This window comes from Thermomonospora cellulosilytica, from assembly GCF_014138835.1.
Lineage (GTDB): Bacteria > Actinomycetota > Actinomycetes > Streptosporangiales > Streptosporangiaceae > Thermomonospora > Thermomonospora amylolytica.
This window is the reverse complement of the sequence record NZ_JACJII010000001.1, coordinates 56,952-281,842: the sequence shown is the minus strand read 5'-3', so window position 1 is coordinate 281,842 and position 224,891 is coordinate 56,952. Positions and strand designations below refer to the sequence as shown.

The 224,891-nt window shown below is 72.1% G+C and carries 228 protein-coding genes, 4 tRNA genes and 1 pseudogene (2 of these 233 cut by a window edge); 158 read left to right on the top strand and 75 right to left on the bottom strand.

Annotation, left to right across the window (positions count from 1 at the left end; all coding sequences use genetic code 11):
• Positions 1 to 812: the 5' portion of an EamA family transporter RarD gene (rarD, locus tag HNR21_RS01410; RefSeq protein ID WP_182708424.1), read on the bottom strand. Its footprint begins 85 nt before the window's first position; the window shows 812 of its 897 coding nt (coding positions 1–812); its start codon is at positions 810 to 812; its stop codon lies beyond the left edge, outside the window.
• A gap of 115 nt (positions 813 to 927) precedes the next feature.
• Here rarD and msrA point away from each other — a divergent pair, with 115 nt between their 5' ends.
• The 5 genes and pseudogenes from msrA to HNR21_RS01385 all read left to right on the top strand — a co-directional run bounded on the left by msrA (position 928) and on the right by HNR21_RS01385 (position 2,770).
• Positions 928 to 1,587 carry a peptide-methionine (S)-S-oxide reductase MsrA gene (msrA, locus tag HNR21_RS01405; protein ID WP_182703706.1) on the top strand — a complete coding sequence of 220 codons (660 nt, stop codon included), beginning with the start codon at positions 928 to 930 and terminating at the stop codon, positions 1,585 to 1,587.
• A gap of 65 nt (positions 1,588 to 1,652) precedes the next feature.
• Positions 1,653 to 2,003, top strand: a complete 351-nt coding sequence (locus HNR21_RS01400) for a type II toxin-antitoxin system RelE/ParE family toxin (protein WP_182703705.1) — start codon at positions 1,653 to 1,655, stop codon at positions 2,001 to 2,003.
• Positions 2,004 to 2,008: 5 nt separating this feature from the next.
• Positions 2,009 to 2,302, top strand: a complete 294-nt coding sequence (locus tag HNR21_RS01395; protein ID WP_119728291.1) for a helix-turn-helix domain-containing protein — start codon at positions 2,009 to 2,011, stop codon at positions 2,300 to 2,302.
• A 17-nt stretch (positions 2,303 to 2,319) separates the two neighbouring features.
• Positions 2,320 to 2,424, top strand: a pseudogene (locus tag HNR21_RS01390) (peptide-methionine (S)-S-oxide reductase MsrA); the annotation flags it as partial.
• A 67-nt stretch (positions 2,425 to 2,491) separates the two neighbouring features.
• Complete coding sequence (locus HNR21_RS01385; protein WP_220500000.1) at positions 2,492 to 2,770, top strand: hypothetical protein; 279 nt, start codon at positions 2,492 to 2,494, stop codon at positions 2,768 to 2,770.
• 250 nt (positions 2,771 to 3,020) lie between these two features.
• Here HNR21_RS01385 and HNR21_RS01380 read toward each other — a convergent pair whose 3' ends face one another.
• Positions 3,021 to 3,407: an SSI family serine proteinase inhibitor gene (locus HNR21_RS01380; RefSeq protein WP_182703703.1), complete on the bottom strand. Its 387-nt coding sequence runs from the start codon at positions 3,405 to 3,407 to the stop codon at positions 3,021 to 3,023.
• Positions 3,408 to 3,839: 432 nt separating this feature from the next.
• On the opposite strand from HNR21_RS01380, the gene HNR21_RS01375 reads away from it, so the two are divergent.
• Complete coding sequence (locus HNR21_RS01375) at positions 3,840 to 4,481, top strand: TMEM175 family protein (protein ID WP_182703702.1); 642 nt, start codon at positions 3,840 to 3,842, stop codon at positions 4,479 to 4,481.
• Between the two features lie 552 nt (positions 4,482 to 5,033).
• Here the strand turns inward: HNR21_RS01375 and HNR21_RS01370 are convergent.
• A complete protein-coding gene (locus tag HNR21_RS01370) occupies positions 5,034 to 5,615 on the bottom strand; it encodes a TetR/AcrR family transcriptional regulator (RefSeq protein ID WP_182708423.1) in 582 nt (193 codons plus the stop codon).
• Positions 5,616 to 5,755: 140 nt separating this feature from the next.
• On the opposite strand from HNR21_RS01370, the gene HNR21_RS01365 reads away from it, so the two are divergent.
• Positions 5,756 to 7,351 carry an MDR family MFS transporter gene (locus HNR21_RS01365; RefSeq protein WP_512700781.1) on the top strand — a complete coding sequence of 532 codons (1,596 nt, stop codon included), beginning with the start codon at positions 5,756 to 5,758 and terminating at the stop codon, positions 7,349 to 7,351.
• 209 nt (positions 7,352 to 7,560) lie between these two features.
• On the opposite strand, the gene HNR21_RS01360 is transcribed toward HNR21_RS01365, so the two are convergent.
• From HNR21_RS01360 to HNR21_RS01350, 3 genes are all read right to left on the bottom strand, one after another.
• Entirely contained in the window at positions 7,561 to 7,779 is a 219-nt protein-coding gene (locus HNR21_RS01360; protein ID WP_119728295.1) for a hypothetical protein, read from the bottom strand.
• A 377-nt stretch (positions 7,780 to 8,156) separates the two neighbouring features.
• On the bottom strand, positions 8,157 to 9,677 hold the full coding sequence (locus HNR21_RS01355; RefSeq protein ID WP_182703701.1) for an MFS transporter: 1,521 nt from the start codon (positions 9,675 to 9,677) through the stop codon (positions 8,157 to 8,159).
• Between the two features lie 48 nt (positions 9,678 to 9,725).
• Positions 9,726 to 10,358 (bottom strand): TetR/AcrR family transcriptional regulator, encoded by a 633-nt coding sequence (locus HNR21_RS01350; RefSeq protein WP_182703700.1) that lies wholly within the window; start codon positions 10,356 to 10,358, stop codon positions 9,726 to 9,728.
• A 93-nt stretch (positions 10,359 to 10,451) separates the two neighbouring features.
• On the opposite strand from HNR21_RS01350, the gene HNR21_RS01345 reads away from it, so the two are divergent.
• Positions 10,452 to 11,063 carry an NADPH-dependent FMN reductase gene (locus HNR21_RS01345; RefSeq protein ID WP_182703699.1) on the top strand — a complete coding sequence of 204 codons (612 nt, stop codon included), beginning with the start codon at positions 10,452 to 10,454 and terminating at the stop codon, positions 11,061 to 11,063.
• Between the two features lie 7 nt (positions 11,064 to 11,070).
• Here HNR21_RS01345 and HNR21_RS01340 read toward each other — a convergent pair whose 3' ends face one another.
• The 3 genes from HNR21_RS01340 to HNR21_RS01330 form a co-directional block, all read right to left on the bottom strand.
• Positions 11,071 to 11,937 carry an ABC transporter permease gene (locus HNR21_RS01340; RefSeq protein WP_182703698.1) on the bottom strand — a complete coding sequence of 289 codons (867 nt, stop codon included), beginning with the start codon at positions 11,935 to 11,937 and terminating at the stop codon, positions 11,071 to 11,073.
• Complete coding sequence (locus HNR21_RS01335) at positions 11,934 to 14,408, bottom strand: alpha/beta fold hydrolase (protein WP_182703697.1); 2,475 nt, start codon at positions 14,406 to 14,408, stop codon at positions 11,934 to 11,936. The genes HNR21_RS01340 and HNR21_RS01335 overlap by 4 nt, the downstream gene beginning before the upstream one ends.
• Positions 14,409 to 14,502: 94 nt before the next feature.
• Positions 14,503 to 15,096, bottom strand: a complete 594-nt coding sequence (locus tag HNR21_RS01330) for a TetR/AcrR family transcriptional regulator (protein WP_182703696.1) — start codon at positions 15,094 to 15,096, stop codon at positions 14,503 to 14,505.
• Between the two features lie 71 nt (positions 15,097 to 15,167).
• Here HNR21_RS01330 and HNR21_RS01325 point away from each other — a divergent pair, with 71 nt between their 5' ends.
• The gene (locus HNR21_RS01325) at positions 15,168 to 16,778 is read left to right on the top strand and encodes an MDR family MFS transporter (protein WP_182703695.1); all 1,611 of its coding nucleotides are present in this window, start codon (positions 15,168 to 15,170) and stop codon (positions 16,776 to 16,778) included.
• Positions 16,779 to 16,812: 34 nt separating this feature from the next.
• On the opposite strand, the gene HNR21_RS01320 is transcribed toward HNR21_RS01325, so the two are convergent.
• The 7 genes from HNR21_RS01320 to HNR21_RS01295 form a co-directional block, all read right to left on the bottom strand.
• Positions 16,813 to 17,565: a SecDF P1 head subdomain-containing protein gene (locus tag HNR21_RS01320; protein WP_182703694.1), complete on the bottom strand. Its 753-nt coding sequence runs from the start codon at positions 17,563 to 17,565 to the stop codon at positions 16,813 to 16,815.
• A gap of 68 nt (positions 17,566 to 17,633) precedes the next feature.
• Positions 17,634 to 18,320, bottom strand: a complete 687-nt coding sequence (locus HNR21_RS01315) for a SecDF P1 head subdomain-containing protein (RefSeq protein WP_182703693.1) — start codon at positions 18,318 to 18,320, stop codon at positions 17,634 to 17,636.
• Between the two features lie 146 nt (positions 18,321 to 18,466).
• Complete coding sequence (locus tag HNR21_RS01310; protein WP_119728305.1) at positions 18,467 to 19,525, bottom strand: 2-oxoacid:ferredoxin oxidoreductase subunit beta; 1,059 nt, start codon at positions 19,523 to 19,525, stop codon at positions 18,467 to 18,469.
• Positions 19,518 to 21,359, bottom strand: a complete 1,842-nt coding sequence (locus tag HNR21_RS01305; RefSeq protein WP_182703692.1) for a 2-oxoacid:acceptor oxidoreductase subunit alpha — start codon at positions 21,357 to 21,359, stop codon at positions 19,518 to 19,520. The genes HNR21_RS01310 and HNR21_RS01305 overlap by 8 nt, the downstream gene beginning before the upstream one ends.
• Before the next feature lie 276 nt (positions 21,360 to 21,635).
• Positions 21,636 to 21,770 carry a putative leader peptide gene (locus HNR21_RS35800; RefSeq protein WP_267898992.1) on the bottom strand — a complete coding sequence of 45 codons (135 nt, stop codon included), beginning with the start codon at positions 21,768 to 21,770 and terminating at the stop codon, positions 21,636 to 21,638.
• 56 nt (positions 21,771 to 21,826) lie between these two features.
• Positions 21,827 to 22,978 (bottom strand): hypothetical protein, encoded by a 1,152-nt coding sequence (locus tag HNR21_RS01300; protein ID WP_182703691.1) that lies wholly within the window; start codon positions 22,976 to 22,978, stop codon positions 21,827 to 21,829.
• Between the two features lie 165 nt (positions 22,979 to 23,143).
• Entirely contained in the window at positions 23,144 to 24,400 is a 1,257-nt protein-coding gene (locus tag HNR21_RS01295; protein ID WP_182703690.1) for a hypothetical protein, read from the bottom strand.
• A gap of 184 nt (positions 24,401 to 24,584) precedes the next feature.
• On the opposite strand from HNR21_RS01295, the gene HNR21_RS01290 reads away from it, so the two are divergent.
• The 12 genes from HNR21_RS01290 to HNR21_RS01235 all read left to right on the top strand — a co-directional run bounded on the left by HNR21_RS01290 (position 24,585) and on the right by HNR21_RS01235 (position 35,832).
• A complete protein-coding gene (locus HNR21_RS01290; RefSeq protein ID WP_233359158.1) occupies positions 24,585 to 24,956 on the top strand; it encodes an NADH-quinone oxidoreductase subunit A in 372 nt (123 codons plus the stop codon).
• Between the two features lie 37 nt (positions 24,957 to 24,993).
• A complete protein-coding gene (locus HNR21_RS36725; RefSeq protein ID WP_312880767.1) occupies positions 24,994 to 26,301 on the top strand; it encodes an NADH-quinone oxidoreductase subunit B in 1,308 nt (435 codons plus the stop codon).
• Positions 26,298 to 26,972: an NADH-quinone oxidoreductase subunit C gene (locus HNR21_RS01280; RefSeq protein ID WP_119728310.1), complete on the top strand. Its 675-nt coding sequence runs from the start codon at positions 26,298 to 26,300 to the stop codon at positions 26,970 to 26,972. Before HNR21_RS36725 ends, HNR21_RS01280 begins: the two co-directional genes overlap by 4 nt.
• Positions 26,965 to 27,921: an NADH-quinone oxidoreductase subunit NuoH gene (gene nuoH, locus HNR21_RS01275; RefSeq protein WP_119728311.1), complete on the top strand. Its 957-nt coding sequence runs from the start codon at positions 26,965 to 26,967 to the stop codon at positions 27,919 to 27,921. The genes HNR21_RS01280 and nuoH overlap by 8 nt, the downstream gene beginning before the upstream one ends.
• Positions 27,922 to 28,069: 148 nt before the next feature.
• Positions 28,070 to 28,540, top strand: coding sequence for a NuoI/complex I 23 kDa subunit family protein (locus HNR21_RS01270; RefSeq protein WP_119728312.1), 471 nt, complete (start codon positions 28,070 to 28,072; stop codon positions 28,538 to 28,540).
• Positions 28,537 to 29,079: an NADH-quinone oxidoreductase subunit J family protein gene (locus tag HNR21_RS01265; RefSeq protein ID WP_198679469.1), complete on the top strand. Its 543-nt coding sequence runs from the start codon at positions 28,537 to 28,539 to the stop codon at positions 29,077 to 29,079. The genes HNR21_RS01270 and HNR21_RS01265 overlap by 4 nt, the downstream gene beginning before the upstream one ends.
• Entirely contained in the window at positions 29,079 to 29,456 is a 378-nt protein-coding gene (gene nuoK, locus HNR21_RS01260; RefSeq protein ID WP_233359052.1) for an NADH-quinone oxidoreductase subunit NuoK, read from the top strand. The genes HNR21_RS01265 and nuoK overlap by 1 nt, the downstream gene beginning before the upstream one ends.
• On the top strand, positions 29,453 to 31,516 hold the full coding sequence (locus HNR21_RS01255) for an NADH-quinone oxidoreductase subunit 5 family protein (RefSeq protein ID WP_312880766.1): 2,064 nt from the start codon (positions 29,453 to 29,455) through the stop codon (positions 31,514 to 31,516). Before nuoK ends, HNR21_RS01255 begins: the two co-directional genes overlap by 4 nt.
• Complete coding sequence (locus HNR21_RS01250) at positions 31,513 to 33,012, top strand: complex I subunit 4 family protein (protein ID WP_182708994.1); 1,500 nt, start codon at positions 31,513 to 31,515, stop codon at positions 33,010 to 33,012. Before HNR21_RS01255 ends, HNR21_RS01250 begins: the two co-directional genes overlap by 4 nt.
• Positions 33,012 to 34,496 (top strand): NADH-quinone oxidoreductase subunit N, encoded by a 1,485-nt coding sequence (locus HNR21_RS01245; protein ID WP_182703688.1) that lies wholly within the window; start codon positions 33,012 to 33,014, stop codon positions 34,494 to 34,496. Before HNR21_RS01250 ends, HNR21_RS01245 begins: the two co-directional genes overlap by 1 nt.
• A 160-nt stretch (positions 34,497 to 34,656) precedes the next feature.
• A complete protein-coding gene (gene htpX / locus HNR21_RS01240; protein ID WP_182703687.1) occupies positions 34,657 to 35,508 on the top strand; it encodes a zinc metalloprotease HtpX in 852 nt (283 codons plus the stop codon).
• A 57-nt stretch (positions 35,509 to 35,565) separates the two neighbouring features.
• Positions 35,566 to 35,832: a helix-turn-helix domain-containing protein gene (locus tag HNR21_RS01235; RefSeq protein WP_119728316.1), complete on the top strand. Its 267-nt coding sequence runs from the start codon at positions 35,566 to 35,568 to the stop codon at positions 35,830 to 35,832.
• Between the two features lie 188 nt (positions 35,833 to 36,020).
• Here the strand turns inward: HNR21_RS01235 and HNR21_RS01230 are convergent, their stop codons facing one another.
• On the bottom strand, positions 36,021 to 36,512 hold the full coding sequence (locus HNR21_RS01230) for a YajQ family cyclic di-GMP-binding protein (RefSeq protein ID WP_119728381.1): 492 nt from the start codon (positions 36,510 to 36,512) through the stop codon (positions 36,021 to 36,023).
• A 188-nt stretch (positions 36,513 to 36,700) separates the two neighbouring features.
• Here HNR21_RS01230 and HNR21_RS01225 point away from each other — a divergent pair.
• Positions 36,701 to 36,785 (top strand) — tRNA-Tyr (locus HNR21_RS01225).
• 209 nt (positions 36,786 to 36,994) lie between these two features.
• Here the strand turns inward: HNR21_RS01225 and HNR21_RS01220 are convergent.
• The 10 genes from HNR21_RS01220 to HNR21_RS01175 form a co-directional block, all read right to left on the bottom strand.
• Complete coding sequence (locus tag HNR21_RS01220; protein ID WP_119728382.1) at positions 36,995 to 38,386, bottom strand: tyrosine-type recombinase/integrase; 1,392 nt, start codon at positions 38,384 to 38,386, stop codon at positions 36,995 to 36,997.
• A complete protein-coding gene (locus HNR21_RS01215; protein WP_119728383.1) occupies positions 38,383 to 38,577 on the bottom strand; it encodes a helix-turn-helix transcriptional regulator in 195 nt (64 codons plus the stop codon). Before HNR21_RS01215 ends, HNR21_RS01220 begins: the two co-directional genes overlap by 4 nt.
• Positions 38,574 to 40,223 carry a replication initiator gene (locus tag HNR21_RS01210; protein ID WP_119728384.1) on the bottom strand — a complete coding sequence of 550 codons (1,650 nt, stop codon included), beginning with the start codon at positions 40,221 to 40,223 and terminating at the stop codon, positions 38,574 to 38,576. The genes HNR21_RS01215 and HNR21_RS01210 overlap by 4 nt, the downstream gene beginning before the upstream one ends.
• Complete coding sequence (locus HNR21_RS01205; RefSeq protein ID WP_233359057.1) at positions 40,220 to 41,689, bottom strand: FtsK/SpoIIIE domain-containing protein; 1,470 nt, start codon at positions 41,687 to 41,689, stop codon at positions 40,220 to 40,222. The genes HNR21_RS01210 and HNR21_RS01205 overlap by 4 nt, the downstream gene beginning before the upstream one ends.
• Positions 41,690 to 41,770: 81 nt before the next feature.
• On the bottom strand, positions 41,771 to 42,037 hold the full coding sequence (locus tag HNR21_RS01200; RefSeq protein ID WP_119728385.1) for a hypothetical protein: 267 nt from the start codon (positions 42,035 to 42,037) through the stop codon (positions 41,771 to 41,773).
• A complete protein-coding gene (locus HNR21_RS01195; RefSeq protein ID WP_119728386.1) occupies positions 42,037 to 42,474 on the bottom strand; it encodes a plasmid replication, integration and excision activator in 438 nt (145 codons plus the stop codon). Before HNR21_RS01195 ends, HNR21_RS01200 begins: the two co-directional genes overlap by 1 nt.
• A 117-nt stretch (positions 42,475 to 42,591) precedes the next feature.
• Positions 42,592 to 43,326 carry a GntR family transcriptional regulator gene (locus HNR21_RS01190; RefSeq protein ID WP_119731797.1) on the bottom strand — a complete coding sequence of 245 codons (735 nt, stop codon included), beginning with the start codon at positions 43,324 to 43,326 and terminating at the stop codon, positions 42,592 to 42,594.
• Positions 43,327 to 43,434: 108 nt separating this feature from the next.
• Entirely contained in the window at positions 43,435 to 43,713 is a 279-nt protein-coding gene (locus HNR21_RS01185; RefSeq protein WP_157995881.1) for a hypothetical protein, read from the bottom strand.
• Positions 43,710 to 43,973: a hypothetical protein gene (locus HNR21_RS01180; protein ID WP_157995882.1), complete on the bottom strand. Its 264-nt coding sequence runs from the start codon at positions 43,971 to 43,973 to the stop codon at positions 43,710 to 43,712. Before HNR21_RS01180 ends, HNR21_RS01185 begins: the two co-directional genes overlap by 4 nt.
• Before the next feature lie 85 nt (positions 43,974 to 44,058).
• Complete coding sequence (locus HNR21_RS01175) at positions 44,059 to 44,349, bottom strand: hypothetical protein (protein ID WP_246441908.1); 291 nt, start codon at positions 44,347 to 44,349, stop codon at positions 44,059 to 44,061.
• 439 nt (positions 44,350 to 44,788) lie between these two features.
• Here HNR21_RS01175 and HNR21_RS01170 point away from each other — a divergent pair, with 439 nt between their 5' ends.
• The gene (locus HNR21_RS01170) at positions 44,789 to 45,568 is read left to right on the top strand and encodes an aminotransferase class IV family protein (protein ID WP_119728390.1); all 780 of its coding nucleotides are present in this window, start codon (positions 44,789 to 44,791) and stop codon (positions 45,566 to 45,568) included.
• Between the two features lie 36 nt (positions 45,569 to 45,604).
• The gene (locus HNR21_RS01165) at positions 45,605 to 46,579 is read left to right on the top strand and encodes an SUMF1/EgtB/PvdO family nonheme iron enzyme (protein ID WP_233359058.1); all 975 of its coding nucleotides are present in this window, start codon (positions 45,605 to 45,607) and stop codon (positions 46,577 to 46,579) included.
• 1,154 nt (positions 46,580 to 47,733) lie between these two features.
• On the opposite strand, the gene HNR21_RS01160 is transcribed toward HNR21_RS01165, so the two are convergent.
• Positions 47,734 to 49,254, bottom strand: coding sequence for an alpha/beta hydrolase (locus HNR21_RS01160; RefSeq protein WP_182703686.1), 1,521 nt, complete (start codon positions 49,252 to 49,254; stop codon positions 47,734 to 47,736).
• 134 nt (positions 49,255 to 49,388) lie between these two features.
• On the opposite strand from HNR21_RS01160, the gene HNR21_RS01155 reads away from it, so the two are divergent.
• From HNR21_RS01155 to HNR21_RS01140, 4 genes are all read left to right on the top strand, one after another.
• Positions 49,389 to 50,519: a sensor histidine kinase gene (locus tag HNR21_RS01155; protein ID WP_182703685.1), complete on the top strand. Its 1,131-nt coding sequence runs from the start codon at positions 49,389 to 49,391 to the stop codon at positions 50,517 to 50,519.
• A 16-nt stretch (positions 50,520 to 50,535) separates the two neighbouring features.
• The gene (locus tag HNR21_RS01150; RefSeq protein ID WP_182703684.1) at positions 50,536 to 51,222 is read left to right on the top strand and encodes a response regulator transcription factor; all 687 of its coding nucleotides are present in this window, start codon (positions 50,536 to 50,538) and stop codon (positions 51,220 to 51,222) included.
• A 241-nt stretch (positions 51,223 to 51,463) separates the two neighbouring features.
• Entirely contained in the window at positions 51,464 to 52,192 is a 729-nt protein-coding gene (locus HNR21_RS01145) for a hypothetical protein (protein ID WP_182703683.1), read from the top strand.
• A gap of 119 nt (positions 52,193 to 52,311) precedes the next feature.
• Positions 52,312 to 52,527: a hypothetical protein gene (locus HNR21_RS01140; RefSeq protein WP_182703682.1), complete on the top strand. Its 216-nt coding sequence runs from the start codon at positions 52,312 to 52,314 to the stop codon at positions 52,525 to 52,527.
• A gap of 111 nt (positions 52,528 to 52,638) precedes the next feature.
• Here HNR21_RS01140 and HNR21_RS01135 read toward each other — a convergent pair whose 3' ends face one another.
• Complete coding sequence (locus tag HNR21_RS01135; RefSeq protein ID WP_119728396.1) at positions 52,639 to 53,688, bottom strand: hypothetical protein; 1,050 nt, start codon at positions 53,686 to 53,688, stop codon at positions 52,639 to 52,641.
• A 64-nt stretch (positions 53,689 to 53,752) separates the two neighbouring features.
• Here HNR21_RS01135 and HNR21_RS01130 point away from each other — a divergent pair, with 64 nt between their 5' ends.
• The 11 genes from HNR21_RS01130 (at position 53,753) to HNR21_RS01080 (ending at position 62,076) form a co-directional block, all read left to right on the top strand.
• Positions 53,753 to 54,883 carry an acyl-CoA dehydrogenase family protein gene (locus HNR21_RS01130; protein WP_182703681.1) on the top strand — a complete coding sequence of 377 codons (1,131 nt, stop codon included), beginning with the start codon at positions 53,753 to 53,755 and terminating at the stop codon, positions 54,881 to 54,883.
• A gap of 222 nt (positions 54,884 to 55,105) precedes the next feature.
• Positions 55,106 to 55,181, top strand: a tRNA-Thr gene (locus HNR21_RS01125).
• Between the two features lie 138 nt (positions 55,182 to 55,319).
• Entirely contained in the window at positions 55,320 to 56,696 is a 1,377-nt protein-coding gene (locus HNR21_RS01120) for a threonine/serine exporter family protein (RefSeq protein WP_119728398.1), read from the top strand.
• Positions 56,697 to 56,785: 89 nt separating this feature from the next.
• Positions 56,786 to 57,058, top strand: a complete 273-nt coding sequence (locus tag HNR21_RS01115) for a hypothetical protein (RefSeq protein ID WP_119728399.1) — start codon at positions 56,786 to 56,788, stop codon at positions 57,056 to 57,058.
• A 58-nt stretch (positions 57,059 to 57,116) separates the two neighbouring features.
• Positions 57,117 to 58,340 carry a PP2C family protein-serine/threonine phosphatase gene (locus HNR21_RS01110; protein WP_182703680.1) on the top strand — a complete coding sequence of 408 codons (1,224 nt, stop codon included), beginning with the start codon at positions 57,117 to 57,119 and terminating at the stop codon, positions 58,338 to 58,340.
• Positions 58,341 to 58,557: 217 nt separating this feature from the next.
• Positions 58,558 to 58,634 (top strand) — tRNA-Met (locus HNR21_RS01105).
• Positions 58,635 to 58,707: 73 nt separating this feature from the next.
• The gene (rpmG, locus tag HNR21_RS01100) at positions 58,708 to 58,872 is read left to right on the top strand and encodes a 50S ribosomal protein L33 (protein WP_089324515.1); all 165 of its coding nucleotides are present in this window, start codon (positions 58,708 to 58,710) and stop codon (positions 58,870 to 58,872) included.
• Between the two features lie 200 nt (positions 58,873 to 59,072).
• Entirely contained in the window at positions 59,073 to 59,510 is a 438-nt protein-coding gene (locus HNR21_RS01095) for a MaoC family dehydratase N-terminal domain-containing protein (protein WP_182703679.1), read from the top strand.
• Entirely contained in the window at positions 59,510 to 59,935 is a 426-nt protein-coding gene (locus HNR21_RS01090; RefSeq protein ID WP_119728402.1) for a MaoC family dehydratase, read from the top strand. The genes HNR21_RS01095 and HNR21_RS01090 overlap by 1 nt, the downstream gene beginning before the upstream one ends.
• A gap of 254 nt (positions 59,936 to 60,189) precedes the next feature.
• Positions 60,190 to 61,266, top strand: a complete 1,077-nt coding sequence (locus HNR21_RS01085; RefSeq protein ID WP_119728403.1) for a UDP-N-acetylmuramate dehydrogenase — start codon at positions 60,190 to 60,192, stop codon at positions 61,264 to 61,266.
• Positions 61,267 to 61,395: 129 nt separating this feature from the next.
• Positions 61,396 to 62,076: a GntR family transcriptional regulator gene (locus HNR21_RS01080; protein ID WP_220499998.1), complete on the top strand. Its 681-nt coding sequence runs from the start codon at positions 61,396 to 61,398 to the stop codon at positions 62,074 to 62,076.
• On the opposite strand, the gene HNR21_RS01075 is transcribed toward HNR21_RS01080, so the two are convergent.
• Positions 62,030 to 63,118, bottom strand: a complete 1,089-nt coding sequence (locus HNR21_RS01075; RefSeq protein WP_119728404.1) for an adenosine deaminase — start codon at positions 63,116 to 63,118, stop codon at positions 62,030 to 62,032. The genes HNR21_RS01080 and HNR21_RS01075 overlap by 47 nt on opposite strands.
• A gap of 187 nt (positions 63,119 to 63,305) precedes the next feature.
• A complete protein-coding gene (locus HNR21_RS01070) occupies positions 63,306 to 64,517 on the bottom strand; it encodes a pyridoxal phosphate-dependent aminotransferase (protein ID WP_119728405.1) in 1,212 nt (403 codons plus the stop codon).
• 165 nt (positions 64,518 to 64,682) lie between these two features.
• Here HNR21_RS01070 and HNR21_RS01065 point away from each other — a divergent pair.
• The 22 genes from HNR21_RS01065 (at position 64,683) to HNR21_RS00960 (ending at position 91,137) form a co-directional block, all read left to right on the top strand.
• Positions 64,683 to 64,755, top strand: a tRNA-Trp gene (locus HNR21_RS01065).
• 131 nt (positions 64,756 to 64,886) lie between these two features.
• A complete protein-coding gene (gene secE / locus HNR21_RS01060; RefSeq protein WP_119728406.1) occupies positions 64,887 to 65,138 on the top strand; it encodes a preprotein translocase subunit SecE in 252 nt (83 codons plus the stop codon).
• Positions 65,139 to 65,209: 71 nt separating this feature from the next.
• Entirely contained in the window at positions 65,210 to 65,929 is a 720-nt protein-coding gene (gene nusG, locus HNR21_RS01055; RefSeq protein WP_182703678.1) for a transcription termination/antitermination protein NusG, read from the top strand.
• 257 nt (positions 65,930 to 66,186) lie between these two features.
• Positions 66,187 to 66,615, top strand: coding sequence for a 50S ribosomal protein L11 (gene rplK / locus HNR21_RS01050; protein WP_119728407.1), 429 nt, complete (start codon positions 66,187 to 66,189; stop codon positions 66,613 to 66,615).
• A gap of 65 nt (positions 66,616 to 66,680) precedes the next feature.
• The gene (gene rplA / locus HNR21_RS01045; RefSeq protein ID WP_119728408.1) at positions 66,681 to 67,388 is read left to right on the top strand and encodes a 50S ribosomal protein L1; all 708 of its coding nucleotides are present in this window, start codon (positions 66,681 to 66,683) and stop codon (positions 67,386 to 67,388) included.
• A gap of 191 nt (positions 67,389 to 67,579) precedes the next feature.
• Positions 67,580 to 68,446 (top strand): SCO4651 family lipoprotein, encoded by an 867-nt coding sequence (locus HNR21_RS01040; RefSeq protein WP_182703677.1) that lies wholly within the window; start codon positions 67,580 to 67,582, stop codon positions 68,444 to 68,446.
• Positions 68,447 to 68,552: 106 nt separating this feature from the next.
• Positions 68,553 to 69,428, top strand: coding sequence for an SCO4651 family lipoprotein (locus HNR21_RS01035; protein ID WP_182703676.1), 876 nt, complete (start codon positions 68,553 to 68,555; stop codon positions 69,426 to 69,428).
• 289 nt (positions 69,429 to 69,717) lie between these two features.
• Complete coding sequence (gene rplJ, locus HNR21_RS01030) at positions 69,718 to 70,284, top strand: 50S ribosomal protein L10 (protein ID WP_119728411.1); 567 nt, start codon at positions 69,718 to 69,720, stop codon at positions 70,282 to 70,284.
• Between the two features lie 55 nt (positions 70,285 to 70,339).
• Positions 70,340 to 70,729, top strand: a complete 390-nt coding sequence (gene rplL, locus HNR21_RS01025; protein WP_119728412.1) for a 50S ribosomal protein L7/L12 — start codon at positions 70,340 to 70,342, stop codon at positions 70,727 to 70,729.
• Positions 70,730 to 71,220: 491 nt separating this feature from the next.
• Positions 71,221 to 72,327: an ABC transporter ATP-binding protein gene (locus HNR21_RS01020; protein WP_312880762.1), complete on the top strand. Its 1,107-nt coding sequence runs from the start codon at positions 71,221 to 71,223 to the stop codon at positions 72,325 to 72,327.
• Positions 72,327 to 73,184, top strand: coding sequence for an MlaE family ABC transporter permease (locus HNR21_RS01015; RefSeq protein ID WP_119728413.1), 858 nt, complete (start codon positions 72,327 to 72,329; stop codon positions 73,182 to 73,184). The genes HNR21_RS01020 and HNR21_RS01015 overlap by 1 nt, the downstream gene beginning before the upstream one ends.
• 3 nt (positions 73,185 to 73,187) lie before the next feature.
• Complete coding sequence (locus HNR21_RS01010) at positions 73,188 to 74,036, top strand: MlaE family ABC transporter permease (protein WP_119728414.1); 849 nt, start codon at positions 73,188 to 73,190, stop codon at positions 74,034 to 74,036.
• A 4-nt stretch (positions 74,037 to 74,040) separates the two neighbouring features.
• Positions 74,041 to 75,366, top strand: coding sequence for an MCE family protein (locus tag HNR21_RS01005; protein WP_182703675.1), 1,326 nt, complete (start codon positions 74,041 to 74,043; stop codon positions 75,364 to 75,366).
• A complete protein-coding gene (locus tag HNR21_RS01000; RefSeq protein WP_119728416.1) occupies positions 75,363 to 76,394 on the top strand; it encodes an MCE family protein in 1,032 nt (343 codons plus the stop codon). The genes HNR21_RS01005 and HNR21_RS01000 overlap by 4 nt, the downstream gene beginning before the upstream one ends.
• Positions 76,395 to 76,470: 76 nt before the next feature.
• Entirely contained in the window at positions 76,471 to 77,565 is a 1,095-nt protein-coding gene (locus HNR21_RS00995; protein ID WP_182703674.1) for an MCE family protein, read from the top strand.
• Between the two features lie 17 nt (positions 77,566 to 77,582).
• Positions 77,583 to 78,866 (top strand): MCE family protein, encoded by a 1,284-nt coding sequence (locus tag HNR21_RS00990; RefSeq protein ID WP_312880761.1) that lies wholly within the window; start codon positions 77,583 to 77,585, stop codon positions 78,864 to 78,866.
• A complete protein-coding gene (locus tag HNR21_RS00985; RefSeq protein WP_182703672.1) occupies positions 78,863 to 80,242 on the top strand; it encodes an MCE family protein in 1,380 nt (459 codons plus the stop codon). Before HNR21_RS00990 ends, HNR21_RS00985 begins: the two co-directional genes overlap by 4 nt.
• Positions 80,239 to 81,720 (top strand): MCE family protein, encoded by a 1,482-nt coding sequence (locus tag HNR21_RS00980; protein WP_182703671.1) that lies wholly within the window; start codon positions 80,239 to 80,241, stop codon positions 81,718 to 81,720. Before HNR21_RS00985 ends, HNR21_RS00980 begins: the two co-directional genes overlap by 4 nt.
• A gap of 16 nt (positions 81,721 to 81,736) precedes the next feature.
• On the top strand, positions 81,737 to 82,261 hold the full coding sequence (locus HNR21_RS00975; RefSeq protein WP_182703670.1) for an Rv1363c family protein: 525 nt from the start codon (positions 81,737 to 81,739) through the stop codon (positions 82,259 to 82,261).
• The gene (locus HNR21_RS00970; protein ID WP_182703669.1) at positions 82,258 to 83,322 is read left to right on the top strand and encodes an Rv1363c family protein; all 1,065 of its coding nucleotides are present in this window, start codon (positions 82,258 to 82,260) and stop codon (positions 83,320 to 83,322) included. The genes HNR21_RS00975 and HNR21_RS00970 overlap by 4 nt, the downstream gene beginning before the upstream one ends.
• Positions 83,323 to 83,736: 414 nt before the next feature.
• The gene (rpoB, locus tag HNR21_RS00965) at positions 83,737 to 87,228 is read left to right on the top strand and encodes a DNA-directed RNA polymerase subunit beta (protein WP_182703668.1); all 3,492 of its coding nucleotides are present in this window, start codon (positions 83,737 to 83,739) and stop codon (positions 87,226 to 87,228) included.
• A 30-nt stretch (positions 87,229 to 87,258) separates the two neighbouring features.
• Positions 87,259 to 91,137 carry a DNA-directed RNA polymerase subunit beta' gene (locus HNR21_RS00960; RefSeq protein ID WP_182703667.1) on the top strand — a complete coding sequence of 1,293 codons (3,879 nt, stop codon included), beginning with the start codon at positions 87,259 to 87,261 and terminating at the stop codon, positions 91,135 to 91,137.
• A gap of 57 nt (positions 91,138 to 91,194) precedes the next feature.
• Here HNR21_RS00960 and HNR21_RS00955 read toward each other — a convergent pair whose 3' ends face one another.
• A complete protein-coding gene (locus HNR21_RS00955; protein ID WP_119728424.1) occupies positions 91,195 to 91,947 on the bottom strand; it encodes a protein phosphatase 2C domain-containing protein in 753 nt (250 codons plus the stop codon).
• Positions 91,948 to 92,023: 76 nt separating this feature from the next.
• Here HNR21_RS00955 and HNR21_RS00950 point away from each other — a divergent pair, with 76 nt between their 5' ends.
• The 31 genes from HNR21_RS00950 (at position 92,024) to HNR21_RS00800 (ending at position 112,549) form a co-directional block, all read left to right on the top strand.
• Positions 92,024 to 92,878: a DUF3152 domain-containing protein gene (locus HNR21_RS00950; protein WP_182703666.1), complete on the top strand. Its 855-nt coding sequence runs from the start codon at positions 92,024 to 92,026 to the stop codon at positions 92,876 to 92,878.
• 279 nt (positions 92,879 to 93,157) lie between these two features.
• Positions 93,158 to 94,534, top strand: a complete 1,377-nt coding sequence (locus tag HNR21_RS00945; RefSeq protein WP_182703665.1) for a hypothetical protein — start codon at positions 93,158 to 93,160, stop codon at positions 94,532 to 94,534.
• 523 nt (positions 94,535 to 95,057) lie between these two features.
• Positions 95,058 to 95,432 (top strand): 30S ribosomal protein S12, encoded by a 375-nt coding sequence (gene rpsL, locus HNR21_RS00940; RefSeq protein ID WP_019632621.1) that lies wholly within the window; start codon positions 95,058 to 95,060, stop codon positions 95,430 to 95,432.
• Positions 95,432 to 95,902, top strand: coding sequence for a 30S ribosomal protein S7 (gene rpsG, locus HNR21_RS00935; RefSeq protein ID WP_119728427.1), 471 nt, complete (start codon positions 95,432 to 95,434; stop codon positions 95,900 to 95,902). The genes rpsL and rpsG overlap by 1 nt, the downstream gene beginning before the upstream one ends.
• Before the next feature lie 43 nt (positions 95,903 to 95,945).
• Complete coding sequence (fusA, locus tag HNR21_RS00930; RefSeq protein WP_119728428.1) at positions 95,946 to 98,057, top strand: elongation factor G; 2,112 nt, start codon at positions 95,946 to 95,948, stop codon at positions 98,055 to 98,057.
• 114 nt (positions 98,058 to 98,171) lie between these two features.
• The gene (tuf, locus tag HNR21_RS00925; protein ID WP_119728429.1) at positions 98,172 to 99,365 is read left to right on the top strand and encodes an elongation factor Tu; all 1,194 of its coding nucleotides are present in this window, start codon (positions 98,172 to 98,174) and stop codon (positions 99,363 to 99,365) included.
• Positions 99,366 to 99,500: 135 nt separating this feature from the next.
• The gene (gene rpsJ, locus HNR21_RS00920) at positions 99,501 to 99,809 is read left to right on the top strand and encodes a 30S ribosomal protein S10 (protein WP_012854632.1); all 309 of its coding nucleotides are present in this window, start codon (positions 99,501 to 99,503) and stop codon (positions 99,807 to 99,809) included.
• Between the two features lie 15 nt (positions 99,810 to 99,824).
• Entirely contained in the window at positions 99,825 to 100,475 is a 651-nt protein-coding gene (gene rplC, locus HNR21_RS00915) for a 50S ribosomal protein L3 (protein WP_119728430.1), read from the top strand.
• On the top strand, positions 100,472 to 101,089 hold the full coding sequence (gene rplD, locus HNR21_RS00910) for a 50S ribosomal protein L4 (RefSeq protein WP_119728431.1): 618 nt from the start codon (positions 100,472 to 100,474) through the stop codon (positions 101,087 to 101,089). Before rplC ends, rplD begins: the two co-directional genes overlap by 4 nt.
• Positions 101,086 to 101,388 carry a 50S ribosomal protein L23 gene (gene rplW / locus HNR21_RS00905; RefSeq protein ID WP_119728432.1) on the top strand — a complete coding sequence of 101 codons (303 nt, stop codon included), beginning with the start codon at positions 101,086 to 101,088 and terminating at the stop codon, positions 101,386 to 101,388. The genes rplD and rplW overlap by 4 nt, the downstream gene beginning before the upstream one ends.
• A gap of 47 nt (positions 101,389 to 101,435) precedes the next feature.
• Positions 101,436 to 102,269: a 50S ribosomal protein L2 gene (gene rplB, locus HNR21_RS00900; RefSeq protein WP_182703664.1), complete on the top strand. Its 834-nt coding sequence runs from the start codon at positions 101,436 to 101,438 to the stop codon at positions 102,267 to 102,269.
• A gap of 11 nt (positions 102,270 to 102,280) precedes the next feature.
• Positions 102,281 to 102,562: a 30S ribosomal protein S19 gene (gene rpsS / locus HNR21_RS00895; protein WP_119728434.1), complete on the top strand. Its 282-nt coding sequence runs from the start codon at positions 102,281 to 102,283 to the stop codon at positions 102,560 to 102,562.
• A 34-nt stretch (positions 102,563 to 102,596) separates the two neighbouring features.
• Positions 102,597 to 102,980 (top strand): 50S ribosomal protein L22, encoded by a 384-nt coding sequence (gene rplV, locus HNR21_RS00890; protein WP_119728435.1) that lies wholly within the window; start codon positions 102,597 to 102,599, stop codon positions 102,978 to 102,980.
• The gene (gene rpsC / locus HNR21_RS00885) at positions 102,980 to 103,819 is read left to right on the top strand and encodes a 30S ribosomal protein S3 (protein ID WP_119728436.1); all 840 of its coding nucleotides are present in this window, start codon (positions 102,980 to 102,982) and stop codon (positions 103,817 to 103,819) included. The genes rplV and rpsC overlap by 1 nt, the downstream gene beginning before the upstream one ends.
• Before the next feature lie 7 nt (positions 103,820 to 103,826).
• Entirely contained in the window at positions 103,827 to 104,246 is a 420-nt protein-coding gene (rplP, locus tag HNR21_RS00880) for a 50S ribosomal protein L16 (protein ID WP_119728437.1), read from the top strand.
• The gene (gene rpmC, locus HNR21_RS00875) at positions 104,246 to 104,503 is read left to right on the top strand and encodes a 50S ribosomal protein L29 (protein WP_119728438.1); all 258 of its coding nucleotides are present in this window, start codon (positions 104,246 to 104,248) and stop codon (positions 104,501 to 104,503) included. The genes rplP and rpmC overlap by 1 nt, the downstream gene beginning before the upstream one ends.
• Complete coding sequence (gene rpsQ / locus HNR21_RS00870; RefSeq protein WP_119728439.1) at positions 104,496 to 104,771, top strand: 30S ribosomal protein S17; 276 nt, start codon at positions 104,496 to 104,498, stop codon at positions 104,769 to 104,771. Before rpmC ends, rpsQ begins: the two co-directional genes overlap by 8 nt.
• Positions 104,772 to 104,839: 68 nt before the next feature.
• Positions 104,840 to 105,208: a 50S ribosomal protein L14 gene (gene rplN / locus HNR21_RS00865; RefSeq protein WP_021596728.1), complete on the top strand. Its 369-nt coding sequence runs from the start codon at positions 104,840 to 104,842 to the stop codon at positions 105,206 to 105,208.
• Positions 105,209 to 105,511 (top strand): 50S ribosomal protein L24, encoded by a 303-nt coding sequence (rplX, locus tag HNR21_RS00860; protein WP_119728440.1) that lies wholly within the window; start codon positions 105,209 to 105,211, stop codon positions 105,509 to 105,511.
• A 5-nt stretch (positions 105,512 to 105,516) separates the two neighbouring features.
• On the top strand, positions 105,517 to 106,092 hold the full coding sequence (gene rplE / locus HNR21_RS00855) for a 50S ribosomal protein L5 (protein ID WP_119728441.1): 576 nt from the start codon (positions 105,517 to 105,519) through the stop codon (positions 106,090 to 106,092).
• Positions 106,092 to 106,277: a type Z 30S ribosomal protein S14 gene (locus tag HNR21_RS00850; protein WP_119728442.1), complete on the top strand. Its 186-nt coding sequence runs from the start codon at positions 106,092 to 106,094 to the stop codon at positions 106,275 to 106,277. Before rplE ends, HNR21_RS00850 begins: the two co-directional genes overlap by 1 nt.
• A 100-nt stretch (positions 106,278 to 106,377) precedes the next feature.
• Positions 106,378 to 106,776, top strand: a complete 399-nt coding sequence (rpsH, locus tag HNR21_RS00845; RefSeq protein WP_119728443.1) for a 30S ribosomal protein S8 — start codon at positions 106,378 to 106,380, stop codon at positions 106,774 to 106,776.
• A 16-nt stretch (positions 106,777 to 106,792) separates the two neighbouring features.
• Complete coding sequence (rplF, locus tag HNR21_RS00840; protein ID WP_119728444.1) at positions 106,793 to 107,350, top strand: 50S ribosomal protein L6; 558 nt, start codon at positions 106,793 to 106,795, stop codon at positions 107,348 to 107,350.
• A gap of 2 nt (positions 107,351 to 107,352) precedes the next feature.
• On the top strand, positions 107,353 to 107,739 hold the full coding sequence (gene rplR / locus HNR21_RS00835) for a 50S ribosomal protein L18 (RefSeq protein ID WP_182703663.1): 387 nt from the start codon (positions 107,353 to 107,355) through the stop codon (positions 107,737 to 107,739).
• 37 nt (positions 107,740 to 107,776) lie between these two features.
• Complete coding sequence (gene rpsE / locus HNR21_RS00830) at positions 107,777 to 108,397, top strand: 30S ribosomal protein S5 (RefSeq protein ID WP_376766567.1); 621 nt, start codon at positions 107,777 to 107,779, stop codon at positions 108,395 to 108,397.
• Complete coding sequence (gene rpmD, locus HNR21_RS00825; RefSeq protein ID WP_119728447.1) at positions 108,394 to 108,576, top strand: 50S ribosomal protein L30; 183 nt, start codon at positions 108,394 to 108,396, stop codon at positions 108,574 to 108,576. Before rpsE ends, rpmD begins: the two co-directional genes overlap by 4 nt.
• Before the next feature lie 2 nt (positions 108,577 to 108,578).
• The gene (rplO, locus tag HNR21_RS00820) at positions 108,579 to 109,040 is read left to right on the top strand and encodes a 50S ribosomal protein L15 (RefSeq protein ID WP_182703662.1); all 462 of its coding nucleotides are present in this window, start codon (positions 108,579 to 108,581) and stop codon (positions 109,038 to 109,040) included.
• A gap of 214 nt (positions 109,041 to 109,254) precedes the next feature.
• Complete coding sequence (secY, locus tag HNR21_RS00815; RefSeq protein ID WP_119728449.1) at positions 109,255 to 110,550, top strand: preprotein translocase subunit SecY; 1,296 nt, start codon at positions 109,255 to 109,257, stop codon at positions 110,548 to 110,550.
• Positions 110,550 to 111,203 (top strand): adenylate kinase, encoded by a 654-nt coding sequence (locus HNR21_RS00810; RefSeq protein ID WP_119728450.1) that lies wholly within the window; start codon positions 110,550 to 110,552, stop codon positions 111,201 to 111,203. The genes secY and HNR21_RS00810 overlap by 1 nt, the downstream gene beginning before the upstream one ends.
• Positions 111,204 to 111,273: 70 nt before the next feature.
• The gene (gene map / locus HNR21_RS00805) at positions 111,274 to 112,095 is read left to right on the top strand and encodes a type I methionyl aminopeptidase (protein WP_312880758.1); all 822 of its coding nucleotides are present in this window, start codon (positions 111,274 to 111,276) and stop codon (positions 112,093 to 112,095) included.
• A gap of 34 nt (positions 112,096 to 112,129) precedes the next feature.
• Positions 112,130 to 112,549: a DUF1707 SHOCT-like domain-containing protein gene (locus tag HNR21_RS00800; protein ID WP_182703660.1), complete on the top strand. Its 420-nt coding sequence runs from the start codon at positions 112,130 to 112,132 to the stop codon at positions 112,547 to 112,549.
• 2 nt (positions 112,550 to 112,551) lie between these two features.
• Here HNR21_RS00800 and HNR21_RS00795 read toward each other — a convergent pair whose 3' ends face one another.
• Together HNR21_RS00795 and HNR21_RS00790 are read right to left on the bottom strand one after the other, a co-directional pair.
• Positions 112,552 to 113,367, bottom strand: coding sequence for a phosphodiesterase (locus HNR21_RS00795; RefSeq protein ID WP_182703659.1), 816 nt, complete (start codon positions 113,365 to 113,367; stop codon positions 112,552 to 112,554).
• A gap of 74 nt (positions 113,368 to 113,441) precedes the next feature.
• Positions 113,442 to 114,014 carry a hypothetical protein gene (locus HNR21_RS00790; protein WP_119728454.1) on the bottom strand — a complete coding sequence of 191 codons (573 nt, stop codon included), beginning with the start codon at positions 114,012 to 114,014 and terminating at the stop codon, positions 113,442 to 113,444.
• A 253-nt stretch (positions 114,015 to 114,267) separates the two neighbouring features.
• On the opposite strand from HNR21_RS00790, the gene infA reads away from it, so the two are divergent.
• The 8 genes from infA to truA all read left to right on the top strand — a co-directional run bounded on the left by infA (position 114,268) and on the right by truA (position 119,320).
• Entirely contained in the window at positions 114,268 to 114,489 is a 222-nt protein-coding gene (infA, locus tag HNR21_RS00785) for a translation initiation factor IF-1 (protein ID WP_067912209.1), read from the top strand.
• Positions 114,490 to 114,721: 232 nt separating this feature from the next.
• Entirely contained in the window at positions 114,722 to 114,835 is a 114-nt protein-coding gene (gene rpmJ / locus HNR21_RS00780) for a 50S ribosomal protein L36 (RefSeq protein ID WP_103937854.1), read from the top strand.
• Positions 114,836 to 115,010: 175 nt separating this feature from the next.
• The gene (rpsM, locus tag HNR21_RS00775; RefSeq protein ID WP_119728455.1) at positions 115,011 to 115,391 is read left to right on the top strand and encodes a 30S ribosomal protein S13; all 381 of its coding nucleotides are present in this window, start codon (positions 115,011 to 115,013) and stop codon (positions 115,389 to 115,391) included.
• A gap of 100 nt (positions 115,392 to 115,491) precedes the next feature.
• On the top strand, positions 115,492 to 115,893 hold the full coding sequence (rpsK, locus tag HNR21_RS00770) for a 30S ribosomal protein S11 (RefSeq protein WP_103937856.1): 402 nt from the start codon (positions 115,492 to 115,494) through the stop codon (positions 115,891 to 115,893).
• Positions 115,894 to 115,913: 20 nt separating this feature from the next.
• A complete protein-coding gene (gene rpsD, locus HNR21_RS00765) occupies positions 115,914 to 116,543 on the top strand; it encodes a 30S ribosomal protein S4 (protein ID WP_182703658.1) in 630 nt (209 codons plus the stop codon).
• A gap of 129 nt (positions 116,544 to 116,672) precedes the next feature.
• The gene (locus HNR21_RS00760; protein ID WP_182703657.1) at positions 116,673 to 117,686 is read left to right on the top strand and encodes a DNA-directed RNA polymerase subunit alpha; all 1,014 of its coding nucleotides are present in this window, start codon (positions 116,673 to 116,675) and stop codon (positions 117,684 to 117,686) included.
• Between the two features lie 99 nt (positions 117,687 to 117,785).
• Positions 117,786 to 118,319: a 50S ribosomal protein L17 gene (gene rplQ, locus HNR21_RS00755; RefSeq protein WP_119728458.1), complete on the top strand. Its 534-nt coding sequence runs from the start codon at positions 117,786 to 117,788 to the stop codon at positions 118,317 to 118,319.
• Positions 118,320 to 118,465: 146 nt separating this feature from the next.
• On the top strand, positions 118,466 to 119,320 hold the full coding sequence (truA, locus tag HNR21_RS00750) for a tRNA pseudouridine(38-40) synthase TruA (protein WP_182703656.1): 855 nt from the start codon (positions 118,466 to 118,468) through the stop codon (positions 119,318 to 119,320).
• Between the two features lie 42 nt (positions 119,321 to 119,362).
• Here the strand turns inward: truA and HNR21_RS00745 are convergent, their stop codons facing one another.
• The 3 genes from HNR21_RS00745 to HNR21_RS00735 form a co-directional block, all read right to left on the bottom strand.
• A complete protein-coding gene (locus HNR21_RS00745) occupies positions 119,363 to 121,042 on the bottom strand; it encodes a hypothetical protein (protein ID WP_182703655.1) in 1,680 nt (559 codons plus the stop codon).
• Between the two features lie 24 nt (positions 121,043 to 121,066).
• On the bottom strand, positions 121,067 to 122,266 hold the full coding sequence (locus HNR21_RS00740) for a hypothetical protein (RefSeq protein WP_182703654.1): 1,200 nt from the start codon (positions 122,264 to 122,266) through the stop codon (positions 121,067 to 121,069).
• Positions 122,267 to 122,404: 138 nt separating this feature from the next.
• Positions 122,405 to 123,208, bottom strand: a complete 804-nt coding sequence (locus tag HNR21_RS00735) for a CAP domain-containing protein (protein ID WP_182703653.1) — start codon at positions 123,206 to 123,208, stop codon at positions 122,405 to 122,407.
• A gap of 343 nt (positions 123,209 to 123,551) precedes the next feature.
• Here HNR21_RS00735 and rplM point away from each other — a divergent pair, with 343 nt between their 5' ends.
• The 3 genes from rplM (at position 123,552) to glmM (ending at position 126,127) form a co-directional block, all read left to right on the top strand.
• Positions 123,552 to 123,995 (top strand): 50S ribosomal protein L13, encoded by a 444-nt coding sequence (gene rplM, locus HNR21_RS00730; protein WP_119728462.1) that lies wholly within the window; start codon positions 123,552 to 123,554, stop codon positions 123,993 to 123,995.
• Positions 123,996 to 124,078: 83 nt separating this feature from the next.
• Positions 124,079 to 124,597 carry a 30S ribosomal protein S9 gene (rpsI, locus tag HNR21_RS00725; RefSeq protein ID WP_119728463.1) on the top strand — a complete coding sequence of 173 codons (519 nt, stop codon included), beginning with the start codon at positions 124,079 to 124,081 and terminating at the stop codon, positions 124,595 to 124,597.
• A 183-nt stretch (positions 124,598 to 124,780) separates the two neighbouring features.
• Complete coding sequence (gene glmM, locus HNR21_RS00720; RefSeq protein WP_119728464.1) at positions 124,781 to 126,127, top strand: phosphoglucosamine mutase; 1,347 nt, start codon at positions 124,781 to 124,783, stop codon at positions 126,125 to 126,127.
• Between the two features lie 55 nt (positions 126,128 to 126,182).
• Here the strand turns inward: glmM and HNR21_RS00715 are convergent, their stop codons facing one another.
• Complete coding sequence (locus HNR21_RS00715) at positions 126,183 to 126,506, bottom strand: hypothetical protein (RefSeq protein WP_119728465.1); 324 nt, start codon at positions 126,504 to 126,506, stop codon at positions 126,183 to 126,185.
• 78 nt (positions 126,507 to 126,584) lie between these two features.
• The gene (locus HNR21_RS00710) at positions 126,585 to 127,238 is read right to left on the bottom strand and encodes an HNH endonuclease family protein (RefSeq protein ID WP_182703652.1); all 654 of its coding nucleotides are present in this window, start codon (positions 127,236 to 127,238) and stop codon (positions 126,585 to 126,587) included.
• An 87-nt stretch (positions 127,239 to 127,325) separates the two neighbouring features.
• On the opposite strand from HNR21_RS00710, the gene HNR21_RS00705 reads away from it, so the two are divergent.
• The 5 genes from HNR21_RS00705 to HNR21_RS00685 are packed head-to-tail and all read left to right on the top strand — an operon-like array spanning position 127,326 to position 131,814.
• Positions 127,326 to 128,285: a DUF389 domain-containing protein gene (locus HNR21_RS00705; RefSeq protein ID WP_182703651.1), complete on the top strand. Its 960-nt coding sequence runs from the start codon at positions 127,326 to 127,328 to the stop codon at positions 128,283 to 128,285.
• Between the two features lie 35 nt (positions 128,286 to 128,320).
• A complete protein-coding gene (locus tag HNR21_RS00700) occupies positions 128,321 to 129,301 on the top strand; it encodes an ABC transporter ATP-binding protein (RefSeq protein ID WP_182703650.1) in 981 nt (326 codons plus the stop codon).
• Positions 129,298 to 130,176: an ABC transporter permease gene (locus HNR21_RS00695; protein WP_119728468.1), complete on the top strand. Its 879-nt coding sequence runs from the start codon at positions 129,298 to 129,300 to the stop codon at positions 130,174 to 130,176. Before HNR21_RS00700 ends, HNR21_RS00695 begins: the two co-directional genes overlap by 4 nt.
• Complete coding sequence (locus HNR21_RS00690; RefSeq protein WP_182703649.1) at positions 130,173 to 131,084, top strand: ABC transporter ATP-binding protein; 912 nt, start codon at positions 130,173 to 130,175, stop codon at positions 131,082 to 131,084. Before HNR21_RS00695 ends, HNR21_RS00690 begins: the two co-directional genes overlap by 4 nt.
• 13 nt (positions 131,085 to 131,097) lie before the next feature.
• Positions 131,098 to 131,814: an ABC transporter permease gene (locus HNR21_RS00685; RefSeq protein ID WP_182703648.1), complete on the top strand. Its 717-nt coding sequence runs from the start codon at positions 131,098 to 131,100 to the stop codon at positions 131,812 to 131,814.
• 41 nt (positions 131,815 to 131,855) lie between these two features.
• Here the strand turns inward: HNR21_RS00685 and HNR21_RS00680 are convergent, their stop codons facing one another.
• Together HNR21_RS00680 and coaA are read right to left on the bottom strand one after the other, a co-directional pair.
• Positions 131,856 to 134,084 carry a DUF4132 domain-containing protein gene (locus HNR21_RS00680; RefSeq protein WP_182703647.1) on the bottom strand — a complete coding sequence of 743 codons (2,229 nt, stop codon included), beginning with the start codon at positions 134,082 to 134,084 and terminating at the stop codon, positions 131,856 to 131,858.
• 74 nt (positions 134,085 to 134,158) lie between these two features.
• Positions 134,159 to 135,097, bottom strand: a complete 939-nt coding sequence (gene coaA, locus HNR21_RS00675) for a type I pantothenate kinase (protein WP_246441905.1) — start codon at positions 135,095 to 135,097, stop codon at positions 134,159 to 134,161.
• A 128-nt stretch (positions 135,098 to 135,225) separates the two neighbouring features.
• Between coaA and glmS the strand changes: the two genes are divergently transcribed.
• The gene (glmS, locus tag HNR21_RS00670; protein WP_182703646.1) at positions 135,226 to 137,073 is read left to right on the top strand and encodes a glutamine--fructose-6-phosphate transaminase (isomerizing); all 1,848 of its coding nucleotides are present in this window, start codon (positions 135,226 to 135,228) and stop codon (positions 137,071 to 137,073) included.
• 192 nt (positions 137,074 to 137,265) lie between these two features.
• The gene (locus HNR21_RS00665) at positions 137,266 to 138,690 is read left to right on the top strand and encodes a PhoX family protein (RefSeq protein WP_182703645.1); all 1,425 of its coding nucleotides are present in this window, start codon (positions 137,266 to 137,268) and stop codon (positions 138,688 to 138,690) included.
• A gap of 18 nt (positions 138,691 to 138,708) precedes the next feature.
• Here the strand turns inward: HNR21_RS00665 and HNR21_RS00660 are convergent, their stop codons facing one another.
• From HNR21_RS00660 to HNR21_RS00650, 3 genes are all read right to left on the bottom strand, one after another.
• A complete protein-coding gene (locus HNR21_RS00660) occupies positions 138,709 to 138,903 on the bottom strand; it encodes a DUF397 domain-containing protein (protein WP_312880757.1) in 195 nt (64 codons plus the stop codon).
• A 279-nt stretch (positions 138,904 to 139,182) separates the two neighbouring features.
• The gene (locus HNR21_RS00655; protein ID WP_182703643.1) at positions 139,183 to 139,389 is read right to left on the bottom strand and encodes a DUF397 domain-containing protein; all 207 of its coding nucleotides are present in this window, start codon (positions 139,387 to 139,389) and stop codon (positions 139,183 to 139,185) included.
• Between the two features lie 57 nt (positions 139,390 to 139,446).
• Positions 139,447 to 140,307, bottom strand: a complete 861-nt coding sequence (locus tag HNR21_RS00650; RefSeq protein ID WP_182703642.1) for a helix-turn-helix domain-containing protein — start codon at positions 140,305 to 140,307, stop codon at positions 139,447 to 139,449.
• 311 nt (positions 140,308 to 140,618) lie between these two features.
• Here HNR21_RS00650 and HNR21_RS00645 point away from each other — a divergent pair, with 311 nt between their 5' ends.
• The 9 genes from HNR21_RS00645 (at position 140,619) to tsaD (ending at position 148,636) form a co-directional block, all read left to right on the top strand.
• The gene (locus tag HNR21_RS00645; RefSeq protein ID WP_119728474.1) at positions 140,619 to 140,999 is read left to right on the top strand and encodes a holo-ACP synthase; all 381 of its coding nucleotides are present in this window, start codon (positions 140,619 to 140,621) and stop codon (positions 140,997 to 140,999) included.
• Positions 140,996 to 142,495: an NAD(P)H-hydrate dehydratase gene (locus tag HNR21_RS00640; protein ID WP_182703641.1), complete on the top strand. Its 1,500-nt coding sequence runs from the start codon at positions 140,996 to 140,998 to the stop codon at positions 142,493 to 142,495. Before HNR21_RS00645 ends, HNR21_RS00640 begins: the two co-directional genes overlap by 4 nt.
• 51 nt (positions 142,496 to 142,546) lie before the next feature.
• Entirely contained in the window at positions 142,547 to 143,677 is a 1,131-nt protein-coding gene (gene alr, locus HNR21_RS00635; RefSeq protein WP_182703640.1) for an alanine racemase, read from the top strand.
• Positions 143,678 to 143,716: 39 nt separating this feature from the next.
• Positions 143,717 to 144,808, top strand: coding sequence for an alpha/beta fold hydrolase (locus tag HNR21_RS00630; RefSeq protein ID WP_119728477.1), 1,092 nt, complete (start codon positions 143,717 to 143,719; stop codon positions 144,806 to 144,808).
• A 101-nt stretch (positions 144,809 to 144,909) separates the two neighbouring features.
• Positions 144,910 to 145,341 carry a tRNA (adenosine(37)-N6)-threonylcarbamoyltransferase complex ATPase subunit type 1 TsaE gene (gene tsaE, locus HNR21_RS00625; protein WP_233359161.1) on the top strand — a complete coding sequence of 144 codons (432 nt, stop codon included), beginning with the start codon at positions 144,910 to 144,912 and terminating at the stop codon, positions 145,339 to 145,341.
• Between the two features lie 117 nt (positions 145,342 to 145,458).
• Positions 145,459 to 146,370 carry a hypothetical protein gene (locus HNR21_RS00620; protein ID WP_182703639.1) on the top strand — a complete coding sequence of 304 codons (912 nt, stop codon included), beginning with the start codon at positions 145,459 to 145,461 and terminating at the stop codon, positions 146,368 to 146,370.
• 42 nt (positions 146,371 to 146,412) lie between these two features.
• Positions 146,413 to 147,105, top strand: a complete 693-nt coding sequence (gene tsaB, locus HNR21_RS00615) for a tRNA (adenosine(37)-N6)-threonylcarbamoyltransferase complex dimerization subunit type 1 TsaB (protein ID WP_182703638.1) — start codon at positions 146,413 to 146,415, stop codon at positions 147,103 to 147,105.
• Entirely contained in the window at positions 147,102 to 147,602 is a 501-nt protein-coding gene (gene rimI / locus HNR21_RS00610) for a ribosomal protein S18-alanine N-acetyltransferase (protein ID WP_312880756.1), read from the top strand. The genes tsaB and rimI overlap by 4 nt, the downstream gene beginning before the upstream one ends.
• Positions 147,599 to 148,636 (top strand): tRNA (adenosine(37)-N6)-threonylcarbamoyltransferase complex transferase subunit TsaD, encoded by a 1,038-nt coding sequence (tsaD, locus tag HNR21_RS00605; protein WP_119728481.1) that lies wholly within the window; start codon positions 147,599 to 147,601, stop codon positions 148,634 to 148,636. The genes rimI and tsaD overlap by 4 nt, the downstream gene beginning before the upstream one ends.
• An 18-nt stretch (positions 148,637 to 148,654) precedes the next feature.
• Here the strand turns inward: tsaD and HNR21_RS00600 are convergent, their stop codons facing one another.
• The 3 genes from HNR21_RS00600 to HNR21_RS00590 all read right to left on the bottom strand — a co-directional run bounded on the left by HNR21_RS00600 (position 148,655) and on the right by HNR21_RS00590 (position 152,957).
• Positions 148,655 to 149,584, bottom strand: coding sequence for a phosphotransferase family protein (locus tag HNR21_RS00600; RefSeq protein ID WP_376766566.1), 930 nt, complete (start codon positions 149,582 to 149,584; stop codon positions 148,655 to 148,657).
• A 247-nt stretch (positions 149,585 to 149,831) separates the two neighbouring features.
• On the bottom strand, positions 149,832 to 151,394 hold the full coding sequence (locus tag HNR21_RS00595) for a hypothetical protein (protein ID WP_312880755.1): 1,563 nt from the start codon (positions 151,392 to 151,394) through the stop codon (positions 149,832 to 149,834).
• 339 nt (positions 151,395 to 151,733) lie between these two features.
• A complete protein-coding gene (locus HNR21_RS00590) occupies positions 151,734 to 152,957 on the bottom strand; it encodes a class I SAM-dependent methyltransferase (RefSeq protein WP_312880754.1) in 1,224 nt (407 codons plus the stop codon).
• A 216-nt stretch (positions 152,958 to 153,173) separates the two neighbouring features.
• On the opposite strand from HNR21_RS00590, the gene groES reads away from it, so the two are divergent.
• From groES to HNR21_RS00570, 4 genes are all read left to right on the top strand, one after another.
• Positions 153,174 to 153,482, top strand: a complete 309-nt coding sequence (groES, locus tag HNR21_RS00585; protein ID WP_119728484.1) for a co-chaperone GroES — start codon at positions 153,174 to 153,176, stop codon at positions 153,480 to 153,482.
• A gap of 92 nt (positions 153,483 to 153,574) precedes the next feature.
• Positions 153,575 to 155,200, top strand: a complete 1,626-nt coding sequence (groL, locus tag HNR21_RS00580) for a chaperonin GroEL (RefSeq protein WP_119728485.1) — start codon at positions 153,575 to 153,577, stop codon at positions 155,198 to 155,200.
• Positions 155,201 to 155,621: 421 nt separating this feature from the next.
• A complete protein-coding gene (locus HNR21_RS00575) occupies positions 155,622 to 156,224 on the top strand; it encodes a sigma-70 family RNA polymerase sigma factor (protein ID WP_119728486.1) in 603 nt (200 codons plus the stop codon).
• A complete protein-coding gene (locus tag HNR21_RS00570) occupies positions 156,221 to 157,051 on the top strand; it encodes a hypothetical protein (protein WP_119728487.1) in 831 nt (276 codons plus the stop codon). The genes HNR21_RS00575 and HNR21_RS00570 overlap by 4 nt, the downstream gene beginning before the upstream one ends.
• 91 nt (positions 157,052 to 157,142) lie before the next feature.
• Here the strand turns inward: HNR21_RS00570 and HNR21_RS00565 are convergent, their stop codons facing one another.
• Positions 157,143 to 157,532: a DUF5319 domain-containing protein gene (locus HNR21_RS00565; protein WP_119728488.1), complete on the bottom strand. Its 390-nt coding sequence runs from the start codon at positions 157,530 to 157,532 to the stop codon at positions 157,143 to 157,145.
• A 245-nt stretch (positions 157,533 to 157,777) separates the two neighbouring features.
• Here HNR21_RS00565 and guaB point away from each other — a divergent pair, with 245 nt between their 5' ends.
• The 6 genes from guaB (at position 157,778) to guaA (ending at position 167,556) form a co-directional block, all read left to right on the top strand.
• Positions 157,778 to 159,283: an IMP dehydrogenase gene (gene guaB / locus HNR21_RS00560; protein WP_119728489.1), complete on the top strand. Its 1,506-nt coding sequence runs from the start codon at positions 157,778 to 157,780 to the stop codon at positions 159,281 to 159,283.
• Positions 159,284 to 159,369: 86 nt separating this feature from the next.
• Positions 159,370 to 160,488, top strand: coding sequence for a GuaB3 family IMP dehydrogenase-related protein (locus HNR21_RS00555; protein ID WP_182703635.1), 1,119 nt, complete (start codon positions 159,370 to 159,372; stop codon positions 160,486 to 160,488).
• Positions 160,489 to 160,620: 132 nt separating this feature from the next.
• A complete protein-coding gene (locus tag HNR21_RS00550; protein WP_182703634.1) occupies positions 160,621 to 162,354 on the top strand; it encodes a glycerol-3-phosphate dehydrogenase/oxidase in 1,734 nt (577 codons plus the stop codon).
• Positions 162,355 to 162,431: 77 nt separating this feature from the next.
• On the top strand, positions 162,432 to 163,997 hold the full coding sequence (locus tag HNR21_RS00545) for a succinic semialdehyde dehydrogenase (RefSeq protein WP_182703633.1): 1,566 nt from the start codon (positions 162,432 to 162,434) through the stop codon (positions 163,995 to 163,997).
• A gap of 12 nt (positions 163,998 to 164,009) precedes the next feature.
• Positions 164,010 to 165,758: a GMC oxidoreductase gene (locus tag HNR21_RS00540; RefSeq protein ID WP_182703632.1), complete on the top strand. Its 1,749-nt coding sequence runs from the start codon at positions 164,010 to 164,012 to the stop codon at positions 165,756 to 165,758.
• A gap of 214 nt (positions 165,759 to 165,972) precedes the next feature.
• Positions 165,973 to 167,556, top strand: coding sequence for a glutamine-hydrolyzing GMP synthase (gene guaA / locus HNR21_RS00535; protein ID WP_119728493.1), 1,584 nt, complete (start codon positions 165,973 to 165,975; stop codon positions 167,554 to 167,556).
• A gap of 120 nt (positions 167,557 to 167,676) precedes the next feature.
• On the opposite strand, the gene ahpD is transcribed toward guaA, so the two are convergent.
• The 4 genes from ahpD to HNR21_RS00515 form a co-directional block, all read right to left on the bottom strand.
• Positions 167,677 to 168,219 (bottom strand): alkylhydroperoxidase, AhpD family, encoded by a 543-nt coding sequence (gene ahpD / locus HNR21_RS00530; protein ID WP_182703631.1) that lies wholly within the window; start codon positions 168,217 to 168,219, stop codon positions 167,677 to 167,679.
• A gap of 224 nt (positions 168,220 to 168,443) precedes the next feature.
• Positions 168,444 to 168,998, bottom strand: coding sequence for a peroxiredoxin (locus HNR21_RS00525; RefSeq protein ID WP_119728496.1), 555 nt, complete (start codon positions 168,996 to 168,998; stop codon positions 168,444 to 168,446).
• Positions 168,999 to 169,130: 132 nt separating this feature from the next.
• The gene (locus HNR21_RS00520; protein ID WP_182703630.1) at positions 169,131 to 169,451 is read right to left on the bottom strand and encodes a hypothetical protein; all 321 of its coding nucleotides are present in this window, start codon (positions 169,449 to 169,451) and stop codon (positions 169,131 to 169,133) included.
• A 469-nt stretch (positions 169,452 to 169,920) separates the two neighbouring features.
• A complete protein-coding gene (locus HNR21_RS00515) occupies positions 169,921 to 170,364 on the bottom strand; it encodes an ATP-binding protein (protein ID WP_182703629.1) in 444 nt (147 codons plus the stop codon).
• A gap of 137 nt (positions 170,365 to 170,501) precedes the next feature.
• Here HNR21_RS00515 and HNR21_RS00510 point away from each other — a divergent pair, with 137 nt between their 5' ends.
• From HNR21_RS00510 to HNR21_RS00485, 6 genes are all read left to right on the top strand, one after another.
• Positions 170,502 to 171,299 (top strand): helix-turn-helix domain-containing protein, encoded by a 798-nt coding sequence (locus HNR21_RS00510; RefSeq protein ID WP_246441903.1) that lies wholly within the window; start codon positions 170,502 to 170,504, stop codon positions 171,297 to 171,299.
• Positions 171,290 to 171,487: a DUF397 domain-containing protein gene (locus tag HNR21_RS00505; protein ID WP_182703628.1), complete on the top strand. Its 198-nt coding sequence runs from the start codon at positions 171,290 to 171,292 to the stop codon at positions 171,485 to 171,487. Before HNR21_RS00510 ends, HNR21_RS00505 begins: the two co-directional genes overlap by 10 nt.
• A gap of 290 nt (positions 171,488 to 171,777) precedes the next feature.
• On the top strand, positions 171,778 to 172,686 hold the full coding sequence (locus tag HNR21_RS00500) for a hydrogen peroxide-inducible genes activator (RefSeq protein ID WP_312880753.1): 909 nt from the start codon (positions 171,778 to 171,780) through the stop codon (positions 172,684 to 172,686).
• 107 nt (positions 172,687 to 172,793) lie between these two features.
• Positions 172,794 to 173,297: a hypothetical protein gene (locus tag HNR21_RS00495; RefSeq protein ID WP_182703627.1), complete on the top strand. Its 504-nt coding sequence runs from the start codon at positions 172,794 to 172,796 to the stop codon at positions 173,295 to 173,297.
• Complete coding sequence (locus HNR21_RS00490; protein ID WP_182703626.1) at positions 173,294 to 174,541, top strand: glycosyltransferase family 4 protein; 1,248 nt, start codon at positions 173,294 to 173,296, stop codon at positions 174,539 to 174,541. The genes HNR21_RS00495 and HNR21_RS00490 overlap by 4 nt, the downstream gene beginning before the upstream one ends.
• Before the next feature lie 86 nt (positions 174,542 to 174,627).
• Positions 174,628 to 175,677 carry a CDP-alcohol phosphatidyltransferase family protein gene (locus HNR21_RS00485; protein ID WP_182703625.1) on the top strand — a complete coding sequence of 350 codons (1,050 nt, stop codon included), beginning with the start codon at positions 174,628 to 174,630 and terminating at the stop codon, positions 175,675 to 175,677.
• Positions 175,678 to 175,828: 151 nt separating this feature from the next.
• Here the strand turns inward: HNR21_RS00485 and HNR21_RS00480 are convergent, their stop codons facing one another.
• The 6 genes from HNR21_RS00480 to HNR21_RS00455 all read right to left on the bottom strand — a co-directional run bounded on the left by HNR21_RS00480 (position 175,829) and on the right by HNR21_RS00455 (position 183,538).
• Positions 175,829 to 176,530, bottom strand: coding sequence for a class I SAM-dependent methyltransferase (locus tag HNR21_RS00480; protein ID WP_119731807.1), 702 nt, complete (start codon positions 176,528 to 176,530; stop codon positions 175,829 to 175,831).
• Between the two features lie 96 nt (positions 176,531 to 176,626).
• Positions 176,627 to 177,835, bottom strand: coding sequence for an SRPBCC domain-containing protein (locus HNR21_RS00475; protein ID WP_182703624.1), 1,209 nt, complete (start codon positions 177,833 to 177,835; stop codon positions 176,627 to 176,629).
• Between the two features lie 177 nt (positions 177,836 to 178,012).
• Positions 178,013 to 178,870: an FAD binding domain-containing protein gene (locus HNR21_RS00470; RefSeq protein ID WP_182703623.1), complete on the bottom strand. Its 858-nt coding sequence runs from the start codon at positions 178,868 to 178,870 to the stop codon at positions 178,013 to 178,015.
• Positions 178,867 to 181,221, bottom strand: coding sequence for a xanthine dehydrogenase family protein molybdopterin-binding subunit (locus tag HNR21_RS00465; protein ID WP_182703622.1), 2,355 nt, complete (start codon positions 181,219 to 181,221; stop codon positions 178,867 to 178,869). The genes HNR21_RS00470 and HNR21_RS00465 overlap by 4 nt, the downstream gene beginning before the upstream one ends.
• Complete coding sequence (locus HNR21_RS00460) at positions 181,218 to 181,739, bottom strand: (2Fe-2S)-binding protein (protein WP_182703621.1); 522 nt, start codon at positions 181,737 to 181,739, stop codon at positions 181,218 to 181,220. The genes HNR21_RS00465 and HNR21_RS00460 overlap by 4 nt, the downstream gene beginning before the upstream one ends.
• A 245-nt stretch (positions 181,740 to 181,984) precedes the next feature.
• The gene (locus HNR21_RS00455) at positions 181,985 to 183,538 is read right to left on the bottom strand and encodes an alkaline phosphatase D family protein (protein ID WP_182703620.1); all 1,554 of its coding nucleotides are present in this window, start codon (positions 183,536 to 183,538) and stop codon (positions 181,985 to 181,987) included.
• 390 nt (positions 183,539 to 183,928) lie between these two features.
• Here HNR21_RS00455 and HNR21_RS00450 point away from each other — a divergent pair, with 390 nt between their 5' ends.
• Positions 183,929 to 184,363 (top strand): cupin domain-containing protein, encoded by a 435-nt coding sequence (locus tag HNR21_RS00450; RefSeq protein WP_182703619.1) that lies wholly within the window; start codon positions 183,929 to 183,931, stop codon positions 184,361 to 184,363.
• 54 nt (positions 184,364 to 184,417) lie between these two features.
• On the opposite strand, the gene HNR21_RS00445 is transcribed toward HNR21_RS00450, so the two are convergent.
• The 3 genes from HNR21_RS00445 to HNR21_RS00435 form a co-directional block, all read right to left on the bottom strand.
• Positions 184,418 to 185,761: a dicarboxylate/amino acid:cation symporter gene (locus tag HNR21_RS00445; protein WP_182703618.1), complete on the bottom strand. Its 1,344-nt coding sequence runs from the start codon at positions 185,759 to 185,761 to the stop codon at positions 184,418 to 184,420.
• Between the two features lie 76 nt (positions 185,762 to 185,837).
• Positions 185,838 to 186,038, bottom strand: coding sequence for a hypothetical protein (locus HNR21_RS00440; protein ID WP_157995890.1), 201 nt, complete (start codon positions 186,036 to 186,038; stop codon positions 185,838 to 185,840).
• A complete protein-coding gene (locus tag HNR21_RS00435) occupies positions 186,031 to 187,266 on the bottom strand; it encodes a PspC domain-containing protein (protein ID WP_182703617.1) in 1,236 nt (411 codons plus the stop codon). Before HNR21_RS00435 ends, HNR21_RS00440 begins: the two co-directional genes overlap by 8 nt.
• Positions 187,267 to 187,397: 131 nt before the next feature.
• On the opposite strand from HNR21_RS00435, the gene HNR21_RS00430 reads away from it, so the two are divergent.
• On the top strand, positions 187,398 to 188,603 hold the full coding sequence (locus HNR21_RS00430) for an ATP-binding protein (protein WP_246441899.1): 1,206 nt from the start codon (positions 187,398 to 187,400) through the stop codon (positions 188,601 to 188,603).
• A complete protein-coding gene (locus tag HNR21_RS00425; protein ID WP_119728509.1) occupies positions 188,600 to 189,229 on the top strand; it encodes a LuxR C-terminal-related transcriptional regulator in 630 nt (209 codons plus the stop codon). The genes HNR21_RS00430 and HNR21_RS00425 overlap by 4 nt, the downstream gene beginning before the upstream one ends.
• On the opposite strand, the gene HNR21_RS00420 is transcribed toward HNR21_RS00425, so the two are convergent.
• Positions 189,226 to 190,110, bottom strand: a complete 885-nt coding sequence (locus HNR21_RS00420) for a nucleoside hydrolase (protein WP_182703616.1) — start codon at positions 190,108 to 190,110, stop codon at positions 189,226 to 189,228. The genes HNR21_RS00425 and HNR21_RS00420 overlap by 4 nt on opposite strands.
• A gap of 98 nt (positions 190,111 to 190,208) precedes the next feature.
• Positions 190,209 to 190,661, bottom strand: coding sequence for an SRPBCC family protein (locus HNR21_RS00415; protein WP_182703615.1), 453 nt, complete (start codon positions 190,659 to 190,661; stop codon positions 190,209 to 190,211).
• Between the two features lie 240 nt (positions 190,662 to 190,901).
• On the opposite strand from HNR21_RS00415, the gene HNR21_RS00410 reads away from it, so the two are divergent.
• Both HNR21_RS00410 and HNR21_RS00405 read left to right on the top strand, forming a co-directional pair.
• Complete coding sequence (locus HNR21_RS00410) at positions 190,902 to 191,690, top strand: hypothetical protein (RefSeq protein ID WP_220499993.1); 789 nt, start codon at positions 190,902 to 190,904, stop codon at positions 191,688 to 191,690.
• Positions 191,687 to 191,908 carry a hypothetical protein gene (locus HNR21_RS00405; RefSeq protein WP_182703613.1) on the top strand — a complete coding sequence of 74 codons (222 nt, stop codon included), beginning with the start codon at positions 191,687 to 191,689 and terminating at the stop codon, positions 191,906 to 191,908. Before HNR21_RS00410 ends, HNR21_RS00405 begins: the two co-directional genes overlap by 4 nt.
• A 72-nt stretch (positions 191,909 to 191,980) precedes the next feature.
• Here the strand turns inward: HNR21_RS00405 and pcrA are convergent, their stop codons facing one another.
• The 4 genes from pcrA to dhaK all read right to left on the bottom strand — a co-directional run bounded on the left by pcrA (position 191,981) and on the right by dhaK (position 196,337).
• Positions 191,981 to 194,245 carry a DNA helicase PcrA gene (gene pcrA, locus HNR21_RS00400; protein WP_220499992.1) on the bottom strand — a complete coding sequence of 755 codons (2,265 nt, stop codon included), beginning with the start codon at positions 194,243 to 194,245 and terminating at the stop codon, positions 191,981 to 191,983.
• A gap of 77 nt (positions 194,246 to 194,322) precedes the next feature.
• Positions 194,323 to 194,709 carry a dihydroxyacetone kinase phosphoryl donor subunit DhaM gene (dhaM, locus tag HNR21_RS00395; RefSeq protein WP_119728513.1) on the bottom strand — a complete coding sequence of 129 codons (387 nt, stop codon included), beginning with the start codon at positions 194,707 to 194,709 and terminating at the stop codon, positions 194,323 to 194,325.
• A gap of 3 nt (positions 194,710 to 194,712) precedes the next feature.
• Complete coding sequence (dhaL, locus tag HNR21_RS00390; protein ID WP_182703612.1) at positions 194,713 to 195,345, bottom strand: dihydroxyacetone kinase subunit DhaL; 633 nt, start codon at positions 195,343 to 195,345, stop codon at positions 194,713 to 194,715.
• A complete protein-coding gene (gene dhaK, locus HNR21_RS00385; protein WP_182703611.1) occupies positions 195,342 to 196,337 on the bottom strand; it encodes a dihydroxyacetone kinase subunit DhaK in 996 nt (331 codons plus the stop codon). The genes dhaL and dhaK overlap by 4 nt, the downstream gene beginning before the upstream one ends.
• Positions 196,338 to 196,392: 55 nt before the next feature.
• On the opposite strand from dhaK, the gene HNR21_RS00380 reads away from it, so the two are divergent.
• Both HNR21_RS00380 and HNR21_RS00375 read left to right on the top strand, forming a co-directional pair.
• Positions 196,393 to 197,109 carry a PIG-L deacetylase family protein gene (locus HNR21_RS00380; RefSeq protein WP_233359162.1) on the top strand — a complete coding sequence of 239 codons (717 nt, stop codon included), beginning with the start codon at positions 196,393 to 196,395 and terminating at the stop codon, positions 197,107 to 197,109.
• Between the two features lie 59 nt (positions 197,110 to 197,168).
• Positions 197,169 to 197,936, top strand: a complete 768-nt coding sequence (locus tag HNR21_RS00375; RefSeq protein WP_182703610.1) for a sulfite exporter TauE/SafE family protein — start codon at positions 197,169 to 197,171, stop codon at positions 197,934 to 197,936.
• A 24-nt stretch (positions 197,937 to 197,960) separates the two neighbouring features.
• Here the strand turns inward: HNR21_RS00375 and HNR21_RS00370 are convergent, their stop codons facing one another.
• Entirely contained in the window at positions 197,961 to 199,361 is a 1,401-nt protein-coding gene (locus HNR21_RS00370) for a glycoside hydrolase family 15 protein (protein WP_182703609.1), read from the bottom strand.
• Between the two features lie 332 nt (positions 199,362 to 199,693).
• On the opposite strand from HNR21_RS00370, the gene sucC reads away from it, so the two are divergent.
• Together sucC and sucD are read left to right on the top strand one after the other, a co-directional pair.
• Positions 199,694 to 200,884, top strand: coding sequence for an ADP-forming succinate--CoA ligase subunit beta (sucC, locus tag HNR21_RS00365; protein WP_182703608.1), 1,191 nt, complete (start codon positions 199,694 to 199,696; stop codon positions 200,882 to 200,884).
• Between the two features lie 2 nt (positions 200,885 to 200,886).
• The gene (sucD, locus tag HNR21_RS00360; protein ID WP_119728519.1) at positions 200,887 to 201,774 is read left to right on the top strand and encodes a succinate--CoA ligase subunit alpha; all 888 of its coding nucleotides are present in this window, start codon (positions 200,887 to 200,889) and stop codon (positions 201,772 to 201,774) included.
• A 54-nt stretch (positions 201,775 to 201,828) separates the two neighbouring features.
• Here sucD and HNR21_RS00355 read toward each other — a convergent pair whose 3' ends face one another.
• Positions 201,829 to 202,338: a hypothetical protein gene (locus HNR21_RS00355; RefSeq protein WP_182703607.1), complete on the bottom strand. Its 510-nt coding sequence runs from the start codon at positions 202,336 to 202,338 to the stop codon at positions 201,829 to 201,831.
• Between the two features lie 158 nt (positions 202,339 to 202,496).
• Between HNR21_RS00355 and HNR21_RS00350 the strand changes: the two genes are divergently transcribed.
• Positions 202,497 to 204,275 (top strand): cell division protein PerM, encoded by a 1,779-nt coding sequence (locus HNR21_RS00350; protein WP_312880752.1) that lies wholly within the window; start codon positions 202,497 to 202,499, stop codon positions 204,273 to 204,275.
• 44 nt (positions 204,276 to 204,319) lie between these two features.
• Here the strand turns inward: HNR21_RS00350 and HNR21_RS00345 are convergent, their stop codons facing one another.
• On the bottom strand, positions 204,320 to 204,787 hold the full coding sequence (locus HNR21_RS00345) for a hypothetical protein (RefSeq protein ID WP_182703606.1): 468 nt from the start codon (positions 204,785 to 204,787) through the stop codon (positions 204,320 to 204,322).
• Positions 204,788 to 204,914: 127 nt separating this feature from the next.
• On the opposite strand from HNR21_RS00345, the gene purN reads away from it, so the two are divergent.
• From purN to HNR21_RS00325, 4 genes are all read left to right on the top strand, one after another.
• Positions 204,915 to 205,568: a phosphoribosylglycinamide formyltransferase gene (purN, locus tag HNR21_RS00340; RefSeq protein WP_182703605.1), complete on the top strand. Its 654-nt coding sequence runs from the start codon at positions 204,915 to 204,917 to the stop codon at positions 205,566 to 205,568.
• 31 nt (positions 205,569 to 205,599) lie between these two features.
• Positions 205,600 to 207,156, top strand: a complete 1,557-nt coding sequence (gene purH / locus HNR21_RS00335; RefSeq protein ID WP_182703604.1) for a bifunctional phosphoribosylaminoimidazolecarboxamide formyltransferase/IMP cyclohydrolase — start codon at positions 205,600 to 205,602, stop codon at positions 207,154 to 207,156.
• 157 nt (positions 207,157 to 207,313) lie between these two features.
• Entirely contained in the window at positions 207,314 to 207,481 is a 168-nt protein-coding gene (locus tag HNR21_RS00330) for a hypothetical protein (RefSeq protein WP_157995892.1), read from the top strand.
• A 94-nt stretch (positions 207,482 to 207,575) separates the two neighbouring features.
• Complete coding sequence (locus HNR21_RS00325) at positions 207,576 to 208,427, top strand: bifunctional methylenetetrahydrofolate dehydrogenase/methenyltetrahydrofolate cyclohydrolase (RefSeq protein WP_182703603.1); 852 nt, start codon at positions 207,576 to 207,578, stop codon at positions 208,425 to 208,427.
• 186 nt (positions 208,428 to 208,613) lie between these two features.
• Here the strand turns inward: HNR21_RS00325 and HNR21_RS00320 are convergent, their stop codons facing one another.
• A complete protein-coding gene (locus HNR21_RS00320) occupies positions 208,614 to 209,360 on the bottom strand; it encodes an FHA domain-containing protein (RefSeq protein ID WP_182703602.1) in 747 nt (248 codons plus the stop codon).
• A gap of 208 nt (positions 209,361 to 209,568) precedes the next feature.
• Between HNR21_RS00320 and HNR21_RS00315 the strand changes: the two genes are divergently transcribed.
• The 5 genes from HNR21_RS00315 (at position 209,569) to HNR21_RS34870 (ending at position 217,500) form a co-directional block, all read left to right on the top strand.
• Positions 209,569 to 209,928, top strand: a complete 360-nt coding sequence (locus HNR21_RS00315; RefSeq protein ID WP_233359070.1) for a DUF3017 domain-containing protein — start codon at positions 209,569 to 209,571, stop codon at positions 209,926 to 209,928.
• 279 nt (positions 209,929 to 210,207) lie between these two features.
• Entirely contained in the window at positions 210,208 to 211,428 is a 1,221-nt protein-coding gene (locus HNR21_RS00310; protein ID WP_182708411.1) for an NADP-dependent isocitrate dehydrogenase, read from the top strand.
• A 358-nt stretch (positions 211,429 to 211,786) separates the two neighbouring features.
• A complete protein-coding gene (locus tag HNR21_RS00305) occupies positions 211,787 to 212,776 on the top strand; it encodes a malate dehydrogenase (RefSeq protein ID WP_182703601.1) in 990 nt (329 codons plus the stop codon).
• A 321-nt stretch (positions 212,777 to 213,097) separates the two neighbouring features.
• Complete coding sequence (locus HNR21_RS00300) at positions 213,098 to 214,867, top strand: HSP90 family protein (protein ID WP_119728526.1); 1,770 nt, start codon at positions 213,098 to 213,100, stop codon at positions 214,865 to 214,867.
• The gene (locus HNR21_RS34870; protein ID WP_182703600.1) at positions 214,864 to 217,500 is read left to right on the top strand and encodes a hypothetical protein; all 2,637 of its coding nucleotides are present in this window, start codon (positions 214,864 to 214,866) and stop codon (positions 217,498 to 217,500) included. The genes HNR21_RS00300 and HNR21_RS34870 overlap by 4 nt, the downstream gene beginning before the upstream one ends.
• Positions 217,501 to 217,591: 91 nt before the next feature.
• Here the strand turns inward: HNR21_RS34870 and HNR21_RS00290 are convergent, their stop codons facing one another.
• Positions 217,592 to 218,857: an amidohydrolase family protein gene (locus HNR21_RS00290; RefSeq protein WP_182703599.1), complete on the bottom strand. Its 1,266-nt coding sequence runs from the start codon at positions 218,855 to 218,857 to the stop codon at positions 217,592 to 217,594.
• 61 nt (positions 218,858 to 218,918) lie between these two features.
• Between HNR21_RS00290 and HNR21_RS00285 the strand changes: the two genes are divergently transcribed.
• Entirely contained in the window at positions 218,919 to 219,431 is a 513-nt protein-coding gene (locus tag HNR21_RS00285) for a MarR family winged helix-turn-helix transcriptional regulator (RefSeq protein ID WP_182703598.1), read from the top strand.
• A 22-nt stretch (positions 219,432 to 219,453) separates the two neighbouring features.
• Here HNR21_RS00285 and galK read toward each other — a convergent pair whose 3' ends face one another.
• Positions 219,454 to 220,632 carry a galactokinase gene (gene galK / locus HNR21_RS00280; RefSeq protein WP_182703597.1) on the bottom strand — a complete coding sequence of 393 codons (1,179 nt, stop codon included), beginning with the start codon at positions 220,630 to 220,632 and terminating at the stop codon, positions 219,454 to 219,456.
• Complete coding sequence (gene galE / locus HNR21_RS00275; protein ID WP_182703596.1) at positions 220,629 to 221,585, bottom strand: UDP-glucose 4-epimerase GalE; 957 nt, start codon at positions 221,583 to 221,585, stop codon at positions 220,629 to 220,631. The genes galK and galE overlap by 4 nt, the downstream gene beginning before the upstream one ends.
• A 174-nt stretch (positions 221,586 to 221,759) precedes the next feature.
• Between galE and trpS the strand changes: the two genes are divergently transcribed.
• Genes trpS through HNR21_RS00260 form a run of 3 tightly spaced genes read left to right on the top strand, consistent with a single transcriptional unit; the run spans position 221,760 to position 224,429 of the window.
• A complete protein-coding gene (trpS, locus tag HNR21_RS00270) occupies positions 221,760 to 222,794 on the top strand; it encodes a tryptophan--tRNA ligase (RefSeq protein ID WP_182703595.1) in 1,035 nt (344 codons plus the stop codon).
• Positions 222,784 to 223,377, top strand: a complete 594-nt coding sequence (locus tag HNR21_RS00265) for a 2'-5' RNA ligase family protein (RefSeq protein WP_312880751.1) — start codon at positions 222,784 to 222,786, stop codon at positions 223,375 to 223,377. Before trpS ends, HNR21_RS00265 begins: the two co-directional genes overlap by 11 nt.
• Before the next feature lie 23 nt (positions 223,378 to 223,400).
• A complete protein-coding gene (locus HNR21_RS00260; RefSeq protein ID WP_246441897.1) occupies positions 223,401 to 224,429 on the top strand; it encodes a YihY/virulence factor BrkB family protein in 1,029 nt (342 codons plus the stop codon).
• Here the strand turns inward: HNR21_RS00260 and HNR21_RS00255 are convergent.
• Positions 224,426 to 224,891: the end of a D-alanyl-D-alanine carboxypeptidase family protein gene (locus tag HNR21_RS00255; RefSeq protein ID WP_182703594.1), read on the bottom strand. 782 nt of this gene lie beyond the right edge of the window; 466 of the gene's 1,248 nt are visible here — the last part of the coding sequence; its start codon lies beyond the right edge, outside the window; its stop codon occupies positions 224,426 to 224,428. The two genes, HNR21_RS00260 and HNR21_RS00255, sit on opposite strands and share 4 nt — an antisense overlap.

The window sequence follows — 224,891 nt, the reverse complement described above, 5'->3', positions numbered from 1 at the left end:
ATCGCCAGGGCGGCCCAGACCAGCAGGAAGCCGATCCACCGGCTGGCGGGCATGGGCTCGTGCTGGATCAGCAGGCCGATCAGGAACTGCAGGACCGGCGCGAGGTACTGCAGCATCCCCAGCGCGGTCATCGGGATCCGGGTGGCGGCGGCGTTGAACAGCATCAGCGGGATCGCGGTGACGACCCCGCCGGTGGCCAGCAGCAGTGCGTTGACGACGCCCTCGTGGCCGAACGCCGCCGTGCCCCGGCCCTCCAGGACCAGCACGAACGTCAGGGCGGGCAGGAACAGCACGGCGGTCTCGGCGGCCAGGCTCTCCGCCGAGGGCATGTCGGCGAACTTCTTGACCAGTCCGTACGTGCCGAACGAGCAGGCCAGCACCAGCGCGATCCACGGCGGGCGGCCGTAGTCGACGGCCAGCACCAGCACCGCCGCCGCGCCCAGCCCGATCGCCGCCCACTGCCAGGGCCGCAGCCGTTCCCGGAAGACCAGCACTCCGAGCAGCACGCTGATCAGCGGGTTGATGAAGTAGCCGAGGGCCGCCTCGATGGTGTGGCCGGTGTTGACGGCGTAGATGTAGGTGCCCCAGTTGGCACTGATCACCACGGCGGCGAGGGTGAGCAGGGCGATCCGCCGCGGCGTCAGCTCCCGCACCCACCGCCAGTGGCGCCGCACGCCCAGGATGACGGCGACCGCCACCAGCGACCACATGATGCGGTGCGCCAGCACCTCGCCCGCCCCGGCGGGCTTCAGCAGCGGCCAGTAGAGGGGGAACAGCCCCCACAGTCCGTACGCCGCGGCCCCGGCCGCCATCCCACGCCGATCGATCACGGCGGCCAGGCTACCACCGGCGTAATGAGCATCAATTGGCGACGGTCATGTCAACGGTGGTCTGCGCTCCGGGCATGTCGCCGGATACCCTGCAAGTGTGTTCGGCTTCTTCAAGACCGAGATGGTCACCGCGGAGGCGGCCCTGCCCGGCCGCGACACCCCGATGCCCGTACCGCCCCGGCACGAGGTGCTGGGCACCCCGCTGACCCCGCCCTACCCGGAGGGCAGCGAGATCGCCGACTTCGCCCTCGGCTGTTTCTGGGGCGCCGAACGCAAGTTCTGGCAGACCCCGGGCGTCATCACCACCGCCGTCGGCTACCAGGGCGGCTACACGCCCAACCCCACCTACGAGGAGGTCTGCAGCGGCCGCACCGGCCACGCCGAGGCCGTCCGCGTCGTCTACGACCCCGCCCAGATCACCTACGAGCAGCTCCTGCGCGTCTTCTGGGAGGCCCACGACCCCACCCAGGGCATGCGCCAGGGCAACGACGTCGGCACCCAGTACCGCTCCGCCGTCTACACCCACGGCGACGCCCAGCAGAAGCTGGCCGAGGCCTCCCGCGACGCCTACCAGAAGGTCCTCACCGTCGCCGGCTACGGCGAGATCACCACCGAGATCACCCCCGCCGGCCCCTTCTACTTCGCCGAGCCCTACCACCAGCAGTACCTGTCCGACGCCAAGAACCCCAACGGCTACTGCGGCCTCGGCGGCACCGGCGTGACCTGCCCCGTGGGCATCGCCCCGGCCGACGGCTGACAACCGCTGCGGTTCGACCGGTGAAAGCCCGGTTGGCCCACTCCCCGCTCTATAGCATCGATGCTATGAGCTGGGGTACTGTGGAGCTTGAACCGGAGGTGCGGGAATGGCTGGAGCGCCTGCCGACCGCGCAGTTCGCCACTGCGGCGTTCTACATCGACCTGCTCGCCGATCAAGGGGTGCTGCTGGGGGAACCGTACACGCGGCAGCTCGACGGCAAGTTGCGGGAGCTGCGGTTCCATCTGGGCACCGAGGCCGTGCGCGTGACGTACTGGATAGCTCCGGGCAGACGGATCATCCTGCTCACGGTGTTCCACAAGACGCGCATGCGGGAAGATCGAGAGGTCGAGCGGGCTCGCCGAACGCTGCGGCTGTGCGTGGCTGAAGCGCATACGGTGGACGCGGAGGAGGAGTGAGGCCGATGGGTGAGCGGTCCGACTGGGGCGCGTTGCGGGAGCGCCGCATGGCTGAGCCTGGGGCTGCCGAGGCTTATGCGGCCACTCGGCTGGCCTACGAACTGGGGCGTACCGTCCGGGCCCTGCGTGAGGAGCGCGGTTGGAGCCAGAGCCGGCTGGCCGAGACGGCCGGGATGACACAGTCGGCCGTGGCCAGATTCGAGGCCGGCGGCACCGTCCCGACTCTGCCCGTTCTTGAGCGACTGGCCAAGGCTCTCGGCGCCGAGCTCGTCGTCCAGCTTCGTGCCCCGGCCGCATGAATCGGGTGAGCATGCTCAGTGAGCCCTACCGCCAGCAGTACCTCTCCGACGCCAAGAACCCCAACGGCTACTGCGGCACCGGCGTGACCTGCCCCGTGGGCATCGCGCCCGCCGATGGGTGACCCTGCCGTCGGTCTGAGGACCGTAGGGGGCTGGGTCTGGGAAGGGAACGTCCGGCCGTTCATGGAGATGCTCTCCGAGGTGGTCGGGTACGAGTTCGGCGACTCCGACTGGCTCGCCGTCTCCACGGCGTTGCCCGGCACCGATGATGAACGGGCCGAGGGCTGGTACTGCTATCCGCTGGTCGGCCGATCCGAGGTCCAGGTGAGGCTCGCCCAGGCGGTGGGCAGCGGCGTCGTGTCCGTCGAGATCGGCTATGCCGCTGACGATCGGCTTGTCGTGGCGGTGCCTCTCCTGCTGGACGTGTTCGCGCGCTATCGGGTGCTCCCTGAGGGCGGACGTCTGTGACTGCGGGCGGAATGCGCTGCGTCGTGGATGCGGACGGGCCGGTGGCTTTGGCGGGGAAGCCGGGTGAGTTCTGGATGTCGGGGAGCTGAGCGGGGAGTCTCCGGCGGGTCGTGGCGGCGGCGCGGTGCGCCGCCGCCTTGATTCTTGTGAGCTGGATTCGGTGGTGCTCGGGGTGTCGTCCGGTGAGTGCTCACGGTCTTCCGGCGGCCGTTCATGGCCGGGTGTGGACGGCCGCCGGGACCGGGGCGGCTCAGAAGCGGAAGACCGCGCCGGTGTGGGCGCGCAGCTCGCAGAGGTTGGAGTAGGTGCGGCTCCACCGCACGATCCGTCCGCGCCACAGCCCGACCGCCCGGCCCGTGGCGGGCCAGTACTCCCTCGTGCAGGCGGCGTTCGAACGCCCGCGGACGATCCGGCCCCCGGTGCGGGTCAGGTCGGCGCAGGCCGCGGCGGCGCGCGGGTGGGTGCCGCCGGCCGGGTCACAGGTCAGGACGACCATGCGGGCGCCGGTGGGCGCGGGTTCGGTGATGGTCAGCCGCAGCACCGTGTCGACGGCGGCGGCCGGTGCGGCCGGTAAGGCCGACAGCAGGGATGCGGTCAGCGCCGCACCGGTGAGGAGACGAACGGTGAGAGTGGACATATGACGCTCCTAGCATGAGTAACCGATCTGCTCCGGATGGTCGGACGGCCGGCGTCAGGGCGGCCCGGCAGGTGCGATGATCACGATTTCTCCCGAGTCCTGATGCGGATCCCACATCCCACAGATGACCCCCTGTGTCCCATCGGCAACTCTGTATCGCTGATCGGGTTGGAAGATCCTCCGATGCGCCGCCCGGCGTCCTTTGGGGCGATGTTCACCGCGTTCGCGTGGCCGAGTGCCCGGGAGACGGTGAAACACGGGGAACGGAGTGGTCATCCGCCGACTCTGGGCGCCTTCGCGCGTCGCCGGATGCCGCTCCGGGACGGGGGCGGGCCTGTGCTTGATCGCTGGGGCACCAGGGACGGTCCTGGTGGGGCTAAAGGCGGGGTGCGGCCGGGGGCTCGGAAGGAGCGGGGTGCCTAGGTTGGCGGTATGGCGTCGGAGGAGGGGCCGGAGCGGTCGATGATCGGGGTCGAGCGGTTACGGGGGTTCGCGGATGCGGTGATCGCGATCGCGATCACCTTGCTGGCATTGACCATCGAGGTGGAGCCGCATCTGTCCGAGGCGGAGCTGACGGCGCGGTTGCGGGAGACGTCCGGGGACGTGGCGGCGTACGCGCTGAGCTTCGCGGTGATCGGGTTGTTCTGGCTGGGGCACCACGGGTTGTTCGGCCTGGTGGCGCGGGTGGACGGGCTGATGGTGGGGCTGGAGCTGGCGCTGCTGGCGGTGCTCGCGCTGATGCCGTTCCCGACCCGGTTGATCAGCGAGTACGGGGACCTGCCGATCGCGGTGGCGGTGTACGCGGGGACGATCGCGCTGGCGGGGGCGTTGATGACGGCCATGGCGGTGCGGCTGCGGCGGCCCGGCGGGTTGCGGGCGCCGGACGCGCCGCAGCGCCGGGTGCGCCAGGAGATCGTCGAGAACGCGACCCTGACCGTGGTGTTCGCGGCCACGATCCCGATCGCGTTCGTGTCGACGACGGCGGCCACCGCCCTGTGGCTGCTGCTGTTCCTGCCGGGCATCGTCCGCGGGCTGCGGCCCCTCCTGGGGCGCCGCGGCGGTGAACGCTTCTAGGCGTTCCAGGCGACCTCGGCGGGGGAGGAGATCGTCGGGCAGCGGCATGCCGTCTGATCGTTCCCTATGCGCCCGGGAGCGGGGAACGCCCCACGAGCGCCGGCGGCGGGAGACGGCCGTCACGGTGTCGCCGGGTTGTCAAGCCGACCAGTTACGGGCGGCCGGAAATCGTTCGGGCGCATTGTGGGAAAACGGGCCGTGGGCGCCGGCGGATCGGTCGCCGGAGCCGTTCGTGGAAATCCTGACGCAAGGGAGCGGGGCAGGACGTCATTGGCCTGTCCCGGGTCGGTCCGCCGGACGTCGGCGCAGGCGAGCGCGGCGACGGCGGGTGTCGTGAGGAACGGACTGTCTTTACCGCGGAGTGCGGGGGACCCGGTCAATGGGTCAGGAGGTACGCGATCACCAGCGCGATAACAAGTTCCGCCATGTCTTCAGAATAGGTCGAAAGTACCCCACGAAAGGACATCTCAAGGGTGACAACGACCTGACTCTGCGGCGGGTGCAACTTTCAATGCCGCATTCACCCGGCATCGCGGGCGCCCGGCGGAGGGGTCAGCGGAACGGGCGGGCGTACTCGGCCAGCACCTCGTGGACGATCTCGTTCAGCGGGCGGGAGGGGTCCTCGGTCCAGATGACGGTGGCGATGCGCAGACAGGTGAGGAAGGCGGCGGCCATGACGCGGGGGCGGGGGGAGGCCGCGGGGATCTCCTCGCGTTCGGCGATCAGGCCGGTCAGCCGTTGTTCCATGGTGGAGTAGTGGGCCATCTGGCGGGCCGCCAGCGAGGGGTGCTTCTTGGCCAGCCGGGCGCGGGCCGCCCACTCCGGGTCGGGACGGCGGCCGAGCCGCTCGTACTGGGCGTCGAACGCGGCGCGCAGCGCGGCCCAGGAGGGCTCCTCGGGCGGGCGGGCGGCGAACTCGTCCATCAGCTCGCTCATCCGCCGCTCGTCGCCGTACAGGACGGCGTCCTCCTTGCCGGCGAAGTAGTTGGAGAACGTGCGGCGCGACACCCCGGCCACGTCCGCGATGGCCTCCACGGTGACCTGGTCGAGGCCGTGCTCGACGGCCAGCCGCAGGGCGGCCTCGTGGATGGCCTGGCGGGTGGCCTCCTTCTTGCGCTCGCGCAGTCCCGGCATCGTCTCCACGTCGTTCACCCTACCGGCCCGGGAGTAAACTTGCGCGGTGGGTAAATTTTCCCACTGGGAATAGATTCACCGGTGCCGGACGTTCCACCCCGCGTCCGCCGGTTCCGTGCCCTGAACCCTGGAGGCAGTACTTGAGCTCACAACCGTCCGCAGCCCCGCCGATGAGCCGCCGGGAGACGCTCGAGGCGCTCAGCGGCCTGATGCTGGTGCTGTTCGTCGCCATGCTCAGCGGGACCGTGGTGGGCACCGCGCTGCCGCAGATCATCGGTGCGCTGCACGGCACCCAGTCGCAGTACACCTGGGTGGTGACGGCGACCCTGCTCACCTCCACCGCCAGCACCCCGATCTGGGGCAAGCTCGCCGACCTGTACGACAAGAAGCGGCTGCTGCAGGCCGCCATCGGGATCTTCGCGCTCGGCTCGCTGATCTCCGGATTCGCCCAGAACACCGAGCAGCTCATCGCGGCCCGGGCGTTCCAGGGGCTGGGCGTGGGCGCGCTGCAGATCCTGGTGCAGATCGTGATCGGCGTGATGGTCTCCCCGCGCGAGCGCGGCAGGTACTTCGGCTACATCGGCGCGGTCATGGCCGTGGCCACCGTCGGCGGCCCGCTGCTCGGCGGGCTCATCGTGGACGTCTCCTGGCTGGGCTGGCGCTGGTGCTTCTTCATCGGCGTGCCCATCGCGGTGGTCGCGTTCGCGCTGCTGAGCAAGACCCTGCACGTGCCGCACATCCGCCGGGCGAACGTGCGGATCGACTACCTGGGCGCCACCCTCATCGCCGCCGGCGTCAGCGTGCTGCTGATCTGGGTCACCTTCGTGGGCGACTCGTTCGCCTGGACGTCGTGGCAGACCGGTGCGATGGTGGGCGGCGGGCTGGTGCTGCTGGCGCTGGCCGTGCGGGTCGAGTCCCGCGCGGCCGAGCCCGTGGTGCCGCTGCCGATCGTGGTGCGCCGCAACACCGCCCTGGCCATCGTCGCCAGCCTGGCGGTCGGCTCGGCCATGTTCGGCGGCGCGGTGTTCCTCGGCCAGTACTTCCAGATCGGGCGCGGCTACAGCCCCACCGAGGCGGGCCTGCTCACCATCCCGATGATGGTCGGCGTGCTGGGCTCGGCGACCGTCGTGGGCCGGCTGACCTCGCGGACCGGCAGGCCCAAGGCGTTCGTGGTGGGCGGCACGTTCGTGCTCACCGGCGGGTTCGCGGTGCTGTCGACCATCGACCACGAGACCCACCTGGGGATCCTGTCCCTCGGCATGCTGCTGATCGGCGTCGGCGTCGGCGCCTCGATGCAGAACCTGGTGCTGATCGTGCAGAACTCGGTCGCCCTCCGGGAACTGGGCGCCGCCAGCGGCACGATCACCTTCTTCCGCTCCCTGGGCGGAGCGATCGGCGTGTCGGTGCTGGGCGCGATCCTGGCGAACGAGGTGAAGGACATCATCACCGAGAGGCTGGCCGCCATGGGCGTCCGCGGCGGCTCCGGCCAGGCCGCCGGCACCCTGGACCTGTCCTCGCTGCCCGCCCCCGTCGTGGAGATCGTCCGTGCCGCCTACGGGGACGCGACCGGCCACATCTTCCTGGTCTCCGTCGGCCTGGGCGTGGTCGCCATCCTGGCCTCCCTGGCCATCAAGCCGGTCACCCTGCGCGACACCCTCGACCTGGTGAAGCCCCCCGCCGGAGCCCCGGACGCCGACACCGTCCCGCAGACCGCGGAACCGGCCCCCAAGGTCTGACCTCCCCGGCACCGCGAAGGGCCGGCACCCCTCCCGGGTGCCGGCCCTTCCACGTCACCAACGCCGTCGCGGCGAAGATCGCCGACCCACGTCGCCCCGGTCCGTTGCGAACGTCGCCGAGGCCGAAGGCCGTCGACGCGGGGCCGTGCCCGGCCGTGCCGGATGCGGACGGATCGGGTGGTGTCGGCGGGACGCCGCCGTGCGGCGGGTCAGCTCGTGTCGACGGAACGTTGCTGGCCGGGGTAGCCGGGGCGCTGGTCGGGGAGCCCGGCCATCTCGTCGGAGAGGGCGGCGCCGACCTCCGGCTCGTCCGGAGGGTCGGGCGCCGGGGCCGGGTCGGGATGCGGGTCGGGTTCCTTGTCGATGGGCGGGCCGGCGTTCACGCCCTGGCTCTCGACGAGGTCGTCGGGGGTCTCGTTGTGCTTCACCCCGGATGCGGTACCCCGGGCCGGGGAGGGGATGCGCGGAAAGCGGCGAGGCCGCGGGCGGGGCGCCCGGCAGGCGCCGCCCGCGGCCTCGAAGCCGGTGGGTCGGGGATCAGTACGGCAGGATCCGCCCGGATGGCGTCCGGAGGTCCGTCGGGGTCGGTTGACGTGGGGGCCTGGGGCGTTTGACGAGTTGCTGCCGTGCCATGGTGATCATCTCCCCCTCTCGGCGACGGTTAATCGCCGATCGAGCCGATCAGTTCTGACCATGCGGGACGCGGGGCGCAGCCCTATGAGTCGGCGAGCTTATGCGACCCCGTGCACCGGATCGACCGGTTTTCGGTGCCGGACGCCGTGTCCGCGGGGGAGCCGGACCCCTCTCAGGCCGCCTGCGAACGGGCCTTGCGCCGTTCCTGCGGGGAGGACGTTTTCTCAGGTGAACGACGGTCCGGAGCGAGCAGTGCCCAGACCGCGAGGGCGACCGCCGCACAGCCGGCCGCGACGGTCCACGACATGACGTGCCAGACCTCGCTGAAGAGCGCGGCCTCGCTGGAGAGCGCGGCGTCGGTCCGGTGTCCGGATCCGGACAGGTCGCCGGCGGTGATCCGGGCGGCCGTCGCCGCGTCCCCGACGCGGGCCGCCAGCAGCAGGGTCAGCGAGGTCCCGAACACGGTGGTGGCGAGGGTGCCCGCGCCCGCGCGGGCGGTGTTGAGCAGGCCCGCGGCCATGCCCAGCCGGTCGGCCGGGACCCGGTCCATGGCCTGGGCGTCGGCGGTGCCCATCGCCAGGCCCATCCCGGTGCCGATGGTCGCCAGCGGGCCCAGCAGCGCGAGCGTTCCGATGCCGGGCTCCAGCACGGTCAGCCAGGCGTGCCCGGCGGCGATCAGCAGCAGCGCCCCGGCGATCAGCACCCGCCCGGGCAGCCCCCGGTTCACCAGCCTGGCCCCGGCCTGGGGGAACAGCAGCACCGGAACGGTCATCAGCAGCATCGTCAGGCCCGCCTGCCCGGCCGAGGCGCCGGTCACGCCCTGCAGGTAGGTGGGCAGGAACGCCATCACACCCGCCGGTCCGGCCGCGACGAACGCGCAGCCCAGGACCCAGCCCACGAACCGCCGGTCGCCCAGCAGCCCCAGTTCCAGCACGGGCCGTGCGCTGCGCCGTTCGACCAGCACGAACACCGCCAGCGCGACCGCCCCGGCGCCCACCGGGACGAGCACCGCCGGGCTGCCCCAGCCGTGCCGCGACGCCTGGTTGACGCCGAACATCACCCCGGCCGAGGCCGCGACGAAGGCGATCCCGCCCGCCAGGTCGATCCGCCCGGGTCCGGCGGCCGGCCGTGTCCGCGGCATGACCAGCGTTCCCGCCCAGACCAGCGCCCCGGCGGCGGCGAAGCAGGCGAACGTGGCGCGCCAGCCCACCGTCCCGACCAGCCATCCGGCCAGCGCGGGACCGATCGCCAGGCCGACCCCCGAGGCGGTGCCCATCGCGGCGAACGCCCGGTTGCGCGCCGCCCCGGTGAACGTGGCGCCGAGGATCGCGCCGCCCACGGCCATCACCCCGGCCGCGCCGACGCCCGACAGCGTGCGGGCGACGTCCAGCACCCAGATGTCCCGGGCCAGCGCACCGGCCAGCGCCCCCGCGGTGTAGAGGGCGGCGCCCAGGGCGAACACCCGGCGGCGTCCGAGCACGTCGCCGAGCGAGCCCACGACCAGCATCAGCGACGAGGCCGCCAGGAAGTACCCCACCACCACCCACTGCAGCGCCGCCCCGGAGGCGTCCAGGTCGGCCCCGATGCGCGGCAGCGCCACCGTGGTCCCCGACATCAGCATCGGCAGCGTGAGGAAGCCCAGCAGCACCGCCGCCAGCGTCATTCCGGGACGCGAAACGTCGTCTTCGGCCATACCGGCCAAAGTACAACGCTCACTGCAACAAGTAAAACGATCCTTGCACTATCGGGGTGCGTGCCCGTACAGGAACGTCCGGACCCCCGCGGTGACCATCTCCTCGATCTCCCGCTCGGTCAGCGGGACGAAGCGCAGCGACGGGTTGTCGATCCCGATCAGCAGCATCAGGTGGAGGGCGGAGCGGTCGGGGTCCGTGACGCGCAGCAGCCCCCGGTCGGCCATCCGGCGCAGCCGCTCGGCCAGTTCGGCGCGCACCCGCAGCGGGCCGGTCCGCTGCCAGGCCTCCAGCGCCGAGGGCGGGATGTGCCCGGCCTCGGCGTTGACCTGCTGGACCAGGGCGAAGTGGGCGGCCTCCTCGGCGGTCGTGGAGGACGCCCACGCGCGGCCGAACTCCACCAGGTCGGCCTCCAGGTCCACGATCTTGTCCAGATGCCGCTCGATGACCGCGATGTGCTGGGCGGCGATCCGGGCGGCGCTCTCCTGGATGACGGTCTCGAACAGCCGCGCCTTGTCGGCGAAGTGGTTGTAGATGGTGCGGGTGGACACCCCGGCCTCGGCGGAGATCGCGTCGATGCTGGCCCGGGTGTAGCCGTCGCGGGCGAACACGGTCAGCGCCCCCTCCAGGATCGCGCGGCGCTTGTCGGCCCGGGGTCCGCCCCGGGTGGTCTGCCGGGTCATCGCGACCTCCTTTGCAGTCATCGTTTTACTTGTTGCCATGCACGTTGTACTTTACTTCGTGATCGACCGCCGTAGCGTAACGAAGGAGCAGGCATGATCAGGGTCGGTGTCATTCTGGGCAGCACCCGTCCCAACCGCCGTGGCGAGCAGGTGCTGCGCTGGGTCACCGAGGTCGCCGCCCGGCATCCCGCCGTCGCCGCGGGCGAGGTCGCGATCGAGCCCGTCGACCTCGCCGACCAGGGGCTCCCGCTGCTGGACGAGCCCGCGCCCCCGATGGCCGGCGGCTACCGCCGCCCGCACACCCTGCGGTGGGCGGAGACGATCGACGCGCTCGACGGGTTCGTCTTCGTCACCCCCGAGTACAACCACTCCGTCCCCGGCGCGCTCAAGAACGCCGTCGACTTCCTGTACGCCGAGTGGAACCACAAGGCCGCCGGATTCGTCAGCTACGGCCCCACCGGGGCGATCCGCGCCGTCGAGCACCTGCGGCTGATCCTCGCCGAGGTCAAGGTCGCCGGCGTGCGCGACCAGGTCGCCCTGTCGATGTTCAACGAGTGGGAGTGGACCGACCCCGCCGACCCCGCCCACCCCGGCCGGATCGCGCCCGGCGAGCACCAGGAGCCGACGCTGACGCGGATGCTCGACGACGTCATCGCCTGGTCCCGCGCCCTCAGGCCGCTCCGCCAGGCCCCGGTCTCGGCCTGAACGGCCGTCAGGACACCACGTCCTTGCCCCGGAACCGGCGGAACGCCAGGGCCAGCAGGACCACCGAGTACGACACCGAGACCGCCGTCCCCTTGGCCATGCCCGCCCACTGGACGTCCGCCTGGAGCGCGTCCATCCAGGCGTACGACCAGTGGGTGGGCAGGAAGTCCCGGGCGGAGCCCAGCGCGGTGACCGCGTCCAGGATGTTGCTCACGATCACCAGGCCCACCGCCCCGCCCACGGCCCCCAGCGGCGAGTCCGTGGTCACCGACAGGCAGAACGCCAGCGCCGCCACCACCAGTTGGGCGACCAGCGCGTACCCGACGACGATCGCCATCCGGCCGAGCGCCGCGTCCACCGGGACGGTGCCGCCGGTGGGCAGCACCACGTCGTTCCAGCCGAACGCCACCGTGCCCGCGACCAGCGCCATCGCCGGCAGGCAGAGCACCGCCAGGGTCGCGTACCCCAGCGCCACGACCAGCTTGATCCGCAGCAGCCGCCCGCGCGGCACCGGCGCGGCCAGCAGGTAGCGCAGCGACGACCAGCCCGCCTCGGCGGCGACCGTGTCGCCGCAGAACAGCGCCACCGCCACCACCAGCAGGAACCCCGCCGACACGAACAGCGTGAACAGCGCGAAGTTCAGCGCCCCCGAGGTCGCCACGTCCACCAGGCTCGGCGCCTGGTCCGGCCCCGGATCGCCGCCGATCCGGAACGCCGCCACCAGCACCCACGGCAGCACCAGCAGGATCGCGAACGCCACCAGCGTGCGCCGCCGCCGCAACTGCCGGACCGCCTCCACCCGCGGCGGCAGCGTCCGCCGCACCGCATAGCCGCCGGTCCGGGCGGCCGACGGGCTCTCGGTCGTGGTGCTCATCCGGAGCCCTCCCCGATGATCTCCAGGAACGCGTCCTCCAGCCGGCGCCCGGAGCCGACGATCTCGGCCACCGGACCGGCCGCCACCCGCCGGCCGCGCGACATCACCACCGCGTGCGTGCAGGTCTGTTCCACCTCGGCGAGCAGATGGCTGGACACGATCACCGTCCGGCCGGTGGCCGCGTACCGCACCAGGACCTCGCGCATCTCCCGGATCTGCGGCGGGTCCAGCCCGTTCGTCGGCTCGTCCAGCACCAGCAGGTCCGGCAGCCCCAGCATGGCCTGCGCGATCGCCAGCCGCTGCCGCATGCCCTGCGAGTAGGTGCGCACCGGCCGGTCCAGCGCGGCCCCCAGGCCGGCGATGGCCAGCGCCTCGTCCATGTGCGCGTCGGCGGCGGGACGGCCGGTCGCCCGCCAGTACAGGTCCAGGTTGGCGCGCCCGGTCAGGTGCGGCAGGAACCCCGGCCCCTCCACGAACGAGCCCAGCCGCGACAGCACCGGCGCACCCGGCGTCACCCGGTCGCCGAAGATCCGGATCTGCCCGGCGTCCGGATGGACCAGCCCCATCAGCATCCGCAGCGTCGTGGTCTTGCCCGCGCCGTTCGGCCCCAGCAGGCCCAGCACCTGCCCCTGCTCGACCCGCAGCGACAGGTCGTCGACGGCCAGGTGCCCGTTCGGATACCTCTTGGTCAGCCCGGTGATCTGCAGCGGAACGTCCGCCAGCGCCGGGTCGTGGTCCGGGCCCCGGCCGCGCCGCCACGGCACACCGATCCCCGCCGCCAGCGCCAGCGCCGCCAGCGGCAGCCCCCACACCCAGGCGGGCAGCGGCGCGGCGGCCGTCCGCAGCGCCGGAACGGCCGGAACGGTCAGCCCCGACACCGCCGAGACCCGGAACGTCGCGGGCTCGGCCGGGGTCGCGAACCCCAGGTCGGTCGTGCTCAGCACCAGCCGCAGCCGGTGCCCCCGGTCGAACCCGCGGTCCATCGGCGGCAGCGTGACCGTCACCTCGCGGTCCCGCTCGTCCCCGCTCACCCGCAGCGGCGCGGCCAGCCGCCGGGCCGGGGTCGCCCGCCCGTCCGGCGCGACGTCGTACAGCTTGGCGAACAGGGTCGCGTCGCGGTCCGCCCGCACCCGGATCCGCACCGTGGCCGCGCCGGTGAGCCGCAGCGACCGGTCCAGCGGCCGGGAGTCGAACGCGGCGATCTGGCCGGGCATGTCGGAGACCGGCAGCCCGCCGCCCGCCGCGCCGAGGGCGTCCAGCGCGCCCAGCCCGGGCAGCGCCGAGATCGACGGGGGACTGCCGCCCGCCGGGTTGAAGATCGTCTGCTCCGGGCCGGTGAGCGGGACCTCCCGTCTGGCCGCGCCGCCGAGGCCCGGATACCGGCTCGCGGTGGCGGACTCCACCACGACCTCCTGGGTCGAGGAGTCGATGCCGCCGTTCCTCGACACCGCGAACGCCGGGATCCCGGCCGATCCGTCCCCGCGGAGATACCGGTCGAACCAGCCGCGCACCAGCCCGCGGACCCGTTCGGTCTCCGGATCGCCGCCGTCGTGCCCGCCCTGGATCCACGCCACCGCCACCGGCGTCCCGTTGCGGGCGATGGCGCGGGCGTTGGCGTCCGCGTGGTCCAGCGGGAACAGCGAGTCGGACTGGCCCTGCACCAGCAGGGTCGGCGCCTTGATCCGGGCCGCGTACGCCGCCGGGCTGGAGCGGCGCAGCGTCTCGATCGCCTCCGGGGTGGGCCGGCCGGACTCGGCGACCTCCTGGTACATCGCGCAGAGCTCGGCCCGGAACCGTCCACAGGGTGTGGACGAGCCGACGCCGCCCGAGGTGAAGAAGATCCCGGCCCACAGCCTCTTGAACACCCCGTCCTGCGGCCCCGAGCCGGTCGCGTCAGGGAACAGCGCGTCCGCCAGGTCGTGCCAGGTGAGCTGCGGGGCGACGGCGTCCACCCGGGGATCGTGCGCGGCGGCCAGCAGCGCCAGCGCACCCCCGTACGACTCGCCCGCGATCCCCACCCGGGGGTCCCCGGCCCGGTCCTTGACCACCTCGGGACGCCGGGCCAGCCAGTCGACCAACTGCCGGGCGTCCTGGACCTCGTGGTCGGGGGAGTTCAGCGCGATCTCCCCGGTCGAGCGGCCGAAGCCCCGGGCCGACCAGGTCAGCACCGCGTACCCGGCGCGGGCCAGTTCCTCGGCCTCCTCGCGGTTGTCGGCCTTCGACCCGCCGAACCCGTGCGCCAGCAGCACCGCCGGCCCGCTGTCCCGTCCGGCCGGTGCGAAGAAGGTGGCGTCCAGCGTGACCCGTCCGCCGTCGCCGGGACCGGCCACCACCTGGATGCGGTGCTCCTCGGCGCGGACCGCCGCGGGGCCGTCCGCCGCCGCCCACGCCAGCCCGCCGCCTCCCGCCAGCACCCCGGCCACGGCGGCGACGACCGCCCACCTGCGCCGGAGCACGCCCCCAAGATCCATGACCCCGACTCTATGCACGCCGGGTGAACGCCGGACTCCGCCCACGGGCCGGAACCCCTACGACTTCGGGATGAGCGAACGTCCGAGACGGCGGTCAGGGGGCGAGGGCGGCGGTGAACATGGCGGTGAGGCGGTCGGTGAGGGCCTGCGGGTCGGCCTCGCGCAGTTCCGACAGGCCGAGGACGCGGCGGACCGAGCCGCTGCCCATGAGGATCGCGGCGGCGGCGGTGGCGCGCAGCCGGGCGTCCGGGCCGTCCAGCAGCGCCGCCAGCGGCTCGACCAGGGCCTGCTCCATGTGCCGGCGGATGATCGGCTGGATCTCCGGGTTGCCCATCGAGCGGTCCAGGATGCGCAGCAGCGGGTTGGTGCGCGCGCCGTGGATCTGCCGCACCACGTGCTCGGCCAGCCGGCGGGGCAGTTCCTCGGGCCGCGGCGGCGGCTCGCCGGGGCCGCCGAAGATCCGGCGCAGCGCCGACTCGCCCGCCAGCACCTCGCCGAACAGCGCGGCCTTGGACCCGAAGTACCGGTTGACCAGCGCGACGTTGGCCTCCGCCCGGGCGGCGATCACCCGTACCGGCACATGGTCGTAGCCGTGCTCGGCGAACAGGTCGCGCGCCGCCTCCAGCAGCCGCCGCCGGGTCGCCTCCCGGTCGCGCTTGGGCCTGTCCGCGGTCCGCTCCAGTCGCATCGCATCAGTATGCGTCCCTTGACAAGTAAACGCACGTATACATACTCGAGGGAGAGCGTGGACGAGGGGGCATGGTGGGGTTGAGCACGACGGACGACCGGACCGGGCCCGCTCCGGCACAGTGGCGGCCCTACACCCACCGGCAGGTCCTGCAGGTCCTCGGCGGCCTGGTCACCGCCACGCTGACCGCGATGATCTCCACCTCGATCGTCTCCACCGCGCTGCCCACGATCATGGGCGACATCGGCGGCCAGGAGCGGCTCGCCTGGGTGGCCAGCGCCCCGCTGCTGGCGATGACCGCCGCCGCCCCGCTGTGGGGCAAGGTGTCGGACCTGTTCGGGCGCAAGCGGATGTTCCAGACCGCGCTGGTGATCTACGCGCTCGCCTCGGTGGTCGCCGGGCTGTCGCAGAACGTCGGCATGCTCATCGCCGCCCGCGCCCTGCAGGGCCTGGGCGCGGGCGGGGTGATGTCGCTGACCCAGGTGGTCCTCGGCGACATCGTCGAACCCCGCGAGCGCGGCCGGTACGCCGGTTACCTGGGGGCCGCGTTCGGCGTCGCCACCGTGACCGGGCCGCTGGTCGGCGGGCTGCTGGTGGACGCCCCCGGGCTGGGCTGGCGCTCGTGCTTCCTGGTGCCGGTGCCGCTGGCGGTCGGCTCGTTCATCGTGATCCAGAAGGTGCTGCGGCTGCCGCCCGCGGACCGGACCCGGAGGCCCCGGATCGACTGGCTCGGCGCGGTCGCCATCGCCGGCGGCGCCAGCACGGTCATGGTGGTGCTGTCGCTGGGCGGCAGGTCGTTCCCCTGGAACTCCGGCTGGACCTACGGGCTGACCGCGCTGAGCCTGGCGCTGCTGGCGGCGGCGGTCGTCGCCGAACGCCGCGCCCCCGAGCCGATCCTGCCGCCCCGGCTGTTCCGCGACCGCACGTTCGTGCTCACCGCCGCCGTCTCGCTGCTGATCGGCATGGTGATGTTCGGGGTGATGATCTTCCTGCCGCAGTACCTGCAGGTGGTGCGGGGGATGAGCCCCACCGCCTCCGGGCTGATGACGCTGCCGCTGGTGGGCGGGATGCTGGTGGCCTCCACCGTCTCCGGGCAGCTGACCACCCGCACCGGCCGGTACAAGATCTTCCCGGTGTCCGGGCTGGTGCTGCTGACCTGCGGCGTGCTGCTGCTGTCCGGGCTGCACACCGACTCCCCGCTGGCGGTGATCGGCGCCGACTGCGCGATCGCCGGGATCGGGCTGGGCCTGACCATGCAGACCCTGATCCTGGCCGCGCAGAACGCCGTGCCGCGCGCCGACCTGGCCGCCGCCACCACGGGCGTCACGTTCTTCCGCAGCCTGGGCAGCGCGGTCGGGGTGGCGGCGTTCGGCGCGATCCTGACCGCCCGGCTCACCTCCGGGCTGGCCGACCGGCTGCGCGCCGCCCATCTGCCGGTCCCCGCCGACGCCGGCACCGGGCTGGGCACTCCCGCCGAGATCCGCGCCCTGCCGGAGCCCTACCTGGGGTTCCTGCTGGACTCCTACACCGAGGGCCTGCGGACGGTGTACCTGGTGGGCGTTCCGCTGGCGGCGCTCGCCCTGCTGGCGGTGCTGGCGCTGCGGGAGCTCCCGCTGCGCACCTCCGCGCCCGCCGAGCCGCCCGCCGTCGAGCCGGTCGAGCCGACCACGCCCGCCCGCTGAACCCGTTCCGTCCGGGGCGACCCCCGGACGCCCGTCACGGTCCCCGCAGCGTGCGGACCAGCCGTTCGGCGTCGGCCCGGCTGAACCGCCCGGTCACCACGACCTTCCCGTCGGTGATCGGCATGTCCACCCGCGGCGCCGTGATCAGCTGGTCGCGCACCACGAACGCCACCGTCCGGCCCGCGGTCGCCCGGGTCAGCTCGGCGAACGCCCGCCGGTCCGCGCCGGCCAGCTCGATCGCCACGTCATGGGTGCCCGGCGTCCGTCCCTGCTGCACCCGGATGCCGGTGACCTCGCGGATCGCGATGCCGCTGGTGAGCTGGTAGCAGGCCGGGCCGGACACGGTCTGCCCGGTGATGCCCTGCGTCCCGGCCGGGCACGCCCCCGACACCACCCGGATCACCGGGTACACGTGCAGCGGCGCCGCCAGCGGGGTCGGCTCCTCCTCCTGCGCGGTGGCCAGCAGGGTGCCGGTCACCGCGACCGCCGCGATCAGCACCCCGATGACGATCACCAGTGCCAGCAGCGCCGACCGCGACCGCACCGGCCGGTCGCGGCGCCGCCGCCGTCCCGCCCGGGCCCTGCGCCGCTCCTGCATCCGCGCCAGCGCCTCGGCCCGCCGCGCCCGCTCCGCGGCCCGCGGATCCGCGGGCGCCGCCCGCCCGGCGTCCGCCCCCGGCCGCCCGGCCGCCGTCCGCCCGGCGTCCGGATCCGGTTTCCCGGGCGCCGCCGGCGACTGTGGACGGCCGGACGCGTCGGCCTTCTTCCGGCGCGGTACCACCCGCATGATCACCTCCCCGCCTCCATAGTCCGCAAGTGTCGCAGCGGCGTCCGGCGACCGCCACCGTCCGCCGTTCAGCCCGCTCCGAGGATCCGCCGCACCAGTTCCTCGGCCTGCGCCCGGGACTTGACGGTGATCTCGACCTCCCCGCCGGTGATGGCCGACATGACCTGGGGCGCGGAGATCACCCTGCCGTCGGCCACGATCGCCAGCAGCGGCGCGGTGGTGTGCGCGGCGTCGGCGAGTTCGCGGGTCAGGTCACCGAAGGCGCGGGCGTCCGCCGGCTCCAGTGAGAACTGGACCCGCCAGTCGGGAAGCTCCGCGGTGGGGTGCACGGCGGCGATGCGCTTGAGCCGGGTGACGGTCATCCCGTCCCCCAGGCGGTAGCAGGTCACCCCGTCCAGCGCGAGCATGTCCCCGTTCCGGCAGGTGCCCTGGAGCGGGTACTGCTCCTGTACCCGCAGGAACCGGACGGGCGAGGCGAGCGCGCCGGACCCCTGAACGGGAGCGGGATCCTCCTCCTCGCCGCCGCACGCCCGCATCTCCTGCACCCCCAGGAACCGGACGGAAGCGGCGTTCTCCTCCCCGCCGCCGCACGCTCGGATCAGCACGAGGGCCGCCACGACGACCAGCACCACCGCGAGCGCGGCGCCCACCACGACCACGACGAGGATCGGCCCTCGCCTCCTGGCGGGCGGGGGGAATCCGGTGTGCTGCGGCGGCCCTGACCCGTACGGACCGGGACCGGGAGGAACGACCATCGGAACCCCTTCAACGCATGATCGGCTCCGAGTCTCCCAGTGCCGCCGGGATGCCGCCAGGGCCCCGGGGCGCATGGCCGAAAGCGGAAGGCCCCGGCGTCCCCACAGGGAGCCGGGGCCTCACCCGCCGAGCCTGGTCGGACGGCTCAGTCGATGCGCCAGGTGTCGCCGCCGGCCAGCAGGGCGGCCAGGTCGCCGGGACCCTCGCGCTCGACGGCCTCCTCCATCTGGGCGCGCATCAGCTCGTCGTAGGACGGGCGCCGCACCTGCCGGAAGATCCCGATCGGGGTGTGCTCGAACGCCGGGGAGTCCAGCCGCGACAGCGCGAACGCCGGTGACGGGTCCGGGTTGTGGGCGTCGTGCACCACGATCTCGGACGGGTCCACGTCCGCGACGTTCACCACCTCGAACCCGCCGGAGGCCGACCGGCGCAGCCCCTTGGAGCGGTCCGCGCCGAACACGATCGGCTCGCCGTGCTCCAGCCGGACGGTGATGTCGTCGCGCACCGCCGGGTCCTTGAGCGGGTCGAACGCGCCGTCGTTGAAGATGTTGCAGTTCTGGTAGATCTCCACCAGCGCGGTGCCGTTGTGCTGCGCCGCCGCCCGCAGCACCGACTGCAGGTGCTTGCGGTCGGAGTCGATGGTGCGGGCCACGAAGGTGCCCTCCGCCCCGATCGCCAGCGAGATCGGGTTGAACGGGGCGTCCAGCGAGCCCATCGGGGTCGACTTGGTGATCTTGCCCAGCTCGGAGGTGGGCGAGTACTGGCCCTTGGTCAGCCCGTAGATCCGGTTGTTGAACAGCAGGATCTTCAGGTTGACGTTGCGCCGCAGGGCGTGGATCAGGTGGTTGCCGCCGATCGACAGCGCGTCGCCGTCACCGGTCACCACCCACACCGACAGGTCCGGCCGCGAGGTCGCCAGCCCGGTCGCGATGGCCGGGGCCCGGCCGTGGATCGAGTGGAACCCGTAGGTGTTCATGTAGTACGGGAACCGCGAGGAGCAGCCGATGCCGGAGACGAAGCAGATGTTCTCCCGGCGCAGCCCCAGCTCGGGCAGGAACGACTGGACGGCGGCCAGGATGGCGTAGTCCCCGCAGCCGGGGCACCAGCGGACCTCCTGGTCGGTCTTGAAGTCCTTGGCGGTCTGCCTGACGTCGGTCTTGGGCACCAGCGACAGCGCCCCGTTGCCGTTCAGCAGTTCACTCACTGTCGATCACATCCTGGATCACACCGGCCAGCTCCTCGGACTTGAACGGCAGCCCGCGCATGCGGTTGTAGCCGATCACGTCCACGAGGTACTTGCCGCGCAGCAGCAGGGCCAGCTGGCCGAGGTTGATCTCCGGCACCACGACCTTGTCGTAGGACCGCAGCACCTCGCCGAGGTTGGCCGGGAACGGGTTCAGGTGGCGCAGGTGGGCGTGGGCGACGTGGCGCCCGTCCGCGCGGACCCGCCGCACCGCCGCCGCGATGGACCCGTACGTGCAGCCCCAGCCCAGCACCAGCACCCGGGCCTCGCCGGACGGGTCGTCGACCTCCAGCGGCTCGATGTCGCTCGCGATGCCGTCGACCTTGGCCTGCCGCAGCCGGGTCATGGTGTCGTGGTTGTCGGGGTCGTAGGAGATGTTGCCGGTGACGTCGGCCTTCTCCAGGCCGCCGATCCGGTGCTCCAGGCCCGCGGTGCCCGGGATCGCCCACGGCCGCGCCAGGGTCTCCGGGTCCCGCTGGAACGGCTTGAAGTCCGCCTGGTCCGGGGCGGCGAAGCCGGGCTCGATGACCGGCAGCGAGTCCACGTCCGGGATCCGCCACGGCTCGGACCCGTTGGCCAGGTAGCCGTCCGACAGCAGCACCACCGGGGTGCGGTACTTGACCGCGATCCGGGCCGCCTCGAGCGCCGCGTCGAAGCAGTCCGACGGGGAGCGCGGCGCCACGATCGGCACCGGGGCCTCGCCGTTGCGCCCGAACATCACCTGCAGCAGGTCGGCCTGCTCGGTCTTGGTCGGCATGCCGGTGGACGGCCCGGCCCGCTGCACGTCCACGATCAGCAGCGGCAGCTCGGTGGCGACCGCCAGGCCGATGGTCTCGCTCTTGAGCGCGATGCCGGGGCCGGAGGTGGTGGTCACCCCCAGCGAGCCGCCGAACGAGGCGCCCAGCGCCGCGCCGATCGCCGCGATCTCGTCCTCGGCCTGGAACGTGCGCACCCCGAACCGCTTGTGCTTGGACAGCTCGTGCAGGATGTCGGAGGCCGGGGTGATCGGGTACGAGCCGAGGAACACCGGCAGCCCGCTGCGCACCCCGGCGGCCACCAGCCCGTAGGCCAGCGCCATGTTGCCGGTGATGTTGCGGTACAGCCCGGCGGGCTGCTCGGCCGGCTTGACCTCGTACTGCACCGAGAACGCCTCGGTGGTCTCGCCGTAGTTCCAGCCCGCCTGGAAGGCCGCGATGTTGGCCTTCATGATCTCGGGCTTGCGGGCGAACTTGCGCTCCAGGAACGCCAGCGTGCCCTCGGTCGGCCGGTGGTACAGCCAGGACAGCAGGCCGAGGGCGAACATGTTCTTGGCCCGCTCGGCGTCCTTCTTGGAGATGTCGAAGTCGGCCAGCGCGTCCACCGTCATCGAGGTCAGCGGCAGCGCGTGCACCCGGTATTCGGACAGCGAGCCGTCCTCGAGCGGGTTGGCGGCGTACCCGACCTTGGCCAGGTTGCGCTTGGTGAACTCGTCGGTGTTGACGATCAGGTCCCCGCCGCGCGGCAGGTCCCCGATGTTGGCCTTGAGCGCCGCCGGGTTCATGGCGACCAGCACGTTCGGCGCGTCGCCCGGCGTCAGGATGTCGTGGTCGGCGAAGTGCAGCTGGAAGCTGGACACGCCCGGCAGGGTGCCCGCCGGGGCGCGGATCTCCGCGGGGAAGTTGGGCAGTGTGGACAGGTCGTTTCCGAACGACGCCGTCTCCTGGGTGAAGCGATCGCCGGTCAGCTGCATGCCGTCGCCGGAGTCCCCGGCGAAACGGATGATGACGCGGTCGAGCTGCTGGACCTGTTTGGTCACAGAGGAAGACCTCCTCGACGCGCAGCACCGGGACCGGGGGAGGCGTCCTGGTCCGTGATGCTACTTAGGCTTACCTTCATAGTACGTCCGGGATCGGGCTGGATCGGGGCCGGGTCGGCGTACGGCCGGCCCCCTGGCGGTCGGCATCACCGTGCTGACGGGAGACGCGACGCGCGTCGCGGGACGGCTCACGGCCGCCGCACGGTGACGGCCGTTCCCGCGGGCGCGTCCTTGGAGGAGGTACGGCGCGGGCGGCACTGGGCGTTCACCGTCCGGTCACGCGCGGGCGCGACACAGGCAGCTGGCCAGCCGGCACAGGTCCACGTGCAGCCGGCGCACCAGTGCCGGGAGCGCGGCGGAGACCGCCGGGGCGTCCAGCCCCGCCGGGTCCGCCGGCGCCTTGGTTCTCACATCCCGCACTATAGTTTGTCCGAATCAGATTCGGTTTGCTGACCCGGAGATATCTGTCAACTCCCCGGCGTCTCGCGGTCCACCAGGGCCAGCAGCTCCCGCACCCGGTCGGGGGAGACGGCCTCGCCGATCACCCGCGCCTGGGCGGTGTACTCGTGCCGGCCGGGGGTGTCGCGGGCCCTCCTCATCCAGGCCCGCCAGCCCGGGCTGGTGACGGTGCAGGTCAGCACGGCCCGGCCGGTCGCCTCCACGGAACGCGCGCCGGTGCACGAGCCCAGCGCGCGCCCGTCGGCGCTGATGGTGGCGACGAGCACGGCGCGGGCGGCCTCGGCCGGCTCGCCGGCGACGAGCGGCGCCCGGACGGACACCGGAAGCTGCAGGGTGCAGCCGGAGACGTTCTCGTTGCAGTTCACGAACGTCAGCTCGCCGTGGTCGAACCCGACGCCCGGGTCGCGGGCGCCGCCCAGCGCGGCCACCCGCCGCCGCAGCTCGGCCAGCACGGGCGCGGCGTCGGCGACCGCGGTGACCGCGAACCGGGCGTTGGAGGCGCCCTCCACCTGCAGCAGATCGTGCGGCTCGGCCAGGGTCACCGAGTAGACGCCCTGCCGGGTCTCCACCCGGTGGACCAGGCGGTCGCCGACATAGCCGGTCGAGCCGGTGACCGGGGCGCCGCGGACGGCCCGGGCGATCGCCGACGGGGACAGCAGGTCCTGCGGGTCGAAGCCGAGCAGGGTGACCGGGGCCTTGGACCAGCGGCCCGCGAAGTCCTCCGGCCGCGTCGCGGGCCCCGTCGCGCCCGCCCAGAACGACGGCCCGCCGTGCAGGTAGGTGGCGCCGTCCACGGTGACCAGCCGGGCCTGCTCGCCGCCCATGGTCAGCGTGCCGACGGCCGAGCCCGCCCGGGTCACCGACAGCACGGCCTGCACGGTCCGCCCGTTCGAGGTGAACGTCCCGGTGTAGCGCAGCGCCGGCAGCGCGGCCAGCCGCGCGGCGGCCCTGGCCGACCACGAGGGCGCCGAGGGGCCGCCGGAGGTCCGCGAGCCCGCCGTGGCGCCGTCCGGACCGTCGCCCGCCACCAGGCCGAGCGCGACCAGCGCGCCGACCAGGAGCGTCACCGCCAGGCCCGCGATCACCGGCCGGGGGATGCCGGTCGGCCGCGGGCGCCGGGGATCCGGACGCCCGGGCGGCCCCGGTAGCTGGGAGCTCACCGCCGCTGTTCCTCCTGCTGTCCACCGGCCGGACGGTGGTGCCCGGCCGCCGCTCGGCACGTCAGGATCTCAGCCCGGACCGCCCATCCCCAAACCCGCCGACGGCGGCCGGGACGACGACGCCGGGCGCACCGCGGTCACGGTGCGCCCGGCGTCGCGGACGGGTCACTCCCGGGCGAGAGCGGTCTGCAGGGTCTGGATCTCGGCCGAGGACGCGCCGACGGCCAGCACGTCGGCCTGCATCCACCAGTGCCGGTCCACCGAGGTGTTGCCGTAGTACGACCGCCACTCGGGGCTGGAGACCCGGCACTCGGTCCACACCGGCGTGATGCCGGTGGTGGTCGCGGTGGTGGTGCAGTCACCCAGCTTGCGACCGGTCTTGGTCTCCGCGGTGATCCACACGTACACCTTGACCTCGGTGGTGCCGCCGGCCGCGCCGGCCGTCATCACCTGGACCCGCACCGTGCAGCCCGAGACGCTCCGGTCCTTGCAGCCCTCGACGTCCGAGACGCGGGCCGTGCGGGTGGTGTCCACCGAGTCCCGCAGCTCGCCGACACGGGAGCGCATCTCGCTGACCGCCGCGGTCGCCGAGCTCTGCTGGACGACGTCGGCGTTGAGCGCCGGGGCGGTGCTCTCGATCCGCAGCAGCTCGTCGTCCTCGGACAGGTAGTAGGTGCCGGTGGTCGTGGTGATCTTGACGACGTCCCGGCCCTCGAGGGTGGTCTCCAGGTCCGAGCGGATGCCGAACCGGGTGACCGCGCGCAGCCTGCTGGCCAGCGCGGACGGCGTGGCGTACCGCTTGAAGTCGAACGACAGCTCCGCCGGGCCGACCTTGCCCCACTTCTCGCCGGTGATCGGGAAGTTCTCCACCGACGGCAGCTCCCGCCGCCAGTAGGCCGGGTCCGCCTTGACGAACACGTTCTGGTCGATCACCAGCAGCGACACCTGGTCGCCGGACCAGGTGACGTCACCGGTGACCCGCCCGGCACCGGTGACCTTGACCTTGCCCTGGAGCCGTTCGAAGCCGAACGTGCCGTCCAGTTCCACGGCCCGGGCCGTGTTCATCTTGCGGGCGGCGGCCTGCAGCCGCTCCTCGGGAGAGCGGTCGTCGCCGCCGAGCAGGACGAAGAACGCGGCGGCGATCAGCAGGACCGCCACCAGCCCGCCGCCGACGATCAGCGCGATCAGCGCGCCGGACGAGGACCGGCGCGGCGGCGGAGGGGGACCGGGGAGCCCGAACGGCGGCGGGGTGCCCGGGCCGCCGGGCGGGGGGAAGGGCGGTGGAGTGCCGGAGCCCCCGGGCGGGGGGAACGGCGGCGGGGTGCCGGGGCCGGTGGGGCCGCCGGGAGGCGGCCATGACGGACCGCCCGGAGGGGGAGGAGGGTTCCAGCCTCCTCCGGGGGGCGGCGGGGGGGTGCTCATCGAGTGGGGTTCCTTCCAGGCGGCTTGCCGCGATGCGCCTCAAGTCTGGCGCAAGGGGCGGACTTTCTGCTCTCTCAGGTCTGACGGCGGCCGGATCTCCGCCGCCCCGTGCCGGCGGCGATACTTGACCGTGATGTCCCGGGGGAGGCTCCGGGACGGCGCACAGCGGACGGAGAGGGTGGCCGTGGAGGGTTACTTCGAGTCGTACATGGTCGTCGTGGTGCTCCTGCTCCTGGGCGCCGGCATCGTCGGCGGGGGCCTGGCGGCCAACCGGATGCTCCGGCCGCACCGCCCCACCGCGGAGAAGCTGACGACCTACGAGTGCGGCGTCGACCCGGTCGGCGAAGGGTGGGCGCAGTCCTACGTGCGGTACTACGTCTTCGCCTACCTGTACGTGGTCTTCGCCGTCGATGCCGTCTTCCTCTTCCCGTGGGCCACGGTGTTCGCCGCCCCTGGTTTTGGGACGACGACTCTGGTGGAAATGTTCGTTTTCCTGGGCTTCCTGTTCACCGGGCTGGTCTACGCGGGCCGCAAGGGCGTGCTGTCCTGGGTCTGACCGGTCCGCCCTTGCGGAGGGCTGTAAGAATGCAAGAGTGAGCACCGTAGATCTGCCGCCCCCCGGCGTCGGGCCGCTGTCCCGGCTGGCCCCCAAGCCGATCAAGTTCGTGCTCAACTGGGGCCGGCGCTACTCGCTGTGGGTGTTCAACTTCGGCCTGGCCTGCTGCGCCATCGAGTTCATCGCCACCTCGATGAGCCGGCACGACTTCATCCGGCTGGGCGTCATCCCGTTCGCCCCCGGCCCCCGGCAGGCCGACCTGATGGTGGTGTCGGGCACCGTCACCGACAAGATGGCGCCCGCCGTGCGCCGGCTGTACGAGCAGATGCCCGAGCCCAAGTACGTGATCTCGTTCGGGGCCTGCTCCAACTGCGGCGGCCCGTACTGGGACTCCTACTGCGTGACCAAGGGCGTCGACCAGATCATCCCGGTGGACGTCTACGTCCCCGGCTGCCCGCCCCGCCCCGAGGCCCTGCTGCAGGGCATCATCCGCCTCCAGGACAAGATCGCCGGGGAGTCCCTGGGCGACCGCTACTCGCGCGACGGCGAACCCGTCGCCCCCGCCCCGCCCCCGCGCCAGATGCAGGCCACCGTCCTGCGCCGTCCCCTCCAGCCGCCCCCGCAGCCCCCGGCCGTCCCCCCGGACGCCGAGTCCCCCACCCAGACCGTCCCGATCGTCCCGGCCGACGCCGCCCCGACGACCCGGCTCCCGGCGGCGGACGTTCCGGACGAGACTCCCGCGAAGCCGTCCGTCGATCCGGATGCCCCGACCGCCGGCCTGCCGGTGCAGGACGAGCAGGGCGAGGCCGAGAAGACCGCCGAGGTCCCGGCGAAGCCGTCCGCGGACCCCGATGCGCCGACCGCGGGTCTGCCGGTGCAGGGCGAGGCCGATAAGACCGCCGAGGCTCCGGCGAAGCCGCCCGTCGATCCGGACGCGCCGACCACACAGATGCCGGTGGCGGACGTTCCGGACGAGACTTCCGCCCGGCCGTCCACCGATGAGGCGGGCGGGGCCGCCGCGCAGGCGCCGGCCGATCCGGACGCGCCGACGACGCAGTTGCCCGTGGTGGGCGTTCCGGAGAAGGAGACCCGGCCCGAGAAGGTGCGCGGGGTGGAGCCCGCGGACGGGGAGGAGCCGACGGTCCAGTTGCCGGTGGCGGGCGACGACACGGACTTCCTGGTGGAACGGACCGACGCCCACCCGGCGGTGCCGGTCGAGGAGGACGCCGAGGACCACGGCGGGTCCGGCGACGATCTGTCGTTCATCCCCGGCTTCGACCTTCCGGAGCGCCCGGAGGACGAGGACGACGGCCGCGACGGCCGTGACGGCGGGCGGCGCCGGTGAGCGCGGTGGATCCGGCGGCGGCGTGGGCCGAGCGGTTCGGCGAGGACGCCGTCCTGAGCGACAGCTTCGGCCAGCAGGTGGTGGACGTTCCGGCGGTGTCCTGGCTGGCCGCCCTGGACTTCGCCCGGACCGAGCTGGGGTGCGACTACTTCGACTGGCTGACCGCCGTCGACGAACTGGAGGAGGGCTTCCGGGTCGTCGCGCACGTCTACTCGATGCAGACCCGCCTGCACCTGCTGATCCGCACCCTGGTGTCCCGGCGGAACCCGCTGCTGCCCAGCGTCACCGGCGTCTACCGGGGCGCGGCCTGGCACGAGCGGGAGACCTACGAGATGTTCGGCGTGGTCTTCGACGGTCACCCGGACCTGCGGCCGCTGCTGCTGCCCGACGGGTTCCAGGGCAACCCGCTGCGCAAGGACTTCGTGCTGGCCGCCCGCGTCGCCAAGCCCTGGCCCGGCGCCAAGGAGCCCGGCGAGAGCGGCGGCGCCCCCAGCCGCCGCCGCGTCCGGCCCCCGGGCGTTCCCGAGGACTGGGGCCCGGCCGCCGCGCAGGCGCCCCGCGCCGGCAGTCCCGGGGAGCCCGGCCGGCCCGCACGGCGCCCGCGCGGGTCCGAGGACGCGGAACGGCCCGAGCGCGGACCCCGAGGCGTGGACGGGGGCGGCGATGCTTGAGCTGGTCGTCAAGCTGGTGCTGCTGGCGGCGGCGTTCGCGGTGCTGCCGCTGCTGGTGGGACAGGCCGAGCACAAGATCATGGCGCACATGCAGGGGCGGCTCGGCCCCATGTACGCCGGCGCCTTCCACGGCTGGGCGCAGCTCGTCGCCGACGGGGTGAAGTTCGCCCAGAAGGAGGACGTCATCCCGCGCGCCGCCGACCGGCGGATCTTCAAGCTGGCCCCGGCGGTGGCGCTGGTGCCCTATCTGGTCGTGCTGGTCGTGGTGCCGATCGGGCCCGGCGGCCAGGTCGTGCTGGACCTGGGCCCGGGGCTGTTCTTCGCGCTGGCGGTGATGGGCGTCGGCGTGATCGGCGCGATCATGGCGGGCTGGGCCAGCGCCAACAAGTACTCGCTGCTCGGCGGCATGCGGGTGGCCGCCCAGCTGATGTCCTACGAGCTGCCGATGGTGTTCGCGGCGGCCTCGGTGGCGATGGCGGCCGGGACCCTGTCGCTGACCGGCATCGTCGAGGAGTGGCGCTGGTGGTGGCTGCCGTGGCAGGCGGTCGGCGCGGTGGTGTTCTTCGTCGCGGGCCTGGCCGAGCTGCGCCGTCCCCCGTTCGACATGCCGGTGGCCGACTCGGAGATCATCTTCGGCCCCTACACCGAGTACGGCGGCCTGCGGTTCGCGCTGTTCCTGCTGGCCGAGTACGCCGGGATCGTGGTGCTGTCGGCGCTGACCACCGTGCTGTTCCTGGGCGGCTGGAACGGCCCGTTCCTGGAGACCGAGCTGGGCTGGCTGTGGACCCTGCTCAAGGTCTTCGCCCTGTCGTTCGTCGTCATCTGGCTGCGGGTCAGCTACCCGCGGCTGCGCGAGGACCAGCTCCAGCGCCTGGCCTGGGCCTGGCTGGTCCCGCTGTCCCTGGCCCAGCTCGCCCTCACCGGCGTCGTCAAGATCGCGATGGCCTGACCGCCGCGCCGCCGCGCAGGTCGCGCGGGGTGCCGCCGTTGAGGGGGCGGCCCGCGTTCCCTCTGGGCGAACAGTACGGAATCATGGTGCCGTGGCACGGCTACCAGGAGGCGGACTGGCCAAGGGGCTGGCCGTCACATTGCGGACGATGACGCGGCGTTCCATCACGCGCCAGTACCCGGAGGTGCAGCCCGACCTGCCTCCGCGCAGCCGGGGGGTGATCGCGCTGCTGGAGGAGAACTGCACGGTCTGCATGCTGTGCGCGCGCGAGTGCCCCGACTGGTGCATCTACATCGACTCGCACAAGGAGACGCTGCCCGCCGAGGGCGGCGGCCGTCCGCGCACCCGCAACGTCCTGGACCGCTTCGCGATCGACTTCGCGCTGTGCATGTACTGCGGGATCTGCGTGGAGGTCTGCCCGTTCGACGCGCTGTTCTGGTCGCCGGAGTTCGAGTACGCCGAGTACGACATCAACGAGCTGACCCACGAGAAGGACCGGCTGCGCGAGTGGATGTGGACGGTGCCGCCGCCGCAGGCCCACGACCCGGCCGCGGAGCCCCCCAAGGAGGTCTCCGCCGCCGAGAAGGCGGCGCAGCGCGCGGGACGGGGCGGCCGGTGACCGCGCAGGAGATCGTGTTCACGCTGCTCGGGGTGGTCGCCGTGGGGTCGGCGATCATGGTGGTGACCACCCGGCAACTGGTGCACGCGGCGCTGTGGCTGGTGGTGTCGTTCGGCGCGCTCGCCGGGGCCTACCTGCTGCTGACCGCGGAGTTCGTGGCCTGGGTGCAGGTGCTGATCTACGTCGGCGCGGTGGTGGTGCTGCTGCTGTTCGGGATCATGCTGACCCGCGCGCCGATCGGCCGGCTGCCCCGCAGCGGCGAGGATGACCCGCTGGACTCCGGCAACCGGTGGGTGGCGCTGGCGGTCGCGCTGGCCACCGCCGGGGTGCTGGTCACCGTGCTGGTCCGGGGCTTCAAGGACGCGTTCATCGAACTGGAGGCCGGGGGCGGCGGGGCCGAGCCGCTGGGCGCGAGCCTGTTCCGCACCTGGGTGCTGCCGTTCGAGGTGCTGTCGGTGCTGCTGCTGGCCGCGCTGGTCGGCGCGATCGTGCTGTCGCGCACCGACATCGGCCCCAAGGACCGGGAGGGCGGGCGCTGATGCACGCGGCCTATCCCGCGGTGGTCTCCGCGTTGCTGTTCTCCGTCGGCGTGTACGGGGTGCTGGCCCGCCGCAACGCCATCCTGGTGCTGATGTCGGTGGAGCTGATGCTGAACGCCGTCAACCTCAACCTGGTCGCGTTCGACGCGCTGTGGCGGGACCGGCTGCACGGCGGGCAGGTCCTCACCCTGTTCACCATCGTGATCGCCGCCGCCGAGATCGGGCTGGGCCTGGCGATCGTGCTGCTGGTGTTCCGCAACCGCCGGATGGTGGAGGTCGACCGGCTGACCGAGCTCGGCGAGGCCCGCCGGCGCCCGGCCGCCGCCGAGCCGGAGCCGGAACCGGTCGCGGCGGCGCGTGAGGGGGACGGCACGTGATCGTCCTCGCCTCGCTGGCGATCGCGCTGCCGTTCTGCGCCGCGTTCGCCGGGATGCTGCTCGGCCCCCGCCTGTCCCGCCTGCTGGGCGCGCGCCCGCTGCCCGCCGCCGAATCCGAGCCCGGGACCGGGACGCCCGACGCCCCCACCACGCCGCTGCCGGTGGTCCGTCCCGAGACCGGGCCGGTGCCCGGCGGAGGCCCCCGGGCGGCGGAGATGGGCCGCCTGGTCACCGCCGACTTCGCGCTGCGGGGGCTGCCGCGCAACGGGCCCGCGCTGATCGCCGTCGTGCCGACGGCCGTGGCGACCGTGCTGGCGCTGGTCGTCGCGTTCACCCTCTGGCGCGACCCCGGGGTGCGCGGCGGGACGCTCACCCTCGTGCCCACCGGGTCGGTCGACATCGCGATCGGGCTGCAGGTGGACGGGCTGGCGGCGCTGATCGGCCTGATGGTGTGCCTGGTGGCGCTGGCCGTGCAGGTCTACTCGGTCGCCTACATGGCCAAGGACCCCCGCTACTCGTCGTACGCGGCGTTCGTCTCGCTGTTCACCGCGGCGATGCTGCTGGTGGTGTACGCGGGCGACCTGTTGCTGCTGTACGTCGGCTGGGAGGTCATGGGGGTCTGCTCGTACTTCCTGATCGGCCACCACTGGGAGGAACGGGCGAACTCGCGGGCCGCGGTCAAGGCGTTCCTGGTGACCCGGCTCGGCGACGTGGGCTTCCTGCTCGGGATCTTCGTGCTGGGGATCGGGGCGGGCACGTTCTCCATCGGCGGCGTGCTGGACGCGGTGCCGCAACTGCCGGCGGGCACGCTGACGGCGGCGACGCTGCTGCTGCTCGCCGGGGTGGCGGGCAAGAGCGCCCAGTTCCCGCTGCACACCTGGCTGCCCGACGCGATGGCCGGTCCCACGCCGATCAGCGCGCTGATCCACGCGGCGACGATGGTGGCCGCCGGGATCTACGTGATCGCCCGGCTGTACCCGGCGTTCCTGGCCGCCCCCGGGACGCTGACCGTGCTGGGGATCGTGGCGGTGATCTCCATGCTGGGGTCGGCGCTGGCGGCGCTGGCGCAGAACGACCTCAAGCGGGTGCTGGCGTACTCCACGATCAGCCAGCTCGCCTACATGGCGGCGGGCCTGGCGGTCGGCGCGCAGACCGCGGCGATCTTCCACCTGGTGGCGCACGGGGCGTTCAAGGCGCTGCTGTTCCTGGCCGCCGGATCGGTGATCTTCGTGGCGGGCTCGAACCTGCTGGGGCACTACGGCGGGCTGCGCCGCGCCATGCCGGTCACCTTCTGGTCCATGACCGTCGGATACGCGGCGCTGGTCGGGCTGCCGCCGGTCAGCGGCTTCTTCAGCAAGGACGCGATCATCGAGGGCGCCCGGCACACCGCCGCCCTGGCGGGCCACCGGGAGCCCGGCGCCGGGGAGCAGGGGCACGCGGCCCTCAGCGCCGCGGTCCCGGACATCCCCGCCGGAGCGGCCTGGCTGATCTACATCGGGCTGCTGGTCACCGTGGGGGTCACCGCCGCGTACGCGACGCGGGCCTGGCTGATGACGTTCTTCGGGGAGCAGCGCACGTCGTTCGAGGCCCGGGAGGCCCCGGCGCTGATGACCTGGACGGTCGCGGCGCTGGCGGTGCCCGCCGCGCTGCTGGGCTTCTTCGGGCTCGGGGCGGCGGAGCTGCGGCCGCACCTGGTGTCGGCGGGGGTGTCGCTGCTGTGGGCCGCCGGCGGCATCGCGGTCGCCCACCTGCTGTGGAACCGCGACCCCGCGCTCGATCCCGCCGATCGGCTCGGGCCGGTCCGCAAGGTCTTCGACCGCGCGTTCTACGTCGACGAGGTGTACGCCGCGCTCGTCGTCCGCCCGGTCCGCGCGGTGGCCCGGGCCGTCGTCGCCACCGACCGGCACGGCATCGACGCCCTGGTGGTCGGCACCGCCGGATGGTCGCGCCGGGCCGGCGGGGCGCTGCGCCGCGTCCAGACCGGCAACGCCCAGGCGTACCTGACCGGCCTGCTCGCCGGTGTCATCGTCATCGCGGCCGGGGTGGTGATCCTGCTTTGATCCTGCTCATCACGCTGGCGGTCCCGCTGGCGGGGGCGTTGCTGCTCCTGCTGCCGCGCGAACGGTTCCTGCCCGGCGACGAGGCGGTCCGCCGGTACGGGGCGCTGGTGTCCGGTCTGGCGCTGCTGGGGGCGCTGGTCGCGGCGGCGGCGTTCGACCACGGCGATCCGCGGCGCATGCAGCTCGAGGTGGACCGGGCCTGGGCCCCGGCGATCGACCTGCGGTTCCACCTGGGCGTGGACGGGGTGTCGCTGCCGCTGGTGGTGCTGACGGCGCTGCTGACGTTCCTGTGCTTCGTGTACACGCTGCGGCACCCGCCGGGCGACGGGTCGGCACGGCTGTTCACCGGGCTGGTGCTGGTCCTCGAGGTCGGGATGCTCGGCACGTTCGTGGCCCTGGACCTGCTGCTGTTCTTCGTGTTCTTCGAGGTCGTGCTGATCCCCATGTACGTGGTGATCGCGTTGTGGGGCGGCCCGGGACGGCGGGCGGCGGCCTACAAGTTCATCCTCTACACCCTGCTCGGCTCCGGCCTGCTGCTGGTCGGGCTGCTGCTGGTCGCGGTGAACGCCGGCACCCTCGACATGGTCGCGCTCGCCGAGCAGCACGGCCGCGAGCTGACCCGGGGCGTGCAGATCGCGGCGTTCGGCCTGATCGGGCTGGGACTGGCGGTCAAGGTGCCGATGTGGCCGCTGCACACCTGGCTGCCCGACGCGCACACCGAGGCCCCCACCGTGGGCTCGGTGCTGCTGGCCGGGGTGCTGCTGAAGATGGGCACCTACGGGTTCGTCCGCATCGCGCTGCCGGTGGCCCCGGAGGGCGCGCAGGTGTGGGCGCCGTGGCTGGGGCTGCTCGCGGTGATCGGCATCGTGTACGGGGCGCTGGCCTGCCTGGCGCAGCGCGACCTCAAACGGCTGATCGCCTACTCCTCGGTCGGCCACATGGGCTTCGTGCTGCTGGGCATCGCCACCCTCACCCCGGTCGGGGTGAACGCGGCGCTGTTCGGCAACATCGCCCACGGGCTGATCACCGGGCTGCTGTTCTTCCTGGCCGGTGCGGTCAAGGAGCGGTACGGCACCGGGGAGCTGGACGCGCTCGGCGGCGGGATGCTGGCCGCCGCGCCCCGGCTGGCGTCGTTCCTGACGTTCGCGTCGGTGGCGAGCCTGGGGCTGCCGGGACTGGCGGGCTTCTGGGGCGAGATGCTGGCGCTGCTGGGGGCCTACCGGCCCGGCGCCGGGCTGCCCCGGGAGACGTTCGTGACGTTCATGGCGGTGGGGGCGCTGGGCGCGGTGCTGACCGCCGCGTACTTCCTGCGGATGCTCGCCAAGATCACCCACGGGCGCGCGGAGCACCGTGCCGAGCCGGTGGCCGCCCTGACCCGGGCCGAGTACGCCGCCTGGGTGCCGCTGGTCGTGCTGACCCTGCTGGTGGGGCTGTGGCCCAAGCTGCTGCTCGACCTGACCACCGCGCCGGTCCGTGCCCTGCTGGGAGGCGGCTGATGATCCAGTCGATCGACTACGCGGCGATCGCGCCCGCGCTGATCGTCGCGGTGGCGGCGATCGGGCTGCTGCTGGCCGACGCGTTCGACGTGCCGCGCCGGGTGCTGGGGCTGCTCGGCGCGGGGGCGCTGGGCGTCGCGCTGGCCGCGGTGGTCGCGCTGGCGTTCGGCGGCGTGCGGGGGACGTTCTGCCTGACCGGGGACCTGCGCGGCTCCGGCCCGGCGTCGTGCTCGTACGTGACCGACGACTTCACTCTGGTGTTCCAGGGCGTGGTGCTGGCGGCGGCGCTGGTCGTGGTGCTGCTGTCGATGGAGGAGATCACCGCGTCCCGGCTGCCCGCGGGGGAGTACCACTTCCTGCTGCTGGCGGCGGTCGGCGGGGCGCTGACCCTGGTGGCGGCGCGCGATCTGGTGCTGCTGGTGGTGGCGCTGGAGACGCTGTCGCTGCCGGTGTTCGCCCTGGTGGCGCTGCGGCGCTACGACGGGACGGCCTCGGAGGCCGCGCTCAAGCTGTTCCTGATCTCGGTGATCTCCACGGCGGTGATGCTGTTCGGGATCAGCCTGCTGTACGGGGTGACCGGGGCGATGCACCTGGACCGGATCGCGCCGGCGCTGTCCCGGACGCCCTCGGAGCTGGGGCCGGTGGCGGCGCTGGGCGTGGTGCTGGTGCTGGCGGGCTTCGCGTTCAAGATCGCGGCGGTTCCGTTCCACTTCTGGGCGCCGGACGTGTACGTGGGGGCGCCGCTGCCGGTGACGGCGTTCCTGTCGGTGGTGTCCAAGGCGGGCGGGTTCGCCGGGCTGGCGATCGTGGTCGCGCTCGGGCTGCCCGCGTACGCGCACGTGTGGGGGCCGGTGCTGGCGGTGCTGGCGGCGGTCACCATGACGCTCGGCAACCTGGTGGCGCTGCGGCAGCGGTCCGCGATCCGGCTGCTGGCCTGGTCGTCGGTCGCCCAGTCCGGGTACATGCTGGCGCCGCTGGCGGTGGGGGACGAACGGCTCGGCGAGGCGGTCGCGGCGACCGTCGCGTACGTCGCCATCTACGCGGTGATGAACATCGGGGCGTTCGCGGTGGTGACCGGCTTCCGCCGGCGTGCCGGGGCCGGGGCGGGACCGGACTCGCTGGACGACTTCCGCGGGCTGGCGCGGCGCAACCCGGCGACCGCGGCGGCGATGGCGTTCTTCCTGATCTGCCTGGCCGGGCTGCCGCCGGGCGTGATGGGGCTGTTCGCCAAGATCGTGGTCTTCCGGGCCACCGTGGCGGGCGGCCTCACCTGGCTGGCGGTGGTCATGGCGATCAACACGGTGATCGGGCTCTACTACTACCTGGCCTGGGCGGCCCGGCTGTTCGCCGCCCCCGCGGCCGGGGAACCCCGGATGCCGCGCGGCGGGGCGGTCCGGGCGGCCATCGCGGCGTCCGCCGCCGGCGCCGTCGTGCTGTCGGTCGCCCCCCAGCTGGTGCTGCAGGCGGCGGCCGCGACCGGCTGACCTGCGGGCACGGCGCCCTGCCCGCCGGGGCCCGCGGGAACTGGCGTCCGGGAACGTTTACACAGGTCAAACCGTTGTTCAGGACGTACGCCGTACGGGGGACGCGGCTCGGCGTACCGCCGTACGCGGCACGTCTCGGTATGCGGGGAGGCTGGCGAAAGTGCAGTTCAACGGTGTCAAGACGGCCGCACTGCTCGGCGCGCTCGCGGCGCTGACACTGGCGGCGGGCTGGGCGCTGGGCGGCACCACCGGGCTCACCATCGCGGCGGTCATCGCGCTGGCCACCAACGGCGTCGCCTACTTCTTCAGCGACCGCATCGCGCTGCGCTCCATGCGCGCCCATCCGGTCGGCGAGGTCGAGGCCCCGACGCTGTACCGGCTGGTCCGCGAGCTGTCCACGGCGGCCCGGCAGCCCATGCCCCGGCTGTACGTGTCGGAGACCATGCAGCCCAACGCGTTCGCCACCGGCCGCAACCCGCGCAACGCTGCCGTCTGCTGCACCCGGGGGATCCTGCGGATGCTGGACGAGCGGGAGCTGCGCGCGGTGCTGGGACACGAGCTGTCGCACGTCTACAACCGTGACATCCTGATCTCCTCGGTGGCCGCCGCCATCGCCACCGTCATCACCTACCTGTCCCATCTGGCGATCTTCCTGCCGATCGGGCGTTCGGAGGACGAGGAGGGGCCGGGGCTGCTCGGCGCGCTGCTGATGCTGATCCTGGGGCCGATCGCGGCGACCGTGGTGCAGCTGGCCATCAGCCGGACCCGCGAGTACCAGGCGGACGCCTCCGGGGCCCGGCTGACCGGCGACCCGCTGGCGCTGGCCTCGGCGCTGCGCAAGATCGAGGCGGGCACCCGGGCGATGCCGCTGCCGCAGGATCCCGAGCTGGCCTCCACCAGCTCGCTGATGATCGCCAACCCGTTCAGCGGCGCGGGCGTCGGCCGGCTGTTCTCCACCCACCCGCCGACCGCCGAGCGCATCGCCCGGCTGGAGCGGATGGCCGGTCACTGACCGGTCGGGGCGCCGGATTCCGCTACTGGTATTTCTATCCCGGGTAGAGTCGTCGCCATGGTGCGCACCCCGCTGACCGACGAAGAGCGCGACCGCGGCCGGGCGCTCGGCCAGGTGCTGCGAGCCGCCCGGGGCCCGCGCAGCGCCGCCGCGGTGGCCCAGGAGGCCGGCATCTCCCTGGACACCCTCCGCAAGATCGAACGGGGCGCCATCTCCGCCCCCGCGTTCTTCACGGTCGCCGCCCTGGCCCGTGTGCTGGGGCTGGACCTGGACGCGCTGGCCCGCGACCTGATGCCGGACCGCCGGACCCCGCTGGCCGGCTGACCGCCGGTCCGGGCCACGGACCATGAACCGGACGGCCCGTTCCCGCGTCACAACACTCGGGAACGCCGGAGGCCATCGGCGGGGTACGGCTTCCGGCGTTCCCCCGGCCCGCGGACCTCGCCGCCGGCGCGGACGGCCCCGGGAACGTCACGCGGCCGGAACGCGAACCGGCCGCGCGGCACCCCTCGTCACCGGTAGTTCACGAACTGCAGGGCGACGTCCAGGTCCTTGCCCTTGAGCAGCGCGATCACCTGCTGCAGGTCGTCCTTCTTCTTCGAGCTGACCCGCAGTTCGTCCCCCTGGATCTGGGCCTTGACGCCCTTCGGCCCCTCGTCCCGGATGATCTTGCTGATCTTCTTGGCGTTCTCCTGGGAGATGCCCTCCTTGAGCCCCACCGTCAGCTTGTAGACCTTCCCGGACGGCCGGGGCTCCCCGGCGTCCAGCACCTTCAGCGAGACCCCCCGCTTGACCAGCTTGTCCTTCAGCACGTCCAGGATCGCGTTGGCCCGCTCCTCGGTGTTGGCCTGGATCTCGATGGCCTCCCCCGACCACCTGATCCCCGCGTCGACGTTCCGGAAGTCGAACCGGTTGGCCACCTCCTTGGCCGCCTGGTTGACCGCGTTGTCGACCTCCTGCCGATCCAGCTTGGACACGATGTCGAACGAGCTCTCGCCAGCCATCCCTCACCCTTCCATAGCTCACGGCCCTGCAAGGCCCCACTGTCCAACCCACGTAGCCCCCAACCCTAGCCAGCCCCCACTCCCCGCCGACCGCCCCACCACGACCCCGCCCACCTGCCCGCCCCTCGATGTCACGAGCACCCTCCACGTCCGCTAAGCTTTCCCCGTCGCCAACAACAAGGCGCCACGGCGGGTTGCCCGAGTGGCCAATGGGAGCGGACTGTAAATCCGTCGGCTTCGCCTACCCAGGTTCGAATCCTGGACCCGCCACCACCAGCCGAACGGCCCCTGAGCTGCTGAGATGCGCTCGGGGGCCGTCGTCTTTCAAGATCGTCCGCACGCAGCCGGACGCCGCCGGACGCAGCCCCATGTCACCGGTCCCGGAAAATACGCGGAATCCGTCCGAGCGCATCTGCGCAGGTCGGCCCACGAACGCCGAAGGGGCTCCGGCGCGAACCGGAGCCCCCACAGGGTAGGTCGCATCAGTCGTCGAGCGCATCGTCGATCCGCTTGTTCGCCTGGTGCTGCTGACCCTCGATGCACTTGGCGTAGATCTGGAGCAGCACCTTGACGCTGTGGCCCGCCCGTTCGGCGACCTCGGTTGCCGGAACGCCGGAGTTCAGCCACAGCGAGACGCCCGCATGACGCAGGTCGTACGGCCGCCGGGCCAGGGGAGAGGCGACCTGAGCCGGAGTGAAGGCCAGTTGCCGAGTAGCCGCCCACACGTCCCCGTAGGCCGTCGAGCCGACGATGCCGCCCCGCTCGGTCTGGAAGATCCGCCCGTCCGGTGCCGTCCCGAACTCGGCGATGTGCTCCCGCAGGATCTTCACCAGGACCGGCGGGATCGGGACCGTCCGGATCTCGTTGACCGGCCGAAGCTTGAGCCCGCGCTGTTCGTGGGTCGTCCCGTCGTCCGTCCAGCGCGACCCCGACTCAGGGAGCGAGCGTGAGAGGACGAGCTTGCCCCAGCCGGTTGCCGGAAGCGTGCAGTCATCCTTGTGCAGCGCCACCGCCTCGGCCGGACGCAACGCCGCGTAGTACATGCAGGCGTACAGCGCCCGCAACCGCCGGCCCCTGCCCCGCTTGCCGACGTACGTCACGGCCGTGAGACATTCCCGCATCTGCCGAGGACTGATCACCACCCGCCAGTCCACTTCCTCGGCCAGCTTGGGAGGCGTCCACTTCACACGGTCGATCGGGTTGCGCTCGAACTCCTCCAGCTCGACCGCGTACTCGAACGCGTTGTAGAGCACCGCCCGCTTGCGTGCCACGGTGGAGGCCGCCGCGGGCTTGCCGTCCAGGCGACGTGAGAGCGCAGTGAGAGCCGCGCGGACGTTGACGGGCTTGGCTACCTCGGGCATCTCCAACGAGGCTTTCTCCAGCCACGTGAGCGCGTCCGCGATCTCAGGAGGCTGGGGACGCTCCCGATCCTGGGGAGCCAGGTAGTACGCCCGCAACGCCTTCCGGAGCAGTCCAGCGTCAGGAGCCGGGGGAGCGTCCTCCCGCACGAGAACAGGGCAGACCGTCGCGATCGTCTCGGTAAGGCCGTCACGGCTGTTCGGCGCGGCATCCGGCCACTTCATGTCAACGTACGCAACACTGAACTCCAGCCAGGTCCGAGCAGGCTTCTCCTCCTCCGCCTTGGGCAGCATCGACAGCGGTAGACCCGAGTCGATGTCGAACTCCTCACCGGCCTTGGCGGCCTGCCGCAGGTCAGACAGGAAGTTCTTGGCCTGCGCCGACCGCTGGAAGGTCCGCGACTTCTCCCGACCGGCCACCGTCCAACGCACCGTGTAGGAGACGACCTTGCCCGGCTTGACCTTGGACCTGTTCGGCCGGACTTCCCAGAACGTGACCTTGTAGGAGGTGTTCACGCCGCCTCCCGGAGGGTGCCGAGCCAGCGCATCAGCTCACTACGCCAGATGCGAAGCTCGTTGTTGGGGAGCCGGATCGCTTCGGGAGCCTTGCCCAGCTCCCGCCACCGATAGAACGTGCGCTCTGAAACACCGCCGAGTTCTTCGAGGACCTGGGCGACGGTGAGGAGTTCATCGCGCCTGGTGCTCACGCAGCCTCCCGAGTTGCCGAAAGTTGGACCTGTGTCGCTTGGTCGAGTTGCCGTCGTCGTTGGATGCGTTCGTTGATCAGGTGCAGCAGCCGCTCATCCAACGGCCGCACGTCCGGGTCGCCGGGTCCGGCGCGTTCCCAGGCGTAGACGCCGTCCGGGTCATCGGGCCGGGCCGCCGGGATGCCCGCCTCTGCCAGCCGGGCGAGGACCCAGGCTTTGCGGTCGGCCTTATGGTCGGCGAGGGTTTTGCCGGACCAGCGCCGGGAGACCAGCACCCGCCGGCCGCCGTAGCCCAGGTGTTCGCGGCGGTGTGCCTTGCCCTTGCAGAAGCCGGGCACCAGGCCGGGCCGGGCGTTCTTGGGCTGCACCCCGTACCGCAGCCAGTTCGCGCAGGTGGGCGAGCACGGCTCATAGCGCAGCGCGTCCGCCAGCCGGTCGACGTGCGCCCGCTGGGCTTCGGTCTGCGGTGCGTGGCATTCGGCGACGTTCTTAACGAGGTACTTGGTCAGGTAGCCGATGCACCGCCGCGCGTCCGGAGTGTCGGCCAGAACGCCCTCGGCGTGGATCTGCTCGCCGAAGCGGACCACGTGCAGCGGCTCGGCGTCCGGGTCCTCCCCGATCGCGTCCAGGGCCTCATCCCAGGTGGGCAGCACCTCCCCGGTATCCGGGTCCACGTAGCCGCCCGCGCCGCCGTCACCGGCCACCGCATCCCAGACGGGAAGCCGCCCGTTGGGGTAGACGATCCGATCAGTAGGGGGCCACCACACTTGGTGGTAGGTGGCCGCCGCGACCCGGCGGAGGTCGGCGCGGGAGATGGTGCCGCGGATCGCCATGTGCAGATGCGGAGCCAACCGGCGTTGCGGTTCGACGGTGGCGAAGTACTGCACGTCGTAGCCGACGAAGCGGCGCAGGTTCTGCACGAACCGGTCGATCAGCTTGGAGAAGTGCAGCGCGTCCCTGGCCGCCCGCCGGTAGTCGTAGGTGGCCGGGTCGACGGGTGTGCCGTCCGCCCGCACCTTGCCGTAGGAGTCGAGGGTGAGGGTCAGGAAGATCGACGGCCGGAAGGTCTTGCCGCCCTTGCCGAGGAACGTCCGCCCCACGGTGCGGTTCTCCACTGGCCGGCGGGGCAGGTCGGGCACGTCCTGGCGGCGGCGGGTGGAGCGGGTCCGCCGGGACCGCTGGTCGCCGGTGCGGAGCCTGCCCGCGACGCCCGTGCGTTCGATCTCCCGATCCAGTTCCAGCAATAGCCCGTCCCACCAGGCCAGGTCCCCATGCTCGTCCGGCCCGCCCGCCTCCACCGCATCCCGTCGCGCCTGGGCCTGGGCGCGCAGCTGCATCAGGTGGCGCTGTTCGGCGTTGGGGTCGGCCCGCTCGATCACGGGTTCTTCGGCCAGGTGCCAGCCCTGGGCGCACTGGACGGCGCGGAGTTTGCGCTTGCGTTCGGCGCAGGACGGGCAGACCGACGCGAGCGTGTGCCCGCACGGCACGTCGAACCGCTCACTCTCGCCAGTGGTCAGGTTGACCCGCCGCATCGGGACCGGCCGGATGCACACCCCGTGCTCGACCGCCACCGCCTTGACGACCTCCCGTGCCAGCGGGGCCAGAGTCTTGACCGGCGCTGTCGTCTGTTCGGGACGGCCGGTCATGCGGCCTCCGGCCGGTAGGTGCCACCGGACAGCGCGTAGGCGACCATCTGCCGGATGTCCTCATCCGAGACGTACGCCGCCCGCACCCGCACCGGATCCGGGCAGGTCTCCAGCCGCACGAACCCGACACCGGCCCCGACCTCCGGAACCGTCGAGATCTGATCGGCCAGCGCCCCGCGGTCCCGTGCCCCGTCGCCCAGGACCATGTCCACCTGTTCGTCCTCATCCAGCCGCAGCGCGATCCGGTCCGGGAACAGGTTCCGCAGGTTGTTGACCTCTTTGCGGGCGTCCTGCTGGGCGCCGAGCACGCAGTACCCCACCGACCGGCCCTGACTGGTCAAGATCGCCAACGCCGACTCCGCCCGCTTGCGGAGGTCGCGTTCGGGGCTGTAGGCGGTCAGGAACGCCAGCTCATCCACCACGATCAACCGAAACGGATGCTCCACCGAGGGGACGAACGTGCGGGTGAGTCCGGCGAACTGGTCGGCGCGGGCGTTCATGTCGCCAGCGGCCTCCTCCAGCAGCGCCACCATCCCGCCCGTGGGGTCGGAGGAGTAGCGGCCGAACCGCTCGAACAACGGGCGGCCATACGAGAGTTCCATCCGTTTGGGGTCGATGGCCCACACCTCGACCAGCCCGGCAACCATCAGCGGCAGCACACCCCGGATCACCGACCACAACACCGAACCCTTACCCGACCCCGTCGCCCCGGCGACCAGGACGTGCGTGCCGAGGAGCCGCAGCCGCCACGGCGAACCGTCCTCCTGACGCCCAATCTCCACCGCGCGCAGGTCCACCGCAGATGCGTCCGGGATCGGCAGCGCCGGAATCGGCGCGGCCAAGGCGTCGATGCGGACGAACTCCAGCCAGATCCGGCCGGGCCGGTCCCCGTCGCGGACCCGGACCAGGGTCGCGCCGAAACCATGCGCCAGATTCGCGGCCACCTTCTCCCATGCGTCGGGGGCCTGCCCCTTGAGCATCTGCACCAGCAGCCGATCCGACGCGGCCCCGCACTCGATGCGCCGCAGCGTCGGCAGGTATTCGCGGCCCCGATGGGTCTTGGTGAGCCCGGCGGTGACCAGGATCGGTTGCCAGTGCCGCCGGTACACCCACCAGCCCCGCCACCGCGACCACGCCGGACGGTAGACCCGGCGCACGAACGAGGCCCGATCCACCGCCGCCCACACGCCCAGGCCGACCACGGCCACCAGGCCGACGAGGGCAGGGACGTGCCAGCCGTACCGCCAGGCCAGCCAGCCGGCCCCCACCACGGCACCGGAGACGAGGGGGTGCCGCAGGCAGAACAGCGCCCCGCGCACGAGGATGCGGAGCAGGTTGACGAGCAGGACCAGGCCCTCGGGCATGTGCCAGATCGGCGGAGCCCACTTCGGTGCGGCGAACGGGTCTTTCTGCGCCTCGACGGCGACGTTGTCGCCGGGCTTGACCTTGCGGAACTCCCAGGACATACGCTGATCACCTCTTCACTTGGTTGGGGAGAGAACCGGGGGCGGCTGGAGGGACCAGCTCCAGCCGCCCCGCCTTGCTTGTCAGGCCGCCGCCGACCCACCCGACCGGGCCGAGGAGCGTCCGGAGCGGTAGAGCCGTTCCACCTCGACCGCGTAGGCCGCCGCCTGTTCGGCCAGCCGCCGGGCGAACTCGACCTCACCGGCCCCGAGCCGTTCCGGAAGGGTCAGGGTGACCAGCAGCCGACCGGCCGAGACGGTGAACAGCGGCGTTCGGGACCGGAACGCCTTGAACTCGCTGGAGGCCCCGGACCCGACCGGCAGCGACAGCGCCGACATGCGCCCGGACATCAGGCCGCGTCCTTACCGGCCGCCGGACGAGCACCGCCCCGACCCGCCGCCGGGGTGTTGGGGGCCTGGACGCCGGTCGCCCGGTAGGAGTAGGCGATGCGGGTGATCGGCTCACCCTGCGGGTTCTTGCCGGACACCTCGACGTACGGGGTGACGGTCATTCCGGTGAACTCCACCGGACGGAACGGCCCCATCACCGGCTCCGGCAGCACCGGGCACTCTCGCGCGATGACCCGCACCCGGATCGCCGACGCCTTGTGCTTGGCGGCCGGGTCGGCGTCGTACACGTCCACCACCCACACCGGCAGGCCGGTGTCCTTATCGATCTCCTGCCGCTTGGTCTCGTAGTTCGTCAGCGGCTCCGCCGGCCCGGTCGCGTAGACGCCGTGCGGGAACACCTGGCCGAACTCCACCGGGATCCGCCCCTGGATACCCATCCACATCACTCCTTCTCCGCATGTCCACTCGTCCGATCGAGTGGACTACTGCCAGCATAAGCGACCAACTCATGCGGACAAGTGGCAGAGTGGGTGACCTAGATCACATTGGAATGATCAGTCAGGGACGCTGTAGACGTCTTCCAGCTCATGAAGCGTGCCGGGCATGACGACCTCGACCGCGAACAGCGCCGCATCGGTGGCATCATGCGCGGTCGCCAGGATCGACAGAACCGGATCAGAGGAACCGACCTGGAGCAACGTCGGCTCGTCGGCATCAGGCAGGCGAGCGGTGAGCCGTTCGGCGATGTGGTCGATGCGCACCTGCCTGACAGAGCGCAGGTGCGCGCGGACACCGACCGGCAGCGGCGAGTCCGATCCAAGATCGGTGCCGTAGGCCAGTTCCGGCGGAAACCAACAGGTCACCAACTCGGCGGGCACACCGTCCCGCTTGCTCACCCAACGCCGCATGACCAGCGAGGCACCCTCGCCCAGGCCCAGCACGGCCACCACGGGCGAGGGTGCCGGCACCGTGCCCACCTGGACGAGACTCACGCCGTCGCGGGTTTCTGGTTGGTCGAGCACCGCCAGGCCGGGCCGGGTCACCTCACGTTCGGATGCAGGCCGCCCCTTCACGAACGAGCCCCGCCCGTGCTCACGGACGATCCACCCGTCCTGTTGGAGCATCTGCAACGCCCGGACCACGGTGGTACGGCCGACCGCGAACTCTCGCACGAGCTGCGACTCCGAAGGCAGCATCGAGCCGGGCGGATACTGGCCCTCTTCGATCCGCCGCCGCAACTCCAGCACGACACGCGCGTACTTGGGAGGCTCGAAATCCAGACTCGGCATGGCGACCACCTGACGACTTAGGTACATGAGCGCACAAGCGCCTACGGCACTGTAACGTCAGCTACCCAGGCCCGTCACCCGTACCCACGGGTCAGGGGTGCCACCGCATCACCGGCGGTGCTGGGAGCCGTACACCGGCCAGAACCCCACCGCGCCCCGGATCTGCATCCGCAGGTCGTCCGGTTCGGGTGATTCGAGCATGCGCCAGCCGCCGGGGCCGGGCACCATCGCCCGCCACTTGCCGGAGGTCAGCCCGTACCAGATCGTGGTGTTGGGGAACTCGTCGCCGAACTCCCGTCGTGCCAGCCGCCAGACCGCTTCCAACTGGTCGGCGTGTACGGCAGGCACCCACCGGCCCGCCTCGTCTGTCGCCGCCGTCCCGCTCATGCCTGCCCCCTCCAGGGGTCGCGGACGATCACGCGCGCCACGCCCTCGGGGTCATCGGCCGGGCCGATGGTCCGCCCGTCGCTCCAGGCGAACCACCATTCGCCCTCTTCCAGGACACAGCCGATGTCCTCCGGCGGCCGGGCCGGATACGGGTAGGTGACCCGCAACACCACCGGACCATCCCACGCGCGCACCAGCGAAGCGCCGAACCCTCCGCCGAGCTGTTCCAGGCACCGGCGCAGGTCCTCCAGGTGAACCACACGCGGGTCAACCGCCGACCCCTCAGCGTCCGCCGCCACAGGCAGGTCAACGCCGTGCAGCGCCGCGCGGTGGGCGTGCCTGCCACTACGCCCCGGCATCGGGCACCGCCAGGCCCTTGACCGCCACGACCGCCTCATGCAGGTGCGCGTCATCGGCCGGAGCGATCATCACGCCGTTCGCCGACCGGAACCACAGCTCACCGCCGCAGTCGTCCCGGACCTGGCAACGCACCTGCACCAGCACCCCCGGACCGCCGGCGACCACCAGCAGCGGATCGGACTCCGCCAGTTCCGCCGCGAACCCATGCGCCCGCAGCGCTTGCGCCAACGCCCACAACCGCACCCGCTGCAAGTCCCGCTCCCGAGGGGCATCCATCGCCCGCCCCGCACCACGCATGAACCCATCACCTCCTGGTCGGCCCTGTCAGCACGCCAAGCACGCACCCCGACCACCGATCAGCCATCCGATCCCGGCGACCCAGGCAGCCGGCCGCCCCGCAGACTCGTCACGCCGCCCGCGTCACCCGTGGAGGGCTGCACCGCAGACAGGGCGTCCGCGTCAGCCCAGGCCCCAACGGCTCATCCCGTCGCCCGACCAACACCGCCCGGCGAGGATGGAGCCACTTCCAGCCACGCCCACCGCAGGACGTGCACTCCCTTACGGAACGCTCACCCCTCATACCTCTAGGCTTCCGAGGCACCGAGCGAGTTCCCATGTCTCACCCCCGCCTCAGCGCTGAACTTTGACTGCACTTCGGCTAGATCAGCCGCCCTCCGCGGGCTCACTGATCAGCCGCAATGTCAGACTTGAGTGCATGGCGGAACTCGACGGCGCACCTGTCGCCCCCGAAGCGCTCCAGGCCCTAGGGCTGATCAACTATGGTCACTTCACGTCCATGCGCGTCGATGACCAGCACGTACGCGGACTCTCGCACCACCTTGACCGACTGGTTCGCGATTGCCGAGAAGTGTTCGATGCCGACCTGAACCGTGACAAAGTGCGCGAATACATCCGGCGCGCGATCAGAGACAAGCCCGGATCGTTCGTGGTCCGGGTCACCGTCTTCGACCCGGACCTAGAGTTGGGACGCCCCGGAGCAACGGCCGAACCTCACATCCTGGTCACCACGCGTCCGGCCGGAGCCTGGCCGCCGCCCCCGATGCGCGTCCAGTCAGCCAGCTATCGCCGCGATCTGCCCCACGTTAAACACATCGGTCTCTTCGGCCAATTGTGGTGCCGCCGGAACGCCCAACTCAACGGGTTCGATGACGCCCTGTTCATCGACAGCTCATCCTTTGTCACCGAAGGTGCGACGTGGAACATCGGTTTCTACGACGGTGACCGCGTCATCTGGCCGAGCGCCGATGTCCTGCCAGGCGTGACCATGCGACTGATCACCCAGGTTCACGAGCAGACCATCACGGCTCCGGTCAATCTTCGCGACGTGCCCAGCATGGAAGCCGCGTTCGCCACCAACACCACCGTAGGCGTTCGCCCGATCACCGCAATCGACAACGTGCAACTACCGGCCGAGCATCCCATCTTCGAGACACTCCGCAAGGAATACGAAGAGATCCCGCCAGAGCGCATCTGACGGTCAGCGATCCCCTAAAACCCTCCAGGAGAATTGTTGCCCATCACCATCAAACTCTGGTCAGGCCGTGAAGCGCGAGCCCTCCGCGAGGCAAAGCGGATGAGCATCCGTGATTTCGCTGCACATCTGGGTGTCAGTGAGCGCATGGTGTCCAAGTGGGAGAAAGAAGCGGAGAACATCCATCCTCGGCCGGTGAACCAACAGGCCCTCGACTCATCCCTAGCGGCTTCCACCCCGGAAGAACAAGAGCGGTTCGCCGCATTGGTCGGCGAAACGGTCCAGCACACCCCCGCCGCCGTACCTGACACCCAGGCCAGTGCACCACCAGGCGAACCCCTCCTGCTGAACGAACCACACCAAGTCCGCCACCCCATCGACGGGAAGCTAATGACCCTGGTCGATGCTGGTGTCTTCCTGGCGGGAGAGAAGGACGAGCCCGTTTACCTGCCCGCGTTCTACATTGACGTTTTCCCCACCACGAACGCCGACTACGCCCGTTTCGTCGCAGCAACCGGCCACCCTGCTCCCCAGCACTGGAAAGACAGTAGCCCGCCGGACAACCTGCTGGACCACCCCGTGGTGTTCGTCACCTGGCACGACGCCACCGCATACGCCCAGTGGACCGCCAAGGCTCTACCCACCGGCCAACAATGGGAGAAGGCTGCTCGAGGCACCAGAGGTGACACCTATCCTTGGGGTAGCCAGCTCACCCCCGCGAAATGTAACGTCCGCGAAAGCGGAATCCGTACCACCACCCCCGTCAACCGCTACCACAGCGGCGTAAGCCCCTATGGGGTCTACGACATGTGCGGCAATGTCTGGGAGTGGTGCTCCACCCAGTCCGAGCCGGGCCGCTACGAACTCAAGGGCAGTGCCTTCACCAGCCCGTTCAAACGCTGCACGCCTGCGAACTTCAACGACGCCTCCGCCGACATGCTTGACGATGACACCGGCTTCCGCTGCGTCACCCCCGCCGAGACCATGCGCGCCCTCCTGAAGATGAACAGCTAGCGACCCTCGCACCGTTGCCGAATTCAGCTTTTTGAGATTCAAGGCGGCGGCGCTGCGCGCCGCCGCTGCGGCCCGCCGGCCGCGCCGCCCGGCGCGTGCGGCGTGGGCGCCGGTCACCGGGCGGCGAACCGGCGGGCCGCCACCAACGCCAGCCTGGTCAAGAACGCTCGGCACGGAACAACAGCCTCTGACAGGGCGGATGAGGCCGCCACCCGCCGGGTGGATGGACCGGCGTCGTCCACCAGTTGTGATCCCTCGTAGGGCGGATGAGGACCGCCACCCCCTGACCGAAGAACGCCGCCAGCTCGTGTTGCGATCCCTCGTAGGGCGGATGAGGACGCTGGAACAGGCCCGGCTGGAGACCGAGGAGGAGTGGTTGCGATCCCTCGTAGGGCGGATGAGGACAGCAAGCGGGACGTCATCGCCATGCCGTACCTGCCGTTGCGATCCCTCGTAGGGCGGATGAGGACCCCAGGGTAAAGCCGCAGGCCAGAAAGGCTGAAGCCGATCGGTTGCGGCCCTGGTTTGCAGCGAACCTCCGGTTGTGCGTTCGAGCCGGGGGGTTTGCTGCAATCCCCGACTGGCGGTCGGTCCATCACGGTCACGGTAGCCCGCCGGCGGACGCCTTGTCGCCAGGTTGGGCGAGTGCGTTCCTGGGGGACTCCGCCGTCCCCCAGACCCCCGGCGACCCGGAGTACTCGTCCGCGCGCTTCTGTCTGTCGCACCGTCTCGCCGTTCGCGCGAACGAGCACTCCGGAGCGAGGAGCATCCGTGACGGTTGGCGCCGGGCAGAGGGTGCCGGTCCCATGATCCGGAAAATACGCGGAATGCGTTCGCGGCGACGGGGAGGCCGCTCGGGATTCCGTGCAGGTCGGCGGGGGAGAAACCTCAACATCCATGGCGCACTGTAAATCCGTCGGCTTCGCCTACCCAGGTTCGAATCCTGGACCCGCCACCACCAGCCGAACGGCCCCTGAGCTGCTGAGATGCGCTCAGGGGCCGTTCGCGTGTGGTCCGGCTGTGTCCGGGGCTCACCGGTTCTCTACGGGTGGCCGTGCCGAATGCGTGCCGAAGTCATGACCGGCAAGTGGGTCTGTGCCCTGTTTGATGCGCGAGGCCGCGGTGGGGGCATCGCGGGCCTCGGGGGCGGCGGGTCAGGGATGGCAGATCTGGTCGGCGGCGGGGAGGGTGCCGGTGGCCAGGTAGGCGTTGACCTTGGCGTCCACGCAGGCGTTGCCGTATGTGCCGTAGATGCCGTGGGCGGTGGTGCCGCGCAGGGTGAGCAGGCGGGAGCCGGTCAGCGCCCGGTGCATGGCCTTGCTGCCCTCGTAGGTGGTGGCGGTGTCGCCGGTGGCGGACACGATCAGCGCGGGGGTGGGGTTGCCGATGCGCGTGAGGGGCTCGCGCGGGTGGTCCGGCCAGAAGGCGCAGGGCCAGATGTTGTTCTTGAGGGGGCCGAAGAGGGGGTGGCGCGCCCGGCTGCGCTGGATGTCGTTCCAGTAGGTGTCGGGGTCGCGTGGCGCGGCGCGGTCACCGCAGATGATCGCGGCGGCCGGGCCGGCGAGCGGGGAGCCGGCGCTGGTCAGGACGAACGCGAGGAGTCCGTCGAGTCCGGGGCCGGGGTCGGCCGGGCGGCCGTGCGCGGCCTCGTTCAGGGTCCGGACGGTGGAGGCCAGCTCCGCGCGGGCCGCGGGGCGGTCGTCGCCGGAGCCGACGGAGAGGATGTAGGGGACCACCTGTTCGTCCACCTCGTACGGTCCGACGCGCAGCGGGCGGTCCTCCGCGGCGGCGACGATCGCGTTCACGGTGGCGAGCACGCGGGCGGGGGTGGCGCCGAGGCCGTAGGCGCCGTGACGCTTGGCGGCCCAGGCCACCCAGCCGCGCAGTGCGCGTTCCGCCTCGTCTTCGGTGCCCTGCGTCGCCCTGGGGCCCCACTTGTGCGGGTCGCCCGCGCTGTCCAGGACCACGCGGTCGGTGCGGCCGGGGAACATCTGGGCGTAGACCGCGCCCAGGTAGCTGCCGTAGGAGTAGCCGAGGAAGGAGATCCGGCGTTCCCCGAGGGCGCGGCGCACGAGGTCGATGTCGCGGGCCGTGTCGCGCGTGTTGACGTACGGGAGCACGTCGGCGTGGCGCCGGGCGCAGCGTTCGGCCAGGTCGCGCTGCACCGCCACCTGGTGATCGAACCGGGCGCGGGTGGGCCCGGCCGAGCGGAGCCACAGGCCGATGGGCCAGCCGCAGTCGAGCGGCGTGCTGCGCCCGACGAAGCGCGGGTCCAGGCCGACGATGTCGTAACGGGCGGCGACGTCCTTCATGGCCGCGCGCGTCTGCAGGGGCATGCCCAGCGTGCTCTCGCCGGGGCCGCCGCTGTTGAGGACCATGGTGCCGATGCGATGGGCGCGGTCCGTGGCAGGGAGGAGGGACAGCGCGAGCTTGATGGTGCGGCCGCCGGGCCTGGAGTGGTCGAGCGGCACGGTCAGCTCCGCGCACCGTGCGCCCGCCCGGTCGAGCTCCCTGCCGACGCTGTCTTCGGTGCCCTGGGCGCAGGTCTTCTTCCAAAAGAGCGGTGGGGGCGCGCCGCCGTTGGCTTCGGCCAGGGGTGCGACGGCGGCGGACAGGGCGATCAGGGCGAGGGCCGGGACCAGGCGTCTGCGGATCCGCGCAAATGTCGGTTTCATGGCCGAGGACGCTATTTCGGCCGGACGCCCGGCACGATACAGCCGGCCGCACGCGCGTTGGTACAGCCCGCTGTAGTGCCCGCCGGGGACCGGTGGCGGACAATGATCTCCATACCGGCGTCGCGGGGGTGCGCATGCGTGACCGTGTTTTCTCCGGCTCGGCCTACCTGCTGGGCACGCTGGCCACCGCCGTGGTCACGGTGTTCGCGTTGCCGGTGCTGCTCGCGCCGCCGGCGGCGCGGGGCTGGGCGGACTGGCACCGCCGGCGGGCCGGCAGGCTGCTCGGCGTTCCGGTCGACAGACGGCCGGCCGGGCGGCGGGATCTCGCCTGGGCGCTCGCGCACGTCGCCGTCGGGTTCCCGCTCGGGCTGGCCGCCCTGGTGTGCCTGGGCAACATCCTGGTCGCCGCGGTGGCGTTGCCGTTGTGGTGGGCGTTTCCCGCCGACGCGCGTCCCACCCTGTTCTCCGTTCTCGATGTCCATGTGGGCGACTGGGCGACCGCGCTGGTCGGGGGCTCTGTTCAGATCGCCGTCCTCGGTGCGGCGGCCTGGTGGGCGCTCCCGGCGCTGGCGCGACTCCACGCGCGGCTGTGCCTGGCGGTGCTCGCGCCGTCGGCCCGCGAGCGGCTCACCGAGCGGGTCGACGTGCTGACCAGGAGCCGGGTGGGGGTCGTCGACGCCCATGGCGCTGAGCTCCAGCGGATCGAACGCGATCTGCACGACGGGACGCAGGCGCGCCTGGTGACCATCGCCATGCAGGTGGGCCTCGCCCGGGAGGCGCTCGCCGACGACCCGGACACGGTGGCGACGCTGCTCCGGCAGGCGCACGAGACGGCGGAGGAGGCGATGGTCGAGCTCCGCACGGTGCTCCAGACGATCTACCCGCCGATCCTCGCCGACCGCGGGCTCGACGGGGCGCTGGCGGCGCTGGCCGCCCGGTCGAGCGTGCCGGTCCACGTCGAGCTCGCCGATCTGGGCACGCTCCCGGCGGCCGTGGAGGCGGTGGCGTACTACGTGATCGCCGAGGCGCTGACGAACGTGACCAAGCACGCCGCCGCCACGCGGGCGGCCCTCCGGGTCGAGCGCGCCGGCGACGTGCTGTCCATCGAGGTCACCGACGACGGAAGGGGCGGCGCCGACGAGGCGCGCGGCACCGGGATCACCGGGATGCGCCAGCGGGTCGCCGCCCTGGACGGCGCGGTCCGCCTCGACAGCCCACCGGGCGGCCCCACCACGCTCGCCGTCCGGGTGCCGTGCGCCCAGTGATCGTTCAGGAGGTCCCGTGCGGATCGTGATCGCCGAGGACAACGTCCTGCTGTCCAGCGGCCTGGAGCTGCTGCTGGCGGCGAAGGGCTGCGAGGTCGCGGCGGTCGTCGGCGACGGCGAGGCGTTCCTCGACGCCGTCGCCGAGCACCGCCCCGACATCGCCATCGTCGACGTGCGGCTGCCGCCGTCGTTCCGCGACGAGGGAATCCACGCCGCGCTGCGGGCCCGCCGCGAGCACGGCGCGCTGCCGATCCTGGTGCTGTCGCAGTACGTCGAGCGCGAGTACGCCGGCGAGCTCCTCTCCGACGGCCGCGGCGGCATCGGCTACCTCCTCAAGGACCGCATCGGCCGGGTGGCCGAATTCGTCGACGCCCTGCACCGCGTCGCGGCCGGCGGCACCGCCATGGACCCCGAAGTGGTCGCCCAGCTCCTCGCGCGCCGCGCCGGCGACCCCCTGGACACCCTCACGCCCCGCGAGCGGGAGTCGCTCGCCCTCATGGCGCAGGGCCACGACAACGCCACCATCGCCGAGCGGATGCGCATCTCCGACAACGCCGTCCACAAGCACATCGGCAACATCTTCGCCAAGCTCGGCCTGGCCCCGGACGACTCCGGCCACCGCCGCGTACGGGCGGTGCTCGCCTACCTGGACGGCACGCCCCGGGCGCCCGGACCGGGCCCCAGGCGCGGGGACCCACGCTGATCCGCGTCCAGACCTCTTCCGCGCCCTCCATGACGACATCGAAATCAGCACCCACGCCCGCGAGAACAATGGCGACAGTGGCGTTGGACGGTGGTGATTCGCTCTCGAGCCGACCCTGGAGGTTCCCGTGCGCCTGCGATCTATCGCGCTGACGGCCGTCTGCCTCGTCGTTCTGGTCACGTCCGCCGGCTGTGACATGGGCGATGCGCGGGAGAGCGGAGATCCCTGGAGCCTCGCGGGCATGGACGATCCGAAGATCACCGTACGGACCGAGGGCGGGCGCACCACGGTCGCGATCGACGCCGTGACGTCCCTGCCGCTGCCCGACCGGAGCAACCAGACCGGCTTCGGGGAACGCGCCGCGAAGATCGCCTGGCGTACGCACCAGGGCCGGATCGACGCGCTGGAGGTCTCCGTCCGCGACGAGTCCGGGCACGCCGACGACCGGACCTGGCGGCGCGCCGAGCTGGAGTCGGCGTTCGGCCCGCGGCTCGCCGGGCTGGACGCGGGCCGCGAGCCGCCCCGGGTGCTCGATGCCGGGGACGGGCCGTTCGGCGACAAGGAGGCGGCCGGCCTGGGCGACGGCCGCGCCATCCTGGAGGACCTGCTGCGCAGGACGTCCCGTGAGGTGCTCCGTGCGGACGTGGTCACCCATGACGGCGGCCGCGACGAGTGCACCAAGGGCCTCACCGGGAAGCCGACCGGCGAGTTCCGGCAGTCGCTGACGCTGGAACCGTCCCTCGCGGGGGACACCCACCAGATCGTCGTGCTCCAGCAGATCGCGTCGTACTGGGCCCGGCAGGGCCTCGACGTCGACATCAGCGGCTTCTACTCGGGCAACGAGGACCGGATCAAGGCGACCGTCCACGGTGTGGGCCAGGTCAGCGCAGGTCCTCGGGACCCTTCGGACCGGCGCGGCACCTCCCGGCTCCTCGAACTGTGGGGCATGACCGACTGCCTCGAACCCTGATCAGGCGCAGCCGTCGTACCGACTTCCAGGACACCAGGCCCCAACGGAACGATTGCCGCTTCGGCGCAGGCCCAAGGGGATCGCGCTGGGGCCTGCGCCGTCCTCGTTAGGGTCTCCGCATGGACGACGCCGCCTTCTTGCTCGAGTGGCTGCTGGAGCAGGAGGTCAATGCCCTTCTCAGGGTCGATCCCCCTCGCGGCTCGCGCCCGTGGACATTCCACGCAAGCGGCGGTCCGCTTGCCGGAAGATGGGTACGAGTCGACGCCGACTCGGCGGAGGAGTGCGTACGCCGCGCGTGGAAGGCGCTCAGAAAAGCAGGCGTCGAGGTTCCCTGACGGCCGGGATGCCCGCCCTCCGGCCGAGCGCGTACGAACCGGACTCCACCGCCCCGGGCGCGCGGCCGGTGGCTCGGGGCCGAGCCTTCTGCCGCGAGTGAAGGCCCGCCGCTACATCTGGGAGCGGGGGTCCTGGGGCGGGGCGATGTGGGGCCACCAGGAGGCCAGGTCCTCCGCCGTGTGCTGGCCCTCGACGGTGAGGGTGGCGGTCATCAGGGGGTGGCGGCGGCCGGGGGACCAGGAGCGGCGGTAGGCGGGCGGGTCCAGGACGACGACGCGGGTGCCGTTCAGCGCGGGGATGTCGGCGGGCACGCCCTCGTTCCAGATCCAGGCGCCGTGGGCGTCGACCAGGTTCCACCAGCCGACGACGGGCGGGGTGCCGGGTTCGACGTCGTCGGAGGTGAAGCAGGAGATCCAGCGGGGGTCGGCGGGGTCGCCGGGAAGGCCGCCGGGACGGCCGACCAGGGCGCCGCCGAGGAGGGTGTGGAGCTGGAAGTTGTCGCCGATGCCGCTGATGGTGACGGTCCAGCCGCGGCGGCTGGCGCGGTCGAGGACCAGCAGCCGTTCGCCGTCCAGCACCCGCAGCAGGCCGGCGACCCAGCCCATGGCGGGGCAGTGCTGCTCCAGCAGGGAGAACGCGGACGCGCGGCGCTCGCGGTCGGACACCGCGCCCCGGACCAGCGGGGACGTCGCCAGCATGGTGTGCGCGCTCATCCCGAACTGCGGCGTCGCGAACCACGCCATCATCGCGGCGACCGGGTCGCCGTCGATGCGGGGGCCGACGGTGTCGACGATCTCCTGGGAGGGCCCGGACTCCTCGGGGTCGGGCGGATCCCCGCCGGTGGCCTCCTTCCAGGCGGTCGCGAACGCGTGCGCGGCGGCGGCCACGCGGGTGGCGGCCTCCACGACGGCCAGGCCGGCCGGTTCGGGGGAGGCGCCGCGTTCGACCCAGGCGCCGGCCATGATCGCCAGCCAGCAGCCGAGGTTGGGCGGCGCCTGGGCGACGCCCTCGGCCATCCGGGGCAGGACGGCGGTGAGCTCGGCGGGGGACAGCCCCTGCGACTCGTGCATCGCGCGCGGGAGCAGGTCGCTGAACGCCCGGTCCTCCACCGCGGCGGCGCGGACCAGCTCGTCGATCAGGTGCGGGAAGCCTTCAGACATGATCGTCAGCCTTGCACACCCCGCGCGTGAAGGAATCTTGGAACGAAGTTCTAGAATGCTTCTCATGGATGCTCAGGACTTCGCCGACGTGCTCGACGCGGTGCGCAGCTTCGTGCGCGAGCAGGTGATCCCCCGCGAAGAGGAGATCGAGGAGACCGACGCGATCCCCGAGTCGCTGCGGCAGACCGCGCGGGAGATGGGATTGTTCGGCTACGCGCTGCCCGAGGAGTACGGCGGGCTCGGCCTGTCGCTCAGCGAGGAGGTGCGGCTGGCCTTCGAGCTGGGGTACGCCAGCCCCGCGTTCCGCTCGATGTTCGGCACCAGCAACGGCATCGCCGGGCAGGTGATCGTGAACGCCGGCACCGAGGAGCAGAAGGCCCGCTGGCTGCCCAAGCTGGCGGCCGGCGAGGTGGTCGGCGCGTTCGCGCTCACCGAGGCGGAGGCCGGCTCCGACCCCAGCACGCTGTCCACCACCGCGGTCAAGGACGGCGACGAGTACGTGCTGAACGGCGCCAAGCGGTTCATCACCAACGCGCCCGAGGCCGACGTGTTCATGGTGTTCGCCCGCACCGGCGGCCCCGGCTCGCGCGGCATCTCCACGTTCCTGGTGGAGAAGGACGCCCCCGGCCTCAAGGTCGGCCCCCCGGACCAGAAGATGGGCCAGCGCGGCGCGCACACCGCCGAGGTCTTCTTCGACGACGTCCGCGTCCCCGCCGACGCCATGGTCGGCCCCGAGGGCACCGGGTTCCGCACCGCCATGGCGTCGCTGGCGCACGGCCGGCTGAGCATCGCGGCCGTCTGCGTCGGCCTGGCCCAGCGCATCCTCGACGAGACCGTGGCGTACGCCAGGGAGCGCGCCCAGGGCGGCCACAAGATCGGCGAGTACCAGCTCGTCCAGGGCCTCATCGCCGACTCCCAGACCGAGCTGTACGCGGGCCGCGCCATGGTGCTGGAGGCCGCCCGCGCCTACGACGCCGGGGAGGACCGCAAGCTCGGCCCGTCCTGCGCCAAGTACTTCTGCTCGGAGATGCTCGGCCGCGTCGCCGACCGTGCGGTCCAGGTCTTCGGCGGCATGGGCTACATGCGCGGCGTGGCCGTCGAGCGCTTCTACCGCGACGCCCGGCTGTTCCGCATCTACGAGGGCACCAGCCAGATCCAGCAGCTCGTCATCGCCCGCCGCCTGCTCAACGGCTGACCCGCTCCATGGGACGCCCCCCGAGAGGGCAGGTCACCCGACCTGCCTCGCCCGGGGGCGATCCCAGACCCGCGAGCCCGTGAACGGTCCGCGCCCCAGGGTGCGGACCGTTCGTCATATACGCGCCGACCTGCGGAGACATCGCTTCGGGGAGGGTCCGGACGAATCGATTTCTCATCCGGTGCGCAGTCCGTGTATGGTTTCAGTGCGCAAGCGACGCAGGCCCCTTTAGCTCAGTCGGCAGAGCGTCTCCATGGTAAGGAGAAGGTCTACGGTTCGATTCCGTAAAGGGGCTCCACCACCGCGAGCCGCCGCCCGGTCATCCGGACGGCGGCTTCGTCGTTCCGGGGACACCCCGCCGGGAGGACCCGGCCGACACACCCCCTACGCTGCATGAACGGGCACCACAGCGAGTCAGGGGAGGTCACCGCAAGGCGTGGGCGCGCTCACACGGCGGCTGCGACGGACATGGCGGGCCTGGACCACGCCGGAACCGCCCGCCCCGCCGCCGCGGGACGAACCCGGGGAGGCCGTCTCCGCCGAGGCGCTCGACCTGGTGCTGCGGGTCGGTGAACTGCTGCTGACCAGCGGGGAGTCCACCGAACGGGTCACCGAGTCCATGTTCGGGCTGGCCGTCGCCTACGAGCTGCCGCGCTGCGAGGTCCAGGTCACCCTGACCAGCCTGGTCGTGTCGGCGCACCCCGGCAACGGCCGCCCGCCGGTCACCGGCTCCCGCGCCATCCGCCGCCGCACCCCCGCGTACTGGCGGCTCACCGCGCTCCACCAGCTCGTCCAGGAGGCGTCGCTGGGCCTGCTCGAGCCCGCCGCCGCCCACCGCCGGCTGGCGGAGATCGAACGGGCCCCGGCGCCGTACCCGCGCTGGCTGCTGGTGGCCGCGTTCGGCCTGATCGCGGCCTCGGCCAGCGTGCTCAGCGGCGGCGGGGCGCTGGCGGCGTCCACCGCGTTCGGGGCCACCGTGCTCGGCGACCGGGCCGCCGCCGTGCTGGCCCGCCGCGGGGTCGCCGAGTTCTACCAGCTCGCGCTGGCGGCGGCGATCGCCACCGCGGCGGCGGCGCTGGTGGTGGCGGTGGGCACCCCGGCCCGCGCGTCCACCGTGGTGACCGGGGCGATCCTGGCGCTGCTGCCGGGCCGGCCGCTGGTGGCCAGCATCCAGGACGGCATCACCGGCGACCTGATCAGCGCGACCGCCCGGCTGATGGAGGTGTTCTTCATCATCGCCGGGATCGTCGCCGGGGTCGGCCTGGTGGTCTACACGGCGGTGCGGCTGGACTTCCCGATCGACATGACCCAGTTGCCCAGCAGCCCGCCGGCGCTGGACCCGGTGCAGGTGCTGGCGGCGGCCGGGGTCTCGGTGGCGTTCGCGGTCTCGCTGGCCGCGCCGCGCGGCACGGTCCTGCCGGCGCTGCTCGGCGGGGCGCTGATCTGGGTGCTGTTCGTGCTGCTGCGCGCCCAGGACGTGCCGCCGGTGCTCGCCTCGGCGGTCGCCGCCACGGCGCTGAGCGTGCCGGCCAACCTGTACGCCGACCGCCGCCGCGCGCCCGTGCAGCCGTACATGGTGCCGATCATCGGCCCGCTGCTGCCCGGCGGGATGCTCTACCAGGGGATGGTCGAGCTCAACAGCGGATCGCCGCAGAGCGGCCTGCTCAGCCTGATCGGGGCGCTGTCGGTGGCGCTGGCCCTGGCCGCGGGCGTCAACCTCGGCGGCGAGCTGGTGCGCGCGTTCCGGCGCTTCGGGCTCAGCGCGTCCGGCCGCTGGGCCCGGCCCGCCGCCCGCCGCACCCGCGGCTTCTGACCCCGGGACATGCGGAACGAGCCGGGCGGATACATTCGCCGCGCGCGGCCGCGGGCATCACTGACAGTGATGTCGAAGGAGCGTGACCCGTGAGCACCCCCGCCCACCCCGGCCGGGCCCCGGTCCGGCGCGCCACCGCCTGGACCCTCGCCTGGACGGCCTGGATCGTGTTCTTCCTCGTCGTGGAGGCCGCGGCGCTGTTCCGCAAGGCCCCCGGCGACACCTTCTCCGAGCACTGGTGGTCGCTGTTCCGGCTGCGCGAACGGGTGCCGGTGCCGGTCCGGATCGCGCTGCTGGCCGTCCAGGTCGGGTTCGGGATCTGGCTGATCGGGCATCTGGCGTTCGGCTGGTGGTCGTTCTGAACGGTTCCCGCGGATCTGGGTAGGGGGACCACCGCGAGGAGTGCGGGGGAGCCCGACCATGGAGGAAGACGACGAGCGGATGCTGGGCGGGGTGCTGGACGACAGCCACCTGGCCGTGTTCGAGGACCTGCCGGCCCTGGTCGCCAGGCATGCGGAGAAGGCGGGTCTGGAACTGCCCCTGATCTACGTCACCGACCTGCAGCAGCGGATGCTGGTGCCGCTGGCCGGCCAGCGCGACTCGTTCGGCCGGCCGCTGAAGCCGATGCGGATCGACGGCTCGGTGCCCGGCCGGGCCTACCGCGGGCTGGAGATCGTGCGCAGCAACCGGGCGTTCGGCGTGCACCCGTGGCGGCCGGACCCGCAGCGGCTGTGGCTGCCCCTGCTGGACGGGACCGAACGGCTCGGGGTGCTCGGGGTGATCATCGACGCCGACACCCCGTCCGTCCGCGAGCGGGCGCGCCGCCTCGCCGGACTGATCGCCCTGATATTGGTGGGCAAGCGGGACTTCAGCGACACCTACGCCGAACTGTCGCGGACCGCGCCGATGTCGCTGTCGGCCGAGCTGACCCGCGGCCTGATGCCGATGAGCACGTTCGCCACCGAGGACATCGTGGTCGGCGCGGTGACCGAGCCCGCCTACGCGGCCGGCGGAGACGCCTACGACTACGCGCTGAGCGGCTCCGTGCTGCACGTGGCGATCTTCGACTCGATGGGTCACGACACCGCCGCCGGGCTGACCAGCACGATCGCCATGGCCGCCTGCCGGAACGCGCGCCGGCGCGGGGCGGCCCCGGCCGCGGTCGCCGACATGATCGACGAGGCGATCGCCGAGCAGTTCGCCGAGCCCCGGTTCGCCACCGGGGTGGTGGCCGACATCGACGTCCGCAGCGGCATTGTGACCTGGATCAACCGGGCGCATCCCCCGCCGCTGGTGATCCGCCGCAACCGGTACGTCACCGACCTGGACTCCCCGCCGTGCACCCCGATGGGGTTCCGGATGGAACGCTCCCCGGCCCCGTCCCGCTACCAGCTCGAACCCGGCGACCGGGTGGTCCTCTACACCGACGGAGTGGTGGACGCGGTCAACGACCAGCGGGAGCGGTTCGGCCTGGAACGCTTCGTGGACTTCATCATCCGCCGGGAGATCGACGGACTGTCCGCACCGGAGACCCTGCGCCGGCTGGTGCACACCGTGCTGGAGCACCAGGGCGACCGGCTCGACGACGACGCCACCGTGCTGCTGGTGGAGTGGCGGGCCGGGCCCAAACGCCTGCTGCTCTGACCGCGGGGCGCGGAAAACCCGTGTCGGAGTCACTCCCCGGCTCTGGTAACCTCTGTGCTGGTCCTTCGATCGGAGTCTCGGCCGGTTCACCGCGGCCCGGCCCGGCGAAGGCCCCGGAAACCCGAGTCGGCGGCTCCCCCGGAGCGTCCGGCCCACCCGTTTCCACGGTCCGGTCCCGGACCGGTATCCTTGTTGACCGGTCTGGACAGACCATCTCGGCGAGGTAGCTCAGTCAGGCAGAGCAAGCGGCTCATAATCGCTGTGTCGCCGGTTCAAGTCCGGCCCTCGCTACCATCTCCGGCCCCCGTCATCCGACGGGGCGCCGGGGTGCGCATGTCCATGTCCCTCGTCAGAAAGGCACTCCCACGTGGCCGCCACCGACGTCAGGCCGAAGATCACGCTGGCCTGCCAGGAGTGCAAGCACCGCAACTACATCACGCGGAAGAACCGGCGCAACGACCCGGACCGCCTCGAGCTGAAGAAGTACTGCCCGAACTGCCGGTGCCACCGCCCGCACCGCGAGACCCGCTGAGGCCCCGAGGCCCCCGGTCCGCGGCCGGTCACGGCCTGCGCTCCGCCCGACGTGCGCCGCGCGCCGTTCCGGCTCCTGCTTCGTCGCGTTCAGCCCGCTCTCCGAGACCTGCGAGAGCGGGCTGAACGCTGTTCTGTTACGGTCACGCACAGGATGCTACGGGCACAGGGCCTCGCGACCCTGCGAGCAAGGACGGATGCATGCCACTGAACCGTGATTTCATCGGGCGGACCTTCCCGCCCACCGCCCCGTACGAGGTCAGCCGGGTCAAGATCCGGGAGTTCGCGGACGCCATCGGCGACCCGAACCCGATCTACCGCGACCGCGAGGCCGCCAAGGCCGCCGGGCACCCCGACGTCATCGCCCCGCCCACGTTCCCGATCGTCATCTCGCTGGGCGGCGAGGCGCTGACGGACCCGGAGCTGGGCCTGAACTACGCGATGGTGGTGCACGGGGAGCAGCGGTTCGAGTACGTCCGCCCGGTGCGCGCCGGTGACGAGCTGGTCTGCCGTACGACGATCACCGAGATCAAGTCGATCGGCAACAACGAGAAGATCGAGCTGCGCACCGAGATCACCACCACCGACGGCGAGCCGGTCTGCACCGCCTACAACACGATCGTGGAACGGGGGGCCTGATGACCGCCAGCGTGAAGTACGACGACGTCGAGGTCGGCACCGAGATCCCCGCCCGCACCTTCCACGTCGACCGGGCCAACCTGGTCATGTACGCCGGGGCCTCGGGCGACTTCAACCCCATCCACTGGCGGGAGAGCTTCGCCAGGTCGGTCGGGCTGCCCGACGTGATCGCCCACGGCATGTTCACCATGGCCCAGGGCGGCCGGTTCGTCACCGACTGGGTCGGCGACCCGGGCGCGGTCGTCGACTACGGGGTGCGGTTCTCCTCCATGGTCGTGGTGCCCGACGAGGGCGGCGCCGACATCGAGATCAGCGGCAAGGTCGAGGAGAAGCTGGACGACAACAAGGTCGTCGTGGCGCTCACCGCCCGCTGCGACGACCAGAAGGTGCTCACCCGCGCCAAGGCGGTCGTCCGCCTCGCCTGACGACCCATGTCCTGGGGGAGCCCCGGCTCCCCCTCGGAAGACCAAGTGCTTCCGGGCGACCCCGCAACGGGGCCCTCGCCCCCTGGGATGCCCCGGACCTTCGCGACGGCGAGTCGCATCTGGGGGCGCTCCCCGGGGCACTCGTAACGGCATGCCGTTCCCGCGGGCCGTCCAGACCCGCGACGGCGTGTTGTTCCGGGGCCTGCCCCGGATCCCGCAACCGCATTCAGAGAACGGGCACATAGGCTGAGCCGATGGCCGTGCACTGCGAGAACGTGAAACTGGCCGCCTACACCACGCTGCGCCTCGGCGGCCCGGCGCGCCGTTTCATCGAGGCCGCCACCGAGGACGAGCTGGTCGAGGCCGTCCGCCGGGCCGACGAGGACGGACAGCCGGTGCTGGTGCTCGGCGGCGGCAGCAACCTGGTGGTCTCCGACGACGGCTTCCCCGGCACCGTGGTGCACGTCGCCAGCCGCGGCGTCGCCTACCGCGCCGACCGGGACCGCCCCGGCAAGGTGCTGGTCACCGCGCAGGCCGGCGAGGAGTGGGACCCGTTCGTGGCCCGCTGCGTCGCCGACGGGCTGGCCGGGGTGGAGTGCCTGTCCGGCATCCCCGGCCTGGTCGGCGGCACCCCCATCCAGAACGTCGGCGCCTACGGCCAGGACGTCGCCGAGACCATCGTCGCGGTGCGGGTCTACGACCGGCACACCCGCCGCGTCGTCACCGTCGACCACGCCGCCTGCGGCTTCACGTACCGCAACAGCGTCTTCAAGGGCACCGACCGGTACGTCGTGCTGGAGGTGACGTTCGCGCTGGAGGAGGCCGAGGAGTCCAGGCCCGTCGCCTACGCCGAGCTGGCCCGCGCCCTCGGCGTGCGGCCGGGGGACCGGGTGCCGCTGCGCGACGCCCGCAAGACCGTCCTGGAGCTGCGCCGCGGCAAGGGCATGGTGCTGGACCCCGCCGACCCCGACACCCGCAGCGCCGGATCGTTCTTCACCAACCCGATCCTGGACGCCGGGCAGCTCGCCGAGCTGGAGCGCCGCGTCGCCGAGCGGCTCGGGCCGGACGTGACGTTCCCCCGCTACCCCGAGACCGGCGGGCGCACCAAGACCTCGGCCGCCTGGCTGATCGACAAGGCCGGGTTCGGCAAGGGCCACGCCCTCGGCCCGGTCCGCATCTCCACCAAGCACACCCTGGCGCTGACCAACCCGGACGGCGCCGGCACCACCGCCGACCTGCTGGCCCTCGCCCGCCAGGTGCGCGACGGGGTCCGCGCGGCGTTCGGCGTCGAGCTGGTCAACGAACCCGTCATGGTCGGAGTCAGCCTGTGAGGACCGTCCTGTAAGGACTGTCCCGGCGCACGGCGTTCCAGATGCGGCTCCGGCGGCGCATCATGAAGGGGGGACCCTTGCGACCGCGGTGCCCCCGCCGCGGAAGGGTCCCGGTGGGGCGGGTGCGACGTGGTTCTGGCGCGGAGGGACATCGCAAGGCCGCAGCTGAGTGACGAGGTCGCCGCGCGACTGCGCGAGCAGATCATGGACGGCCGTGTCCGCCCCGGCGAGTACCTGCGGCTGGAACGGCTGGCCGCCGAGTTCGGCATCAGCGTCACCCCCGTCCGCGAGGCCCTGCAGTCGTTGCGCAGCCAGGGTTTCGTGCAGCTCGAGCCCCGTCGCGGCTTCGTGGTCGCCCCGCTGTCCCGCCAGGACGTGGCGGACCTGTTCTGGGTGCAGGCCGGGATCGCCGCCGAGCTGGCCGCCCGCGCCGCGGGCGCCATCACCACCGGCGCCCTCAGGGAGCTGACCGCCATCCAGGACGCCATGCGCCGGGCGGCCGCGGAGGGCCGGACCGACGTGGTCGAGGAGCACAACCACGCCTTCCACCGGTCGATCAACCTGACCGCCGGGTCCGCCAAGCTCGCCTGGTCGCTGTCCTCGGTGGCCCGCTACGTCCCGCGCGGCCTGTACGGGCGGCTGCCGGACTGGCCGCGCACCGCCCTGGAGGACCACGACCTGGTACTGGCGGCGCTGGCGGAGGCCGACCCCGAGCGGACCGCCGCCGCCATGCGCGCGCACATCGTGCGGGCCGGTGAGCTGCTCATCGCCCACCTGGAACGTCAAGGGCTGTGGAACGGGGGCCGCTGACCCGCCCGGCGGGCGCGGCCAGCCAGGCGTCGATGTCGTCCAGCAGCCGCTTGCGCACGTCCTCGGGGGCGGCCGACCCCCGCACCGAGGCCCGGGCCAGCTCGGCCAGCTCCGCGTCGGTGAAGCCGTGCTCGGTGCGCGCCAGCTCGTACTGCCGGGCCAGCCGGGACCCGAACAGCAGCGGGTCGTCGGCGCCCAGCGCCAGCCGTGCCCCCGCCTCGAACAGCTCCCGCACCGGCACCGCCGCCGCCGACGGGGCCACCCCCAGCGCCACGTTCGAGGCCGGGCACACCTCCAGGGTGATCTCCCGCTCGACGATCCGCTCCAGCAGCCGCCGGTCCTCGACCGCCCGCACCCCGTGCCCGATCCGGTCCGCGCCCAGGAACTCCAGGCACTCCCGGATGCTGGCCGGCCCCACCAGCTCCCCGCCGTGCGGGGTGGACAGCAGCCCGCCCCGCCGCGCGATCCGGAACGCCCCCTCGAACTCGTAGGCCCGGCCCCGCCGTTCGTCGTTGGACAGCCCGAACCCCACGACCCCGCGGCCGGCGTACCGCACCGCCAGCCGGGCCAGCGTCTTGGCGTCCAGCGGGTGCTTGGTGCGGTTGGCGGCGATCACCACGCCGATCCCGACCCCGGTCGCGGCCTCGGCCCTGCGCGCGGCGTCCAGCACCAGCTCCACGGTCGGCGTCAGCCCGCCGAAGCGTCCCGCGTACCCGCTGGGATCGACCTGGATCTCCAGCCAGCCTGAGCCCTCGGCGGCCTCGTCCTCGGCGGCCTCCCGCAGCAGCCGGTACACGTCCTGCGGCTCCCGCAGCACCGAACGGGCGATGTCGTACAGCCGCTGGAACCGGAACCAGCCGCGCTCGTCGGTGGCCCGCAGCCGCGGCGGCCAGTCCTCCACCAGCGCGTCCGGCAGGTGCACCCCGTGCCGCCCGGCCAGCTCCACCAGCGTCGAATGCCGCATCGACCCGGTGAAGTGCAGGTGCAGGTGCGCCTTGGGCAGCGCCCGGATCGAACGGGCGGTCGTGACATCGGCCTCCATGACCCAACTTTGCCGGATCCGGCCAGTGCCCTTGACACCGGCCGCCGCACAACCACCCGAACGGACCATGAACGCATGACCCGTCCCGGGCCGCGGGGGACCGGGACGGGTCACGAAGGTCGGCTCGCCTCGGGCGGGCGTGGCGGCCGTGGCGGGCGTCGCCGGCGCAGGCCGCCCGCCGAACGGGTCAGCTCGCCTCGGACAGCAGCTTGGCCACCCGGCTGACGCCCTCGACCAGGTCCTCGTCGCCCAGCGCGTACGACAGGCGGAAGTAGCCCGGGGTCCCGAAGGCCTCACCGGGGACGAGGGCCACCTCGACCTCGCCGAGGATCAGCTCGGCCAGTTCCACGGTGGTCGTGGGCCGCCTGCCGCGGATCTCCTTGCCGAGGACGCCCTTGACCGACGGGTAGGCGTAGAACGCGCCCTCCGGCTCCGGGCACACCACGCCGGGGATCTCGTTGAGCATCCGCACCATCGTCTGCCGCCGCCGGTCGAACGCCTCGCGCATCCGCGCCACCGCCGACAGGTCGCCGGTCACCGCGGCCAGTGCCGCCGCCTGGGACACGTTGGCGACGTTGGAGGTCGCGTGCGACTGCAGGTTCGCGGCCGCCTTGACCACGTCCTGCGGGCCGATCAGCCAGCCCACCCGCCAGCCGGTCATCGCGTACGTCTTGGCGACCCCGTTCAGCACCAGCGTCCGGTCGGCCAGCTCGGGCACCACCACGGGCATCGAGTGGAACTCGGCGTCGCCGTACACCAGGTGCTCGTAGATCTCGTCGGTGATCACCCACAGGCCGTGCTCGGCGGCCCAGCGGCCGATCTCGGCGATCTGGTCGCGGGTGTAGACCGCGCCGGTCGGGTTGGACGGCGACACGAACAGCAGCACCTTGGTGCGCTCGGTGCGGGCCTCCTCGAGCTGGTCCACGCTCACCCGGTAGCCGGTGGTCTCGTCGGCCACCACGAACACCGGCACGCCCCCGGCCAGCTTGATCGACTCGGGGTAGGTGGTCCAGTACGGGGTCGGCACCAGCACCTCGTCGCCCGGGTCCAGCAGCGCCGCGAACGCCTCGTACACCGCCTGCTTGCCGCCGTTGGTGACCAGCACCTGCGCGGCGTCCACCTGGTAGCCCGAGTCGCGGGCGGTCTTCTCGGCGATGGCGGCGCGCAGCTCGGGCAGCCCGCCGGCCGGTGTGTACTTGTGGAAGCGCGGCACCCGGCAGGCGGTCACCGCCGCCTCGACGATGTAGTCCGGGGTCGGGAAGTCCGGCTCGCCGGCGCCGAACCCGATCACCGGCCGGCCCGCGGCCTTCAGCGCCTTGGCCTTGGCGTCCACGGCCAGCGTGGCGGACTCGGAGATCGCGGCGATCCGCGCGGAGATTCGAGGTCGGTCAGTGCTCATGGGTCCATGCTCGCAGACGCGCCCCCGCGGATTCAGGGGATATCCGGGCTGGTGAGGGTTCCGGTTCGACTCCGGGCGGTCGTGCACGTACACTCATCGACTTAGTGGCGACCTCCGGCATGCAGCCTTGCCCTCGGCGGGCCGTTAAGCTTGGAGCGACCACGAAGGGCAGTAGCTCAATTGGTAGAGTCCCGGTCTCCAAAACCGGCGGTTGGGGGTTCGAGTCCCTCCTGCCCTGCGAAGTGCGGTGCCCGCACCGGTGCGCCTTCACCGGCTGCCATGCCTGGGCGGGGCGTCGGTGGGTACGCCGCGGCGCAGGCGCGTACGGACCACGGGAAGTGGTTGATTCCGACCGATAGGTGAACGGCGATGGCGACTGAGATGCGCGGCGAGCCCGCGACCAAGGACACCGGCAAGGAGCGCAAGCCCGCGCGCAAGCGGACCGCCCCCGCCCTGTTCGTCCGCCAGGTCATCGCCGAGCTGCGCAAGGTGATCTGGCCCACCCGCAGCGAACTGATCAACTACACCCTGGTGTCGCTGGTCTTCGTGTTGGTGATGGTGGGGATCGTCGCCGGGCTGGACTGGGCTCTCCAGCAGGGCGTCTTCGCAGTCTTCGGCTGACGGGCCCCCGCGGGTCCGCCGACCGCCGTCCACGCCACCGTTTCACTGTCGACAACGAGAGAAGAGTCACCGTGTCCGAGTCCCCACAGCCCCCCCACGAGACCGCCGATCAGGCCGGGTCCGCTGCGGAGGCTGCGGTCGAGCCGGCGGAGACCAGCTCCGAGGACCAGGTCGAGGCCGCCCCGCAGGAGCCGGCCGCCGACCCGTACGCCGAGTTCAAGCGCGAGCTGCGGATGCAGCCCGGCGAGTGGTACGTCGTGCACTCCTACGCGGGGTACGAGAACCGGGTCAAGACCAACATCGAGACCCGGACGCAGTCCCTGAACATGGAGGACTACATCTTCCAGGTCGAGGTGCCCCAGCACGAGGTCACCGAGATCAAGCAGGGCAAGCGGCAGAAGGTCAACGAGAAGGTGCTGCCGGGCTACATCCTGGTCCGGATGGAGCTGACCGACGAGTCCTGGGCCGCGGTCCGCAACACCCCCGGCGTCACCGGCTTCGTCGGCCTGTCCAACAAGCCCTCCCCGCTGAGCCTGGACGAGGTCGCCCAGCTGCTGGCGCCCGAGCCGGAGGAGCCCGCCGCCAAGGCCAAGGAGCCCTCGGCCAAGGTCTCCGCCACGGTGGACTTCGAGGTCGGCGAGTCGGTCACCGTGATGGACGGCCCGTTCGCCACCCTGCCCGCCACGGTCAACGAGATCAACATCGAGCAGCAGAAATTGAAGGTCCTGGTGTCGATCTTCGGCAGGGAGACCCCGGTCGAGCTGTCCTTCAACCAGGTCTCCAAGATCTGACCAGGGCATAGACTCTGGTAGGCCCCGCCTCCGCGGGGATGGTCCGGTCGCTGCGGTTGTCAAGGTCCAGCTGCAGGCCTGCTCCCCGCGCACGCGGGGATGGTCCGGCCCGGCTCCGGGCGGACAGGCCGCTCGGAGCCGGGCCCGCACCGGCGGGAAAACGATCGGTCCCTACGTGGCGGATGTGTTCCGGCCGCCATGTTGCCCGCACCGCGGGAGTCGGGACCAGGTGAAACAGGAACGAGAGGAAGGCGCGCATGCCTCCCAGGAAGAAGATCAGCGCTGTCGTCAAGGTCCAGCTGCAGGCCGGCCAGGCGACGCCGGCGCCGCCGGTGGGTACCGCGCTCGGTCCGCACGGCGTGAACATCATGGACTTCTGCAAGCAGTACAACGCTGCCACGGAGTCCCAGCGCGGCAACGTGGTCCCCGTCGAGATCACCATCTACGAGGACCGCTCGTTCACGTTCGTCACCAAGACCCCGCCGGCGCCGAAGCTGATCCTCAAGGCCGCCGGGATCGAGAAGGGCAGCGGCGAGCCGCACAAGACCAAGGTCGGCTCCATCACCCGCGAGCAGGTGCGGGAGATCGCGCAGACCAAGATGCCCGACCTGAACGCCCGTGACCTCGAGGCCGCCGAGAAGATCATCGCCGGCACCGCCCGCTCGATGGGCATCGAGGTCAAGTAACGCACGTCCAGTGGAAGGGCCGCGCGCTGGCCCGCACCACGAACTCTCCAGACACGGGAGCAGTCATGAAGCGCAGCAAGGCATACCGCAACGCCACCCAGCTGATCGACCGGGAGCGGCTCTACACCCCGGCCGAGGCGGTGGAGCTGGCCCGCAAGACCGCCAGCGTCAAGTTCGACGCCACCGTCGAGGTGGCCGTCCGGCTGGGCGTGGACCCGCGCAAGGCCGACCAGATGGTCCGCGGCACCGTCAACCTGCCGCACGGCACCGGTAAGACCGCCCGGGTGCTGGTCTTCGCCGGCGGCGCCAAGGCCGACGAGGCCCGTGAGGCCGGGGCCGACTACGTGGGCACCGACGACCTGATCGAGCGGATCCAGGGCGGTTTCCTGGACTTCGACGCGGTGGTCGCCACCCCGGACATGATGGGCAAGGTCGGCCGGCTGGGCCGGGTGCTCGGTCCCCGCGGCCTGATGCCGAACCCGAAGACCGGCACGGTCACCATGGACGTCGGCAAGGCGGTCTCCGACATCAAGGGCGGCAAGATCGAGTTCCGGGTGGACCGGCACGCCAACCTGCACTTCATCATCGGCAAGGTGTCGTTCGACGAGCGCCGGCTGCTGGAGAACTACGCGGCGGCGATCGACGAGATCCAGCGGCTCAAGCCGGCGGCCGCCAAGGGCCGGTACCTGAAGAAGATCACCATCACCACCACGATGGGCCCCGGCGTCCCGGTGGACCCGAACGCGGCCCGCATCCTGGCCGCGGCGAGCTGAACCGCGCAGTACCCGACGCAGGGGCGTTCCCGGACGACCGGGGGCGCCCCTGCGGCGTTCCCGCCCGGGGTACGCCCTGAGAGGTACGGTGCGCGGGCGTTTCGTACCAGCGGGGGATGCCGCCGGCCGGCGGTCCTGCGGAGACTGGACCGTGGAAGAGGCAAACACGGCGACAGAGAGGATCTCCCTTCATGGCACGCCGAATGGCCCACCGGACGGCCGTGGCCGCCGCGGCGGGCACCGCGATGGCCCTGTCCCTGACCGGATGCCTGGGCGGCTCGGGGGACGACCCGGCCAACGGCTCCGGCGGCACCGTGCAGCTCCCGGCGGACACGGTGCTGGTGAAGACCTCGCAGCGGACCGGGCAGGCGGACACGTTCGAGGCCGACCTGACCATCACCGACGGCGGCACGACCGTGCGCGGCTCCGGTGACGTCCGGCTGCGGCCCACGCTGGCGTTCACCGCCACGCTCGACGAGGTGCGGATGAACGGGCAGACCCTGCCCGCCGCCGGGAGCCAGGCGATCCTGCTGAACGACGTCCTGTACGCCAAGGTGCCGCAGTTCGCCCAGATGCTCACCGGCGGCAAGCCGTGGCTGCGGCTGAACGTCGACCAGGCGGGCCGGCAGGCCGGGGTCGACCTGGACCAGATCACCTCGGCGGTGCAGCGGATCAACCCGGCCGAGCAGACCAGGATGCTGACCGGCTCCAAGGACGTGCGGCGGGTCGGCCAGGAGGAGGTCGAGGGCGTCCGCACCACCCGGTACACGGGCACGGTGACGCTGCGGGACGCGCTGGCCCGGCTGGATCCGCAGACGCGGGAGAAGGTCCGGCGGTGGCATGCCGACGGCTCGGAGCGGCTGGCGTTCGACATCTGGGTGGACGGCGAGAACCTGCCGCGCAAGCTGGTGGTCAGGGGCACCGCCGACGGCCGGGAGACCTCGACGGTGACGGTGCTGTACCGGGACTTCGGTGAGAAGGTGACGGTGAACCCGCCGCCGGCCGACCAGGTCGGCGACGTCGGCGACCTGGTCGGCTGGCACCTGGGCGGCGGCTGAACGGCCGGAACCGGCGGGTGACGGGCGATACCGGGCGACGGGGACCATGATCGCGATAGCGTGAGCGTGATCAACAAATCGCCCACAAGAAAGGGCAGACGGTCCGATGTATCGCCGACTGACCGCGATCGCCGCCGCGAGCGGCGCCCTGCTGCTCACACTGACCGGATGCTTCGGTGATCCGGCCGGGACGGGGGCCGACGCCGGCGGAGCGGTCAAGCTGGCCGCGAACGAGATCCTGGCCAAGGTGTCCGACAAGGCCGGGCAGTCCGACACCTTCCGGATGAAGATGACCATGGACATGAGGCTGACCCAGGAGGGCCTCACCGTCGACACCACCACCGAGTCCGACATGGCGGTGCGGTTGCGGCCGGCCGTGGCGCTGCAGGGCACGATGCGCGTGCAGGCCAGCGCCGGCGGGACGGACCTGCAGGACGCCCCGTCCATGCAGATGATCTTCATCGACGGCTCGTACTACCTCAACATGGGCGATCCGAAGCTCACCGGCGGGAAGCCGTGGGGGCGGGTCTCCCTGGAGGGGCTGACCGGGATGGGCGGCGCCGACCTGAGCAAGGAGGCGCAGCGGCAGAGCCCCGCCGAGATGGCGCGGATCCTGACCGCGGCGCCGGACGTCAAGGAGACCGGCAAGGAGACCGTCGACGGGGTGCAGACCACCCGCTACGAGGGGACCATCGACCTGCAGCGGGACCTGGCCAAGCTCAACCAGGGCCAGGACTCCCAGGAGCTGGCCGAGACCTACCGGGAGCTGGGCGCCTCGACGATGCGGATCAGCCTGTGGGTGGGGCCGGACAGCCTGCCTCGCAAGCAGACCTCCCAGATGACCCTGAAGGACGGCGGCAGCATGACGGTGACCATGGTCTACCGCGACTACGGCAAGCCGGTGCAGATCAGCGCGCCGCCCGCCGACCAGGTCGGGGAGTTCCGCCTGCCGGGCGTCCCGCAGATCCCCACCCGGACCTGAGGCCGGGCCGGAGAGCGGACGCGGCCCCGGCTCCGCGCCGATTTGGCGGCGGGAGGCGGGGCCGCGTACTCTTGACCTTTGCCGAAGACCGCCGGTTGCCGCCCTCCCGGGCGGCCGAAGGTCCGCTGAAAATGCGGACGGCCTGCGCAGGCGAGACGAGAGCGACCGTCACACAGGAGACCCCAAGGCACCTGTAGGTGTTCGCCCCGTGCGCCTGCGCCGGGGCGTCTGTGTTTTCTCCGGTCCTTCGTTCCGGTGGCCTGGACCCTAGGTAATCGGAAGGAGGCCCATGGCGAAGGCCGACAAGGCTGCCGCGATCGCCGAACTCACCGAAGAGTTCACCAGCTCCAGCGGCGCCGTACTGACCGAGTACCGCGGGCTCACCGTGGCGCAGCTCGGCGAGCTGCGCCGCAACCTCGGTGACAACGCGAAGTTCGCCGTGGTGAAGAACACGCTGACCAAGATCGCGGCGAACTCCGCGGGTGTCGACGAGGAGTTCTCCAAGCTCCTGGCCGGCCCGTCGGCGATCGCGTTCGTCAAGGGCGACGTGGTCGAGGCCGCCAAGGGTCTGCGTGACTTCGCCAAGGCCAACCCGCTGCTGGTGATCAAGGGCGGTGTCATCGACGGCAAGCCGATGGACGCCGCCGAGATCAACCGCCTCGCCGATCTGGAGTCGCGCGAGGTGCTGCTCGCCAAGCTGGCGGGCGCGATGAAGGCCTCGATGGCGAACGCCGCCGCGACCTTCAACGCCCTGCCGACCCAGATGGCCCTGCTGGCGGACGCCCTGCGGACCAAGCTCGAGGAGTCGGGGGAGGCCGCCGAGGCCCCCGCCGGCGAGGCTCCCGCCGAGGACTGAACCCCGCGGTCGCCCCACGATCGCATCTGCTCAACGCCGTACGGAGGAAACACACATGGCCAAGCTCACCGCTGACGAGCTGCTCGACGCGTTCAAGGAGATGACCCTCCTGGAGCTGTCGGACTTCGTGAAGAAGTTCGAGGAGGTCTTCGACGTCAAGGCCGCCGCTCCGGTCGCCGTCGCCGCCCCGGGTGCCGCCGCTCCGGGCGCCCCGGCCGAGGAGGCCGAGGAGAAGGACGAGTTCGACGTCATCCTCGAGGCCGCCGGCGACAAGAAGATCCAGGTCATCAAGGAGGTCCGCGCGCTGACCTCGCTGGGCCTGAAGGAGGCCAAGGACCTGGTGGACGGCGCTCCCAAGCCGCTGCTGGAGAAGGTCAACAAGGAGACCGCCGACAAGGCCAAGGAGGCCCTGGAGAAGGCGGGCGCGACGGTCACCGTCAAGTAGGACGTTCCGGCCGGTCCCCGGTCGCCGCGACGACGGCCGGGGCCGTTCGCAGCGCTCAGCGGGCGGTCGTCCCACCCTTGCGGTGGGGCGGCCGCCCGCCGTCGTTTCCGGAGGTCGCTGTTGGCATTCTGTCCAGCAGGGTCTTGTGAGGGGTCACACGCGGGGCGTAGTCTCACGCTCCGGGCGGGGTCGTGCCGGCAGTGCCGCCGGAGGGCGCCGATCCGTGGACACCCGTTCCGAGATGGAGGTTCCCCGCCTCCCGAACGGTTACCCCAGGTAAGTAACGATTGCCTTACAAGGTTATGGTTGACCACAGATCGTGCGTTGAACCCCTTCCATTTTTCCGATTCGTCGCTACGGTAGTGGCCACCGCCACAGCTACCCGCTAGTAGTAAACCGGCGGACACCAGACGTGACGACAGCTCGGCGCAGCCGGGCACTGCTCGAACTTTGGTTCCGGGAGTCCCCCCGGCCTGGACGGAAGGTGACGAGTGGGCGTCGAGATCCGTGTCGAAGGGCTGACCAAGACCTTCGGCCGTCAGGTCATCTGGCAGGACGTGTCGCTGACCCTGCCCGCGGGAGAGATCTCCGTGCTCCTCGGGCCCTCCGGCACGGGCAAGTCCGTGTTCCTCAAGTCGCTGGTCGGGCTGCTCAAGCCGGACCGCGGCAACATCTGGATCGGCGACCGCAACCTGCCGTACCTGCCCGAGAGCCAGCTGTACGAGACCCGCAAGCTGTTCGGGGTGCTGTTCCAGGACGGCGCGCTGTTCGGGTCGATGAACCTGTTCGACAACATCGCCTTCCCGCTGCGCGAGCACACCCGCAAGTCCGAGTCGGAGATCCGGCGGATCGTGCTGGAGAAGATGGAGATGGTCGGCCTGATCGGGGCCGAGAAGAAGCTCCCGGGCGAGATCTCCGGTGGGATGAAGAAGCGCGCCGGGCTGGCCCGCGCGCTGGTGCTGGACCCGGAGATCCTGCTGGTCGACGAGCCCGACTCCGGTCTGGACCCGGTCCGCACCGCCTATCTCAACCAGCTGATCGTCGACCTGAACGCCCAGGTCGAGGCCACCATCCTGATCGTCACCCACGACATCAACACCGCCCGCACGGTGCCCGACAACATCGGGCTGCTGTTCCGCCGCGAGCTGGTCATGTTCGGGCCGCGGGAGATGCTGCTGTCCAGCGAGGAGCCGGTGGTCCGGCAGTTCCTCAACGCCCGCCGGCAGGGCCCCATCGGCATGTCCGAGGAGAAGGACGTCTCCGAGCTGGAGGCCGAGGCCCGGATGGGCGCCGACCCCGGCAAGCTGCCGCCGATCCCGCCGCAGCTGATGCCCAGCGACGGCCGGATCCGCCGTTCGCAGCACGCCCCCGGCGAGTGGCTGCGGGCCAACGGCGTCCAGCCGCCGCCGGGCTCGTTCATCGACGAGACGGGCCGTAACTGGATCGAGGAGTGGCCGCGGTACGTGGCGCAGCACGGCGGCGCCGCGGTGCCCGCCGGCGCCGGTCCCGCCCAGGCGCCGCCGCCGCAGGGCCGCCACCACCAGTACCCGCCCGACCCGACCCAGGGCGGAGCGCCGCCCGCAGGAGGCCGCTACTGATGACCACCGCTCCTGGTATCGGCGCGAACCAGCGAGGGGACGACACCGCGGCCAAGACCGGCGGCGGCCGGATGGCCAAGTTCACCGACGGCCTGCTGAACATCGCCGTCAGGGAACCCGGCCGGTTCTTCGCCCTGTGCCTGGACACGTTCCGGGCGATGTTCAAGCGGCCCGTGCAGTGGCGCGAGTTCATCGAGCAGTCCTGGTTCATCGTCTCGGTGACCGCCATCCCGACCATGCTGGTCGCCATCCCGTTCGGCGCCATCCTGTCGATGCAGGTCGGCGGGCTGATCCGGCAGCTGGGCGCGCAGTCGTTCACCGGCGCCACCGCGGTGGTGGCGATCGTCCGCGAGGCCAGCCCGCTGGTCACCGCGCTGCTGATCGCCGGCGCGGCCGGCTCGGCGATGTGCGCCGACATCGGCTCCCGCAAGATCCGCGAGGAGATCGACGCGATGGAGGTGCTGGGCATCAACCCGCTGCACCGCCTGGTCGTCCCGCGGATGCTGGCCTGCGCCTTCATCGGCCTGTTCCTGAACGGGCTGGTGTCGGTGGTGGGCCTGATGGGCGGCTACATCTTCAACGTCATGCTGCAGGACGGCACGCCCGGCGCCTACCTGGCCTCGTTCAACGCCATGGCGCAGCTGCCGGACCTGATTCAGGCGGAGGTCAAGGCGTTCGTCTTCGGGATCACCGCCGGCCTGGTGGCGGCCTACAAGGGCCTGAACGCCAAGGGCGGGCCCAAGGGCGTGGGGGACGCGGTCAACCAGACCGTGGTGATCACCTTCATGCTGCTGTTCCTGGAGAACTTCCTGATCAGCGCCCTGTACTTCCAGCTCGTCCCGCAGAAGGGGATGTGACCGATGGCAGCCCCTCCCAAGGGCGGCCGGGCCGTCGCCAAGGCGGTCGGCAAGCCCCTCGAACGGGTCGAGGACTTCGGCCACCAGCTGTCGTTCTACGCGCGGGCGTTCGCCTGGGTGTTCCGGGTGCTGCGGCGCTACCGCACCGAGGTGGCGCGGCTGCTGGCCGAGGTCAGCCTGGGCACCGGCGGGCTGGCGGTGATCGGCGGCAGCGTGGCGATCGTCGGCTTCATGACGTTCTTCACCGGCAGCCAGGTCGGCCTGCAGGGATACAACTCCCTCAACCAGATCGGCACCGCCGCCTACACCGGGTTCGTCTCCTCCTACTTCAACACCCGTGAGCTGGCGCCGCTGGTCAGCGCGCTGGCCCTGTCGGCGACGGTGGGCTGCGGGTTCACCGCCCAGCTCGGCGCCATGCGGATCTCCGACGAGATCGACGCGCTGGAGGTCATGGCGGTCCCGACCATGCCGTTCCTGGTGACCACCCGGCTGCTGGCCGGCATGATCGCGGTGATCCCGCTGTACATCGTGGGCCTGCTGGCGTCGTACCTGGCCACCCGGCTGATCGTGACGGTGTTCTACGAGCAGTCGACCGGGACCTACGACCACTACTTCGAACTGTTCCTGCCGCCGTACGACATCCTCTGGTCGTTCGGCAAGGTGATCGTCTTCGCCATGCTGGTGATGCTGATCCACTGCTACTACGGCTTCCACGCCAGCGGCGGCCCGGCCGGGGTCGGCGTGGCGGTGGGCCGGGCGGTGCGGACCAGCATCGTGGTGATCAACCTGGCCGACCTGTTCCTCGGCATGGCCATCTGGGGCACCACGACCACCGTGCGGATCGCGGGGTGACGGGATGAGCACTGGTCTGTCTCAGCGGATGCGCTACCGCGTCTACGGCCTGGCCATGATCTGCGTGATCGCCCTGCTGCTGGGCCTGGCGGTGGCGCAGTTCAACCAGGCGTTCAGCTCGGCCGTGCACGTCAAGGTGCGCGCCCAGCGGGCCGGGCTGCAACTGCTGCCGCACTCCGACGTCAAGGTCCGCGGGATCGTCGTCGGCGAGGTGCGCGCCACCCGCGCCACCGCCGACGGCGCCGTGCTGGACCTGGCGATCGACCCCGACAAGGCGGAGCTGATCCCGGCCAACGTCACCGCCCGGCTGCTGCCCAAGACGCTGTTCGGCGAGAAGTACGTGGCGCTGCAGATCCCCGCCGACCGCAGCCGGGCCACGCTGCGCGACGGGACGGTGATCCGGCAGGACGTCTCGCAGGCCGCGGTGGAGGTCGACCAGGTCCTCAACAACCTGCTGCCGCTGCTGCAGTCGGTCCGGCCGGACGAGCTGTACTCCACGCTGAACGCGCTGGCCACCGCGCTGGAGGGGCGGGGCGACCAGATCGGCCGCAACCTGGAGCAGCTGGACGCGCTGCTGACCAGGATCAACCCCGACCTGCCGCTGGTGGTGGAGGACCTGCAGGCGCTGTCGGACGTGGCCGACATCTACAACGCCGCGGCCCCCGACCTGCTGCAGACGCTTCGGAACCTGAACGTGACCAGCAAGACGGTCACCGACAAGGAGCAGACCATCGAGGACCTGATCCCCGCGATCACCGGCGTGGCCGTCAAGGGCGACCGGTTCATGCGGGAGAACGGGCCCAAGGTGGTCGGCTTCAACATCGCCAACCGGCAGGTGCTGGAGGTGTTCGCCAAGTACTCCCCGTCGCTGCCGTGCGTGTTCGAGGGGATCATGAAGCTGATGCCGCTGGCCGAGGAGGCCGGGGGCGGCAAGACCCCGACGTTCAACGTGACGATCGAGATCGTCAAGCCGCGGCCGGCCTACAAGAACCCCCTCGACCTGCCGGAGATGAAGGACCACCGGGGGCCGCGGTGCTACGGCCTGCCGGACCCGAAGGTGCCGTCGCCGGACTACACGGCCCTCGACGGCACCGAGGACGACCTGTGGTGGAAGGACCCGCACGACCCCGACGAGCCGCTGCCGCCGGGGCACCGCAACCGGGCCGCCTCGGGGGTCTTCGTGGACCCGGGCGCCGAGATGTCCGACGAGGACCGGATCAAGGCCATGGTGGGGCCGCTCATCGGCATCCCGTCCGACCGGTTGTCCGACGTGTCGGTGCTGCTGTACGGGCCGCTGCTGGATGACGGATCGGTGGTGACGATCTCGTGAGGACCGCGGGCGCCGCCCTCAAGCTGGGCATCTTCGTGGTGGTCACCTCGGTGGTGACCGGGATCCTGGCGATCAGCATCGCCAACGCGCGGTTCACCGACTCGGTGCGCTACAAGGCGATCTTCACCGACGTGACCGGGCTGCTGGAGAACGACGACGTGCGCGCCTCCGGGGTCCGGGTCGGCCAGGTGGAGGACATCAGGCTGCGCGGCACCGAGGCGGAGGTGACGTTCAGCGTCAACAAGGACGGCGTGTTCCGGGTGGGCCTGCCCAGCTCGGTGCGGCTCCACCTGCGGTACCGCAACCTGGTGGGGCAGCGGTACATCGAGCTGACCGACGACGCCCCCGGCACCCCCGGCGAGTACCTGCGGCCGGGCGCGACCATCCCCAAGGAGCGCACCCGGCCGGCGCTGGACCTGACCGCGCTGTTCAACGGGTTCCGCCCGCTGTTCAAGGCGCTGGAGCCGCAGCAGGTCAACCAGCTGGCGCTGCAGATCGTGCAGGTCCTGCAGGGCGAGGCCGGCACCGTCAACAGCGTGCTGGCGCACGTGGCGTCGCTGACCAACACGCTGGCCGACCGGGACCAGGTGATCGGGCAGGTCATCGACAACCTCAACCAGGTGCTGGGCACCATCGACCAGCGGCACCAGCAGGTCGACACCATGATCACCGACCTGCGCGGGCTGATCAGCGGGCTGGCCGCCGACCGGGAGGCGATCTTCGACTCGGTGGCGGCGATCAACCGGCTCACCGGGACCACCGCGGACCTGCTGGTCGACGTCCGGCCGGACCTGAAGAAGGACATCGCCGGGCTCAACCGGCTGGCCGGCACCCTCGGCGACCACGAGCAGGACCTGGACAAGCTGTTCGAGCGCACCCCGGGCCGGATCGAGGAACTGATGGCGGCGTCCTCCTACGGGTCCTGGTTCAACTTCTACCTGTGCAGCATGGACGCCCGGATCGCCCTGCCGGGCGGCCCGGTCTACCAGACGCCGCGGATCCAGAACGAGAACGCGAGGTGCAAGTAGCGATGGCCGAGCGGCGAACAGGCCGGCGCGCCCGGGCCGTCGCGGCCCGCGCCGTCCGGCGGAGGGGGACGCGGCCATGAGGGTCCCGTTCCGGGAGCGCAACCCGGTGCCGATCGGGCTGGTCTCGTTCACGGTGATCGCCGTGCTGATGCTGGCGGCGTACTTCATCGAGGACCTGCCGGTGATCGGCGGCGGCACCACCTACACCGCCCGGTTCGCCGAGGCGGCCGGGCTGCGCAGCGGCGAGGAGGTGCGGGTGGCCGGCGTCCGGGTCGGCGAGGTCACCTCGCTGGAACTGGCCGGCGACAACGTCAGGGTCACCTTCCGGGTGGACGACGGGGTCCGCCTCGGCGATCTGACCCGCGCCGACATCAAGATCAAGACGGTGCTGGGGGCGCACTACCTGGCGCTGACCCCGCGCGGCGAGCGGCCGCTGCGCGGCGAGATCCCGATCAGCCGCACCGGGGTGCCCTACAACGTGGTGCCGGCGATCAGCGACCTGAGCGGCCACATCGACCAGCTCGACACCCAGCAGATGGCCAGGTCGCTGCAGGTGCTGGCCGACACGTTCGAGAACTCGCCGGAGGAGGTCAGGGCGTCGCTGCAGGGCCTGCGGCGGCTGTCGGAGACCATCTCCTCCCGGGACGCCGAGCTGCACGAGCTGGCCGACCGGGCGCGCAGCGTCTCGGACCTGCTGGCCGACCGCAACGCCGACTTCGCCCGGCTGGTCGAGGACTCCAACCGGATCCTGGCCGCCGTGCAGGCCCGCCGCGAGGTGATCCACCAGCTGCTGATCCGCACCGTCCGGCTGTCCCAGCAGGTGAACGCGCTGATCGCGGAGAACCAGGCGGAGCTCGCGCCGATGCTGGACAACCTGCGGCAGGTCAACGAGGTCCTGCTGCGCAACCAGCAGAACCTGGACCGGATCCTGCAGCTGTACGGCCCGTTCGTGCGGCAGTTCGCCGACGCCACCGGGTCCGGCCGCTGGTTCGACGCCTACATCCAGAACCTGCTGCCGATGCCCGCCTCCATCCAGCCGTCCGGCGGCGGCGAGGGCGGCCGACCGGGCCAGAACGGGACCACCACCGGACCGGCCGGGCGGTCGCAGCAGCCCGGCGCGCCCGCCACCCCCCGGCCCACCCCGGACAACCCGCTGCCCTTCCTTCCGTGAGCAGGCAGGACACCACAGTGCGCAGATTCGCAAGCATCCTGAGATTCGGCGGCGTGGTCGTCGCCGTCGGGGCGCTGGTCGCCGCGGCCGTCATCCTGTTCACCGACCCCCCGCAGCGCCGGCTGAGCGCCTACTTCGAACGGGCGGTGGGCCTGCATCCGGGCGCCGACGTCCGGATCCTGGGCATCCCGGTGGGCGAGGTCACCGCGGTCACCCCCAAGGGCGACGCGGTCCTGGTCGAGATGACCTACGAGGCCCGCTACAAGGTCCCCGCCAACGCGCAGGCCGTGATCGTCAGCCAGACCCTGGTGTCGGACCGGTTCGTCCAGCTCACCCCCGTCTACAAGGGCGGGCCGACGCTGGCCGACGGGGTCACCCTGGGCACCGACCGCACCGCCGTGCCGGTCGAGGTCGACGAGGTCGGCGGCAGCCTGAACGACCTGAGCAAGGCGCTCGGCCCGCAGGGCGCCAACTCCGGCGGCGCGCTGTCGCGGCTGCTGCAGGTCGGCGCCGACACCTTCGAGGGCCAGGGCGAGGACCTGCGGGAGACCATCGCCGACACCTCGCGGATGCTGGCCACGCTGAGCGAGGACCGCCAGGACGTGGCCACCACCATCCGGAACCTGCGGATCATCACCGACGCCATGATCCGCAGCGACCAGCAGATCCGGCAGTTCAACCAGCAGCTGAACGGGGTGTCGGCGCAGCTGGCCGCCGAGCGCGAGGAGCTGTCGGCGGCGCTGAACTCCCTCGGCCCCACGCTGCGCAACGTCGAGCGGTTCATCCGGGACAACCGCGAGGAGCTGTCGGACAGCGTGCGGGAACTGGCCCAGATCACCGGGACGCTGGTCGAGCAGAAGGAGTCGTTCGCCGAGTTCCTGGAGGTCGCGCCGCTGGCGATCAACAACCTGGCGCGCGCCTACGACCCGATCAGCGGCACCATCCACAACCGCGCCAACCTGTCGCTGAACTTCGAGAACCTGGCCGACTGGGTGTGCTCGCTGGCCTACTCGGTGGGCACCCCGGCCAAGGAGTGCCTGGACTTCATGCAGCCGTACGACTCGTTCGGGGACGCGCTGACCAACCTGAGCCTGGACCTGTCCTGGATCACGGCGCTGACCACCCACTACGACCCCGAGCCCATCCCGCCGGACGCCTACGGCCCGAACGACCCGCGCAACCCGCGCAACGGCGGCTCCGGCGTGCAGGTCGGCGGCGGCAACGCCCGGCAGACCGGGGGCGGCTCCCCGGCCCGGCCCAACACCGACTTCCGCGCCCTGCTGCCGGGAGGTGGCCAGTGAACCGACCCGCGCCCCTCCGCCGCCCCGCCCGGACGGGCCTGGCGGCCGCCCTCACCGCCGCCGCGCTGACGCTGTCGGGCTGCGGCTTCCGCGGCGTGGACTCGCTCCCGCTGCCGGGCGGCCCCGACCTGGGGGACCGGCCGGTGACGGTGAGGGCCGAGTTCGCCAACGTGCTCGACCTGGTGCCGCAGTCGGTGGTCAAGCTGAACGACGTGTCGGTCGGCAAGGTCGTCAAGGTCGAGCTGACCCGCAGCGCGGTGCGCGGCCGGTCCTGGCAGGCGGTCGTCACGTTCAAGCTGCGCCGGGACGTGAACCTGCCGGACAACGCCCGCGCCGGCATCGCCCAGACCAGCCTGCTGGGGGAGAAGTTCGTGGCGCTGTCGCCGCCGGTGGGCGAGGCGCCCTCGCCCGACCGGCTGGGCGACGGGGACCTGATCCCGCTGGAGCGCACCTCCCGCGGCGCCGAGATCGAGGAGGTCCTGTCGGCCATGTCGCTGCTGCTCAACGGCGGCGGCCTGGAGCAGGTCTCCACGATCACCCGCGAGCTGAACGCCGCGATGAACGGCCGTACCGACACCATCAAGTCGGTGCTGCACAAGGTGGACACGTTCGTGGGCACCCTGGACCGCAACCGCGCGGCCATCGTCCGGGCGCTGGACAGCATCGACCGGCTGAGCCGGACGCTGGCCGCCGAGCGGCGGACCATCGCCGACACCATCGACCGGACCGGGCCGGCGCTGAAGATCCTGGAGCAGAACCGGGCCGACCTGACCAAGATGCTGGTCAGCCTGGACAAGCTCAGCCAGACCACCACCCGGGTGATCGAGGCCTCGCACGCCGACATGGTGGCCAACCTCAGGTCGCTGAACACCACGCTGGAGAACCTGAACAAGGCCGGCTCCAACCTGCCCAGGGCGTTGGAGACGATGATGACGTTCCCGTTCCCGGCCACGTTCGCCAACGTGCTGCGCGGCGACTACGGCAACCTGCACATGACGCTCGACCTGGACCTGAAGAACCTGACCCAGAACCTGCTGGGCGGCACCGACCTGGAGTACCTGGTCCGGCAGGGCGAGCAGATGCGGCTGCTGCTCAAGCCGCCGAGCCTGAGCGTGCCGCAGCCGGCGCTGGGAGTGCTGCCCGACCAGCAGCCGGCCGCGCCCGGTGCGCCCGGCGCGCCCGCCCCGACCGGCGGCGCGACCCCCGGCCCCGCGAGCCCGACGCCGACGCCCGGCGCCGGCACCCCGGACGGAGGCGGTGACGGGCAGCGGCCCGGCCTGCCGCTGCCGACGCTGCGGCCGCGGTCGATGGGCGGGGCGGGCTCGACCGGCGTCCACGCCGGCCTGTACTCGCTGATGACCGGGGGGCTCTCGTGATCCTCAAGCGCGGCGTCAAGATCCAGCTGCTGGCCTTCCTGGTCATCACCGTGCTCGGGGTCAGCGTGGTGGCGGTCCGCTACATCGGGGTCGGCCGCGGTCTGCTGGGCCGCGAGTACACCGCGTACGTGGACCTGACCGACTCCGGCGGCGTGTTCACCAACGCGGCGGTCACCTACCGGGGCGTCACGGTGGGCCGGGTCGGCCCGATGGAGCTCACCGAGGACGGCATCCGGGTCCGGCTGATCATGGAGCGGGGCCACCGGATCCCCTGGGAGGGCACCACCGCGGTGGTCGCCAACCGCTCGGCGGTCGGCGAGCAGTACATCGACCTGCAGCCCACCAAGAAGCCCGGCCCCGACGGCGAGGTCCCCGGGCCGTACCTGGGCGACGGCGGCAGGTACGACACCATTCCCCGGGAGCGGACCCGGCTGCCGGTGTCCACCGCCGAGTTGCTGCGCAACGTCGACAAGCTGGTGTCCTCGGTCGATCCGCAGGACCTGCGGGTCGTGGTGAACGAGCTGCACAAGGCGTTCAACGGGTCGGCGTCGGACCTGCAGGCGCTGCTGGACGACACCGACCGGCTGCTGCGGACCGCCGAGGAGTCCTACCCGGACACCGAGGCGCTGCTGACCAACGGCCGTACCGTGCTGAACACCCAGCGCCAGATGGGCGGGCACATCCGGCAGTTCTCCCGCAACCTGAACGTGCTGACCACGCAGCTGCGGCGGGACGACGACGCGCTGCGCACGGTGCTGGACCGCGGGGTGCCGTTCACCGCCGAGACCCGCCGGCTGATCGACGACCTGTCGCCGACGCTGCCGGTGCTGCTGGCCAACCTGACCACCACCGGGCAGGTCATGACCTCGCGGGTGGCCGGCATCCGCTCGCTGTTCATCCTGTACCCGCTGACCGTGGCGGGCGCGTTCACCGTCACCCCGGGCGACGGCACCCAGCACCTGGGCCTGGTGTTCAACATGGACGCCCCGCCGGTCTGCACCAAGGGGTACGAGGAGACCGGGCGGCGCTGGCCGCAGGACACCAGCAAGCAGCGGACCCGCACCGACCTGGGCTGCACGGAGCCGAAGAACTCCGACAAGGTCGTCCGCGGCGCCCGCAACCTCCCGCCCGAGGCGCGGCAGCCCATGCCGCAGGTCCCCGACGGCGCCACCGCCGGGGCGGGCTTCCCCGAGGGCGGCGCGAACGGCGGCGCGAACGACGGCGGGGACGGCGACGGCGGCTCCGGGGAGCAGGCCTCCGGCGACACCACCCCCGACGAGGGCGTGACCACCCTGGTCGACGACACCCTCTATGTGCCGGTCTCGGCCGGATCGGTGCAGCTCGCCGGGTACGATCCAGCGACCGGGGCCGTGTACGGGCCCGACGGCAAGCAGTACCTGCTGGGTTACGGCGGCGGGCAGCAGCAGGTGCTGGGCGACGCCTCCTGGAAGATGCTGCTCCTCGGCCCGCTGTCCTGATTAAGGAGCCCTCACCGTGAAGTTCGGACGATCACGTGACCGCGATACGGAACTGGTGGTGGTGCGCGTCCCGGTGGTGACCGGGCTGCTGGCCGTGGTCGTCGTCGCGCTGGCCGTCGCGGTGGTGGTGCTGGGATCTTCGGTGTGGCGGGCCGAGGCCCGTGAGGACCAGCGCGCCGCGGCCATGCAGTCGGCCCGGCAGACCGCCGTGAACCTGGCGACCATCGACCACCGCAACCTCCCCAAGAGCCTGGAGCGGGTGGCCAGCGGGCTGACCGGCGAGGCCAAGGACCAGTGGGGGACCATGTCCGCCGACATCTCCAAGGCCGCCCAGCAGGGCAAGAGCACCGCCACGGTGCGCGACATGCGGGCCGGCGTGGTGTCGATGGACGAGGACAGCGCCGAGGTCATCGTGGCGGTCACCTCCGTGGTCACCAGTGCGGAGGTGCCGAACGGGCAGCAGCGGTACTTCCGCTGGCGGTTCGACCTGACCCGTACCGACGGGCGCTGGCTCGTCTCCAACATGAGGCTGGTGGCATGACGGTGCTCGGGCGCGGCAAGCGCGCCGGCAAGGACGACAAGGCCGACAAGGCGCGCAAGGCCGAGGAGGCCGCCCGGCGGGCCGAGGAGCTCGCGGAGCAGGCCCGCAAGGCCGCCGAGGAGGCCAGGGCCGCCCTGGAGGAGGCCGAGGCCGAGAAGCGGGAGCGGGCCGCCGAGAAGGCCGGCAAGGGCGCGGGCAAGAGCGGCGGAAGCGGCAGGTCCGCCGCGGTACGGCCCAAGTACGCCCTGACCGAGGAGACCGACCAGGCCGGCGAGGACGTCGGGACCGGTACGGCGGAGACCGAGACCGGCGACGAGGATGCCGTGGCGGCGAGCCCCGCGACCGCTGACGACGCCGATGACGTGGACGCCGCGGCGGTGGAGGCCGACGACGACACGACGGCGACCGAGACGGACAACGCGGACGAGACGGACGACGCGGACGAGGTGGAGGACGACGGGCCGCGGGACGTCGAGGACGATCTCGTTCGGGACGAGGCCGAGGAGACCGGGACGGCCGACGAGGACGACGGGGACGCCCCGGAGGCCGCCGCCGGCCGGACGCGCCGCAAGGTCGTGTTCCGTTCCGGGCTGGGCACCTCCGGTGTGGTGCTGCTGACGCTCGCCGTGCTGCTGGGGGCCGCGGCCGGGTGGCTGTGGGTGCAGGACAACCGGCTGGCGAACGCCGAGGAGGCCCGCAAGCAGGTGATGTTCGCCGCCGCGCAGGCCGCCCAGGACCTGTCGTCGTACGACTACCGGACGGTGGACTCGGACCTGCGTCGGGCCGCCGCGCACACCACCGGCAAGTTCAAGGACGAGTTCGCCAGGACCACCCCGCAGGTCAAGGCGAACGCGGCCAGGCAGCAGGTGGTGACCGAGGGCATCGCGCTCAAGACCGGTGTGGAGCGGGTCGACGGCGACGAGGCGGTGGCGATCGTGTTCCTCAACCAGGAGACCGCCAAGGCCGCGACCGCGCAGCGGCTGCCGAGCCAGTTCCGCCTGCGGCTGACCATGAGGAAGGTGGACGGCCGGTGGCTGGTGGAGAAGCTGGAGGTCCTCTAGCCGCCCGTCGCGCCCGTGCCGGGTCTGCCCGGCAGGTGACCGTCCTGTGACCCGTTCCGGACCTGTCCGGAACGGGTCACGGCGCGTTCGGGGGCGGTGACCGGGTACGGAGTCCCTAAACTATGGCTTTCCTCACGGCTGGTCAGCGCGGGAAATGCCGCTGGCCGGTCTTGACTCCGGGGCCCGGACAGGCGATGCTGCGAGGCAACTGTGATGCATACTGCGGCGCCAGAGTTGCCAGCGGTGTGGCAGTCGGCTACACTGCTCCTTTGCGCTGCCCTCTGACTATCCTCGTGCAAGAATTCAACCTGTAGCGGACCGTGTGCGCACGGTATCCGTGATAACGATCTTGTTCGGCGATGGTCTCGGCCTGCGCGTCACCAGTACCGCCGCGAGCCCTCGGAAGGACCACTCTTGGCAGCCTCGCGCAACGCCTCGAACACCGCAACCGGTCCGAACCGCGTTTCCTTCGCGCGTATCAAGGAGCCACTCGAAGTCCCGGACCTCCTCGCTCTGCAGACCAACTCCTTCGACTGGCTGCTCGGCAACGAGAGGTGGAAGTCCCGCGTCGAGGCGGCCCAGAAGGCCGGCCGCAAGGACGTCCCGACCCAGTCGGGGCTCGAGGAGATCTTCGAGGAGATCAGTCCGATCGAGGACTTCTCCGGGACCATGTCGCTGTCGTTCCGGGACCACCGGTTCGAGCCGCCCAAGTACTCCGTGGAGGAGTGCAAGGACAAGGACATGACCTACTCCGCCCCGATGTTCGTCACGGCGGAGTTCATCAACAACTCGACGGGTGAGATCAAGAGCCAGACGGTGTTCATGGGCGACTTCCCGCTCATGACCCCCAAGGGCACCTTCATCATCAACGGCACCGAGCGGGTGGTGGTGTCGCAGCTGGTGCGCTCGCCCGGCGTCTACTTCGACCGATCCCTGGACAAGGCCAGCGACAAGGACATCTACGGCTGCAAGGTCATCCCCAGCCGTGGCGCCTGGCTGGAGTTCGAGATCGACAAGCGCGACAACGTCGGCGTGCGGATCGACCGCAAGCGCAAGCAGCCGGTGACCGTGCTGCTCAAGGCGCTCGGCTGGGACGAGGCCCGGATCCGCGAGCACTTCGGCGCGTACGAGTCGATGAACGTCACCCTGGAGAAGGACCACACGTCCGGCCAGGAGGACGCGCTGCTGGACATCTACCGCAAGCTGCGGCCGGGCGAGCCGCCGACCAAGGAGTCGGCGCAGACCCTGCTGGAGAACCTGTACTTCAACCCCAAGCGGTACGACCTGGCCAAGGTCGGCCGGTACAAGGTCAACAAGAAGCTCGGCCTGGACCTGGACATGAACCAGGGCACCCTGACCGAGGACGACATCGTCGCCACCATCGAGTACCTCGTCCGGCTGCACGCCGGCGAGGAGGAGGGCGTGCTCACCGCCGCCGGCGAGAACGGCGTCGCGGTGCCGATCGAGGTCGACGACATCGACCACTTCGGCAACCGGCGGCTGCGCACCGTCGGCGAGCTCATCCAGAACCAGGTCCGGCTCGGCCTGGCCCGGATGGAGCGCGTCGTGCGCGAGCGGATGACCACCCAGGACGTCGAGGCGATCACGCCGCAGACCCTGATCAACATCCGCCCGGTGGTGGCCTCCATCCGCGAGTTCTTCGGCACCAGCCAGCTCTCGCAGTTCATGGACCAGACCAACCCGCTGGCCGGGCTGACCCACAAGCGGCGGCTGTCGGCGCTGGGCCCGGGCGGTCTGTCCCGTGAGCGGGCCGGCTTCGAGGTCCGTGACGTGCACCCGTCCCACTACGGCCGGATGTGCCCGATCGAGACCCCGGAAGGCCCGAACATCGGCCTGATCGGCTCGCTGTCGGCCTACGGGCGGGTCAACCCGTTCGGCTTCGTGGAGACCCCGTACCGCAAGGTCGTCGACGGCCGGGTCACCGACGAGATCCACTACCTGACCGCCGACGAGGAGGACCGCTTCGTCAAGGCGCAGGCCAACTCGCCGCTGAACCCGGACGGCACGTTCGCCGAGGACCGCGTGCTGGTGCGCACCAAGGGCGGTGAGATCGAGTACCTGCCGCCGAACGAGGTCGACTACATGGACGTCTCGCCGCGTCAGATGACCTCGGTCGCCACCGCGATGATCCCGTTCCTGGAGCACGACGACGCCAACCGCGCGCTGATGGGCTCCAACATGCAGCGGCAGGCGGTGCCGCTGCTGCGCAGCGAGGCGCCGCTGGTCGGCACCGGCATGGAGTACCGGGCCGCCACCGACGCCGGCGACGTGATCCTCGCGGAGAAGGCCGGCGTGGTGGAGGAGGTCTCCGCCGACTACATCACCGTGATGAACGACGACGGCACCCGCACCACCTACCGGGTCGCCAAGTTCAAGCGGTCCAACCAGGGCACCTGCTTCAACCAGAAGCCCATCGTGGACGAGGGCCAGCGGGTCGAGGCCGGCCAGGTCATCGCCGACGGCCCGTGCACCGACCAGGGCGAGATGGCGCTCGGCAAGAACCTGCTGGTGGCGTTCATGCCCTGGGAGGGCCACAACTACGAGGACGCCATCATCCTGTCCCAGCGCCTGGTGCAGGACGACGTGCTGAGCTCGATCCACATCGAGGAGCACGAGGTCGACGCCCGCGACACCAAGCTGGGCCCCGAGGAGATCACCCGGGACATCCCGAACGTCTCCGAGGAGGTGCTGGCCGACCTCGACGAGCGCGGCATCATCCGGATCGGCGCCGACGTCGTCCCCGGCGACATCCTGGTCGGCAAGGTCACCCCCAAGGGCGAGACCGAGCTGACCCCCGAGGAGCGGCTGCTGCGCGCGATCTTCGGTGAGAAGGCCCGCGAGGTCCGCGACACCTCGCTGAAGGTGCCGCACGGCGAGCAGGGCAAGGTCATCGGCGTCCGGGTGTTCTCCCGCGAGGAGGGCGACGAGCTGCCGCCGGGCGTCAACGAGCTGGTCCGCGTCTACGTGGCGCAGAAGCGCAAGATCACCGACGGGGACAAGCTGGCCGGCCGGCACGGCAACAAGGGCGTCATCGCCAAGGTGCTGCCGATCGAGGACATGCCGTTCCTGGAGGACGGCACCCCGGTCGACATCATCCTCAACCCGCTGGGCGTGCCCGGCCGGATGAACGTCGGCCAGGTCCTGGAGACCCACCTGGGCTGGGTGGCCAGCCGGGGCTGGAGGCTCGAGGGCGACGACGCCGAGTGGAAGCGCGCCCTGCAGGCCATCGGCGCCGACGCGGCCGGGCCGTGGACCAAGACCGCCACCCCGGTCTTCGACGGCGCCCGCGAGGAGGAGATCACCGGGCTGATCGAGAGCACGCTCCCCGACGAGGAGGGGCGGCGCCTGGTCGGTCCCGGCGGCAAGGCCAAGCTCTTCGACGGCCGGACCGGCGAGCCCTTCAAGGACCCGATCTCGGTCGGCTACATCTACATCCTGAAGCTGCTCCACCTGGTCGACGACAAGATCCACGCTCGGTCGACCGGCCCCTACTCCATGATCACGCAGCAGCCGCTGGGCGGTAAGGCCCAGTTCGGCGGCCAGCGGTTCGGGGAGATGGAGGTCTGGGCGCTGGAGGCCTACGGCGCCGCCTACGCCCTGCAGGAGCTGCTGACCATCAAGTCCGACGACGTGCTCGGCCGCGTGAAGGTCTACGAGGCCATCGTCAAGGGCGAGAACATCCCGGAGCCGGGCATCCCGGAGTCCTTCAAGGTGCTGATCAAGGAGATGCAGTCGCTGTGCCTCAACGTCGAGGTGCTCTCCAGCGACGGCATGTCCATCGAGATGCGCGACAGCGACGAGGACGTCTTCCGCGCCGCGGAGGAGCTCGGCATCGATCTCGCACGGCGCCCCAACGAGGGTGCGATGAGCGTCGACGAGGTCTGAGGCACTAGGGGCATAAGGGGATATACGACAGTGCTCGACGTCAACTTCTTCGACGAGCTGCGGATCGGCCTGGCGACCGCCGACGACATCCGTCAGTGGTCGCACGGCGAGGTCAAGAAGCCCGAGACCATCAACTACCGGACGCTCAAGCCGGAAAAGGACGGCCTGTTCTGCGAGAAGATCTTCGGTCCCACCCGGGACTGGGAGTGCTACTGCGGTAAGTACAAGCGGGTGCGCTTCAAGGGGATCATCTGCGAGCGCTGCGGCGTGGAGGTCACCCGCGCCAAGGTGCGGCGCGAGCGGATGGGCCACATCGAGCTGGCCGCCCCGGTCACCCACATCTGGTACTTCAAGGGCGTTCCCTCGCGGCTGGGCTACCTGCTGGACCTGGCGCCCAAGGACCTCGAGAAGATCATCTACTTCGCGGCGTACATGATCACCTCGGTGGACACCGAGAAGCGCGAGCGCGACCTGCCCACCCTCGAGGCGCACATCTCGGTGGAACGCCAGCAGATCGAGCAGCGCCGGGACGCCGACATCGAGGCCCGCCAGCAGAAGCTGGAGGCCGACCTGGCCGAGCTGGAGGAGGCCGGCGCCAAGGCCGACGCCAAGCGCAAGCTGCGCGACTCGGCCGAGCGGGAGATGAAGCAGCTGCGCGACCGCGCGCAGCGCGAGCTGGACCGCCTCGAGGAGGTCTGGACCCGCTTCAAGAACCTCAAGGTCCAGGACCTCGAGGGCGACGAGATGCTGTACCGCGAGATGCGCGAGCGGTTCGGCAAGTACTTCGAGGGCGGCATGGGCGCCCGCGCCATCCAGGCGCGGCTGGAGAACTTCGACCTCGAGGCCGAGGCCGAGAAGCTCCGCGAGATCATCCGCACCGGCAAGGGCCAGAAGAAGGCCCGCGCCCTCAAGCGGCTCAAGGTCGTCTCGGCGTTCCTGAACACCCGCAACAGCCCGCTGGGCATGGTGCTGGACTGCATCCCGGTCATCCCGCCGGACCTGCGCCCGATGGTGCAGCTGGACGGCGGCCGGTTCGCCACGTCCGACCTGAACGACCTGTACCGGCGCGTGATCAACCGGAACAACCGGCTCAAGCGGCTGCTCGACCTGGGCGCTCCGGAGATCATCGTCAACAACGAGAAGCGGATGCTGCAGGAGGCCGTCGACGCGCTGTTCGACAACGGCCGCCGCGGCCGCCCGGTCACCGGGCCGGGCAACCGTCCGCTCAAGTCGCTGAGCGACATGCTCAAGGGCAAGCAGGGCCGGTTCCGGCAGAACCTGCTGGGCAAGCGCGTCGACTACTCCGGCCGTTCGGTCATCGTGGTCGGCCCGCAGCTCAAGCTGCACCAGTGCGGCCTGCCCAAGCAGATGGCGCTGGAGCTGTTCAAGCCGTTCGTGATGAAGCGGCTGGTGGACCTCAACCACGCGCAGAACATCAAGTCCGCCAAGCGGATGGTCGAGCGCGCCCGCCCGGTGGTGTGGGACGTGCTGGAGGAGGTCATCACCGAGCACCCGGTGCTGCTGAACCGGGCGCCGACCCTGCACCGCCTGGGCATCCAGGCGTTCGAGCCGCAGCTGGTCGAGGGCAAGGCCATCCAGATCCACCCGCTGGTCTGCACCGCGTTCAACGCCGACTTCGACGGCGACCAGATGGCGGTGCACCTGCCGCTGTCGGCCGAGGCGCAGGCCGAGGCGCGGATCCTGATGCTGTCCACCAACAACATCCTCAAGCCCTCGGACGGCAAGCCCGTCACCATGCCCACCCAGGACATGGTCATCGGCCTGTACTGGCTGACGACCGACAAGGAGGGCGCCAAGGGCGAGGGCCGGGTGTTCGCGTCGGTGGCCGAGGCCGTCATGGCCTACGACCGCGGCGAGCTGGACCTGCAGGCCAAGATCCAGGTCCGGTTCAAGGACACCCCGCCGCCGCGCGGCTGGCAGGCCCCCGAGGGCTACGAGCCGGGCCAGCCGTACCGGCTGGAGACCACGCTGGGCCGCTGCCTGTTCAACGAGACGCTGCCGGACGACTTCCCCTTCGTGAACTACGAGGTGGGCAAGAAGCAGCTGTCGGCGATCGTGAACGAGCTGGCCGAGAACTACCCCAAGGTGGTCGTGGCCAAGGCGCTGGACGAGCTGAAGGACCGCGGGTTCCACTGGGCCACCCGGTCCGGCGTGACCATCGCGATCGAGGACGTGGTGGCCCCGCCGAACAAGGCGGAGATCCTGGCCAAGTACGAGCGCCGCGCCGACAAGGTGCAGCGCGAGTTCAACCGCGGCCTGATCACCGACGACGAGCGCCGGCAGGAGCTCATCGAGATCTGGACGCACGCCACCGCCGAGGTCATGGAGGACATGACCAACGCGTTCCCGAAGACCAACCCGGTGTGGATGATGGTCAACTCGGGCGCCCGCGGTAACCCGCTGCAGGTCCGGCAGATCGCCGGCATGCGCGGCCTGGTCTCCAACCCCAAGGGCGAGACCATCCCGCGGCCGATCACGTCCTCGTTCCGCGAGGGCCTGTCGGTGGTCGAGTACTTCATCTCCACCCACGGCGCGCGCAAGGGTCTGGCCGACACCGCGCTGCGCACCGCCGACTCCGGTTACCTGACCCGGCGTCTGGTGGACGTGGCGCAGGACGTGATCGTCCGGGAGACCGACTGCGGCACCGACCGGACCATCGCGTTCCGGGTGGCCGAGCGGACCGCGGACGGCTCGCTGGCCAAGCCGGCCAACGCGGAGACCAGCCTGGTCGGGCGGACCATCGCCGAGGACGTCGAGGTGGACGGGACGGTCGTCGTCCCGGCCGGCACCGACCTGTCCGACGCGGTGATCGACCGGCTGATCGCGGCGGGCGTGGAGGAGGTGCGCACCCGCAGCTCGCTGGTCTGCGAGTCCAAGATCGGCGTGTGCGCCGCCTGCTACGGCCGCTCGCTGGCCACCGGCAAGCGGGTGGACGTCGGCGAGGCGGTCGGCATCATCGCCGCCCAGTCCATCGGTGAGCCCGGCACCCAGCTGACCATGCGGACCTTCCACACCGGCGGTGTCGCCGGGGCGGACATCACGCACGGTCTGCCGCGTGTCACCGAGCTGTTCGAGGCCCGCATCCCCAAGGGCGTGGCGCCGATCAGCGAGGTGGCCGGCCGGGTCAAGATCGAGGAGACCGAGAAGACCCGGAAGATCATCATCGTTCCGGACGACGGCTCCGACGAGGTCGCCTACCCGGTGCCGATGCGCGCCCGGCTGATGGACGGGGTCCGCGAGGGCGCCCACGTCGAGGTCGGCCAGCAGCTCATCGCGGGCGCCCAGAACCCGCACGAGGTGCTGCGCATCCTCGGCCCCCGGGCGGTGCAGCTGCACCTGGTCCAGGAGGTCCAGGAGGTGTACCGGTCGCAGGGCGTGTCGATCCACGACAAGCACATCGAGATCATCGTCCGCCAGATGCTCAAGCGGGTGAACATCCTCGAGTCGGGCGACACCGACCTGCTGCCGGGCGACCTGGTGGAGCGGCCGGTCTTCGAGGAGACCAACCGCGCCGTGGTGGCCGAGGGCGGCACCCCCGCCGCCGGCCGTCCGGTCCTGATGGGGATCACCAAGGCCTCGCTGGCCACCGAGTCGTGGCTGTCGGCGGCCTCCTTCCAGGAGACCACCCGGGTGCTCACCGAGGCGGCCATGCACGCCAAGAGCGACCCGCTGCTGGGCCTGAAGGAGAACGTCATCATCGGCAAGCTCATCCCGGCCGGTACCGGCATGCCGCAGTACCGCAACGTCCGGGTCGAGCCCACCGAGGAGGCCAAGGCCGCGGTGTACTCCGTCGGGTCCTACGACGACGGCGCCGAGTACGCCTTCGGCCAGGGCTCCGGCGAGGCCGTGCCCCTGGAGGAGTACGACTTCGGCCAGTACAACCGCTGACCGGGCGCTGACCGCGCAGAGCCCCTTCCGGACCTCCGGGAGGGGCTCTGCCCGTCTCTACGGGCGGATGAGGACGGCGGTGGCGTCGTCGTGGGGTTTGCCTCGGTGGCGGGCGCGTTCGGTCTCGGTCTCGGCGTGCTCGGCCGCGCGGGTGCGCCGGATGAGCTCGGCGGGGCCCTCGCGGTCGAGGAGGTCCAGGAGGGCGGGCCAGTCGAGCCGGCCGAAGCGTTCGACGAGACGGGTGGCGCCGTCGGAGAAGAGGGCGGCGCGCCGGACGTCCTCCAGCGGGGCCGAGCCCGTCAGGGCCTCGTAGGCGGCCTCGGGACGGGTGCTCGCCACCCAGAAGCCGCCGGGGGAGTTGCGCAGCGCCCGCACCGCCTCCGGGGTGTAGGAGGGGAGCCTGGCCGTCCTGTCGTCGTGGACCACCTCGAGGCGGTCGCCCAGGTCCACCAGGACGGGGGAGTCGGCCAGCACCAGCCAGTCCAGGCGGCCGTCCAGGGCGCGGACGACCGCGGCGGTTGCCGAGGGGCTGTCGGGGTTGGCCAGGTCGCAGCCGCCGTGGGCGGCGCAGGTCTCGGCGATGGACTCGGCCAGCACGTCGGCCAGCGCCGCGCGCGTCCGGCCGGCCAGCCGCCGGGCCAGCGCACCGGCCAGCCGGCCCGCCAGCCAGCGCGGGCCGTGCCCGCAGCCGGAGTCGACGCCGGGGCGCGCGGTGGCCCCGTCCAGCAGCACCGCCCAGCCGTCGCCGGTCACGACGCAGTCCTCGTTGGGAAGGCCGGGTGTGGCCACGGAGGCATAGCTGACGTGCACGGTTCTCCCAAGAACAGAGTGATCATCGTTCGAGACGCCGGGGCGGACGCCCGTCGTTTGGCATCCTGTCGGGCTTATGCGAACCCGTACGCCGCGCAACGCCCCACCGTACGAGCCGGATCACGGTCCGTGGCCGGAGGCCGAGGAGAACTGGCTCGACGAGGCCTTCGCAGGCGCCGAGCGCCGTAGACGCCGGGCCAGGATCGCCCTGGCGGTCCTGGCCGTCCTCGTCGGCGCCGCGACGGTCGCCGCCGGGATCCGGTTCTACCGCCCGGACTCGCCGCTCGGACAGGGCGGCGCCGCGCTGGCCGAGCAGTCCCCGTCGCGTCCCGCCGCCACGCCGACGGTGACTCCCACGCCCACCGTGCCCAGCCGGGGAACGGGCAAGTTCACCCGGGTCCCCGGCACCGGCCGCAAGGCCGGGCGGGGACGGCTGATGCGGTACGTCGTGGAGGTCGAGGGGGGCATCGGCCACCCGGCCACCGAGTTCGCCCGCACCGTCGAGGCGATCCTGGCGCACCCCAGGGGCTGGACCGCCGGCGGCAAGTGGGCGTTCCAGCGGGTGAGCGGCCGCGGCTACGACTTCGTGGTGCGGCTGGCCACGCCGGAGACCGTCGACCGCCTGTGCGCCAAGTACGGGCTGGAGACCGAGAGCGAGGTCAACTGCGCCGGCGGCAAGGAGGTGATCGTCAACCTCAAGCGCTGGGAACTGCTGACCCCGAGCTACCAGGGCAGGCCCGAGGAGTACCGGGCGCTGACGATCAACCACGAGGTCGGCCACCGGCTCGGCTACGGGCACGCCACCTGCCCGCGCAAGGGCGGGCCCGCGCCGGTGATGCAGCAGCAGGTGTACGGCATGAAGGGCTGCGTCATCAACGGCTGGCCGTACGATGAGCGCGGCCGCTACATCACCGGCCCGGCGGTCCCGTGAACCGGCGCCGCCCCGTTCCGGCGTTTTCCGGAACATCGGGGCGCGCTTCACCCGAACCGCGGAGGGGTACAGAACGTCCCACGGGTTGCCCATCGAAGCGTGGTGATTTGCGGTGGGACCTGCCATCCGGGCAGGCTGGACAACTGAACGTCCCTGGCGAGGGTGCCACGGGGCGAGGACGAAGGCTTGGAGGCCGCGTTATGCGCCGTGCGCCTCGAAGTGAAGCATGACGGCCTGGGCGAGCATCCGCCCGGGGAACGGCGCTGAAGGAGCCCGACGATGACCGAGCAGAGCGGCACGCAGGGACCGCAGTGGCCGAGGCCTGACGACCAGAACCCGCCCACCGGCGGGGAGGGCGAGGCCAACCAGGCGGCGGATGCGGGGTCCGGCCCGTCCGAGCAGCCGGTGCGGCCGATCGGCGACCGCACCGTGGTGTTCGGCGCGCCGGCGCGTCGCAGGAACACCGAGAACCAGCCCGAGACCGGCGGTGAGCCGGGCGCGGGGCAGGAGCGGCCCACCCCGCCGCCCGCGCCGCCCACCATGGTCGAGCAGCCGATCGCCGGCCTGGGCGCCGAGCAGCCCCAGCAGCCGTCCTACGGCCAGCCGCCGCAGCAGCCCTACGGTCAGCAGGCCCCGTACGGTCAGCCGCAGCCGCCGCAGCAGCCGTACGGCCAGCCCCAGCAGCCCTATGGCCAGCAGGCCCCCTACGGCCAGCAGCCCTATGGGCAGCCGCCGCAGCCCCAGCAGCCGTACGGGACGCCCGCGGACCCGTACCGGCCGCCGTCCTTCGACCAGCCCGAGCAGCAGCCCCCGGCGCCCGGCGGCGGGGAGCGCACCGTGATCGTCCCGGGGCCCGAGCAGCAGCAGGCGCAGCCCGGGACGCCTCCGGTCGACGACAACGCGACGGTGGCCTGGTCGCCGGGGACCGACGTGCCGGTCGCCGGTTCCGGCCGGGACGCCCAGCAGGGCTGGCAGCCGCCGCAGGGCGGGCAGCCGCCCCAGCCGGGCGGCGGGGAGCGCACCGTGATGGTGCCGCCGCCCGACTCCGGCCAGTACTCCGGGCCGGCCCCCGAGGAGCCGCAGCAGGCGCAGTACGAGCCCCCGGTGGCGCAGGGTTACGGCCCGCCGCAGGGCTCCGACAGCGACACGGCGTCCACCCAGACGTTCGCCACGGGCCAGGGCGGCGCGCAGTCGCCGGGCTACCCCGACCAGCCGCAGTGGCAGCAGGGCACCGAGCAGCCGGGCCAGCAGGCCCCCTACGGCCAGCAGCCCTACGGCCAGCCGCAGGGCCAGGCGGCGTACGGCGCGCCGGGCGGCCAGCAGGGCTACCCGCAGCAGCCGTACGGCCAGCAGTCCGAGGGCCAGCAGCCCTACGGCCAGCCGCAGGGCGCGCAGGGTCAGCAGCCGGCCTACGGCGCCCAGCCGGGCCAGCAGTACGGCCAGCAGCCCTACGGCCAGCCCGGCCAGCATGGCCAGCAGCCCCAGCAGCCGTACGGTCAGCCGCAGGGCGCGCAGGGTCAGTACGGCGCCCAGCAGTACGGCGGCGCGCAGGCCGACCACGGCGGCAAGGGCGGCAGGAAGGGGATGCTCATCGGGATCGGCGCGATCGCCCTGGTGGTGATCCTCGTCGTGCTGGTGGTCGTCTTCGTGCTCTGACGATCCCGCCGGCCGGGTGACCGGCCGGTGACCTCTTCCCCTCCGGGAGACGACTGGGACACAATGCCGACGGGAACCTCCCGTCGGCATTCGTCCGTTCCAGAGGCGGGACCGCCCGGTCCGCCCGTCCGGAACTTCCGGATCCGGTACTTGCGCCGGACCCCCCGGACGCGGTAATGGCGTGCCCACTTTGACCAACGCCGCAAGGCTGGGTAGTCTCTTGCCTCGTGCCCGTGGTTCGCGGGTCACATGTGCGTGCGCGCCGGCAAGGCCCTCTGGGTGCCAGTCCTAGCGCCGCAATCCACTCCCCGGCTTGGTCGGCCCCTCACGGGCCGTGGCGGTCGCGTTACGCCCTGCAGAGGGCGACACGCCCGACCGCGTGGGTCGGAGAGGCCGGGAAACCGGCAGGTCACAGCCTCGCCAGGGGCGGTGATTGACGGTCCAAGCCGGGGTCGCCCGACCCGGGCGGAAGGCCACGCAGTTCCAAGACTTACCGGCTCGGTACGAGGAAGACGGAGACGCGGTGCCCACGATCCAGCAGCTTGTCCGTAAGGGCCGCCAGGACAAGGTGACCAAGAACAAGACGCCTGCGCTCAAGGGCAGCCCCCAGCGCCGGGGTGTTTGCACGCGCGTCTACACCACGACGCCCAAGAAGCCCAACTCCGCGCTTCGCAAGGTCGCCCGTGTCCGGCTGACCAGTGGGATCGAGGTCACCGCCTACATCCCCGGGGTCGGGCACAACCTGCAGGAGCACTCGATCGTGCTGGTGCGCGGCGGTCGTGTGAAGGACCTGCCGGGCGTCCGCTACAAGATCATCCGCGGTTCGCTCGACACCCAGGGCGTGCGGAACCGCAAGCAGGCGCGCAGCCGCTACGGCGCAAAGAAGGAGAAGAGCTAATGCCGCGCAAGGGCCCCGCTGGCAAGCGCCAGCTCGTCGCCGACCCGGTGTACAACTCGCCGCTGGTCACCGCGCTGATCAACAAGGTGCTCCTGGACGGCAAGCGCTCCATCGCGCAGCGCATCGTGTACGACGCCCTCGAGGGCGCCCGGGAGAAGACCGGCAACGACCCGGTCGTCACCCTCAAGCGCGCGCTGGACAACGTCAAGCCGACCATCGAGGTCAAGAGCCGGCGAGTCGGCGGTGCCACCTACCAGGTCCCGGTGGAGGTGCGGCCGGCCCGCAGCACCACCCTGGCGCTGCGCTGGCTGGTCACCTACGCCCGGGCGCGTCGCGAGAAGACCATGACCGAGCGGCTGATGAACGAGCTCATCGACGCCAGCAACGGTCTGGGCGCTTCGGTCAAGAAGCGCGAGGACACGCACAAGATGGCGGAGTCCAACAAGGCCTTCGCCCACTACCGCTGGTGATCCCGGCGGACCCACAGACGACGAACGACGCGAGGACGCGACAGTGGCTACCAAGACCGGTGTAGACCTGGCCAAGGTCCGCAACATCGGGATCATGGCCCATATCGACGCGGGCAAGACCACGACGACCGAGCGCATCCTGTACTACACCGGGATGAGCTACAAGATCGGCGAGGTCCACGACGGCGCCGCCACCACCGACTTCATGGAGCAGGAGCAGGAGCGGGGGATCACCATCACCTCCGCCGCGGTGACCTGCCGGTGGCCGGTGGACAGCGTCGAGCACACCATCAACATCATCGACACCCCCGGCCACGTGGACTTCACCGTCGAGGTGGAGCGTTCGCTGCGGGTGCTCGACGGTGCGGTGGCGGTGTTCGACGGCGTCGCCGGTGTGGAGCCGCAGTCGGAGACCGTGTGGCGTCAGGCCGACCGGTACGGCGTGCCGCGGATCTGCTTCGTCAACAAGCTGGACCGGGTCGGCGCGGAGTTCCACCGCTGCGTGGACATGATCAGGGACCGGCTGAACGCCGTGCCGCTGGTGATGCAGCTGCCGATCGGCGCCGAGGCGGACTTCAAGGGCGTCATCGACCTGGTCAAGATGAAGGCCCTGATCTGGACGCCCGAGGCCAAGCTGGGCGAGATGTACGACGAGGTCGACATCCCCGCCAGCCACGCCGAGGCCGCCCAGGAGTGGCACGACAAGCTGGTCGAGACGGTCGCCGAGGCCGACGACGAGATCATGGAGCTGTACCTGGAGGGCAACGAGCCCACCGCGGAGCAGCTGATCCCGGCGATCCGGCGCGCGACCATCGCCAGCAAGCTGACCCCCGTGCTGTGCGGCACCGCGTTCAAGAACAAGGGCGTGCAGCCGCTGCTGGACGCGATCGTCCGCTACCTGCCGTCGCCGCTGGACATCGAGGCCATCGAGGGCCACGACATGCGCGACGAGGAGAAGGTGATCGCCCGCAAGCCCAGCGAGGACGAGCCGTTCTCGGCGCTGGCGTTCAAGATCATGAGCGACCCGCACCTGGGCAAGCTCACCTTCGTGCGCGTCTACTCCGGCGTGCTGGAGGCCGGCACCTCCGTGCTCAACTCGGTCAAGGACCGCAAGGAGCGGGTCGGCAAGATCTACCGGATGCACGCCAACAAGCGTGAGGAGATCGACCGCGTCGGCGCCGGCGACATCGTCGCGGTGATGGGCCTCAAGCAGACCACCACCGGCGAGACGCTCTGCGACGAGAAGGACCCGGTGGTCCTGGAGTCGATGACCTTCCCCGCCCCGGTCATCCACGTGGCGATCGAGCCCAAGACCAAGGCCGACCAGCAGAAGCTGGGCACCGCGATCCAGCGGCTGGCCGAGGAGGACCCCTCCTTCCAGGTCCGCACCGACGAGGAGACCGGCCAGACGGTCATCTCCGGGATGGGTGAGCTGCACCTGGAGATCCTGGTCGACCGGATGAAGCGGGAGTTCAAGGTCGACGCCAACGTGGGCCGCCCGCAGGTGGCCTACCGCGAGACGATCACCAAGAAGGTCGAGAAGGTCGAGTACACCCACAAGAAGCAGACGGGTGGCTCCGGCCAGTTCGGCCGCGTGATCATCGACCTGGAGCCGCTGGGCGACGGCAACGACGGCTACGAGTTCGAGAACAAGGTCACCGGTGGCCGCATCCCCCGGGAGTACATCCCGTCGGTGGACGCGGGCTGCCAGGAGGCCGCCGAGTTCGGCGTGCTGGCCGGATACCCGATGGTGGGCGTCAAGGTCACCCTGCAGGACGGCGCCTACCACGAGGTGGACTCCTCGGAAATGGCCTTCAAGGTCGCCGGGTCCATGGCGTTCAAGGAGGCGGCCCGCCGGGCGGCCCCCACGCTGCTGGAGCCGATGATGGCGGTGGAGGTCACCACCCCCGAGGACAACATGGGTGACGTGATCGGCGACCTCAACAGCCGGCGCGGTCAGGTCCAGTCCATGGACGAGCGCGCGGGCATGCGGGTCGTCAAGGCCCTCGTCCCCCTCTCCGAGATGTTCGGCTACGTGGGTGATCTGCGCAGCAAGACCCAGGGCCGGGCTGTTTTCACCATGCAGTTCGACTCCTACGCGGAGGTGCCGAGCAACGTCGCGCAGGAGATCATCGCCAAGGCGCGGGGCGAGTAGCCCCCGGGCCTAGAGCCAGATCACCATCGGCCGGGCGGTGGCGCGCCGCCGCCCGACCGGACCCGGAACGAAACGGTCGCCTCCGGCGGCCGAGACGCAGGCAAGGAGACACCAGTGGCGAAGGCCAAGTTCGAGCGGACCAAGCCGCACGTGAACATCGGCACCATCGGGCACATCGACCACGGTAAGACCACCCTTACCGCGGCGATCACCAAGGTGCTCCACGACAAGTACCCGGACATCAACCCGTTCACCCCCTTCGAGGACATCGACAAGGCCCCCGAAGAGCGTGAGCGCGGTATCACGATCTCCATCGCGCACGTGGAGTACCAGACCGAGGCGCGCCACTACGCTCACGTGGACTGCCCGGGTCACGCCGACTACATCAAGAACATGATCACCGGTGCCGCCCAGATGGACGGCGCGATCCTGGTCGTGGCCGCCACCGACGGCCCGATGCCGCAGACCAAGGAGCACGTGCTGCTGGCCCGTCAGGTCGGCGTGCCGTACATCGTCGTCGCCCTGAACAAGTGCGACATGGTCGACGACGAGGAGATCCTGGAGCTGGTCGAGCTCGAGGTCCGCGAGCTGCTCAGCGAGTACGAGTTCCCGGGCGACGAGGTGCCCGTGGTGCGGGTGTCGGCCTTCCAGGCGCTGCAGGGCGACGAGAAGTGGGCCCAGTCCATCGTCGAGCTGATGGACGCGGTCGACGAGAACGTCCCCGAGCCGCAGCGTGACACCGACAAGCCGTTCCTGATGCCGATCGAGGACGTGTTCTCGATCACCGGTCGCGGCACCGTGGTCACCGGCCGTATCGAGCGCGGCGTCATCAACGTCAACGAGGAAGTCGAGATCATCGGCATCAAGGAAGAGTCGATGAAGACGACCGTCACCGGCGTTGAGATGTTCCGCAAGCTGCTCGACCAGGGCCAGGCGGGCGACAACGTCGGCCTGCTGCTGCGCGGCACCAAGCGCGAGGAGGTGGAGCGCGGCCAGTGTGTCATCAAGCCGGGCACCAACACCCCGCACACCGAGTTCGAGGCGCAGGTCTACATCCTGTCCAAGGACGAGGGCGGCCGGCACACCCCGTTCTTCAACAACTACCGTCCGCAGTTCTACTTCCGGACCACGGACGTCACCGGCGTGGTGCACCTGCCCGAGGGCACCGAGATGGTCATGCCGGGCGACAACACCGAGATGCGCGTCGAGCTGATCCAGCCCGTCGCCATGGAGGAGGGCCTGAAGTTCGCCATCCGTGAGGGTGGCCGGACCGTCGGCGCCGGTCGCGTCACCAAGATCATCAAGTAACACACCGATGGAGCGGCGGCCCGGCCGCCTGCCCCTCGTCCGGGGGGTCGTCCCCGAGGCGAGGACACGGCCGGGCCGCCGCACCACGAGAGCAGAAACCCAGCGGCACTACCAGCAAAGGACACCGAGGCCACCATGGCGGGACAGAAGATCCGCATCCGGCTCAAGGCCTACGACCATGAGGTCATCGACTCCTCGGCGAAGAAGATCGTCGAGACGGTGACGCGGACGGGCGCCAAGGTCGCGGGCCCGGTGCCGCTGCCGACCGAGAAGAACGTGTACTGCGTCATCCGCTCGCCGCACAAGTACAAGGACTCGCGCGAGCACTTCGAGATGCGCACGCACAAGCGGCTGATCGACATCATCGATCCGACGCCCAAGACGGTCGACTCGCTGATGCGGCTCGACCTGCCGGCCGGCGTCGACATCGAGATCAAGCTCTAAAAGGACGCACCCACGATGAGTAAGCAGAGGAAGGGCGTCCTGGGCGAGAAGCTCGGCATGACCCAGGTCTTCGACGATGAGGGCCGGATCGTTCCGGTGACCGTCGTCCAGGCCGGGCCGTGCGTCGTCACCCAGATCCGTACGCCCGACAAGGACGGCTACAGCGCCGTGCAGATCGGCTACGGCCAGGTGGACCCGCGCAAGGTGAACAAGCCGCGCTCGGGCCACTTCGCCAAGGCCGGTGTCACGCCGCGTCGCTACCTGGTCGAACTGCGGACCGACGACGCCGCCGAGTACACCCTCGGCCAGGAGATCACCGTTGAGGTCTTCGAGGCCGGCCAGAAGATCGACGTCACCGGCACCAGCAAGGGCAAGGGCACCGCGGGTGTGATGAAGCGCCACGGCTTCCGCGGCCTCGGCGCCTCGCACGGCACCCAGCGCAAGCACCGCTCGCCGGGCTCGATCGGCGGCTGCGCGACCCCGGGTCGCGTGTTCAAGGGCCTGCGCATGGCCGGGCGGATGGGCAACGTCCGCAAGACCGTGCAGAACCTGACCATCCACGCCATCGACGCGGACAAGGGTCTGCTGCTCATCAAGGGCGCCGTCCCCGGTCCCAACGGCGGTCTCGTCCTGGTCCGCGACGCAGTGAAGGGAACGGGCAAGTGACCGCCAAGCTCGACGTCGAACTGCCCGCCGAGATCTTCGACGCGAAGACCAGCGTGCCGCTGATCCACCAGGTCGTGGTGGCCCAGCAGGCCGCCGCCCGGCAGGGCACGCACGCCACCAAGACCCGCGGCGACGTCCGCGGCGGCGGCAAGAAGCCCTACCGGCAGAAGGGCACCGGCCGGGCCCGGCAGGGCTCGACCCGCGCGCCGCAGTTCGCCGGCGGTGGCACCGTGCACGGTCCCCAGCCGCGCGACTACGGCCAGCGCACGCCCAAGAAGATGAAGGCCGCCGCGCTGCGCGGCGCCCTGTCCGACCGCGCCCGGCACGGCCGGGTGCACGTGGTCGACCGCCTGGTCGAGGGCGACGTGCCCAAGACCAAGGTGGCGCTGGCCGCGCTGCGCGAGATCACCCAGGCCAAGCGGGTCCTCGTGGTCACCCACCGCGACGACGAGCTGACCTGGAAGAGCCTGCGCAACGAGCCCAGCGTGCACCTGCTGGTGGAGGACCAGCTCAACACCTACGACGTGATGGTGAGCGACGACGTGGTCTTCACCAAGGCCGCCTACGACGCGTTCATCGCACGCGCGACCAAGAAGGGAGGAGGCGACAAGTGAGCAAGATCGCCGACCCCCGGGACATCATCATCGCGCCGGTCGTCTCGGAGAAGAGCTACGGCCTGCTGGACGAGAACAAGTACACGTTCATCGTCCGGCCGGACGCCAACAAGGTCCAGATCCGCCAGGCGGTGGAGGAGGTGTTCGGGGTCAAGGTGACCTCCGTCAACACCATCAACCGCAAGGGCAAGCGCAAGCGGACCCGGTTCGGCTACGGCAAGCGCAAGGACACCAAGCGCGCCGTCGTCGCACTGGCCGAGGGCGACCGGATCGACATCTTCGGCGGACCCACCGCCTGAGCGCGGCCGGCCACCGGAGATCACGAAAGACAGGATGAACGAAAAAGATGGGCATCCGTAAGTACAAGCCGACGACCCCGGGTCGCCGCGGCTCCAGCGTCGCCGACTTCGTCGAGCTGACGCGCCGCGAGCCGGAGAAGTCGCTGCTCCGCCCGCTGCCGAAGAAGGGCGGGCGCAACAACCACGGTCGCATCACCACCCGGCACCAGGGCGGCGGCCACAAGCGGGCGTACCGGCTGATCGACTTCCGCCGCGCCGACAAGGACGGCATCCCGGCGAAGGTCGCGCACATCGAGTACGACCCCAACCGCACCGCCCGGATCGCGCTGCTGCACTACGCCGACGGGGAGAAGCGCTACATCCTCGCCCCGCAGGGCCTCAAGCAGGGCGACCGCGTCGAGAACGGGCCGGGCTCGGACATCAAGCCGGGCAACTGCCTGCCGCTGCGCAACATCCCGACCGGTACGGTCGTGCACGCCATCGAGCTGCGCCCCGGCGGCGGCGCCAAGCTGGCCCGCTCCGCCGGCGCCGGCTGCCAGCTGCTGGCCAAGGAGGGCAAGTACGCCACGCTGCGCATGCCCTCCGGCGAGATGCGGATGGTGGACGTGCGCTGCCGGGCCACGGTCGGCGAGGTCGGCAACGCCGAGCAGTCCAACATCAACTGGGGCAAGGCCGGCCGGATGCGCTGGAAGGGCAAGCGCCCGACCGTCCGCGGTGTGGCCATGAACCCCATCGACCACCCGCACGGTGGTGGTGAGGGCAAGACCTCCGGTGGCCGTCACCCGGTCAACCCCAAGGGCAAGAAGGAAGGCCGTACCCGCCGGGCGAACAAGGAAAGCGACCGGCTGATCGTCCGTCGTCGCACCAAGAAGAAGCGGTAGGAGTACGCCACATGCCACGTAGCCTGAAGAAGGGCCCGTTCGTGGACGACCACCTCATGAAGAAGGTGGAAGCGCAGAACGAGAAGGGCACCAAGAACGTCATCAAGACGTGGTCGCGGCGGTCCATGATCGTCCCCGAGATGATCGGCCACACCATCGCCGTCCACGACGGCCGCAAGCACGTGCCGGTGTTCATCACCGACGCCATGGTGGGTCACAAGCTGGGTGAGTTCGCCCCCACGCGGACGTTCCGCAGCCACGTCAAGGAAGACCGCCGCAGCCGTCGGGGCTGAGCGGGCGCAGGATCGTAGGAGAGAGGGAACAGCGATGGAAGCCAGGGCCCAGGCGCGGTTCATCCGTGTCACGCCCAGGAAGGCCCGCCGCGTGGTGGACCTCATCCGCGGACTTCCCGCCGCGGAGGCTCAGGCGGTGCTGCGGTTCGCCCCCCAGGCTGCGAGCGAGCCGGTGGGCAAGGTGCTGGCGAGCGCCATCGCCAACGCCGAGCACAACTTCAACCTCGCCACGGACTCGCTGGTCGTGAGCCGGGCGTGGGTCGACGAGGGGCCGACGCTCAAGCGCTTCCGGCCTCGCGCGCAGGGCCGGGCGTACCGGATCAACAAGCGCACCAGCCACATCACGGTGGTCGTGGAGTCCCGCGAGGACGCGGCCGCCGGCGGTAACGGCAGCGGCAGGAAGAGGAGGACCCGCTAGTGGGTCAGAAGATCAACCCGCACGGGTTCCGACTCGGCATCACCACCGACTTCAAGTCCCGGTGGTACGCCGACAAGCTGTACTCCGAGTACGTCAAGGAAGATGTCGCCATCCGGCGCATGCTGCAGAAGGGCATGGAGCGGGCCGGCATCTCCAAGGTCGAGATCGAGCGCACCCGCGACCGCGTCCGGGTGGACATCCACACCGCGCGCCCGGGCATCGTGATCGGCCGGCGCGGCGCCGAGGCCGACCGCATCCGCGGCGACCTGGAGAAGCTGACCGGCAAGCAGGTCCAGCTGAACATCCTCGAGGTCAAGAACCCCGAGATCGACGCCCAGCTGGTCGCCCAGGGCGTGGCCGAGCAGCTGTCCAGCCGGGTGGCGTTCCGCCGGGCGATGCGCAAGGCCATCCAGTCCGCCATGAAGAGCGGCGCCAAGGGCATCAAGGTGCAGTGCAGCGGCCGTCTCGGCGGCGCCGAGATGTCCCGCTCGGAGTTCTACCGGGAGGGCCAGGTCCCGCTGCACACGCTGCGCGCCGACATCGACTACGGGTTCTACGAGGCCCGTACGACGTTCGGCCGGATCGGCGTCAAGGTGTGGATCTACAAGGGCGAGGCCCCGACCAGCCGCGCCGAGCGCGAGGCGCGGGCCGCCCAGCAGCAGCGCTCCGGCCCCGGTGGCGGCGGCGAGCGCCGTGGCCGCGGTGAGCGCCGTGGCGGCCGTGGCGGCGAGCGTCGCGGTGGCCGCGGCGGCGGCCGCCAGCAGCAGCAGAGTCCGGAGCAGCAGGCCCAGCCGACCGGCGAGTCGGCGGCGCCCGCTCCCAGTGGTGAGGGGAGCTGAGTGATCCATGCTGATCCCTCGCAAGGTCAAGCACCGTAAGCAGCACCACCCCAAGCGCAAGGGGATGTCCAAGGGCGGCACCAAGGTCACCTTCGGTGACTTCGGGATCCAGGCCGTCGAGGGCGCGTACGTGACCAACCGGCAGATCGAGTCGGCGCGTATCGCGATGACCCGGCACATCAAGCGTGGCGGCAAGGTGTGGATCAACATCTTCCCGGACCGTCCGCTGACCAAGAAGCCGGCCGAGACCCGGATGGGTTCCGGCAAGGGCTCGCCGGAGTGGTGGGTCGCCAACGTCAAGCCCGGCCGGGTGATGTTCGAGATCTCGTACCCCAACGAGGCCATCGCCCGCGAGGCCCTGACCCGCGCGATCCACAAGCTTCCGATGAAGTGCAAGATCGTCAAGCGAGAGGTGGGTGAGTCCTGATGGCCAAGGGTCTTACCGCCGACGAGCTGCGGACCGAGCCCGAGGACGTGCTGGTGACCAAGCTGAAGGAGGCCAAGGAGGAGCTGTTCAACCTCCGCTTCCAGGCCGCCACCGGTCAGCTGGACAACCACGGGCGGCTGCGCCAGGTCAAGCGCGAGATCGCTCGGATCTACACCGTGATGCGCGAGCGCGAACTCGGCATCGTGACGGTCGCCGAGGAGCCCGAGGCGCAGGAGGACGTGAAGAGCAATGACTGAGCAGACCGAGGGCACCAAGCGGCCCAGCCGCAAGATCGCCGAGGGCCTCGTGGTCAGCGACAAGATGGACAAGACCGTCGTCGTGGCCGTCGAGGACCGGGTCAAGCACCGCAAGTACCACAAGGTCATCCGTCGGACGACCAAGTACAAGGCGCACGACGAGAACAACGAGTGCGGCATCGGCGACCGCGTCCGGCTCATGGAGACCCGGCCGCTGTCGGCCACCAAGCGGTGGCGTGTGGTCGAGATTCTCGAGAAGGCCAAGTAATTACCGGTTCCACCAGGCTCCGTCCGCGGCGAGCGGACGGAGAACCGGTGTGACGAACAGGAGTTGACGTGATCCAGCAGGAGTCGCGACTCAAGGTCGCCGACAACACGGGTGCCAAGGAGATCCTGTGCATCCGGGTTCTCGGCGGCTCGGGTCGGCGCTACGCGGGAGTCGGCGACATCATCGTCGCGACGGTGAAGGACGCCCTTCCCGGCGCGGGCGTGAAGAAGGGTGACGTCGTCAAGGCCGTCGTCGTGCGCACCCGCAAGGAGCGCCGGCGTCCCGACGGCTCCTACATCCGCTTCGACGAGAACGCGGCCGTCCTGATCAAGGACGGCGGCGACCCGCGGGGCACCCGTATCTTCGGCCCGGTGGGCCGGGAGCTGCGCGAGAAGAAGTTCATGCGAATCATCTCGCTCGCCCCGGAGGTGCTGTAGATGAAGATCAAGAAGGGCGATGAGGTCATCGTCATCGCCGGCAAGGACAAGGGCGCGACCGGCAAGGTCATCCACGCCGACCCGCGTCGCCAGCGGGTGACCGTCGAAGGCGTCAACCTCATCAAGAAGAACACCAAGGCCGACCCGCAGGGCAAGGGCGGCGGGGTCATCACCCGCGAGGCGCCGCTGCACGTCAGCAACGTGGCGCTGGTGGAGGACGGCAAGCCGGTCCGGGTCGGCTACAAGATCAACGAGGACGGCACGAAGGTCCGGATCTCGCGCCGTACCGGCAAGGAGATCTGACGACTATGACCGAGACACTCACCGAGCGGCCGGTGCCGCAGCCGCGGCTCAAGCTCCGCTACCGCGAGGAGGTCCGCGCCTCCCTGCAGGAGCAGTTCGGCTACGCCAACGTCATGCAGGTGCCCGGTCTGGTGAAGATCGTGGTGAACATGGGCGTGGGCGAGGCGGCCAAGGACGCCAAGCTGATCGAGGGCGCGGTCCGCGACCTGACCCTGATCACCGGTCAGAAGCCCAGCATCAACCGGGCCAAGAAGTCCATCGCCCAGTTCAAGCTGCGCGAGGGCATGCCGATCGGCGCGCACGTGACGCTGCGCGGCGACCGGATGTGGGAGTTCCTGGACCGGCTGCTGACGCTGGCGCTGCCGCGGATCCGCGACTTCCGCGGGCTGTCGCCCAAGCAGTTCGACGGCAACGGCAACTACACCTTCGGGCTGACCGAGCAGGTCATGTTCCACGAGGTGGACCCCGACAAGGTGGACCGCCAGCGCGGCATGGACATCACCGTCGTGACGTCCGCCAAGACCGACGACGAGGGCCGGGCGCTCCTGCGGGCCCTGGGCTTCCCCTTCAAGGAGAACTGATGGCGAAGAAGGCGCTGATCGCCAAGGCCGCCCGCAAGCCCAAGTTCAAGGTGCGCGCCTACACCAGGTGCTCGCGCTGCGGGCGTCCGCGCTCCGTCTACCGCAAGTTCGGCCTGTGCCGGGTCTGCTTCCGGGAGATGGCGCACCGGGGCGAGCTGCCCGGCATCACCAAGTCGAGCTGGTAACGGCCACCAGAGGAAATAGCAACCGGGCGCCCTCGCCGGCGCCCACGACCACGCCGTAGGTCCGGACACGGAAACCGCGGTGGGGAGGGGCCAGTAGGCCATGACGATGACCGACCCGATCGCAGACATGCTGACACGTCTGCGGAACGCGAACGCGGCGTACCACGACAGCGTGAGCATGCCGTACTCGAAGATCAAGGCGCACATCGCCGAGATCCTCCAGCAGGAGGGCTACATCTCCGCCTGGCATGTGGAGGACGCCGAGGTCGGCAAGAAGCTCGTGATCGACCTGAAGTTCGGCCCGACCCGGGAGCGTTCGATCGCCGGGATCAAGCGGGTCTCCAAGCCGGGTCTGCGGGTGTACGCCAAGAAGGACAACCTGCCGAAGGTGCTCGGCGGGCTGGGCGTGGCGATCATCTCCACGTCCTCCGGCCTGATGACCGACAAGCAGGCAAGCAAGCGCGGCGTGGGCGGCGAAGTCCTCGCCTACGTGTGGTGAGGGGAGGGCACAGCGCATGTCTCGTATCGGACGACTGCCGATCGCCGTCCCCAGCGGGGTCGACGTCACCATCGACGGCCAGAACGTCACGGTGAAGGGCCCCAAGGGCGAGCTGAAGCACACCGTCGCCGAGCCCATCGAGGTCAAGCTCGAGGACGGCAGGATCCTGGTCTCGCGGCCCAACGACGTCAACACCGTGCGGGCCCTGCACGGCCTGACCCGGTCGCTCATCGCCAACATGGTGGAGGGCGTCACCAAGGGCTACAGCAAGACCCTGGAGATCCGGGGCGTCGGTTACACCGCCGCCGCCAAGGGCAACGACCAGCTCGAGCTCAAGCTCGGCTACAGCCACCCGATCACCTTCAAGGCGCCGGAGGGCATCACCTTCCGCGTCGAGACCGTCCGGCGCGAGCAGATCAACGCGCTGATCCACGTGGACGGCATCGACAAGCAGAAGGTCGGCGAGGCCGCCGCCAACATCCGCAAGCTGCGCAAGCCCGACGTCTACAAGGGCAAGGGCGTGCGCTACCAGGGCGAGCAGGTCCGCAAGAAGGTCGGAAAGGCTGGTAAGTAGTCATGGCAGCAGGCAAGACCGTGGCCGCCAGGGCCGGGTCCGCGCGGGCCAAGGCGCGCGCCCGCCGGCATGCCCGGGTCCGCAAGAAGGTGCTGGGCACCGCCGAGCGCCCGCGCCTGGTCGTGACCCGTTCCACCAAGCACATGTTCGTCCAGGTCATCGACGACACCAAGGGCCACACCCTGGCCTACGCGTCGACCATGGAGGCGGACCTGCGCGGCGCCGACGGGACCAAGACCGACAAGTCCCGCCGGGTGGGCGCGCTGGTGGCCGAGCGGGCCAAGGCGGTCGGCATCGCCAAGGTCGTCTTCGACCGCGGCGGCAACAGGTACACCGGGCGCGTCGCCGCCGTCGCGGACGGCGCCCGCGAGGGGGGCCTGGAGTTCTGATGGCCCTCACCACGACCAGTAACGGAAGGAACCACTGATGGCAGCGCAGAGGCGCGGTGGCGGTCAGGGTGGCGACCGTCGCGACCGGCGCGACGACCGCCGCGGTGGCGCCGACAAGGGACAGTCGTACATCGAGCGCGTCGTAGCGATCAACCGCGTCGCGAAGGTCGTCAAGGGTGGTCGGCGCTTCAGCTTCACCGCCCTGGTGGTCGTCGGTGACGGCAACGGAACGGTCGGCGTCGGATACGGCAAGGCCAAGGAGGTGCCCGCGGCGATCGCCAAGGGCGTCGAGGAGGCCAAGAAGCACTTCTTCAAGGTGCCGCGGATCCAGGGCACCATCCCGCACACCGTGCAGGGCGAGGAGGCGGCCGGCGTGGTGCTGCTGCGCCCGGCCAGCCCCGGTACCGGCGTCATCGCCGGCGGCCCGGTGCGCGCGGTGCTGGAGTGCGCGGGCATCCACGACGTGCTGAGCAAGTCGCTGGGCAGCTCGAACGCGATCAACATCGTGCACGCCACGGTGGCGGCGCTCAAGCAGCTGAGCCGTCCGGAGGAGATCGCCGCCAAGCGCGGTCTGCCGCTGGAGGACGTGGCTCCGGCCGCGATGCTGCGGGCCCGTGCCGCCGGCAGCGAGCCGCGGGCGGAGGTGGCCGCGTCATGAGCCAGCTGAGGATCACTCAGGTCAAGTCGCGGATCAGCGAGAAGCAGAACCAGCGTGACACGTTGCGTACCCTGGGCCTGAAGCGGATCGGCGACAGCGTCGTCCGCGAGGACTCCCAGCAGGTGCGCGGCATGATCCGGACGGTGGCGCACCTGGTCACCGTCGAGGAGGTCGACTGATCATGGCGGACGTCACCGAGGGCGGCCCCCTCAAGGTGCACGACCTGCGTCCCGCCCCCGGCGCCAACAAGCGGAAGATCCGCAAGGGCCGGGGCGAGGCGTCCAAGGGCAAGACCGCCGGCCGGGGCACCAAGGGCACCAAGGCCCGCGCCACCGTGCCGGTCGGCTTCGAGGGCGGCCAGATGCCGCTGATCCGGCGGGTGCCCAAGCTCAAGGGCTTCAAGAACCCGTTCCGGGTCGAGTACCAGGTGGTCAACCTGGACAAGCTGACCGAGCTGTACCCGCAGGGCGGCGAGGTCACCCCCGAGGACCTGGCGGCCAAGGGCGCGGTTCGCAAGAACCAGCCGGTCAAGGTTCTCGGCAACGGTGAGATCTCCGTGGCGGTCCAGGTGAAGGCGCACGCCTTCTCCACCTCCGCCAAGGAGAAGATCGCCGCGGCCGGCGGCTCGGCCGACGTGCTGTAGGCATGACCACGACGACGCCGGGGCTCGGGTTCCGTTCGGCACAGACCTCGCGGTCGACGCCGAGCGGAAGGCGAGCCCCGGTCGCGTCTGCTGTTATTGTTCGACCGGCTGGTATCGACATCCCGTACCGCACCGCGGCGACGGGACTCGACGCCGCCATTGCAGGAACCGGCCCGCACCGCGGCCATCGACACCGATTCGCGCAGGAGGACTGGTGCTAACGGCGATCACTCGGGCGTTCCGTACCCCCGACCTGCGCAAGAAACTGCTGTTCACGCTGTTCATCATCGTGGTCTTCCGGATCGGCTCGCAGCTGCCGACCCCGGGGGTCAACACCGAGGCGATCCGGGAGGCGGTCCGGGGCGCCCGGGAGAACGGCGACACCGGTCAGCTCTACGGGCTGGTGGACCTGTTCAGCGGTGGCGCGCTGTTGAAACTTTCGGTGTTCGCGCTGGGGATCATGCCGTACATCACGGCGAGCATCATCCTCCAGCTGCTGACGGTGGTGATCCCCCGGCTGGAGGCCCTCAAGAAGGAGGGCCAGGCCGGCACGAGCAAGATCACCCAGTACACCCGGTACCTGACCATCGGGCTGGCGATCCTGCAGGCGACCGGCATCGTGGCGATGGCCGCCACCGGGCGGCTGTTCCCCAACGCCGGGGACGTGCTGTACAAGACCGACCTGTTCACGATCATCACCATGGTGATCGTGATGACCGCCGGCACCTCGGTGATCATGTGGCTGGGCGAGCTGATCACCGACCGCGGCGTCGGCAACGGCATGTCGATCCTGATCTTCACCCAGGTGGTGGCGGTCTTCCCGGCCCAGTTCTGGGCCATCTACAAGGCCAAGGGCGCGTTCGCGTTCGGCCTGGTGATGCTGGTCGGCCTGGCCATCATGGCCGGCGTGGTGTTCGTCGAGCAGGCCCAGCGCCGCATCCCGGTGCAGTACGCCAAGCGGATGGTCGGCCGGCGGATGTACGGCGGCACCTCCACCTACATCCCGCTGAAGGTCAACCAGGCCGGCATCATCCCTGTGATCTTCGCCTCGTCCCTGCTGTACCTGCCCGTGCTGGCCACCCAGCTGTGGCCGGAGAACGAGTGGATGGTCAAGATCCAGCCCTACCTGCAGCAGGACAACCCCTGGCACATGGCCGTCTTCTTCGGCTTCATCATCTTCTTCACGTACTTCTACGTGGCGATCACGTTCAACCCCACTGAAGTCGCCGACAACATGAAGAAGTATGGTGGGTTCATCCCAGGCATTCGTCCGGGCCGGCCCACCGCCGAGTACCTCGACTACGTGCTGACCCGGATCACCACACCCGGTGCACTGTACCTGGGGCTCGTCGCGTTGATCCCGATGGTCGCGTTCGCCCTCATGCAGGCGGCCGACGACTTCCCGTTCGGCGGGACGAGCATCCTCATCGTCGTCGGCGTGGGACTGGATACCGTGAAGCAGATCGAAAGCCAGCTGCAGCAGCGCAACTACGAGGGCTTCCTCCGGTAGTGCGTATCGTTCTGGTGGGCCCCCCTGGAGCGGGCAAGGGGACGCAGGCCCAGTTCATTGCATCGCACCTGTCCGTCCCGAAGATCTCGACAGGTGACATCTTCCGTGCCAACGTCAGCGGGGGCACCGAGCTCGGCCGCCAGGCCAAGCAGTACATGGATCGCGGCGACCTGGTGCCGGACGAGATCACCATCGCGATGGTCCGCGACCGGCTGTCGGAGGACGACGCCCGGCACGGGTTCCTGCTGGACGGGTTCCCGCGGAACGTGCCGCAGGCCCAGACGCTGAAGAAGATGCTCGACGCCGAGTGGGGCGCCAAGCTCGACCTGGTGCTGGAGCTCGTGGTGGACGAGGACGAGGTCGTCCGCCGGCTGTCGGGCCGCCGCACCTGCAGCCAGTGCGGCAAGATCTGGCACGTCGACTGGGACGACAAGAAGGACGACATCTGCGACGAGTGCGGGGGCCGGCTGTTCCAGCGCGACGACGACCGGGAGGACGTGGTCCGGCACCGGCTGGAGGTCTACCAGGAACAGACCGCCCCGCTGGTGTCGTTCTACGCCGATGAGGGCATTCTGGTCGGCATCGACGCGACCGGCCCGGTCGAGGAGGTCACCGAGCGGGCCCTGGAGGCGATCCGCCGGTTCCGCGGGTGACCCCCGCCCGGCGCCGTCCGCCGGTCCGCACCCGTGCCCTCGTCGCAGGGCGATGAGAGGGGAATTGCACGTGTGGGGTAGGCGCCGGCGCGGCCCGGCCATCCAGATCAAGACCGCCGAGCAGATCGAGCTGATGCGGGCGGCCGGCCTGCTGGTCGGCCGGACCCTCCAGGTGCTGCGGGAGGCCGTCAAGCCCGGCATCACCACGGCGGATCTGGACGCCATCGCCGAGGACCACATCCGCTCCAACGGCGGGGTGCCCTCGTTCAAGGGCTACCACGGCTTCCCCGCGACCATCTGCACCTCGGTGAACGAGGAGATCGTGCACGGCATCCCCAGCCCCCGCAAGGTGCTGCGGGAGGGCGACGTGATCTCCATCGACTGCGGGGCGATCGTGGCGGGCTGGCACGGGGACTCGGCGATCACCGTTCCGGTCGGCGAGATCACCGCCGAGCAGCGGCGGCTGCTGGAGGTCACCGAGACGGCCCTGTGGCACGGTCTGGCGGCCGGTGTGGCCGGGGCGCGCCTGACGGACATGTCGCACGCCATCGAGTCCTACATCCGCTCCCAGGGCCCCTACGGCATCGTCGAGGGGTACGGGGGGCACGGCATCGGCACCCAGATGCACATGGACCCGCTGATCCCCAACCACGGCCGTCCCGGGCACGGCCCGGTGCTGGAGCCCGGCATGTGCTTCGCCGTGGAGCCGATGGTCAACCTCGGCACCAAGGCGACCCGCGAGCTGGAGGACGGCTGGACGGTGGTCACCGTCGACGGCCGCCACTCGGCGCACTTCGAGCACACCTTCGCGGTCACCGAGGACGGCCCGCGCGTCCTCACCGCCCTGGACGAGGGGCGCGAGTGGTTCGCCAGGCTCGGCTCGTCCCGCTGACGGGAACGGCGCCGTGACGTCTCCCGATCCCCGCATGCGGGCCTCGGACGCCGACCGCGACCGGGTGGCCGAGGAGCTGCGCGAGCACTGCGCGGCGGGCCGCATCACGGTGGACGAGCTGCAGGAGCGGCTGGAGGCCGTGTACGCCGCCAAGACCTACGGCGAGCTGGAGACGGTCACCGCGGACCTGCCCGAGGAGGACCTGTACCAGCGCCCGCTGCCGGCGCCCCGGGCGTCCGCGGAGCCCGCCCGGCGGGCCGGCGGAGCGCTCGCCGCACCGGGGGACAGGGCGCTGTGGGCGACCTGGGCGGCCGTCAGCGCGATCAACTTCGTGATCTGGCTGCTGGTGTCGGTGACCGCAGGGGTCGTCTACCCGTGGTGGATCTGGGTGGCCGGCCCGTGGGGCGCGGTCCTGCTGGTCCGCTCGTTCTTCGGCGGCGGCCGGCGGGACTGAGCTCAGTCCACGTGCATGAGCGGCCGGTACGCGCCGGTCGGCACGAAGTGCGTGACCGCCGGGCCGCCGGTGCCCACGATGTGCACCGCGAACCCGGCGGGCTCCCCGGTCACCGCCGCCTGGCCGGGCACGCTGGTGTCCAGGTAGATCTGCCGGTACGTGCTGGGGCAGGTGACGACGGTGACCCCGCCGATCGCGCCGGCCGCGGCCCGGTGCACGTGTCCGCTGATGACCCGTTCCACCTGCGGATGCCGGGCGATCACCGCGCCGAACTCGGCGGCGTCGTGCAGCGCCAGCTCGTCCAGGAACCGCACCCCGATGGGGATCGGGGGATGGTGGGTGGCCACCACGGTCGGCGTCTGGGGGGCGGCGGCCAGCGTCGACTCCAGCCAGGCCAGCCGTTCGGGGCCCAGCTCGCCGTGGGGCCGGCCGGGCACGGTGGTGTCGCAGCACACCAGCCGCACCCCGGCGACGTCGACCGCGTACCGCACCGGCGCCTGCGGGTCGCCGTCCGGCGGGGCCAGCGGCGCGTGGTCGGCGAACGCGGCGCGCAGCATCGCCCGGTCGTCGTGCTTGCCGGGCAGCGGGAACACCGGCATGGGCAGCGGCGACAGCAGGGCGTGCAGCCGGGCGTACTCGGCGGGCAGCCCCTTGTCGGTCAGGTCCCCGGTCAGCACCAGGCAGTCCGGCCGGTCCGGCAGGGCCAGCACGCTGGAGACGGCGTTGCGCAGCGCGCGCACCGGCCCGCTGCGGTCGTCGACCTCGCCGTCCGCACCGGCGGCGATGTGGATGTCGCTGAGCTGCACGATGATCGGCATTGATCCTCTTCCCGGCCGGATGCGGCGCCCCGCCGCCCATGCCGCAGCCGGGGGTCCCGGCGGGCCGCGGCGGATCAGGCCACGTGCGACAGTACCGCCGACAGCGCGGAGGTGACCTCCTCGGGGGCGGGCGCCACCTGGGGCACCACGTCGCGCAGCGCCAGCCAGCCGTTGATGGCCTGGGAGGTGGGCCCGGCCTCGCGCAGCTGCGGGTCGTGCACGCCGTACCACTCGGCGACCCGGGACCAGCGCCACAGCCGGTGTCCTGAACTGGTCGTCTCGGCGGCCGGGAAGTTGCCGGGGCCGCGGGTGCCGCGGATGCACAGCCGGACCGACTCCAGGCTGCGGCCCACCCGGTCGGCGATGTCGCGCATCGACAGCAGGGGATCGGCCTCCACCGACACCACCCGCAGCCGGGGCGCGTCCTCGGCCGTCTCCAGCGACTCCAGCTGCGCGATGACCTCCATGATGGCGGCCGACAGCGAGGCCGCCTGCCAGCGGCAGCGGGCGTGGCCGGGGCGTCGTTCGCCGCGCAGTTCGGGCACGAAGGCCACGGTGACGTGCCCGAGGGTGCGCTGGAACAGCGGGTCCAGCTCGGCCTCGAGGAGCGGGCGGCTGAGGATCAGCTCGAAGTCATAGTTCGGCATGCCGATCCTCCTCAAACGTCTCCTTACGGAAAGGTACAACGGCTGAGGCGGTAAGCTGGGTCGGGGAGCGGTCCCGACGCCCGAGTCGCGGTGGATTTCGCGTTCGGCGGGTCGGTGACGTACACTCCTATGTCGGTCCGTTTTCGGTCGCCTGAGTCCCTCGCCGTCGAGCCTGGGTGTGGCCGTCTCCGGGGCAACGCCCCCGGTCACCGGGCCGAACCCCAGACGAACCGAGCAGCGAAGCGCGGAGGACATGCCCAAGAAAGAAGGGGCCATCGAGATCGAGGGCACCGTCGTCGAGTCGCTCCCGAACGCCATGTTCCGGGTGGAACTCGACAACGGGCACAAGGTGCTCGCCCACATCAGCGGCAAGATGCGGATGCACTACATCCGGATCCTGCCGGACGACCGGGTCGTCGTGGAGCTGAGCCCCTACGACCTCACCCGCGGCCGGATCGTCTACCGCTACAAGTGAATACACGCACCTCGCGTGCGGAGCCGCCGGGGACGGCGACTCCGCACTCCTGATGCTTTTCCGGGCTGGTCTCAACCCGGCTGGTGCAGATCGCGGAAGACCCGGGCGTTCGCCGGACGGCCGGGCGGCGTGAGCCAGGAATCCTCCTCGTCCCCGAGGAGGAGGAGTCAATGCGGTTGCCTCTCCTCCGTGTGGCAACGGGGGAGTGACCCTAGCTACTAGGAGACCACCAGTGAAGGTCAAGCCGAGCGTCAAGAAGATCTGCAACAAGTGCCGGGTGATCCGCCGCCACGGCCGGGTCATGGTGATCTGCCAGGACCCGCGGCACAAGCAGCGTCAGGGCTGACGCACGACAGCACAAGCTCATCGCAGCCTTCACACCGCCGCCGTACGGCCCATGATCGGGTCGTACGGCACGGCTGTGTGAGGGGGACCCCCGGACGGAGGCCGGGGCCGCCACCCGGGCAGGGGTGGGGACCGCGATGGGCCAGACCTCCGCGACTAGAAGGGAACTGCCCACGATGGCTCGCCTCCTGGGCGTCGACCTCCCGCGCGACAAGCGCCTGGAGGTCGCACTGACCTACATCTTCGGCATCGGCCGCACCCGGGCGCTGGAGACCCTGCGCGAGACCGGGGTCAGCGGCGACCTGCGGGTGCACCAGCTCGGTGACGAGGAGCTGATCAAGCTCCGCGACTGGATCGAGGCCAACTACAAGATCGAGGGCGATCTGCGCCGCGAGATACAGGCCGACATCCGCCGCAAGATCGAGATCGGGTGCTACCAGGGCATCCGGCACCGCCGCGGGCTTCCGGTGCACGGTCAGCGCACGCAGACCAACGCCCGTACCCGCAAGGGCAAGAAGAAGACCGTGGCCGGCAAGAAGAAGGCCGGCAAGAAGTAGTCCGGGTCCGCCGGACGCGTTTCCCCGCGCAGGCGGGGGTGGACCGTAGTCCGGCTCCGCCACGACCGGATCGACGACCTCACAGGAGTAGACCCAACCGATGCCTCCCAGGAGCAAGGTCGGCGCCAAGAAGGTGCGCCGCAAGGAGAAGAAGAACGTCGCCCACGGGCACGCCCACATCAAGAGCACGTTCAACAACACGATCGTGTCGATCACCGACCCGAACGGGAACGTGATCTCGTGGGCCTCCTCGGGCCACGTGGGCTTCAAGGGCTCCCGCAAGTCGACCCCGTTCGCCGCCCAGCAGGCCGCCGAGGCCGCCGCCCGCCGCGCCATGGAGCACGGCATGCGCAAGGTCGACGTGTTCGTCAAGGGCCCGGGCTCGGGCCGCGAGACCGCCATCCGCTCGCTGCAGGCGACCGGGCTGGAGGTCGGTTCCATCCAGGACGTCACGCCCGTGCCGCACAACGGCTGCCGGCCGCCCAAGCGTCGGCGCGTCTGAGGCCGGGGGGAGAGAGAAACATGGCTCGTTACACCGGCGCGGACTGCAAGCTCTGCCGTCGCGAGAAGATGAAGCTGTTCCTGAAGGGCAGCAAGTGCGAGGGGCCCAAGTGCCCGATCGAGATCCGGCCCTACCCGCCGGGTGAGCACGGCCGCGGCCGCCCCAAGGAGACCGAGTACCTGCTGCAGCTCCGGGAGAAGCAGAAGGCCCGCCGCATCTACGGCGTCCTGGAGAAGCAGTTCCACAACTACTACGAGCAGGCCAACAAGAAGCAGGGCAAGACCGGTGACGTGCTGCTGCAGCTGCTGGAGCGGCGGCTGGACAACGTCGTGTACCGGGCCGGCTTCGCCAAGTCCCGCGACATGGCCCGCCAGCTGATCCGGCACGGCCACTTCCGGGTCAACGGCCGCAAGGTCGACATCCCGTCGTTCCTGGTCAGCGAGAACGACATCATCGAGGTCAAGGCCAAGTCGCACGAGCTCACCCCGTTCGTGGTCGCCAAGGCCGAGGCGGGCGAGCGGCAGGTGCCGGCCTGGATGGAGGCCGTCACCGAGCCGACCATGCGGATCCTCATCCACTCGCTCCCGGTCCGGCAGCAGATCGACACGCCGGTCCAGGAGCAGCTGATCGTCGAGCTCTACTCGAAGTAATTCGGGATCCCGGGGCCCGTCCCCGGGAGAGACTCGCACCGCCCGGGCGGGGTCTGCGCGGCTCCGCCCGGGTACGCACCATCCGACGGCGTCATATAGCGGGCGCCGTGGACTACCAAGGGAGCAACCATGCTCATCGCCCAGCGTCCCACGCTCACCGAGGAGCAGATCGACGAGTACCGGTCGCGGTTCACCATCGAGCCGCTGGAGCCGGGCTTCGGTTACACGATCGGCAACTCGCTGCGCCGCACCCTGCTGTCGTCCATCCCGGGCGCCGCGGTCACCAGCATCCGCATCGAGGGGGTGCTGCACGAGTTCTCCACCGTTCCCGGGGTCAAGGAGGACGTCACCGACATCATCCTGAACCTCAAGGAGCTGGTGGTCTCCTCCGAGCACGACGAGCCCGTGGTGATGTACCTGCGCAAGCAGGGCCCGGGCGAGGTCACCGCCGCCGACATCGCGCCGCCGGCCGGTGTCGAGGTGCACAACCCCGACCTGCACATCGCCACCCTCAACAACAAGGCCAAGCTGGAGATGGAGCTGACCGTCGAGCGCGGTCGCGGCTACGTCTCCGCCGCCCAGAACAAGCAGCCGGGCCAGGAGATCGGCCGGATCCCGATCGACTCCATCTACTCGCCGGTGCTCAAGGTCACCTACAAGGTCGAGGCGACCCGAGTCGAGCAGCGCACCGACTTCGACCGCCTGATCCTGGACGTGGAGACCAAGCACTCGATGCTGCCGCGGGACGCGGTGGCCTCGGCCGGCAAGACCCTGGTCGAGCTGTTCGGGCTGGCCCGCGAGCTGAACGTGGAGGCCGAGGGCATCGACATGGGCCCGTCGCCGACGGACGCCGCGCTGGCGGCCGACCTGGCGCTGCCCATCGAGGAGCTCAACCTCACCGTCCGCTCCTACAACTGCCTCAAGCGCGAGGGCATCCACTCGGTCGGCGAGCTGGTCGCCCGCAGCGAGCAGGACCTGCTGGACATCCGCAACTTCGGTGCCAAGAGCATCGAGGAGGTCAAGCAGAAGCTGAGCGACATGGGCCTGTCGCTGAAGGACTCCCCGCCCGGATTCGACCCGACCGCGGCGGCCGACAGCTACGGCGACGACGACACCAGCTACGCCGAGACCGAGCAGTACTGACACGTCCGTGCCCGCCCCACGGCAGCCGCTGCGGGGCGGGCGCGTTCGCAATGAACGAGCCACCGGTACCTGATACGGCCGGTGCAGGAAGGAAACGCAATGCCGAAGCCCACCAAGGGCGCCCGCCTCGGCGGCAGCCCCGCGCACGAGCGGCTGATCCTGGCCAACCTGGCCACCGCGCTGTTCGAGCACGGCCGGATCACCACCACCGAGGCCAAGGCCCGGCGGGTGCGTCCGTTCGCGGAGAAGCTGATCACCAAGGCCAAGAAGGGCGACCTGCACAACCGTCGGCTGGTGGCCGAGGTGATCCGCGACAAGGGCGTGGTGCACTCGCTGTTCACCGAGATCGCCCCGACCTTCGCGGACCGGCCGGGCGGCTACACCCGGATCACCAAGATCGGCCCGCGTCGCGGCGACAACGCCCCGATGGCGGTGATCGAGCTGGTGACCGAGCCGATGCCGGCGGCCTCGGTGCGTTCCACCGAGACCAAGGGCGCCGGCGCCGACAAGCTCGACCTGGGCAAGGAGAGCGAGCCCGCCGAGGCTCCGGCGGAGACCGCCGAGGCCGAGGGCGCCGAGGAGACCGTCATCAAGGACGTCCCCGAGGCCAAGGGCGACGAGGACGCCAAGTAAGGCGGCCTCAGCACGGCATCCGACGGGCCCGTCCTCCGCGTGGGGGACGGGCCCGTCGCGGTGCACGGGCCTGACCCGCCGTTCGCGAACCGCGACGGCAGGTCCGATCTTTGGAAGACTTGGCACATGTCCGGGGACGGGGGAGCATGACGGCGCTGGTGCGGTTGCGGCTCGACATCGGGTACGACGGGTCGGACTTCGCGGGATGGGCGCGCCAGCCCGGACAGCGCACCGTGCAGGGCGTCATCGAGGAGGCGCTGGGCCGGGTGCTGCGGCTGGACCCGCCGCCCGCGCTGACCGTGGCGGGCCGTACCGACGCCGGGGTGCACGCGCGCGGCCAGGTCGCCCATGTGGTGGTGCCGGTCTCCGCCTATTCCGCCGTCAACGGGGCGCTGCCGCGCCGGCTGGCCCGGCTGCTGCCGCCGGACGTGCGGGTGTGGCGGGTGACCCGCGCCCCCGAGGGCTTCGACGCCCGCTTCTCGGCGCTGTCGCGGCGGTACGTCTACCGGGTGTGCGACGACCCGGTGGGGGTGGATCCGCTGCGCCGTCGGGACGTGCTGTGGCATCCGCGTCCGCTGGACCTGGACCGGATGAACGAGGCGTCGGCCCGGCTGGTGGGCGAGCACGACTTCGCGGCGTTCTGCCGCAGGCGGGAGGGCGCGACCACGATCCGGCGGCTGCTGCGGCTGGAGTGGGCGCGCGAGGAGCCCAGGCTGGCGGCGGCCACCGTGGAGGCGGACGCGTTCTGCCACTCGATGGTGCGGGCGCTGGTGGGCGCGCTGCTGGTGGTGGGCGACGGCCGCCGGGACGTGGACTGGCCGGCGGCGGTGCTGGCGGCGCGGGTGCGGGACTCGGCGGTGAACGTCGCGCCCGCGCACGGGCTGTGCCTGGAGGAGATCCGCTACCCGGACGAGGCGGACCTGGCCCGCCGGGCGCAGGAGACCCGGCGGGTGCGGACCCTGGGCGGCGCCGCCGGACCGGCGGACGTGCCGGTCTCCTGAACGACCGCCCTCCTTCCGGCGGCGGCCTCCCGGGCCGGCGGCTCAGGTCCCGTTGGCCCGCCGTTCGATGGGCCGCAGCCCGTAGGCGATGAACGCGTCGGCGACCTGCTTGAGGACCGGGTCGCCGGGCTTGGGCGTGGTGCCGTCCGCCCAGGTGGCGTACGCGTAGACGATGTACCGGCCGCGGACGGTGCCCGCGGCGTAGCCGCCGGCGCGGTCGATGTCGGGGGACCGTTCGCCGGGCATCCCGCTGAACCACTCGTAGCCCGCCGGGTCGCCGGCCTGGTGCGCGGCCACCGCCGCCCGGTGGTTGGGCATGACCGCGACGCCGGTGGTGACGGCGATGGTCTTGATGCGGTTGACGAAGGTGGCGCGGACCACGCTGCGGCACTTGCCGCGCTGCAGGGCCTGCACCATGACGCCCCGGGCGGCGAGCCCGCACTGGTGGTTCACCGAGGTCCTGTCCTGGACGAAGAACTTCTGGGCGATCAGCACCTCGCGTTCGGGGAAGACCTCCACCAGCGCCAGCGGCCGGGTGTCGAACCGCTCGTCGTCGATGTTGACCGGGGGGCGGACCGGGGTCCGCGGGGTGGCGGGCGGCTGCGTCGGCCGGGCGGGCGGGGTGCTCTTACGCGCCCCGGGTCCGGTGGGTGTGGCGTCGGCCCGGGAGGCGGCGCCGCCGGACCCGGAGGCCAGGCCGAACGCCCCCAGCACGATGATCGGGATGGCCACCACCAGCGCCACCACCCCGATCAGCAGGGCGTTGCGGCGGCGCACCACGGTCTCCTCGGCGGTGCGCGCGGGCGGGGGCGGCGGCTGGTGCGCCTCCTGCGGGCCGGTCTGCTCGAACGAGTGGGTGGTCTCCTGGGACATCACCACCACGAAGCCGTCGCCGGGCTGTTCGGCGTAGGCGGGGGCGGTGTGCGGGAGGCCCTCGTGCTTGGGGCCGGTGTACTCCGGCGGCACCACGCCGGGCGGCAGGACCGCGTCGGGGGTCAGCGCGTCGGACGCGTCGTCGCCGACCTCGTCGAGGGGGCGGGTGCGCTCCCCGTCGTCGCTCTTGCCGACGATCGGGACGGGAAGGGTGGACCGGACGTCGGGGACGGTCTCGTCGAGGGCCTGGCGCACGGACGGGGTGACGTCGGGCCGGGTGGCGTCCAGCGCCGGGGCCTCCTCGGCCTCCTGCGTCGGCTCGGAGGGCTCGGAGGGCTCGGGGGTGACGGGCTGGGCCTCGGGGACCTCGGGGATCTGCTCCTCGGCGCGTTCCTCGGCTTCCTCGGCGGGCTGCTCCTGAGGGCCCGGGTAGAGCGGGATGCCGTCGGGGTCGGTGTCGGGGCAGACCGGCAGGGTCTCCGGCTGCAGCGGCTCGGCCGGGACGGCGCCGCGGGTGTCCACGGGCGGCACACCGGCCCCGGCGACCAGGGTGCCGGGCCTGGGGGAGTCCTGTGGTTCCTCGCCGGCGTCGTTCTCCCCGGCCGGGGGCTCCTCGTCCTCGGCCGGTGCCTCGTCCTCGTCGTCGACGGCCCACCAGGGCTTGTCGGGGCCGAACAGCGGCACGGTGAGGCTCGGGGCCGCCGGCCCGGAGGACGGTTCCGGCCTCGCCCCGGAGTCGTCGGAGTCCGCCTGGCCGAAGCTCGGCGGGGCGGTGGTCGGCGGGGTGCCGTCCGAGGCGGGGGAGGCCGGGTCCACGACGGACTCGGAGGTCTCCTCAGGTCCAGACATAGGCAAACAGGGTATTAGCGGCCATCAGCTCGTGAGGGGCTTACCTTCGATTCCCCGGTAGTGCAGGGCCTTGCCCAGGTTGCTGCCGAGGATGACCTGCTGCTGGAACGCGGTGACCTTCTTGTGGTCCTTGGAACCGATCTCCTTGCCGTCGGGCCGCTGCACCCAGGTCATGATCAGGTAGTGGCCGCGGGCGTACACGGTGCCGAGCGCGACGCCCTTGCCGAGGGTCCTGGTGACGCCCTTCTTGGCGGGCAGCGGCTGCAGGTAGGAGTCCCGTCCGGCGCCGGCCTTCGCGGCGTTCTTGGCGGCCTGCTCGGTCTTGAGGTTGAGCACGCCCACGGTGCCGATGAGCGAGCCGTCGCGGCGCGCGTAGGAGGCCCGCAGCACCTGGTTGCAGCCGCCCTTCTTGAGCGCGGCCTCGAGCTTGGCGCCGGTGACGCCCTTGGCGCAGTCGCGGTCGTGCTTCCAGGCGGTCCGCAGGTAGGTGGTGCCCTTCTCCTTGAACGTCTGCGTCCCGAAGACCTCGGCCAGGGTCAGCGGCTCGGGGTCGGACGCGCGGTCCTTGAGCTTGACGTTCAGCGGCGCGGGAGGCTCGGTCGGGGTGGGGCTGGCGGTCGTCGGCTTGGTGGGCTCGGCCGCCGCGGGCTCGCCGGTGTCGCCGCCCGTCAGCATGGACGACACCGCGAACCCGCCGCCGGCCAGCAGCAGCCCGGCCACCACCGCGCCGACGGCGACGAGGGGGGTGCTGCGGCGCCGCTCGGGCTCGAGGCCGTCCTCGTGGGGGGCGTCGTAGTACGTCGGCGTGTGGGGCTCGTACGGCTCGGACGGCTCATACGGCTCGTAGGGCCCCGCTGGGGCGTCGAACGCCTGGGGGCCGGGGTGGCCCTGCCCGAGCGGGCCGGGCTCGTTCTGGGCGCCGTACGAGGGGCCCGGCTGCGGTTGGTACGCGTAGGTGTCGCCGGGGTCGGCGGCGTAGCGGCCGCCCTCCTCGGGACCGCTCCCGGGGGCGTCGAACCCGCCGGGGGCGTACGGCCGGTCGTCGAAACCGCCGTCGAACGACTCGCCGGGCCGTGCGGCGAACGCGCCGGGCGGCGGTGCGAAGGGGGAGCCGTCCTGGCCGGGGCGGCCGTCGCCGGCCTGCTCCGGGCCGTGCGGGTCCGCCCCGGGGCCGTACGGCGCGGTCGGCTCGCCGGAATTGCCTTGATCACCCGGGTAACGCATGACTTGGACCTTACCGTTCCATTTGCGTGCTTCCGGACCGCGTCAACGGCACCACCATGGCACGACGCCGCGCGGAACGAGGGCGGAACGGGCCGGATCGCCTGTTGCGCGGGATTCGCGGGCGATCCGGCCCGGATCTCACTGGGTGCCGAAGTTCTGCGTCCACCAGGGGCCGCCGGAGCCGGTCTTGACGCCGACGCCGATGGCCTTGTAGCCGCAGTTGAGGATGTTGGCGCGGTGGCCGGAGCTGTTCATCCAGCCCTTCATCACCGCCTCGGCGGTGGGGTAGCCCATGGCGATGTTCTCGCCGCCCGAGGCCGGGTAGCCGGCCTTCTTCATGCGGTCCCAGGGCGTCTCGCCGCTGGGGGAGTTGTGGCTGAAGTAGCCCTTGGCGGCCATGTCCGCCGAGTGGCCGCGGGCGGCGTTCACCAGGCGGCGGTCGACGCGCAGCGCGCCGCATCCTGCCTTGGCGCGCTCCTGGTTGGTCAGCTCGACGACCCGGGCCTCCAGCGAGGTCAGGCCGGAGCCCGCGGTCGAGCCGCCGCCGGTGGAGCCTCCGGTGGAGCCGCCGCCCTGGGTGCCGCCGGAGCCGCCGGATCCGGGGCTGGAGCTGGGCCGCTTGGTGGGACGCTGGCGCAGCCGCTTGAGCGGGGTCTCGGGCTCGGGCGGCGGGGTCAGGGCGTTGCCGGTGGTGCGCTCGACGGGCCGCCGCGTGGTCCCGTTCGGGCTGGTGGCGGGCGGCGTCTCGGCGTTGTCGGCGGTGACGGGGCTGGAGGCGGCGGCAGGAGCCGTACGGTCGCCGTCGAACGCCGGAAGCACCACCCTGTCGAGCGCGACGCCCGAGCCGACGGCGAGCGCGGCGCCGGTGAGGGCGGCGGCGGTGGCGAGCCCGCGACGGCGGCGCGGGGTCCGGCGGGCCGATCCGGAGCGGGGGGTTCGCATCAGGCCTCCCGGGAGCGATGTCGGTGGGTTCCGCACCTTATCCGCAGTGACCGCCCCAGGTGTAACGATACGGACAAACGGGATTTATGGACCGCTCCCACGAGGGGCCGGCCGGGGGTGTGGTCCGGGCGCCCGCCGGCATGCGGCATACTGGACCGTGGCCGGGAGAGTGTCGTGACGGCTCGCTTTGACCCATGCCCGCAGGGCTGGGTATTCTGCCAGTTCGTTGCATCCACCGGTGTGCCCTGTTCCAGGGCCCCGGCCTCCAGGGTGTCGCCGCTTCGATCCGTTGGGCGTGCCCCGGATCCGCTGTGAAGTCGACAAGAAACGAAGGCTTACGACCGTGCGCACGTACACCCCGAAGCCCGCTGACGTCCAGCGTCAGTGGTACGTCATCGATGCGACCGATGTCGTGCTGGGTCGGCTTGCCAGCCAGGTCGCGACCCTGCTGAAGGGGAAGCACAAGCCGATCTACGCGCCGCACATGGACACCGGTGACTTCGTCATCGTCGTCAACGCCGACAAGGTGGCGCTGTCCGGCAACAAGCGGGAGCAGAAGCGGGCCTACCGCCACTCCGGCTACCCCGGCGGCCTGCGCTCCGTCACCTACAAGGAGCTGCTGGAGCGGCACCCCGAGCGCGCGGTCGAGAAGGCCATCAAGGGCATGCTGCCCAAGAACACGCTCGGGCGGCAGATGTTCAAGAAGGTGAAGGTCTACGCCGGCCCGAACCACCCGCACCAGGCCCAGCAGCCGGTGCCCTTCGAGATCACCCAGATCTCCCAGTAAGAGAGCTTTCTCACCCGTGGCCGCCGGGGCACCCGAGAGCGTGATCGGGCCCGCCGCCCTGGCTAGAAGACCCTAGGAGCACAGTGGCCGAGAACAGCGGCATCGAGACGCCCGTCGAGGGCGCGGAGTACGACGAGTACTCCGAGGACTACCCGTCGGAGTACACCACCGAGACCCCCGAGGCCCCGGGCGAGTACGGGGCCGCTCCGGTGACGGCCGGCGCCGCCTCGGCCACCGGCCGCCGCAAGGAGGCCATCGCCCGCGTCCGGATCATGCCGGGCACCGGCAACTGGACCATCAACGGCCGCTCCCTGGAGCAGTACTTCCCGAACAAGGTCCACCAGCAGATCGTCAACGAGCCGTTCGTGCAGCTCGGCGCCGAGGGCCAGTTCGACGTGATCTGCCGGATCGCCGGCGGCGGCGTGACCGGCCAGGCCGGTGCGCTGCGCATGGGCATCGCCCGCGCGCTGCAGATCGTCGACCCCGACCACCGCCCGGTGTTGAAGAAGGCCGGCTTCCTGACCCGCGACGCCCGGGTCAAGGAGCGCAAGAAGGCCGGTCTGAAGAAGGCCCGCAAGGCGCCGCAGTACAGCAAGCGCTGACGCCGGACGCCACGACGCCGGTCCGCCGCCCTGTGGCGCGCGGGCGCCGGCGCCGGGGGTTTGGCCGCGTTCTGGCATGGAACGCGAACATCCATGATGGGCGTGAACGTCATATGACCGCGTGGAGCCGGTATCGGCCCACGCGGTCATCGCTTTGCAGACCGCGTTCGGTGGGAGTGAACTGTGGGTCGTCTGTTCGGTACCGATGGGGTACGTGGGGTCGCGGGCCGCGACCTGACCGCGCGGCTGGCGATGGACCTGTCCGTCGCGGCGGCGCGGGTGCTCGGTGAGGCGGGTGCGTTCGCGGGGCACCGGCCGACCGCGGTGGTGGGGCGCGATCCCCGCGCCTCCGGCGAGTTCCTGGAGGCCGCGGTGGTGGCCGGGCTCGCCGAGGCGGGCGTGGACGTGCTGCGGCTGGGGGTGCTGCCCACCCCGGCGGTGGCGTACCTCACCCACACCCTGGACGCCGACCTGGGCGTGATGCTGTCGGCGTCGCACAACCCCGCGCCCGACAACGGCATCAAGTTCTTCGACCGCAGCGGCTACAAGCTGCCCGACGAGATCGAGGACCGCATCGAGGCCCGCCTCGGCGAGGACTGGGACCGGCCCACGGGCGCGGCGGTCGGCCGGGTCCGCGACGCCCACGGCGCCGTCGAGCAGTACGTGGCGCACCTGTTGTCCACCCTCCCGGCCTCGCTGGACGGGCTGCGCGTGGTGGTGGACTGCGCGCACGGGGCGGCGTCCACCGTCGCCCCCGAGGCGCTGCGCCGTGCCGGGGCCGAGGTCTTCACCATCGGGACGGCCCCCGACGGCCTCAACATCAACGAGGGCTGCGGCTCGACCCATCTGGAGGCGCTGCGGGCCGAGGTCGTCAGCCGGGGCGCGGACGCCGGCATCGCCCACGACGGCGACGCCGACCGCTGCCTGGCCGTCACCGCCTCCGGCGAGGTGGTGGACGGCGACCAGATCATGGCGATCCTGGCGACCGAACTGCGCGAGGCCGGCCGGCTGGCCAAGGACACCGTGGTCGCCACCGTGATGAGCAACCTCGGCTTCAAGCTCGCGATGCGCGACGCCGGGATCGAGACGGTGCAGACCGCGGTGGGCGACCGGTACGTGCTGGAGGCCATGAAGGAGGGCGGCTACACCTTCGGCGGCGAGCAGTCCGGGCACGTGATCATGCTGGACCACGCCACCACCGGGGACGGCGTGCTGACCGGCCTGCACCTGCTGGCGACCATGGCCCGGCGGGGCCGGCCGCTGGACGAGCTGGCCAAGGTGATGCACCGGCTGCCGCAGGTGCTGATCAACGTGCGGGACGTGGACAAGGCCAGGGCGAAGTCCTCGCCCGCGCTGGCCGCCGCGATCCGGGAGGCCGAGCGGGAGCTCGGCGACTCCGGCCGGGTGCTGATCAGGCCCAGCGGCACCGAGCCGATGGTCCGCGTCATGGTCGAGGCCGCCGCCGAGGAGCAGGCGCAGCGGATCGCCGAGCGGCTGGCCGAGGTCGTCAAGATCGAGTGCTCCGCCTGACCCGGTTCCGGGCGGCCGCCGCTCGCGGATGAGCCGCGGCCGCCCGGGGCCGGGATCAGTTCTCGGTGATCTCCAGGCGGCCGATCTTGAGGTGGGCGATCTCGACGGCGCCCGCCTGGAGCTCCTTCACCACCGCCCTCTTGATCGCCAGACGGCCGATCGCCAGGGCGCCGACGGCCAGCGCGCCCAGGGCCATCGATCCGAGCGCCAGCGAGCCGAGGGCGGTGCCGGCGCGCAACGTCATGCCGGTGGCGGAGGCCCCGGTGACGGTCGCGCCGGTCGCGCGGGCGCCCACCGCCCGTTCGGTGCGCACCCGCGGGGGCCGGGCCGCCGGGTCCTCGGGCTCGGGTGCGTTCTGGCCGTCCGGCTCGGTGCTCATGGCGGTCCCCCTGGCTCGTCGGTGGCGATGGCTGATCGAATGCTGATCGAATGCTATGCCCCGGCCGGGGGCCCGCCCTCAGCAGCGGTCCAGGAACGACTCCAGGGCGTCACGGTCGGCCCGGGTCACCGGCAGCCGGTACTCGGCGGCCACCGCGACGTACTTGATCGCGTACGTGCACTGGTACTCCTTGCGGGGCCTCCACTCGCCCGGCCCGGAGTCGCCCTTCTGCCCGTTCGGCACGCCCCACACGGCCAGCAGGTTGTCGTGGTCGTTGGCGAACTCCTCGCGGCGGGACTCCGGCCACCGGGACGCGCCCATCCGCCAGGCCAGCGCCAGCGGGTACAGGTGGTCGATCTGCACCTCGGCGGCGTCGGACTTGCTGAACGCGATCCGCCGCCCGGTGTACGGGTCGTGCAGCGTGCCGGAGACCACCACGCACCGGCCCCGCCTGGTCACCTCCCGCAGATCCCGGGCCAGCACGTCGTTGCGCTGGTCGCAGCCGTTGTGGTCGATGTCGCGCCAGCGCACCCCGAAGTCCTCGCGGTCGTACCCGGCGCCGTCGCCCTCGGCGGCGATCCGCAGCGCGGCCAGGTCCCGGCGGGCCTGCGAGGCGTCGCCCGCTCCGCCGCCGGGCGCGGGCGTCGATCCGTTCGGCCCCACCTCCGCGGTGCATGCGGACGCCGCCAGCACGGCGGCGATCGCGATCAGGCCCGGCCGGGCGCGCCTCATGCTCACCCTCCCTTGTGACGTTTCCTTGCCGATACCCGGCTTTGCGTTGACCAGTCGCGAACGTACGGGATGGGGCACGATTGCCCTGTGCTGCATCTGCGAGTGATCGCGCCGCCTGGCCGTACCGACGAGGTGTGCAAGGTCCTGGACGCCTGTCTCGGGGCCACCAACGTGGTCGTCCTGCCGGACGCCGCCCGGCGGCCGGCCGGTGACGTGGTGCTGGCCGACGTCGCCCGGGAGAGCGCCAACGAGGTGATCGCGGGCCTGCAGGCGCTGGACGTCCACCGCGACGGGTCGATCGCCCTGGACGACATCGACGTGTCGATCTCCGAGGTCGCCGACCGGGCCGAGGCGCTGGCGCCCGGGCATGGCGACGACGCGGTGATCTGGCGGCAACTGGACGAGCGCACCGCCGACGAGACCAGGCTGACCTGGGCGTTCGTCATCTTCCTGACGCTGGCGACACAGCTCGCCGGGATCGCCGCGATGATCGACTCGCCGATCCTGGTGGTCGGCGCGATGGTGCTCGGGCCGGAGTTCGGCACCGTCGCGGCGATGTGCTACGGCCTGGTCTTCCGCGACCCGCGGCGGGTGGTGCGGGCGCTGGGCACCATGGCCGCCGGATTCGCGCTGGCCATCGTGATCACGTTCGTGTGCGCGCTGGTGTCCCGGTGGATCGGGGTCATCGAACTGGACCGGCTGCCCGAGTCGCGGCCGCTGACCGCGTTCATCTACAGCCCGGACCGCTGGTCGTTCATCGTGGCGCTGCTGGCGGGCGCGGCCGGGGTGCTGTCGGTCACCGCGGGCAAGTCCTCGGCGCTGGTCGGGGTGTTCATCTCGGTCACCACCGTCCCGGCGGCCGGGAACCTGGCGGTCGCGCTGGCCCTGGAGCACTGGAGCGAGATCACCGGCTCGGTGCTGCAACTGCTGGTCAACCTGGCCGGGATGGTGCTGGCCGGAGTGGTGACGCTGGTCGCCCAGAGGGTGGGCTGGGACATCGTCCAAAAGCGGCAGACGAGGGCGAGGGCCCGTACGACCGGAGAATGACGACTCCGCGGCCCCGGCTGCACTAGGTTGCAGGCATGCCGATCATCGCCACCCGAGGGTTGACGATGCGGTTCCCCGGGGTCACCGCGCTGGACGACCTCACGCTGGACGTCGAGCCGGGGATCGTGGGACTGGTCGGCGCCAACGGCGCCGGCAAGTCGACCCTCATCAAGATCCTGCTGGGCCTGCAGCCCGCCTCCGCCGGTCAGGCGCGGGTGCTGGACCTGGACGTGACCCGGCAGGGGGAGCTGATCCGCGAGCGGGTCGGCTACATGCCCGAGTACGACTGCCTGCCGCCGGACGTGTCGGCCACCGAGTTCGTGGTGCACATGGCGCGGATGAGCGGGCTGCCGCCGACCGCCGCCCGCGAGCGCGCCGCCGACACGCTGCGGCACGTCGGCCTGTACGAGGAGCGGTACCGGCCGATCGGGGGCTACTCCACCGGCATGCGGCAGAAGGTCAAGCTGGCGCAGGCGCTGGTGCACGACCCGCGGCTGGTGTTCCTGGACGAGCCGACCAACGGGCTGGACCCGGCCGGGCGCGACGAGATGCTGGAGCTGATCCGCCGGATCGGCGCCGAGTTCGGCATCAGCGTGCTGGTCACCTCGCACCTGCTGGGCGAGCTGGAGCGCACCTGCGACCACATCGTCATCATCGACGGCGGGCGGCTGCTGCGCTCGCAGGCGGTGGAGGCGTTCACCACCGACAGCGGCACCCTGGTCGTCGAGGTCGAGGAGGGCCGCGACGCGCTCGGGCAGGCGCTGGCCGGCGCCGGGCTGACGGTACGGCCGGAGGGGCGGGCGCTGCTGGTGGAGGTCGCCGGGGAGCGCACGTTCGACCTCATCCGGGACGCGGTGGTGGAGCTGGACCTGCTGCTGATCCGGATGGAACGGCGCCGCCACCACATCGAGGAGGTCTTCGCGACCCCGGCCGCGCCCGGCGCCGCGGGCGTCCCCCCGCAGGGGGTCCAGGCGCCGCCCGGCGCCGCCGTTCCGCCGAGGGGGTACCAGGGATGACCACGGGAGCCATCCACGACATCGGCTACCGGCACTACCAGGGCCGCCGGCTGGGCCGCTCCTACCTGATGCGCTCGCTGTACGTGCACAACCTGCGCGGCGCGTGGGGGCTGGGCCGGCCGGCGCGCGCCAAGGTGATGCCCGCCCTGTTCGCGTCGATCATGCTGCTGCCCGCGGCGGGCAGCGTGGCGGCGGTCGCGCTGGCGGGCGAGGCCGACGCGCTGATCCCCTACTCGGCCTACCCGACCTACCTGCAGCCGGTGATCGCGATCTTCCTGGCCACCCAGGCCCCGGTGCTGGCGTCGCGGGAGCTGCGGTTCCGGGTGGTCCCGCTGTACTTCTCCCGGCCGGTGCGCGCCCTGGACTTCGTGCTGGCCAAGCTGGCGGCGATGACCACCGCCCTGCTGCTGCTGATGGCGGTCCCGGTGACCGTGCTGTACGTGGGCGGGCTGGTCAACCGGGTGCCGGACGCGGGGACCCACCTGCGGGAGTTCCTGCTGGCGCTGGTCGGCGTGGTGCTGTTCGCGGTGGTGCTGGCGTCGATCGGGCTGGTGGTGGCGGCGTTCACGCCGCGCCGCGGGTTCGGGGTCGCGGCGGTGATCGCGGTGTTCATGCTGTCGCTGGCGTTCGTGCAGATCGTGCAGGGCATCGCCACCGCGCAGACCCGGTTCGAGCTGGCCGGCTGGATGGGGCTGCTGACGCCGTTCAACCTGGTGGACGCCGTGCAGGTGCGGCTGCTGGGGGCCGAGCAGGCGGGCGGGGCGGTGCCGCCGGGCGTGCTGGGCGGGCTGGTGGCGCTGCTGGTGTGCGGCTGTGTGGTGGCCGGTTCGATCGCGGTGCTGTACCGCCGCTTCCGGAAGGGGGCCGACCTGTGACCGTGCTGCGCCTGGAGAACGTGTCCCGCTGGTACGGGAACGTGGTGGCGGTCAACGGGGTGTCGATGGAGATCGGCCCCGGGGTGACCGGGCTGCTCGGCCCGAACGGGGCGGGCAAGTCCACGCTGATCCACATGATGGGCGGGTTCATCCCGCCGTCGTCGGGGACGGTCACGCTGGACGGCGAGCCGATCTGGCGCAACCCGGGGATCTACCGGCGGCTCGGCCTGGTGCCCGAGCGGGAGACCGCCTACGACTTCCTGACCGGCCGGCAGTTCGTGCTGGCGATGGCGAAGCTGTTCGGGCTGCCCGACCCGGGCGCCGCCGCCGACCGGGCGCTGGCGCTGGTGGAGATGGAGCAGGCGCAGCACCGGGTGATCGGCAAGTACTCCAAGGGCATGAAGCAGCGGATCAAGATGGCCTCGGCGCTGGTGCACGATCCGCCGGTGCTGCTGCTGGACGAGCCGTTCAACGGGATGGACCCCCGGCAGCGGCTGCACCTGATGGACCTGATCCGGCGGATGGCCGCCGAGGGCCGCACCATCCTGTTCAGCTCGCACATCCTGGAGGAGGTGGAGCGGGTCGCCGGGCACATCGAGGTGGTGGTGGCGGGCCGGCACGCCGCCTCCGGGGACTTCCGGGCGATCCGCCGGCTGATGAGCGACCGGCCGCACCAGTTCCTGGTGCGCTCCTCCGACGACCGGGCGCTGGCCGCGGCGATCATCGCGGACGGCTCGGCGCGCGGGGTGGAGCTGACCGGCAAGGGGGTGCGGGTGGAGGCCACCGACTTCCGCCGGTTCACCTGGCTGCTGCCGCGGCTGGCCAAGGAGGGCGGAGTGACGCTGTGGGAGGTCTCCCCGGCGGACGAGTCGCTGGAGAGCGTCTTCGAGTACCTGGTGGCCCGGTGAGGGGGAGGACCCGTTGAACGCCACGATCGCCCTCATCACGCTGCGGTCCATGCTGGGCCGACGGCGGGCGCTGCTGCTGTTCGCGCTGCCGGCGGTGCTGCTGGCGCTGGCGGCGGCGCTGAACGTCACCGGCAACACCGAGCCGAGCACCGCGGCCAACGTGCTGCAGCAGTTCGCGCTGGCGACGCTGCTGCCGCTGCTGGCGCTGATCGCCGGGACCGGGGTGATCGGCCCGGAGATCGACGACGGCCAGATCATGTACGTCCTCACCAAGCCGATCGGCCGGCACGTGGTGGTGCTCACCAAGCTGGCGGTGGCGATCGCCCTGGTGGTGGCGTTCGCGGTGGTGCCGACGCTGCTGGCGGGGCTGCTGCTGCGCGGGACGGCGGCGGGCCTGACGCAGGGCTTCACGCTCGGGGTGCTGGCGGCGGGCGTGGCCTACACGGCGGTGTTCGTGGCGCTGGCGGTGGCCAGCCGCAACGCCGTGACAATCGGGCTGCTGTACGCGCTGGTGTGGGAGTCGCTGCTGGGCCGGTTCGCGCCGGGCGCCAAGTCGGCGTCCGTCCAGCAGTGGGGCCTGTCGATCACCGACGCCGTCACCTCGAGCGCGGAGGTGGAGGCGACGGTGGGCACTCCGGTGGCGGCGTTCCTGCTGGTGGCGGTCACCGTGGCCGGGACGGTCCTGGCGGTGGCGCGCCTGCGCACCCTGTCGGTGGCGAGCGCCGAGTGATCCGGCGGCGTCCCGCGCGGGGCGCCGCCGATCCGTGAGCGTCAGTCGCCCAGTGCCGTGGTGAGGTCGGCGAGGATCTCCGAGACGGTCACCGGGTCGAGCTCGCCGAACGGGTGCCGCCTTCCGGACCAGCGGCCGGTCCACAGCAGCACATGGCCGATCCGCTGCTCGGCGTACTCGTCGGGGGAGACGACCCGGATGCCGGGCTCGATGAACACCACGACGTGGCGCTCGTCGGGGGTCGTCCGGGTCACCTGGCGGCGGAAGCCGCCGGTCTCCTTGTCGCCGAGCTCCCAGCCGCGCCGGGTCAGGCCGAGGATCCGGCCGAAGTGCACGGTGCGGCCCTCGAACCGTTCCAGCCGGCCCGCCCCGCGCTCCTCCTCGGCGAGGACGAACGTGGGACGCGCGAGCTGCGGGAACGGCTGGAGGATCTCGTAGTCGGCGAGCACCTCCGTCCAGGCCCGCACGGCGTTCTCGCCCAGCGTCACCGGATGCGGCAGCGTGACCCGCGCGTCCTCGGGGAGGGTGAACGCCGCGTCCTCGACGTCGGCCAGGGTGCGGTCCTCGGCCACCCGGAACGCCGTCGTCCGCCCGTCCACCGTGGCGGCCCACACCAGACGGCGGGCGAGATGCCACAGCAGCGGATGGCCGACGAAGATCGACCGGAACTCCCCGGCCGTCCAGGACCGCCCGGCGACCATCGCCTGCTCCAGCCGCCCGAGCCGGTCGGCGGCGATCTCCTTGACCTCCTTCCTGAGGTCGGCGAACCGCCGGTGGGCGGCCGGGGCCAGGGTGGCGTCGTCCCTGACGCCCGGTTTGGGCAGGGTCTTGCGGCGCCTGCCGGTCTCGTCGGTCACGTACGGCTTGAGCTGCTCGTCGAAGCCCACCGTGAAGCGGCGCGGACCGTAGTCGAGGACCAGCGTTCCGTCGGCGTCCAGCCCGAGGTCGGGGACGAGCCGGTCGGCGAGCTGCTCGACGGTCAGCCCGCGCGCCTCGGCGGCCCGGTTCAGGCCCCCCTGCGCCCAGGGCCTGATCCGCGCGCGGTCCTCCGCCTTGGTCGCCAGCCGGTGCAGGTGACGCAGCGCCGAGTCGGTCCCCAACCGGGAGAACAGCCGCAGCGCGCCGGTGCCGCCCCGATCCCAGACGTACGCCTTGGACCAGCCGATGACCCGGTCGGCGAGCCGGGCGGCGGTCTCGTCGTTGCCCCAGTTGGTCACCGCGTACTGCACTCCGGGGGAGGCCCATCGCCGGTCGTGCCGGTCGGCCAGGTACAGCGCCCAGGCGAACTCCGCCAGCGAGTCCGGGTCGAGCGCCTCCTCGACCCGGGGCAGACCGGCGTAGGGCTCGTGGGGGTCCTCGGTGATCAGCAGCATGGTGATCAGGTGGCGGGTCGCGGCGGCGGGCAGCGCCAGCTCGCGCCCGCGCAGCAGCACCTGCGGCAGCCGTTCGGGGGCGAACTCCTCGGGGATCTCCGGCAGCGGGTCGGGGTGGAGATCCAGCGGGTCGGTCCGCAGCGCCGCGATGGCCTCCGCCGCCTCCTCGCCGTAGTGGCGGGCGGCCTCGACGATGGCGTCCTGGCCGTGGACCTCGGCGACCAGGCGGAGAGCGGCCTCGGCGCGGTCCCGCTTGGGTCCGGGCTTGCGCAGCGCGTCCGGCACCGTCAGCCGCGCGGCGGCCCGCCCGTGCGTACGGAACCAGGCCTCGGCCTGGTCCCCGTTCGGCCAGGTGCCGAAGTTCTTGATCATGATCTGGGCGACGTCGGCGTCCAGGAACGGGACCAGGGAGTAGAACGCCCGGGAGTTCCTGGCCTCGTACATCGCCGCGGGGTAGGCCGCCATTCCGTGGCGCGCCACCGCGCCGCGCAGCGTGCTGTGGCCGGGGTAGTCGGCGAGCACCTTCCAGTAGCGCTCGTCGGCGAGCAGCTTCTCCCCGTACTCCGGCGGCGCCTGCATGAGCAGGCCCGTGGCCAGCTCCAGGAGACGCCTGGTCTCCAGCGACAGCGCCTCGCCACTGGCGAAGGTCTCGGCCGTCTCGTCCCAGTCGGTGTCGTCCGGCAGGGGCTCGAAGCGGTACTCGCCGTAGGGATCCTTCAGCCACTTCTCGCGAAGACCGGGCGCCCACGTCATGGTGGTGGGCTCCTTGGGCGCCTTGAGCTTCAGGACCACCGGCTCCCCGGAACGCGGCGCACGGGTCCACGGCGGGTTCGCCAGCAGGTCGGGCAGGGCGCTCTCGGGAGCCTCCTTGACGCGGGGCGCGGGGGGCTGCGTCATCGCGGTCGGTCCTCCGGACGATCAGGGGAGCGTGTCGCGGAGGTACGACTCGCCGCGGGACGTGATCGTTCCGGTCAGATCCGGCGGAGGCTGATGCGCTGGACGCTGTGGTCGCGGTCCTTGTGCAGGACCAGGGTGGCGCGGGCGCGGGTCGGCAGGATGTTGGAGACCAGGTTGACCTCGTTGATCTCGCGCCACACCCGGTGGGCGAACGCGGCGGTCTCGTCCTGGTCGACCTCGGAGTAGCGGTGGAAGTAGGAGCGCTCGTCGGCGAAGACGGTGCGGCGCAGCGCGAACAGCCGTTCCACGAACCACTCGCGGATGTGCTCCACCCGGGCGTCCAGGTAGATCGAGAAGTCGAAGAAGTCCGACACCGCCGGGGAGCCGGACGGCGGCGGCTGCAGCACGTTCAGCCCCTCCAGGATCAGGATGTCGGGCAGCCGCACCGTCTGCTCGGCGCCGGGGAGGATGTCGTAGTGCAGGTGCGAGTACACCGGGACGGTGGTCTCCGGCACGCCCGCCTTCATCGCGGTGACGAACTCCAGCAGCGCCCGGCGGTCGTAGGACTCCGGGAACCCCTTGCGGTCCATCAGCCCGCGCTCGGCCAGGACCTGGTTGGGGTACAGGAAGCTGTCGGTGGTGACCAGTTCCACGTGCGGGTGCTCCGGCCAGCGGGCCAGCAGGGTGCGCAGCAGCCGGGAGACGGTGGACTTGCCGACCGCGACGCTGCCGGCCACGCCGATGACGAACGGGGTCCGCTCGGCGGTGGCGCCCAGGAAGTCCGCGAGGGTGGCGCGCAGCCGCCCCTCGGCCATGAAGTACAGGTGCAGCAGCCGGGACAGGGGCAGGTAGACCTCCTGCACCTCGGTGATGTCGATCGGGTCGCGCAGCCCCCGCAGCGCGTCGAGCTCCTCGGCGGTCAGCGGCAGCGGGGCGTCGGCCCGCAGCGCCGACCAGTCCGCGCGGGACAGTTCCATGTAGGGACTCGGCACGGTGTCCCATCCCAGCGTCATGGGGGGAGACTACAGAGCCCGGCGACGATCACGCTCCATGCGCGCATCACGGCCCGTAAGCCGCCTGTAATGCACCCTGCCCGTCCACCGGTACAGATATGCCCTGCTCACTCGGTAGTGTGGCGGCCATGTGCGGAATCGTGGGCTACGTGGGCTCCAAGCCCGCGCTGAGCGTCGTGATCGAGGGCCTGGCCAGGCTGGAGTACCGGGGATACGACTCGGCCGGGGTCGCGATCCTGGCGGACGGCGCCCTGACGACGGCCAAGCGGGCGGGCAAGCTGGTCAACCTGCGCAACGCGCTGGACGAGGAGCCGGCCCCCGAGGGCACGGTCGGGATGGGGCACACCCGCTGGGCCACCCACGGGCCGCCCACCGACCGCAACGCCCACCCGCATGTGGACTGCACCGGCCGGATCGCGGTCATCCACAACGGGATCATCGAGAACTTCGCCGCGCTGCGCGCCGAGCTGGCCGGACGCGGGCACGCGCTGGGCTCCGACACCGACACCGAGGTGGTCGCCCACCTGCTGGAGGAGGAGCTGCGCGACGGCGCGGGCGGGCTGGCCGAGGCGATGCGCCGGGTGTGCCGGCGGCTGGACGGCGCGTTCACCCTCGTGGTGGTGCACGCCGACGACCCGGACGTGGTGGTCGGGGCGCGCCGCAACTCGCCGCTGGTGGTCGGCGTCGGCGACGGGGAGAACTTCCTGGCCAGCGACGTGGCCGCGTTCATCGCGCACACCCGGGACGCGATCGAGCTGGGCCAGAACCAGGTGGTGGAGCTGCGCCGGGAGAAGGTGACGATCACCGACTTCGAGGGCAAGCCCGCCGAGGTCCGCGAGTACCACGTGGACTGGGACGTCACCGCCGCCGAGAAGGGCGGCTACGACTCGTTCATGCTCAAGGAGATCGCCGAGCAGCCGCGCGCGGTGGCCGACACGCTGCTGGGCCGGATCGGCACCGACGGCCGGCTCACCCTGGACGAGATGCGGATCTCCGACGAGCAGCTGCGCGAGATCGACAAGATCATCATCGTCGCCTGCGGCACCGCCTACCACGCCGGGCTGATCGCCAAGTACGCCATCGAGCACTGGGCCGGGCTGCCCTGCGAGGTGGAGCTGGCCAGCGAGTTCCGCTACCGGGACCCGATCCTGAGCCCCACCACCCTGGTCATCGCGATCTCCCAGTCCGGGGAGACGATGGACACCCTGATGGCGGTGCGGCACGCCCGCGAGCAGCGCGCCAAGGTGCTGGGCGTGTGCAACGTCAACGGCTCCACGCTGCCGCGCGAGTGCGACGGCGTGCTGTACACCCACGCCGGGCCGGAGGTCGGGGTCGCCGCCACCAAGACGTTCCTGACCCAGCTCGTCGCCGTCTACCTGATCGCCCTCTACCTGGCGCAGGTGCGGGGGACCAAGTGGGGCGACGAGGTCTTCGCCATGGTGCAGTTGCTGGCCACCATGCCGGAGAAGGTGGAGAAGGTCCTGGAGACCATGGAGCCGGTCCGCGAGCTGGCCCGGTCCCTGGCCGGTGAGCGGTGCGTGCTGTTCCTGGGCCGGCACGTGGGCTTCCCGGTGGCGCTGGAGGGCGCGCTGAAGCTCAAGGAGCTGGCCTACATGCACGCCGAGGGCTTCGCCGCCGGCGAGCTCAAGCACGGCCCGATCGCCCTGATCGAGGACGGCCTGCCGGTCGTGGTGGTGGTGCCGCCGCGCGCCCGCGCGGTGCTGCACGACAAGATCGTCTCCAACATCCAGGAGATCCGCGCCCGCGGCGCCCGCACCATCGTGATCGCCGAGGAGGGCGACGACTCCGTCGAGCCGTACTCCGACACCCTGATCCGGGTGCCCGCCGTGCCGACCCTGCTCCAGCCGCTGGTGGCGACGGTGCCGCTGCAGGTGTTCTCCTGCGAGCTGGCCGGGGCCAAGGGGCACGACGTGGACCAGCCGCGCAACCTGGCCAAGTCCGTCACCGTGGAGTGACCCCGCGCCTCACACGCGCCGCGCACCGCCCGGAACGGCCGCCGTTCCGGGCGGTCGTGCTTTCGGTGACGGGCCGATCGCGCCGAGTGGCGTGTGCCCGGGCGGGTTTGGGCAGACTCTGCCTAAGACGCCCGGATGAACGGTCGGTAGATTCCGGGCATCGCCGTGGTGAACGAGAAGGGTGCCCGGGTCATGGAACGACGCCGTTTCCTCTCCCGTACCGCCGTGCTGGCCGCCGGGACGGCGCTGGCCGCGGGACCTTTCCAGGGGGTGGCGGCCCACCTGCGGCCGGACGGCCCCCGGCGGCCCGGCAGGGGGTACGGGCCGCTGAGGCCGGTGCGCGACCTGCGGGACGGGCAGGTGCGGCTGCACCTGCCCGAGGGGTTCCGGTACCGGTCGTTCAACCCGGCGGGCTCGCGGCTCGGCGACGGGACGATCACCCCGGGCAGGCACGACGGCATGGCGGCGTTCCGCGGGCCGCGCGGGTCGGTGATCCTGGTCCGCAACCACGAGGTCAACGGCCCGGTGGGCGCGTTCGGCGACCCGGCAGCCGCCTACGACCCGATGGCCGGCGGCGGCACCTGCACGCTCCGGGTCACCCCGTACGGCGAGGTGCTGGACAGCCGGGTCAGCCTCAACGGCACGCAGATGAACTGCTCGGGCGGGCCGATGCCGTGGGGGAGCTGGATCACCTGCGAGGAGACCGTCAACGGCCCGGACGTCGGCAACGACTTCAGCGGCGGGGACAACAGCAGGCTGCGGCGCAGGCACGGCTACCTGTTCGAGGTGCCGGCCGCCGGGCGCGGACGGCCGGCGCCGATCCGGGCGGCGGGCCGGTTCGCCCACGAGGCCGCCGCGTACGACGCCCGCACCGGCGCGGTCTACCTGACCGAGGACAACTTCGGCTTCCCGTCCGGCTTCTACCGCTACCTGCCGCCGAAGAACCCGATGGCCGCGGGAAGGCTGCTGGACGGCGGGCGGCTGCAGATGCTCGCGGTCAGGGGCAGGCCGAACGCCGACCTGTCCCAGGGCCAGCCCGAGGGCGCCGTGTACGAGACGACCTGGGTGGACATCGACGACCCCGACCCGGCGTTCACCGGGACGCCCTCCAACAACGACGCCATCCAGGCGGTCGGGATGCAGGGGCGGGCCAAGGGTGCGGCGCTGTTCTCCCGGCTGGAGGGCGCGATCGCCGACCGGGGCGTGGTCTACTTCGTGTCCACGCAGGGCGGGGCGCCGGTGACCCAGCCGGTGCCGAGCGGGTTCGGGGACGGCCGCGGCCAGGTGTGGGCGTACGACACCCGCAGCGGCCGGCTCCGCCTGGTCGTGGAGTCGCCCGGTGACGTGGCGCTGGACCTGCCCGACAACATCACCCACAGCCCGCGCGGCACGCTGGTGCTGTGCGAGGACGGGGGCGGCGACAACTACCTGCGCGGGCTGACCGTGGCGGGTGAGCTGTTCGACTTCGCCCGGCTGGAGCCGGTCCCGGAGGACGACGGCGCGGAGTTCGCCGGGTCGACCTTCGCCCCGGGCGGGGGCACCCTGTTCGTGAACGTGCAGACCGACGCGGGGCTGAGCTTCGCCATCTGGGGGCCCTGGCGCGACGGGCCGTTCTAGGGCCTTTCCGGGGAGTCCTCAGGGAATTTCGCCCGCCTTGATGCGGGTGAGCAGTGCGCGCCATGCGGACGCCGAGATCTGCAGCACCGGTGCGCGGCCGCCGTGTTTGCTGTCCCGCACTCCCACCCTCGCGGCGAGGCTCGCCACCTCCACGCAGTTGTGGTTGGCACCGCTGCGGCTGCTCTTGCGCCAGGGGCGGGACTGGTCGGACACGATGCACGCCTTTTCGGTCGGCTGCGGCTGGTCGACGCGGGGTGACATCTGGGCCGGCGATGCCCGAAGGCTAACCGGCGGCGGGTGCGCCGGAATGTGTCGTGTGCCGCGGTCGGTCCCGTTCGCACCGTCATTTCACGGTGTTGTGAGGCGTACGGGGAGCCTGGTGGCCGAGGGGCGGAATTCGTGCGGGGGAGAGGTTCCCCGGCGAGTCGCGGCCGATCGGGCGGCGGCTCACCGGGGGTCGTTCACCGGGTCGGTGAGGAAGGGTGCGGCGCCCTACGCGGACGCCGCGGCGGGGTCGTACTCGCCGTTCTTGACACGTTCCACGAACGTGCGCCAGACGTCGGCGGGCAGCACCGTGAGCGGGCCGTGCGCGCCCCGCTTGGTGTCCCGCATCGCCACCCGGCCGCCGGGCAGCGCCGCCACCGCCACGCAGTTGCCGTTGGCGCACCGCGTGCTGATCCTCCAGCCGACCTCGGCCATGCCGATATGAGACAAGTGATTACCTCTCGAGTGCATATCCTGAGAAAGCCGGAGAATTCACCATTGGTCTCGGACCGTGCGGATGCGTTGTAGGGAATCCGTGCGGTCGAGCGCCCGCTGCATGAGGGTTTCATGGGCGAGCCGGTACATGTACGTCACCGACTCATCGGTCAGCGAGCTCATGGTAAGGCTTTCGGTGTGCACGATATCAGGAAAGATCACGTCGTGCACGGGAGCGAACTCGAGCAATGTAAAGGAGTTGGCAAGAATGGGGTGCGGACCGGCCAGCGGCAGGATGCGCACCACCACGTGCGGCAGTTGCGCCATCGTGTGCAAATGGTCCAATTGGGCGCGCATGACCGCCCGGTCGCCCACCATTCGCTGCAGCACCGACTCGTCCAGCACGATCTCCAGCCGCAGCGGGTCGGCCCGGGTGAGCAACTGCTGCCGCCGCATCCGCACCTCGACCCGGCGCTCGATCTGCTGCGGCGGCGTGGTGGTGATGAAGTTCCAGCTGCGCATCACGTACCGGGCGTAGTCGCGGGTCTGCAGCAGTCCGGGCACGGCCATGCTCTCCACCTGCAGCGCGGCGGTCGCCTCGTCCTCCAGCGCGATGTAGGTGGCGAAGTCGATCGGCAGGTCCGGGTACTGGCTCCACCAGCCCGGCCGGGTGGCCTCCTCGGCCAGGGTCAGCATCGCGTCCCGGTGCGCGCCGGCCACCCGGTACAGGTCCAGCATCGCCCGCACGTCCTCGACCCGGGCGCCGATGCGGGCGTTCTCGATCCGGCTCACCTTGGAGGGGGACCAGCCCAGCGACTCGGCGACGCCGTCGCCGGTCAGGTCGCGCTCCTCGCGGAGCCTGCGCAGCTCGGCGCCGAGCCTGCGCCGGCGCACCGAAGGGGCTCGCGACGTCGCCATCGCTGCCTCCGTCCGGGATCCCGCCCAAGGTCCGCGCTTAACGCACATGCATCAGTACGTGCATATTGCAGCGATACCTTACACCAGGCCTCTGCCCGGGCATGACCGTTCCTTGAATGGCCGCTCCGCCCGCAGCCCGAGCATAGTGGGCGACCATCCGAAGCCGCCGCCGGAAAAGTGCGGCCATTTCCGCATTGTGGACGATCGCCCCCCGGTCGGCCCCGATGGTCGTTCCGGAACGCCGCCGGCCGTTTCCTCCCGGGCGGACGGGCACCGGACGGGCCGGGTGCGCGCGTGGCAGGCTTGGGTACGTGATCGTGGGTGTGGGCATCGATGTGGTCGACATCGCCCGGTTCGAACGGTCGCTGGAACGCACCCCGGGGCTGCGCGCCAGGCTGTTCACCGCTGCGGAGCGGTCGCTGGCGGGCCGTTCGCTGGCCGCCCGGTTCGCCGCCAAGGAGGCGCTGGCCAAGGCGCTCGGCGCGCCCCGCGGGCTGCTGTGGACCGACGCCGAGATCCGGCGCGCCCCCGACGGCAGGCCCACCCTGCACGTCACCGGCACCGTGGCCGCCGCGGCACGGGCCCGCGGCGTGAACCGCTGGCACGTGTCGCTCAGCCATGACGGGGGCATCGCCACCGCCGTCGTGATGGCCGAGTCGGTGCCCGGGCGAGATCTCGAAGAGGAGCCATGAGGTACGCGCACGAGGTCGGCAAGGTACGGGCCGCCGAGCAGGCCCTGATGGCCCGCCTCCCGGAGGGCGCCCTCATGCAGCGCGCCGCCGCCGGGCTGGCCTCGACGTGCGCCCGCCTGCTGCCCCGGGTGTACGGGGCGCGGGTGGTGCTGCTGGTGGGCGGCGGCGACAACGGCGGCGACGCGCTGTACGCCGGCGCCCGGCTGGCCCGCCGCGGCGCCGTGGTCGAGGCGGTCCTGGCCGGGAGCAAGGTCCACGGTCCCGGTCTGGAGGCGCTGCGCTCCGCCGGGGGCCGCGTGCTCGACGGCTCCGGCCAGAACGCCGAACGCGCCGTCGAGACCGCCGACCTGGTGATCGACGGGCTCACCGGCATCGGCGGGACCGGGGCGCTGCGCGAGCCGCATGCGAGCCTGGCCCGCTGCACCGAGTACGCCGAGGGCGTCGTGGTGGCCTGCGACGTGCCCAGCGGGGTCGACGCGGGCTCCGGGCGCGTGGACGGGGTCGCGGTGCGCGCCGACGTCACGGTCACGTTCGGCACCTACAAGCCCGGCCTGCTCATCGACCCCGGCGCGGCCCACTGCGGCGTCGTCGAACTGGTCGACATCGGGCTCGGCGCGGACCTGCCCGACCCGGACGTGGTGGCGCCGTGGGCGGAGGACCTGCGGGTGCCGCGGCCGGCGCCGGAGTCCGACAAGTACCGGCGCGGCGTCGTCGGCATCGTGGCGGGCGGCGAACGCTACACCGGCGCGGCGATGCTGTGCGTGGGCGGAGCGGTGCGCGGCGGGGCGGGCATGGTCCGGTTCGCCTCCTCGCCGCATCCGGTCGAACTGGTCCGGCAGCGGTGGCCGGAGGCCGTCGCCACCGTCATCGAGCCCGCGCCCGACGCCCCCGCCAAGGTCGGCCGGGTGCAGGCGTGGGTCGTCGGCCCCGGCCTGGGCACCGACCGCAAGGCCGAGACCCTCGTGGAGGCGGTGCTGCGGACCGACCTGCCGGTGCTGGTCGACGCCGACGGGCTCACCGTGCTGGCCCGCCGCCGTGACCTGCTGCGCCGCGACGCGCCCACCGTGCTCACCCCGCACGCCGGGGAGCTGGCCCGGCTGCTGGGCCCGGGAACGACCCGCGAGCTGATCGAGGCCCGGCGGCTGGAGCACGTACGCCGTGCGGCGGCCGAACTGTCGGCGACCGTGCTGCTCAAGGGCTCGACCACGCTGGTCGCCGAGGAGGACCGGCCGGTCCGCGTCAACCCCACCGGCACGTCCTGGCTGGCCACCGCCGGGACCGGCGACGTGCTGTCCGGCCTGGCGGGCGCGCTGCTGGCGGCCGGGATGCCGGCGATCGACGCCGCCACCGCCGCCGCGTACCTGCACGGGCTGGCCGCCCGGCTGGCCGCCGCCGGACCGCCCGGCCCGGACGGCCCCGACCTGGGGCGGCAGGCGCCGATCAGCGCCCTGGACGTCGTTACCGCCCTGCCGGAGGCGTTCCGTACCCTGGGCTGACCTGGGTGTGAACGCGCCCGGCGGCATCGGGGGGACGGCACACTGGTCACCATGAGAGAGCCGGTACAGGCACGCGTGGATCTCGACGCCGTCCGCGCCAACGTCGCGCTGCTGCGCGACCGGGCGGCGGGGGCCGAGGTCATGGCGATGGTCAAGGCCGAGGGATACGGGCACGGCCTGGTCGAGACCGCCCGCGCCGCGCTCGACGGCGGAGCCGCCTGGCTCGGCGTCGCCCGCGTCGCCGAGGCGCTGCGGCTGCGCGCCGCCGGTGTCACCGCGCCCGTGCTGGTGGCGGTGGCCACCCAGGGTGAGCCGTACGAGGAGGCCGTGGCCGCCGGGGTGGACCTCACCGTGGGCTCCGCCGGACTGGTGGCGCGCATCGCCGCCGCCGCCGAACGCGCCGGCCGGCCCGCCCGGGTGCACCTGAAGGCCGACACCGGCCTGTCCCGGGGCGGCGCGACCATGGCGGACTGGCCGTCGGTCGTCGATGCCGCGGGGGCCGCGCAGGCGTCCGGGCGGATCGAGGTCGTCGGGCTGATGTCGCACTTCGCCTGCGCCGACGAGCCGGGGCACCCGTCCATCGCCGGCCAGCTCGCCGCGTTCCGGGAGGCGGTCGAGCACGCCGAGAAGGCCGGGCTCCGCCCGCAGGTCCGGCACCTGGCCAACTCGGCGGCGACGCTGACGCTGCCCGAGGCCCGCTACGACATGGTCCGGCCGGGCATCGCGATCTACGGGCTGACCCCCATCCCGCAGCAGGGGACGTTCGGGCTGCGCCCGGCGATGACGCTGGCCGCCGAACTGGCCGCGGTCAAGCGGGTCCCGGCGGGCAGCGGGGTCTCCTACGGCCACACCTACGTCACCGCCCGCGAGACCACGCTCGGCCTGGTCGCCGCCGGCTACGGCGACGGCGTTCCCCGGCACGGCTCCAGCCTGCTGGAGGTGCTGGTCGGCGGGCGCCGCCACCGCATCGCGGGACGGGTGTGCATGGACCAGTTCGTGGTCGACCTGGGCGACGACGCGCCGTCCGCCGGGGACGAGGTGCTGCTGTTCGGCCCCGGCGACCACGGGGAGCCGACCGCGCAGGAGTGGGCGGACGCGCTCGGCACCATCTCCTACGAGATCGTCACCCGGATCGGGACCCGGGTGCCCCGGGTGTATCCGGGCGGTCCGGCGGGGCGGTAGCGCCCGCCGTTCGAGGCGGCATTCGGGGAAGGACCGTGCATGGACAGCAGGAACAGGCGGCGGCTGGGCATCGCCGGGGCGATCGCCGGGGCCGGTGCGGCCGGGATCGGCGTGGCGATGGGAGTGCGGCACTTCGTCGTCGGCCGCCGCCGGTTCGGGCCCGACCCGGAGGCCGACGAGCCGTTCGGGAAGCTGCGCGGCCGGCCGCTGAGCGTGCCCGCCGACGACGGGGTGCCGCTGCACGTGGAGATCGACGAGCATCCCGGTGACGGCGCCCCGCTGACCGTGGTGTTCTGCCACGGCTACACCCTCAACCAGGACATGTGGCACTACCAGCGCCGCGACCTGGCCAAGAGCGTCCCCGGACCGCTCCGGCTGGTGTTCTGGGACCAGCGCAGCCACGGCCGGTCCGGGCGCAGCAAACCGCTGCACGCCACCATCGACCAGACCGGCGAGGACCTGTACGCGGTGCTGTGCGCCACCACCCGGCCGGACGAGCCGGTGCTGCTGGTCGGGCACTCCATGGGCGGCATGTCGATCATGGCGCTGGCGGACGGGCACCCGGAGCTGTTCGAGGACCGGATCGCCGCGGTGGCGCTGATCAACACCTCCGCCGGGCGGCTGGCGGAGATGACGCTGGGCCTGCCGCTGGCGCTGGCCCGGCTGGTGCAGCCGCTGGCCCCCGGGGTGATCCGCGGGCTGGGCCGCACCCCCAGGCTGGTGGACCGGGGCCGCGCGCTGGGCGCCGACCTGGCGTTCATGGTGACCCGCCGGATGGCGTTCGCCGACGCCTCGGTCAGCCCGTCGGTGGTGGACTTCCTGGAACAGATGATCAGGGCCACCCCCATCGACGTGATCGCCGAGTTCCACCCGGCCCTGATGGCGCACGACAAGAGCGCGGCGATCGAGGTGATCGGCCGCGTTCCGACCCTGGTCATGGTGGGCGGCCGGGACGGGCTGACACCGCCCGGGCACGGCCGCCGGATGGCCGAGGCGATGCCCGGCGGCGAGCTGATCGAGGTGACCGACGCCGGGCACGTTCTGCCGCTGGAACACCCGGGCATGGTCACCGGGGGACTGCGCCGCCTCATCGAACGCATCCGACCCGTCTCCGAGGAGCGCACAGCATGAACGATTCCACCCGGCACGACGAGGCCGCACGGACGGTGGTGGACCGGGCCGCCGACGACGCCCGGGGCCCGGTGGTGCTGCGGGTCCCCACCGCCGGGGCCATGCGGGAGCTGGGGGTGCGGCTGGCCGGGCTGCTGCGCGCCGGCGACCTGCTGGTGCTGTCGGGCGACCTGGGGGCCGGCAAGACCACGCTCACCCAGGGCATCGGCGAGGGGCTGAAGGTCCGCGGGCCGATCACCTCGCCGACGTTCGTGATCGCCCGGGTGCACCCGTCGCTGGGCGGCGGGCCCGCGCTGGTGCACGTGGACGCCTACCGGCTGGGCGGTTTCGCCGAGCTGGACGACCTGGACCTGGACGCCTCGCTGGCCGAGTCGGTGACGGTGGTCGAATGGGGCGAGGGGCTGGCGGAGAATCTTTCCGAGGACCGGCTCGACGTGGTGATCATTCGCGGTGACGAGGACACCGAGGAACGCACCGTGAAAGTTGCGGGAATCGGGGCGCGCTGGGCCGGTCTTCCCGCCGCACTGGGCTGAGCATGCCCCGCAAATGCGGTTTTCGGGGGTGCGGATGCGCCGTTTACCGTGAGATGCCTTACTCTTTGCCGGAATGACCTCACCTAGTGATCCAGATCTCAGCCAGGGGTGAGACCGGTGAGTGGAAACCATCGCAGCGGCGGACGCCGTGCCTCCAGCGGCGGCTACCGGACCGGCGGGTACGGCCGCTCCGGCGAGCATCGTGGCCCGGGTTACGACGACAGCGGGCCGTACCGGCGCGCCGACAGCGGGGAGCACCCGCGCGGCGGCAGCGGCTCGTACCGGCGTGCCGGCAGCGGCGGTTACCCGCGCGGCGGCAGCGGAAGCCACCGGATCGTGCACAACCGGCCGCCGCGCCGCCGGCTGGCCGCCGCGGTGCTCGGCGCCGTCGCCGGGGTCGCGGCCTGCATCCTGGCCGTCTTCCTGGTGCTGAACATGGGCGGCGGCGAACAGCCGAGCGGCGGCGTCGCCAACACCGGGGCCGCCGACGCCGGCACCGAGCCGAACGGCGAGCGCTCCGTCGTCCCCGACGCCTGCACCACCGTCGGCGACGACCTCGCCGCCGACCTCGCGCCGAACGCCGACCGCACCCAGTCCGACACCTACCAGGCCAGCGACCGGCAGAACCAGTGCGTGTGGGGCTCCTACGTCGGCAAGAACAAGCGGGTGCTGACCGTGGAGCTGCGCGCCATCGCCGGGACCGGCGGGCGCACCGGCACCGACGTGGCCGGGCAGACGTTCCAGACCGAGCGGGAGGCCGACCGGTCCGGCAAGTCGCTGCTGTCCGGGCACGAGCTGAAGGACGAGCGGCCCGTCGAGGGCGTCGGCGACGAGGCGTACGCGATCTACTCGGTGGACGGCTCGCAGGGCTCCGGTGAGGCCGTCGTCAACGTCCGCACCGGCAACGTGCTGGTCACCGTGCACTACTCGGGCACCAATGACGGCACCGAGCTGTCGGCCGACGACGCCATCGACGGCGCCATCGCCGCCGCCAAGGAGGCCGTGGCCGCTCTCGACGCCACCGGCTGACCAGGGCGCGGACACGGCACGAGTCCACTAGGCTGAGAGGCCGTGCTGGTCCTGGCTTTCGACACCGCCACCGCCGCGGTCACCGTCGCGCTGTACGAATGGATCCCCGGCGAGGGGGTGCGCCCGCGCGCCGTGGCCGAGACGGTCGACGCCCGCCGCCACGCCGAGGTGCTCACCCCCTCCATCGGAGGCGTGCTCGCCGAGGCCGGCGCCGCCCCCGCCGACCTGAGCGCCGTGGCCGTCGGCGTCGGCCCGGGCCCGTACACCGGGCTGCGGGTCGGGCTGGTCACCGCCAAGTCCCTCGGCGAGGCGCTCAAGATCCCCGTGCACGGGGTGTGCACGCTGGACGCGATCGCCTGGGCCTCCGGCCGCGACGAGCCGTTCGTGGTGGCCACCGACGCGCGCCGCAAGGAGGTGTACTGGGCGCGGTACGACTCCGCCCGCGTCCGCGCCACCGAACCGGCCGTGAGCCCGCCCGCCGAGGTCCCCGCCGCGCTCGGCGTCGAGCCGGGCGACCTGCCGGTGATCGGCGAGGGCGCCGCCCTGTACGCCAGGGAGCTGGGCGTCTCCGGCGACCCGGCCCCGCTGCTGCCGTCGGCGGCCGCGCTGGCCGAGCTGGCGGTGACCCGGCTGGCCGGGACCGCGGGGCCGCCGCTGCTGCCCCCCGAGCCGCTGTACCTGCGCCGTCCCGACGCCCGCGCCCCGGGCCCTCGCAAGAAGGTGACCCGGTCGTGACCGCCGTGCTGCGGACGATGACCGCCGGCGACCTGCCCGCCGTGATGGCGCTGGAGAACGAGCTGTTCCCCGAGGACGCCTGGAGCGAGCAGATGATGCGCGGCGAGCTGGCCGAGCAGCCGCGCACCCGGCACTACGTGGTCGCCGAGGACCCGCCCGGCACGATCGTCGGCTACGCCGGGCTGGCCGCCGCCGGGGAGCAGGGCGACGTGCAGACGATCGCGGTGCGCCCCGCCCACCAGGGCCGGGGCGTGGGCGCGGCGCTGCTGACCGAGCTGCTCGCCGAGGCCGGGCGGCGCGGCTGCACCGAGGTCTTCCTGGAGGTACGGGCCGACAACGACCGGGCCCGCGCGCTGTACGAGCGGTTCGGGTTCGAGCGCGTCGGCCTGCGCAAGCGCTACTACCAGCCGTCCGGCGTGGACGCCGTGGTGATGCGCCGCCGTGTCGGCGGCGCCGGCGCCCGCCCGTCCGGCTTCGCGAGGGGGAACGCACAGTGATCCGTGATTCCGAGCCGCTGGTGCTGGGGATCGAGACGTCCTGCGACGAGACCGGCGTCGGCATCGTCCGCGGCACCACCCTGCTGGCCGACTCGATCGCCTCCAGCGTGGACGAGCACGCCCGGTTCGGCGGCGTGGTGCCCGAGGTCGCCTCCCGCGCCCACCTGGAGGCCATGGGCCCCACCGTGGAACGCGCCCTGGAGCAGGCGGGCGTGGCGTTCGACGACGTCGACGCCATCGCGGTGACCGCCGGCCCCGGCCTGGCGGGCGCGCTGCTGGTGGGGGTGGCCGCCGCCAAGGCGTACGCGCTGGCGCTGGGCAAGCCGCTGTACGGGGTCAACCACCTGGCCGCCCACGTGGCCGTCGACCAGCTCGAGCACGGCCCGCTGCCCAAGCCGTGCATCGCCCTGCTGGTCTCCGGCGGGCACTCCTCGCTGCTGCTGGTGCCCGACGTGGCCGCCGACGTGCGTCCGCTCGGGGCCACCGTCGACGACGCCGCCGGCGAGGCGTTCGACAAGATCGCGCGGGTGCTGGGCCTGGGCTTCCCCGGCGGCCCGGTGATCGACCGCCGGGCCACCGAGGGCGACCCGGCCGCCATCGCGTTCCCGCGCGGCAAGTACGACGACGGCACCTACGACTTCTCGTTCTCCGGCCTCAAGACCGCCGTGGCCCGCTGGGTCGAGGCCCGCGAACGCGCCGGCGAGCCGGTCCCCGTCGCCGACGTCGCCGCGTCCTTCCAGGAGGCGGTGGTCGACGTGCTGACCGCCAAGGCCCTGGCCGCCTGCCGCGAGCACGGCGTCAAGGACCTGCTCATCGGCGGCGGCGTGGCCGCCAACTCCCGGCTGCGCGCCCTGGCCGCCGAACGCTGCGAGGCCGCCGGCGTCCGCCTGCGCGTGCCCCGCCCCAAGCTCTGCACCGACAACGGCGCCATGGTCGCCGCCCTCGGCGCCGAACTCGCCGCCGCCGGCCTGCCCCCCTCCGCCCTCGACCTCCCCGCCGACTCGGCCCTCCCGATCACCACCGTCAAGATCTGACGGGACGCGGAGAGCCCGTCAGCGGGTCGGGGCGCCCGTGTGGGACAGGACCGAGGCCAGGTAGTCCTCCAGGGCGGCGACCCGGGGCTCGGGGAGGACGTGGTCGGGGGTCTCGGGGAGCACGTCCAGCAGGGTGCGCAGGTCCCAGTACGGGTTGTGGGCGTAGCCGCCGGAGACGCGGTCGAAGGCGCCCAGGAACTCGTCGGCGGCGGCCGGGCCGTACCGCAGGGCCAGGGACCAGCGCATCTGGGCGATGTCGACCGCGGCGGGGCCGTAGGAGGCGGTGGACCAGTCGACGACGCCGGTGAGGCGGCCGTAGGACCACAGGGTGTTGTCCGGGCGGTAGTCGCGGTGGATGAAGCACGGCGCGGCCTCCGGCGCCGGTGCGCCGGCCAGGTCGAACGCGCGTTCCCACAGGTCGGGGCGGGCGGCGTGCTTGGGCGGCAGCCGGACCTCCAGCCGGTTGGCGGGCACGTACGGCGGCATGGTGGCGGCGCCGTGCAGCGGGTGCACCGACAGCAGCGCGGCGGCCAGCTGGATCAGGTACTCGGGCAGGTCGTCGGGGCCCGGCCGGGCCGGATGGCCGATCAGCCGGGTGATCAGCAGCGCGGGCGCGTCGCAGTGGGCGCCGGCCGGGTCGGCGGCCACCAGTTCCGGGGTGGGCAGCTCACAGCCCGCCAGCAGGGCCAGCGCGGCGATCTCCCGTTCCGGGGAGAACTCCGCGTCCAGCGCGGCGCGGTCGGCCCACCGGCGCAGCACCAGCCGGTGCACGCTGCCGGACCGGCTGGCCACCAGCAGCGCGTGGTTGACATGGCGGACGCCGCCCAGCGGGCGGACCATCTTCACCTCGGCGCCTGGGCCGAGGCACTGCTCCACCCAGCGCAGCGTCTGCTCGCCGGGGGGCGGCGGCGCCTGCACCTGCGGTCCGGATGCCTGGGAACGGGTCACGAGAACCATCAAAACGGATTCCGAACGGTATTGGGAGTGATTTTGCCAAGCCGGAACGGAGCAGAACGCGCGCCCCGGTCCCGGAATGCGTTCGGCGAACGGGCGGCTTTCTCCTATTGCCGGACATAAGGCGCGGACGGGGTATGGCGTCCGCGGATCAGTTCATCCCGAAACGCCTGCATCGATTCCACGCGTCACGTTCGGAAACGGACACGGCGCGGCGCCGCGGTCATGGGCGCCGGACGGTTCAGGACCGCGGGCGCAGCAGCGCCTCGGCCAGCGCCAGCACCGACTCCTCCAGGGTGGTCAGCCGGCGCAGCATGTCCTCGTGCACCGCGGTCACCTGCCGGGCGACGTCGCCGTGCACGAGGTCGACCTTCTGGCCGACCTCGTGGCGGACGCCGTCGAAGCGCCGCCCCAGCTCCGTCTGCACCACGTCGGTGCGCCGGGCGAACTCGGCGTGCACCCCGTCGACCCGGCGGGCGAACTCCTCCTGGAAGCCCTCCACCCGGGCGGTCACGTCCCGGTGGATCCCGCCGACCTGCCGGGTCAGCTCCTCGTGCAGGTCTGCCACCCGGCGGGAGACGTCGTCGTGGACGCCGTTCATCTGCTTGCTGACCTCGGTGTGCACCGCCTCGACCTGTTTGGTGACGTCGTCGTGCACCGACTCCACCCGGCGGGAGACGATGTCGACCTGCGCGGTGAGCTCCTCCAGCGCGGCGTCCACCCGCCGGGCCACCTCGTGGTGGATCACCTCGATCCGCCGCCGCACGTCCTCCTGCACGTTCTCGAAGCGGTGCGCGAACTCCTCCATCCGCCGGGCGACGTCGTGGTGGGCGGAGTCGGCGACGACCGCCATCGCCTCCTTGACCTCGTCGCGGTCGGGACGCGCGCGCAGCTCCTCCACCAGCGGCTCCAGCGCCTCGGCCAGCCGCCGCTCCAGCTCGTCGAAGCGCTGCCCGTGGTCCGGCACGGGCCGCCGGGCCAGCTCCGCCAGCCGGTGGTGCACCTCGGTCATCTCCAGCGTCGCCGGCAACCGCCCGATCCGTTCGCCCAGGGACTCGACCCGGTCGTCGACGCCCTCCAGCCGCCCGGCCAGCCCCTCCAGCCGGCCGTCCAGCCCGTCCAGCCGCCCGCCGATCCCCTCGACCCGGCCGTCGACCGCGTTCAGGCCGCTCTCCACCCGTTCGGCCATCTCGGCGAACGAGCGCTCCACCCGGGCGCCGATCTGCTGCACCGAGTGCTCGAGCTGCTCGCCCCGGTGCCCCAGCTCGGCCAGCGCCTTGTCGAGCCGGTTGAACCGCACCGCGGCGGCCTCCATGCTGCCCTGCAGCTTGTCCAGCCGGCGGGTCATCTCGTCCAGCCGCTGCGCGGACTGCTGGGCGGTCTCGTGGATGTGCCGGGCCTGGTCCATCATGGCCTGCAGCCGCAGCAGGCCCTCGTCCACGTGCTCGGCCATCACCCCGATGTCGGCCCACAGCGCGGGCAGCTCGGCGACCGGCCTGACCCGTTCGGCCACCGCGTCGATGTGCTCGGCCAGCCCCTGCGCCCACTGCGGCGGCGCGCCGACCAGCCCGGCCACCTGGCCGCGCACGCCGTCCAGCTGCCCGGTCAGCGTGCCCAGCTCACGCTCGCGGACCTCCTTGAGCAGCCACTCCATCCCCTCCATGCGCTGGCGGAGCTCGTCCAGGACCTGGCCCTGCGAGCGCTGCTCGTACACGTGGTCCTGCGCCGCCCGGGCGAGCAACTCCCGCATCCGGTCCGAGACCGGTTGAACCCCCGTCTGCAGGAAGTTGGTCTTTGTTTCCACCCGATGCTCCTTCGTGTGCCGAACGCGCGAACGAACGGGCGCGGCATTGAACCTGGGCCGCTCACTGTAGTACTTGCGCGACGGCATTTTTGTGCGGACCGGGGAAGGTGCCGCCTTCTGCTGATTGCACCTGTCATCCGGGAGCGTCGGAGCACGGCCCGCACGCGGGATATTGCCGACTTGCGGCCGAACCGCTCGGTTGGCGGCGCGGCCGGGCACGGGGGCCGGCCCGGCCGTCGCGCACCTGTTTACCATCGCCTTTTGCCGGCGGCGGCCGGAAGGTGGAAAAACGTGTCGATGTTTACGCCGCCATGGTGCGTCGCGGAACCGTTCTTTGGGTTACCGGAATTGCGCGGGGGCGGGCCGGGCCAGCACGGCGACCGGCGCGGCGCCGATCCGGGTGAGCACCAGCGTCAGCTCGCCCGCGCCGCCGCGCCGCCGCCCGCCGAAACCCAGGTCCCGGCGCAGCCGCTCGACGTCCACCGCCGACCCGCGCTTCTTGATCGTCAGCGCTCCGGGGTCGCGCCGCCGCAGCTCGGCCCGCAGCCGCTTGACCGAGAACGGCATCACCTCGTCGATCTCGTACGCCCGCGCGAACGGCGTCCCGGTCAGTGTGTCGGCGGTGATGTAGGCGATGTGCTCGTCCACCAGGCCGCCGCCGACGCCCGCGGCGACCTCGGCCACCAGGTGAGCCCGGATGACGGCCCCGTCCGGCTCGTACAGGTAGCGGCCCCAGTCCCGCACCGGCGCCCTGTCCACCGCCGGGTCGGGGGTCAGCGTCCACTCCCGGCCCCGCCCGTCCAGCAGCGTCGCCCGCCGCCGCACCGTCCCGGCCAGGTCCCCGAGCCACAGGGCGGCCTCCTTGACGTCGCCGTTCACCGAGATCCACTCGGCCTCGGCCCCCTCCGGCACGGCCTCGTGCGGGATGCCCGGCGCCACCTTGACGCACGCCGCCGGAACGCGCCCGGCCAGATCCAGTACCACGTCCAGCGGAGGCTCGTACGACCGGGGGTCGAACACCCGGCCCCGGGCGGTGCGCCGTCCCGGATCGGCGAACACCGCCGCGTACCCGCGCGGATCGGTCGCGGCGGCGTCGCCCTGCCGCACCGTCGCCAGCTCGTCCAGCCCCAGCGCCGTGACGTTGGCCCGCGCCACCGCCGCCGTCAGGGGGTCCAGCTCCACCCCGTCCCCCCGGCACCCGGCCCGCGCCCGCGCGATCAGGTCCGCGCCGATCCCGCACCCCGGCTCCAGCACCCGGTCGTCCTCGGCCAGCAGCCCGGCGAACCGCCGCGCCCGGTACTCGGCCACGCACCGGCGGGTCGCCTGCTCCAGTCCCGCCTGGGTGAAGTACATCCGCGCGGCGTCGTCGCCGAACTTCTCCCGGGCCCGCTCCCGCAGCCGCACCTGGGTCAGCGCCGTCGCCACCAGGCCCGCCGGATGCCGTTCGCGCAGCCTGGAGGCGGTCGCCAGGACATCTCGTCCCGTGCGGTCGCCCTGGCCGGCTTCGGCCAGCACGGCCTGTCCCTCGGCCCCCAGCAGCTCCCCGAATCCCGCCTCGTCCACGCCTCGACCGTAGCCGCGGCCCGGCTCCGGCTCATGTTGACGGCCTGTGGCCGACCGCATAATCTCCAATTGGCACTCGACATGGGAGAGTGCCAATCATGCGACGAGGTCGGTCTGGCACCCGCGACGACAGGCCGGTCCGGGGTCGCCTCTTCTGCCACATGTGCGGCCGGCCCGCAACGGTCGGCCGAGGACCATCGAAGGGGAGGTCAGATCGTGACGACCGCCACCAAGGTTGCTCTCAAGCCGCTCGAGGACCGCATCGTCGTCCAGCCGCTTGAGGCCGAGACCACCACCGCGTCGGGCCTGGTGATCCCCGACACCGCGAAGGAGAAGCCGCAGGAGGGCACCGTCCTGGCGGTGGGCCCGGGCCGGGTCGACGACAAGGGCAACCGCGTCCCGCTGGACGTCAAGGTCGGGGACGTCGTGCTGTACAGCAAGTACGGCGGCACCGAGGTCAAGTACAACAACGAGGAGTACCTGGTGCTGTCGGCCCGCGACGTGCTCGCGATCGTCGAGAAGTAACCGACCGGCACGTACCGACACGTGATGCACCGCCCCGGCCGGTCCCCGTTGTGGGCGGCCGGGGCGCGCGCATGAGAGGACGCTGATCCCACATGGCCAAGATCCTGGAGTTCGACGAGGACGCCCGGCGCGCGCTCGAGCGCGGCGTGAACGCCCTCGCGGACGCCGTCAAGGTGACCATCGGCCCGCGCGGCCGCAACGTCGTCATCGACAAGAAGTTCGGCGCGCCGACCATCACCAACGACGGCGTGACCATCGCCCGCGAGGTCGAGCTGGAGAACCCGTACGAGAACCTGGGCGCCCAGCTCGCCAAGGAAGTGGCGACCAAGACCAACGACATCGCCGGCGACGGCACCACCACCGCCACCGTGCTGGCCCAGGCGCTGGTCCGCGAGGGCCTGCGCAACGTGGCCGCCGGCGCCTCCCCGCTGGCCCTCAAGCGCGGCATCGACACCGCCGCCCAGTACGTCTCCGAGCGGCTGCTGAAGGTCGCCCGGGACGTGGAGGAGAAGGGCGAGATCGCGCACGTCGCGACGATCTCGGCGCAGGACGCCAAGATCGGCGAGCTGATCGCCGAGGCGTTCGAGAAGGTGGGCAAGGACGGTGTGATCACCGTCGAGGAGGCGCACACCTTCGGCCTGGAGCTGGAGTTCACCGAGGGCCTGCAGTTCGACAAGGGGTACCTGTCGCCGCACATGGTGACCGACCCCGAGCGGATGGAGGCCGTCCTCGAGGACGCCTACGTGCTGATCCACGAGGGCAAGATCTCCAACGTCACCGAGTTCCTGCCGCTGGCCGAGAAGGTCGCCCAGACCAAGAAGCCGCTGCTGGTGGTGGCCGAGGACGTCGAGGGCGAGGCGCTGGCGCTGCTGGTGGCCAACAAGATCCGCGGCACCTTCCTGTCCGCCGCGGTCAAGGCCCCCGGCTTCGGCGACCGCCGCAAGGCGATGCTCGGCGACATGGCCACCCTGACCGGCGGCCAGGTGGTCAGCGAGGCGCTCGGCCTCAAGCTGGACACCATCGGGCTGGAGCACCTGGGCCGGGCCCGCCGGGTCACCGTCACCAAGGACGCCACCACCATCGTCGACGGCGCCGGCGACCCCAAGGAGATCGAGGCCCGGATCCACCAGATCAAGGTGGAGATCGAGCAGAGCGACTCCGACTGGGACCGCGAGAAGCTGCAGGAGCGGCTGGCCAAGCTGGCCGGCGGCGTCTGCGTGCTGCGCGTCGGCGCGGCCACCGAGGTGGAGCTGAAGGAGAAGAAGCACCGCCTGGAGGACGCGATCTCGGCCACCCGCGCCGCCATCGAGGAGGGCATCGTCTCCGGCGGCGGCAGCGCGCTGGTGCACGTCGCCAAGGAGGGCTTCGACGAGCTCGGGCTGTCCGGCGACGAGGCCACCGGCGCCGAGGCGCTGCGCCGGGCGCTGGTCGAGCCGGCCCGCTGGATCGCCGAGAACGCCGGCCAGGAGGGCTACGTCGTGGTCGCCAAGGTGCAGGAGCTGGCGGCCGGCCACGGCTACAACGCGGCCACCGGCGAGTACGGCGACCTGGTGGCGCAGGGCGTCATCGACCCGGTGAAGGTCACCCGGTCCGCCGTCACCAACGCCGCCTCCATCGCGGGCATGCTGCTGACCACCGAGGCCCTGGTGGTCGAGAAGCCCGAGGAGGAGCAGGCCGCCGCCGGCGGTCACGGCCACGGTCACGGCCACGGGCACTGATCCCGCCGGACCCGCCGGTCTGGGACGACCCACAAGCCCGAAGTGACGGGTCGGACGGTCCCGGCTCCGCTGAGATCGTCCGACCCCGTCGAGAGGACCTCCGCCGATCACGGCGGGGGTCCTCTCGCGTTTCCGGGCCGGGTGCCGAATCCGGATCGCACGAATGCGCCGGGGCGTATCCGTCGTTTCGGAGTAATCGCGCAAAAGCGACCACTGACATCGATCGCATGGCAATGCATCACCGTACGGGGTCGAATCCTCGCACATGGTGATATCGGTCACACTGTCGGCGCACTGTGACCATTCCGTTGCCGTGCAGAGTGAAGACAGGTCGGTTCCCGCTGGGCATCATGCTCTACGTGACCGAGGGACGCTTCGCCGGGACCACGACACACGCGCTGCCGATTCGAAGGGGCGGCCTATGACGAGCGAAGCCCGGGTCTTGAGCACGGCGGCACGCGGGGACGAGGGCGATCTGGGGGATCTGACCGCCGCGGCCGTGCAGGGGGATCCAGGGGCGATCGAGGTTTTGATCGGGCAGGTCCGGCCCATGGTGGTGCGCTATTGCCGGGCCCGGCTCGGCCGCATCTCCGGGCAGTACCACATCGCCGACGACGTGGCCCAGGAGGTGTGCATCGCGGTGCTGTCGGCGCTGCCCCGGTACCGCGACATGGGACGGCCGTTCGCCTCGTTCGTCTTCGGCATCGCCGCGCACAAGATCGCCGACGCGCTGCGCAGCGCGGTGCGCGCCGCGGTGCCCACCGAGGACCTGCCGGACGGGCCGGACGACCGGCCCGGCCCGGAGGAGACGGTGGTGCGCTGCATCGAGGCCGAACGCGCCCGCGACCTGCTCGGCCGCCTGCCCGAGCACCAGCGCGAGCTGGTGCTGCTGCGGGTGGTGGCGGGACTGTCGGCCGAGGAGACCGGTAATGTGCTGGGCATGTCCGCGGGTGCCGTCCGGGTCGCGCAGCACCGCGCTCTGGCCAGGCTGCGCGCGATGGCCAGGGAGGAGTCGATCGCTTGACGGAGCGGAGCCCGGGCGCCCCGGATCCGGCCGGCGGCCCGCCCTGCGGTGACGGGGCGGCGCAGCAGCCGGCCGGCGCGTTCTGGAACCTGGCGGCGATCCGCCGCAGCGACGACCTGATGGAGGCGCTGGCCAGCCGGGGCCCGCTGCCCGCCGCCGACCCGGCGGACGGTGCCGACGACCCCGACGGCGCGGACCCGGCGGCCCGCCTGCTGCGCGCCCTGGTCGCCGACGTGGACGCCGGCGCCCCCGCGCTGCCGGACCGCCGCACCGGCTCCGAGCAGCCGCCCGCCGCCGACGAGGACCCCGATCCCGGCGGCCCGCGCCGCGGCCCCCGCACCATCGTGGTGCTGGGCATCGTCGGCCCGCTCCTCACCGGCGTGCTCACCACCGGCGTCGCCGCCGCCACCGGCGGTTTCATCCATCGCCCGGGCTCGGCGGCCGGCGCCGACGAACGCCCCGACCGCCGGGATCGTCCCGAGGCCCGGTCCGACCGGGGCCAGGCCATGCCCGGTCCCTGGCGCCGCCCCGGCCCGACCCCGCCGACGGCCGTCCGGGAACCGGCCGAGGCCGACTCCCTCGAGCCCCGCCTCCGCCGCCGCGACACCGCTCCGCAGGATCCGCCGCCGAGCACCACCCAGGCCCCCGTCGTGGACCGGCCGGGATCCGCGCCGGGCGGGCAGACCCCGGTGCCGGACTCGGAGGGGACGCCCACTCCCGAGCCCTCCCGGGGCACGGACGACGGCCAGGAGCTCCCGCCCGCCGAGCCCATCGAAGCCCCGTCCTCGTCGGAGCAGCCCACGGGCCCGCTGGAGGGCTCCCCGTGACCCCGTACGGCCGCCGCTGAGGAGCGTCGCCGTCGCGAACGGAGTGCGTCACGGGACCGTCCGCCGGACGGACGGCGAACGACGGCGCCGGCTAGGGGGTGTCGCGGCCCTCTTCGCTGTCGATGACGCCGTCGACGTAGCCGCGGGCGTACTCCCAGCTCACGTAGTCGACGGGGTCGGGGGACAGGGCGGGCTCGTGGACGCGGGGCAGGCCCTCGTCCAGCAGGTGCCGCAGGTTGCCGTAGAGCAGGTCCCAGTCGATGTAGTGCTGCTTGCCGCAGTCGCCGCAGTCGACGGTGAGGCCGCGGACGCCCAGCGGCTCCAGCAGTGCACGGAAGACCTCGAGGTCGGCGAGGTCGGCCAGCACGTCCTCGCGTTCGCTCACGCTCAGCGGGGCGGCCTCCTCGCTGGGGTCGCCGAGCGCGGCGGCCGGGTCGTCCGGGTCGCCGGCGAACGGGTCGAGCGGGACATCATCGTGCACTCCTCCACGCTACTGCGCAGAGCGAGCCGGTGGTCAAGACCGACGGACATCGGCGTTCGGCCGGGCGCCCCGGGGACTTTCCCGGACGGCGCGTGTGTTGTTTCTCGCAGGCGCCGCACGCGAGCGGTCCGCCGCTCGCGACGTGCCGCGGACCGGCAGGTCCTACGATGGATGACACTCCGCCGTGACCGGGCCAGGCCGGATCAGGCCACCGCCGAGCCACCAACCGACCGGGAAAGGCTGCCATGAACCCCGCTGCGGAACCCGCCAAGTTCCTCCCGCCGGGCCTGACGTTCGACGACGTCCTGCTGCTGCCGGCCTACTCGGACCTGCAGCCCGGCGAGGTCGACACCACCACCCGCCTGAGCCGCAACGTGACGCTGCGCATCCCGCTGGTGTCGGCGGCGATGGACACCGTGACCGAGGCGCGGATGGCGATCGCGATGGCCCGCCAGGGCGGCATCGGGATCCTGCACCGCAACCTGTCGATCACCGAGCAGGCCGAGCAGGCCGACATGGTCAAGCGCTCGGAGAACGGCATGATCACCAAGCCGGTGACCTGCACCCCGGACGCCACCCTGGCCGACGTGGAGCAGTTGTGCGCCCGGTTCCGGATCTCCGGGGTGCCGGTGATCGACGAGACCGGGGTGCTGGTCGGCATCGTCACCAACCGGGACATGCGGTTCGAGAGCGACCTGTCCCGCCCGGTGCGCGAGGTCATGACGCCGATGCCGCTGGTGACCGCGCCGGTGGACGTGTCCAAGGAGGACGCGTTCCGGCTGCTGGCGCGCAACAAGATCGAGAAGCTGCCGCTGATCGACGACGCCGGCCGGCTGCGCGGGCTGATCACCGTCAAGGACTTCACCAAGAGCGAGCAGTATCCCGACGCCACCAAGGACGCCGACGGGCGGCTGCTGGTCGGCGCGGCCGTCGGGGTCGGCGAGGAGGGCATCGCCCGGGCCCAGGCGCTGGTCGAGGCCGGCACCGACGTGATCATCGTGGACGTGGCGCAGGGCCACTCCAAGGGCGTGCTGGACACCATCGCCAAGATCAAGGCCAACACCCGCGGGGTCGACGTGATCGGCGGCAACGTGGCCACCTACGCCGGCGCCAAGGCGCTGGTCGAGGCCGGCGCGGACGGCGTGAAGGTCGGGGTCGGCCCCGGCTCCATCTGCACCACCCGGGTCGTCGCCGGCGTCGGCGTCCCCCAGGTCACCGCGATCTACGAGGCGGCCCGCGCGGCCCGCCCGGCCGGCATCCCGGTGATCGGCGACGGCGGCCTGCAGTACTCCGGCGACATCGCCAAGGCCATCGCCGCCGGGGCGTCCAGCGTGATGCTGGGCAGCCTGCTGGCGGGCGTGGAGGAGAGCCCCGGCGAGCTGATCTTCGTGCACGGCAAGCAGTACAAGTCGTACCGGGGCATGGGGTCGCTGGGCGCGATGCGCAACCGCGAGCGCGGCCGGTCCTACTCCAAGGACCGCTACCAGCAGGCCGACGTGACCAGCGAGGAGAAGCTGATCCCCGAGGGCATCGAGGGCCAGGTGCCCTACCGCGGCCCGCTGGCCGCCGTCGCCCACCAGCTGGTCGGCGGCCTGCACCAGTCGATGTGGTACGCCGGCACCCGCACGATCCGCGAGCTCCAGGAGACCGGGCAGCTCATGCAGATCACCACGGCGGGCCTGAAGGAGAGCCACCCGCACGACGTCCAGATGACCGTCGAGGCCCCCAACTACCAGGGCCGACGCTCCTGACCGGAACGGGCCTGTAGTACGAATCGGCTTTGCACCGCCGCGCGGGGGGCGCGGCCATGGACGCGCGGGAGCGCAGGGAGACACTGATGCCGGAAGTTGAGATTGGTCGGGGCAAGAGCGGGCGTCGGGCGTACGCGTTCGACGAGATCGGCATCGTGCCGTCGCGCCGCACCCGGGATCCGGAGGAGGTCAGCGTCGCCTGGCAGATCGACGCCTACCGGTTCGAGATGCCGTTGGTGGTGGCGCCCATGGACAGCGTGGTCAGCCCGGCCACCGCGATCGCCATCGGCCGGCTGGGCGGCCTGGCGGTGCTCGACCTGGAGGGTCTGTGGACCCGGTACGAGAACCCCGAGCCGCTGATGGCCGAGATCGCCTCGCTGGACGACGCCCAGGCGACCCGGCGGCTGCAGGAGGTCTACTCCGAGCCGATCAAGGAGGACCTGATCGGCCGCCGGATCGAGGAGGTCCGCAGCGCCGGGGTGACCGTGGCGGCGCGGCTGTCCCCGCAGCGCACCGTGCAGTTCCACAAGGCGGTGATCGACGCCGGGGTGGACCTGTTCGTGATCCGCGGCACCACGGTGTCGGCCGAGCACGTCTCCGGCCGGGCCGAGCCGCTGAACCTCAAGCAGTTCATCTACGACCTGGACGTCCCGGTGATCGTGGGCGGCTGCTCGACGTACCCGGCGGCGCTGCACCTGATGCGGACCGGGGCGGCGGGCGTGCTGGTGGGCTTCGGCGGCGGGTCGGGGCACACCACCCGGACGGTGCTGGGCGTGGCGGTGCCGATGGCCACCGCGGTCGCCGACGTGGCCGCCGCGCGCCGCGACTACCTCGACGAGTCCGGCGGCCGGTACGTGCACGTGATCGCCGACGGCGGGATGACCAACAGCGGCGACATCGCCAAGGCGTTCGCCTGCGGCAGCGACGCGGTGATGGTCGGCTCGCCGTTCGCCCGCGCCACCGAGGCGCCGGGCCGGGGCTTCCACTGGGGCAGTGAGGCCCATCACGGCGAGGTGCCGCGCGGCACCCGGCTGGAGGTCGGCACGATCGGCAGCCTGGAGCAGATCCTGTACGGGCCCTCGCACGTGGCCGACGGGTCGATGAACCTGATCGGGGCGCTGCGGCGGGCCATGGCGACCGCCGGGTACACGGAGCTGAAGGAGTTCCAGCGGGTGCAGGTGGTGGTGGCGCCGGCGGTGAGCTGATCCGCCGGAACGGTCGTCCCAGGGGAAGGGTGACCTCTTCCCTGTCCGCAACGGGTGTTCGCGTCCGGATATCGACCCTACTGTTGGGTAATGAAGGCTTCGGACCATCTGGGTACGGGGGGGACGAACGCGATGACCGGATCGCCGATCACCGGGCTCGGCAGTTCTCGGCTGGGGCCCGCCGAACGAGCACAGGCCCTGGACCGGATGGCGAGCGAGGAGTTCGACGTCGTCGTGGTCGGCGCCGGGATCGTGGGTGCCGGGGCCGCGCTGGACGCGGCCACCCGGGGCCTGACGGTCGCGGTGGTGGAGGCCCGGGACTTCGCCTCGGGGACGTCGTCGCGTTCCTCCAAGCTGATCCACGGCGGGCTGCGCTACCTGGAGCAGTACAACTTCGACCTGGTCCGCGAGGCGCTGACCGAGCGCGGGCTGCTGCTGCAGCGGATCGCCCCGCATCTGGTGCGGCCGGTCCCGTTCCTGCTGCCCACCACCCGCCGGGTGTGGGAACGCGCGTACCTGGGCGCCGGCGTGGCGCTGTACGACGCGATGGCGTTCCAGATGGGCATCACCCGGGGGGTGCCGCACCACCGCCACCTGACCCGGCGCAAGGCGCTCAGGCTCGCCCCGGCGCTGCGCAAGGACGCGTTCGTCGGCGCCATCCAGTACTGGGACGCCCAGATGGACGACGCCCGCTACGTGGTGACCGTGCTGCGCACCGCCGCCGAGTACGGCGCGCAGGTCGCCTCCCGCGCCCAGTGCATCGGGTTCCTGCGCGAGGGCGAGCGGGTCACCGGCGTGCGCGTCCTGGACCTGGAGTCCGGCCACAAGACCGAGGTCCGCGCCCGCCAGGTGGTCAACGCCACCGGCGTGTGGACCGACGAGATCCAGGACCTGGTCGGCGGCCGGGGCCAGATCCACGTCAGCGCCTCCAAGGGCATCCACCTGGTGGTGCCCAAGGACCGCATCCACTCCTCGACCGGGATCATCCTGCGCACCGAGAAGTCGGTGCTGTTCGTGATCCCGTGGGGACGGCACTGGATCATCGGCACCACCGACACCGCCTGGAACCTCGACAAGGTCCACCCCGCCGCCTCCAAGAGCGACATCGACTACGTGCTGTCCACGGTGAACGAGGTGCTCAACACCCCGCTCACCCCCGACGACGTGGAGGGCGTGTACGCGGGCCTGCGCCCGCTGCTGTCCGGGGAGACCGACGAGACCTCCAAGCTGTCCCGCGAGCACGTCGTCGCCCACCCGGTGCCCGGCCTGGTGATGGTGGCCGGCGGCAAGTACACCACCTACCGGGTGATGGCCAAGGACGCCATCGACGCGGTGGCGCACGGCCTGGACGGCAAGATCGCCGAGTCCTGCACCGACCGCATCGCCCTGGTCGGCGGCGAGGGCTTCCAGGCCATGTGGAACGCCCGGCACCGGCTGGCCGCCAAGTCCGGCCTGCACGTCGCCCGCATCGAGCACCTGCTGCAGCGCTACGGCACCCTGATCGACGACCTGCTGCTGCTCATCGCCGAACGCCCCGACCTCGGCAAGCCGCTCACCGGCGCCGACGACTACCTGCGCGCCGAGATCGTGTACGCCGCCAGCCACGAGGGCGCCCGCCACCTCAACGACGTCCTGACCCGCCGCACCCGCATCTCCATCGAGACCTGGGACCGCGGCGTCGGCGTCGCCGAGGAGGCCGCCGAACTGCTGGCCCCCGTCCTCGGCTGGTCCAGGCAGCAGATCGACCGCGAGGTCGAGTACTACCGCAAGCGCGTCGAGGCCGAACGCGACTCCCAGACCCAGGAGGGCGACCAGGAGGCCGACGCCCGCCGTCGCGGCGCCCCGGAGATCGTCCCCACGTATTGATGGCCGCACCAAGACGGAGTGATCTTCTGGTTACCGATGGGTAGCCGGGAGTGGCCGGGTGGTCATATGGTGCCTGCATGGCAACCTCCACGGGCTCCGCGCGGACACTCGCGCCCACCCTCGTCGAGCGGCTGACCTCTCGTGTGACCGCCGCCTCGGGGGACAGCACCACGATTCCCGCCCCGTTCACCGGTGAGCCGCTGGCGACGCTGCCGCTGTCGAGCGCCGCCGACGTGCGCACCGCCTACGAGCGCGCCCGCGCCGCGCAGCGGGCCTGGGCCGCACTGCCGGTGCGGGAGCGGGTCAAGCCGTTCCTGCGCATGGTGGACGCCCTGGTCGACCGGCGCGAGGAGATCCTGGACGTCATCCAGCTGGAGACCGGCAAGGCCCGGCGGCACGCCTACGAGGAGTTCCTCGACGTGGCGCTGTGCACGCTGTACTACGCCCGCCGCGCGCCCCGGCTGCTGAAGGACCGGCGGCGGCAGGGGGCGTTCCCGGTGGCGACCCGGGTGCGGGAGCTGCGCCACCCCAAGGGCGTGGTCGGGCTGATCTCGCCGTGGAACTACCCGTTCAGCCTCGGCGCCAGCGACATCGCCCCGGCGCTGATGGCCGGGAACGCGGTGATCCACAAGCCCGACACCCAGACCTCGCTGTCCAGCCTGTGGGTGCTGGACCTGCTGATCAGCCTGGGACTGCCCAAGGACCTGTGGCAGATCGTGGTGGGCGACCCGGCCGAGATCGGCGACCCGCTGCTGGAGAACGCCGACTACGTGGCGTTCACCGGCTCCACCCGCGGCGGGCGGGCCATCGCCGAGAAGGTGGCGCCCCGGCTGGTGGGCTACTCGCTGGAACTCGGCGGCAAGAACCCGATGATCGTGCTGGACGACGCCGACCTGGAGCGCACCGCCCGCGGCGCCGTCCGGGCCTGCTTCACCAACGCCGGTCAGCTGTGCATCTCCATCGAGCGGCTGTACGTGCACGAGCGGATCTACGACGAGTTCGTGCCCAAGTTCGTCGCCAGGGTCAAGGCGATGAGGCTCGGCACCGGCCTGGACTACGAGGCCGAGATGGGCTCGCTGACCTACGAGCGGCAACTGGAGACCGTCACCCGGCACGTCGAGCAGGCCGTCAAGGAGGGCGCGACGCTGCTGGCCGGCGGCCGTCCGCGCCCCGACATCGGCCCGCTGTTCTACGAGCCGACCGTGCTGGCGGACGTGACCTCCGACATGGAGCTGTGCGCCGGTGAGACGTTCGGGCCGGTGGTCAGCGTCTACAGGTTCTCCGACGAGGACGAGGTGGTCCGGCTCGCCAACGACACCGCCTACGGCCTGAACGCCTCCGTGTGGACCCGCGACGTGGCCCGGGGCCGCCGCCTGGCCGCCCGCATCCAGGCCGGGACGGTGAACATCAACGAGGGTTACGGCGCCGCGTTCGCCTCCTACGACGCCCCGATGGGCGGCATGAAGCAGTCCGGCGTGGGCCGCCGCCACGGCGCCGAGGGCCTGCTGAAGTACACCGAGGTGCAGACGGTGGCCAGCCAGCACTTCATGGACCTGGAGCCGCCGCCGTCGATCGGCTACGACCGGTACGCCGACGGGCTGGCGACCGCGATCAAGCTGATGAAGCGCTTCCGGATCCGGTAGGGGGACGTGGCCATGGCATTCGACTTCGACGTGCTCGTCGTCGGCTCCGGGTTCGGCGGCAGCGTCTCGGCGCTGCGGCTGACCGAGAAGGGCTACAAGGTCGCGGTCGCCGAGATCGGCCGCCGCTTCGACGACCCCAAGGGCAGGCCGGGCGAGCGGCACCGCAGGCTGCCCAAGACCTCCTGGCGCGCCCGCGACTACCTGTGGGCGCCCGGCCTGGGCATGACCGGCATCCAGCGGATCCACGTGCTGCGCGGCGAGAAGGGCAGCCGGGTCATGGTGCTGGCCGGGGCGGGCGTCGGCGGCGGCTCCCTGGTGTACGCCAACACCCTGTACGAGCCGCTGCAGCCGTTCTACGACGACCCGCAGTGGAGCCACATCACCGACTGGCGGGCCGAGCTGGCGCCGTACTACGACCAGGCCAAGCGGATGCTCGGCGTGGTCACCAACCCGACCCGGACCCCCGCGGACGAGGCGATGAAGCGGGTGGCCGACCGGATGGGCCGCGGCGACACGTTCCACCACACCCCGGTCGGCGTGCTGTTCGGCGACCGGCCGCAGCAGGAGGTCGACGACCCCTACTTCGGCGGGGTCGGGCCGCGCCGCCGCACCTGCCACGAGTGCGGCGAGTGCATGACCGGCTGCCGGCACGGCGCCAAGAACATGCTGACCGAGAACTACCTGTACCTGGCCGAGAAGGCGGGCGCCAAGATCATGCCGATGACCGGCGTGCGGTCGGTGACCCCGCTGCCCGGCGGCGGCTACGAGGTGGAGATCGTGCGCACCGGCTCGCAGGGCCGGCACCGCCGCAGGCTGCGGGTCGAGCAGGTGGTGTTCGCGGCGGGCACGTACGGCACCCAGAAACTGCTGCACCGGATGAAGGCGACCGGCCGCCTGCCGCGCATCTCCGACCGGCTCGGCGTGCTCACCCGCACCAACTCCGAGGCGATCCTGGGCGCCGAACGGTTCCGCCGCAGGGGCGAGGACCACTCCAAGGGCGTCGCGATCACCTCCTCGTTCCACCCCGACGAGCAGACCCACGTGGAGCCCGTCCGGTACGGCAAGGGCTCGAACGCGATGGGCCTGCTGCGGTCGCTGCTGGTGGACGGCCCCGCCGAGGACGGCTCGGGCGCGACGCCGCGCTGGCTGAAGTTCCTCGGCCACGCCGCCACCCACCCGTGGGACCTGCCCCGGCTGGCCAACCTGCGGCACTGGTCGGAACGCACCGTCATCGCCCTGGTCATGCAGGCGCGCAACAACTCGATCACCCTCCGGCCCCGCAAAGGCCCGTTCGGCTGGGGGCTGTGGGCCTCGCACGGCCACGGCGAGCCCAACCCGACCTGGATCCCGGCCGGGCACCAGGCCACCCGGATGCTCGCCGAGGAGATCGGCGGGATGCCCGGCGGGTCGTGGCTGGACCTGTTCGACATCCCCACCACGGCGCACTTCATCGGCGGCTGCGCGATCGGCGACTCCCCGCAGACCGGGGTGATCGACCCGTACCACCGGGTCTACGGGCACGAGGGCCTGCACATCGTGGACGGCTCGGCGATCTCGGCCAACCTGGGCGTCAACCCGTCGCTGACCATCACCGCGCAGGCCGAACGGGCGATGGCGATGTGGCCGAACCGGGGCGAGGAGGACCCCCGTCCCGCGCTCGGCTCCCCGTACCGCCGGATCGCCCCGGTCACGCCGAAGAACCCGGTGGTCCCCACGGCCGCCCCCGCCGCGCTGCGGCTGCCGATCGTCGAGGTGAGCTGACCCGTCACCTCCGCCGGTCCGGGGGTCCTCCCCCGGACCGGCGGGTCACATGACCGACGCGCCGGGGGCTCTGTGGGATCGACCACACCGATGGCCGAACGTCGCCGACTGATGGCGCTGAGTCTTCGATCCGGCTTGGGGTGCGGTAGGAACGCAGGTGGCCGCCCCTAGACTTGGAGGTCTGAGCCCACGTCCTTTCGAAAGGCGTTGATCGGTGTCCCTCGAGCAGGTCGAGCAGTCCTTCGACACCGTGCTCGTCGTCGACTTCGGCGCGCAGTACGCGCAGCTGATCGCGCGGCGCGTACGCGAGTGCAACGTGTTCAGCGAGATCGTCCCGTGCACCATGCCGGTGGCGGAGATGCTGGCCAAGCGGCCCAAGGCGATCATCCTGTCCGGCGGGCCGTCCTCGGTCTACGAGCCGGGCGCCCCGTCCGCGCCGGACGGCCTGTTCGAGACCGGGGTGCCGACCCTGGGCATCTGCTACGGCCACCAGGTCATGGCGCAGGCCCTCGGCGGCGTGGTGGAGAACTCCGACGTCGCCGAGTACGGCGGCACCACCGTCAACGTGGTCGACGGCGGGGTGCTGCTGGCCGGGCTGCCGACCGTCCAGTCGGTGTGGATGTCGCACCGCGACCACACCAGCGCCGCCCCCGCGGGCTTCCGGATCACCGCCCGCACCGACGTGACCCCGGTCGCCGCGATGGAGCACCCCGAGCGCGGCCTGTACGGCGTGCAGTTCCACCCCGAGGTGCTGCACACCGAGCACGGCATGCAGGTGCTGCGGCGCTTCCTGTTCGAGGCGGCCGGCTGCCGCCCCGGCTGGACCATGGTCAACATCGCCGAGGAGGCGATCGAGACGATCCGCGCCCAGGTCGGCGGCAAGCGCGCGATCTGCGGCCTGTCGGGCGGGGTGGACTCCGCGGTCGCCGCCGCGCTCGTGCAGCGCGCCATCGGCTCCCAGCTCACCTGCGTGTTCGTCGACCACGGCCTGCTGCGCAAGGGCGAGGCCGAGCAGGTGGAGAAGGACTTCGTCGCCGCCACCGGCGTGGACCTGCACGTGGTGGACGCCCAGGAGCGGTTCCTGAACGCGCTGGCCGGGGTCACCGACCCGGAGACCAAGCGCAAGATCATCGGCCGGGAGTTCATCCGGGTCTTCGAGGCCGCCGCCCGCGAGATCGTCGAGGCCCACGCGGGCGAGGTCGCCGACGTGGAGTTCCTGGTCCAGGGCACCCTGTACCCCGACGTGGTGGAGTCCGGCGGCGGCACCGGCGCGGCCAACATCAAGTCCCACCACAACGTCGGCGGCCTCCCCGAGGACCTGAAGTTCACGCTGGTCGAGCCGCTGCGCACGCTGTTCAAGGACGAGGTCCGCGCGCTCGGCGAGCAGCTCGGCCTGCCCGCGGAGATCGTCTGGCGTCACCCGTTCCCCGGCCCCGGCCTGGCCATCCGCATCATCGGCGAGGTCACCCGGGAGCGCCTGGACGTGCTGCGCGAGGCCGACGCCATCGCCCGCGAGGAGCTGACCCGCGCCGGACTGGACCGCGACATCTGGCAGTTCCCGGTCGTCCTGCTGGCCGACGTCCGCTCGGTCGGCGTCCAGGGCGACAGCCGCACCTACGGCCACCCGGTGGTGCTGCGCCCGGTCACCAGCGAGGACGCCATGACCGCCGACTGGGCCCGGCTTCCCTACGACGTCCTGCAGCGGATCTCCACCCGGATCACCAACGAGGTCCGCGAGATCAACCGCGTCGTCGTCGACATCACCAGCAAGCCCCCCGGCACCATCGAGTGGGAGTGATCCCGCCGCCCCCGCGTCCGCGGGGATGACGGCCCCCGGGAGGCCGGGAGCATCGGTCCCGCATGTGCGGGAAGGAACGAGGCCCGGGTGCGGTCGCACCCGGGCCTCGTCGTGTCGTCGTCAGACGGTGGCGGGGGCCAGGACGGCCTCGGCGTCCAGGGTGGCGGCGGTGGCGTTGATCACCGCGGCGATGCGCAGGGCCTCCTGGACGAGCTCGCGGGACAGGCCCTGCTCGCGCAGGACCTTCTCGTGCGACTCCAGGCAGCGGCCGCAGCCGTTGATGGCGGAGACGGCCAGGCACCACAGCTCGAAGTCGGCCTTGTCGACGCCGGGCTTGCCGATCACGGTCATCCGGAGCCGGGCGGGCAGGGTCGAGTAGGTCTCGTCGCCGATCAGGTGGGTGGCCCGGTAGTAGACGTTGTTCATGGCCATGATCGACGCGGCGGCCTTGGCGGCCTCGAACGCCTCGGCCGACAGGTGGTCGCCGGCCTCCTCGGCCAGCTCGCGGATCACCCGGGGGCTGCGGGTGGCCAGCGCGCAGGCCAGCACGGTGCCCCACAGCTGCTGCTCGGTGAGCTGCGAGGTGGAGGTCACCGAACCCAGGTTGAGCTTGGTGTCCTTGGCGTACGCCGGAAGGGCGTTCTTCAGCGCGTCAACGCTCATAGCGGGGCCTTCCTTTCAGGCATCCGGCCGGGTCGCGGGCGGACCGGACCGGTCGGGCTTGGCGGGACCGGGGCACCGGTCACCGGGGGCGCGGGCTCGCCGATGACCGGTGCGTCCGGGAGCCTGGGGGGCGTCCCAGGGAACGGGTCAGACGGCCGCGGCGGAGCGGGGGTCGTCCGACCCGCCCGTTCGGGGTCCGAGGGGCGTCCCCCAGAGGGAACGGGTCAGGCGCCGGCCATGAGCTTCTTGGCGTCCAGGGTCTCCTCGCCCTTGTTCCAGTTGCACGGGCACAGCTCGTCGGACTGCAGGGCGTCGAGGACCCGCAGGACCTCCTTGACGTTCCGGCCGACCGAGCCCGCGGTGACCATGGCGAACTGGATCTCGTTGTTCGGGTCGACGATGAAGGTGGCGCGCTGGGCGACGCCGTCCGGGGTGAGGATGCCGAGCGCCGAGGACAGTTCCCGGTTGAGGTCGCTCATCATCGGGAACGGGATGTCGCGCAGGTCCGGGTGGTCCTTGCGCCAGGCGAAGTGGACGAACTCGTTGTCCACGGAGGCGCCGAGGACCTGGGCGTCGCGGTCGGCGAACTCGTCGTTCAGCCGGCCGAACTCGGCGATCTCGGTGGGACAGACGAAGGTGAAGTCCTTGGGCCAGAAGAACACCACCCGCCACTTGCCCTCGTAGGTCTTGTGGTTGATGGTCTCGAACGCCTTGTCCGGGTCCAGCGAGACGCAGGCGGTCAGTTCGTACTCGGGGAACTTGTCACCGACGGTGAGCACGACACTCTCCTTTTGCTCGGTTTGTGAAATGTGTCACAAGCGTCCCGATGGGGCGGCGTGGGCATCGGGGCTGGTTGGATGAGCACAAGGTTGCCGCAGCCGGGGTGAACAGAGAAATCGGCCGAGGCCCGTTCACTGATAGGAGATGGCTATCAACGGGCCGGTCGCGGCGACGCGCATCCGGCTGGCCGAGCGTACGGCACACCGCGCGCCGCGCACACCCCCGAGTCCGCCGGAGCCGCGGCGCCGATCACGCCCTTCACGGGTTTCACCTGCGCGGCCGGGCGTCCGGCGCACGGCACCGACCGGCCGCCGCTCCGCCGGACGAAGAGCGGCAGAGCCCGGCGGCCCCACCATGGCTGTCTCCACCACGGTGGTTTTCGCCACGGTGACCACCACGGCGGTGCCGGGAACGGCGGGCAACCGGTCATTGGCGAACGCGGCGCGGTCCATGCGAGCCGTGCAGAGCGGTACCGGTGCGGGCTCTCGGTTCGCCGGCCGTCGCGTGGCCGGTGCCGGTACGAGTCTTGGCCAAACGGCGCGATCGCCATGCGCGGGAGCCTCCCGCGCATGAGGCGGCCTCGCCGACGGGAAATGTGAAGAATCCGGTCCGGCCTTCCGCTGTGGGAGGAGTTCCTTGTGCCGATTCCGGAAGGGGCGGGCGACCAGCGAAAAAATGATCTCTGGAGCCGGGGCCGCGTTCCGCTCGACCCTCGATGGGGGACCGGAGCGTTCTTTCGTGCCGGTTATCTCCGTTTTGCCGATGGGCGGTTCGTCCGCCGGGATCGGTGCCCGCCGGAAAACCGGCGCCGGGCCCAGCGGAGACCTCCGAGCGTCAGGTCCGAAAAGACCATTCCGGCCAGGAGTCCGACGATGAGGCACGTGCCGGACAGGGAGATCAGAACGGTGAAGTCGTAGCCGATCACAGCACCGCCCAGACGGTCTTTCCGCATCCGGGCACGGGCTTGTAGCCCGCCTCCCGGGCGATCGCCGTGACCAGGAGCAGCCCACGGCCGCTCTCCTCCACGGGTGAGGCGTTCCGCAGCCGGGGCATGTTCGGGGAACGGTCCGTGACCTCGATGCGGGGCCTGCCCTCGTCCGTCAGGGCCAGGCGAACCGTGATCGGCACGGTGGGACGGTGCTCCCGGTGTTCCCGGGCGGCATTGGTGACCAGTTCCGACACCACGACCAGGGCGTCGTCCACCAGATCGGCCATTCCCAGCGCGTTGAGGCGGTGCTCGACAAAGGTCCGGGCGAGCCCGGCCGCCGATGGAACGGGTGAGACGGACAGGAACAGGTCGTTCGGCTGCGGGCTCGGGACTGGATTCCCCAGGGGAACGTGTGCCCGGGTCGGTTGCTTTTTCATCGACGGCTCCAGATCAGGTCTGGTGCCATGCTCTGTGAAAAGCCACACTGAGTAGTGACCACCTCACTGCAACGCAAAGAGGTGAAGCGCGACCGACACTCTGGTTGCGGCCGGTTGCGAGATGGAAGGGTCTGGTTTTGAGCGGTATCGGCCAGGAGAAGCCCCGGAATCTGATCGCCTTCGGGGCGCAAGTCCGGCATTACCGGCAGCGGGTGGGGCTCTCACAGGATCAGATGGGAGAGAAGCTGCATGTCAGCGGGTCTTGGATCGGCAGGATCGAACGTGGCGAGATCCGCTGCAAGCTCGACCTGACCAAGGCCATGGACAAGCTCCTCGGCCTGGGCGGAGCGCTGGTTCAGCTCTGGCATGACCTGGACATGGCGGCGGCCTTCCCCGCCTGGTTCGACTGGTATCGCGTTGAGGCCGACTGCGTTCGGCTCCACGCCTACGAAATGGCCGTCGTCTACGGCCTGCTCCAGACCGAGGACTATGCACGCGTCCTGCTCAAGGGCGACGAGGAGGCCGTGGCCGCCAGAATGGCCCGGCAAGCGGTCCTTCGCAGAGAGGATCCGCCCCCACCGTATGTGAACGTTCTCCTATCGGAGCTGGTGTTCCACAACCCGGTCGGAGGCAAGGAGGTCATGAGGGAGCAGATCGAGCACCTGATCTCCTTCACCACCTCGGAACGAGTGACTGTGCAGGTCATCCCTGGGATGGTGCCCCCGGAGGGCAACTCGGGAGCTTTCGTCATCGCCACGGCGGCCGACCGGAGCGAGCTGGCGTACGTAGACTCGGCCGCCAGAGGGCTGACGATGGCCGATCCGGCGGACTTGGACGGCCTGATCACGGCCCATGACGCACTCCGAGCCAGGGCGCTCCCGGTAGACATGTCGCGAGACTTCATGATCAAGGTGATGGAGGAACGATGGACGTGACGCGCGTCGAGTGGCGCAAGTCCAGCCACAGCAGCAGCAACGGCGGCAACTGCGTCGAGCTGGCCGATCTGGCCTCCGTGGTCGGTATTCGTGACAGCAAGTCTCCCGAGGCCGGTCACCTGGCGGTGGATCGGGCCGCGCTGTCGCGGCTCGTCGGTGAGATCAAGGGCGGCGACCTGGACCTGTGAGTCCAAGGGGACCCCGCTGACGAGGCCGGGGTCCTCTCGCCCGCGTCCGGCTGGCTCACGCGGACACGGCGGCGGTCCCGACGTTCGGCAGGGCCGTGGCGAGGGCGACATCGGCCGGTCCCGGGAGGGGCCGGTCACCGGCGGCCTTATGGGGTTCCTCACAAGTGCGCCGACGCGGCGGTTCATGCGCCGGGGCTGGTGAGAGGCATGTGAGCACTGCGGTTACTGTGATGGCGGTGATGGGTCGAGGCACCGGGTGCCGATAGGAGATCGCTATCAACAGGCCGACCGTGGCGCAGCTTCGGGCGTTCCTGGCACTGGCGCGGCATCTGCACTTCCGCGACGCCGCCGCCGCCCTGCGGATGAGCCAGCCGGCCCTGTCGGGGTCGGTGGCCGCGCTGGAGGAGGCGCTGGGCACCAGGTTGGTCGAGCGCACGACACGCCGGGTGCTGCTGACGCCCGCCGGGGAGCGGGTGGCCAAGCGCGCCGAGATGGTGCTGGACGAGCTGGAACGGCTGGTCGACGAGGTCAGGGCGACGCGCGGCCCGCTGGCCGGGCCGTTGCGGCTGGGCGTGATCCCCACGGTCGGCCCGTACCTGCTGCCCGCCGTGCTGCCCCGGCTGGCCCGCGACTTCCCCCAGGCCGAGCTGTCGGTGCGCGAGCAGCAGACCGAGCACGTCGTCGCTGACCTGGCGGCCGGGCGCATCGACGCGGCGATCCTGGCGCTGCCGGTCCCCGCCTCCGGGGTGCGGGAGATGCCGCTGTACGAGGAGGAGTTCCTGCTCGCCGTCCCCGCCGCGCTCACCGGGCTGCCCTCCCCGGTGCCCCGGGAGATCCTCGGCGAGCTGGACGTGATCCTGCTGAACGAGGGGCACTGCCTGCGCGACCAGGCCCTGGACCTGTGCCGGCAGGTCGGCGCGCGGGCGGCCGCCGCCACCTACGCGACGAGCCTGGCGACGCTGGTGCAACTGGTGTGCGGCGGGCTGGGCGTGACGTTGCTCCCGCAGACGGCGGTGCCCGTGGAGAACCGCCGTGGCGACTCCCTGGCGGTGCACCGGTTCACCGCCCCGGCCCCGTCCCGGCGGATCGGGCTGGCGTTCCGGGAGACCTCGCCGCGCGCCGAGGAGTTCCAGGAGCTGGCCCGCTGCATCCGCGAGGCGGTCGCCGAGGCCCATCCCGAGGTCCGCGTCGAGGGCTGACCGGCCGGCGGCAAAACCGGGCCGGGGTGTCCCGTACGCCGGTAATGGTCCCTGCAAGGCTTCCCCGGTGCGCGATGGCCCCGCTTGACCGGGGGCATGTCCCGCTCATGAGCGCGGTGACGGCGACGGCCGCAGCCTGGGCCGAGATCGAGCAGGTCTGGGCGAGGGACGGCCTGATCACACTGACCGGGACCCTGCAGGGCGCCGCCCCGGAATCCGGCCCCTGGCGGCTGCGGCTGGATCCGGTGCCGCCCGAGGAACGGCCGGCGCTGCGGTCCCGGCTGCACCGGCGGGTGTGGCGGGCGCGCATGTCCGGACGGCCGGGCCCGGGACCGTACGACGTCACCGTGTCCGACGGCCGGTTCGAGACCGCGGTGCCGGTGAACGACCTGGTGCTGCCCCGGCCGCTGCGTTCCGGGCACTGGCGGCCCTGCCTGGTCGGACCGGACGGGAGCGCGCTGCGCCTCGGCCGTCACCTCGGCGTCCCGCGCCGCGCCCGCGCCATCACGTTCCCGGGCCAGCGCACCACCGCGCGCGGCCCGCGGTTCCGGGTGCGCCCCTACTACACCGCCGACAACCATCTCGCGATCGGAAGCCGCCGGGCCTCATGAAGATCACCTACGCGCTGCTGCACGCCTACGGCCTGGGCGGCACCATCCGCACCGTCATCAACCAGGCCAACGCGATGGCCGAGGCCGGGCACGACGTCCAGATCGCCAGCGTGATCCGCCGCCGCGAGACCCCCCAGTTCCCCGTCGACCCGCGGGTCCGCATGGTCACCGTGACCGACCTGCGCGGCCGTCCCGCCCCGCCCAAGCCACCTGCCGGGCGACCGGCCCGCCTGGTGGCGCGCCTGCTGGCCCGCCGGCGCTCCGCGCTCCCGCCCGGCGACCGGCCCGGCACCGAGGTGCCGGTGGGGGAGGCCGCCAAGGCCACGTTCACCCGCGAGGTCGAGGACCGCTTCATCGCGTTCCTGCAGACCCTCGAGACGGACGTGCTGGTCACCACCCGCCCCGGACTGAACCTCATGTCCGCCCGGCACGGGCCGCGCCACATCGTCCGGGTCGCCCAGGACCACATGCACCTGGGCCGCTACAAGCCCGCCGTGCGGGAGGCGATCCTGGCCGACTACCCGATGCTGGACGCGGTGGTCTCGCTGACCCGCCAGGACGAGGCCGAGTACCGGGAGGCGCTCGGCGACCGGGTGCGCACCGCGCAGATCCCCAACCCGCTGCACACCCTGGACGTGCCGCGCACCGACCACTCCGCCAAGATCGTCGTGGCGGCCGGCCGGCTCACCAAGCAGAAGGGCTTCGACCTGCTGATCGAGGCGTTCACCCAGGTCGCCGAGCGGCACCCGGACTGGACGCTGCGGATCTACGGGGCCGGGCCGCAGGAGAAGCGGCTGCGCCGGATGATCCACCAGCGGCACCTGTACAACCACGTGTTCCTGATGGGGACCGCGCGGGGCCTGGACGCCGAACTGGCGCAGGCCTCGATCTACGCGCTCAGCAGCCGGTTCGAGGGCTTCGCGATGGTGGTGCTGGAGGCGCTGAACTGCGGGCTCGCGCTGGCCGGCTTCGACTGCCCGACCGGTCCCCGGGAGATCATCCGGGACGGCGACAACGGGCTGCTGGTGCCGCCGGAGGACGCCGGGGCGCTGGGCGCGGCGCTGTGCCGGCTGATCGAGGACCGCGGGCTGCGGCGCCGGCTGGGCACGGCGGCCGTGGGCACCGCCGCCGAGTACGGCCCGGCGCAGATCCGCGCCCGCTGGGAGACGCTGTTCACCGAGTTGCTGAACGCCCGCGCCGACCGGGTGAACGGCCGCCCGCCCGGTTCCCCACTGCCCGTGTAGACACCCGGTCAAGGGTGGGGCAAACGATCGTCCGGCAATCGCGATCCGCGTACGCATGATCGCCCCAAGTAGGGATGCTTACCCGCATGGCGACGTTTTCCCTGGATGACGTGCGCAAGGTCTGCAAGGGCCGGGACGCGTGGTGGACTGTCTTCCTGGTCGATCCGATCGCGATCCGGCTGACGCTGGCGGTCGCGAACCGGACGGCGATCACCCCGAACCAGCTCACCGCCGTCGCCTTCGCGCTCGGCCTGGGCGCCGCGGGCTGCTTCGCGCTGGCCTCCCCCGGCTGGCTGGTGCTCGGTGCGCTGCTCTACCACGTGGGCTTCGTGGTGGACTGCATGGACGGCAAGATCGCGCGGCTCAAGGGCACCGGCACGACGTTCGGGGCCTGGCTGGACTTCATGCTGGACCGGGTCCGCGACACGCTGTGCGCGCTCGCCCTGACCGTCGGCCAGTACGCGCGCACCGGCCAGACGGCGTACCTGTACGCGGGGATGGCGATCCTCGCGCTGGACATGTTCCGGTACGTCAACGGGCCGCAGATCGTGAAGGCCAGGCGCGCCATGCGGTCGGCGCTGAACGCGGCGCGGCGGCGGGCGGAGGGCCCCGAGGAGGAGGCCGCCGGGGCCGCCCCGCCCGCGGACCCCGCTCCGGCCGCCCGTACGGATGTCTCCCTGCCCGCCCGCATGGGCTTCTCCCCGTCCGCCCACGCGGACCCTTCCCCGTCCGCCCGCGCGGAGGTCTCCCCGCCCGCCCGCGCCGATGTCTCCCCGCCCGCCCGCGCCGAGTCCGACCTGCACCAGGAGTTCGACAGCCGCTTCCCCTGGTACCGCAGGATCCGCCGGTACCTGCTGCGCCGCCGGGTCCGCACCCATCTGGTGAGCGGGATCGAGTTCCAGATGGCGGTGTTCATCGTCGGCCCGCTGACCGGGGCGGTCATCCCCGCGGTGGCGGTGGCCGGCGCCGGGCTGGCGTTCTTCGAACTGGTGATCATCTACAAGTTCTGGCTGTCCACCCGGGCGCACGCCCGGGTGATCGCCGCCCTGGAGGAGTGCGCCCGCGAGCAGGACGCCGGGTACGGACCCGCGATGACGCGACAGGGCCTGGCCCGGGTCGCGGCGGAGAAGGAGTAGGCGGACGGATCACCGCGGCGGGGCGCCGGCCGAGCGAGGACGGTCCGTCCGCAGGCTCGGGGCCGGGGTCGTTCCCCACGGGAGGCAGGACTTCGCGACGCCGTCCGCCGAGGGGCGTGGGGGCGCTCCCTCGGCGGACGGCGTCGGCGCCTCACAGCTCGGGACGGTGGGCGCGGGCGAAGAGGGTGACGCCCGGCAGGCCGCCGAGCGGCAGGCGGCGCTCCAGCATGGCGACCGCGCGCAGCCCCGCGTTCAGGACCGGGTGCAGCCGCTCCACGTCGGGCGGCGCGGAACGGTGCCGGCGCCACTTGGCGGCCGGGCGCAGCAGCACGTTCCAGCTCCACATGCGGTCCAGCACCAGGCCCGAGCCCTCCACGACCTCCGCCAGCGTGTCGCGGGAGTAGCGGCGCACGTGGCCGAGCGCCACGTCGTGCGCCGACCACAGCGCCAGGTCGCAGGGCACCGAGATCAGCGCGGTGCCGCCGGGCCGCAGCACCCGGGCCAGCTCCCCGCACGCGGTGCGGTCGTCGGTGATGTGCTGCAGCACGTCCAGCGCCATCACGAAGTCGAAGTCGCCCGTCGACAGCGGCAGATAGCAGGCGTCACCGTGGTACGCGTCGATCCCGCGCAGCCTGGCCAGCTCCACCGCGGCCGGGGAGGCGTCGATGGCGATGGCCTCCCAGCCGTGCTCCAGCAGCACCCGGGTGTTGCCGCCGCCGGCCGCGCCGATGTCGGCGGCCCGGCCCGGAACGCCCAGCCTGCGCAGCTCCCGGGCGACGATCGCCCGGCGTTCCCGGTACCACCAGTTGTCGTCCTCGATCGCGACGACCCGTTGAATCTCGACCGTGTCCATGGCCCCCACCGGACAGACATACGCCGATGCGGTCGTCCGCATCCTTTATTACGGAACGTACCAGGCGAATGACAGACAGTGGTGGACCGGGGGTGGTCAGCGGTGGTGCCGCCCCCGCCGCCGGCGGAACAGGTACCGCACCGCCAGCAGCGCCGCCAGCGCCCCCAGCGCCGGGGCCGCCCGCTTGGCCACCGAGGGGCCCGCGACCTGCAGGATGTCGATCGCGTCGTCCTCGCGACGGCGGTGCGCCCCGCCGCGCGGCCGGTCGTCGGCCGCCGGGCGCGGAGCGGGCACCTCGGCGGGCTGCTGCGGCGGGTCAGCCTTCCCGCCGTCCCCGTTCGGGGCGTGGGCGGTCCGCCGTTCCACCGCCTCCCGCGGCCCCGGCACCTGCGGCCCCAGCGGCAACCCGGCGCCGACCGGATCCTTGGGCTCGACGATCACCTCGGGCACCCGCCCGGCGACATCCTCCCGCTCGGTCTCCGCCGCTTCCGAACCCCCGCCGCCCACGGCGGCGTCCGGCGTCTCGCCCGAGGACGCGGCCCCGCTCGCGGCGGTACCAGTCGTCGTGCCGCTGTCCGTCGTCTCTTTCGAGGACGCGGCCCTGTTCGTGGTGGTGCCGGGCTCGGTGTCCGGTGCCTTGTCCGAGGAGGCGTCGATGTCGGAGCTGCGGCTCGCGTCCTTGTCCGCCGCAGCGTCCGTCTCGCCCGAGGAGACGTCGCCGTCCGGGGCCGAGGTTGTCGCGTCGGCGGTGGCGGCCGTGTCGCCGCTCGCCGTCTCGGTCGAGGAGGTGTCGGCGCTGGCGTCCGCCGTGCTCGGGGTGGCGGTGGCCTTGTCGCCGTCCGGGGAGGCGGCGGCCGGGGGGTTCTCGGCGAGTTCCTCGGCGAGGGCCTTGGCGAAGCGGGACAGCAGGCGGGAACCGACCTCGGCGAGGATGTTGCGGCCGAACTGGGCGGGGCGGCCGGTGACGCTCAGGGTGGTGTGGACGGTGACGCGGGTGGCGCCGTCCTCCTCCGACATGCGGGCCCGGATGGTGGCCTTGGCGGTGCCGGAGCCGCGGGCCTCCTTGCCGCGCGCCTCGATGGTGAGGGAGCGGGCGGACTCGTCGGCCTCGACGATGCGGGCGGTGCCGCGGTAGGTGATGGTCATGGCGCCGAGGCGGACCCTGAGGCGGCCGGTGTACTCCTCGCCGTCGATGGAGTCGAGCGTGGCGCCCGGCATGCACAGCGCCACCCGTTCCACGTCCAGCAGCACCGACCAGGCCTGATCCACCGGTACGGGCACGGTGAAATCGTGGTCGAGCTCCATCAGCGACTTCCTGCCCTTCGTGTCGGGGGGTCGACGTTGGTGACCATACGGCGGGTTTCGGCCATCCCGCTAGTGCGCCCAGGCCGGATCCGGCCTTCGGCACCCAGATCATCCCAGATCAGAGCGCCGAAGGCCGGAGCGGCCGGGGGTCCGGGGGCCGCGCCCCGGAGCAGCGGGTCAGGTACGGGCGGTCGCCAGCAGGGCCCTGCGGGTGAGGACCCGGGCGAGATGCGCCCGGTACTCCGCCGAGCCGTGCAGGTCGCCCGGCGGTGAGGTGCCCTCGGCGGCGTGCTCGGCGGCCTGGCGGGCGGTCGCGTCGGTGAGCGGGCCGCCCGCCAGCCCGTGCTCGACGGCGGTGGCGCGTACCGGGGCGTGGCCCATGTTGGTGAGGGCGACGCGGCAGTCGGTGACGGTGTCGCGTTCGCGGCGGACCGCGCAGGCGACGCCCACCACGGCCCACGCCTGGGCGGTGCGGTGGAACTTCTCGTAGTGGGTGCTCCAGCCGGGGCCGAGCTTGGGGACGGTCACGCCCACCAGCAGCTCGTCCGGCTCCAGCGCGGAGGTCATCCAGTCCACGAAGAAGTCGGCCGCCGGGATGTCCCGCGAACCCCGCGCCGACCGTACGTTGCACACCGCGTCCAGGGCGACCGCCACCGCCGGCAGGTCGCCGGCCGGGTCGGCATGGGCGAGGGCCCCGCCGAACGTGCCGCGGTGCCGTACCGCGGGGTCCGCCACCGTGGCGGTCGCCTGCGCCAGCAGCGGGACGTGCCGCTGGACGAGCGGGTCGTTCACCACCTGGTGGTGGGTGGCCATCGCCCCGACGAACAACGCGTCCCCCAGGTCGCGGATCTCCCGCAACTCCGGAACCCGGTCCAGGTCGATCAGGACCTCGGGGTAGGCCAGCCGCATCCGCAGCAAGGGCATCAGGCTCTGGCCCCCGGCCAGCGGCTTGCCGTCCTCACCGGCGTCGGCCAGCGCGGACACCGCCTCGTCCAGCGAGCCCGGCCGCACGTACTCGAACTCTGGGGGGATCATGCGGACTGGCCTTCCTGCGCGTTGAGGGCGCGCCACACGCGTTCGGGGGTGCAGGGCATGGGAACGTCGCGCACCCCGTACGGGCGGAGCGCGTCGACGATGGCGTTCACCACGGCGGGGGTGGAGGCGATGGTGCCGGCCTCGCCGACGCCCTTGACGCCCAGCGGATTCGTGGTGGCGGGCGTCTCGGTCCGGTCGGTGGTGAAGTCGGGCAGGTCCGCCGCCGAGGGGATGAGGTAGTCCGCCATCGTGGTCGTCGTCAGGTTGCCGTCCTCGTCGTACACGGCCTCCTCGTAGAGGGCCTGCGCGATGCCCTGGGCGAGGCCGCCGTGCACCTGCCCCTCCACGATGAGCGGGTTGACCACCGACCCCACGTCGTCCACCGCCACATAGGAACGGATCCGCACGAACCCGGTCTCGGTGTCCACCTCCGCCGCGCACAGGTGCGTGCCGTGGGGGAACGAGAAGTTCTCCGGGTCGAACGTGGCGTCGGCGTCCAGCGAGGGCTCCACCCCGTCGGGCAGGTCGTGCGCGGCGAACGCGGCCGTCGCCACCTCCTGCAGGGTCCTGCCCTCTCCCGGCACCCCGCGTACGGAGAACACCCCGCCGGTGAACTCCAGGTCCTCCTCGGCGGCCTCCAGCAGGTGCGCCGCCACACGCCGGGCCTTGTCCACGACCCGGTCGCAGGCGTTCACCAACGCGATGCCCCCCACGGCCAGGGAACGCGACCCGTAGGTGTCCATCCCCTTGGGCGACACCGACGTGTCCCCGTGCAGCACCCGCACGTCCTCGAACGGCACCCCCAGCCGGTCGGCCGTGATCTGCGCCCACGCGGTCTCGTGGCCCTGCCCGTGCGCGGAGGCGCCCGTCACCACCTCGACCTTGCCGGAGGGCAGGACGCGTACCGCCGCGTGCTCCCAGCCGCCCGCGCCATAGGACAGCGACCCCAGCACACGGGACGGGGCCAGCCCGCACATCTCCGTGAACGTCGACACCCCGATCCCCAACTGGACGGGGTCGCGGCGGTCACGGCGGTCGGCCTGCTCGGCGCGCAGCTTGTCGTACTCGAACAACTGCAGGGCCTTCTCCGTGGCGGCCTCGTAGTTGCCCGAGTCGTAGGTGAGCCCCGCGATGGTCTCGTACGGGAACTCCTCGTGCCGGATCCAGTTGCGCCGCCGCACCTCGATGGGGTCAAGGTCCAGCTCGGCGGCCAGTTCGTCCATCAGCCGCTCGATCGCGTACGTCGCCTCGGGCCGCCCCGCCCCCCGGTAGGCGTCCGTGGGGGTCTTGTTGGTGAACACCCCCGTGCAGGTGAACGAGTACGCCCCCATCTTGTAGATGCCGTTGAACATGAACGCCCCCAGCAACGGGATGCCGGGCGTGACGAGCATCAGGTACGCGCCCATGTCCGCGAGCAGGTCCACCTTGAGGCCGCGTATGGTCCCGTCCCGTTCGGCCGCCAGGGTGAGCCGCTGTATCTGGTCCCGCCCGTGGTGCACCGTCAGGTTGCCCTCGCTGCGGGACTCGGTCCACTTGACCGGCCGCCCCAGCCGGCGGGCCAGCAGCAACGCCAGCACCTCCTCGCCGTACACCTGGAGCTTGGAGCCGAACCCGCCGCCCACGTCCGGTGCGATGACCCGCAGCCGGTGTTCGGGGATCCCCGTCACGGTGGCCAGCATCAGGCGCAGGATGTGCGGGATCTGGGTCGCCGACCACAGCGTGAACCCGTCCCCCTCCGGCGCGCACACCACCGCGCGCGGCTCCATCGCGGTCGGGATCAGCCGCTGCTGCACGTACCGCCGTTCGATGAGCACCGGCGCGTCCCGCACCGCCGCGTCGATGTCGCCGTTCTCGAACACCCACGTGTAGCTGCGGTTGGTGCCGAGGTCCGCGTGCACCAGGTCCGCACTGTCATCTGGGGCCTTCGCGGCTTTTTCCAGGTCGACCACCACCGGCAGCGGCTCGTAGTCGACGTCGACGGCCTCCAGCGCGTCGGCCGCCGCGTAACGGTCCCGCGCCACCACGCAGGCCACCGGCTCGCCCACGTACCGGACCTCGTCCACGGCCATCGGCGGATGGTCCGGGTGCTTCATGTCCTCGGTCACGACCCACGCGCACGGCAGGCCGCCCTGTTCCTCCGCCAGGTCGGCCCCGGTGAACACGGCGACCACACCGGGCCGTTCCAGCGCCGCCGAGGCGTCCACGCGCGTGATGCGGGCGTGCGCGTACGGGCTCCGCACGAACGCCACATGGCACATGCCCGGCAACTGGAGGTTGTCCGTCCACTGCGTGCGCCCGGTGATCAGCCGCGAGTCCTCCACCCGCCGCCGGGCCGCCCCGATCTCGGTCACGCCACGCCTCCCTTCCGGGGGAGGGCCCCGGGAGCCTCCCCGGCGGGGGCGCGCCGCATCTCCCCGGCCGCCCGCCGGACGGCCCGCACGATGTTCTGGTAGCCGGTGCACCGGCACAGGTTGCCCTCCAGGCCCTCCCGGATCTGCGCGTCCGAGGGGTCGGGGTTCTCGCGGAGCAGGTCGAGGGCCGCCATGATCATGCCGGGCGTGCAGAAGCCGCACTGCAGCGCGTGCTCCTCGTGGAAGGCCCGCTGCAGCGGGTGCAGCTCCCCGTTCCCCGCGCCCAGCCCCTCGATGGTGGTGATCTCCCGCTCGTCGGCCTGAACGGCCAGCACCGAGCAGCTCTTGACGCTCAGCCCGTCCATCAGGACGGTGCAGGCGCCGCAGTTGGTGGTGTCACAGCCGACCGGGGTCCCGACCTTCCCCAGCCGTTCCCGCAGGTAGTGGACGAGCAGCAGCCGTGGCTCCACCTCGTCCCGATACGTCGCACCGTCGACCTTGACCCGTACGCGCGGCATCCGTCCTCCATTCGGCGCCTAGGGGGTGGGACATGCAGCACCACGCACCGGGCGGAGGAGCACGCTGGACGGGCCACGGCATCGGGGCACCTCCCGGGGGCGGAGGGCGACCATTGAACGGTAAACCGCGATCGAATCCCGTTCCAGACCTCACAGTGATCCAGATCACGCGAAAACGGACGGCGGCCCGGTCCCCTCGCGGAGGCCGGGCCGCCTGGGTCCGCCGGATGACCCCTGCCGGCGGCTCAGCGGACGGGGTACACGTCCTGGGCGTAGAGGACGTTCCCGTCCAGGTCGCGGAGACGGGCGGTCAGGACGCCGGTACGGGCGTCGATGTCGATCTGGCCGAAGAACTGGTGGCCCTCGGCCGGAGAGGTGTTGGCCCGCGGCGGGGCCTTGTGGAACTTCAGCTGCGGCCCGAACGTGCCCTCCAGGGCGTTGGGCCCGAACGCGCCCGCGTTCAGCGGCCCGGCCACGAACTCCCAGAACGGGTCGAAGTCGGTGAACGACGCCTTCGCCGGGTCGTAGTGGTGGGCGGCGGTGTAGTGCACGTCGGCGGTCAGCCACACCATGTTGCGGACCCTGTGGCGCTTGGCGTACGAGAGCAGGTCGGCGATCTCCCGCTCCCGGCCCAGCGGAGCGCCCCCGTCGCCCTGCGCGATGCCCTCCTGGGCGGTGGCGCCGTCCGGGACGATCAGGCCGATCGGCAGGTCGGCGGCCATCACCTTCCAGGTCGCCGTGGAACGCCGCAGTTCCCGCTTGAGCCAGGCCAGCTGCTCGGCGCCCAGCACGCCCTCGGTCTCGGTGGGGGAGGTGTTGGCGGTGTTGGGGTTCTTGTGGGTCCGCATGTCGATGACGAACACGTCCAGCAGCGGCCCGTAGGAGATCTTCCGGTAGATCCGGCCGCCCCGCCTGGCGTCCGCGGCGATCGGTGTGTACTCCATCAGCGCACGGCGGGCGCGGGCGGTCAGCACGTCCACCCGCTTCTCGGTGTACCGGTCGTCGGCCAGGATCTCGCCCGGGTACCAGTTGTTGACCACCTCGTGGTCGTCCCACTGGTAGATCATCGGCACCCGCGCGTTGAACGCCCGCAGGTTGGCGTCCTCCAGGTTGTAGCGGAACTGCCCGCGGTACTCGGCCAGCGTCTCGGCGACCTTGGCCTTCTCCGCGGTCACCAGGTTCCGCCAGGTGCGCCCGTCCGGCAGCGCCACCGTCTCGGCCAGCGGGTTGTCGGCGTACACCCAGTCGCCGCTGCACAGGAAGAAGTCCGGCTCCACCGCGCCCATCGCCCGGAAGATCCGGTAGCCGCCCAGCTCGGGGTTGATGCCCCAGCCCTGCCCGGCCAGGTCGCCCGACCACACGAACGTGATGTCCCGCCGGTCCCGCGCCGGGGTGACGAACGAGCCCGTCACCGGCGCCGACACCACCGACGGCCGGTCCAGGTCGGCCAGCCGCACCCGGTAGTGGATCCGCTCCCCGGCCGGCAGCCCGCGCAGGAACGTCTTGCCGGTCAGGTCGGTCTCCGGGGTCAGCACCGGCCCCGGAACGGTCCGCAGGTCCCGGAAGTCGGGCCGCCGGGCCACGTCCACCAGCATCCGGGCCGGGCGGTCGGACCGCACCCACACCACGCCCCGCCCGGCGGTCACGTCACCGGCCTGCACGCCGTGGGTCGGGCTCGGCCGTCCCGTGCGGACCAGCGCGGGGGCCGCCGCGGCGGGGGAGGCCGCCGCACCCGCCAGCACCAGGCCGCCGCCCGCCAGCAGGCCGCCGCGCAGCACGGTTCGCCGGTCGAGGTCCATGGTCGCACTCCGTTTCGTCGAGGGCCTGGCGGCCGTCTCCCGGACGGGCCGGGCGGGGTCGCCTGGCCCGCATTCGCAAGGCCGGGGTTCCGTCCCCGGACCACCAGGTCAGGCGCATGCTGCCGAGGCCGGGCGTCCATCGTCCGGCACCGCCGTGACCGGCGGGTTAATACCGGTCGACCCGATCGACTTGACAACGGTGCGTGACTGCATGTCTCCTGTTGGGCATGTCGGCGCGTGCCAGCCTTCGCAGCCACCGGGGTCGGACCCCCGTGGCCGCCGCGCCGTGTCTCTGTTGTTGTCGCTGATCCCGGCCTTCGCAACGACCGACCGATCACGCGCCCGTGCCGATGAGGGCGCGCACGACGACGACAGAGCAAGGATCTCCCGGTGAACCTCGACACCATTCCCGACATCACGATGCGCGGGCAGGACGACCCGCACGGCCTCGTCACCGCCGCCACGCCCACGGTCGGCCAGCTCGCCGCCCGCATCCGCGAGCTGGCGGGCCGTCCCGACACCTGGTGGCATCTGGTGCGGCTCGACCCCGCCCGGCCCGACCGGGTGGTGCTGGAGGACGGCGGCGTACGGGTGTGGCTGACCACCTGGCCGCCCGGGCACCGCACCGACGTGCACGACCACGGCGGCACCCAGGTCAGCACCGTGATCGCCGGGGAGCTGACCGAGATCGTCATCGCCGCCGACGGCGTCACCGAACGGCCGCTGCGCGCCAACCGGATCCGCGTGCACGGCGGCGGCCGCACCCACGAGATCACCAACCCCGGCCCCGCCTACGCCATCACCCTGCACGCCCAGATCGACTGACCGGCCGCGACGCGGAGCGGGCGGGCGTGTCCCGCCGCCCGCCCCGCACGCCGGTCAGCCCTTGGTGAGCTGCGGCTCCTCCGCCGGGGTCCGCTGCGCCGGGGTCTCCTCCGCCCGGGTCTCGTCGGGCGGGGCGGCGGTGATGTCGACCGGCGGTCGGTCGAACACCTCCTTGTCCAGCAGCCCCTCGGAACGGGCCACCAGCACCGGCACCGCGAGCTGACCGGCCACGTTCACGGTGGTGCGGGCCATGTCGATGACCCGGTCCACGGCGATCAGGTATCCGATCGCCTCCAGCGGCAGGCCCACCGTGGTCAGCGTGAGCGTCAGCGCCACCAGCGCCGGGCCGGGGGTGCCGCCGATGCCGAGCTGGCCGATCACCGCCGCCACCGCGATCAGCGCGAAGTCGGTCCAGCCCAGCCCGATCCCGGTGTACTGGGACACGAAAAGCGCCGCCACCGCCGGGTAGATCGCGCCGCAGCCGTCGAACTTGACCGTCGCGCCCAGCGGCTGGGCGAACGCGGTGTACTCCGGCTGCACGCCGTTGCGCTCGATCGAGACCCGCTGCGAGATCGGCAGGGTGGCCAGCGAGGACGCCGACACGAACGCGAACTGCAGCGCGGGCCAGGCGTTGCGCAGGAACTTCACCGGCGACACCCGGGCGAAGGCCGCCAGCAGCAGCGGGTAGCCCGCCAGCAGCATCACCGCCGCGGCCAGGTAGATCGCGCCGGTGAACTTGGCCAGCGGCGCCAGCGACCCGGGACCATACGTGGCCACCACCGAGGCGATCAGGAAGAACGACCCGATCGGCGCCAGGCGCACCACCCACCACACCAGCTTCTGGGAGACCAGGTACAGCTCGTCGAAGAGGTCGGTCAGCCGCCGCCCGCGTTCGCCGAGCGTCACCAGCGCCGCCCCGAACAGGCCGGCGAAGAACACCACGCCGAGGACGTTGCCCTCGGCCATCGCCTGCACCGGGTTGCCGGGGACCAGGTTGCCCAGCACCTGGGTCCAGGTGACCTCCTCGGTCTCGGCCTTCTCCGCCGGCAGGTCGCCGACCCCCTCGCCGGGCCGCACCAGCAGCCCGACGACCAGGCCGATGGCCACCGCCACGGTGGAGGTGACGACGAACCAGACGACGGTCCTGCCGGCCAGCCGGGCGACGCCGCCGACATGGCGCAGCCGTCCGAGGCTGACCACGATCGCGCTGAACACCAGCGGCAGCACGACCAGCTTGAGCAGGTTGACGTAGACGCCGCCGAAGGGGTCCAGCCAGTTCTCGGCGACGGACTCCGAACCGAAGTTGTGGATCAGGGCGCCGACTGCGGTGCCGAGCGCCAGCGCGAGCAGGATCTGCTGCCAGAACGGGAGAGCGGCGAGTCTGCGGAAGATGCGCACGGGAGCCTCCTGTGGGGTGTGCACCCTTCCGGAGATTCCCATATATCAAGTAGGAAATTCAAGGTCAGTGTCCGGGTCAGGGCTCCCGGCGGCGGCCCCGGCTGGCCACGTGCACGATGCCCACCACGCCCAGGCCGATCAGCGTGGCCGCGGCCAGCACCGCCAGCGGCGGCCCGGCCTCGGGCGCGGTCGTACGGGCCCAGAACACCGCGGCGACGGCCAGGAAGAACAGGCCCGCCACCGCATGACCCGGATCGAACCTGCGCCGTCTAGCCACGCCGCACCTCCACGTCGGCGACCCGGGCCCGGATCCGCAGCTCGATCACCGGCGGGTCGGCGACGGCGCGCACCGGCTCCAGCACGGTCACGGCCTTGGCGCCGGGGCCTCCGCTGATCCGCCCGTCCACGGTCAGGTCCCCGAACAGCGTCTCCCCGTTCACCTCCACCCGCGCGCCGTCCGGCACGATCACCTTCAGCGACCCGGCGAGGACCACGGCCTCCACCGGGATCCGCCGGCCCGGGGCCAGCGGGAGCGAGGTCAGGTCGAGCCGCCCGCTGCCCACCGCCAGCCGGTACGTCTGCCCGGCGCCGGTGGCGTCGACGGGCCGCCACTGCACGTCCCCGTACCGGGTGCCGCCGGGGGCCTCCGCCACCGCGGTCGAGGTCAGCAGGCTCAGCGTCAGCAGGGTCCCGGTGGTCGCCAGCCCGCGCGGCCGCCCGGCCCACCCGCCGACCAGCAGGCCCAGCCCGACCACCGCGAGCGCGGCGGCCAGCATCATGTTCGCGCCGTACGCGCCGCCGGGGTCCTGGGCGTTCACCACCGGGATCATGGCCGCCGCCGCGGCCGCCGCGCCGAGCAGCGTCACGGTGGTGAGCCTGGACTTCGGCCCGCACCCGTGCGGTCTCCCCGGCTTCTCCGGCTTCCCGGCGGGAGGGGATTCCGGCGGCGGGGTCCCGCGTCGCCGCTCGCCGAGCAGGGCCAGGTCCACCATGCCCTCGGGGAGCGGCTCCTGCCGGCCCGGCGCCGGGGCGGGCTTGGCGAGGTCGACGGCCGGGGGCTCCGGCTCGAGCGGGTGGCCCTGGAGGCGTTCGGGCAGGGTGCGGGCGATCTCGGCGAAGTCCACCTTCCGGGCGTGCGCCACCAGCACGACCAGCGCGAACACCGTCACCTCGGCCAGCGCGTTCCCGGAGAACCCGTGGCCGATCGCCGTGACCAGCGTGAGCAGCGCCAGCAGCCCGCCGAGGATCACCAGGGCGCCGCCGGCGTCGTAGCGCCGCCGCAGCATCTGCTCGATCGGCGCGGTCCGCCGCTGGTCGGACGGCATGAGCAGCGCCGCCACGACGTACAGCACGATGCCCTGCCCGCCCGCCAGGGTCAGCACCGCGAACGCCACCCGCAGCACGACCGGGTCGACCCCGACGTGAGCGCCCAGGCCCGCGCACACCCCGGCGATGATCCGGCCCTCCCCGGGCCGCGCCAGCCGGACGTACCGCTCCTGCGTCATGCCACCATCCTCGTGCCGGGAGCCCGCCCCCCGGTATCCGGGACCACCCTGAGCCGACCCTGAGCCCGGCCGGTCGAGATCAGGGGACCGCCCCGGTGCGGCCCGGTCCCCGTTCGTGTGACGATCGAGGCATGACCACCACGATGGCCGAGCAGGCCACCGGCGACGACGCCGCGGCCGGCCCCCGGCTGGAACGCGGTGACCGGCGGCTGCTCGGCGGGGTCTGCCGCGGCCTGGCCGACCATCTCGGGCTGGACGTGGTGATCGTCCGGCTGGCGTTCGTCCTGCTGATGGGGGCCGGCGGGCTGGGCGTGGGCGCGTACGCGGCGTTCTGGGCGCTGGTCCCCGAACGCGAGGGCGCCGCCGCCGGGTCCCGCCGCGACTGGGTGCAGCTGCCGGCCTACGCGGCGCTGGCCGCCGGGGTCTGTGTGATCTCGTGGAGCAGCGGGCTGGCGCAGGCCGCGCTGTGGCCGCTGCTGCTCGGCGGGATCGGCGTCGCCATCCTGTGGCAGCAGGCCGAACGCGAGCAGCGGCAGCGCTGGGTGCGGCACACCACCGTCCCGCTGCGCCGGCTGTGGCTGCGCAGCCTGCTCGGGCTGGCCCTGGTGATCGGCGGCATCGCCGGGTTCCTGGTGCAGAACGTGCAGGCCGACCAGATCCGCGAGGTGCTGATCGCCACCGCCGTGATCGCCAGCGGCCTGGCCGTGATCGCCACCCCGTGGGTGGTGCGGCTGTGGCAGGACCTGGACGCCGAACGCAGCGAGCGGATCCGTTCCCAGGAGCGCGCCGAGCTGGCCGCCCACATCCACGACTCGGTGCTGCACACCCTCACCCTGATCCAGCGCAACGCCCACGACCCCCGCGAGGTGCAGCGGCTGGCCCGCTCCCAGGAGCGCACCCTGCGGAACTGGCTCTACCAGCCGGAGGATCGTCCCGACCAGACGTTCGCGGCGGCCGTCCGGGAGACGGCCGGGGAGGTGGAGGACGACCACGGCGTCCCGATCGAGGTCGTGTGCGTGGGGGACTGCCCGCTCGACCCCCGCCTGGGCGCGACCCTGCAGGCCGCCCGCGAGGCCATGGTGAACGCCGCCAAGTACTCCGGGGCCCCGTCGGTGTCGGTGTACGCCGAGGTCGAGGGCGACGACGTGGCGGTGTTCGTGCGCGACCGGGGCAAGGGGTTCGACATGGACGCCGTACCGCAGGACAGGATGGGCGTACGGGGCTCCATCATCGGGCGCATGGAGCGCAACGGCGGCAGGGCCACCGTGCGCACCGCGCCCGGCGAGGGCACCGAGGTCCGCCTGGAGATCACGAGGAATGCGAGCCGCCAGAGATGACGACAGTGGTGCTGGTCGACGACCACCAGATGTTCCGGACCGGGGTCAAGGCCGAGCTCGGCGACGGCATCGAGATCGTCGGCGAGGCCGGGGACGTCGACGAGGCGATCCGGGTGATCACCGCCACCCGGCCCGACGTGGTCCTGCTGGACGTGCACCTGCCGGGCGGCGGCGGCATCGAGGTGCTGCGCCGCCTGCACGGCAACGTCCCGTCCCGCTTCCTGGCCCTGTCGGTGTCGGACGCCGCCGAGGACGTGATCGGGGTGGTGCGCGGCGGGGCCCGCGGCTACGTCACCAAGACCATCTCCGGCCCCGAGCTGACCGACGCGATCGGGCGGGTGGCCGAGGGCGACGCGGTGTTCTCGCCGCGGCTGGCGGGCTTCGTGCTGGACGCGTTCGCCGCCACCGGCGCCCCCTCGGTGGATCCCGAGCTGGACCAGCTCACCCAGCGGGAACGGGAGGTGCTGCGGCTGATCGCCCGCGGCTACGCCTACAAGGAGATCGCCAAGGAGCTGTTCATCTCCGTCAAGACCGTGGAGACCCACGTGTCCAGCGTCCTGCGCAAGCTCCAGCTGTCCAACCGCCACGAGCTGTCCCGCTGGGCCGCCGCCCGCCGCCTGGTCTAGAGGGGCCCGCCGGCGAACGTGTCCAGCAGCCGTGCCCGGTCCAGGGAGACGGTGATGAACGTGCCGGATCCCGGGGCGGGCACGGCACCCCAGGCCAGGCCGTCCTGCACCATCTCCACCTCGGCCCACCCGCAGACGCCCGGGTCGATCGCCGCGCAGGCCGCCGTGGGGTCGTGTAGCAGCTTGCCCGCACGGCGTTTGCGCAGGTAAAGCTCCATGCCCTGGTGGACGAGGGCCAGCCCGGCGTTCCGGTCGCGGTGGGGGCGCAGCCGTTCGTGCAGGTCGCGGTCGTAGCGGACGCCGTGGGTGACGTTCTTGGACACCAGTTCCCGGCGGCCGATCCCCGAGGCGGGGTCCAATGCCAGCCGCGCCGCCGTGCGTTCGCCGTTGAAGTTGAACGTCGGGCAGTGCGTCAGGCCCTCGAACTTGGCCAGCCGATGCTCGGGCCGGACCAGGTTGTCCCCCGCGAACCCGCCCTGCGCCACCCACCGGGCCGGCCTGACCCCCGGCCGCCTCTCGATCAGCCGCCGCAGGTTGTGCAGCGGCCCTCCGGTCAGCAGCACGGCCTGCGGATGGCGGATGATCGTCTCGGCCATCACCTCGTCGGGCGTCCCGTCGGCCTCCGCGGGCGGCGGCGTGCCCAGCCACTTGTAGTGGAACCCCGACACGTGATCCTTGCCGGTCCCCGGATCCTCCGCCCCGATCGGGACGTCCGGGCGTCCCAGCCGCCGCAGCACATGCCGCACCAGCGCGATCTGCGCGGGCGCGCCCGGCGTCACCGTCACCGCCCGCAGCCGCACCGCCGGATGCGTCGCCACCAGGCACAACGTCAGAACGTCATCCGGATCCTGGGTCTCCAGATCGAAGATCAGCTCGACCAAGACACGACCTCACCCCGGGCGGGGGGCGGTGGCGGTGGACGTCTGTGGGCCGTCCTTCGTGCCCTCATGATCGCATGACCCCGGGCGATCACCGGACGTCAGGACGAATGGGCCGGGCACCCCGCACGGCAGTCCTCGGCGTGGGCCGCCAGGTTCCGGGCGAACCGCGACAGCACCCGGGTCAGCACCACCCGCATCAGCGGCCCCGTCCCCGGCACCCGCGGCGCGAACCGCGCCCGCCACCGCACGGTCGTCCCGCCGCCCTCCCGGGGCTCGAACGTCACGTCCGCCCGGTAGTCGTCCACGGGCAGGCCCGCCAGCATCCGGTACGCGAAGTGCCGGGGCGGGTCGTACACCACGGTCTCCTCCCGCGCCGGCCCCATCCGCCGCACGGACCCCACGCCGTCACCGATCCCGACCCCCGGCCGTTCCCGCACCGCCCTGGCCGGCAACCCGCTCCACACCGACCAGGCCCCGGCCACCGCCAGATGCCGGAACAACACCTCGGCCGAGGCTCCAGAGGTCACCATCACATCCACCGCGTACCGCATCGACCCTCCCAACGTCGCCTCCACAGCGTGGCGACCCACCCTCCGCCGATCAACCCCATCCGCGAAATGTCGATATCGTCCAATTTTGCAACGATCGGTCGTGGCATTTTCGAGCCATTCCGCTCGAACTCCTGCGTATGCGTTCATGTCCCTATATCGTTCACGTCCATGACTCCAACTCGTGACCACGAGATACCTATCGAGTTGTTCCGGGAACGCCCCGCCCTGGCGGCCGAGTTAATGACGGAGGTGCTGTCCGTCCCGGTCCCCGACTTCGACGCCGCCTCGACCGTGTCGGACACCCTGACCCAGCACACCGTCACCGAGTTCTTCGCCGACCTGGTGATCACCTTCCGCGCGGAGGGCCGCCCGGTGATGTCGGTCATCGTCGAGGTACAGCAGGACCCCAAGGACGGCAAACGCTGGTCCTGGCCCGTCTACCTGGCCACCGTCCGCAAACGCGAGCGCTGCCCGGCCGCCCTCCTGGTCGTCTGCCCCAGCCGCACCGTCGCCGCCTGGGCCGCCCAGCCCATCGACTGCGGCCCCGGCTGGGGCGTCACCCCGCTGGCCGTCGCCCCGGACATGGTCCCCCCGATCACCGACCCCGCCCGCGCCGCCCGTACCCCCGAACTCGCCGTCCTGTCCGCCCTCGGACATGCCGACGACCCCGGCCGGGAACAGATCTTCCACGCCATGCTCAAGGGCATCGACACCCTCGAGCCCGAGCAGGCCGCCCTGTACTTTGACTATCTGATGCAGAAGCTCTCCGCAGCCGCCCGGCAGGAACTGGAGGCGCTGGTGTTGACCAAGCCCTACGAGTACAAGAGCGACTTCGCCCGCCGCATGGAGGCCAGGGGTGAGGCCAGGGGTCTGCTGATGGTGCTGGAGGTGCGGGGTGTCGAAGTGACCGATGCGGCTCGGCAGCGGATCACCGGGTGCACCGATCCCGAGCAGCTCGACAGGTGGATGCGGCGTGCTCTGACCGTCACCTCCGTTGAGGAGGTCTTCGCCGAGGACTCGCCTGCATGACGTCTTCCGTCAGCAGGTACAAGAGCGACTTCGCCCGCCGGTTCATGGCCGTAGGCAAGGTCGAGGATCTGCTGATGGTGCTGGAGGCGCGGGGCATCGAGGTGACCGATGCGGCTCGGCAGCGGATCACCGAGTGCACCGATCCCGAACAGCTCGACAGGTGGACGCTGCGCGCTCTGACCGTCACCTCCGTTGAGGAGGTCTTCGCCGATCGTTGAGGTGGTGGACCGCCGGGCGGAGAACGGGTCCCTCGGGGGAAGCCGGGGGACCCGTTGTCGCGGGGGATCGGGTCAGAGTTTTTCCAGGGGGGCGTAGCGCAGGATGAGGCGCTTGACGCCGTACTCGCCGCCGAAGTCGATGCTGGCGGCGGACTTCTCCCCGGCTCCGTCCACCGAGATGACCGTGCCCAGGCCGAACGTGTCGTGGGTGACCTTGTCGCCGGGGGACAGGGACGGGACGGGGCGGTTGCCGGCGGGGCGGGCCGCGGGGCGGGCCGCCATCGAGGCCAGGGACGGGGCGGACACGGCGGTGGCGGCCTCGCGCTCCCAGTGGACCAGGTGGGCGGGGACCTCGGCCAGGAAGCGGGACTGCGGGTTCATCTGCGGCGCGCCCCACGAGCTGCGCATGGTGGCGCGGGTCAGGTAGAGGCGCTGCCGGGCGCGGGTGATGCCCACGTAGGCCAGGCGGCGCTCCTCCTCCAGCTCCTTCGGGTTGCTCATGGCCCGCAGGTGGGGGAAGACCCCGTCCTCCATGCCGGTCAGGAACACCACCGGGAACTCCAGGCCCTTGGCGGTGTGCAGGGTCATCAGGGTGACCACGCCCTGCTCGTCCTCGGGGGCGCGCTCGCCCGGCGGGACGGGGGCGCCCTTGGCGCCGGGGATGGAGTCGGCGTCGGCGACCAGCGCGATCTGCTCCAGGAAGTCCACCAGCCGGCCCTGCGCGGACTCCTCCTCCAGCCGGTCCTCGAACTCGCGGGCGACGGCCGCCAGCTCGCGCAGGTTCTCCACCCGGGTCTCGTCCTGCGGGTCGCGGGAGTTCTCCAGCTCGGCCAGGTAGCCGGTCCGCGTCAGCACGGCCTCGATCAGCTCGGCGGGCGTCGCCGTCTCCGCCGTGGCCCGCAGCTCGTCCAGCAGCGCGACGAACTCGGCGACCGCCTTGATCGAACGGGTCGCCATCCCCGGCACCCGCTCGGGGACCCGCAGCGCCTCCCAGAAGGTGATCCGCTCCCGCGCCGCGTACGCCTCCACGCACGCCTCGGCGCGGTCGCCGATGCCGCGCTTGGGCACGTTCAGGATCCGGCGCAGCGACACCGTGTCGGCCGGGTTGGCCAGCACCCGCAGGTACGCCAGCAGGTCCCGGACCTCCTTGCGCTCGTAGAAGCGCACCCCGCCGACCACCTTGTACGGCAGCCCGACCCGGATGAACACCTCTTCGAAGACACGCGACTGCGCGTTGGTCCGGTAGAACACCGCCACGTCGCCGGGCCGGGCGTCGCCGGCGTCGCACAGCCGGTCCACCTCGGCGGCCACGAACGCGGCCTCGTCGTGCTCGTTGTCGGCCACATAGCCGACGACCTTGTGGCCCTCGCCCTGGTCGGACCACAGTCGCTTGGGCTTGCGGTCGGCGTTGCGCTCGATCACCGCGTTGGCCGCCGACAGGATCGTCTGGGTGGAGCGGTAGTTCTGCTCCAGCAGGATCGTGGTGGCCTCGGGATAGTCGCGCTCGAACTCCAGGATGTTGCGGATCGTCGCGCCCCGGAACGCGTAGATCGACTGGTCGGCGTCGCCCACCACGCACAGCTCGGCCGGCCCCAGGTCCTCGCCGGGGGAGGCGGTGAGCTGGCGGACCAGCTCGTACTGGGCGTGGTTGGTGTCCTGGTACTCGTCCACCAGCACGTGCCGGAACCGCCGCCGGTAGTGCTCGGCCGCCTCCGGGAACGCCTGCAGCAGGTTGACCGTCGTCATGATCAGGTCGTCGAAGTCCATCGCGCCGGCCTGCTGCAGCCGCGCCTGGTACATCTCGTACGCCTCGGCGAGCGTCTGCTCCATGTGGGTGGACGCCCGCGCCTTGAACGTCTCGTAGTCGATCAGCTCGTTCTTGAGATTGCTGACCTGCGCCGAGAACGACTTGGGCGGGTACCGCTTGGGGTCCAGGTCCAGCTCCCGGCACACCAGCGCCATCAGCCGCTGCGCGTCGGCCTGGTCGTAGATCGAGAAGCCCGAGGGGAAGCCGAGCCTCTTGGCCTCCCGCCGCAGGATCCGCACGCAGGCGGAGTGGAACGTCATCACCCACATCGCCGCCGAGCGGGGGCCGACGAGCTGCTGCACCCGCTCCTTCATCTCCCCGGCGGCCTTGTTGGTGAACGTGATCGCCAGGATCTGGCCGGGATGCACGTTCCGCTCGGCCAGCAGGTGGGCGATCCGGTGGGTCAGGACGCGGGTCTTCCCCGAACCGGCGCCCGCCACGATCAGCAGGGGGCCGCCGGAGTGCACCACGGCGGCGCGCTGCTGCGGGTTCAGGCCGTCGAGCAGGGGGTGCGGGGCATCAGTGGACATCACCCGCGAGTTTACGGCGCTCCGCCGACACCGAGGTCCGGTTCGCGTCCCCCGGGGCGGCGGAGCGCCGCTCCGGATCAGGACTTGCGGACCTCGTACGCGCTCTGCGCGGCGGCCACCACGGCGTCCAGATCGGCGCCGGCGGCGGCCATGGACGCGGCGGCGACGGCGCCCTCCACCAGGGGGGCGTCGGCCAGGACCGCGGTCGTGTCGGCCTCCTCCACGAACAGGCGGGAGATGAGGACCGCGCTGCCGATGTCGGCGAGCAGCACCACCCCGGCCCCGTCGTCGACGGTGCGGACGGCGCTGTCCACCAGGTCGAAGCTGGTGCCCAGCCCGCCGTCGACGTCGCCGCCGGCCGCCTGGACCCGGACCCTGTGCATGCCGATCTCGCGGGCCAGCTCGGCGACGCCCTCGGCCAGCCGCCGGCTGTGGGAGACCACCACGAGCCCGACCTTGCCCACCGGTCAGCCCTCCCCGCCGGTCACGTCCGCCAGCGCGCGGAGGATCAGCGCGGTGGAGGCCGCGCCCGGGTCCAGGTGCCCGACGCTGCGCGGGCCGAGATAGCTGGCGCGGCCCTTGCGCGCCTGCATCGGCACGGTGGCCTGCGCGCCCTCCTCGGCGGCCGCGGCGGCGGCCCTGGCCGCCCCGGCCAGGTCCGCCCCCTCGTGCCGGGCGGCGTCGAAGGCGGCGACCGCCCTGGCGAGCGCGTCCACCATGGTCTTGTCGCCCTCCTCGGCCTTGCCCAGGTCCTGCACCCCGGCCAGCGCCTCGCGCAGCGCCGCGCCCAGCCAGCGGGCGTCGATCTCGTCGACCTTCAGCGCCTTGCCGGCCCGGCGCAGCGCCATCCCGTACAGGGCGCCGGACGCGCCGCCGGTCTTGGACACCAGCGTCCGCCCGGCGGTGGTCAGCACCTGCTGCGGGGAGGCGTCGGCGGGCAGTTCGTCGAGGACGTCGACCGCCGCGGCCAGCCCGCGGGCCAGGTTGTGGCCGTGGTCGCCGTCGCCGATCGCCGCGTCCAGTTCGGTGAGCCGTTCCGCGTCGGCCGCCACCAGCTCGGCGGCCCGCCTGATCCAGGCGGTCAGGTCGGCGGCGTTCATCGGCCCCACCGCAGCGCCGGGGTCTGCACGGGCGCGTCCCACAGCCGGGTCAGCTCGGGGGTCAGCCGGCACACCGACACCATCACCCCGGCCATCTCCAGGCTGGTCACGTAGGCGCCGACCAGCGATCGCGCCACGGTGGCGCCGTGGTCGGCCAGCCACGCCGACGCCGCCCCGAACGCCACGTACTGCTCCATCAGCGGCGTCCCCCCCATGCCGTTCACCATGACGAGCACCTGTTCGCCGCGCAGCGGCACGTCCGCGTCGATCGCCTCCAGCGCCGCCGTCACGATCTCGGTGGCGGTCCCCGCCCTGACCCGTTCGCGGCCGGGCTCGCCGTGGATGCCGATGCCCAGCTCCATCTCGTTCTCGCCCAGCTCGAACGTCGGGCGCCCGGCGGCCGGGACCGTGCACGGCGACAGCGCCACCCCGAACGACCGGGTCCGCTCGTTCACCTCCCGGGCGACCGCCGCGACCGCGTCCAGGTCCGCGCCCTCCTCGGCCAGCGCTCCGGCGATCTTCTCCACGAACAGCGTGCCGCCGGTGCCGCGCCGTCCCGCGGTGTAGGTGCTGTCCTGCACCGCCACGTCGTCGTCGACGATCACGGTGGCCACCTCGACGTCCTCGTCCTCGGCCAGCTCGGCGGCCATCTGGAAGTTCAGCACGTCGCCGGTGTAGTTCTTCACCACGTGCAGCACCCCGGCCCCGCCGTCGACCGCCGTGGTGGCGGCCGTGATCTGGTCCGGGACGGGTGAGGTGAACACCTCGCCGGGGCAGGCGGCGTCGAGCATCCCGGGCCCGACGAATCCGACGTGCAGGGGCTCGTGCCCGGAGCCGCCGCCCGACACCAGCCCGACCTTGCCGGACCGCGGCGCGTCCCGCCGCACCACGATCCCGGCGTCGGGGTCCACCCGCAGGTCGGGGTGGGCCGCGGCCAGGCCGCGCAGCGCGTCGGCGACCACCTCGGCGGGGTCGTTGATGAGTTTGCGCATGGTTCGCTTGTACCCCCTCATCGGTCCGGCCGCCTAGGGTGAAGCCGTGACGGCTGTGATCGACGATAGGGACATCGAGCGGGCGCTGGTGGTGATGGCGCATCCCGACGACGTCGACTTCGGTGCGGCGGGAACGATCGCGGGCTGGACCGACCGGGGCATCCGGGTGACGTATCTGATGGTCACCGACGGGGACGCGGGCGGTTTCGACGACGGGATCACCCGGGAGCGGATGGCCGAGCTGCGCCGCGAGGAGCAGCGCGCGGCGGCCGGGGCGGTCGGCGTGACGGACGTGCGGTTCCTGGGCTACCCGGACGGCCGGGTGGAGGCGACGCTGGAGCTGCGGCGCGACATCGCCCGGGTGATCCGGCAGGTGCGGCCGGACCGGGTGCTGATGCCGAGCCCGGAACGCAACTACGAGCGGATCCACCCCAGTCACCCCGACCACCGTGCGGTGGGCTCGGCCGCCCTGGACGCGGTCTATCCGGACGCCCGCAACCCGTACGCGTTCCCCGAGCTGCGGGAGGAGGGGCTGGACGCCTGGACGGTCCGGGAGGTGTGGCTGACCGGCGGGCCGGCCAACAACCACTACGTCGACGTGACCGAGGCGTTCCCCCGCAAGGTCGCGGCGCTGCGGGCGCACGCCAGCCAGGTCGCGCACATGGACGACCTGGAGGGGATGCTGCGCGGCTGGCTCGTCTTCAACGCCCGGGCCGCCGGGCTTTCCGAGGGCCGTCTGGCGGAGGGGTTCCAGGTCGTGGCGACCGCGTGAGCCTCCGATAGGGTCAGGGGTCATAGCCATTTGACTCCTTACCCCCCGGGAGTGCCGCCGTGGAGCCGGAACAGCTCGTGTTGTTGCTGATGGCGGCGCTCGCCGCAGGCTGGGTGGACGCCGTGGTGGGCGGCGGCGGGCTGATCCAGCTCCCGGCGCTCATGGTGTTCAATCCCGGCCAGCCGGTGGCCGCGGCGCTGGCCACCAACAAGCTCGCCTCCATCGCCGGAACGTCCTCGGCCGCCTACGCCTACCTGCGCAGGACCAAGCCCGACCTGGACGTCGCCGGGCCCGCCGGGGCGATCGCGGTGGCCTCGGCGGCGGGCGGCGCGGCCTGCGCGGCGGTGATCTCCTCGGACGTGCTGCGGCCGGTGATCATGGTGGTGCTGCTGGGCGTGGCCGCGCTGGTGGTGCTGCGTCCCGACCTCGGCCGGGTGCCCAGGCCGGTGCTGCGGACCCGGCGGCGGACGGCGGCGGCGGTGCTGGTGCCCGGGGTGCTGATCGCCTTCTACGACGGCCTGGTCGGCCCGGGCACCGGAACGTTCCTGGTGATGGCGTTCACCGGGCTGCTGGGCGCGGACTTCGTCCGGGCCTCGGCCAACTCCAAGATCATCAACACCGGCACCAACCTGGGCGCCCTGATCGTCTTCGCCCTGCAGGGTCACGTCCTGTGGGCCCTCGGCCTGGCCATGGCCGTCTGCAACATCGCCGGCGCCCAGCTCGGCGCCCACATGGCCATCAAGCGCGGCGCCGGCTTCGTCCGCGCCGTCCTGCTGTGCGTCGTCACCGCCCTGGTCCTCAAACTCGCCCACGACCAGTTCGCCTGACCGCCGCCCGCCCATGCGGGCAGGTCAGGCGGGCGGGATCGGGAGGGGGCCGGCCAGGGCCGACAGGGTGAGCAGGACGGTCGAGGCGGTCCAGCCCAGGGGCGCCACCGCCGCCGGGCGGCCCCGGGCGTCGACCTTCTCCGGGAGGACGCCCAGCTCGGTGCTGTGCTCGGCCAGCCAGTCCAGCCTGGTCAGGGCGTCCTCGACCCGGCCGGAGGAGGCGGCGTTCAGCGCGAACAGCGCCATCTCCGGGGTCCACGCCACGTCCGGGTTGCCGCTCCACTTCTCGCCCGGCAGCACCCCGCCGTTCGGCAGCCGCAGCCGGTCGGCCGCCCTCAGCACCGCCGCCGTCACCCCCGCGTCGGGTTGCGCGAACGGCGGGCCCAGGAACGTGACCGACGTGTCCATCAGCCCGTTCTCGACGGGGGAGCGCGGATAGCCGTACGGGGCGTACGTGCGGGACACCGCCGCCGCCAGCCGGTCCGCGGCCCGCCGCCAGCGGATCGCCTCGGCCCGCCACCCGGACCGCACCGCCAGGTCGGCCGCCGCGCGCAGGCCGGTCAGCACCGGGGCGGCCACCCCCAGCGTGGGCCGCCGCGGGTCCTCCTCCTTGCCGGGGTCGCGTTCGAAGTAGTCCGGGGACGGCGGCGGCAGGCCCTCGGCGTCCAGCGAGCCCGCCAGATGGTCGGCCGCGCGGCGCACCATCGTCCACAGCTCCGGCAGCTCCGCCCCGTCGCCCGTGTCGTGCACGCGGAAGAACCAGCTCGCCCACAGCACCCAGCCCAGCGAGTCCAGTTGCGGCTCGCGGCCGTCGGCGACCGGGCTCCCGTCCGGTTCGTAGCGCGCCGCCCACTGCCCCGACTCGGTCTGCACCCGGGCCAGGAACCGCAGCACCCGGCGGGCCTCCTCCGGATGGCCCGACACCGTGAACGCCGCCGCCGCGAACGCCGCGTCACGGGGCCACACGTAGTTCCACTGCCGGTACCAGGAGGCGGTCGTGGCGCCGTTCGGCCGGGTCAGCAGCCGCAGGTCCAGCAGCGCCCGCACCGCCATGTCGCGGTACACGGTGTCGCCGCCCGGCACCCGGCTGCGCGCCAGCCACGCCCGGTCGCCGCGCACCGAGTCGGCCACCCGCGGGTCGTCGGCCGGCACGGTGATCGCCTGCCGGCCGCCCATCGGGATCAGCCGGATCCGCCCGTCCGCCAGCCGCACCACCGAGCTGTCCGGCAGGTACGCCGCGCCCGCCGCCTCGGCCGCGTCCATCGGCTCGTGCGCGAACGGCCAGCCGCCCCCGCCGACCAGCCCGGGGCTGGTCCACTCCGGCCGCCGCTGGTCCGGCAGCGTGGAACCGCAGGTGGCGGCGATCAGCGCCACCAGGGACAGGGCGATGGCACGCCGTACCTTCCTGGCCCCCGGACCCGTCACCGTCGACCCGCCTCCCACACCGTCATGGACGAAAGCGGCTTATCGGTACATTCAACACCCCGTTCGGCAACCTGCCCGCCATCCGGTCTTTACCCGCCTCCGAACCGGGCCTACCGGGCGGGAGGGCATGATCCGCACGCCGGGCGGACCCGCTTTCGCGATCACTGACCGGCGTTTTATAGGCTGCACGACCGGAGCTGACCGCTCTGGTCGCCGTGCGCACAGCCCGCCCCGCAACCCGCCGCGCTCTGTGCGGGCGATCGCCGGAGCGGTCGACGAAGGGCATGCCCACCCGGCATGCGAACCATCGATCCGTAAAGGGACGGACCCTCGTGGACCTGTTCGAACATCAGGCGAAGGAGCTCTTCGCCGAGTACGGGGTACCGGTGCCCACCGGCAAGGTGGCCCACACGCCCCAGGAGGCGCGGGCGATCGCGGAGGAGCTGTTCTCCGCGGGGAGCAAGAAGGTCGTCGTCAAGGCCCAGGTCAAGACCGGTGGCCGCGGCAAGGCCGGCGGTGTGAAGCTCGCGGACACCGCCGACGAGGCCCAGGCGCTGGCCGAGCAGATCCTCGGCATGGACATCAAGGGCCACACGGTCCACAAGGTGCTGGTCGAGGCCGGCAGCGCCATCGCGCAGGAGTACTACTTCTCGTTCCTGCTCGACCGCGCCAACCGGACCTTCCTGTCCATCTGCTCGGCCGAGGGCGGCATGGACATCGAGGAGGTCGCCGCCACCAACCCCGACGCCGTGGCCAAGGTCCCGGTGTCGCCGCTGACCGGGGTCGACCGGGCCAAGGCCCGCGAGATCGCGCAGGCCGGCCGGCTGCCCGCCGAGGCGCTGGAGGGCGCCGCCGAGCTGATCGAGCGGCTGTGGGCGGTGTTCACCGACGAGGACGCCACCCTGGTCGAGGTCAACCCGATGATCCTCACCACCGACGGCGAGGTGTGGGCGCTGGACGGCAAGGTCACCCTCGACGACAACGCCTCGTTCCGGCAGGCCGAGCACGCGGCGCTGGCCGACGAGAAGACCACCGACCCGCTCGAGGCCCGGGCCAAGGAGAAGGACCTCAACTACGTCAAGCTGGACGGCTCGGTCGGCATCATCGGCAACGGCGCCGGCCTGGTCATGTCCACCCTGGACGTGGTGGCGTACGCGGGCGAGGAGTTCGGCGGGCAGAAGCCGGCCAACTTCCTGGACATCGGCGGCGGCGCCTCCGCCGAGGTGATGGCCAACGGCCTGGAGATCGTGCTGTCCGACCCCTCGGTCAAGAGCGTGTTCGTCAACGTCTTCGGGGGCATCACCGCCTGCGACGCGGTCGCCAACGGCATCGTGTCGGCCTACAAACTGCTGGCCGAGCGGGGCGAGAGCGTGGACCGGCCGTTGGTGGTCCGGCTGGACGGCAACAACGCCGAACTGGGCCGGCGGATCCTCGACGAGGCCGGGCTGACCGGAGTCGAGCGGGTGGACACTATGGACGAGGCGGCCAAGCGGGCCGCCCAGCTCGCCGCGGCAGGTGCGTGAACATGGCTATCTGGCTGACTGAGAACAGCAAGGTCATCGTCCAGGGGATGACCGGCTCCGAGGGCTCCAAGCACACCGCGCGGATGCTGCGGGCCGGCACCAACGTGGTCGGTGGCGTCAACGCCCGCAAGGCCGGGCAGAGCGTCGACTTCGACGGCAAATCCCTGCCGGTGTTCGGCACCGTCGCCGAGGCGATGGCCGAGACGGGCGCCGACACCTCGGTGGTGTTCGTGCCGCCGAAGTTCACCAAGGACGCCGTGATCGAGGCCATCGACGCCGCCATCGGGCTGTGCGTGGTCATCACCGAGGGCATCCCGGTGCACGACACCGCGCAGTTCTGGGCGCACGCGGTCGCCAAGGGCAACGTGACCCGCATCATCGGGCCCAACTGCCCCGGCATCGCCTCGCCCGGCAAGTCCAACGCCGGCATCATCCCGGCCGACATCACCACCCCCGGCCGGATCGGGCTGGTGTCCAAGTCGGGCACGCTGACCTACCAGATGATGTACGAGCTGCGCGACATCGGCTTCTCCACCTGCGTCGGCATCGGCGGCGACCCGGTCATCGGGACCACCCACATCGACGCCCTGCAGGCGTTCGAGGAGGACCCCGAGACCGACGCGATCGTGATGATCGGCGAGATCGGCGGGGACGCCGAGGAGCGCGCCGCGGCCTACATCGAGCAGCACGTCACCAAGCCGGTGGTCGGCTACGTCGCCGGGTTCACCGCGCCCGAGGGCAAGACCATGGGCCACGCCGGGGCGATCGTGTCGGGCTCGTCCGGCACCGCCGAGGCCAAGAAGGAGGCCCTGGAGAAGGTCGGCGTCCGGGTCGGCAAGACCCCCAGCGAGACCGCCCGCCTGATGCGGGAGATCATGAAGAACCGCTGACCGGTTCCCGCGTGACGGGCCGCCCCTGGTGCGCCGGGGCGGCCCGTTCGCGTTCTAGAACGCCGAGACCGCCAGCCCGGCGAAGGTGATCAGCAGGCACAGGCCGCACAGCGCCGCGATGACGTAGAACGAGCCGACCCCCAGGGGCTTGCGCCGCAACCACGCCACCACCGCCCACGGGATCGGCACCAGGATCGCCACCCCCAGCATCGGCAGCGCCAGCGACATCAGCCTGCCCTGCCAGGTGGTGGGGTACGCCCGGTCGCCCTCCGGGCTCAACCGGGCGGCGAACTCGTCTCCCGCGTCGGAGTCCGACGGCATGTCCACGTGCCGGACGTCCTGGGGAGCGTCGTCGGGAACGAAGACACCGTCGCAGTCGACGCTGTCCCCCTCGTAGTCCAGCTCCACGCATCCGGTGACGGTGGCGTACCCGGGCGTCCCCGTCAGCCCGAACGCCAGCCGCACGTTGTCGATCTCGAACAGGATGGGGAGTGCGGCCACCCCCAGGAACATCGCGACGATCAGGACCATCTGGAGAGGGGTGGTCCTCTTGGTTCTGGACATGCGGGCGTCTCCCGGGTCAGGGGAGCCCCGTCCAAGTATGCGGCGTCATCCGCCTCGCGGAGGCGGGAAATCACCCGTTGTCCGGCGGTCGGGCCGAAGGGCGACACGCCGGGCGCCCGAGCCCGCGCCGGATGCGCCGGGCTGCCAGCATGGGGGCCGTGTCGGACGAGAAGCCAGGACAGCGAGCACCCCGCAGGCGACCGGACCCCGCCGGGCGGGCGGGCGGCGGCGCCCAGGGGGGCGCCCAGGGGAAGGCGGAGCCGCCACGTCCTCCCCGTCCGGCCCGGCCCGAGGAGCGCGGCGCGGCGTCGCGCCCGCTGGCGGTGGCCGGGCTGGTGGCCGCCGCCTGGTGCGTGGGCATCGGGCTGGCCGTGCTGGTCACCATCACCCTCGTCGGCTGGATCGCCGCCCCCCGCACCGCGCTCGGCCCCGGGCTGCCCGGGGTGTTCCGGACCGCGGTGAACTTCTGGCTGGTCGCGCACCACGCCGGGTTCTCCCTGCCGGGCGGGCGGGTGGGGCTGCTGCCGCTGGGCCTGATGGTGCTGCCGGGCGCGCTGCTGTACCGCGGCGGGGCCTGGATGATGCGGGCCTCCCGGACGGCCCGCCGCTCCCGGGCGGGCGTGGTGCACGTGGCGCTGGCCCTGGCCGTCCCGTACGCGGTGCTGGCGGCGCTGCTGGCGCTGGCCGCCGCCACCCCCGCGGTGCGGCCGTCGGCCTGGCAGGCGCTGACCGCGTGCCTGCTGCTGGCCCTGGTCGCCGGCGGGCTGGGGGCCGCCCGCGCCCTGGTCGCCTCCCGCGGCAGGCGGGTCCGCTCCGGGCTGGGCGCGCTGCTGCGCCTGCTGCCGGAACGGCCCCGTTCCCTGGTCATCGGGGTGCTCGGGGCGCTGGGCGTGCTGCTGGCCACCGGGGCGGTGCTGGTCGCCGCGTCGCTGGCGATGAACATGTCCGAGTCCACCGCCCTGTACGAGGAGCTTGCCCCGGGCGTCGTCGGCGGCGCCCTGCTGCTCCTGGTCGAGCTGGTCTACCTGCCGAACGCGGTGATCTGGGGCCTGGCCTACGCGGTCGGCACCGGCTTCGCCGTGGGAACGGGCACCCGCGTCTCCCCGACCGGCGTGCTGCTGGAGGTCGTCCCGTCGTTCCCGCCGCTGGCCGCCCTCCCCGACCCCGGCCCGGCCCCGGCGGTCTCCCTGGTGTCCCTGGCCGCCCCGTTCCTGGCCGGAGTGGTCGCCGGAACCCTCACCATCCGCACCCTGCCCACCTCCTCCGCCGAGGCCGCCCCCCTGTGGGGCTTCGCCTCCGGTGCCCTCACCGGCTGCGCCACCGCCGTCCTGGCCGCCCTCTCCGGCGGCCCCCTGGGCGGCGGCCGTCTCACCGCCATGGGCCCGTCCCCCTGGCGCGTGGGCCTGATGGCCGCCCTCGAGGTCGGCATCGCCGCCGCCCTCACCGCCTGGCTCTACAACTGGCTCATTCTCCGCCGCACCCCCGAAGGCGCCACCCCCACGCCCCCGAGCCAGCGCCGCAAGAAGAAGCCCGCACCCCCCAAGGCCCCCAAGCCCGCAAAGCCGGCCAAGCGCGCCAAGCGCGCCAAGCGCACCGGCTCGGCCAAGCCCGCGGAGCCCCCCGCCCCTCCGGCCGCTCCCCGAACGCCCGACTCCCCGCCCCGCCCGCGCATCACCCCCGTGCTCGCCGACCCGCTCGAGTTCGAGGAGGCCGAACCCGTCCTGGCCGCCCGCAAGCCCCGCCGCCCCCGCGTCCGCGACCAGCAGGACGAGCCCCCCACGACCCCCGACCCGGACCCGGAACCCGTCCCCGAAGAGGAGGAGCCCCCGCCCCCCGAGCCGCCGAAGCACAAGGAAAAGCCCCGCGACGAGCCCGAACGAATCGAGACCCGAGGCGGGGCCATCTACGTCCTCCGCGACGACTCACCCGAGGACTAGGCCGTGTCCGGCGAGTCGTGACGGCCGCGCCGGAGGCGCGACAATCAGTACGCGAGCATTTCCTCGTTGAGGGTGCCCGAGGGGAGGCCGAACTTCTTCTCCACGTCGCGGGCCAGGCGTTCGCGGCACCCGCGCTCCTCCTGGATGGTGTTGGCCGCGTTCTGGCACTGGCTGTAGCGGGTGATCTCCTCGTGCAGGTACAGCTGGGTGCCGACGATCATCACGAACAGGACCGTCACGATCGCGCCGACCACCACCCCGGCCAGCGAGCCCGGCGCCGGCGGCCGGCCGGCCCGCCGGGCGGCGCGGCGCGTCCGGACGCCCAGCACGACGGCGGCGATCGCCGGGATCACGGCGAAGACGGTCGCCACCGGGATCAACATCATCAGCACGGCGGCCAGGGCCAGCCACATGGCCCGCCGCCCGTTGCGCTCGATGTCCTGGGGGGCTCCCGGGGGGGTGCCCGGGCCCTTCGGCTCCGGTCCGGTGCCTGGCCCCGGCTCGATGCTCACTGATCCTCCTGCCTGTGGTGTCGCCTCCGGGCCTGCTCGGGCGGCCCGATAGGCTTTCAGCTGCCGGTGTCCAGCCGTTCCGGTCCGCCATGCGGTCGTCGGCCGCTCGTCCCGATAAGGAGTCGCGGTGTCCGCCCGGCTTGTCGTCCTTGTCTCCGGCGCGGGGACCAACCTACAGGCGCTGCTCGAAGCGTGCGCAGATCCAGCCTACGGTGCGCAGGTGGTGGCCGTGGGCGCCGACAGGCACGGCATCGCGGGCCTGGAACGCGCCGAGCGGGCCGGGGTGCCCACGTTCGTGGTCCGCGTCCCCGACTTCCCCAGCCGCAAGGAGTGGGACGCGGCGCTGGCCGAGCGGGTCGCCGCGTACGAGCCGGACCTGGTGGTCTCGGCCGGGTTCATGAAGATCCTGGGCCCGGCGTTCCTGGAGCGGTTCGGCGGGCGCATCGTCAACACCCATCCGGCGCTGCTGCCGGCGTTCCCGGGGGCGCACGCGGTCCGCGACGCCCTGGCGTACGGGGTCAAGGTCACCGGCTGTACGGTGCACTTCGTCGACGAGGGCGTGGACACCGGCCCGGTGATCGCCCAGGAGGCGGTGCCGGTCCGGTGGCACGACGACGAGGACGCCCTGCACGAACGGATCAAGCAGGTGGAACGCCGCCTGCTGGTCGAGGTGGTGGGCCGGCTGGCCCGGGACGGCTGGACCGCCCGCGGGCGCCGGGTGTCCCTGAAATGCCGCACCTGCAACGACGCCGGTTCGGCCGCGCGGTCCGACGACGACTGAACCTTTTCCGACGAGCGAGGGGAGCTCGGCCGTGAGTCGAGTGGCGATCAGGCGCGCGCTGATCAGCGTGTACGACAAGACCGGGCTGGCGGAGCTGGCCCGCGGCCTGCACGAGGCGGGGGTGGAGATCGTCTCCACCGGGTCCACCGCGGCCCGGATCGCCGACGCCGGGGTGCCGGTGCTGAAGGTGGAGAAGCTGACCGGCTTCCCCGAGTGCCTGGACGGCCGGGTCAAGACCCTGCACCCGCGGGTGCACGCCGGGCTGCTGGCCGACCGGCGCAAGGACGGCCACCGGCAGCAGCTCGAGGACCTGGACATCGAGCCCTTCGACCTGGTCGTGGTCAACCTGTACCCGTTCGCCGAGACCGTCGCCTCCGGGGCGTCCCCGGACGAGTGCGTCGAGCAGATCGACATCGGCGGGCCGACCATGGTGCGCGCCGCCGCCAAGAACCACCCGAGCGTCGCCGTCGTCGTCGACCCGGCCGCCTACGGCCGGGTGCTGGAGGCGGCCCGCGCGGGCGGCTTCACCCTGGAGGAGCGCCGCCGGCTGGCCGCGCGGGCGTTCGCGCACACCGCCGCCTACGACGTGGCGGTGGCGTCCTGGTTCGCGAGCTCGTACGCCCCCGACGAGACCGCCGAGTCCGGTCAGTGGCCGGACTTCCTGGGCGGCACCTGGGAGCGCAAGGCCGTGCTGCGGTACGGCGAGAACCCGCACCAGCGCGCCGCCCTCTACACCGACGGCAAGGGCGGGCTGGCCGGGGCCGAGCAGCTGCACGGCAAGGAGATGTCGTACAACAACTACGTCGACGCCGACGCGGCGCGGCGGGCCGCCTACGACTTCGCCGAGCCGTGCGTGGCGATCATCAAGCACGCCAACCCGTGCGGGATTGCGATCGGCGCCGACGTGGCCGAGGCGCACCGCAGGGCCCACGAGTGCGACCCGGTGTCGGCGTTCGGCGGGGTGATCGCGGTCAACCGCCCGGTGGACGTCACCATGGCCGAGCAGGTCGCCGAGATCTTCACCGAGGTCGTGGTGGCCCCGGACTTCGAGCCCGCGGCGCTGGAGATCCTCACCCGCAAGAAGAACATCCGGCTGCTGCGCTGCCCCGAGGGCCCGGCGGGCGAGGTGGAGTTCCGCCGGATCGACGGCGGGGTGCTGCTGCAGAGCGTCGACCGGATCGACGCCGCGGGGGACGACCCGGCCACCTGGACCCTGGCCACCGGCGAGCCCGTCGACGAGGCGACCCTGCGCGACCTGGCGTTCGCCTGGCGGGCCTGCCGCTCGGTCAAGTCGAACGCGATCCTGCTGGCCTCCGGCGGCGCCACCGTGGGCGTCGGCATGGGCCAGGTCAACCGTGTCGACTCCGCCCGCCTGGCGGTCCAGCGCGCCGGCGACCGCGCGGCCGGCTCGGTGGCCGCCTCCGACGCCTTCTTCCCGTTCCCCGACGGCCCCGAGGTGCTGGCCGCCGCGGGCGTCCGCGCCATCGTCCAGCCGGGCGGCTCGGTCCGTGACGAGGAGGTCGTCGAGGCCATGGCCAAGGCGGGCGTCACCATGTACTTCACCGGAGTGCGGCACTTCTTCCACTGATCCCCCGCATGCCGTGCCCGCTCGTCGTGCGAGCGGGCACGGCAGCCCGATTTGGGAGATCTTGAGAGGTTTTTACCGGAGCGCTGGTAGCCTCATGGCTCGATCAGCGCCCGTGACCCTCTCTTGGTGCGCTCGAAATTCCTTCTGGGGGAAGACGATGGAGATCGTCCTGAGCTGGATCGTGCAGTCCTCGTTCGCGATGACCGAGGTGCGCCACATCGTCGGCCTGGTGGCGGCCGTCGCGCTGGCCCTGGTGACCGCCTTCGCCAGCTGGCACATCACCGACCGCGTCGTGACGGCTCTGCAGCGCCCCGACGAGGAGTAGCGGACGCACCACCGGAACCGGCCGGTGAAACCGCCGGGCGCGGGCCGATCGGGGTCCCGGGAGGCGTTCGCGGGCGGGCTGCAACAATCTAAGGGTGACTGCGAAGATCCTGGACGGTAAGGCGACGGCGGCACAGATCCGGGCCGATCTGAAGGCGCGGGTGGCCGCGTTGCGGGAGCGGGGGATCTCGGTGGGGCTCGGCACCGTGCTGGTGGGCGACGACCCCGGGAGCCGCTCGTACGTGGCGATGAAGCACCGCGACTGCGCGGACGTCGGAATCGAGTCGATCCGGCGCGACCTGCCCGCCGACGCCACCCAGGAGCAGGTGGAACGGGCGGTGGCCGAGCTGAACGCCGACCCCGCCTGCACCGGCTACATCGTGCAGCTTCCGCTGCCCAAGGGGCTGGACGAGAAGCGGGTGCTGGAGCTCATCGACCCGGACAAGGACGCCGACGGCCTGCACCCGTTCAACCTGGGGCGGCTGGTGCTGATGCAGCCGGGGCCGCTGCCGTGCACCCCCAAGGGCATCGTGGAGCTGCTGCGCCGGTACGACGTGCCGCTGCGCGGGGCCGAGGTCGTGGTGATCGGCCGGGGGATCACCGCCGGGCGCCCGCTGGGGCTGCTGCTGACCCGCCGCAGCGAGAACGCCACCGTGACGCTGTGCCACACCGGCACCAAGGACCTGGCCGCGCACACCCGCAAGGCCGACATCGTGGTGGCCGCGGCGGGCGTTCCGCACCTGGTCACCGCCGACATGGTCAAGCCCGGCGCGGCGGTGCTGGACGTGGGCGTCTCCCGGGTGAACGGCAGGCTCACCGGTGACGTCGCCCCCGACGTCGCCGAGGTCGCCGGGTGGGTGGCCCCCAACCCCGGCGGGGTGGGCCCCATGACCCGCGCGATGCTGCTGGCCAACGTCGTCGAGGCCGCCGAGGCCCTGAACGCCTGACGCCGAACGGTCCCGGACACGGGTCCGGGACCGGTGCGGGGTCTCCGCCTACCCCGTTCCGGTCCCGGACATCACCGGGGCTCGACCGCCCTCCCGAGATCTCGTCTCGTCACCGGGGGGCGCCGGCTCGGCTGGTGCGGCCGCCGCACGCCTGCGCTGCCCTTGCGCGAGCGGCGGCCGCACGGCTCAGCTAGCCCGGCGGCCCGCCGTGCCGGCCGTGGTACGGCCGGGACCGGCGTTCGCCGGCCTGCCCGCCACGGCCCGGTGCGCCACGCCCGGGGGGACCGGGCGCCGGAACTCCCCCGTGGCCTGCCGGGAGTCGGCGGGGCCCCGGGACTGCGGGGGCACGTGCACCGGCGGCAGCGGCCGGACCAGGCCCATCGCGATCACCTCGTTGGCCAGCCGGGTGCGCCGGTTGGCCCCCTCGGGGATGCGGAACTTCTGGTAGAGCCGCAGCAGGTGCTGCTTGACCGCGGCCTCGGTGACGACCAGCTCGCCGGCGATGTCCCGCGCGGTCGCGGGCGCCACGAACGCCTCGTCGGACAGGGCGGGGCGGCACAGCGCGGTGAGCACGTCCACCTCCCGCCGGGTGAGCTCGGGGGCGACGGCGCGCCGCAGCTCGACGTCGGGATCGACCTCCTCGCGGGGGATGCCCCCCATCCGGCAGCGCGCCGTGCCGAAGCTCACGACGTCGCCGTCCTCCAGCACCCGCCGGGCGATCGGCCGGCCGTTGACACGGGTCCCGTTGCGGGACAGCCCCATGTCGACCACGTACACGTACGGCCCGCGCCGGACGATCTCGGCGTGCAGCCGGGACACACTAGGGTCCTCGAGACGAACGTCCACTCCCCTTCCTCGTCCGACCGTCGTCACATCGGGGCGCAGCGGCACCACCAGCCCGCTGTCCTCGATCCGTATGAACGGCCCCTCCACGGCAGTCCTCCCAGCTAGTTAGCGACCCCTGTCCAGCGGGTTACCCGGCCATGGTGCAGCCACACCCTCCTACCGGCGGGTAGCTCCCACGGGGCAGGGCTTTCCGCGCGGTCGGCCGGTGATCGCCGGGGCGCGACGGGGCCGCCGGGCGTAGACTCGGGCGGCGGCGGCCGGAAGGGTTCCGGACCCGCCCCCGGAGGAGCGTGTGGTGGCCGACCAGCGGATCGACGACCCGGACAGCGGCGAGCAGCAGGCCGTGCTGGGCCGCCGCCGGCGCACCGCCCCGCGCGGCCGGGCCGCCTCGTCGGCGCACTGGCTGGGCCAGTTGCCCTACCTGCTGGCGCTGTGCGGGGCCGGCGGTGCGCTGGTCATGTTCGCCACCAACCACTTCCGCAAGGGATCGGCGCTGCTGGCGGCCGGGGTGATGTTCGGCGCGCTGGCCCGGCTGGTGCTGCCGGAGAGCCAGGTCGGGATGCTGGCGATCCGCAAGAAGTGGCTGGACGTGCTCACCATGGCGACGCTGGCGATCGCCCTGGCCGTGGTCGCCTGGGTCGTTCCGGGCGACTGAGCCCGCGTCGGCGCCCCATGGTCGGGTCTTGGTCGGTCCATCGGAATCGCTTCGCCGTTCCGGGAGGTTGACGGGGTGTACGGCGGTGCGTGGCGGGGCACCCGGTCCGCGGGGGTCTGGACCGATCCATCCCCATCGTCCGGCAGGGGACGACATGCCGCGATCTGCCGTGATGCCAGGAAGTGCCGGGCCAGGTCTAGACCTGTGATCGGGCTCGGATAGCCTCGCCAGTGAGCCTTACGAAGGACTGCTGGCCGGTTGGAAAGGGACAGCAACAGCATGCCCAAGATCAAAGTAGCGGGCCCGGTCGTCGAACTCGACGGCGACGAGATGACGCGGATCATCTGGAAGTTCATCAAGGACAAGCTGATCCTGCCCTACCTTGATGTCGACCTGAAGTACTACGACCTGGGGATCGAGCACCGGGACGCCACCGACGACCAGGTCACGGTGGACGCGGCCAACGCCATCAAGAAGTACGGCGTCGGCATCAAGTGCGCCACGATCACCCCCGACGAGGCCCGGGTGGAGGAGTTCGGGCTCAAGCAGATGTGGCGGTCGCCCAACGGCACGATCCGCAACATCCTCGGCGGCGTGGTCTTCCGCGAGCCGATCATCGTCTCCAACATCCCCCGGCTGGTGCCCGGCTGGACCAAGCCGATCGTGATCGGCCGTCACGCCCACGGCGACCAGTACAAGGCCACCGACTTCAAGGTGCCCGGCCCCGGCACGCTGACCGTGACCTTCACCCCCGAGGACGGGTCGGAGCCGATCGAGATGCAGGTCGCCCAGTACCCCGAGGGCGGCGGCGTGGCGATGGCCATGTACAACTTCCGCAAGTCCATCGAGGACTTCGCGCGCGCCTCGTTCCGGTACGGCCTGGACCGCGGCTTCCCGGTCTACATGTCGACCAAGAACACGATCCTCAAGGCCTACGACGGCATGTTCAAGGACGTGTTCGCCGAGATCTACGAAAATGAGTTCGAGGCGGAGTTCAAGAAGCGGGGCCTGACCTACGAGCACCGGCTGATCGACGACATGGTCGCCGCCGCGCTCAAGTGGGAGGGCGGCTACGTCTGGGCCTGCAAGAACTACGACGGCGACGTGCAGTCCGACACCGTGGCGCAGGGCTTCGGCTCGCTGGGCCTGATGACCTCGGTGCTGATGACCCCGGACGGCCGCACCGTGGAGGCCGAGGCCGCGCACGGCACGGTGACCCGCCACTACCGGCAGCACCAGCAGGGCAAGCCCACCTCCACCAACCCGATCGCGTCGATCTTCGCCTGGACCCGCGGCCTGGCCCACCGGGGCAAGCTCGACAACACCCCCGAGGTCACCGCGTTCGCCCAGACCCTGGAGCAGGTCTGCATCGAGACCGTCGAGTCCGGCCAGATGACCAAGGACCTGGCTCTGCTGGTCGGGAACGAGACGCCCTGGTTGACGACGGAGGAATTCCTGGAGGCCCTCGACGTCAACCTCCAGAAGAAGATCAGCGAATGAGAATGAGCCGGTGACCGCTCCCCGCCGCGTGCGGGGGTGACCCGTCCTGTGCGGTCAGCCAGGGGTGTTCCTTTCCTTGCTCCCCGTCACCGCGGGGGTGGTCCCCTGGCCCTGCTGATCGGGAACGACGGCCGTGCTCCCCGCGTACGCGGGGATGAGCGACCGGACGAAGGCCGCTCCGGAGACCCCGGGGCGGCCTTCGTGTTCCCCCGCTCACCGGGCATGACCGCCGTGCGGCGGGCGGGTACGGGGGCGGGGACGTGGCGGGGGAGCGGCGCGCGATACGCTGAGCTCGAAGTATCTCGACAACGAGAGAGTCGGGCCCACGACGCCCGTCAGTCGCCAGGAGATGAAGGCCATGACCAGCACCCCAGTCAACGTCACCGTCACCGGCGCCGCCGGGCAGATCGGTTACGCGCTGCTGTTCCGCATCGCCGCCGGGCAGCTGCTCGGCCCGGACGTACCCGTCCGGCTGCGGCTGCTGGAGATCCCGCAGGCGGTCAAGGCGGCCGAGGGCACCGCGATGGAGCTGGACGACTGCGCCTTCCCGCTGCTGGCCGGCATCGACATCACCGACGACCTGAAGACCGCGTTCGACGGCGCCAACATCGCGCTGCTGGTCGGCGCCCGCCCGCGCACCAAGGGCATGGAGCGCGGCGACCTGCTGGAGGCCAACGGCGGCATCTTCAAGCCGCAGGGCGAGGCCATCAACGCGCACGCCGCCGACGACATCAAGGTGCTGGTGGTCGGCAACCCGGCCAACACCAACGCGCTGATCGCCCGGTCGCACGCGCCGGACGTCCCGGCCGACCGGTTCACCGCGATGACCCGGCTGGACCACAACCGCGCGCTGGCCCAGCTGTCCAAGAAGGCCGGCGTGTCGGTGTCCGACATCAAGAAGATGACCATCTGGGGCAACCACTCCGCCACCCAGTACCCCGACATCTTCCACGCCGAGATCAACGGCCGCAGCGCCGCCGAGGTCGTCAACGACCAGGAGTGGCTGGAGAACGACTTCATCCCCACCGTCGCCAAGCGCGGCGCCGCCATCATCGAGGCCCGCGGCGCCTCCTCGGCCGCCTCCGCCGCCTCGGCCGCCATCGACCACGTCCACACCTGGGTGAACGGCACCCCCGAGGGCGACTGGACCTCGATGGCCGTGGTGTCCGACGGCTCCTACGGGGTGCCCGAGGGCCTGGTCTCCTCGTTCCCGGTGACCTGCGCGAACGGCAGGTGGGAGATCGTCCGGGGCCTGGAGATCGACGACTTCTCCCGGGGCAGGATCGACGCCTCCGTGGCCGAGCTGTCCGAGGAGCGCGAGGCCGTCCGCGGTCTCGGCCTGATCTGACCCCGCCCGTCTGGGGGACGACCCCCAGACCCCTGATGTGAGGGGGGCGATTCCCGCTTCGCCGCGGTCGTCCACTCCCTTCGAACGCCCGGGTCCGGCGGCACCACCGCCCGACCCGGGCGTTCGCCGTGTCCGGCAGGGCTCGGTCGCCGTACGGGCGGGACGGGCAGAACTCCGGCCATGGTCTCTCGGTCGGGCCTGGCGGGTGGGCCGGACCGGCCGCACGCGGATGGCGGCGTTGCTGGAAAAGCGGCGGATAACGTCGGCGGGGGCCGATAGGCTACCCCCGCATTTTGTACGGATTTGGGGAGGATTTTGCGGGTGGCCGACCAGTCGTTCCAAGTGGATCTGCGCGGCGTGGTCGATCTGCTCAGCCGCCACCTGTACTCCAGTCCCCGCGTCTACCTGCGGGAGCTGCTGCAGAACGGGGTGGACGCGATCACCGCGCGGGGCGGCGGCCCCGGCCGGGTGCGGATCGAGACCGGGCCCGGCGAACTGCGCGTGCACGACGACGGGGTGGGGCTGACCGAGGACGAGGTGCACCGGCTGCTGGCCACCATCGGCCGCTCCTCCAAGCGGGACGAGCTGGGGTTCGCCCGGCACGACTTCCTGGGGCAGTTCGGCATCGGGCTGCTGTCGGCGTTCCTGGTGGCCGACGAGCTCGAGGTGGTGACCCGGTCGGCGCGCGGCGGCGACCCGGTCCGCTGGATCGGCTACTCCGACGGCCGCTACCGGGTGGAGCCCGCCGAGCGCGCCGAGGCGGGCACGACCGTCACGCTGCGGGCGCGGCCCGGCGCGGGGGAGCTGCTGGCCCCGGGCACCGTCGCCGACCTGGCCCGCACGTACGGGTCGCTGCTGCCGTTCCCGGTCACGGTGGACGGGCGGGAGGTCACCGGCGGGGGACCGCCGTGGCTGGCCGCCCACCCGACCCCGGCGCGGCGGCGGCGCGCGCTGGCGGAGTACTGCCGGGAGCTGTACGGGTTCGAGCCGTACGACATGATCGACCTCGAGGTGCCCGAGGCCGGGCTGACCGGGGTGGCGTTCGTCGTCCCGCAGCAGGTCTCGCCGGGGGCGCGCGGCGCGCACCGGGTCTACCTCAAGCGGATGCTGCTGGCCGAGAACGTCGAGGGCCTGCTGCCGGACTGGGCGTTCTTCGTCCGCTGCGTGGTCGACGCCGGTGAGCTGAAGCCCACCGCCAGCCGCGAGGCGCTGTACGAGGACGAGCTGCTGGAGTCGACCCGGCAGGCGCTGGGTGAGCGGATCCGGCAGTGGCTGGTGACGCTGGCCGAGACCGACCCGGCCCGGCTGCGCGGCTTCCTGCGGCTGCACCACCTCGGGGTCAAGGCGATGGCCCTGCACGACGACGAGATGCTGCGGATCGTCGACCGGTGGCTGGAGTTCGAGACCTCGGCGGGGCCGATGACGCTGGCCGAGTTCCGCCGCCGCCACCCCGACGGCCGCTACACCGCCGACGTGGACGAGTTCCGGCGGCTGTCGGCGGTGTCCGGGGCGCAGGGCGTCGGGCTGGTCAACGGCGGCTACGTCTACGACACCGAGATCATCGAACGGCTCCCGCGGATCGACCCCGACGCGGCGCTGCGCCGGCTGGACCCGGCGGAGCTGACCACCCACTTCGGGGTGCTGGACCCGGGCACCGAGCTGGCGCTGCGGCCGTTCCTGGCCGTCGCGCAGCGCGCCGTGGAGTCGCTGGGCTGCGAGGTCGTGGTCCGCGACTTCGACCCGGCCTCGCTGCCGGCGCTGTACCTGACCAGCCGGGCCGCCCGCCACCAGGAGGAGCTGGAGGAGGCCCGGCGGCAGGCCGACGAGCTGTGGGCCGACGTGCTGGGCGCGCTCAGCCGGACCGGCCCCGCCGACCGGCCGCAGCTGGTCCTCAACCATCGCAACCCCCTCACCCGGCGGATCACCGCGCTGACCGAGGAGGGGCTGATCGAGGTGGCGGTGCAGGGGCTGTACGGGCAGGCGCTGCTGCTCGGCCGCCATCCGCTGCGGGCGGCCGACACCGCCGTCCTGAACCGTTCGTTCCTGGGCCTGCTGGACTGGGCCGTGCACAAGCCGGGAGTCGCCGAGTGAGCGCCGACGAGGTATACGAGCTGATGAACCGGGCCGGGGACCTGCCCTTCGGGGAGGCCCGGACGGTGCTGGTCGAGGACGCGCTGCGGCGCGCCGAGGCGGCCGGGGACGAGCGGCTCGCGTTCGCCGTGCGGATGGAGCTGACCAGCGCCTACCAGCACGGCGGGGAGCCGGCCAAGGCGTTCACCACGTTCAGCCGGTGCCTGTCGCAGCACGACGCCGACCCGGGGCGGTTCGGCGACGCGCGGCGGCTGCTGTGGCACTTCAAGTGGGTGGTGAACGCGCTCACCCTGTTCCCGGAGATCCCGCTGGACCGCACGTACGCGGTGCTGGACGACATGGAGCGCCGCTACCGGCTCGGCGGGCACAGCCTGCAGGCGGTCTACCACTACCGGCACGCGGTGGCGCGGCACGTGGGCGACGACGAGGCGGCCGACGAGTGGTACGCCAGGTGGCACGCCGCCCCGCGCGACGAGCTGTCGGACTGCGAGGGCTGCGACCCGACCGGCAAGGTCCGCCACCTGACCCGGCGGGGCCGCCACGCCGAGGCGCTGGAGCTGGCCGCGCCGGTCCTCGGCAAGGAGCTGACCTGCACCGAGCAGCCGCAGAACATCCTCACCGCGCTGCTGCCCGCCTACCTGCACACCGGCCGGCTGGAGGAGGCGGGCACCGCGCACCGCCGCGCCTACCGGCTGACCCGGCCCAACCTGCGGGACCTCAGCGACATCGCCGACCACATCGAGTTCTGCGCGATCACCGGGAACGAGCCGCGCGGGCTGGAGATCCTGGAACGGCACCTGGACTGGCTGGAGCGCTCGCCCAGCCCGTACGCGACCATGCGGTTCGCGGCGGCGGCGGGGCTGCTGCTGCGCCGGCTGGCCGACATCGGCGTCGAGGACCAGGTGCGGCTGCGCCGCGGGGACGCCGAGGTCGCCGCCGCCGACCTGCGGGCGGAGCTGACCCGGCAGGCGCTGGAGCTGGCCGACCGGTTCGACGCCCGCAACGGCACCACCCGGCAGGGCGACGACGTGCGCGCGGTGCTGGAGGCCGAGCCGCTGGTCGAGCATCTGCCGCTGACCCCGTACGCCCGCCGCCCCGAGCCGGTCGCCGCGCGGCCCGAGCCGGTGGCGGCCGACGACCCGGACGCGCTGCTGGACGCCGCCGAGGCGGCCTGGAACCGGCACGAGATGGCGGCGGCGGTGGCCGCCTGGGAGCGGTTCGACGAGCTGGCGCCCGAGCCGTCCCCGGCGCGGGCCGGCCGCCGCGCCGACGGCCGGGGCTGGCAGCTGCTGGTCGCGCAGGGCGAGCCGCAGGCCGCGCTGGCCGAGTGGGAACGGGCCGCCGACCTGCACGTCCAGGCCGGGGACGAGGTCCGCGCCGAGGCGGCCCGCAGCCGCGCCGGCTCCCTGCTGTGCGAGCTGGACCGCGTCGAGGAGGGCGTGCGGCGGATGCGGTCGGCGCTGGACCGGCTCGACGGGCTGGCCCCCGGCTCCCGCCGCGCCGCCTCGGCCCGGCTCCGCCTGGTCAACGCCCTGGTGCAGCACGACCGCGTGGACGAGGCGGTGGCGCTGCTGGAGACGGCGGCCTGCGAGGACCCGGCGGGCGCCGCCGACCTGGAGATGACCCGCGCCCGGATCCTGGCCCTGCAGGGCGATCCGGAGGGGGCCGCCGCCGCGTTCCGCCGCGCCTGCGACGGCTTCCGCGGGCTGGGCGGCGGGGCGCTGCTGGCCGAGGCCGCGCTGATGCACGCCCAGCTGCTGATCCAGACCCGGCGGGAGCCGGGCGAGCACACCGACGAGGTGATGGCGCTGCTGGACGAGGCGCTCCGCAACGCCCCGGCGGAGATGACGGCGATGCGCGCCTCGGCCCACGGTCTGCGCGGCAGCGAGCTGATGCTCCGCGAACGCCCCGCCGAGGCCGTCGAGGACCTGGTCGAGGCCGTGGCCGCCTACACCGCCGCCGGGGGCTTCGCGCAGGCCGCGTACGCCCGCGTCGACCTGGCGTTCGCCTACCTGCACGCCGGTCGTTTCCTGGACGCCGCCGAGGCCGCCGAGGAGGCCGGCCCGATGCTGCTCCAGCTGGAGGACGTCCAGTCCGAACGCCGCTGCCGCTACATCGTCGCCGAGGCCCAGCAGGCCATGGGCGAGGAGGCCGCCGCCGACACCTACGCCTCCCTGGCCGGGGAGGAGCGCGACGACAACCCCCTGGTCGCCGCCTCCCTGCTGGAGAAGGCCGCCGACGTCCTCACCGGCGCCGACAAGGACGCCCTGGCCGCCGAGCGCTACGCGACCGCCGCCGAGGCGTTCGCCGCCGGCGGCGACCCGTTCGGCGTGGTCCGCACCCGCCGCCGCGCCGCCCTGTGCCTGTCCTGGAGCGGCCGTCCCGAGGAGGCCGCCGAGGAGATCACCCGGGCCCGCGCCGCCCTGGCCGACCTTCCCGGGGACAACGAGGCGGCCCTCACCTGGGAGAACGCCGTCACCGGCTACGACGAGGCCCGGGTCCTCGCGGGCGCCGGCCGCCTCGGCGAGGCCCTCACCCGGGTCGAGGAGGCCATCAAGGGCTTCACCGACCTGGGCGAGACCGACGCCGCCACCACCGCCACCGCCTTCCGCGACCAGTTGACGGAGGACTGACCCACTGCTCCCGGCGCCCCCCGGCCCGTGGCTCGTGCAGCGAGCCGACACTCGACGGCGGCGACGGGCACGCCGGGCCCGGTGTTCCGGGTCAGGCCGGGGCGGTGACCCGGTGGGCGGTTTCGGACAGGCGGGTCAGGAGGGCGGGGAGGTCGTGGTCGACGAGGCGGCCGTCGCGCTTGCGGATCCGGCCGCCCACCAGGACGGTGTCGACCGTACTGGTGTCGGCGGACAGGACCACGGCGGCGATGGGGTCGTGGGCGGTGGCCATGGCGGGGGTGTCGGCGCGCAGGAGGATCAGGTCGGCGTGCTTGCCGGGGCGTAGGGAGCCGGTGACGTCGGCCAGGCCGGCGGTCCGGGCGCCTTCCAGGGTGGCCATGTGGAGGGCGTCGCGGGCGGTGAAGGGGGCGCCGGCGGTGGGGCGGCTGCGTTCCAGCAGGTAGGCGGCTCGCATCAGGGAGAACATGTCGCCGGGGCCGGCGGTGACGGTGTCGGCGCCCAGGCCGGAGGGGACGCCGGCGGCGCGGAGACGGCCGGTGGCGGGGTGGCCGAGGTCCATGGCGGCCTCGATGGCGGGGGTCAGGGAGGCCGAGCCGCCGGTGTCGGCGATCAGGCGGGCGCCCTCGTCGGTGAAGTGGTTGGGGTGGACATACATGGTGGGGACGTCCAGCAGGCCGTTCTTGTCCAGGAACGTCAGCCCCGGCATGGCGCCCATGTGGACGGTGACGGGCAGGTCCAGGTCCCGGGCCAGGCGCCATTCGGCCAGGGCCTGCTCCTCGCCGGCGATCTCGGGGCCGAACGCGGCCAGCGCCATCGTCAGCGGCGCGGGTGAGGCGGCGACGTGCTCGCGTACGCGGCGTGCCTCGGCGGTCATCCCGGCGGGACCGCCGTCGCCCCCGTAGGCGTATCCGAAGACGGCGCGGACGCCCGACTCCTCCAGGGCGGTCAGCGCGGCGTCGGTGTGGCCGGGGGTGAACTGGATGTGGGACCAGTCGACCACCGTGGTGATCCCGGCATCGAGGCATTCCAGCGCGCCGGCGAGCTGGGCGGTGTGGATGTCCTCGGGGGCGTGGGCGGGGGCGAGTTCGCCGAGGACGCGGGACAGGTAGCCGGGGAGCGTGCCGTCGGGCAGCACCATGCGGATCCCGGCCTGCCAGGTGTGCCGGTGGGTGTCGACGAACCCCGGCAGCACGATCCGGCCGGTGGCGTCGATCACCTCGGCCTCGGGGGAGTGCGGCAGGTCGGGGCCGAGTGCGGCGATCCGGCCGCCGCTGATCAGCACGTCGACGCGGCCGAGCACGGTGGGGGACGGCTCGGTGTCGATGACCAGGCCGCCTTTGACGATCAACTCATTCATGCCGAAAGCTTAGATAGAAGCTTTTCAAAAAGCAATTGATCCGGCGGATACCCTCGTCACCGTGCGGCACGGTGCGGACGAGATCGACGGGCTGGTCCCCGTCTGGGAGCGGGACGGCCTGTCCCCCTCGCTGATCGCGAACCTCGAGCTCGGCAAGCGGGCCTCCCGCCTGGCACTGCTGTTGGAGCAGGCGCTCCGCCCCGACCTGGCCGAGCTGGGCCTGACCTACGCCGAGTTCGACGTGCTGGCCACGCTGCGCCGGGTCGGCGAGCCGTACCGCCTCAAGCCCGGCGACCTGGCCAGGGCGCTGCTGCTGACCACCGGCGGCATCAGCAACATGCTGCAACGCCTGGAACGCGCCGGCCACGTGGAACGCGAGTCCGACACCGGCGACAAGCGCAGCCGCTGGGTCCGGCTCACCCCCGAGGGCCTGCGCGTGTGCGAGGCGGCGCTGGAGACGTCGGGGCGCGTGTACGAGGACATGCTGTCCGGCGTCCCGGACGAGACCGTTCGCAGGGCCGCCGACGCACTGCGGGACGTGCTGGTGACCATGGGCCGCCGCCGCCTCCGCTGAACGCCGCCGCGCCGCCCGGGGCTCAGGACAGGCGGCGGGCCCCCGCGGACGGCACGGCGTCCAGGAAGGCGGGGGCGGCCCAGCCGCGTTCGGCGTACGCGGCGGTGATGGAGTCGCGCACGGCGTCCAGCCGGTCGGCGGCGGTCAGGACGATGATCGAGCCGCCGAAACCGCCGCCCACCATCCGGCCGCCGCGGGCACCGGCCCGGAGCGCGGCGTCCACCGCCGTGTCGGCCTCCGGCCAGGAGACCTCGAACTGGTCGCGCAGCGACAGGTGGCAGGCGGTGAGGATGGCGCCGACCTCGGCGAGCGCCCCCGCCCGCAGCAGCCCCACGACCGCCTCCACCCGGTGGTTCTCGGTGACGACGTGCTGGACACGGCGCTGCAGCACCGCCGCGTCCGGGCCGCCGGAACGCCGCAGGAACGACCGCGGACGCCGGGCGGCCCGCAACGACTCCAGGGCGGACGGCAGGTCGGTCACGTCCCGGAGGGAGTCCACCCCCAGCAGCCTGGCCGCCTGCTCGCACTCGGCGCGCCGGGCCGCGTACTCGCCGCCGGTCAGCGCGTGCGCGGCGCGGGTGTCGACGACCAGCAGCGACAGGTCCTCGCCCAGCGGCAGCGGGACCTGGGCGGACAGGCCGCTGCGGCAGTCCAGCAGCAGGGCGTGCCCGGCGGTGCACAGCAGCGACGCCGACTGGTCCATGATCCCGCACGGCACCCCGGCGAACTCGTTCTCCGCCCGCTGCGCCAGCCGGGCCAGCTCCGCCCGGTCCGGCTCCACCCCGTACAGGTCGCACAGCGCCAGCGCGGTCGCGCACTCCAGCGCCGCCGACGAGGACAGCCCCGCGCCCTGCGGCAGGTCGGAGTCGACCAGCAGCGACGCGCCGCCGACGCCGTGCTCCCGCAGCGCCCAGGCGACCCCCGCCGGGTACACGGCCCAGCCGTCCACCGCCCCCGGCGCGAGGTCGTCGATCCGGACCCGGCACCCCGAGGCGGCGGCCTGCAACGACCGCAGCTCCAGCACCCCGTCGTCACGGCGGGCCGCCGCCACCGACACGCCCCGCGGGAGCGCGAACGGCAGCACCAGCCCGTCGTTGTAGTCGGTGTGCTCCCCGATCAGGTTGACCCGGCCCGGGGCGTGCCACACCCCCTCGGGAGAACGCCCGTAAGCGTCCTCGAACGCCGCCGCCGTGTGGTTCACGCCCGCGACTGCAGGAACGCCCAGGCGTCGGAGACCATCTGGCGCAGGTCGTGCTCGGGCTTCCAGCCCAGCTCCGACTGGATCTTCTCCGAGGAGGCCACCAGCACCGCCGGGTCGCCCGGCCGGCGCGGCCCCACGTTCGCCGGGATCGGGTGGCCGGTCACCTCCCGGCACACCTCGATGACCTCGCGCACCGAGAAGCCGTTCCCGTTGCCCAGGTTGTAGATCCGGTGGGTGCCCGGCGTGCAGGCCTCCAGCGCCAGCAGGTGCGCCCGGCCCAGGTCCACCACGTGGATGTAGTCGCGGACGCAGGTGCCGTCGGGCGTCGGGTAGTCCTCCCCGAACACGTTCACCGACTCGCGCGTGCCCGCCGCCACCGCCAGCACGTTCGGGATCAGATGGGTCTCCACCGTGTGCCGCTCGCCGAACCGGCCGTACGCGCCCGCCACGTTGAAGTACCGCAGCGACACCCCGCCGATCCCGTACAGCCGGGCGAACTCGGTCAGCGTGGCGTCGATCGCCAGCTTGGTCGCCCCGTACGGGTTGGTCGGGCGGGTCGGGTCGGTCTCCAGGATCGGGGTGCGCTCCGGCTCCCCGTAGGTCGCCGCGGTGGAGGAGAACACGATCCGGTCCACCCCGGTCTCCCGCATCGCGTCCAGCAGCGCCAGCGACTCGCCCAGGTTGCGGTCCCAGTACAGGCCGGGCCGCTCCACCGACTCGCCGACCAGGGACTTGGCCGCGAAGTGCAGCACCGCGTCGAACCCGGCCCCCTCCAGCACCTCCAGCGCCTTGTCCCGCAACGTGCCGCGCACCAGCTCGGCGCCCTCCGGCACGGCGTCGGCGTGGCCGGTCGACAGGTCGTCCAGCACGACCACCCGGTGCCCCGCCTCCAGCAGCTGGGCCGCGACCACGCTGCCGATGTAGCCGGCGCCTCCGGTGACGAGCAGTTTCACGAGATCTCCTCCATGGTGGAACGGCCAGGGCGAGCGGGGGACTCAAGGGTAGCCCGGCCCGCGCCGGCGGGAGGCGATGATCGCCGGCCCGCGCCGCCCCGACGTTGGAGAACAACGCGGACGAATATGATGTGGGGAACGCACCCAGGTCACTGACAGAATCGAATCGTGCACATGTCCACTGCAGCGCCACGCGTCCTGTCCGGCATCCAGCCCACCGCCGACTCGTTCCACCTGGGCAACTACCTGGGCGCGCTGCGGCAGTGGGTGGCCCTGCAGGACACCCACGACGCGTTCTACTGCGTCGTGGACATGCACGCGATCACGGTGGAGCACTCGCCGGAGGCGCTGCGCCGCCGCAGCAAGGTCGCCGCCGCCCAGTTGCTGGCGATGGGCGTGGACCCGGAGCGCTCGACGCTGTTCGTCCAGAGCCACGTGCCCGAGCACGCCGAGCTGGCCTGGGTGCTGGGCTGCATCACCGGGTACGGCGAGGCCAGCCGGATGACGCAGTTCAAGGACAAGTCCGCCAAGTACGGGGCGTCGGCCACCAGCGTGGGGCTGTTCACGTACCCGATCCTGATGGCCGCCGACATCCTGCTCTACACCCCCGAGCCCGGGAAGGGGCAGCGGCTGCAGGTGCCGGTGGGCGAGGACCAGCGCCAGCACCTGGAGCTGACCCGGGACCTGGCGCAGCGGTTCAACCACCGGTTCGGCGAGACGTTCGTGGTGCCGGAGGCCTACATCCCGGAGACCGCGGCCAAGATCACCGACCTGCAGGAGCCGACGATCAAGATGAGCAAGTCGGCGTCCAGCCCGCAGGGCATCGTCGAGGTGCTGGAGGACCCCGGCCCGATGCGCAAGAAGATCATGCGCGCGGTCACCGACACCGGCACCGAGATCGTCTTCGACGCGGAGAACAAGCCCGGGATCTCCAACCTGCTGCGGATCTACGCCGCGCTGGAGGGCGTGCCGGTCGCCGAGCTGGAGCGGCGGTACGCCGGGCACGGCTACGGGCAGCTCAAGAAGGACCTGGCCCAGCTCCTGGTCGACACGTTCACCCCCATCCGGGAGCGCACCGAGCGGCTGCTCGCCGACGAAAAGCAGCTCGACCGCATCCTCGCCGACGGGGCCGCCCGCGCCGGCGCGGTGGCCGCGCGGACCATGGAGGTCGTGCGCGAACGCGTGGGATTCGTGGGACGTGACCGGTGAGGACACGCTGACGGGAGGCCTGCCGGCCGTGCCGCGGGCGCCCGGGGCGCGCATGATCGGGGTGGCGATCCCGATCCCCGACCCGTACGGCCCGACGCTGCAGCGCTGGCGGGAGTCGTTCGGCGACCGGCTGGCACGTTCCATCCCGACGCACATCACGCTCCTGCCGCCGACCGAGGTGAACGAGCGGCGGCTGCCGGAGATCGAGGAGCATCTGCGGCTGGTCGCCGAGAGCGAGCAGAGCTTCCGCATCCTGCTGGACGGGACCGCCACGTTCCGGCCGGTCTCGCCGGTGGTGTTCATCGCCCTCAAGGACGGCATCGGCGGCTGCGAACGGCTGGAGGCCAAGGTCCGCAGCGGCCCGCTGACCCGCCCCCTGCTCTACCCCTACCACCCGCACGTCACGGTCGCCCACGACCTCCCCGAGGAGGTGCTGGACCGGGCGTTCAAGGAGCTGGCCGACTACCGGGCCGAGTTCACCGTCTGGGGTTTCTCGCTGTACGAGCACGGCCCCGACGGGGTGTGGCGCCCGCTGCGGGACTACGTGTTCGGCTCGGGGGCGGCGGGCCCGCACCGGGCCTAGGTTGACCCGTTCACGGTGGGTACATGACCTTCATGGTGCGGGTGATCGACCGGGTGCGGCGGCGTGCGGAGGCGGGCTGGAACGGGCTGAACGAGGTGCTGCGCGAGCGCCGCCGCCGCTGGCCGTGGCTGGACCACCTGGTCCGGGCGCTGCGCCGCTACCAGGACCAGCGCGGGGACCGGCTGGCCGCGGCGATCACCTTCTACGGCTTCCTGTCGTTCTTCCCGCTGGTGGCGCTGGCGTACGCGATGCTGGGCTACGCGGTCGGGGTCAGCGAGGTGGCCCGCGACTACCTGGTCCGGGCGATCGCCGAGCTGCTGCCCGGGATCACCGCCGAGCTGCAGGTCGAGCGGGTCGCGCAGGCCCGGGGCACCGCCAGCGCGATCGGCCTGGTCGGCCTGCTGGTCACCGGGCTGGGGGTGATGAACGCGCTGCGGGAGGCGCTGCGCGACATCTGGCTGGGCGACCCCACCGGGGGCGCGAACTTCTTTCTCAAGAAGCTGTACGACGCGGGGGCGCTGGCGTTCCTGGGCGTCACGCTGATCCTGTCGGTGGCGGTGTCCACGGTCACCACCCAGACCACCCACGTCGTGCTGGGCTGGGTGGGGCTGGACCAGGTCCCCGGGGCGGGCACCGCGCTGCGGCTGCTGTCGGTCGGGGTGGCGGTCGGCTTCAACACGCTGATCTTCCTGGTGCTGTTCTCCCGGCTGTCGGGCACCCACGCGGCGTGGCGGACCATCGTGCGCGGCGCGCTGTTCGGCGCGGTCGGGCTCGAGATCCTCAAGCTGATCGGGACGGTGCTGGTCTCGCACACCGCCGCCAACCCGGTGTACGCCTCGTTCGCCGTGGTGGCCGGGCTGCTGGTGTGGATCGACGTGGTGTCCCGGTTCGTGCTGTTCGCCGCGGCGTGGACGGCGACCCGGCGGGTGGTGCTGCGCGCGGACGCCGACAACGAGGCCAACAAGGCCGACAAGGCCGACAAGGCCGACAAGGCCGACAAGGCCTGCGAGCCGGCGGTCGCGCAGGAGCCGACCGCCGCCGACGCCCGCTAGCTCCTGGTCTCGTCCGCCGCGTCCTGGGGGTGCTGCCCGGCCTCCGCGCCGAACGCGGACGGCGGCCTGCTCTGGGCGGGCACGCGCGCCTCCTCGTCCCGGCCGCGACGGCGCAGCAGGGCGAACAGCCCGCCGGCGACCACGGCCGCGCCGCCGAACGCGCCCGCCGCCGGGAGCCAGTTGCGCCCGGACGCGTCGTCGGCCAGCAGGTCGGTGCCGGGCAGCAGCCCGTCGTCCTCCTTCTTCTCGGTCCTGGGCGGCACCGGGTCCACCAGCCGGCCCACCGGGTCGACCTTCCCGGCCGCCGCGAAGCCCCAGTCCAGCAGCTTGGTGGTGTCGGGCCACAGGTTCTCGCCGCGCATCAGCGCCACGATGATCGTCCGGCCGTCGCGCTCGGCCGCGCCCACGAAGGTCTGCCCGGCGGCGAGGGTGAAGCCGTTCTTGCCGCCGATGAACCCCTCG

Bases quoted from the DNA above. Each gene is read 5' to 3' on its own strand.
- HNR21_RS01325 (WP_182703695.1), top strand. From the start codon at position 15,168: ATGGTGGGGTTGAGCACGACGGACGACCGGACCGGGCCCGCTCCGGCA.
- HNR21_RS01145 (WP_182703683.1), top strand. From the start codon at position 51,464: ATGGACGATCCGAAGATCACCGTACGGACCGAGGGCGGGCGCACCACG.
- rplC (WP_119728430.1), top strand. From the start codon at position 99,825: ATGAGTAAGCAGAGGAAGGGCGTCCTGGGCGAGAAGCTCGGCATGACC.
- HNR21_RS00290 (WP_182703599.1), bottom strand. From the start codon at position 218,857: ATGAATGAGTTGATCGTCAAAGGCGGCCTGGTCATCGACACCGAGCCG.
- secE (WP_119728406.1), top strand. From the start codon at position 64,887: ATGGCGACTGAGATGCGCGGCGAGCCCGCGACCAAGGACACCGGCAAG.
- rplB (WP_182703664.1), top strand. From the start codon at position 101,436: ATGGGCATCCGTAAGTACAAGCCGACGACCCCGGGTCGCCGCGGCTCC.
- HNR21_RS00485 (WP_182703625.1), top strand. From the start codon at position 174,628: ATGGCGACGTTTTCCCTGGATGACGTGCGCAAGGTCTGCAAGGGCCGG.
- trpS (WP_182703595.1), top strand. From the start codon at position 221,760: ATGTCCACTGCAGCGCCACGCGTCCTGTCCGGCATCCAGCCCACCGCC.
- HNR21_RS00665 (WP_182703645.1), top strand. From the start codon at position 137,266: ATGGAACGACGCCGTTTCCTCTCCCGTACCGCCGTGCTGGCCGCCGGG.
- alr (WP_182703640.1), top strand. From the start codon at position 142,547: ATGAGAGAGCCGGTACAGGCACGCGTGGATCTCGACGCCGTCCGCGCC.
- rplO (WP_182703662.1), top strand. From the start codon at position 108,579: ATGGCGGACGTCACCGAGGGCGGCCCCCTCAAGGTGCACGACCTGCGT.
- dhaL (WP_182703612.1), bottom strand. From the start codon at position 195,345: ATGAACGCCGCCGACCTGACCGCCTGGATCAGGCGGGCCGCCGAGCTG.
- rpsG (WP_119728427.1), top strand. From the start codon at position 95,432: ATGCCGCGCAAGGGCCCCGCTGGCAAGCGCCAGCTCGTCGCCGACCCG.
- HNR21_RS01200 (WP_119728385.1), bottom strand. From the start codon at position 42,037: ATGTCCGGGCGCATGTCGGCGCTGTCGCTGCCGGTCGGGTCCGGGGCC.
- HNR21_RS00495 (WP_182703627.1), top strand. From the start codon at position 172,794: ATGAGCGCGGTGACGGCGACGGCCGCAGCCTGGGCCGAGATCGAGCAG.
- HNR21_RS01185 (WP_157995881.1), bottom strand. From the start codon at position 43,713: ATGAGCGGGACGGCGGCGACAGACGAGGCGGGCCGGTGGGTGCCTGCC.
- HNR21_RS00970 (WP_182703669.1), top strand. From the start codon at position 82,258: ATGACGGTGCTCGGGCGCGGCAAGCGCGCCGGCAAGGACGACAAGGCC.
- rplX (WP_119728440.1), top strand. From the start codon at position 105,209: ATGAAGATCAAGAAGGGCGATGAGGTCATCGTCATCGCCGGCAAGGAC.
- HNR21_RS00790 (WP_119728454.1), bottom strand. From the start codon at position 114,014: ATGCCGAACTATGACTTCGAGCTGATCCTCAGCCGCCCGCTCCTCGAG.
- HNR21_RS01155 (WP_182703685.1), top strand. From the start codon at position 49,389: ATGCGTGACCGTGTTTTCTCCGGCTCGGCCTACCTGCTGGGCACGCTG.
- HNR21_RS01005 (WP_182703675.1), top strand. From the start codon at position 74,041: ATGAGCACTGGTCTGTCTCAGCGGATGCGCTACCGCGTCTACGGCCTG.
- HNR21_RS00640 (WP_182703641.1), top strand. From the start codon at position 140,996: ATGAGGTACGCGCACGAGGTCGGCAAGGTACGGGCCGCCGAGCAGGCC.
- infA (WP_067912209.1), top strand. From the start codon at position 114,268: ATGCCCAAGAAAGAAGGGGCCATCGAGATCGAGGGCACCGTCGTCGAG.
- HNR21_RS01245 (WP_182703688.1), top strand. From the start codon at position 33,012: ATGATCCAGTCGATCGACTACGCGGCGATCGCGCCCGCGCTGATCGTC.
- rpsM (WP_119728455.1), top strand. From the start codon at position 115,011: ATGGCTCGCCTCCTGGGCGTCGACCTCCCGCGCGACAAGCGCCTGGAG.
- HNR21_RS01095 (WP_182703679.1), top strand. From the start codon at position 59,073: ATGCCACTGAACCGTGATTTCATCGGGCGGACCTTCCCGCCCACCGCC.
- HNR21_RS01330 (WP_182703696.1), bottom strand. From the start codon at position 15,096: ATGCGACTGGAGCGGACCGCGGACAGGCCCAAGCGCGACCGGGAGGCG.
- rplR (WP_182703663.1), top strand. From the start codon at position 107,353: ATGGCAGCAGGCAAGACCGTGGCCGCCAGGGCCGGGTCCGCGCGGGCC.
- HNR21_RS00950 (WP_182703666.1), top strand. From the start codon at position 92,024: ATGCGAACCCGTACGCCGCGCAACGCCCCACCGTACGAGCCGGATCAC.
- HNR21_RS01375 (WP_182703702.1), top strand. From the start codon at position 3,840: ATGGCGTCGGAGGAGGGGCCGGAGCGGTCGATGATCGGGGTCGAGCGG.
- HNR21_RS00695 (WP_119728468.1), top strand. From the start codon at position 129,298: ATGACCACGGGAGCCATCCACGACATCGGCTACCGGCACTACCAGGGC.
- HNR21_RS00555 (WP_182703635.1), top strand. From the start codon at position 159,370: ATGCCGGAAGTTGAGATTGGTCGGGGCAAGAGCGGGCGTCGGGCGTAC.
- glmS (WP_182703646.1), top strand. From the start codon at position 135,226: ATGTGCGGAATCGTGGGCTACGTGGGCTCCAAGCCCGCGCTGAGCGTC.
- HNR21_RS01340 (WP_182703698.1), bottom strand. From the start codon at position 11,937: ATGAGCACCACGACCGAGAGCCCGTCGGCCGCCCGGACCGGCGGCTAT.
- HNR21_RS00520 (WP_182703630.1), bottom strand. From the start codon at position 169,451: ATGGACCGCGCCGCGTTCGCCAATGACCGGTTGCCCGCCGTTCCCGGC.
- coaA (WP_246441905.1), bottom strand. From the start codon at position 135,097: ATGACGCTGGGATGGGACACCGTGCCGAGTCCCTACATGGAACTGTCC.
- HNR21_RS00435 (WP_182703617.1), bottom strand. From the start codon at position 187,266: ATGACGCAGGAGCGGTACGTCCGGCTGGCGCGGCCCGGGGAGGGCCGG.
- HNR21_RS00425 (WP_119728509.1), top strand. From the start codon at position 188,600: ATGACGACAGTGGTGCTGGTCGACGACCACCAGATGTTCCGGACCGGG.
- HNR21_RS01110 (WP_182703680.1), top strand. From the start codon at position 57,117: ATGGAGGAAGACGACGAGCGGATGCTGGGCGGGGTGCTGGACGACAGC.
- HNR21_RS00355 (WP_182703607.1), bottom strand. From the start codon at position 202,338: ATGTCCAGAACCAAGAGGACCACCCCTCTCCAGATGGTCCTGATCGTC.
- rplP (WP_119728437.1), top strand. From the start codon at position 103,827: ATGCTGATCCCTCGCAAGGTCAAGCACCGTAAGCAGCACCACCCCAAG.
- sucD (WP_119728519.1), top strand. From the start codon at position 200,887: ATGGCTATCTGGCTGACTGAGAACAGCAAGGTCATCGTCCAGGGGATG.
- HNR21_RS01140 (WP_182703682.1), top strand. From the start codon at position 52,312: ATGGACGACGCCGCCTTCTTGCTCGAGTGGCTGCTGGAGCAGGAGGTC.
- guaB (WP_119728489.1), top strand. From the start codon at position 157,778: ATGAACCCCGCTGCGGAACCCGCCAAGTTCCTCCCGCCGGGCCTGACG.
- groL (WP_119728485.1), top strand. From the start codon at position 153,575: ATGGCCAAGATCCTGGAGTTCGACGAGGACGCCCGGCGCGCGCTCGAG.
- HNR21_RS00330 (WP_157995892.1), top strand. From the start codon at position 207,314: ATGGAGATCGTCCTGAGCTGGATCGTGCAGTCCTCGTTCGCGATGACC.
- HNR21_RS01085 (WP_119728403.1), top strand. From the start codon at position 60,190: ATGGCCGTGCACTGCGAGAACGTGAAACTGGCCGCCTACACCACGCTG.
- HNR21_RS01400 (WP_182703705.1), top strand. From the start codon at position 1,653: ATGAGCTGGGGTACTGTGGAGCTTGAACCGGAGGTGCGGGAATGGCTG.
- HNR21_RS00655 (WP_182703643.1), bottom strand. From the start codon at position 139,389: ATGGCCGAGGTCGGCTGGAGGATCAGCACGCGGTGCGCCAACGGCAAC.
- HNR21_RS00945 (WP_182703665.1), top strand. From the start codon at position 93,158: ATGACCGAGCAGAGCGGCACGCAGGGACCGCAGTGGCCGAGGCCTGAC.
- HNR21_RS00310 (WP_182708411.1), top strand. From the start codon at position 210,208: ATGCCCAAGATCAAAGTAGCGGGCCCGGTCGTCGAACTCGACGGCGAC.
- HNR21_RS00505 (WP_182703628.1), top strand. From the start codon at position 171,290: ATGGACGTGACGCGCGTCGAGTGGCGCAAGTCCAGCCACAGCAGCAGC.
- HNR21_RS01235 (WP_119728316.1), top strand. From the start codon at position 35,566: ATGGTGCGCACCCCGCTGACCGACGAAGAGCGCGACCGCGGCCGGGCG.
- HNR21_RS00680 (WP_182703647.1), bottom strand. From the start codon at position 134,084: ATGACGCAGCCCCCCGCGCCCCGCGTCAAGGAGGCTCCCGAGAGCGCC.
- dhaK (WP_182703611.1), bottom strand. From the start codon at position 196,337: ATGCGCAAACTCATCAACGACCCCGCCGAGGTGGTCGCCGACGCGCTG.
- HNR21_RS00410 (WP_220499993.1), top strand. From the start codon at position 190,902: ATGACGGAGGTGCTGTCCGTCCCGGTCCCCGACTTCGACGCCGCCTCG.
- HNR21_RS01350 (WP_182703700.1), bottom strand. From the start codon at position 10,358: ATGACCCGGCAGACCACCCGGGGCGGACCCCGGGCCGACAAGCGCCGC.
- rpmC (WP_119728438.1), top strand. From the start codon at position 104,246: ATGGCCAAGGGTCTTACCGCCGACGAGCTGCGGACCGAGCCCGAGGAC.
- HNR21_RS00430 (WP_246441899.1), top strand. From the start codon at position 187,398: ATGACCACCACGATGGCCGAGCAGGCCACCGGCGACGACGCCGCGGCC.
- HNR21_RS01395 (WP_119728291.1), top strand. From the start codon at position 2,009: ATGGGTGAGCGGTCCGACTGGGGCGCGTTGCGGGAGCGCCGCATGGCT.
- HNR21_RS01090 (WP_119728402.1), top strand. From the start codon at position 59,510: ATGACCGCCAGCGTGAAGTACGACGACGTCGAGGTCGGCACCGAGATC.
- HNR21_RS01075 (WP_119728404.1), bottom strand. From the start codon at position 63,118: ATGGAGGCCGATGTCACGACCGCCCGTTCGATCCGGGCGCTGCCCAAG.
- HNR21_RS00800 (WP_182703660.1), top strand. From the start codon at position 112,130: ATGCGGGCCTCGGACGCCGACCGCGACCGGGTGGCCGAGGAGCTGCGC.
- pcrA (WP_220499992.1), bottom strand. From the start codon at position 194,245: ATGTCCACTGATGCCCCGCACCCCCTGCTCGACGGCCTGAACCCGCAG.
- HNR21_RS01175 (WP_246441908.1), bottom strand. From the start codon at position 44,349: ATGGATGCCCCTCGGGAGCGGGACTTGCAGCGGGTGCGGTTGTGGGCG.
- nuoH (WP_119728311.1), top strand. From the start codon at position 26,965: ATGCTTGAGCTGGTCGTCAAGCTGGTGCTGCTGGCGGCGGCGTTCGCG.
- HNR21_RS01130 (WP_182703681.1), top strand. From the start codon at position 53,753: ATGGATGCTCAGGACTTCGCCGACGTGCTCGACGCGGTGCGCAGCTTC.
- HNR21_RS01015 (WP_119728413.1), top strand. From the start codon at position 72,327: ATGACCACCGCTCCTGGTATCGGCGCGAACCAGCGAGGGGACGACACC.
- HNR21_RS00715 (WP_119728465.1), bottom strand. From the start codon at position 126,506: ATGAGCACCGAGCCGGACGGCCAGAACGCACCCGAGCCCGAGGACCCG.
- HNR21_RS01335 (WP_182703697.1), bottom strand. From the start codon at position 14,408: ATGGATCTTGGGGGCGTGCTCCGGCGCAGGTGGGCGGTCGTCGCCGCC.
- HNR21_RS01160 (WP_182703686.1), bottom strand. From the start codon at position 49,254: ATGAAACCGACATTTGCGCGGATCCGCAGACGCCTGGTCCCGGCCCTC.
- HNR21_RS00490 (WP_182703626.1), top strand. From the start codon at position 173,294: ATGAAGATCACCTACGCGCTGCTGCACGCCTACGGCCTGGGCGGCACC.
- HNR21_RS00735 (WP_182703653.1), bottom strand. From the start codon at position 123,208: ATGCGAACCCCCCGCTCCGGATCGGCCCGCCGGACCCCGCGCCGCCGT.
- rpsD (WP_182703658.1), top strand. From the start codon at position 115,914: ATGGCTCGTTACACCGGCGCGGACTGCAAGCTCTGCCGTCGCGAGAAG.
- HNR21_RS01295 (WP_182703690.1), bottom strand. From the start codon at position 24,400: ATGAGCACCCCCCCGCCGCCCCCCGGAGGAGGCTGGAACCCTCCTCCC.
- HNR21_RS01380 (WP_182703703.1), bottom strand. From the start codon at position 3,407: ATGTCCACTCTCACCGTTCGTCTCCTCACCGGTGCGGCGCTGACCGCA.
- HNR21_RS01315 (WP_182703693.1), bottom strand. From the start codon at position 18,320: ATGGTCGTTCCTCCCGGTCCCGGTCCGTACGGGTCAGGGCCGCCGCAG.
- ahpD (WP_182703631.1), bottom strand. From the start codon at position 168,219: ATGAGCGTTGACGCGCTGAAGAACGCCCTTCCGGCGTACGCCAAGGAC.
- HNR21_RS01320 (WP_182703694.1), bottom strand. From the start codon at position 17,565: ATGCGGGTGGTACCGCGCCGGAAGAAGGCCGACGCGTCCGGCCGTCCA.
- HNR21_RS01190 (WP_119731797.1), bottom strand. From the start codon at position 43,326: ATGCCGAGTCTGGATTTCGAGCCTCCCAAGTACGCGCGTGTCGTGCTG.
- rplL (WP_119728412.1), top strand. From the start codon at position 70,340: ATGGCCAAGCTCACCGCTGACGAGCTGCTCGACGCGTTCAAGGAGATG.
- HNR21_RS00305 (WP_182703601.1), top strand. From the start codon at position 211,787: ATGACCAGCACCCCAGTCAACGTCACCGTCACCGGCGCCGCCGGGCAG.
- HNR21_RS01170 (WP_119728390.1), top strand. From the start codon at position 44,789: ATGGCGGAACTCGACGGCGCACCTGTCGCCCCCGAAGCGCTCCAGGCC.
- rplK (WP_119728407.1), top strand. From the start codon at position 66,187: ATGCCTCCCAGGAAGAAGATCAGCGCTGTCGTCAAGGTCCAGCTGCAG.
- rplF (WP_119728444.1), top strand. From the start codon at position 106,793: ATGTCTCGTATCGGACGACTGCCGATCGCCGTCCCCAGCGGGGTCGAC.
- rplE (WP_119728441.1), top strand. From the start codon at position 105,517: ATGACCGAGACACTCACCGAGCGGCCGGTGCCGCAGCCGCGGCTCAAG.
- HNR21_RS01345 (WP_182703699.1), top strand. From the start codon at position 10,452: ATGATCAGGGTCGGTGTCATTCTGGGCAGCACCCGTCCCAACCGCCGT.
- HNR21_RS01195 (WP_119728386.1), bottom strand. From the start codon at position 42,474: ATGGGTATCCAGGGGCGGATCCCGGTGGAGTTCGGCCAGGTGTTCCCG.
- HNR21_RS01270 (WP_119728312.1), top strand. From the start codon at position 28,070: ATGACGCGGCGTTCCATCACGCGCCAGTACCCGGAGGTGCAGCCCGAC.
- HNR21_RS01385 (WP_220500000.1), top strand. From the start codon at position 2,492: ATGCTCTCCGAGGTGGTCGGGTACGAGTTCGGCGACTCCGACTGGCTC.
- HNR21_RS00540 (WP_182703632.1), top strand. From the start codon at position 164,010: ATGGCATTCGACTTCGACGTGCTCGTCGTCGGCTCCGGGTTCGGCGGC.
- HNR21_RS01040 (WP_182703677.1), top strand. From the start codon at position 67,580: ATGGCACGCCGAATGGCCCACCGGACGGCCGTGGCCGCCGCGGCGGGC.
- HNR21_RS01230 (WP_119728381.1), bottom strand. From the start codon at position 36,512: ATGGCTGGCGAGAGCTCGTTCGACATCGTGTCCAAGCTGGATCGGCAG.
- rpsK (WP_103937856.1), top strand. From the start codon at position 115,492: ATGCCTCCCAGGAGCAAGGTCGGCGCCAAGAAGGTGCGCCGCAAGGAG.
- nuoK (WP_233359052.1), top strand. From the start codon at position 29,079: ATGCACGCGGCCTATCCCGCGGTGGTCTCCGCGTTGCTGTTCTCCGTC.
- HNR21_RS00850 (WP_119728442.1), top strand. From the start codon at position 106,092: ATGGCGAAGAAGGCGCTGATCGCCAAGGCCGCCCGCAAGCCCAAGTTC.
- HNR21_RS00550 (WP_182703634.1), top strand. From the start codon at position 160,621: ATGACCGGATCGCCGATCACCGGGCTCGGCAGTTCTCGGCTGGGGCCC.
- HNR21_RS00760 (WP_182703657.1), top strand. From the start codon at position 116,673: ATGCTCATCGCCCAGCGTCCCACGCTCACCGAGGAGCAGATCGACGAG.
- rpsH (WP_119728443.1), top strand. From the start codon at position 106,378: ATGACGATGACCGACCCGATCGCAGACATGCTGACACGTCTGCGGAAC.
- rplV (WP_119728435.1), top strand. From the start codon at position 102,597: ATGGAAGCCAGGGCCCAGGCGCGGTTCATCCGTGTCACGCCCAGGAAG.
- HNR21_RS00545 (WP_182703633.1), top strand. From the start codon at position 162,432: ATGGCAACCTCCACGGGCTCCGCGCGGACACTCGCGCCCACCCTCGTC.
- HNR21_RS01035 (WP_182703676.1), top strand. From the start codon at position 68,553: ATGTATCGCCGACTGACCGCGATCGCCGCCGCGAGCGGCGCCCTGCTG.
- rplA (WP_119728408.1), top strand. From the start codon at position 66,681: ATGAAGCGCAGCAAGGCATACCGCAACGCCACCCAGCTGATCGACCGG.
- HNR21_RS00455 (WP_182703620.1), bottom strand. From the start codon at position 183,538: ATGGACCTCGACCGGCGAACCGTGCTGCGCGGCGGCCTGCTGGCGGGC.
- HNR21_RS00480 (WP_119731807.1), bottom strand. From the start codon at position 176,530: ATGGACACGGTCGAGATTCAACGGGTCGTCGCGATCGAGGACGACAAC.
- HNR21_RS00745 (WP_182703655.1), bottom strand. From the start codon at position 121,042: ATGTCTGGACCTGAGGAGACCTCCGAGTCCGTCGTGGACCCGGCCTCC.
- tsaE (WP_233359161.1), top strand. From the start codon at position 144,910: ATGCGGGAGCTGGGGGTGCGGCTGGCCGGGCTGCTGCGCGCCGGCGAC.
- HNR21_RS00575 (WP_119728486.1), top strand. From the start codon at position 155,622: ATGACGAGCGAAGCCCGGGTCTTGAGCACGGCGGCACGCGGGGACGAG.
- HNR21_RS00700 (WP_182703650.1), top strand. From the start codon at position 128,321: ATGCCGATCATCGCCACCCGAGGGTTGACGATGCGGTTCCCCGGGGTC.
- HNR21_RS01370 (WP_182708423.1), bottom strand. From the start codon at position 5,615: ATGCCGGGACTGCGCGAGCGCAAGAAGGAGGCCACCCGCCAGGCCATC.
- truA (WP_182703656.1), top strand. From the start codon at position 118,466: ATGACGGCGCTGGTGCGGTTGCGGCTCGACATCGGGTACGACGGGTCG.
- HNR21_RS01355 (WP_182703701.1), bottom strand. From the start codon at position 9,677: ATGGCCGAAGACGACGTTTCGCGTCCCGGAATGACGCTGGCGGCGGTG.
- rpsE (WP_376766567.1), top strand. From the start codon at position 107,777: ATGGCAGCGCAGAGGCGCGGTGGCGGTCAGGGTGGCGACCGTCGCGAC.
- rpsS (WP_119728434.1), top strand. From the start codon at position 102,281: ATGCCACGTAGCCTGAAGAAGGGCCCGTTCGTGGACGACCACCTCATG.
- HNR21_RS01010 (WP_119728414.1), top strand. From the start codon at position 73,188: ATGGCAGCCCCTCCCAAGGGCGGCCGGGCCGTCGCCAAGGCGGTCGGC.
- rpmD (WP_119728447.1), top strand. From the start codon at position 108,394: ATGAGCCAGCTGAGGATCACTCAGGTCAAGTCGCGGATCAGCGAGAAG.
- HNR21_RS00460 (WP_182703621.1), bottom strand. From the start codon at position 181,739: ATGCCGCGCGTACGGGTCAAGGTCGACGGTGCGACGTATCGGGACGAG.
- HNR21_RS00405 (WP_182703613.1), top strand. From the start codon at position 191,687: ATGACGTCTTCCGTCAGCAGGTACAAGAGCGACTTCGCCCGCCGGTTC.
- rpsJ (WP_012854632.1), top strand. From the start codon at position 99,501: ATGGCGGGACAGAAGATCCGCATCCGGCTCAAGGCCTACGACCATGAG.
- HNR21_RS00470 (WP_182703623.1), bottom strand. From the start codon at position 178,870: ATGATCCCCCCAGAGTTCGAGTACGTGCGGCCGGGCTCGCTGGACGAG.
- HNR21_RS01205 (WP_233359057.1), bottom strand. From the start codon at position 41,689: ATGTCCTGGGAGTTCCGCAAGGTCAAGCCCGGCGACAACGTCGCCGTC.
- HNR21_RS01135 (WP_119728396.1), bottom strand. From the start codon at position 53,688: ATGTCTGAAGGCTTCCCGCACCTGATCGACGAGCTGGTCCGCGCCGCC.
- HNR21_RS00740 (WP_182703654.1), bottom strand. From the start codon at position 122,266: ATGCGTTACCCGGGTGATCAAGGCAATTCCGGCGAGCCGACCGCGCCG.
- HNR21_RS00475 (WP_182703624.1), bottom strand. From the start codon at position 177,835: ATGGAGCTCGACCACGATTTCACCGTGCCCGTACCGGTGGATCAGGCC.
- HNR21_RS00710 (WP_182703652.1), bottom strand. From the start codon at position 127,238: ATGAGGCGCGCCCGGCCGGGCCTGATCGCGATCGCCGCCGTGCTGGCG.
- rplJ (WP_119728411.1), top strand. From the start codon at position 69,718: ATGGCGAAGGCCGACAAGGCTGCCGCGATCGCCGAACTCACCGAAGAG.
- rplQ (WP_119728458.1), top strand. From the start codon at position 117,786: ATGCCGAAGCCCACCAAGGGCGCCCGCCTCGGCGGCAGCCCCGCGCAC.
- HNR21_RS00260 (WP_246441897.1), top strand. From the start codon at position 223,401: ATGACCTTCATGGTGCGGGTGATCGACCGGGTGCGGCGGCGTGCGGAG.
- HNR21_RS00795 (WP_182703659.1), bottom strand. From the start codon at position 113,367: ATGCCGATCATCGTGCAGCTCAGCGACATCCACATCGCCGCCGGTGCG.
- HNR21_RS01210 (WP_119728384.1), bottom strand. From the start codon at position 40,223: ATGACCGGCCGTCCCGAACAGACGACAGCGCCGGTCAAGACTCTGGCC.
- HNR21_RS01070 (WP_119728405.1), bottom strand. From the start codon at position 64,517: ATGAGCACTGACCGACCTCGAATCTCCGCGCGGATCGCCGCGATCTCC.
- HNR21_RS00650 (WP_182703642.1), bottom strand. From the start codon at position 140,307: ATGGCGACGTCGCGAGCCCCTTCGGTGCGCCGGCGCAGGCTCGGCGCC.
- HNR21_RS00515 (WP_182703629.1), bottom strand. From the start codon at position 170,364: ATGAAAAAGCAACCGACCCGGGCACACGTTCCCCTGGGGAATCCAGTC.
- HNR21_RS00415 (WP_182703615.1), bottom strand. From the start codon at position 190,661: ATGCGGTACGCGGTGGATGTGATGGTGACCTCTGGAGCCTCGGCCGAG.
- rpsQ (WP_119728439.1), top strand. From the start codon at position 104,496: ATGACTGAGCAGACCGAGGGCACCAAGCGGCCCAGCCGCAAGATCGCC.
- HNR21_RS00630 (WP_119728477.1), top strand. From the start codon at position 143,717: ATGGACAGCAGGAACAGGCGGCGGCTGGGCATCGCCGGGGCGATCGCC.
- HNR21_RS00995 (WP_182703674.1), top strand. From the start codon at position 76,471: ATGAGGGTCCCGTTCCGGGAGCGCAACCCGGTGCCGATCGGGCTGGTC.